Source organism: Polymorphospora sp. A560 (genome assembly GCF_045781765.1).
Classification (GTDB): Bacteria; Actinomycetota; Actinomycetes; order Mycobacteriales; family Micromonosporaceae; genus Polymorphospora; species Polymorphospora lycopeni.
Genome location: NZ_CP122282.1, coordinates 7,619,232 through 7,849,917 on the forward strand (window position 1 = coordinate 7,619,232; position 230,686 = coordinate 7,849,917).

Consider the following 230,686-nt stretch of genomic DNA (forward strand, 5'->3'; position numbering starts at 1 on the left):
TACCAGGCGATGAGTTCGACGTTCGCGGGCACGCAGGAATACATGGCGATGGAGAAGCTGGGGCAGTTGCATGCCCGCGGCGAGTGGGACCTGATCGTGGTGGACACGCCGCCGTCCCGGTCCGCGCTGGATTTCCTGGACGCGCCGGCGCGGTTGTCGCGGTTCCTGGACGGCCGGATGCTGCGGATGTTGCTGGCGCCGGCCCGTACTGGTGGCCGGAGCATGTTCAGCCTGGTGACGGCGTCGTTCGGGATGTTCTCGCGGGTGGTGCAGAAGATCCTCGGGGCGCAGTTGCTGACTGACCTGTCCGGTTTCGTCGCCGCGTTCGATTCGATGTTCGGCGGGTTCCGGCAGCGGGCCGAGCAGACGTACCGGATCCTGCAGGCACGGGAGACGGCTTTTCTGCTGGTCGCGGCGCCGGAGCCGGACGCTGTCCGGGAGGCGGCGTACTTCGCGGGCCGGCTCGGCGAGGAGCGGATGCCGCTGGCGGGGCTGGTCCTCAACCGGGTGCACCAGAGCGCGGTGGAGGGGTTGTCGGCGGCGGAGAGTCTGGCGGCGGCGGAGCGGCTGGAGGAGTTGGGCGGTCATGCGGTGACGGCCGAGGCGTTGCGGGTGCATGCGGCGTTGGTGCGGCAGACCGCCCGGGAACTCGAGGTGGCCGCGAGGTTCACGGACGCGTTTCCGGCGGTGCCGGTGGTGTCGGTCGCGGCGCAGCCCGCCGACGTGCACGACGTCGACGGGCTGCGGGTGATCGGTTCGGCTATCAGCCGGCCGTGACGAGGACCTTTTCCTTGTCGCGGAGCGCGGCTTCGAACATCTTGCGCCAACTGGCCACCTGCGGGTGACGGCGCAGCAGTGCCCGCCGTTCCCGCTCGGTCATGCCGCCCCACACGCCGAACTCGATGCGATTGTCGAGCGCGTCGGCCAGGCATTCGTAGCGCACCGGGCAGCTGCGGCAGATCCGTTTCGCCACGTTCTGCTCGGCGCCTTGTACGAACAGCGCGTCAGGGTCTCCACTCTGACACGCAGCCATGGTGGGCCAGTCTGTGATCATGCCCATGTGTCCACGTCCCCCCTTGCAGTCCCGCTACCGACCAGTGCCAATCGGCCGGCAAAACCCCCGGCCACCCGCGGCTGCCTTCCCCCAGCACCCGCGAGTGACGTGCGATACTCGCCGGACCATCATGCTCTGTAGTCAACCGATTACGCAACGTCGTCAGCCAAATCATTAATCCGGACACTCTGCCCAGTTCGGCCAGCGACCAGAAGCTGTGATACCCGCGCAAAGCCGGAAAACGCCGCGCCGGCCGGCTCTGGAGGGGAGACTCGAGAGCGAAGACGACGCACCCGGACACGCAGGGCCATGCGTCTAGCACAACGAGGCCGACGCCGTGAGGAAATGGGCGAAGTACACGGCAAGCGACCCCGTTGGTCACTCGCGTACCCTGACCCAGTGACCTGGATGCGGAAGCGTGACCACAACCTCCTGACCAACGCCGCGTCGCTGCTCATCTGTGGCCTTCTGGCGGGCGTGGTCGTCGCCGCGGCGGCGTTTCCCGCGGTGGCCCTGTCCGGTCTCGCCGCGAAGGCGGGCGCCGAGACGTTCGACAAGCTGCCGAGCGAGCTGACCGTCAAGAGCGCGCCCCAGATCAGCTACCTCTACGCATCGGACGGCAAGACACCGCTCGCCACGATGTACGACGAGAACCGGCGCGACGTACCGCTGAAGGACGTCAACGTACTCATGCAGCAGGCGATCATCGCCGCCGAGGACAAGAAGTTCTACGAGCACAACGGCGTCGACGTCAAGGGCGTGGCCCGGGCCTTCGTGGCCAACAACTCCGCCGGCGCCACCCAGCAGGGTGCCTCGACCCTGACCATGCAGTACGTCCGCCTGGCCATCGCCTACTCGGCGACCCACCCGCAGGACGTCGTGGCCGCCACCGAGGACACCAACGCCCGCAAGCTGCGCGAGATGCGCTACGCGATGCAGATCACCAAGGAGATGTCCAAGGACGAGGTGCTGGAGCGCTACCTCAACATCGCCCCGTTCGGCAACGGCGCGTACGGCGTCTTCGCCGCCAGCCAGGTCTACTTCGGCAAGCACCCCAAGGACCTGACCATCGAGGAAGCGGCGATGCTCGCCGGCATGGTCAAGGCGCCGTCCGCCTTCGACCCGACCACCGAAGGCGGCTACCCGCAGGCGGTCGCCCGGCGCGACTACGTCATCGACCAGATGGTCATCACCGGCGCCATCACCGCCCAGCAGGCCACCGAGGCCAAGGCCGTCGAACTCAAGGTCAAGGGCAAGCGGGCCCCGAACGGCTGCGTCGCCGCGAACAAGGCCACCTGGGGCTTCTTCTGCGACTACTTCTACCGCTGGTGGATGGATCAGGAGACCTTCGGCGCCACCAGCTACGACCGGGAGCGCCGGCTCAAGAGCGGTGGCTACAGCATCGTCACCTCGCTCGACGTCGCCACCCAGGACGCCGCCAACAAGAACATCGAAAAGCGGATCAAGAACGACAACAAGAACGCGCTGATGGTCGCGGCCGTCGAGCCCGGCACCGGCCGGGTACGCGCCCTCGCCGTCAACCGGGTCTTCAAGCTCGACGACCCCAACAACCCGCAGAACAAGATGTCCAGCAACCCGGCCAAGGCCCGGCAGGGCATCCGGGGCACCTACCCCAACACCACCAACCCGCTGATGACCGGTGGCAACGACATCACGGGCTACCAGGCCGGATCGACGTTCAAGATGTTCACCCTGGTCGCGGCGCTGGAGAAGGGCTACCCGCTGGCCACGTCGATCAACGCCACCTCTCCGCTCCAGACCAGCTACATCGTCGAGCGGGGCAGCGACGCCGCCTGTCCCGGCACCAACAAGTACTGCCCGGTCAACGCCAACCCGTCCTGGATGAACGGCGTCCGGAACATGTGGAGCGGTATGGGCCGCTCGGTCAACACCTACTTCGTCAAGCTCCAGGACATGGTCGGTGCCGACAACGTCGTCAACGCCGCCAAGCGTGCCGGCATCCAGTTCCGCGCCGCCGAGGACGCCCGGATCGCCAACAACCCGCAGGGTGCCAAGCAGTGGGGCGCCTTCACCCTCGGCGTCTCGTCGACCACCCCGCTCGACCTGGCCAACGCCTACGCCACCCTCGCCGCGGACGGCAAGTACTGCGAGCCGATCCCGGTCCAGGAGATCCGTGACCAGGATGGCAACAAGCTCGACGTCGCCAACCCACGCTGCAAGGACGAGTTCAAGCCCGAGGTGGCCCGCGCCGCGATCGACGCCGGCCGCTGCCCGGTCGGCGACGGCTCGTCCACCAGCCGCTGCGACGGCGGCACCGCGACCGGCATCCGCGGCGTGGTGAAGAAGCCGGTGTCCGGCAAGACCGGCACCACCGACAGCGAGAAGACCGCCTCGCTGGTCGTCACCACCAAGCAGCTCGCCGTCGCCGGCATCCTCGCCGACCCCGACTGGGCGCAGACCACGGCCCGGATGAGCCACGACATCGTCAACCCGGCCGTCTACGAGACGCTGCGGGACGGCATGAAGAACAAGGAGACCAAGCAGTTCACGCCGCCGAGCGGCAAGCTCGTCAACGGTGAACAGCGCAGCATCCCGGTCGTCAGATGCCAGGACGTGGACACCGCCCGGTCCCGGCTGCGCGCCGCCGGCTTCGACGTCTCCGTCGACTCGGGCCGCGTCGACTCCAGCTGCCCGGCCGGCACCGTCGCCGGCACCAGCCCCGACGGCCGGACCATCCGGGGCGGTGCGGTCTCCATCCAGGTCAGCAACGGCCGTAGCGGTGGCAGCCAGAGCCCGTCACCGGGTGCGGACGACTGACGACGCCGTACGCGACAAGAGGGCGGGCACCCCGACGGGTGCCCGCCCTCGCGGGTTTTCGGACCTGTACGGCGCTCAGAGGCCGAGTTGCCGGCGTACCTCGGCGGCGACCCGGCCACCCTCGGCCCGGCCGGCCACCGCGGCCTGGGCCGCCTTCATCGCCGGGCCCATCTGGGCCTTGCCGGTGAACCCACCGGCGGACAGCGCGCCGGCGACCAGCTCCGCCAGTTCCTCGTCGCCGAGCTGCTTCGGCAGGTAGCGCTCGAGCACCTCGCCCTCGGCCGTCTCCTTCGCCGCCTGGTCGCCCCGGCCGGCGTCGGCGAACGCCGTGGCCGCCTCACGCCGCTTCTTCGCCTCCCGGGTCAGCACCGCGAGCACCTCGTCGTCGGACAGATCGCGCTTGGCCTTCCCGGCGACCTCGGCGTTGCCGATCGCCGCCAGCGCCATCCGCAGCGTCGACGTGGTCAGCTCGTCACGCGCCTTCAGGGCCGCGCGCATGTCCGTCGTGAGAGTGTCCTTCAACGTGCTCATGGCTGGTGAAACTACCCTGAACGCCATGCGAAAGCGCACTGTTATGCGGCTGGCCGCCGCCACCGCCGCCGTCGGCGCCGGCACCCTGGCGTACGCGTCCCTCGTCGAACGCAACATGTTCACCCTGCGCCGGTTCGACGTACCGGTGCTCGCCCCCGACGCGGAGCCGCTGCGCATCCTGCACCTGTCGGACATGCACATGACCCCCGACCAGCGTCGCAAGCAGGCATGGGTGGCGTCGCTGGCCGCCACCGACCCCGACCTCGTCGTGGTCACCGGCGACAACCTGGCCCACCCTGACGCCGTGCCCGGCGCGCTGCGCGCCCTGCAGCCGCTGCTCGACTTCCCAGGCGCGTTCGTCTTCGGCTCCAACGACTACCGCGGGCCGGTGTGGAAGAACCCGCTGAGCTACCTGCTGCCCGAACGCGAGTACGTCCAGGGCGTCGACCTGCCGTACGAGGACCTGCGTGAGGTGCTGCTCGGCGCCGGCTGGGCCGACCTGAACAACGCCCGCACCAGCACCAAGATCGGCGGTCGGGTGGTGGAACTCGCCGGCGTCGACGACCCGCACATCGGCCGCGACGACTGGGACCAGGTCGCCGGCCCGGTCCCGGAGCAGGCCGACCTGTCCGTGGCGCTGACCCACTCCCCCGAGCCCCGGATCCTCGACCGGATGGCCGCGGACGGCTTCGACCTGCTGCTCGCCGGCCACACGCACGGCGGTCAGGTGTGCGTGCCGTTCGTCGGCGCCCTGGTCACCAACTGCGAACTGCCCACCTCGATGGCCAAGGGCCTGCACCGCTGGCCCGGCTCCGACTCGTGGCTGCACGTGTCGGCCGGCATCGGCACCCACCCGACGGCGCCGGTCCGGTTCGCCTGCCGCCCGGAGGCCTCGCTGCTGACGCTGATCCCCCGCTGACGCGCGTCCCCCTGCCGGGTTCGGCACGGCAGGGGGATCCAAGTTTGCCCCTCGGCGGCGGTGGGCTACTATTTGTCCGCACGCCTCGGGGTGTGGCGCAGTTTGGTAGCGCGCTTCGTTCGGGACGAAGAGGTCGTCGGTTCAAATCCGGCCACCCCGACCAGGTGAGAGGGCACATCCAATCGATGGATGTGCCCTCTAGTGCTTTGTACAGCAGCCTAGTACAGCAGCGGATATCAGCGCAGACTGTCACCGAGTCGCTTGAGTGCGGCGCGGGTGGCGGCCGACGAGGCCTGCGAGTAGATCTCCATCGTCACCGAGATCTCGGCGTGCCGGAGGACCTGCATGATGACGCGCGGGTGGACGTCCAGGTCGACGAGCAGGGTCGCGCAGGTACGCCGGGCGTCGTGCACGGTGATCTTCCTTACGCCCGCCTTGGCGCAGCGGGCGTCCCAGGACCGGTTGAAGTTGCGTGGCTCGATCGGGGTGCCGTAGCGGGTGGTGAACACCAGCGTCGACCCCTGCCACGCGGCGCCGGCCCGGTCACGGTCGTGCTGTCGGGCGGCCTGCCGCAGTTCGAGGGCTGTCGCGCAGATGTGCGGTAGTGGCAGCGTTGCGTCCGAGGTCTGGGTCTTGGTCTCGCGGTGCAACAGTTGGCCGCCGACCCGCTGCAACTGCCAACCGATCGACAGCTCCCCCGCCGCCAGGTCGACGTCGTCTTCGATCAGACCGAGCACTTCCCCCTTGCGTAGGCCGAGGACCAGGATCAGCACGTACGCCGGGTAGAGCGGGTCGTGGTCGGCACGGGCGGATTCCAGGAAGCGGCGGGCTTCGTCGCTGCTCCACGCCCGGCCCTTGCGTCGGCGGACCGGTGGCAGCTTGACCAGTGCGGCGACGTTTCTGGTCACCAGTTCCTCGGTGGCGGCGTGGTTGAGCGCCGAGCGGAGCACGCCGCGGATGTCCTTGACCGTACGGGCGGACGGGATGTCCTGGCAGCACCGGCCGAGAGCGCAGCAGCGGCGTCGGCCGGCGGCACGACGGGCGTCCTTGCCCTGGGCACAGCACTGGCACGTTTCCGACACGGTGTTGATCCAGGTCTGCACATCGCGGACCTGGAGCCGGTCGAGGCGCTTGGATCCGAGCCCCGGTACGAGGTAGAGCCTGATCATCGTCCCGTAGGTGGCGCGGGTCAGCGGGGCAAGGTTTGGGGTGACCACCTCCCGGTGCCAGTAGGTCAGATAGTCACCGATGGTTGGTACGCGGGTGGCGACGGGTCCGGTCTTGGCCTGTTGGTGAAGTTTGATCCACTTGTCGTGGACGGTTTCACGGGTCTGGCCGTAGACGTATTTACGGGTGCGTTTGCCGTCGGGTTTGGTGACCCAGACGTAGGCGGCGAAGCCATTGCGGTAGGGGAAGATGGAGCCTTCGCCGTTGGCACGGGTACGGGTGGTCATCAGGCTGCCTCCTCGTATCGGTCGACCTGTTGCCGGATGTAGTCGTCGATCCATTCGGGGAGGATGCGGCGGTACTTGCCGTCCTTGACCGAGCGAAGTTCGCCGGTGGCGATCTTCATCTTGACCTTGGACAGTCCGAAGCCAAGAAGTACGGCGACCTCGGCGGGGGTGTGCCACTTCGGACGCAGGCCGGTGCCGTTCATACGGCGGCTCCGGTGGTCTCGTCTCGTGCGGCCCGACGTCGTTCGCGCGCCGTGGTGGCGGCGGTGTTGGCCAGTAGGGCGTCACCGTCGGTGAGCCAGCCCGAGCCCGCGTACGTGAATGCCCCGACCACGATTTCTTCGGTGTGGTCCTCGGTACGGCGGTAGGTTGCGCGGTCGTCGCGTAGGAGCCGGAACGTGGTCGAGTAGCGGCGTGCCTTGGTGAGGAAGTGGCCGCCGTAGCCGAGCATGTGTGCCCAGCGGCGCAGTCCGGTGTACGGGTTGGGCTTGGCCGATGTCGGCGTTTCGGTGTCAACGGCTGCTTGACGTTGTTCGCGTTGGTGGGGACGGGTGGTGGGGTCGGGTCGGCCGAGGCGCCAGCAGGCGTCGATGAGGCGGGCGAGGTGGTCGCCGTCGGGATCGGCGTACCCGTTGATGGTGGCGGTGGTGAGCCTGGTCGAGCAGTGCCCGGTGATCTCGGTGGACTTGGTGGCGTACTTGGCGAGGTAGCCGGCGACGGTCGCGTCGGTGACCTCGCCGTCGGTGAGTGCGACCCGTCGTATGTCGACCTGGTTGCCCCAGGCGATCGGCCAGCCCTGCCGACGGTCAGGGTGTGCCGGGGTGGTGAAGGCGATCTGGGTGACGGCGGTGTGGATGGCGGTGTCGAGGTCGTCGATGCCGATGCCGGCCGGTGGTGGGATCACGGCGTCGGGGTTGTCCGGGTCGATGCCGTCGAGGCGGAGCAGGGTGTGGAAGTGGACGGCTCCCCGCCGTTGCATCTCGGCTACCTTGCCGTGCGAGACCCGTACCGGGGCGACGGTTCTGGTTCGGCCGTTGCGGGTGGCAACCTGTACCGGTGGGATGCCGCGTTGGCGGCAGATGGTGGCGAGGTGGCGTTCGATGGCCTGCTTGGTGCGTCGCCACAGTTCGCCGGACCACAGGTTCCAGACGACTTGGTGGTCGTGGTCGTAGCAGTCAAGGCACAGCGGCTGCCCGACCTGTTCGTCGCCCGGTTCGTGACGGGTGTGGCAGGCGATCGGTTGGCCGTGTGGGCATGGGGCGGTGTTGCGGCGGACGTGGCAGGGCTGCGGGCGGCAGTCGCAGCGGCGCCGCTCGGTGCAGGTGTGCCGGGTGACGGTGCGGTTGTGGACCGGGCCGAACGACGGTGCGGTGAAGGTCGTGAACAGCACCGGATGCCGGGCGACCGTATCGGGTACCGTCTTGCCGCCGATGATGCCGCAGCGAATGACCTGGAAGGCGTCCCCCTGGTAGGTACGGGCGCAGTCGGCACACAGCGAGGCCCGACGGTTGCCGCACGCCTTGTAGACGACGCCGTCGGGCAGTTCGTCGGTACGCCGCTGGTCGAGCAGCCGTCCGGTGCCGGCTTCGACCCGGTCGACGGTCCCGACGAGCCGGACCGGTCGTACGCAGCCAGCAGCGGCCTTGACGTGCTCCAGCCAGCCAAAGTAGTCAGGTGTGGTAACGGCGCGATGCAGCGCCTGAGCCTGCATGCCAGCGGCAAGCGTCGCGGACCCGATGTCGGGGCGGATCAGGGCGGAGGTCGGGGCGGAAACGGTGCTTCTCCTTTCGGCAGTGGGGAAGCGAGACGTCACCGCCTCCGGTAGGTGTCCGCCGGTGACGCTCGCTGCTTCTCCAGACACCACCCGGCGGGCGATGCAAGGGAGAGGCGAACGGCTCGATAAGCCGCTCCTTGCCGAAAGGGCCCAGCGGAGCTGCGCCCGTGTTGTGCTCTGGTCGGTCGTGCACGGCGGAGGAGTCCAGGTGGATGCCGGACCTGCCGGTCGACTCCTCCGCCTACTCAAGAATCCCGATCCGGGCCATCGAGAGCAGCGGAAGGCTGCGCCGGACCATCAGCGGATCGGGTAACCACCAACACGTGTGGTTGGCGACGGGAGTGGCGGCGAATACCGCTCGATCGGCGGCGGGAAGGCCGCTGGCAACTCCAAGAACGAGCCCAGCGGACGCGGCAGGAAGGCCGCCCTGGGTAACTCGCCGAAGCCAGGGTAACACCACGTCGCGGACTGTCAACGGTCCGCGTTCGGACGGCGCCATCGGTCGAACGGCCTGCTGCCCCGGCGATCCGTGAGAACCTTCTGTACTTAATCAAGGCGGCCCGAGACGGGCCGCACGCGCCGCCGTCTGGGCGCGCGTCCGTCGCTTCGCTGGCGCTCCGACTCCGGCCACGCAACACGCCCGACGGCTGGCGCGGAAGCGGGAAGCCCAAACGGGCCGCGACGACGGCGCCGGGTTCCGAGTGGTTGGGGTGCGCCGGCCGGCAGCCGGCCACAACCGGGACCAGGCCGACGCGCCCGACGACCCGGCCGGCGTCAACGGGGCGGGGCCGGGCCATACGGGGATGCGGTTACTGCGCCTCCGGCGGGGGCGCTCGGGCTCCAGGATGCCCCGGCCGCCGTCGGCGGGTCGCGGTCCGTGGTGGGTGCGGCGGCCCCATCCCGCCCGCCATCGACCCGGGCAAGCCGAGCAGACCACCGCCCCGACCCGCCAGCGTCCGTACGAGCCGTCAAGGCTCGCTTGTCATGGCGGGCCGGGGCGGCGGCCCGCTCCCACAGTGGGCGGGTCGACGGCAGACGGGATGGCAGGCTCGACTATTTTGTTGCACTTGCGCCTGTCGACGAGCTCGGCACATCCTACCCAAGTATCCTTGCCGCGTTTGGGTATCGAGAGGGCAGGCGGACATGACCTATAGGGAGTTGTTCTTCGCAATTGCTGCTGCGGTCATCTGCGCCAGCATCTACCTATTCATTTTGCGCCCGATCCCGCGAAGAGGGACGGCGCCACCACAGTCCGAACCAGAGCAACTCGACTCCCTGGCAAATGCCGCCGATCCGCCCGGCACGCCAACGCAAGACCGCGTTGACCGTGCACTCATGCCCCAAGGTGTACCGACCAGCAATGAGGACAAGGCTCAACTATTTGAACTTTACAAACTGATGGTTCAAACCTCAGAGGCGCTGGTGGCGCGAAGGCAGGGCACTAACACATTCTTCCTAACGGCGAACGGGTTATTGCTTACTGCCATTGGCCTATTTGTCAGATCGGGAGCCGACGCCGAACAGCATGGCCTGGTGATTTCTATCTTATGCCTCACTGGGTTAATCTTAGCTTGGGGATGGCGAACCCTGCTAATCTCATTTGGGCAACTAAACAAGGGCAAGTTTGCCGTAATTCTTCGACTAGAAAAGGCTTTGACCGCTTCTATTTTTGAAGCTGAATGGGAAGCCCTTGACAGGGGTGAGAATAGGCGAACCTATCGCAGTTTCACTGAAAGCGAGAAGCGGGTCCCGGCGGTTTTTATGGCCATCTACGGAATCGCCTTCGTGATCGGCATACTTATTGCCTTGGGGTGGCTCCCCCTCTAGCGGCCACGCGCCGAATCGCCTCCACGTACTTGTCGTCTTGCCTCGCTACGTCGGGTGGCAGGTCTTCGTAAGGCACTAATGCTTCATGGTTAGGGTCGCAGGTCAACATCCATGCGACCCACGCATTGTGCACGTCCTGCGCTGTGACGGCGGTGCCGCGTGCCCTTAGTAATACTGCGTAGGTCAAGAAAAGGGGTTCTGTGTCGAAGTTGCTTGGCACGGACCGTGTGGGTATCTCGTCCCTGATCAATTGCGCAAGTCGACGCAGGTAGTTTTCTCTAGACATTTCGCCCTACGTCCAAGACTCAAGCTCTGCAACGATTGAATCGAAATTCCAACGAATTACCTGCCGCGGAAGCAGGCCAGTCGGTATGCGGTAGTTGCGGTCCCGGTGAATCTGAATTCCAAACATGTGATTGCCCTGACGCGTGGTCTCCGCAATTTCCCAGAGGACCGCCTCGCTCAGATAGGTTGTCGGGCCAATCAGTACAATTGTCCCCGCCGTCTGCGCAATCCGAATCTTGCAGTTCGTCTTCCATTTGCTATCAAATGGATCGTGCACCGAGTAGTCGACAAACTGGATGCTGTTATTCTTGTTCTTTGCATGTTCGACAAGAAAGTCTCGAGCCCACCTGTCTTCCATTTCAAAACTAATGAACGCTCGTGGTCCGCTCACTTTATCCTCCCCTGTCATAGTTGAACGTATCGTACAGTAGTAGCGTAGGTAGTCCACAACTGTCGGCGCATGGTGGGATCGGGGTCGGCGCGTGCACCAACTGTCACGCATACGGTTTCCCCATGCCGCCTCCTACTCCCACCGGTTTGGCTTACGTCTCGGGCGCCCCGGTTGCACCTATCGAGGGGAGTGCCCGCAACCGCTAAGTGAGCCAGTGATCGAGGTGCCTCCGAACCGTGCCCGATTGCGGCGGTCAGCGCCGGTCCGAAGGGGTCCTGAGGAAGTGCCCGTCGACGTTCCGTAGCTTGTCCCGGCGATTCAGTCACTCACGGTGCAGAGCAAGGTCATTCCCAAGCTGGCCGTCACGATGAGGCTGAGTGACAAACTGGGTGACGACAGGTGCGAACGGTGCCGGACGTTCATGGACAAGGGTGGAATGTTTGTCCAGCTCAAGGCCGAGTAGGCGCCGGTCGGTGGCTCATGATCGTTCCTTGACACGGAAGCGGTCGGTGCTGACTGCCCCTGCCGATCGTCGGCTTGGGAAGCTGCGGCCCACCCGAGGCGGCCACGAGGATTGGCCACCCGCCTGACTGCGCGGGTGGCCGGTTGGAGCGCGGTTGTGGCTCCGGTGGCTATGCCTGCTCGGCTGCCTGCCGGATGACCTTGATGGAGTCGCCGAGGTTGAGGGCGGCTTGCTGGAGTTGTTCATAGGCGAGGACGAAGCGTTTGCTGTGGGGGGTTTCGACGTAGATGCGGCCGGCGAGGTTGTCGAGGTAGCCGACCTCCGGGTACGGGTCCGGCATCAGGAACAACTCGAACGGCCCCCAGGCCCGAGCAGCGATGTTCACCTCGGACCGGATGACCTGGATGTTGATCCGGGTTCGCTGGGCAAGGGCTGCGACGTGTGCAAGTTGTTCGCGCATCAGGTCGGGGTCGGGCGTCTTCACGTGGAGGGCGGCTTCGTCGATGACGACGTTGAGGCGGTTGGTGCGGGCCTCGAACGCCCGCTGCCGGGCGATGAGCTTGTCCACGAGCCGGCCCTGGTGCTCGGTGCGCTTCTTCGTCCGCTCCCGCAACTGAATCACGTGCGCCGTGTAGGCGGGGGTCTGGAGCAGGTCGGGGAGTAGGTGGGTGGCGTAGATGTTGATGCTGGTGGCGTGTTCTTCGAGCCAGTCGTGGTCGACGTAGCCGCGGTTGTGGCGTTCGTCGGCGTAGTCGAGGTCCCACTCACCGGTGCGCCAGCATTCCTCGGACAGTTTCAGGATCCTCGCCCGGCGGTCGGGGTCGTCGACGCCGTAGATGTCGAGCAGGGCCATCACGTCGTCGCGTTTGAACGGCCACTCCGCCCGCTCGTACCGGGCAAGCGCCGAATGGTCGCGGTTCAGGTACTCGGTCGCCTCCTTCAGGGTGACGCCGCGTTCGCGGCGTAACTCGCGCATGAGGTAGCCGAGCCACTGGGCGCGCAGGGTCTTGCGGACGGGTTCCTTGAACGGCACAGGGGGCACCTTCCGTCAGAGGTACGGGCGTGGATGTGTTGCGCACGCAGCTGTCGAGGGAGAGCGTGGGATACCAACGTCCGTGTGCCATCCCTTGTGGAGTGCAGGCTCGACGTGCGGCGCGGAACCAACCTTCTCCTCGTGCCGGCGGGCTCGACAGTCCGCATCCGGCTTGGCCGGCATAAGCGCCTCGAAAGGATCTCTATCAGGATTCCGAATATCGTGTGCCAAATCCCCGACCAGCCCAATCGCAGGCCTTGAGGCGGTCGGTTCCGGCCGTCTTTGGAACCCGCCTACCGGTACGGTGATCGATGTCGGATCGGCGGCGGAGCGTATGGGGGCCGATGATGGGCACGGGGGTCGACGATGCGGGCCGTCGGTGTGTGCGTTGTGATGTGCGGCTCGCGCGGGACAACCGTGAGGTGGTCTGTGCCGGCTGTGGCGCGCGGGAGCGGGGAGTCGACGGCCCGCCGCAGGTACCAGCGGACTTCTGGAACCATCCCCCTCTGCGACGTGCCCTGTCGAGCCGGCATATCGGCAAGGTGATCCGGGCCTGGCGCTACCACCCGTGGCACGGCCGGCACCCGGTCGCCCAAACCGTCGTCGCCGCCTGGTGCGGGATGAGCCAGCCCAAGCTCAGCCAGATCGAAAACGGCAAGGCGCCCATGCATCTCGACCGCCTCTACCAGTGGGCCAGGCTGCTACAGATCCCCGCCAACCTGCGCTGGTTCCTCCTGCCCGAGGAGAACGACCGGACTGTCACGCCGCCCACGACACCGAGCCAGGACCCCAACGACAGCGGCACCCACAGCCGATCGGCACCAGGAAGCGGGACGCTCGACCGACGAACGCTGCTCCGCGCCGGAGGCCCACTCGCCTGTATCGCAGCCTCGGCGGCCGGCCAACGGCCGACCGGCACCGGCCGACTGATCGCCGCCCTGCTGACCTCGACCGGTCACCCCCAGGCCCAGACCCCACCGCTGGACCACCTTCAGACGAGAGTCGCGGCGGTACGGCACGCCTACCAGCACAGCCGATACCACCAGGCCCTCGACGCGGTCCCGGAACTGCTCGCGGCGGTCCGGCAGGCCAGAACCGCCTACGACGGCGACCAACGCCGACTGCTCGACACCATGGTCGCCGCGATTCACCAGGTCGCCAGCGGTCTGCTGCTGAAGTTCGACGAACCCGCACTGGCATCAGTGGCCGCCGACCGGGCCATGAACGCCGCCCGCCACAGCGGTCACCCCCTCGCCGTCGCCTCCAGCGCCCGCGCCGTCGTCCACACACTCTCCGCCGCCGGACATCCCATCCAGGCCATCAACATCGCCGTCACCGCCGCCAACCAACTCGGCCGCGACACCGACAACGCCACCAGCGGAGCGATCTCGGTGTACGGAGCCCTGACCCTGCGCGCAGCCGTCGCCGCCGCCCAGGTCCAGGACCGGCACAAGACCCAGGAACTCCTCGACGAAGCCGACCAGGCCGCCCACCGCCTCGGGCGCGACGACAACCAACACTGGACCGCGTTCGGCCCCACCAACGTCACCATGCACCGCGTCTCCGCAGCCGTCAGGCTCGGCGACGCCGGAACCGCCGTCGACCTGGCCGCCACCATCGACCTGCACCAGGTACCGATCGCCGAACGCAGAGCCACCCTGCTCATCGACACTGCCAAGGCATTCACCCAATGGGGCAAGCACGACAAAGCCCTGGACGCCATCCAGGACGCCGAACAACACGCCCCGGAAGAAGTCCGGGCACGCAAAGCGGTACACCGCCTCCTGTCCGACATCACCCACACCTGCCCGCCAAGCACCCAACGACGCGCCATCGAATACGCCCAGACGATCGGCGCCCCCGTATGACCACCAGAACCCTGTGCGTCATCGTCTGCGGCGCCGGACCCGCACCCGACGTCGGAACCCTCGTCGACCTCGCCCACACCAACGGCTGGACGGTACGGATCGTCGCCACCCCGGCCGGACTCGACTTCATCGACACCGACGCCCTCGAACAGCAGACCGGCACCCCGGTACGCAGCGACTACCGCCCCCGCCAACCGCGCACCCGTCGTAGCCGGGACGACGCGGTCCTTATCGCGCCCGCCACCTACAACACGGTCAACAAACTCGCCCTCGGCATCAACGACACGTACGCCCTCAACATCGCCGCCGAAGCCATCGGCCGCCGTACCCCGACCGTGATCCTGCCCTTCGTCAACCAGGCCCTCGCGGCACGTCGGCCCTTCCAACAGGCCGTCGAAGCACTACGCGGCGAAGGCGTCACCGTCCTACTCGGACCGGGTGGCTTCATCCCACACCCGCCCGGCACCGGCGACGAACAGATCGCTTGGTTCCCCTGGCACGCCGGCCTGGCAGCTGTACAGCAGCGAAGTACAGCAACGCCAGCAACCGAACCGCACCCCGAGCGACCGCAGCACCCCGGCTGACCTCGTACGCGACCGAACTGGACCGTCCTGCCGACAGTTCGGGACGAAGAGGTCGTCGGTTCAAATCCGGCCACCCCGACCAGGTGAGAGGGCATATCCGCTCGACGGATATGCCCTCTCGTGGTTTCTGCGGTGGGCGCCTCCCGCCGCCTGCCCTTGCCAGCCGTACGTCGATCAACGAACCTCAGTGTTCACACCACGGCCACCGGGTTGTCGGTGCCCACCGATAGACACATGGGCGCACCTCGACGTCGGCCCCGGCCGGGCGTCGACAGGCCAACCCGGTACGGGAATCCCGGCCGGACGACACGGCAAGGAGGACGGATGTCGTCAGCCGTCAGGCGATCCCGACGGATCGCGGTACGTGGCGGATTGCTCGCCACGGCGGTCATGCTCGCCGCGCTGCCCTCGGTGGCGGCCCCGGCCGCCGCACACGGCAAGGGCGAGGACGTGCGGTTCGCCACGTTCAACGCCTCGCTCAACCGGAGCGCCGCCGGCACCCTGCGGTCCGACCTGTCGACGCCGGGGAACGCGCAGGCCCGCACGATCGCCGAGATCGTCCAGCGCAACCGGCCGGACGTGCTGCTGATCAACGAGTTCGACTTCGACCCGGTCGCGGCCCGGCTGTTCCAGGACAACTACCTGTCGGTGGGCCAGAACGGCGCGAAGCCGATCCGCTACCCGCACCGGTTCATCGCACCGAGCAACACCGGCGTCGCCTCCGGCTTCGACCTGAACAACAACGGCCAGGTCGTCACCCAGCCGGGCACCCCCGGGTACGGCGACGACGCGCTCGGCTTCGGTGACTTCCCGGGCCAGTACGGCATGGTCGTCTACTCGCGGTATCCGATCGACCTGGGCGGCGCGCGTACCTTCCAGAACTTCCTGTGGAAGGACATGCCGGGCGCCCTGCTGCCCGACGATCCGGCCACCCCGGCGCCGGCCGACTGGTACTCGCCCGAGGAACTGGCGGTCTTCCGGCTGTCGTCGAAGAGCCACTGGGACCTGCCGATCAGGATCGGCAAGCGGACCGTGCACTTCCTGGTCAGCCACCCGACCCCGCCGGTCTTCGACGGCCCGGAGGACCGCAACGGGCGACGCAACTTCGACGAGATCCGGTTCTGGGCGGACTACGTACGGCCGGGGGGCGGCCGCTACATCTACGACGACCAGGGGCGTCGGGGCGGGCTGCGGCCCGGCTCGAAGTTCGTGATCGCCGGTGACCTGAACTCCGACCCGCGCGACGGCGACAGCATCCCCGGCGCCGCCCAGCAGCTCCTGGACCACCGGTGGATCAACGACGGGTTCACCCCGTCGAGCCGTGGTGCGGTCGAGGCGAGCGCCCTGCAGGGCGGCGCGAACACCACCCACCGCAGCAACCCGAAGTACGACACGGCCGACTTCGCCGACGTACCGGGTCCGGGCAACGTACGCGCCGACTACGTGCTGCCGTCGCGTGGGCTGGACGTACGGGATGGTGGGGTGTTCTGGCCGGTCGCGAGCGACCCGCTGTCGCGGCTCACCGGGACGTTCCCGTTCCCGAGTTCCGACCATCGGCTGGTCTGGCTCGACCTGCGCGTCGGCCGGTAGCGCCGTCTCTTCGGTCCGGGGCCGGCTCCGGCCCCGGGCCGACGGGCTGTCGCCGCCGCCCGGGTTCGGTGATCCAGAGGCTCATACGGTGATGACCACCTTGCCCCGCGCGTGTTGGTCCGCGAGGTAGCGGAAGGCGTCGGCGGTCCGGTCGAGCGGATAGGTCCGGTCGACGACCGGCGTCAGCTTGCCGGCCTCGACGAGTTCGACGAGCCCGAGAAGGTCCGGTTTGCGGCTGATCGACGTGAGCGGCCGCACCCGGCGCCGCCGGAGGAACGGTGCGACGAGCATCGTGGCCAGATTGCGCTCGAATCCGCCCAGCACCGGGCCGCCGTTCTCCGATCCGACCAGCACGAGCGTTCCGGCCGGGTTCAGGAGCCGGCGGAGCTGCGGGATCGGCCGGTCGCCGATCATGTCGAGGATGACGTCGTACCGGCGCCCACTCCGGGCGAGATCCTCGCGGGTGTAGTCGATGACGTGGTCGGCGCCGAGCGAGCGGATCATCTCCGCCTTGGTGGTGCTGCACACGCCGGTCACCTCCGCTCCGTACGCCTTGGCGATCTGGACGGCGAACGTCCCGACGCCGCCGGCCGCACCGATGACCAGGACCTGCTGTCCCGGCTGCGGCCGGCTCCGGCCGCTCAGCCCCTGGAACGCGGTCATCCCGGAGATCGGCACCGCCGCGGCCTGCTCGAACGTGAGCGTCGCCGGCTTCGGCACCAGGTTCGCGGTGGGTACGGAGACGAACTCGGCGAACGTCCCCGTGCCCCAGCCGAGCACCTCGTCGCCGGGCTTGAACTCGGTCACGTCGGCGCCGACCGCCGTCACCTCGCCGGCGAACTCCGTACCCCGGACCCGGTTCATCGGCGCGCGCGGTCCGGTGATGCGGACGGCGTACGGCCGGCCGGTCATCAGGATCCGGTCGCCGCGGTGGATACCGGCGGCGCGTACGCGTACGAGCACCTGGTCTTTCCTGACCGCCGGCCGGTCGATCTCCCGGAGTTCCAGCACCTCGGGCGGCCCGTACCGGTCCTGCGCGATTGCTCTCATGGCGGTCTCCCCTACTCGACGGTGCGGAGGATCTGTTCGATCGCGGCGGTCCGCGACCGGAGTTCGGAAACGTCGGCGGCGGTCCGCTGCTGGGCGTCCAGGGTGCGTTCGGCCAGTTGCTCGTAGCGGCTCACCAGCTGTCGCAGCTGCTCGTCCTGCTGGGCGGCGATCTTGGCCTTGCGGATATCGAGCACGGTGGCCGCGGTGGCGACGAGGATCAGGAAGACGAACATCAGCACGCCGAGTACGAGGATCGCTTCGGGCCAGGTCCAGGTGTCTGTCATCGGGGGGTCTCCTTCGGTGCGGGACCCGGCACCGGGTCCGATCTGGTGAGGGTCTCGGCCGCCTCGACGAGGGTCGATGCGGTCAGGTGCACGTCGAACTCGGCGACCTGGTAGTACTTCATGGCTTTGCCGTCCTCGGAGAGTTCGAGGCTGCCGACGATCAGGCCGGCGGTTTCCAGCCGTTGCAGGTGCATGTGCAGCAGGGGGCGGCTGATCCCGATCTCTCGAGCCAGGTGGCTCACGTAGTCACGGCCGCCGGCCAGCTTCGCCATGATCCGCAGCCGCAGCGGGTTGGCCAGCGCGGCCAGCATCTCGACCAGCTGGTCACCGGTCGGCTGGGCCACTGTCATGTTCCTCCTTCGCATGTAAAGGATTTCTTACACGTGAAAGCGTAGCAACGCGCGACGCCGGGCCACAAGCGTGGCCGGCGTCGCGCGTCGGTCGGATCTGGGACCGTCGAAGGGTTCGGGGAGTCGTCGCTCAGGCGTCCTGGGGATACCAGCGCAGCTCGACGCTGTTGCCGTCCGGATCGGCGACGTAGACCGAGGTCGCGTCACCCCGCGCGCCGAACCGGCCGACCGGTCCCTCCAGCAGTGTGAAGGTGCCGGAGTCGATGACCTCCTGCCAGTCCAGCGGCGCCACCACCAGGCAGAGGTGGTCGACGTTCGACCCGTCACGGTCGCGGCGTACCAGGTCGATGATCGTTTCCGGGGTGACCCGTACGGACGGGAACGGGACCTTTCCGGCCCGCCACTCGTCGACGCGAACCGATGCCAGGCCGAGAAGACCGCAGTAGAAGTCGAGTGAGCGCTCGACATCGGAGACGTTGAGGACCAGGTGGTCGAAGCCGGTGACCCGCACGGCGCTCACCTCGCCTCCAGGTCGCGGGCCTGTCGCAGCCAATCGGCGAACAGCGCCGGGTCGATCTCGTCGACGGTACGGAGCTTGACCGACGCCATCTGCCGGGCACCGGCAACGAGGCGACCCGACGCGTCCGTGATCTCCTGCCCCCGCCACAGCCCGAAGGTGACGTACGACGAGTACGCCTTGACGAGGCAGATCGGGTTCTTACCCGGCTTGTCGCCGGCGCCCCAGACCGGATGGCCGTGCCACATCGCGCCGGTGGCGTCGGGCAGGGCCGATTCGATGACCGGTCGGAGCTTCTCGCCGACCTCGCGGAGCGGGGCGTCGAGGCTGGTCAGGTAGTCGGTGATCGTCGCTGTCGTCATGCCTTCACGATCCGCCGGTCCACAGCCCGGACCAAGCCACGATCGCGCTACGATCGTTTACTCAGATTCAACGATGAGGATCCGATGCTGGAGCGGTACGAGCTGGAGACGTTCCTGACGCTCGCCGAGGAACTGCACTTCGGACGCACCGCCGAGCGGTTGCGGGTGACCACCGGGCGGGTCAGTCACGTGGTCAAGAAGCTGGAGCGCCGGATCGGCGCGCCGCTCTTCGAACGCACCAGCCGGGTCGTCCAGCTCACCCCGATCGGCCGGCGGCTCGCCGACGACCTGGCCCCACTCGTGGCCGGGATGGACGAGGCGGTCCGCCGGGCCGTCGACGCCGGCCGGGGCGTGACCGGACAGCTGCGGGTGGCGTTCGTCGGCGAGTGGGGCGCGCCGCTGCTGCTGCGGGCCGTCGCCCTGTTCAGCGAGCGGCACCCGGACTGCGAGGTCGACGTACGCGAGGCGCCGCTGCTGAACACCCGGGCGAGCCTGGTCGACGGCTCGGTCGACGTCCTGATCGCCTCGTTCCCGTTCGACGGCATGGCCAACGGGCCGGTCCTGCTCACCGAGGAACGGGTCCTCGCGGTGGCGGCCGGCCATCCGCTGGCCGCCGCCGGAGCGGTGTCGCTGGAGGTGCTCGCCGAGCACCCGGTGGTGCAGTATCCGGCGGTGACGTCGGCGGAGTTCAAGCGCGACCGTACGCCCGACCACACGCCGTCGGGCCGGCCGGTGCCGAAGGGGCCGGCGGGTAACACGTTCTCCGAGATGCTCTCCCTGGTCGCGCTGGGCCGGGGCGTGCTCCCGGTCGGGTCGCACACCCGGCAATACCATCCCCGGCCGGACATCGCGTACGTGCCGATCCACGACGCGCCGCCGATCCGGCGCGGGCCGGTCTGGCTGGAAGCGAACACCACCGAGCGGGTACGCGAGTTCGTCCGCGCCGCCGTCGACGCCAACCCGCCGACGGACTGATGCCGGTCAGCCGATCGTGGTGACGGTGACCGGGACGGACAGGGCGGAGATGTTGCCGGCGTCGTCACGCGCCCGGACCGCGAAGCTGTACGTCGTGCCGGGGGTGAGCCCGGTGACCCGGGCGGTGGTGCCGGTCGGTGGATGCTGCGGTGCGGTCGCGACGACCGGGCTGCCGGGGGCGCTGACCATGAGGACCTCGTACAAGGCCACGTAGACGTTGTCGGTGGATCGGGGCCAGGTGAGGATCACCAGGGTGTCGGCGACGGTGTACGGCACCGGGGTGCCGGGGGCGGTCGGTGGTTGGTTGTCGCCGGGTGGCATGGTCACGACCAGCATCGGGGTCGACGGCGAGAGGTTGCCGGCCGCGTCCCGGGCGCGGACTGCGAACCGGTGGGTGCTCGACGGGCGCAGTCCGGTGATCGTGATGGAGTTCGTGGTGGTGTTGCGCATGAAGACGACGTCGGTCGAGAAGTGGCTGACGTCGTATCTGGTCACGCCGACGTTGTCGGTGGCTGCGACCCAGGTCAGTTCGATCGTCGTGGTGGTGATGCCGGCGATCGTCACCGGCCCGGGGGCGGTCGGCGCCTCGGTGTCGGAGGCCGCGTACGCCGTTCCGCCGGCGCCGAGCGTCAGCAGCACCGTTGCCGCCACCATCGCCGCCCGGCATACGGCGCCGCCGGGCGCGGTCGACGGCCATCGTGCAATGCGCATGGGAGCCCCGTTCTCGGAAGACCAGCGAGACGAATCCATGTTCGCCGATGCGGTGCTGCTTCGGGAACAGGACCACGAGGCCCGTCGCACCATTTGCGGGCCGGGACAACCAACCCGAGGCATCAACCGTCCGAAGCGGACAGTTCGGCCGATTCGAGCCGGCGCCTCAGGTGGGCCCGTTCGGGCTCGGTGCCGGCCAGGTCCAGCGCCGCCCGGTACGCCGCCGCGGCCTCGCCGAACCGGCCCAGCCGGCACAGCAGGTCACCCCGTGCCGCCGCGTACGGGTGATACGCCCGCAGCCGGGGCTCGTCCGCCAACTCGTCGAGCAGCGCGAGGCCGGCCGCCGGGCCGTCCCGCATCGCCACCGCCGCGGCCCGGTTCAGCGCGACGACCGGCGACGGCGACAGGACCAGCAGTACGTCGTAGAGCGCCACCACCTGTGGCCAGTCCGTCGTGGCCACGTCCGCGGCCTCGTCGTGCAGGGCGGCGATCGCGGCCTGCACACCGTACGGACCGGGTGGGCCGCCGGTCAGCGCGGCCACCACCAACCGCCGCCCCTCCTCGATCATGGCCCGGTCCCAGCGGCCGCGGTCCTGCTCGTCGAGGAGGACGATCTCGCCGTCCGGGCCGGTGCGGGCGTCCCGCCGGGCATGGATCAGCAGCATCAGCGCGAGCAGTCCGGTCACCTCGCGCTCGGCGGGCAGCAGCCGGCGCAGGATCCGGGCCAGCCGGATGGCCTCCTCGGCGAGGTCGAGCCGCTGCAGTCGCGGGCCGGTGCTGGCCGCGTACCCCTCGGTGAAGATCGAATAGACGACCTGGAGCACGCCCGGCAACCGGCCCGGCAGTTCGTCGGCGGCGGGTACCCGGAACGGGATCCGGGCGTCCCGGATCTTCTTCTTCGCCCGGACGATCCGCTGCGCCATCGTCGGCACCGGCACCAGGTAGGCCCGTGCCACCTCGGGCGTCGTCAGCCCGGCGAGGCAGCGCAGGGTCAGCGCGCCACGGTCCTCGGCGGGCAGCGCCGGGTGGGCGCAGGTGAAGAAGAGGCTCAGCCGCTCGTCGGGCAGGTCACCGTCGGGGTCCGCGGGTGCGACCGGTCCGGCCCGGTCCGCCTCGGCCTGGAGCACGGCGAGGCGGGCCGCGTACGCCTGGTCGCGCCGCAGCCGGTCGACGGCCTTGCGCCGCGCCGTGGTGAGCAGCCAGGCCCCGGGCCTGGCCGGCACGCCCTGCCGGGGCCAGTGTTCGAGGGCGGCCTCGATCGCCTCGGAGGCGACGTCCTCGGCCAGGTCGAGGTCGCCGAAGCGGTGGACGAGGGAGGCGAGCAGCCGGCCGCGTTCCTCACGGAAGACCGCCTCCACCGCGCCGGCTGCCCGCTCGTCCATCGCCGTCAGCCCTGGGGGAAGTCGGCGACCGGCCGCACCTCGACGCCGCCGCCGCCGCGCGATCCGGGGCAGCGGGCCGCCCAGTCGAGGGCGACGTCGAGGTTCGGTACGTCGATGACGTAGAAGCCGCCGAGCAGTTCCCGGGTCTCGGCGAACGGGCCGTCGGTGATCGTGCGCTCGCCGGTCTGGCTGACCCGGACCGTGGTGGCGGTGACGAGGTCCTGCAACTCCTCGCCCGAGACGAAGATCCCCGCCTCGTTCACGGCCTTGTCGAAGGCGATCCAGTCGGCCGGGGTGCAGCCGAAGTCGTTCGGGTCGGCGTCCGGTGCGGGGTGGATGAGCAGCATGTACTTCACGGTCCGTCTCCTGTCGTACGGGTACGGCGGGCTTGCCGTACAGCATGACGACGAACGGGGTACGGCGGGATCGACATCGCCGGCCAGGATTTTTTCGTACGACCGGTGTCCGACGACAGGCGTGCCCCGCCGGACCCGTCGATCCGGCCACGGCGAGCCGTACGCAACGCAACGCGTTCGAGAGGCGACGCTCAGTAAAATCGGTCCGGCGTCCGGAGCACCGACGCCGCCCGCATCCGTCAGAAGGCGGCGACCCGCGCTTGCACCCCGAACGAGTGACCGCCGACCTCGCGGCACGCCTGACCAGGGCGACGACCGTCGCCGGGGCGTGCCAGGCCGCCGCGGCGACGATCGCCGCCCACAGCGACGTGATGGTCGCGGTCCTGCTGCACGTCCACGACCGGCTGCGCTGTGTCGCGGCGACCGGCTCGTGGCAGGTGTTCGCGTCGGTGCTGCCCGGCACCGGGGTCTCCGGCCGCGCGTACGCCGCCGGCAGGACGCAGACGGTGACCGACGTCACCGCCGACCCCGACTACATCGCGCTCGGGCCGCCGGTCGCGGTCGAGATCTGCGCGCCGGTCGTGGACCGGTCCGGCCGGCCGATCGGCGTACTCAACCTGGAATGGTCCGGGCCCGTCGACATCGACGCGTGGCGGGCGCTCGCCGAGCGGGTCGCGGCCGACCTCGGCGCGCACGTCGACCGGCTCGGCGGGCCGCCGGCCGAGAGCCGGAGCGAGAAACTGCTCCGGTACGCGGGCGCGATGACCTCGGCCGCCTCGGAGCGGGCGCTGGCGCGGGTCTCGATCGACGCCGCCCGGGACGTGGCCGGGCTCGCGGCGGCGGTGCTGTTGCTGACCGGTCCGGACGGGCCCGGGTTGGCGCCACCGACCGCCCGGCCGGGCCCGTTGGAGTCGCGACTGCGCGAGCGGCTGGCCGCGGCGAGCGCCGCCGAACTGGGCGAACTCGTGTCGCGCGCGCACCGGCACGGGGCGTCGTACACGCTGGGTGAGACCGGGCCGCCGACGACGCGGGGCTACGAGGTCCTGGTCGACGCCGACGTGTGCACGCTGATCTCGGTGCCGGTGGGGCCGCCGGACGCGGGCGGGGTGCTGCTGGTCGCCGACGAGGTGGCGTCGCGGCCGGACCCGACGACGGTCAACCTGATGGAACTGCTCGCCGCGCAGGCGTGGAGCTGCCTGGACCGGCTGCGCAGCCTCCACAAACTGCACGAACAGGCCATCTCCGACCCGTTGACCGGGCTGCCGCACCACGGGCCGTTCGGTGAGCGCATCGCCGCCGCCACTCCGGGCCGCACCGCGCTGCTGGCCGTCGACGTGGACAACTTCAAGACCATCAACGACACGTACGGGCACCAGGCCGGCGACCGCGTGCTGGTCGGTCTGGCCCGGGCGTTGGAGCGGGCGCTCCGGCACGGCGACGAGCTGTACCGGATCGGTGGCGACGAGTTCGTGGCGGTGGTCGAGGTGTCGGCGGCACAGGAGGCGGTCGGGATCGCCGGGCGGCTGGCCGGCGCGGCACGGGACCTCGGCCGGACGGTCAGCGTCGGGGTGGCGGTGCAGCGGGCGGGCGAGTCGTCGGACCTGACGCTGCGCCGGGCCGACGCCGCCCTCTACACGGTGAAGCGCGGCGGCGGTGACGGCGTACGCCTCGCCCCGGACTGAGCACTCCGCCGGCAGTCGGCGCGGGGTCAGCGGGCGGCGAACTCGGGGGCCAGCAACTCGGCGATCTGGGCGGTGTTGAGTGCGGCGCCCTTGCGCAGGTTGTCGCCGGTGACGAACAGGTCGAGGGCGCGCGGGTCGTCCATCGAGCGGCGGATCCGGCCCACCCAGGACGGGTCGGTGCCGACCGCGTCTATCGGCATCGGGAACTCGCCCTCGGCGGGGTCGTCGACGAGGATGACGCCGGGCGCGTTGCGCAGTGCCTCGCGGGCGCCCTCGGCGTCGACCTCGCTGCCGAAGACGGCGTGCACGGCCACCGAGTGGCCGGTGACCACCGGCACCCGTACGCAGGTGGCGGAGACCTTCAGGTCGGGCAGGCCGAGGATCTTGCGCGTCTCGTTGCGCATCTTGAGTTCCTCGGTCGACCAGCCCGCGTCGGCGAGCGAACCGGCCCACGGCACCACGTTGAGGGCGAGCGGGGCGGGGAACGGGCCGAGGTCGTCGCCGACGGCCTGCCGTACGTTGCCGGGCCGGCTGCCCAGCGCCCGGTCGCCGGCGACCTTGGAGAGCTGGTCGTGCAGGGTGTCGACGCCGACCTGCCCCGCGCCGGAAACCGCCTGGTAGGAGGCGAGGACCAGCTCGCGCAGCGCGTATTCACGGTGCAGCGGGGCGATCGCCACGATCATCGCGAGCGTGGTGCAGTTGGCGTTGGCGATGATGCCCTTGGGCCGGTTGCGTACCTGCTCGGGGTTGATCTCGGGAACGACGAGCGGGACGTCGCGGTCCATCCGGAAGGCGCCGGAGTTGTCGACGGCGATCGCACCGCGCTCGACGGCGATCGGTGCCCACTGCGCGGACACCTCGTCGGGTACGTCGAACATGGCGACGTCGACGCCGTCGAACGCCTCCGCGGACAGCTCCCGGACCGTCAGCTCCTCGCCCCGGCAGGCCAGCTTGCGGCCGACGGAGCGCGCGGAGGCGATGAGCCGGATCTCGCCCCAGTGGTTCTTGCGGGCGGAGAGCAGCTCCAGCATGACGGTGCCGACGGCGCCGGTCGCCCCGACGACCGCGAGGGTGGGCAGCCGGGACATGTCGTTACCGGCCGGTTCCGGCGTAGACCACGGCTTCTTCGGAGCCGCCGAGGTCGAACGCCTCGTGCACGGCGCGCACGGCACTGTCGAGGTCGGTGTCACGGCAGACCACGGACACCCGGATCTCCGAGGTGGAGATCATCTCGATGTTGACGCCGGCCTCACCGAGGGCGGCGAAGAAGCTGGCGGCCACACCGGGGTGCGAGCGCATGCCGGCACCGATCAGCGAGACCTTGCCGACGTGGTCGTCGTAGAGCAGGCCCTTGAACTTGACCGACTCCTGGATCTTGTTGAGCGCGGCCATGGCGGTGGGGCCGTCGGCCTTGGGGAGGGTGAACGAGATGTCGGTGCGGCCGGTGCCCTCGGTCGACACGTTCTGCACGATCATGTCGATGTTGATCTCGGCGCCGGCGACGGTCTCGAAGATCTGGGCGGCGGCGCCCGGCTCGTCCGGCACGGCCACGATCGTGATCTTGGCCTCGCTCCGGTCGTGGGCGACCCCGGTGATCAGTGCTTGTTCCACGGAAAGGTCCTCCATCGATCCGGTGACCATCGTGCCGGTGTTCGTCGAGTAGGACGACCGGACGTGGATGGGCAGGCTGGCCCGGCGGGCGTATTCGACGCTGCGCAGGTGCAGCACCTTGGCGCCGCAGGCCGCGAGTTCGAGCATTTCCTCGTAGGTGATCTGCTTGATGTGCCGGGCGTTGGGCACGATCCGCGGATCGGCGGTGAAGACGCCGTCGACGTCGGTGTAGATCTCGCACATGTCGGCGTTGAGTGCCGCGGCCAGCGCGACGGCGGTGGTGTCGGAGCCGCCCCGGCCGAGCGTGGTGATGTCCTTGGTGTCCTGGGAGACGCCCTGGAAACCCGCGACGATCGCGATCGCGCCCTCGTCGAGGGCACCCTGGAGGCGACCCGGCGTCACGTCGATGATCCGGGCCCGGCCGTGCACCGACGTGGTGAGCACGCCGGCCTGCGACCCGGTGTAGGACCGCGCCTCGTAGCCGAGGTTGTGGATCGCCATCGCCAGCAGGGCCATCGAGATCCGCTCACCGGCGGTCAGCAGCATGTCCAGCTCGCGGCCGGGTGGCAGCGGGCTCACCTGGTGGGCCAGGTCGAGCAGCTCGTCGGTGGTGTCGCCCATCGCCGAGACCACGGCCACCACGTCGTCGCCGGCCTTGCGGGCGGCCACGATGCGCTCGGCGACCCGCTTGATGCGCTCGGCGGTGGCGACGGAGGAGCCGCCGTATTTCTGCACCACCAGTGCCACGGCAGTCCACTCCTTCCGGGGTGCCCGGGGCTGTGCCGGCGCCTGCGGCCGGTGCCCGGCGACCCTCGTCGACCCTAGACGTCGAACCTGATGACGATTCACCTCGCCCACGAACCCCACGCTGGGCACGCAAGCCGCCATCAGGGTACCGGCGGGCTGTGACGGCGTGGACACGCGATCCCACCATCCGGCCGTGGGGCGCGACACGCCGACCGACAACCCGACCCCGGTGCACACCCGGCGCACCGACGGCGATGAGAATGGGCGCGTGCGCCCCGGAGCTGCCTCGCGTCCCGCCATCCGATCCGGTCTGCTCGGCGTGCTGACCACCGCCGCGGCGGCCATGGTCACCGGCTGCGGCTCCGACGCCCCGGCGTCCGACCCGACGCCGGCACCGAGCCCGAGCGCCACCGAGGCGGACCAGACACCGGCCCGGTCCCAGCTCGCCGGCCTCGCGGCCGCGGCGCAGGACCGCCACCTGTCGGCGTTCTACACGCTGTCGGCCGCCGACCGCGAGGACCGTACGGTCGCCTTCACCGCCGCCCCCGACGGCAGTTGGCGGGTCGACATCCCCGGCGGCGCGCTCGGCGGCACCGCCGACGTCTCGGTGGCGCGTACCGCTGACGGGCTCTTCCAGTGCGCGCTGCCGTCGGTGACCCGGCAGGTCGCGCCGACCTGCGTGCGGGTCGGCGACCCGGACGGACGGTTCGCGGCCGGCACCGATCCACTGGTCCAGCACCCGCTGGTGAGCTGGGCCCGGGTGCTCACCGACCGGCGGGCCGCCCTGTCGGTGACCGCCGCCCAGCCGCTGCCCGGCAGCCGTGGCACCTGCTTCGCGGTCGAGTCGACGTCCGCCTCGCTGCGGGCACCGCTCGACGTGGGGATCTACTGCTACGCGCAGGACGGCACGCTGACCGGGGCGAAGGTCGCGTTCGGCACCCTGATCCTCGCCGGTGAGCCGGTGGCCGCACCGCCGACGGTCACGCTGCCGGGCCCGGTGGTCGCGGGTGAGCCGCTGGGCATGGCGTCGCCGCCACCGCCGCCGACCCCGACCGCGACGCCCACCGGCACCCCGTCGCCGACGCCGTCCGCCTGACCACCCCGGCCGTACCGCCACCTGGGAGTTTCGTCTCAAACCCCGGGTCGGGCTTGCCAACGCCAATCGATCACGTAGGGTGACCAGTGTTATGTGGCAGGCTCTTCTCCTTGGTCGCCGCGGCGAGGCCCACCGGGCCGGCACCTCGCCGCGGAGTTGACGCGCGCCGCCTGAGCACGTTCTTTCCGATCCGGGCATCGACGCACCGGATCGCATCAGCCAGACTTTTCCCGCGCTGACGTCACCCTGACCACAGGAGCATTTCCGTCATGTCAGACAACGCCGCACCCAGCACCGCGTCCACCGACCAGTCCGCCGTACCCGGTGGTCCGGCCGCCGCCCCCGGCCCGGACCCGATCGCCCGCCAGCAGGCCAGCCGGATGCCGTACGGCCGCTACGAGTCCTACCACCGCCAGTTCTCCGTCGAGCTGCCCGACCGGCAGTGGCCGGCCCGGCGCACCGAGGTCGCGCCACGCTGGTGCGCGGTCGACCTGCGCGACGGCAACCAGGCACTGATCGACCCGATGTCGCCCGAACGCAAGCGCCGCATGTTCAACCTGCTGGTCGAGATGGGCTACAAGGAGATCGAGGTCGGCTTCCCGGCGGCCAGCCAGACCGACTTCGACTTCGTCCGCCAGCTCATCGAGCAGGACCTGATTCCGGACGACGTGACGATCCAGGTGCTGACCCAGTGCCGCGAGCACCTGATCGAACGGACCTTCGAGTCGCTGCGCGGCGCGAAGCAGGCGATCGTGCACTTCTACAACTCGACCTCGACGCTGCAGCGGCGGGTGGTCTTCGGCCTGGACCGCGCCGGCATCACCGACATCGCGACCCAGGGCGCCCGGCTGTGCCAGAAGTACGCCGAGATCCGCACCCCGGACACCGAGATCTTCTACGAGTACTCGCCGGAGTCGTACACCGGCACCGAGCTGGACTACGCGCTGGAGGTCTGCGCGGCGGTCATCGACGTGATCGACCCGACGCCGGACCGCCCGCTGATCGTCAACCTGCCGGCGACCGTCGAGATGGCCACGCCGAACGTCTACGCCGACTCGATCGAGTGGATGCACCGCAACCTGCCCCGCCGCGACTCGGTGATCCTCAGCCTGCACCCGCACAACGACCGGGGCACCGCGGTCGCCGCCGCCGAACTGGGCCTGCTGGCCGGCGCGGACCGGGTCGAGGGCTGCCTGTTCGGCAACGGCGAGCGCACCGGCAACGTCGACCTGGTCACGCTCGGCCTCAACCTGTTCTCGCAGGGCATCGACCCGGAGATCGACTTCTCCCGCATCGACGAGATCAAGCGCACCGTCGAGTACTGCAACCAGCTCCCGGTGCACGAGCGACACCCGTACGCCGGCGACCTGGTCTACACCGCGTTCTCCGGCTCGCACCAGGACGCGATCAAGAAGGGCTTCGACGCGCTGGCCGCCGACGCGCAGGAGGCCGGGGTCGCCGTCGACGAGTACACGTGGGGCGTGCCGTACCTGCCGATCGACCCGAAGGACGTGGGCCGCAACTACGAGGCGGTCATCCGGGTCAACTCGCAGTCCGGCAAGGGCGGTGTGGCCTACATCATGAAGGAGGAGCACCACCTGGACCTGCCGCGCCGGCTCCAGATCGAGTTCTCCGGCGTGGTCCAGCAGGTCACCGACGCCGCCGGCGGCGAGGTCGAGCCGGCCCGGATGTACGAGATCTTCGCCACCGAATACCTGGTCGACCACCAGCGGTTCCCGGCGGTCGAACTCGCCGAGTACTCGACGGCCACCGTCGACGGCAAGGTCGAGATGCTGGCCGAGGTGCACTTCGGCGGCAACCGCCGGCCGCTGGCCGCGGTCGGCAACGGCCCGATCGACGCGTACGTCAACGCGCTGCAGGCCCTGGGGGTGCACGTACGGGTGCTCGACTACCACGAGCACGCGATGTCCTCCGGTGGCGACGCCCAGGCCGCCGCGTACGTCGAGTGCGAGGTCGACGGCCGGACGGTGTGGGGCGTCGGGCTGGACGCCAACATCGTGACCGCGTCGGTGAAGGCGGTCACCAGCGCGGTCAACCGCTCCCGCGGCTGACCTGCTTCCGCGGGCTCGCCCCGCCCCGGCCGATCAGTTGACCGGCTGGGGCGGGGCGAGTTCGGCGGCGACGCTGGCGCAGATTCCGGCGCCGTACGACAGCTTCCGGGTGTCGGGATAGCTGACGAGCACGGCGAGCACCCAGCCGTCGGCCGCCGCCAGGCAGTTGACCTGCCATTGGGAGTCGGCCCGGACGAAGCCGTTGGTGAAGCCGACGCCCAGGTCGGTGACCGCCGGTGGGAGCCCGTCGACGATGCCCCAGCCGATTCCGGTCAGCTCGCCCTTGTCGGACGCCTCGCCGTTGACCTCGGCCATCTCGTCCAGCACCCACTTCGTCCACTTCGGACCGGCGGCCCGGCCGTCGGCGACGCAGTCGCCGAGCCGTACCGAGTCGCCGGCCGAGATCCGGGTCCGTCGCCAGCCACCGTCGTCCACCTGCGTCTCGGCCAGTGCGCACACCGGGATCATGCGGTGGCTCTGGGTCGCCCCGCCGGCCGCCTCGTAGAGCGCCTGGGTGGCGTCGTCGTCACCGTCGCGGATCGCCCGGCTGGCCTGCTCCAGGCGGTACGGCTCCGGCTGGCCGCCCCGCTCGGCGGCGTGTCGCAGGTAGTCGGCGACCACCCAGACCCGCAGCATCCCCCCGCCCTCGACGGCGTCGCTGACATTCGACGAACCGGTCAGCACACCGGTGGAGCGGTCGAGCAGCGCCCACGAGAACCGGCCATCCACAATGGTCTCGACCGGGCCGGGGACGAGCCCGGACGGCTGCGGCGAGGCGCTCGGGGCTGGCGTCGGGCTGCCCGAGGGCACCGTCGGCCGCTCACCGCTCTCCGGATCGCCGAGCCGGGCGAACGCCATCGGCACCAGGACGGCGGTGGCGCCCAGCGCCACGATCGAGGCGACCGTGGCGATGACGAGCGTCCGGCGCCGCCGGCCCCGATCCCGGGTCGACGGTACGGCCCGGTGCCGGCCACCCGATCTCCCACCGGCGGCGGCCGGCGGGTCTTCGGCGCCGACCGGGTTCAGCACCACGGTGGCGTCGTCGGTCGGGTGATCGGCTCCGGTTTCTACAGGTTTGTCAGTTCCCATCTCGACCACCGCTCTCCATCGCGGCTGTCGCGTCTCGCAGGACCGGCTGACCAATGGCGACAGTTACGCAGCCCCCGCGGCTGCGATTCCATCCCTTCAAACGGAACGGATTCACGCACGTCACGGGCGTTGCGGAGATCGGCTTGGCGGTGTTGCGCCACCCCGCCGTACGGTCGGGAACCGCTAACCGGTCGGACCGCCGGGGGACGGACCGGTGGTGGTCCCGGTCGGCCGGCGGACGAAGATCGCGGCCAGTACGGCCCCGGCGAGCATCAGCCCCGCGCACCACACCATCGCCGACCGGTAGGCGGCGGCCAGCTCCGCCGGCACCTCGTACGCCGTGCCGGAGAGCCCGACCAGCAGCGGCAGGGCCGCCACGGCGAGGAGCCCGGCAGCCCGCGCGGCGGCGTTGTTGACCCCGCTCGCCACCCCGGCGTAGCGGTCCTCGACCGCACCGAGCACCGACGCGGTCAGCGGCGCGACCAGCAGGGTGAGGCCGGCGCCGAAAAGCAGCACCCCGGGCAGCACGTGGACCCAGTAGTCGGCGCCGGGACCGATCGGCCGCAGCAGCAGGATGCCGACGGCGGCCACGGCCGGGCCGACCGTCAGCGGCAGCCGGGGACCGATCCGGGTCGCGAGGGCGCCGGCCCGGGCCGAGCCGACGAGCAGCAGCAGCGTCATCGGAAGCGTGGCGATCCCGGTCTCCAGCGCCGTGTAGCCGGCGACGTTCTGCAGATGCACGGCGAAGAAGAAGCCCTGCCCGCTCAGCGCCGCGTACACCGCGACGGTGTAGATGTTGAGCGCGGAGAACTGCCGGCTGGAGAACAGCCTCGGTGGCAGCATCGCCCGGTCGCCGCGCCGCCGCTCCAGGAGCACGAACGCGGTCGCCCCGCCGACGCCGATCGCGGCGGCGCCCCAGATCGCCACCGAGCCGACCCCGAGGACCGGGCCTTCGATCAGGGCGTACGTGACGCCGGCCAACCCCAGGGCGCCGAGCACGGCACCGCCGACGTCGAACCGGCCGGTCGAGGCGGCCCGGCTCTCCGGCACCCAGCGCAGCGTGGCGGCGACCACGGCGGCCGCCAGCGGTACGTTGATCAGGAAGATCCACCGCCACGAGACGCTGTCGATGAGCCAGCCGCCGATGAACGGGCCGATCGCGGTCGAGACCCCGGACAGGCCCGACCAGGCGCCGATCGCCCGGCCACGATGGTCCGGCTGGAAGCTGGCCTGGAGCAGGGCGAGCGAGGCGGGGGTGAGCAGGGCCGCGCCGAGGCCCTGGAGAACGCGGGCGGCGATCAGCCACTCGACGGACAGCGCCAGGCCGCACAGCACCGACGCGGCGGCGAACCACAGCACCCCCACCAGGAAGACGCGCCGCCGGCCGAACCGGTCGCCGAGGGCGCCGCCGAGCAGCACGAACGCGGCCAGCGTGAGCATGTAGCCGTTGACCGTCCACTGGAGCCCGGCGGTGGTCGCGCCGAGGTCGGCACCGAGCTTCGGCAGCGCGACGGTGACGATCGTGCTGTCGAGGAAGGCCATTCCGGAGGCGAGCACCGCCGCCAGCAGGGTGCCCCGACCGGCCGCGGTGCCGAGTCGCAGGTCGGGGGTTGACGACTGGCTCATGGCGTCCAATCTGTCGGAGGTCTGGTCACTGTTTGCACGAAACGCCGAAGCGGCCCGTGGTTATTGCCGGCGAGACGATCTAGACAGCAAGCTAGGTGGGTGCTTTCCTCCCGTATGCGACAGACCCGTACCCGATCGTTGACCTTGCGCAGTCTCGCCGCCTCGGTGGCCGCGGCGCTAGCCCTCGGCGCGCTCGCCGGTTGCGTGCCACTCGAAGAGGACCCGATCGGCGGGTCGGACCAGCAGGCCGGCTCCGGTGACGCGGGCGCGGCCGAAAAGCTCCTCGGGGAGCTGACGGTCGCCGACTCCCGGCCGATGCGCGGCTACAGCCGGGAACGCTTCAAGCACTGGCGCAGCGCGGGCAAGAACTGCGACGTACGCGACACCGTGCTGGAACGCGACGGCACCGGCGTCGAACTCGACGGGTGCAACGTGGTCGGCGGTTCGTGGTCGAGCGTCTACGACAACCGCACCATCGACGACCCGTCCGGCGTCGACATCGACCACACGGTGCCGCTGGCGAACGCCTGGCGCAGCGGCGCCGACGAGTGGGAGGACGACCGGCGCAGCGAGTTCGCCAACGACCTGACCCGGCCGCAACTCCTGGCGGTGTCCGCGTCGTCGAACCGGTCCAAGGGTGACCAGGATCCTTCACAGTGGAAACCGACCAACCAGGACGCATGGTGCGATTACGCTATTGACTGGATCACGGTGAAGAGCCACTGGGAGTTGACGGTGACCGCCGCCGAGAAGTCGGCGCTGCAAGACATGCTGGAGACCTGCGTATGACCGACGCGACAACAGGCGGGGCGGACGGCACCCCCGCGACAGGCAACCCGACGACCGGCCAGCCCACGACCGCCGAGCCCAACTCGACGGCCCCGGCCGCGGAAACCGGGCCGGCGGGCGGCGCCCCGGACAGCCGTACGACCGACGTGGTGCCCGGCCCCGGCGGCGTGATGACCGACGAGGTCGGCGTCGTCACCGGCGAACTCACCCTGCGCACCGAGTACGACGCCGGCCAGGTCACGCTGCGGGTGCAGTACAAGGACGCCGACGAGTGGTACGTCGTCACCGGCGGCCGGGCCACACTTGCCGACCCGGCCGCGCTGGACGCCGTACACGCGATCGCCGTCGCGCTGATCGACCGCCCCGAGGGCTGACCGGCGCCGGTCCGGCGGTGCCGGTCAGACGAACGAGCCCGGCTCGGTCGGCGCGGAGACCACGCCGGGCGTCTCGCCCTCGTCCTCGGGGCGTACGAGCTGCACCTTGACCTCGTGCGGGCGTAGCTCGCCGCTGGCGATCCGCTCGGCGAAGTGGCAGGCGACCCGGCTCTCGCCGATCTCGCGCAGCACCGGCCGCTCCGTGGCGCACCGGGTCGGCTGCGCCCACGGGCAGCGGGTGTGGAACCGGCAGCCGGCCGGTGGGTTGGCCGGGGACGGCAGGTCACCGGCGAGCAGGATCCGTTCGCGGCGGTCCTCGACCTCCGGGTCGGGGACCGGCACCGCCGACATCAGCGCCCGCGTGTAGGGGTGCAGCGGCTCGCGGTAGAGCTGGTCGCTGCTCGCCTCCTCGACCAGGGCGCCGAGGTACATGACGCCAACGACGTCGGAGATGTGCCGTACGACGGCGAGGTCGTGGGCGATGACCAGGTAGGTCAGGCCCAGTTCCTCCTGGAGTTCGTCGAGCAGGTTGATGACCTGGGCCTGGATCGACACGTCGAGGGCCGAGACCGGCTCGTCGGCGACGATCAGCTCGGGGCCGAGTACGAGCGCACGGGCGATCCCGATCCGCTGGCGCTGGCCGCCGGAGAACTCGTGCGGGTAGCGGGAGAGTGCCCAGCTCGGCAGGCCGACGGCGTCCAGGGTCTGGCCGATGATCTTCCGGCGCTCGTCGCGGTTGGCGCCGATGCCGTGCGCCTGAAGCCCTTCGACGAGAATCGACTCGACGTTCTGCCGCGGGTCGAGGCTGGACATCGGGTCCTGGAAGATCATTTGCAGGTGCCGGCGCATCGACCGCAGCCGGCTGGGCCGCAGCTTGGCCAGATCCTCGCCGTTGTAGATGACCTCGCCGGAGGTGGTCGGGGTGAGCTGGAGGATCGCCCGGCCGAGCGTCGACTTGCCGCAGCCCGACTCGCCGACCAGTCCGTACGTCTGGCCCTTGGTGATCTTCAGGTCGACGCCGTCGACCGCCTTGACGTGACCGACCACCCGGTCGAACAGCACGCCCTTGGTGATCGGGAAGTGCACCTTGAGGTCACGGACCTCGACGAGCGTGTCGGTCACAGCTTCTTACCCTCCTCCGCGCGCGGCGCGGGCACCCCACCGGACGCGCCGACCTTCGCCGGTGCGCTCACCGGGTTGACGCACCGGTGGGCCCGCCCGTCGTGGGTCAGCGTGAGGGCCGGCGGCTCACCGACGCAGGCGTCGAGACGCTGTTCGCACCGGGGCGCGAACGCGCACCCGTCCGGCCACGGCAGTACGTCGCGTACCGATCCCGGGATCGGCGTGAGGCGCTCGCCCCGGCCGGCGTCGAGGCGTGGGATCGACCCGAGCAACCCCACCGTGTACGGGTGGTGCGGCTCGGCGAAGAGCGGACGCCGCCGGGCGGTCTCCACGACCCGGCCGGCGTAGAGGACGTTGATGGTGTCGCACAGGCCGGCGACCACCCCAAGGTCATGCGTGATCATGATCAGGGCGGTGCCGGACTCGTGGACGAGATCCTTGAGCAGTTCGAGGATCTGCGCCTGGATCGTCACGTCGAGCGCGGTCGTCGGCTCGTCGGCGATGAGCAGCCGGGGACGGCAGGCGACCGCCATCGCGATCAGTGCCCGCTGTCGCATGCCGCCGGAGAGCTGGTGCGGATACTCCTTGAGCCGCCGGGTCGGGTCGGGGATGCCGACCCGGTCCAGCAGGTCGGCCGCCTCCCGGCGGGCCGGGTCGCCCTTCATGCCGCGGTGCCGGACGAGCACCTCGGTGACCTGGGTGCCAATCGGCACGACCGGGTTCAGCGACGACAGCGGATCCTGGAAGATCATCGCGACGTCGCGGCCACGGACGTCCCGCATCGACTTCGCGTCGAGCTTCAGCAGGTCGGTGCCGTCGAAGTCGGCCCGGCCACCGATTTGCACACCACGCTGTCGGGGCAGCAGTCCCATGATCGCGAGCGAGGTGACGCTCTTGCCGCAGCCGGATTCGCCGACCAGGCCGACGACCTCGCCGGCGTCGACGTTGAAGGAGACGCCGTCGACGGCGCGGACCGTGCGCTGCCCCCGGCGGGAGAAGGTGACGGACAGGCCGTCCACGTCCAGCAGTGCCATCGCCGCTCGCCTACTTCCGCAGCTTGGGGTCGAGTGCCTCGCGCATCGCCTCACCGAGCAACGTGAAGCCCAGCGCGGTGACGATGATGCCGACGGCCGGCAGGATCGCCAGTCGGGGCGCCGCGTCGAGATAACGCTGCGCGTCGGCGAGCATCACGCCCCACTCCGGGATCGACGAGTCCTGGTTGCCCAGGCCGAGGAAGGACAGCGCCGCCGCCTCGATGATCGCGGTGGCCAGGGTCAGCGTCGCCTGCACGATGACCGGCGCGAGCGAGTTGGGCAGGATGTGGGTCAGCGCGATCCGGCCGCGCCTGACCCCCAGCGAGGTCGACGCCAGCACGTAGTCCGTATTGGACTGCGCGATCATCGACCCCCGCAGCAGCCGCGCGAAGACCGGCACGGACACCGTGCCGACCGCGATCATGACGGTGACCAGGCTCGGCCCGAGCAGGGCCGCGATGCTGACCGCCAGCAGCAGGCTGGGCAGGGCGAGGAGCATGTCGACGACCCGCATCAGGGCGTTGTCGACCCAGCGGCCGAACCGGCCGCCGAGACCGGCGGCCGCACCGGCCGTGCCACCGATGATCGCGCCGATGACCAGACCGATCAAGGTGGACACGACGCCGACCAGCAGGGTCTGCCGGGCCCCGACCACGATCCGGCTGAACTCGTCGCGACCCAGGTGGTCGACGCCGAACCAGTTCTCGGCGCGCGGCCCCGGGTAGTGCGCCCGGGCGTCGCTGACCTCGCCGCGCCAGGTCTGCGCGACCGGGTCGTGCGGAACCAGGAACGGCCCGACGACCGCGACGAGCACGAAGGTGGCCAGGATGAGGGCGCCGATGATCGCGGCCGGGTTGCGCCGCAGCCGCCGGAACGCCTCCTGCCAGAGGCTCACCCCGCGTTCGTCGTCGCGCCGGGCGGAGAGTTCGGAGAGCCGGTCGAGTTTCTCGATCTTCTTGCGGCCCGGTGTGAGCACCCCGCTCATCGCACCCTCACCCTCGGATCGATAAAGCTGTAGGAGAGGTCGACGATCAGGTTAACCAGCACGTAGACCACCGCGATGATCATGATGAAGCCCATCAGCACCGGATAGTCCCGCTGGCTGATCGACTCGGCGATGAACGCCCCGATGCCGCTGAACGCGAACACCGTCTCGGTGAGCACCGCGCCCGACAGCAGGCCGCCGGTGAGCAGACCGATGGTGGTGGCGACCGGCAGCATCGCGTTGCGCAGGACGTGCCGGCGGCGGACCACGTTCTCGGTCAGGCCCTTGGCCTCGGCGGTGCGGACGAAGTCTTCACCCAGCACCTCCAGCACGCTCGCCCGGGTGATCCGGACGATGATCGCCAGGGGGATGCTCGCGAGGGCTATTCCGGGCAGGACGAGATGCCACAACGCGTCGGCGGCGGCATCCCACTCTCTTGTCATCAAGCCGTCGAGCACGAAGAAGTTGGTGATCCGGGTCGCGCCGATCGTCGGGTCCTGCCGGCCGCTCGACGGGAACCAGCCCAGGTTCTCGGCGAAGATCGCCTTGAGGACGTATGCCAGGAAGAAGACCGGGATGCAGATGCCGATCAGCGACCCCACCACGGAGGCGTGGTCGAGGATCGTGGCCCGCTTGCGGGCGGCGAGGTAGCCGAGCGGGATACCGACACCGATCGCGATGATCATCGCGGTGAGGGCGAGTTCGACGGTGCCGGGGAACCGCTGGAGGAACTCGGTGGTGACCTCGCGCTTGGTCGAGATCGACGTGCCGAGGTCGAGTCGGAGCATCCGCCTCATGAAGCGGCCGTACTGGATCAGGATCGGCTCGTCGAGGCCGAGGTTGCGCCGGATCGCGGCACGGGACTCGGGTGTGCCCCGCTCGCCGAGGATCGCGGTCTCCGGTCCACCTGGCAGACGGTGCAACCAGATGAACAACAGGATGGATAGCCCGAACAGCGTCGGTATCAACTGCAGCAGGCGTCTGACGATGAACCGGAACACGTGCGCCTCGAATGGGTCCAGAGGGTCCCGCGGGCGGACACCAGGACCGGTGCCCGCCCGCGGTTCCTTTTTCTATGTCAGGACTTGAACTCGGCGGTGGAGAACCGCTCGTCCGTGAGCGGGCTCGCCTTGACACCGGTCACGTCCTTGCCGAAGACGATCGCCGGCGGCGAGTGCGACACCGGCACGCCGGGCAGGAAGTTCATGATCTCGGCGTTGAGCTGCTTGTAGATCTCGAACCGGGCGGCGGGGTCAGCCGTGGTGTCGGCCTTGCGGAAGAGGTCGAACAGCGGCTGGTTGGTGTAGCCCCACTCGTCCTTCGGCCGGTCGAAGAAGGTACCGATGAAGTTGTAGGCGTCGCCGTAGTCACCGGTCCAGCCCAGGAAGTGCAGGTCGTGGTTGCTGCCCACCTGGGTGGCGTTGAGGTAGTCCGGGCTCCACTTCAGCGGGATCGCCTCGATGGTGATGCCGACCGCCCGCAGGTCCGCGGCGAGCAGTTCGAAGAGGTCCTTCGGGTTCGGCATGTAGGGCCGGGTGACCTCGGTCGGGTAGTGGAACTTCAGCGTCAGGTTCGACGCGCCCGCCTCGGCCAGCAACTGCTTGGCCTTCTCCGGGTTGTAGTCGTACGTCACGACCGAGGAGTTCCAGCCCTCGACGGTGTCCGGGATGAACTGCGTGGCGACCTTGGCACCCGGGGGCAGCTTCGAGTCGACCAGCGCCTGCCGGTTGAGCGCGTGGATGATGGCCTGCCGGACCCGGATGTCGGCGAGCTTCGGGTTCCCCTTCTGGTTCATCGCCAGGTAGAGGATGTTGAACGCCGGGCGGGTCAGCACGTTGAAGCCGTCGTTCCCCAGTGGACCGACGTCGGCCGGGCCGACCAGGTCGTAGCCCTGGATGTCACCGGAACGCAGCGCCTGCTTACGGGCGTTCTCGTCGGAGATCGTCCGGAAGATCAGCGTCTTCAGCTTGGCCTTCTCGCCCGCGTAGTCCTCGTTGCGCTCGAGGGTGACGGTCTTGTTGGCGATGTCCCAGGCCTTGAACTTGAACGGGCCGGTGCCGGTCGGGTGCTCCATCGCGTACGGCGGGTACTTCACGTCGTCCGCGGTGCCGGTCACCTCGCTGGCCTGGTACTGCTCGAGCGCCTTCGGCGAGTGCATCGAGAAGGCCGGCAACATCAGGGCGGCGGGGATCTTGCTGGAGACCCGGTTGAACGCGAGGTCGACGGTGCTCGGGTCCTTGACGGTGCACGACTTGAAGAGGCTGTCACCCAGCTCGGGGTCCTCATTGGCCGCGAAGCCGCCCATGATGTCCTGCCAGTAGGACGTCACGTCCGGGCTCTGCATCAGACCCTTGGCGTTGAACCAGCGGTTGAAGTTGAAACAGACCGCCTCGGCGTTGAACTCGGTGCCGTCGTGGAACTTCACGCCGGTACGCAGCTTGAAGGTCCACGTCGTGCCGGCCGCGTCCGGCGTCCAGCTCTCGGCCAGGCCGGCGGAGACCTTCGTGCCACCCTCCTCGGGGCGGACCAGGGTCTCGAAGATCTGCCGGGAGACCCGGAACGACTCGCCGTCGCTGGCAAGGCTGGGGTCGAGCACCTTGGGGTCGCCGGCGACGCCGAAGACCAGTGTGTCCTTAGTGGATCCGCCCGAGTCTCCGTCGCGCTCGCTCGCGGCACAGCCGGAGAGCGCGAGGGCGGCGACCGCTGCGGTCGCGATCGCGACCTTCGGCCTTGATGCACGCATGGTGCTTCACCTCGTCCTGTGGGTACGGACAACGCGGTGACCCGGGGTCACCAGATGGCGAGACGATAGCCGTCCTTCGAACTCCCCGGAAACTGGCCTATTGGGGGTTGGTATCGGATCGTGTCTTTACGTCTCACCACTGGCACGCACGATGCGAAGTTGTTACATTGCGCCGCTGTTTCCGAACATCAACTGTCAGATCAACGACCGCACGTCAGACCGCTCGACGCCCTTCGAACGCCCGGCCAAGCGTGATCTCGTCGGCGTATTCGAGGTCGCCACCGACCGGCAGACCACTCGCCAACCGGGTGACAGCGATCCCCATCGGCTTCACCATCAGCGCCAGGTAGGTCGCCGTCGCCTCGCCCTCGGTGTTGGGGTCGGTGGCGAGAATCAGCTCCTTGACCGCGCCGGAACCGAGCCGGAGCATCAGCTCCCGGATCCGCAGGTTGTCCGGCCCGATGCCCTCCAGCGGATTGATCGCCCCGCCGAGCACGTGGTAGCGACCGCGGAACTCACCGGTCCGCTCGATCGCCACCACGTCCTTGGGCTCCTCCACCACGCACAGCACCTCGTCGGTGCGGCGCGGGTCGCGGCAGATCCGGCACAGCTCCGCCTCGGCCACGTTGTAACAGGTCGTGCAGAACCGGACCAGTTCCTTGACCTTGCGCAACGCGGTCGACAGGCGGTTGACGTCGGCCGGATCCGCCGACAGCACGTGAAAGGCGATCCGCTGGGCGCTCTTCGGCCCGACGCCGGGCAGGCGACCCAGCTCGTCGATCAGATCCTGGATCGCACCCTCGTACATCTGGTGCTCAGAGGCCGGGCAGGCCGAGGCCGCCCATGCCGCCGGTGACCGGGCCCATCTTCTCCTCGGTCAGCTTGCGCACCGCGTCGTTGGCGTTGTGCACCGCCGCCAGCACCAGGTCTTCCAGCGTCTCGACGTCGTCCGGGTCGACCGCCTTCGGGTCGATCTTGATCGCCTTGACCTCGCCGGCGCCGGAGATGGTCACGGTGACCAACCCGCCTCCGGCGGTGCCGGTCAGCTCCGCGGCGGCCAACTCGGCCTGCGCGGCGGCGAGCTGCTGCTGCATCTTCTGCGCCTGCTTCATCATCTGCTGCAGGTTGGGCTGTCCACCGGGGCGCACGGCACGGCTCCTTCGACGTCGTCATTGCCTGGGCGACGTTCAGCCTAGTCGGCGCCGCCGACGGGCCACGGCACGCCACGTGGTCAGCCGTCGAGCCGCTCCGCACCGAGCGTCTGGTGCAGCAACTGCACCACCTGCTGTTCGCTGCTCTGCCGGACCGCGGCGACGTCGACCACGTCGTCGAGCGGCTCGTCACCGGGATCGAATCCCTCGTACGTCACCCCGCCGCGCACCGGCCCGTCGTAGTCCGGGTCGTACGGCGGCTCACCCGCCCAGGACGGGTCCGCCGTCTGGACGGCGCCGGCACGGGCCGCCGGGGCCTGGGCGGCCGGGGCCGGTGTGACCGGTGGAGCGGCGACAGCCGCCGGTGCGGCGGTCTGGGCGGCGGGCACGCCGTCCCGACCGGCCGTACCCCGGTTGGCGGCCGCCGCGGCCGCCCGCGCGGCCGCGAGCCCCGCCCCGGCGCCACCGCCGTTCACGGCGGGCGGGCTGGTGGCCGGTGGTGTGCCGGTGCCGGACGGCCGCGCATCCGTCTCGCCGGACGGTGCCGGTGCTGGTGCCGCAGGTCGCCCACCCGGCCGGGCTGCCTCCGGCCAGTCCGATCCAGCCGCTGTCGACACCGCCGACGGCGGGCGGGCCGGCTCCGGCCAGTCGGACCCACCACTACCCCGACCGGCCTGAGCCGGTCCCGCCGACGGCGGCCGGGCCGGCTCGGGCCAGTCCGAACCGGTCGATCCGCCGGCCGGGGGCGAGCCGGCCGCCGGGCGTGGCGGGGCGGCGGGCGGCGCGGACGGAGGAGGAGGCGGCGGCGGCGGGGTGGGCCGAGGCTGCGGAGTCGGGGCCGGCCGGCCACCGTCGCCGCCGACCTCGCACCGGATCTGCCAGCGCCCGCCCAGCACCTGACCGATCGCCTCGACCAGCAGATCCGGCGAGTTGGTCAGCATCGTGGCGTGCACGCTGTGCCGGAACGACAGCACCAGCGTGTTGCCGTCGACCTCGCTTACCGTCGCCTCCCGTACGACCGCCGCCGCACGCTTGCTCCGGGCCGCGACCGTCGACAGGATCTGGTCCCACGACCGACGGACCGCCGCCGCGTCGAGTGCGCCCGGGGCGACGGGCGTGCCCGGTGCCGGCGGATCCGGCGTCACCGGATCGGGCATGACCGCCGCGGCCGGCGGGCCGGACCGTGGGGCCGCCGCCGGCTGCGCCGGCCGGGACTCGGTACGCGCTGAAGCGGCCTGCTGCGGTGCCTGTGGCGCCGGCGGCTGCTGCGGGGTCGGGGGCTGCTGCGGCTGGGGTTGCGGCTCGGCCCGCGGCGCGGCCGCCGGACGTACCGGCTCGACGGCCTGGACCGGCGGCAACTCGCCACCGCCCGCGACGGTGAGCCGGCGCTCCATCCGCTCCACCCGCTGAAGCAGCGCGGCCGAGCCGTCGTCGGCGCCCGGCAGCAGCATGCGGGCGGCGATCAGCTCCAGCAGCAGGCGTGGCGCGGTCGTGCCCCGCATCTCGACCAGGCCGTTGTGCACGATGTCGGCACAACGGGACAGCGTCGCCGACCCCAGCCGCTCGGCCTGGGCGGCCATCCGCTCCACCTGGTCGGCGGGGCCGTCGACCAGGCCCTTGGCGGCCGCGTCCGGCACCTGCCGCAGCACGATCAGGTCACGCAGCCGCTCCAGCAGATCGGAGGCGAACCGCCGTGGATCATGGCCGGCCTCGGCCACCCGGTCGATGGTCGCGTACGCCGCCGCACCGTCCCCCGCCGCCAGCGCGTCACACATTTCGTCGATCAAGGCCGAGTCGGTGACACCGAGCAGGGCCACCGCCCGCGCGTAGCTGACGCCCTCCGGCCCGGCGCCCGCGATGAGCTGGTCGAGCACCGACAGGCTGTCCCGCGCGCTGCCGCCACCGGCCCGCACCACCAGCGGGAACACCGCCGGGTCGACCTTGATCCCCTCGGCCTCGGTCAACTGCTCCAGGTAGGGCCGCAGCACCGCCGGCGGGATCAGCCGGAACGGATAGTGGTGGGTACGTGACTTGATCGTGCCGAGCACCTTCTCCGGCTCGGTCGTCGCGAAGATGAACTTGACGTAGTCCGGCGGCTCCTCGACCAGCTTCAGCAGCGCGTTGAAGCCCGCCGACGAGACCATGTGTGCCTCGTCGATCACATAGATCTTGAAGCGGCTGTTCGCCGGCGCGAAGAACGCCCGCTCCCGCAGCTCACGGGCATCGTCGACACCACCGTGGCTGGCCGCGTCGATCTCCATCACGTCGATCGAACCGGCGCCGTCGTTGGCCAGCGACCGGCACGAGCCGCACGTGCCACACGGCTCCGGGGTCGGGCCGTGCTCACAGTTGAGCGACCGGGCCAGGATGCGCGCGCTGGACGTCTTGCCACAGCCACGCGGCCCGGAGAACAGGTAGGCATGGTTGAGCCGGCCGCTGCGCAACGCCTGCGACAGCGGCTCGGTGACATGCTCCTGGCCGATGACCTCGGCAAACGTCCTCGGCCGGTATTTGCGGTAGAGCGCGAGCGCCACCCCAGCCTCCTCTCGACCGGGCCATTCTCCACCGGCGGGCGGCCCCGGACACAACACGGGGCGAGGCAGCGGTGATCAGCGGCGACCAGGAAAAATAAGGCCTCCCGTGCACCCGTCAGAGCTCGCTTATCCTTGCTGCCTTCCGGCCCTGGGGAGGTTCACGAGGTGCACGCCGCACGGGAGGTACCGACGACTCTACCCCGCCCCGTCCGGAACCGCCGGTGGGTGGGCCGTGTGAGGCTGCTGCGACGAGCCTGTATCCTGTCCGACGGAGGATTCGCCTAGAGGCCTAGGGCGCACGCTTGGAAAGCGTGTTGGGTTCACACCCTCACGAGTTCGAATCTCGTATCCTCCGCTCTTCTGAGCAGCGTAAACGACGAAGGGCCGGTCCCGCAGAGGGCCGGCCCTTCGTCGTGGCCCCGGTCCTGGTCTCGATTGGCGCGGGCAGCCGACGCTCCGTCGGGTTGCCGTGACGGCGTCCGCCTCGGGCCGCCATGATCGTCTGCGATTCACGCGTTCCCGGCCCGGCGTGTCGACTGCCTGAGCAGCAGACGATCATGACGGACAGCGAGTGTCGGGCGGGAGTTGACCGTCAGCATCTCCGACCGCTGCCTCCGTTTCACGCCCCGGCGCGCCAGCCCGACCTGCGTGAATCTTGATCAACACGGGTAGGCTCGGACGCACCGTGACGCGGAGGAGGCACCGTGACAGTGCTGTCCAAGGGCGCCAACGTCGCCCTGTCCACGATGTACGTCCGGGCGGTCCTGAGCTGGACGGCGGGACCGGGCGTACCCGACATCGACGTGTCAGCGCTGCTGCTGACCGCGAGCGGCAAGGTGCGCGGCGACGGTGACTTCGTCTTCTACAACCAGCCGCGGCACCCGTCCGGGGCCGTGACCCACGCGGGCAAGCGCGCCGGGTCGGCCGGGGAGGCGTTCGACGGCATCACCGTCGAACTGGCGAGGGTCGAACCGGACATCCAGCGGGTGGTGATCGCCGCGTCCGCCCACGACGGCACCTTCCAGCAGGTACGTGGGCTGCGGCTGACCATCTTCGACGTCGGTTCCGGGGCCGAGGTGGCGCGGTTCGAGGACATGCACGCGTCGACCGAGAAGGCGATCGTCGGCGGGGAGCTCTATCTGCGTAACGGGGCCTGGAAGTTCCGGGCGGTCGGGCAGGGCTGGGATTCCGGGCTGGCCGGCCTCGCGACCAACTTCGGGATCAGCGTCGACAGCGAGCCGCCCACGCCCGCTGCGCCGCCACCGGCGCCTGCCTTCGCGGCACCGGCTGTGTCATCGCCGCCACCGGCAGCGCCGCAGGCGTCCGCGGCACCGCCCGGGCAGCCGGCCGTGCGGTTCACCAAGGGCGAGGACCGGCTGCCGCCGGAAGCCCGGCAGAAGCTCAACCTGCGTAAGCAGCAGGTGGCGGTCAGCCTGACCAAGCACGGCATCGGAAACGTACGGGCCCGGGTGCTCCTGGTCCTCGACGCGTCGGGGTCGATGACATCCCTCTACAAGAACGGCACGATGGCCCGCGCGGTCGAGCGGACCGCGGCCGTCGCCGCCCAGTTGGACGACGACGGAACGATGCAGTCGTGGATGTTCGCGTCCCGCCCCGGGCGGCTTCCCGATCTGGAGATCGGCGACATGCCGAGCTGGATTCCGGCATTCGTCCGGATGAAGGCGCTGCCGAAGCTCGGGTTCGGTAACGAGGAGCAGAAGGTCATCGCGATGGTACGGGATTTCGTACGGCAGAATCCCGAACCGGTTCCCACCCTCGTCCTGTTCTATTCCGACGGCGGTGTCTACCAGAACGCCGCGATCGAGAAGCAGTTCCGGGCCGCCGCCGACGAACCGATCTTCTGGCAGTTCATCGGGCTCGGCAACGCCAACTACGGAATTCTCGAACGGTTCGACCAGATGCAGGGCCGGCGGGTGGACAACGTCGGGTTCTTCGCGGTCGACGACATCGACCGGACCGGCGATCCGGAACTCTACGACCGTCTGCTCAGCGAGTTCCCGGCCTGGCTGCGCGCCGCCAGCGCGGAGGGCATCCTGCGCTGAGAAAAGGTACTTGTCTTCCAGTGCGCTCGAAGTCGTAGCGTCGGGGCATGACCACAGCGCAGCACAAGATCGGATCGAGTTTCGGTGCGCGGAGCACCGCTGACGACGTACTCGATGGGGTTGATCTTTCGGGGAAACTGGCGGTGGTGACCGGCGGGTATTCGGGGTTGGGGTTGGAAACGACACGGGCCCTGGCGAAAGCCGGGGCCCGGGTCGTCGTGCCGGCCCGGCGGCCGGACGCCGCCCACGAGGCGCTCGCCGGAATCGCGGGGGTCGAGGTCGACGAACTCGACCTCGGTGACCTCGAAAGCATGAAGGGTTTCGCCGAGCGTTTTCTCGCCGCCGGCCGGCGAATCGACATTTTGATCAACAACGCGGGCATCATGGCCTGTCCGGAGACGCGGGTCGGGCCGGGCTGGGAGGCGCAGTTCGCGACCAACCATCTCGGTCATTTCGCGCTGACCAACCGGCTGTGGCCGGCGCTCGTGGACGGCGGCGCCCGGGTCGTCTCGGTTTCGTCGACCGGCCACCACAACTCCGCGATCCGCTGGGACGACCCGCAGTTCGAGCGCGGTTACGACAAGTGGGAGGCGTACGGGCAGGCCAAGACCGCGAACATCCTGTTCGCCGTGCAGCTCGACGCCCTCGGCCGGGACCTCGGGGTACGGGCGTTCGCGCTGCACCCGGGCGGCATCCTCACCCCGTTGCAGCGGCACCTGACGACCGAGGAAATGGTCGGCTACGGCTGGATCGACGCGGACGGCAACCCGCTGAACCCGAGCTTCAAGACGCCGGAACAGGGCGCGGCGACCCAGGTCTGGGCGGCGACGTCGGCCCAGCTCGACGGGATGGGCGGCCTCTACTGCGAGGACTGCGAGATCGCCGAGCCGTCGCCCGAGGGCGTCCGCGAAGGGGTACGCGACTACGCGATCGACCCGGCGCAGGCGGCTCGGCTCTGGACCCTGTCGGCGGAGTTGACCGGGGTGGACGCGTTCGCGCCGGCCCGGTGACCGCGATGGTTGTCCACAGGCCGGCCAGCCTGTGGACAACCACCCACGCTCGTACACATGTGCTATCCACACCCTGTGGATAACTCTGTGGAGAACGCACTGAACAGCGCAGACTCAGGAAAGTCCGGTCTCCCGTAGCGTGATGTTGATCCGACCGAAGTCCAGGCCGACCCCGGCCGGAGCGGTTCCCGGATAGGTCCGCACCACCCCGTGATAGGCGAACCGTGCCGGCCCGCCGAAGACGAACAGGTCACCCGAGGCCAGCTCCAGGTCGGTCCACGGGCGGTTCCGGCCCTGCGTGTTGCCGAACCGGAAGAGGCACGAGTCGCCGACGCTCAGCGACACCACCGGCGCGTCCGTACGCTCGTCACGGTCCTGGTGCATGCCCATCTTCGCGGCGTCGTCATAGAAGTTGACCAGTGCGGTGTCCGGCCGGTAGCCCCGGTCCGGCACCTGGCGGACCTCCACGAGCGCGGCCCGCCCCAGGTCGGCCAGCCAGTCCGGCAGCTCGGCCACCCGCCCCCCGCCGGCGTCGTCGGCGGTACGGCTGTAGCGGTACGGCTGCCAGTGCCAGCCCAGACACACCGTACGCACCGACATCCGGCCGCCGCCCGGCAGCTTGGCCGCCCGCGCCGGCACCGGACCGTCCGCCCACGCCCGGCACGCCTCGACCAGCCGGCGCTGAGTCGCCGGGTCGAGCCAGCGCGGCACGTGCACCGCACCCGGGGCGATCTCCCGGCGACCGGCGTGCGGAAGGTCGAACATCAGGCGACGAAGCGCCGTACGTAACGCTTCTGCCACGGCGTCTCGACGGCGTGCGGGGAGTAGTGCGCGCGTACGAAGGTGACCGCCTCGTCGGCCGGCACCCCGTCGATGATCGCCAGGCAGGCCAGCGCGGTCCCGGTCCGGCCCCGGCCACCGGAGCAGGCCAACTCGACCCGGTCGGTCGCCGACCGCTCCCACGCCTCGCGGAACCTCGCCCGGGCCTCGTCCCGGTCGCGCGGCAGCCGGAAGTCCGGCCAGTGCAACCAACGAGCCTCCCAGTCGACCGGCGGCGGCGGCTTGCCGAGCAGGTAGACGGCGAAGGTCGGGGACTGCCCGGTGGGCAGCGGTTTCAGCAGCCCACGGCCGCGGACCACCCGCCCGGACGGCAGCCGCAACAGTCCGGCGTCACTCGAATCCCACGGCTCGACCACACGCCGACAATAGCGAGCCGGTTTCGGCGGTTCCGCGACCGCCGCGTCGGCTGCCCGGCCATCCGGGTACGCCTTCCCGCCTGGCCGGGACCGCTGAATCACCGGTCAGGGAAAAGCGAAACGCCCGGTCCTCCGCGCTGGAGGTGCCGGGCGTCTAGCCTGTGTACGAGCGGTGGCGGCGGGATTTGAACCCGCGGAGGGCGTAAACCCTCACACGCTTTCGAGGCGTGCTCCTTAGGCCACTCGGACACGCCACCGCCGAGAAGGCTACCTGACGCCCCCGGGACCTGTCGTGGCGGTATCCCCTCCGTCGACCTGGCAGGATCATGGCCATGAGTACGCACATCGGCGCACAGCCGGGCGAGATCGCCGAGCGGGTCCTGATGCCGGGCGACCCGCTGCGGGCGAAGTGGATCGCGGAGACGTACCTCGAGGATGCCAAGTGCTACTCGACGGTGCGGGGGATGTTCGGCTTCACCGGCCGCTGGCAGGGCACCGAGGTTTCGGTGCAGGGCTCCGGCATGGGCATGCCGTCGGCATCCATCTACGCCCACGAGCTGATCAACGAGTACGGCGTGAAGTCGCTGATCCGGGTCGGCTCGTGCGGGGCGATCGTCGACGAGCTGAACCTGCGCGACGTGATCGCCGCCAACGGCTCGGCGACCGACTCGAACATGAACCGGGTACGGTTCGACGGCCTGATCGACTACGCGCCGGTGGCCGACTTCGGTCTGCTGCGTACGTCGGTCGAGGTGGCCGGGCGGCGCGGCGTCGAGATGACGGTCGGGCCGGTGCTGGCGGCGGACGCCTTCTACACCGACCGGCCGGACCTCTACGACCGGCTCGCCGACTACGGGGTGCTGGCGGTGGAGATGGAGTCGGCGGCGCTCTACACGATCGCGGCCCGGTTCCGGGCGAAGGCGCTGACCCTGCTGACGGTGAGCGACCACATCAAGCGGGGCGAGAAGACGACGGCCCAGGAGCGCGAGCAGACCTTCGGCCAGATGGTCGAGATCGCCCTGGACACCATCACCGCCTGACCCGCCGCCCCGCACCCACCCGCCACCCGAGCGCCGCCGGCGCCCCCGCAAGATCCGCGTGATCAGGGACCTGGAACCCCAACGCGCCGACGACACGCGCGACTTAATCCCTGATCACGCGGATCAAGAAAGCTGGTCAAGCGGGAGCTGAGAGGGCTTGGGTCGGGGGGAGGGTGGCGGCGCGGATTGCCGGGTAGAGGCCGGCGAGGGCGCCGATCAGCAGCGGGGCGGTCAGACCGCCGCCCAGCGCCCACGGCGGAATCGCCAGTGGCCAGGACTGCCACCGGGCGTAGGCGGCGGTCACGACCAGACCCAGGAGCACTCCGCCGACCCCGCCGAGGGCGGAGAGCAGCAGCGATTCGGCGAGGAACTGGGTGCGTACCTGCCCGCGGGTCGCGCCGAGCGCGCGGCGGAGCCCGATCTCGGGCCGCCGTTCGAGCACCGAGACGACCATCGTGTTGGCGACCCCGACGCCGCCGACGAGCAGGGCCACCGCGCCGAGCCCGAGCAGCAGTCCGGTGAACGCGGCGTCGGTCGCCTGCCGGGCGGCCAGCGCGTCGGACGGGCGGGAGACGCGTACCTCGTTCGGGGCTTGCGGGTTGGCGGTGGCGGCGAGCACGTCGCGTACCGCCTCGACCTGGCTGTCCGTCGTACGGGTGTAGACGGTCGTCGGGTGGCCGTCGAAGCCGAGGTACGTCCCGGCGGCCGGCCAGCCGACGAGGGCGCTGGTGTCGAGTTCGGGAGCCAGCGGTACGGCGGACAGCACCCCGACGACGGTGAACCAGCGCCCGCCGACGAGCACCTGCCGGTCCGGGCCGGCCGAGCCGATGCCGAGCCGGGCGGCGGCCGTCGTGCCGAGGACCACGGCGGGGTGGTTCGCGGTCGCGGCGTTCAGCCAGGTGCCGCTTCCGATGTGGCCGCCGACGGTGTCGAGCAGGGCGAGGTCGGCGGCGCGGGCGGCGATCCCGCCGGTTTCGGCGGCCGGGATGCGGTCCGACCGGTAGACGGGTGTGTCAGGGAGCTGCCCGGTGGCGGCGACCTGGCGTACCGGCCCGATCCGGCCGATCATCGCGACCGAGTCGACCGGCAGACGGGCCTGCTCGCCCAGGATCGTGTTGCCGGGGGCGACGGTGAGCAGGTTGGTGCCGAGTGCGGCGAGGGTCCGGTCGAGTTCGGCCCGCGACGACGACGAGATGCCGACGACGGCGACCATGGCGGCGATGCCGATGGCGATCCCGAGCGCGGAGAGGAAGACCCGCAGCGGCCGGGCCCGTAGCCCGGCGCCACCGACCCGTACGACGTCGGCTGGCCGTAGCCGGGCCGGCACGAGCCCGCTCACCGGGGCGGCAGCGACGGCCGGGCGACGTCGGAGACGATCCGACCGTCGCGCATGTGGACGCGGCGGGGCAGGCTGGCCGCGATCTCCTGGTCGTGCGTGATGACGACGACGGCCGTACCCGCGGCGTGCAGCCCGCGCAGCAGCGCCATGATCCCGGCGCCGGCGGCCGAGTCGAGGTTGCCGGTCGGTTCGTCGGCGAGCAGCAGCGGCGGTTCGCCGACGACGGCCCGGGCGATCGCGACCCGCTGGCGTTCACCGCCGGAGAGCTGGTGCGGCCGGTGGTCCAGCCGGTGGCCGAGACCGACCCGGCGCAGTGCGGCGGCGGCGCGGGCCCGCCGGTCCCGGCGCCGTACGCCGGCGTAGAGCAGCCCGTCGGCGACGTTGTCGACCGCGGGTACGCCCGCGGCCAGGTGGAACTGCTGGAAGACGAAGCCGATCCGGGTGGCCCGCAGGGCGGAGAGTTTCCGGTCGGCGAGGCGGGCGACGTCGTACCCGTCGATGTGGACGGTGCCGGACGACGGCCGGTCGAGGGTGCCGATCAGGTTCAGCATGGTCGACTTTCCGGAGCCGGAGGGGCCGGTGACGGCGACGAGTTCGCCGGGCTCGATGCGTAGCGAGACGCCGTCGAGGGCGGTGACCCCACCCGGGTACGCCTTCGTCACCGCGTCGAGCCGGACCACCGGGACGCCGCCGGGTACGGGTGTGGTCATCTCGGCATCCCCACCCGCTGGCCCTCGGCGAGACCGGCGCCGGTCACCTCGACCCGGCCGGCCGCGAACAGTCCGGTTTCGACGGCGACGACGCGGGTGGTGGAGCCGTCGACGACTTCGACGCCGTACCCGCCCTCGGCTAGGGCGAGCAGCGCGGCGACCGGGACGGTCAGCACGTCGTCGCGTCGGGAGGCGGTGAACGCGACGGTCACGGTGGCGTGGTCGTGGCCGGCGAGGGCGTCCGGGTCGTCGCCGGTGACGGTCACCTCGACGCGGTTCTCGGTCGGGTTGGTGTCGCTGGCCGGCGTGACGACGGTGCGTACCGCTGTGATCCTGCCGGTGGTGGTCCGGCCGTCGGGCAGGGTGACGGTGACGGCGGCGCCCTCGGCGGCCAGCCGTCCGGTGGCGGCGGGGAGCATGACGGTGACGAGCCGTACGGTGCCGGTGACGGTGAGCACCGGCTGGTTCGGTTGTGTGGCGTCCCCGACGGCAGCCTGGTGGGTTTCGATCCGGGCGTCGCCGCTGGCGTGCACGAGGTGTCCGGGCTCGACCCGGCCGGTCGGCTCGACACCGAGGTCGCGCTGCCAGCGGCGGACCGCGTCCGCGGTCGCCCCGGTGTAGTGGTCGTCGGCGGTGAACCCGGTGTGTCCGAGCGCCCGCAGGTTCCGCTCGAACTGCCGTACGTCGGCACCTTCGACGCCAGGGGCGAGCGTCCGGTAGGCCGGCAACGGGCCGTACAGCAGCACCACCGGTACGTCGTCGACCCGGTAGAGGACCTGCCCGCGCCGGACCGTCGCGCCGACCTCGGCGAGTGCGGTCAGGGTGCCGGTGAGCCGGCCGTTGACGGTCCGGGCGGTGCCGTAACCGAGTTCGCCGTCGGCGTTCTCGGTGTCGACGAGGGTCTGCCGGGTGATGGTCGCGGTGGCCGGCGGCAGGCCGGCCCGGTCCGGCGTACCCGGGTCCGGTGCGCCGCGACCGGCGACGGCGGCGACCCCGCCGGCGACCGCGACCACGACGGCGGCCGCCGCCAGTCCGGCGGCCCGGCGGTTCACCGGCCGCCGCCGAGGATGCCGGGGGCGTGCCGCTGGCATTTCTCGGCGGCGGCCCGGACCTTCGGCTCGTCCAGGCTGATGCCGGGGCCGCCGCGGATCGAGCCGTCCGGGGTCGGGTCGGGAAAGTCGGCGATCCCCTCGGCACGCATGCAGCGGGCGAACTGCCGCAGCCGGTCGAGTTCGGCGGGGTCGGCGTCGGGTATCTCGCCGCCGTCGGGCAGCAGCGTCTCGCACTCCGCCATCGCCGCCTCGACCTTGCCGGGTTCGAGGCCGTCGCCGAAGGACAGCCGGATCGGGCCGCCGTCCGGCTGGGGATCGGGTACGTCGACGCCGTTCTCCCGCATGCAGCGGGCGAACGCGATCTCGCGATCCTCGTCGCTGACGGTGGCGGTCGGGGCCGGGGAATCCGGCGGGCCGCCCGGTGCGCCCGACCCGCCGCGGTCCGCGGTCGCCACCTGTCCGGTGTCGTCGGTGGCACCGCCGCCGCAGCCGGTCAGGGCCAGGGCGAGCACCGCCGTCAGCACGAGCCCGCCGGTGAACCTCCGCCGCATGGTGTCTCCCCGGTTTCCGGCGGCCGGTGCCCGGTCCCGCCGCGTAGGTCTGATGCCAGCGGTTGCCGGCCATCGGCAACATCTGACGGCAAGGGCGGTAGCCAGGGCGTAACCACGGACGTTAACGACGGCGTTATGGCCGGCGCGCGACGGTGGCATGGTGCCGGGCACGGACAGGATGGTCGGATGAGGGTGCTGGTGGTCGAGGACGAGAGCGTGCTCGCGGACGCGATCGCGGAGTGGTTGCGGCGGGAGGCGTTCGCCGTCGACGTCGCGTACGACGGCGGGGCCGCGCTGGACCGGCTCGGCGTGCACGCGTATGACGTGGTGGTGCTCGACCGGGACCTGCCGGTGGTGCACGGCGACGACGTGTGCCGCTCGATCGTCGACTCGGGCGGGCAGAGCCGCGTGCTGATGCTGACCGCGGCGGCGGCCGTCCGGGAACGGGTCGCCGGGCTGGCCCTCGGCGCCGACGACTACCTGCCGAAGCCGTTCGCGATGGTGGAGCTGTCGGCCCGAGTGCACGCCCTGACCAGACGCACCCGGCCGGCGGCCCCGCCCCGGCTCTCCCGGCGCGGGGTGCTGGTCGACCCGGCCCGCCGGGAGGTCTACCGGGACGGTCGGTACGTCGCGTTGAGCCGCAAGGAGTTCGCCGTGCTCGCCGAACTGCTGCGGGCCGACGGTGCGGTGGTGTCGGCCGAGGAACTGCTGGACCGGGCGTGGGACGAGCACATCGACCCGTTCACCAACGTCGTACGGGTCACCGTGATGAAGCTGCGCCGCAAGCTCGGCGACCCGCCGGTGATCGAGACGGTGCCCGGCGTCGGGTACCAGATCCCGTGAACCGGCTGACCATCCGGGCCCGGCTGACCCTGGTCTTCGGCGGATCGTTCTTCGTGGCCGGCGGCGTCCTGCTGGCCGTCAACTACGCGCTGGTCGCCGGCCGGTTGCAGCAGAACCGGCTGTCGTTGTGGATCGGCGGCTCCGGGGATACGTCGGGCCTCGACACGGCGGCGATCGGCGCGATGGTCGGCGACTATCAGCGGGTGGTCCGGGACGGCGCCCTCGACTCGCTGCTCACCCAGGGCGGGCTGGCGCTGGTCGTGGTGTCGGTGGTCGCGGTCGCGATCGGCTGGCTGGTCGCCGGCCGGGCACTCCAGCCGCTCCAGGAGATCACCGGTACCGCCCGCCGGATCGCCGGGGCCGACGGTGCCGGCCGGGGCCTGCACGAGCGGATCGCGCTCGGCGGCCCGAAAGACGAGGTACGCGAACTCGCCGCCACCTTCAACGAGATGCTGGAACGGCTGAATCGCGCCTTCGACGGACAGCGGCGGTTCGTGGCGAACGCGTCGCACGAGCTGCGTACGCCGCTGGCGCTGAACCGGGCGCTGGTCGAACTGGCGATGACCCGGCCCGGGGCACCGGCCGAGGTACGCCAGCTCGGTGAGTCGCTGCTGACCGTCAACGAGCGGCACGAGCGGCTGATCGACGGGCTGCTCACCCTCGCCGACTCGGAGAACGAGGTGACCGACCGTACCCCGGTGGATCTTGCCGAGGTGGCCCGGCACGTGGCCGACCAGGTCGCCGGGCCGGCCGACGTACGCGTCGAACTGGACCTGGCGGCGGCACCCACGGCCGGCGACCCGGTGCTGCTCGAACGGCTGACCCAGAACCTGGTCGAGAACGCCGTACGGCACAACGTGCCGGAGGATGGCTGGCTGTCGGCCGAGACGGCGGTGGTGGACGGCCGGGCCACCCTGACCGTGTCGAACAGTGGCCCGACGGTCCCCGGGTACGAGGTGGAGAGCCTGTTCCAACCGTTCCGCCGCCTGAACCGCGACCGGATCGGCGGTGGGCGCGGCTTCGGCCTGGGCCTGTCGATCGTCCGCGCGATAGCCCGCGCCCACAACGGCTCGGTGGAAGCCACCCCCCGCCCCCAGGGCGGCCTATCCGTAACCGTCTCGCTCCCTTCAAGATCCGCGTGATCAGGGACTAAGTCGGGCGTGTCGTCGGTGCGCCGCAGCTCAAACTCCCTGATCACGCGGATCTTGGCGGCGTGGCGAGGCGGGCCGTAGCAGAACCGGGTCGGTTGTGGGGGCTGTCCACAGGTGGGTGGGTTGTCCACAGGCTGTCCACGGCGGCGGGCGGGCCGACGCCGGATCCGTGATGCTTCGCCGGCATGACGACCGGTCACGAAACCGTGCTGCTGATCGCCGCCCGGCAGGAAGGGCTGATCACGTCGGCCCAATGCCTACGAGCCGGACTAGCCCGATCCGACGTCGCCCGACTGCTCGCCACGAAACGCTGGCGCGGGATTTTCCGCGGCGTCCACCTCACCATGCCCGGCACCGTCTCGGAGCGCCAGCGAATCCGGGCCGGGCTGCTCGCCCTGGGGCCGGCTGCCGTCGCCGTGCTGAACAGCGCCGCCACCGTCCACGGCTGGCCGGTCGTGCCAGCGGATCCGACGGTGCAGGTGTCGGTGCCGGCGGACCGGCGGCGGCTGGACCAGCCCGGGCTCACCACTCGACAACTGGTCGTCGACGCCGCCGACCTGACGACGGTGGCCGGGATGCGGTTGACGACTCCGGCGCGTACCGCCGCCGACCTGCTGCTCCGACTGCCGCGACCGGAGGCGGTGGCGATGCTCGACGCCGCGCTCGGGGCCGGGGCCCTGACGGACCTGGACCTGGAGGTCGCCCGGATGTTGATCTACGGCAATCGTGGGGCGGTGCGCGCCCGCCGCTCGATCGGGGACGCCGACGGTCGGGCACAGTCCCCGCTCGAGTCACGGATCCGGCTCATCTGCGTCGACGGCGGCGTGCCACCGGAGCGGCTCCAGTTCCCGGTGTACGACGAGTTCGGCGTACTGCGGGCGTTGGCGGATCTCGCCTGGCCGAGCCGGGGTGTGTTGGCCGAGGCCGACGGCCGGGCACCCCACAGCACGCCGGAAGCCCTGCTCCACGACCGCAGGCGACAGAATCTCCTGCTGACGCGGGGCTTCGTCGTCCTCCGGTTCACCTGGGCCGACACGAGACGGCCGAGCTACGTCGTACGGACGGTTCGGGAGGCCCTGGAAGCCGGCCCAAGATCCGCGTGATCAGGGACTTTGAGCCGCGGCACGCCGGCGACACGCGCGGCTTAATCCCTGATCACGCGGATCTTGGGGGTCAGCGGGAAGACGGATCAGCGGAAGAAGGTGCGGAGCAGGGTGACGCACTCTGGTTCCAGGACGCCGGCGTAGACCGTGGGGCGGTGGTTGAGGCGGCGGTCGCGGACCACGTCCCAGAGCGAACCGACCGCACCCGTCTTCGGCTCCCAGGCCCCGAAGACCACTGTGGATACCCGGGCCAGTACCAGCGCGCCCGCGCACATCGTGCACGGTTCCAGCGTCACCACCAGGGTGCAGCCGTCGAGTCGCCAGGCGCCGACCCGGGCGGCGGCCCGGCGCAGCGCGAGCACCTCGGCATGCGCGGTCGGGTCGCCGGTGAGTTCCCGTTCGTTGCGGCCGACGGCGAGTTCGGTGCCGTCCGGCCCGTAGACAACGGCACCGACCGGCACGTCGGCGGCCACGTCGCCGGTACGCCCCGCGACCGACCGGGCGGGATCGCCGGCCGCCACCTCACCGGTACGCTCGGCGACCGGCCGGGCGGGATCGTCCATGGGAACGGGGTCCGGGCTGGTTACGGCGACCGCCAGGGCGCGGCGCATCCATGCCTCGTGACGTTCCCGCCGGCCGCCGAGGGACCACGGGGGCGGGCCGCCGGGGTCCGTCACGCTTCGCGTAGCTCCTCGACCTCGTCGCCGCACCCGATCGCCTGGCAAACCTCGGCGGTCACGTCGGCGGGGAGCATGCCCTCGTGGGCGCAGAGCACCAGCAGTCGCGGCGCCGGCACACCCAGGTCGGTCAGCAGGTCGGCGTCGCCCACGGGGTCGGCGTCGGGATCGGTCGCGGGCTGGTCGGAGCCGGTCGTGGACGCGGTGGCGCCGCCGCCGGTCAGCACGTCGTCGAACTCCATCGCCGGCGCCTTGAGGTCGCCGACGAGCAGCGCGCCGAGCCGGGACTCCTCGGCGAAGGCCGAGTCCGAGCCGAATATCCGCAGGTCTTCCCCGGCGTCGAGGCGCAGGATCGCGAGATAGGTGTCGTCGGCCTCGACGAAGAGCAGTGAGATGTCGGCGTCCGGGTCGATGTCGCGCAGCCGTTCCGCGACCTCCTCTATGTCGGATGCGCCGTCGAGGTCCAGTTCCGCGGCGGCCCATCCGGCCGAGCCACGCGTGACGGCAGCAGCGAAGTACGCCACGGTCCCCCCAATTGCCTTGCGGCCAGCGTGCCGCATATACCGCCGACTTGTTCGTTACGCGTGACGGTAACCGGTCGGGTCGGCGGGTGACCGGACAACGCTCCGAGAGAGGGAGCGGAACGGGCCAGAAGTTTGCCGGGAGGCCCCGGTCAGTTGGCGAGCCGGCGACGGGTGGCGATCAGCTCACGCAGTCGATCTCCGCGTACCTGACGGGGAAGCTCGCGCTCGCGTACCGCTTTTGCACCGGCGAGCTCGGCAAGGAGCTGAAGCCGGCGGCGGCTGCGGTCGGGGTCGAGCCGCTGCACAGTCCAGGCCATGTCGCGAGCGTGCCGACTGAGCGCCGACTAGTCAAGGCCGGTAGCGCTGCGCACGCACGTCGATACACAGCGCCCATGATCGCTCACGATCCGAGCATGCTCAGGCGCGCTGAGTCACCATAGCGGCCAGTTGGACATGCCGGCCCAGCGAAGCGCGACGAGGGTGGTCGTGATCCCCCATCCGACCGCCACGGCGACCGCCAGCCCGGCGGCGACTCCCCGGTCGCCGTGCCGGGCCAGCACGGCGGCGACCAGCCAGGCGACCGCACCCGCGATGATCGTCCACCAGCCGAGTCCGCGCAGGTCACCGGCGAGCAACGCGAACATCGCCAGCCAGACGGCACCGGCACCGAGGCCGGCCGCCAGCTGCCCGGGCCGGACCTGGTGGGGCTCGCGGTAGGTCGGCCGGGGCGGCGTCCGCGAGGGGAACAACCCCGACGGCGTACGCCCCACGCCGGGCGTCTGCCACCTGTCGGGCGGCGGCGCGAACCCCGCCGGGACCGGTGACTGCGGTGGTGGGGCGAATCCGGATGCGGCCGGCGGGTGCGGCCGGGCGCCGAACCCGGGCGGGTAGGGCCGGGCACCGAACCCGGCGGGCACGGGCTGGCCGGGTCGCGCGGGGTGTCCGGTCGTCCCGAACCCACCGGGCCGGCCGGGCGGTGCGACCGCGGGGCCGGGTGGGGGTGCGCTGAACCCGGGCGGGCTGAAGCCCGGCGGGACGGGAAACGTGGGCCGGGCCGGCGAGAGCGGCCGTGCTGCCGGCGGGGTGGCGGGCGACACCGGGGAGGTGTCGGCGACCAGCGGGCCGGGCCCGGGGACATCGCCCGGCGCGGGCGCCGGCGCCGCGCTCACCGGCGGCTCCGTTTTCTCGGCGCCACCGGCCGCGCGCTCCGGCTCGGGTGGGACGCTCGCCGCCGGCCGGCCCGCCGTGTCCTCGTCTGGCCGGGACTGCTCCGCCGTCACCGTCGCTCCTTCGCTCGCGGCTACGCCTTCCGCCGCAGCGTACCCGGCTGGCCACACTCCGGCCCGGGGTCACGCGCGGCCGGCGGGGCGCGCCTCTGCCAGGATGGCCGGATGTCTTGGCGACATCGAGCACCGTGGAAGGCGACCAGCGGCGGGCGGCGGACGTACCCGGTGGTGTTCCTGCTCGTGGCCGGGCTCGGCGCGGGTTGCGGGGCGCCGCCGGCCGGACCGGACGCCGACCGGCCGAACTGGCGGGCGAGCGGCGGCGCCACCGGCACCACGCCGCCCACGGCCGGAAGTCCCCCGGCGGCCAGCCCGACCACGGCCAGCCCGACCACTGCCGGCCCGACCGCGCCGCCGGACGGCCGGCGCTACTTCTTCCCGGTCGGCGGAAGCAACGTCGCCTACCACCCGACCCACTCGGCCTACCCGGCGACCGACATCTTCGCCGACTGCGGCACGCCGGTCGTGGCGGTGACCCACGGGGTGGTGCTCGAGGTCAGCCGCTCGGACACGTACGACCGGCGCAAGCCCGACGGGCCACTCAACGGCGGCCTGTTCGTGTCGCTGCTCGGCGACGACGGGGTGCGCTACTACGGCTCGCACCTGGTCGAGGTGGCCACCGGGATCGACGCCGGGGTACGGGTCACCGCCGGCCAGCGGGTCGGCTCGGTCGGCCGAACCGGCAACGCCAACAACGTCTGCCACCTGCACTTCGGTATCTCGCCGCCGTGCGCCGGCACCGGCGACTGGTGGGTACGCCGGGGCGTGGTGTGGCCGGCGCCGTACCTCGACGCGTGGCGGAAGAAGCGGGACTCGGTGCCGGCCGACAAGGTGGCGGGCTGGCAGCGGGAGAGGGGCTGCGCCCGTACGCCCTGAGCCGGCGATCAGCCGAACTGGGCCAGCCGCTGCCGGGCGGTGCCGTTGATCTGGGTAAACGCGCCGCCGGCCACCATCTTGCGCAGCCCGGGGTTGGCGGCCATGGCGCGCACGCCGCTGATCCCGTTGCCGTCCGCCGTCCAGGGCAGCAGGGTGCCGTCGGCCTCGGCCGCGGCGGCGAGCTTGACCCGCCGGTCCGAACCGTCGACGCAGGAGCCCTGGTCGCCGGTCAGCGGGGAGCGGCAGACCTTGTCGAAGTGGCCGCCGAGGTAGACGGTGCCGTCGAGGACGGTGACCGCCTGCGGGTCGCCGTCCTGGGTGAGCGTCCAGCGGGTGTTGCCGGTGGGGTCGTACGCCACGACCCGCCCGCCGGGTCCGCCGTGTGCCGCGTACACCCCGCGCGGGCCGGCCGCGATCGCGTGGGTGACGTAGCTGGCCCGGGGCCGGAAGCCGGTGTCGAGCGCGCCGCTCGCCGGGTCGAGGGCGGCGAGCCGGGCGGTTCCGGCGGCGCCGTTGACGCGGTGGAAGCTGCCGCCGGCGTAGATCCGGCCGCTGGCGGCGACGACGGTCCGGACGGTGGCGTCGGCGCCGGCCGACCAGCCGGCCAGCAGTGCGCCGGTGCCGAGGTCGAAGGCGGCGAGCCGGGCCCGGGGTACGCCGTTCACGGTGGTGAAGGTGCCGCCGGCGTAGAGGCGACCGTTGGCGGCGGCGAGTGCGTACGGCTGCCCGGTGAGGCGGTGCCGGAACGTGCCGTGAAGTGTTCCGGTCGTGGCGTCGAGCCGGCCGAGGCCGTCGCGGTCGGCGCCGGCCAGCCTGGTGAAGTCGCCGCCGACATAGACCGATCCGCCGGCGACGGCGATGGCGCGTACCTGGTCGTCGGCGGGCGGCGCCCAGTCGAGCAGGGCGCCGGTGCGGGCGTCGATGGCGGCGAGGCGGCTGCGGGCGACCGTCTTGCCGCCGGCCGTGGCGGAGGTGAAGTCGCCGCCGACGTAGAGGGTGTTTCCGGCGTACGCGGTGGCCCAGACCGTGCCGTTGAAGGTCGGCAGCCGCTCCGGGGTGCCGCTGACGGCAGCGGGGAACGGGGCGACGGCGGGGAGCGGGGCGGCGGCTACGGCGGGGAGCGGGGCGGCGGCTACGAGCGCGGCGGCGCCGGTCGTCAGCGCCCAGCGCCGGATCCGGTGGACAGGTTCGCGAACTGTGTCCGGAAAAATCACTGAATTACGGTAACTGCGCAGGTCGCCGGCTGCCACGATCCGGCCGGCGGGTCGCCGGGGTCCGGGCCGGCACCGCGCGACCGCCGCCGCGTGTGCGAGAGTCAGCCGCGTGGATGTTGCGGTGATCGGGCTCGGTCTCATCGGCGGTTCGGTGCTGCGGGCGCTCTCGGCCGCCGGCCACCGGGTGCTCGGCTACGACGCCGATCCGGCGACCCGGGCCACCGCCCGCACCGCCGCCGCGAAGGCACCGGCCGCCGCCCGCTGGCAGGTCACCGCGACCGTACGCGACGCGGTGGCACGCGCCGACCTGGCCGTGGTCGCCGTACCGCTGCCGGCCGTGGCCGGCGTCCTCGACCAGCTCGCCGACGCCGGGTTCAGCGGCCTCGTCACCGACGTGACCTCGGTCAAGGGTCCGGTGCACCGGCTCGTCGGGGAGCGCCTGCACCGGCTGCACGACCGGCTCGCCGGCTTCGTCGGCGGCCATCCGATGGCCGGACGCGAGACGTCCGGGTTCGCCGCCGCCGACCCGGAACTGTTCGCCGGCTGCTCGTGGGTGCTCTGCCTGGAGCCCGGGGTCACCGCGCTGTCCGACTGGCTGGAACTCGCCGTGCTGGTGACCGGGCTGGGGGCACGGGTGGTGCCGGCCATCCCGGACGAGCACGACCGGGCGGTGGCGGCGGTGAGCCACGTACCGCATCTGCTCGCCGCGGCGCTCGCCGCGACCGCGGCCACCGACCCGCTCGCCGGCACCCTCGCCGCCGGCTCGTTCCGCGACGGGACGCGGGTCGCCGCGACCCGGCCGGAGCTGGTCGCGGCGATGTGCGGCGGCAACGCCGCGGCGGTCGGGCCGGCGCTTTCCGCCGTACTCGCCGAACTGGCCGGCGCCCGGAGTGCGCTGGACGCCGACGATCCGATCGCGGCCCTGCGGACCTGGCTGACGCCGGGTTGTACGGCCCGTACCGCGTGGCCGCCGGTCCCCGGCAAGCCGCTGGAGCTGCCGGCCCGGGTCGAGACGCTCGTCCGGCTCGGTCGCGCCGGCGGCTGGGTGACCGGTGTCGCCGACGACCGCCGTACGGTGACCGGCGTCCGCCCCGCGCCGGTCGATCCGGACTGACCGGCCGCACCTCGGCAAGATCCGCGTGATCAGGGAGTTTGCACCCCGACCCGCCGGCAACACGCCCGACTTACTCCCTGATCACGCGGATCATGGGGGCGTGGGAACCGGGGAACGGGGGTTACCTTGACGGGTATGGGTGTGCGGGATGCCGTCGGGGATCTGCGCCGGATCGCGTTTCTGCTCGAACGGGCCAACGAGGCCACCTACCGGGTACGGGCGTTCCGGTCGGCCGCCGCGGCGCTCGCCGCCCTGCCCGCCGCCGAACTCGCGAGCCGGGCACTGGCGGGAACGCTGACCGAGCTGTCCGGGGTCGGCGAGGTGACCGCCCGGTGCGTCACCGAGTCACTGCGCGGCGAGGAACCGGTCTACCTGCGCCGGCTGCTGGCGACCGAGGGAGCCGACCTGGACGAGGCGGCCGCGGCGCTGCGGGCGGCGCTGCGCGGCGACTGCCACACCCACTCCGACTGGTCCGACGGCGGCTCGCCGATCGAGGAGATGGCGCTGGCCGCCGCCGAACTCGGGCACGAATACCTGGTGCTCACCGACCACTCGCCGAAGCTGACCGTGGCCCGTGGGCTGACCGCCGCCCGGCTGCGCAAGCAACTCGACCACGTGGCGGCGATCAACGCCGCGCTGCCGGCGGGCTTCCGGATCCTGACCGGCATCGAGGTCGACATCCTCGCCGACGGCTCCCTGGACCAGGACGAGGAACTGCTCGCCCGGCTCGACGTGGTGGTCGGGTCGGTGCACAGCGGACTGCGCGACGACCGGGCCCGGATGACCCGCCGGATGCTGACCGCCATCGCCAACCCGCACCTGGACATCCTCGGCCACTGCACCGGGCGGATGGTCGCCGGCCGGCCGGCCGGGGTGGCCGGGCCCGGCGACCGTGGCCACCGGGCCCGGACCAGACCACCGAGCGACTTCGACGCCGACGCCGTCTTCGCCGCCTGCGCCGAACACGGCAAGGCCGTCGAGATCAACTCCCGGCCGGAGCGGCAGGACCCGCCGAAACGGCTGCTCCGGCTGGCGGTCGAGGCCGGCTGTCTGTTCGCCATCGACACCGACGCGCACGCCCCGGGGCAGCTCGACTGGCAGCGTTTCGGCTGTGAACGGGCGGCGCTGTGCGGCGTACCGGCGGAGCGGGTGGTGAACACCTGGCCGGCCGGCGAACTCGTCGACTGGGCAGCGACGCACGACGCCTGACCAGGCGGGCCATCGACGATAACGGCGGGTGGCCGGGGCCACCGGTCCCGTAGGGTCGCAGGCGTGGGAAGAATTGATGACCTCGCGAACCGGTACGTCGACGAGTGGGCACCACTGCACCCGTGTGAAGCCACCTACGTCGGGTTGAAGGGCCACGACCACCGGCTCGACGACCTGTCCCCCGACGGCTTCGCGGCGCAGGCCGAGCTGACCCGGCGTACGCTCACCGAGCTCGACGTCACCGAGCCGGAGACCGAGTCCGAGCGGGTCGCCAAGGAGGCCATGCAGGAACGCCTCGGCCTGGAACTGGCCCGGTACGACGCCGGCGAGGTGACCAGCGAGATCAACGTGATCAGCAGCGGCCTGCACAACATCCGGCAGGTCTTCGACCTGATGCCGACGCAGGGCGAGGAGGCGGTGGCGAACATCGCCGCCCGGCTGAACCAGTTCCCGACCGCGCTGGAGCAGTACAAGACAACGCTGCGGGCCGCCGCCGACGCCGGGCACGTCGGCGCCCGGGCCCAGATGATCGAGGTCGCCAAGCAGTGCGCCACCTGGACCGACCCGTCCGGTGACAACTTCTTCCACGGGCTGACCGACCGGCTGTCGGCCGACGCCACACTCTCCGCCGAACTGGCCCGGGGCGCCGCCGCGGCCACCGCCGCCACCGCCGAGTTCGGCCGGTTCCTGCGTACGGAGCTGGCGCCGCGGGGGCGCAAGACCCAGGCCGCCGGGCGGGAGCGCTACGAACTCGCCTCGCAGTACTTCCTCGGGGCGAAGGTCGACCTCGACGAGACGTACGCCTGGGGTTTCGAGGAACTGGCCCGGCTGGAGAACGAGATGCGGGCCCTGGCCGCCCGCATCGTCCGGCCCGGCGCGAGCATCGACGAGGCGGTCGACGCCCTCGACGCCGACCCGGCCCGCACGATCGCCGGCAAGGAGGCGTTCCGCGACTGGATGCAGGCGCTGGCCGACAAGGCGGTAGCCGAACTGCACGGCACCCACTTCGACATCCCGGAGCAGGTGCGGCGGATCGAATGCTGCCTCGCGCCGACCAGTGACGGCGGCATCTACTACACCGGCCCGAGCGAGGACTTCTCCCGCCCGGGGCGGATGTGGTGGGCGGTTCCGGCCGGCGTCACCGAGTTCTCCACCTGGCGTGAGGTGACCACCGTCTACCACGAGGGTGTCCCCGGCCACCACCTCCAGGTCGGCCAGACCCAGGTCCGGGCCGAACTGCTCAACCGCTGGCAGCGCCTGCTGTGCTGGTGTTCCGGGCACGGCGAGGGCTGGGCGCTGTATTCCGAGCGGCTGATGGAGGACCTCGGCTATCTCGACGACCCGGGCGACAGGCTGGGCATGCTCGACGCGCAGGCGTTGCGGGCCGCCCGGGTGATCGTCGACATCGGCATGCACCTGGAGCTGGAGATCCCGCGCGACAACCCGTTCGACTTCCACCCGGGGCAGCGGTGGACCCCGGAACTGGGCTGGGAGTTCATGCGTGGCCACTGCCGGGTCGCCGACGAGTTCCTGCGCTTCGAACTCCACCGCTACCTCGGATGGCCGGGCCAGGCGCCGGCGTACAAGGTCGGCGAGCGGATCTGGTTGCAGGCCCGCGACGAGGCCCGTACCCGTAAGGGTGCCGACTTCGACCTGAAGGAGTTCCACCGGCAGGCGCTCGACCTCGGTCCACTCGGCCTTGACCCGCTGCGGAAGGCACTCGCCCGCCTCTAGCCGCGTAACCATCACCGGGTGTCCACCCGTTGTTCTGATAACGGGTGGGCATCCAGCACTTTCCGGCAGGTTTCGGGATTCAGGGTCAGGTCAGGGACCTCCCCCTTGAACCGAGGGACGTCCGGCGGCAGGCTCTCCTGGCAAGTGCAACGGGGCAGCCACACCGGCCGTCCCGCACCTGACTCTGCCGGAAGGCGGCCATGCGCGTACCGACCCGCGGCCCCACGGTCGCGCCCCCGTCCACGCACCCGACCGTCGCACGCTCGACCCTACGGGTGGCACATTTTTCCGACACCTACCTGCCCCGCCGGGACGGAATCATAACCTCCCTGCGCACCCTGACCGGCGCGCTCGGCGGGGCCGGCCACGAGTGCCTGACCGTGGTGCCGGGACATCGGCGGCAGCCGGCACAGCCGGACGTGCTCGCCCTGCCGGCGGTGCCGTGCGGGGTCGCCGACCTGCGGCTGCTGCCGTGGCCGACGCTGCGTCAGGTGCGCCGGATCGAGGCGTGGCAGCCGGACCTGGTGCACGTGCACACCCCGGGATCGGTCGGCCTGCTCGGCGTGCTGACCGCGCGCCGGCTCGGCCTTCCGGTGGTGCACACCTACCACACCGACCTCCAGGCGTACGTCGACGCGTACCGGATCCCGACCGCGGCGATCCGGATGATCGCGACGCTCTACACCCGACGGTTGGGGCTGCCCGCCGTGCCCGTTCCGGCCGGCGGTGACGACGACGACCGGCGGGGACACGTCCAGACGGTCAACGCGCTGCTGATGGGCGACGCCGACGCGGTGGTCGTGCCGACCGCGGCCGCCCTCGACCGGACCGACCTGCCGGTGCCGGCGCACCGCCTCTTCGTGGTGCCGTCGGCCGTGCCGAAGCGGGCGGTCGGCGCGCACCGGGCCGCCGCGTTCCGGGCCACGTACGGCCTCGGCGAAGCCGACCGGATGGTCCTGTTCGTCGGGCGGGTCAACCGCGAGAAGGGCATCGACCTGCTGCTGCCCGCGTTCGCGAAGGTGGTCGCCAGAGAGCCGCGGGCCCGCCTGGTGCTGGTCGGCGCGGTCTACGAGCAGCGGTGGCTGCGCCGGCTGATCGACGCGTCCGGGGTCGGCGACCGGGTGGTGGTGACCGGCCAACTGGCCGCCGACCAGGTCACCGCCGCGTGCGCCACGGCCGAGGTGTTCGCGTTCCCGTCCAGCACCGACACGCAGGGGCTGGTGCTCCAGGAGGCGGCGCTCGCCGGCGTACCCAGTGTCATCGTCGACGCCGACCTGCACCGCGCCGGCGCGCTCGGCGACGCCGCGGTGCTCGCCGATCCCACCCCGGACGGGCTGGCGGCCGCCGTCACCCGGCTGCTGCACGATCCGGCGCTGGCCCGCCGTACGGCCGACCTGGCCCGGACCCGCGCGCTGCGGCACACCCCGCAGCGGTACGGGGCGGCGATGCTCGACGTCTACCGCGACGCGATCACGGCCCACCGCTCCGGGTGATCCCGGCCGCCTCGGTGTCCCCGCCACCGCCGGTCGGCTGCGCGGTCGGCGGCGGCGTGGGGGCGCTGGTCGGTGGCGGAGTCGGCGCGCTGGTCGGCGGCGGCGTCGGTTCCGGGCTCGGTTCCTCCGCCGTGGGCTCGGGCGACGCGGACGGTGAGGCGCTGGCGGTCGGCGCGGGTCCGGTCGAGGTCGGTGCCGATCCGCCGGTGCGGCCGGACGAGGGTTCCGTCTCGCCGGACGGCTCCGCCGTGTCGGACGGGGCGGGGCTGGGTGTTGCCGTCGGGGTCGGTCCCTCGGCCGGTGGCGTGGCCGCGTCCGGGGCGAAGGAGAGCACCCCGACCAGCACGCCACCGGCGAGCAGGACAGCGGCGGCGACTCCGAGCAGGGTCCGCCGGCGGCGGTCGCCGCCGGGCGGGCCGCCCGCCACCGGGACCGGGACCGGCTCCTGGTCGGTGAGGGTGCTCGGTCCGGCCGCCCGCACCGGTACGGCCGCGGCGGCGATCGGCGCGGTGCGTTCGCCGGAGTCCGGGTCGGCGTCGACGGCTGCCATGGCGGCGGTGGCGGCCGGCAGCGTCGCGGTGGCGGTGGGCGCCGGTGCCGCGGTGCCGTCGCCGATCGTCGCCGCCACCTGTTCGGCGGCTTCGGCGAACTCGGCGGCGGTCGGAAACCGGTCGGCAGGGTCCTTCGCGAGTGCCTTCTCGACAAGGGCGGCCACCGGCGCCGGCACGTCGGCGGGCAGCGGCGGCGGGTCCTCGTGCAGGTGGCTGACCGCGACCTGGAGCGGGTTGTCGCCGTCGAACGGCGGACGGCCGGCGAGCAGGTGGTAGGCGACCGCGCCGAGCGCGTAGATGTCGGTGGCGCCGGACACCGGCTTGCTGGTCGCCTGTTCCGGCGCCATGTAGAGGGCGGTGCCGAGTACGGCGTTGGTGCCGGTCATCGCCGTCATGGCGGTCGACCGGGCCACCCCGAAGTCGACCAGGGTCACCGTGCCGTCGCCGTGGACGAGCAGGTTGCCGGGCTTGACGTCCCGGTGGACGATGCCGGCGGCGTGTGCCGCGTCGAGGGCGCGGGCCGCCTGCACGACGACCGACAGCGTCTCGCCGACACCGAGCCGGCCGACCTCGGTGAGTCGTACGGACAGTGACTGGCCGTCGACGTATTCCATGACCAGGTAGGGCGCCCGCCCGCCGGACGGGATCTCGGCCTCGCCGAAGTCGTAGACGGCGACGACGCCCCGGTGCTGGAGGGCGGCCAGCATCCGCGCCTCGGCCCGGAACCGGGCGTCGAAGCCGGGGTCGGACAGCAGCGCGGGCAGCAGCACCTTGACCGCGACGGTGCGGGCCAGGAGGACGTCGGTGGCACGCCAGACGTCGCCCATCCCGCCGGTGGCGAGATGGGCGTCGAGCCGGTAGCGCTGGTCGAGGACCACTCCGGGGGCCAACACGTCTTGCTCCTACCCAACCGGTCGTCCGGTTACTCGATACGGTGCGCTGCCCGAGGTACCCGGCAACGTTACCCACCGCATGGCGGGACGACCGGCTGCGTCACCTCGGCCGGCCCACCAGGAGCGATGGCGGGCCTCCCGGCAGCGACCGACCACCGGCCCGGGTGACCGGCGTCACATCGACGCCGGTCACCCATCGGCTCGTGGTCACCGGCCGCCGAGCAGTTGCTCGAACGGTGTCGGCTCGGCGAACGGGTCCACCTTCCGCGGCGCGTCCCGCCGTTCGAGCTGGACGGCGAGTTCGGCCGCCGCCCGGTCGACCCGGCCGGCCAGGGTGCCGGCGCCGCCCCTGGCGCCCCCGTCCGTACCGGCGCCGAAGTCCTCGGTGGCGGCGAAGACGCCGGTGGGAACGACGACGGCCCGCAGGTAGGTGAACAGCGGCCGCAGGGCGTGCTCCAGCGCCAGCGAGTGGCGGGCGGTGCCCCCGGTGGCCGCGATCAGCACCGGCATGCCGACCAGCGCCTCGGCGTCGAGCACGTCGAAGAACGACTTGAACAACCCGCTGTACGACGCGTTGAAGATCGGTGACACCGCGATCAGCCCGTCGGCGTGGACGACCGTGTCCAGCGCCCGCCCGAGGTCCGGGGACGGGAAGCCGGTCAGCATGTTGTCGACCAGGGCGTGGGCGTGGTCGCGCAGCTCGACGTGGCGCACGTCGAGCGACGTACCGGTCGGCAGCGCGCGCCCGGTGGCGGCGGCGAGCTGGTCGGCCAGCAGCCGGGTCGACGACGGCTGGCGCAGCCCGGCGGAGACCACGGCGAGGGTGCGGCCGCTCATCGCCCGGCTCCCGCCGCTGCCGCGACCCGGGCCGCCTTCAGCGAGGCGTGGGTGGGCGCGTCCGGCACGTGGGCCGGCCGCCGCGCGGCGAACTCCTTGCGCAGCACCGGTACGACCTCCTCACCGAGGATGTCCAACTGCTCCAGCACCGTCTTCAGCGGCAGCCCGGCGTGGTCCATCAGGAAGAGCTGGCGCTGGTAGTCGCCGACGTCCTCACGGAAGGTCAGGGTGCGGTCGATCACCTGCTGCGGGCTGCCGACGGTCAGCGGGGTCTGGGTCGAGAAGTCCTCCAGCGACGGCCCGTGGCCGTAGACGGGGGCGTTGTCGAAGTACGGCCGGAACTCCCGGACGGCGTCCTGCGAGTTCTTGCGCATGAACACCTGCCCGCCGAGGCCGACGATGGCCCGGTCGGCGGGGCCGTGCCCGTAGTGCTCGAACCGCCGGCGGTAGAGCTGCACCATCTGCTTCGTGTGCTCCATGGGCCAGAAGATGTTGTTGTGGAAGAAGCCGTCGCCGTAGTACGCGGCCTGCTCGGCGATCTCGGGGCTGCGGATCGAGCCGTGCCAGACGAACGGCGGCACCGCGTCGAGTGGCCTGGGCGTGGCCGTGAAGGACTGCAACGGGGTGCGGTGCCGGCCCTCCCAGTCGACGACATCCTCGCGCCACAGCTTGTGCAGCAGGGCGTAGTTCTCGATCGCCAGCGGGATGCCGGCCCGGATGTCCTTGCCGAACCACGGGTAGACCGGCCCGGTGTTGCCGCGCCCGAGCATCAGGTCGACGCGCCCGTCGGCGAGGTGCTGGAGCATCGCGTAGTCTTCGGCGATCTTGACCGGGTCGTTCGTGGTGATCAGCGTCGTGGCGGTGGACAGGATGATCCGCTCCGTACGCGCCGCGAGGTAGCCCAGCATCGTCGTGGGCGACGAGGGCACGAACGGCGGGTTGTGGTGCTCGCCGGTGGCGAAGACGTCGAGCCCCACCTCTTCGGCCTTGAGCGCGATCCTGACCATGGCCTTGATCCGCTCGTGCTCCGACGGCGTGCTGCCGTTGGTGGGGTCGGTGGTGACGTCTCCCACGGTGAAGATCCCGAACTGCATGTCGACTTCCCGCCTCAATCTCGTTCAAGTTTGAACTACCCGCTTGAACCTGACCTGGCGGCGGGCTATTCCCGCCCCCGGCGGTATAGCCGTAGTAGCCCGGGACACACCCTTGATCACGTGACCGGGCGGATCAACTGAAGCGGCGACCCTCGTCGCGGCGGTAACCCCACGCGGCCAGCGCCCCCATCGCCACCGTCCAGGCCACCAGCGCGATCATCGAGGTGGTGCTGACCGGGAAGTCGCCGACCGCGGCCCACATCAGCTCGACCGCGCCCCGGCTGGGCAGGTACGGCGCGATCGTCTCGATGAAGCCGGGCGCGTTTCCCGGTGCCGAGAGCAGACCACCGCCGAACGCCATCGGGAAGAACACGATCTGGGCGACAGCGAGCGCCGCCTTGCTCGGCAGCCCGTACCCGATCGCGAGCCCCATCAGCGTGAACGGAACGGCGATCACCAGAATCGCGCCGAGCCCGGCCAGGAACCCGCCCACCGTGATCGTCGCCTCGGTGCCGATCGCCGCGATCAACACGACGGGGATCAGCGAGACGAACGTCATGACCAGGCCGGCGATGATCCGTCCGGCGAAGCGCGGGACCGGCCCGACCGGCAGGCTCCGGGTGTACGGGTCCCACGGATGCGCCCGGTCCTCGGCCACCCCGACGCCGTACTGGAAGAGGTTGCTGACCATGACCGCGAAGGTGACCATCGACGCGGTGGCGAAGGTGGCACCGACCGGATCGTCACCGGCGAACGGGACCACGAAGAAGAGCATCGACACGGCCGGGAAGAACGCGCTGCCGATCACCGCCACCGGGACCCGGACGGTCTCCAGGAGCTGGTAGCGGGCATGCACGAGAGTGAGTGACACGACGGTCTCCTTATCGGTCGGCGCCGGCCACGGCGTGCTTCGGCCCGGCCCCGGCGGGTCCGCCGTCGGCCTCGCCCGGCACACCACCGTCGACTGCCGGGCCGCCGTCACCGGTGAGGGCCAGGAACGCCTCCTCCAGCGACGTCGGGCGGACCTCCAGGTCGCTGAAGTCGACCCCGCCGGTGACCAGCGCCCGGACGACGGCGTCGGAATCGGCGGTCAGGACATGGGTACGGCCGTCGACGTGCTTCACACCGACCACGCCCGGCAGCGGCGGCAGCTCGCCGACGGTCAGGCTGACCCGCCGTACGCCGACCATGCCCCGGACGGCGGCGACGGTGTCGTCGGCGAGCACCCGACCGCCGCCGAGCACCACGACCCGCTGCGCCAGTTCCTCGATCTCCTCCAGGTAGTGGCTGCTCAGCAGCACGGCGCCGCCCTCGACGTGGAAGGAGCGGATGCCGTCCCACAGCGCGCGCCGGGCCTGTACGTCGAGACCGGTCGTCGGTTCGTCGAGCAGCACGACACGCGGGCGGCCGACGAAGGCCAGCGCCACCGCGAGCCGCCGTTTCTGGCCGCCGGACAGCCCACCGGTCTGCCGCTTGGCGAGTTCGGTGAGGCCGAACCGGTCGAGCAGTTCGTCGCGGCGGATCGGATCGGGATAGTGGGCGGCCACGAAGTCGACGACCTCGCGTACCCGCAGGGTCGGTGGCAGTCCGGTCTCCTGCGGGGTGACGCCGAGATGGCGCCGGCTGGCCGGGTCGCGTGGATCTCCGCCGCAGAGTTCGACGCGGCCACCGGTGGGCCGGCGAAGCCCGGTCAGCAGGTTGATCAACGTGCTCTTGCCGGCGCCGTTCGGGCCGAGCAGGCCGACCAGTTCGCCGGCGTGGATCTCCATGGACACCCGATCGAGGGCCCGCACCGTCTGGTACCGCCGGCTCACCTCGACCGCTCTGGCCAGGGTCATACTTCCTCCCGCTGCTGGTCGTGGCGGTTCGTCGGGTCGATCAGGGCGCGTACGGCCGCCGTGTACTCGTCGAAGGCCAACCGGCCGCGCCGGCTGAGGCAGATCAGGGTCGTCGGCGTACGCCCGTGGTGGGTCTTGGTGACGTCGACGTAGCCGGCGTCCTCGAGCTTGCGCAGGTGCACGGAGAGGTTGCCGGCGGTCATCACGAGGATGTCCTGGAGCCTGGGAAAGGCGACCCGGTCGCCGTCCGGCAGGGTGGACAGCGCGGCCACGACCCGGAGCCGGGCCTGGGCGTGGATGACCGGGTCGAGTTCGGGCAGGGGACCGCTCACCCGGATGCTCCCACGCCGTCCGGTTCGTGACCGCGGGTGGCGCGGACGGCCGCGCGGTGCAGGAGCCAGCCGGTGACGAGCATCCCGCCGCCGCCGGCCAGCGCCGTGACCAGGGAGTGCCAGCCCGGCCCGGCGACCACCCCGACGATGTTGCTGCCCGAGATCCAGGCCCCGAGCACGAAAAGGTTGCGGTCCAGCCACACCGCCCCACCCGCGAGGTAGAGGACGCCGGTGAGCGCGACGGGCGCCGCCGACCAGGCCAGCGTCCTCAGGTCCGGAGGCAGGGCCGGGGTGACCCGGGCGAGGGTGGCGAAGAGACCGGCGAACCCGACGAACCAGGCGTAGCCGTACCACGCGCCACGCCGGGCGGATTCGCCGGAGATCTGGCTGTAGGTGCGGGAACTGGTCACGGCGGTGAACACGGTGACCGCGATCATGGCCACGGCCAGCACCGCCAGCGGCAGCCAGTCGGGCATGGCGACGAAGGTCCGCCCGCCCGGGCCGTATCGGAGGAAGAACAGCCCAAAGACGATCAGCCAGGCCAGCCCCCACGGCCAGTGGTAGAGCCGGGGATCGGGGCTGAACCGGCGGATCGCCTCGGCCCGCTGGCGCTCGATCAGCCGCAGCGCCGCCACCGGGTCGGGTGGCGGCGCGTCGCGCAAGTCGTCGACAAACTCATCCCGCATGCAAACGACTTTAAACCACAAACTTGTTTACGGCGAATTCGGATCCAGCTCCAGTGCTGCGTAGACCGCCTTCCGCAGGGCGAGATACTGCTCCCGGACCCGCTCGCCGACCTGCGGTGGCCGCGCCATGACCCGAGGCTCCTGCACGGTTTCCGTGGCGAAGAACTGTTCGAGGGTCAGGTCCACCTCCAGCCCTGGGCCGAAACGGTTCCAGTGGTGATAGCCCTGCCGGGAGCCGTCGGGGTAGTGCACCTCCGCCGTCAGCAGATCGCCGCCGAGCAGGTCGTTCAGCACAAGAGCGGTGGAACCGCACTGACCACGGGCCGGATTCTCCGGCGACCAGTTGGCGGCGTCGGCCGGGTCACAGGACTCCACCGACCACGACGCTCGGACGACACGTTCGATCTCTTCGAGGGTTCGCGCAGGCATGGGCCGCATGCTGCCAGCCACCACCGACAGCCCGGCCGGACCGCTCAGCCGTACGACTGGTCGACCACCCGTACGTCGGCCAGCTCACCGGTCGGCGCCCACACCTCGTACACGCCCCGCTCGAAGCACTGGGCACCGAGCCTCGCCACCGCGTCCGCGTCCGGCCGGCAGAGCCGGACCCGGGTCCACTGCTCCTCACGCAGCAACACCAGGACCACGGCACCACGCCAGGTCGCGTACGTCGTACGCCGGGCCAGGCTCTCCACCGCGTATCGGGCCGCCCGGGTCATCGCCAGCACCCGGAACTCGTCGGGCGGGTCGGCGACCGCCTCGTGCTCGTGCCCCTGGTAGGTGCCCACCAGCCTGGTCGACCGAACCGCCTCGCCGGTCGAGACGTACTCCTGGTCGGGCGACACCCCCGGAATCGCCGCCAGCAGGTGCCGCCAGCGCGAGCCGACCATCCGCAGCCAACCCCGCTGCTCCGGCTGGTAGCTGAAGAGCGTCACCTCGGCCCCGTCCGGGGTGTAGGCGAGCAGGGTGGCGTTGGCCGTGAGCGGCAGGTCGGCGAAGTCCGCGGTGACGTACTCCGGAATCAGGTGCCGGCCACTCGGCGCGAAGCCGGTGCCGGACATCGGCGGCCCGACCCGGTCCCGGGGCGGCATCCCGACCAGGCCGGGATGGACCGGCACCGCGTAGTCGCCGGGGCCGATCGCCCGCCACCGCAGCACGTACGCCGCCTCGGTCTGGTCGGTCGCCCCGCCGCCGTCGGTGCGCAGCAACGCCAGGTCGGTCGGAGTGCGCAGGTGCGCCACGTCGTACTCGCGGTAGCAGAAGCCGTGCGGCTGCCAGCCGCGCAGATAGCCGGCGAGCTGACTCTCCGAAAGCACCTTGATCATCCGGGTGCCCCGCCGGATCGTCGCCGAGCGCCGGATGGCGGCCAGCAACAGGTCGTCCCGGTGGCTCGCCAACTGGCTGCGGCGGTGCACCTCCTCCCACCCCACCGCCCGGCTGACCGGCATCGTCAGCGGAAACTCCCGGTCGCCGGCCCGCGCCGTCGGTAGCGCCCCCTGGACGTCGACGATCTCCGAAGCGTGCACGAAGCGATGGAAGGGGTAAGGTGCGTCGGGCCGGTGATCGGCGAGGAACCCGCTCTGCGGCGCAGTGCTGAACAGTTCGTAGGCCGCGCCGTGGGCGATCTCCTCCGCCGGGTGGACCCGGCCGTCGAAGGTAACCCGCAGGCCGGCCGGCGGCGAGGTCGCCGGGTCACGGGTCGCGGAGGTCACCGGCTCACCGTCCACCCGCCAGGTGCCAATCCGGTGAACATTCGCTTGACCTGCGCATACGTTCCGGTATCGACAGGAGCGAGGACCACCGAAAACGGACTGGACCGCCCGCCGGCCCGAAGGCCGGCGGACGGTCCAGTTATCTGGTAGCCGTGGTTCAGCCGAGGGCCGAGGCCAGCTCCCCGGCGAGGGCGAGCCGGGCCAGCTCGCCCTTCAGCGCCAGCTGCGCGGCCTCGCCCTTGAACGCCAGCTGCGCGGCCTCGCCCTTGAACGCCAGCTGGGTGGCCTCGCCCCGGTTGATCAGCTCGCCAACGGTCATGGTGACTCCTTCGCTCGATCCTCCCGGATGGGCCGGGATGGCCGGCCTGCCCGGTCATTGGAGGGAATCTAAACATGTTGATCACGCGCGGTGGTACGCCGAATCACACTGCGTCTGATTGGACTTACCGCTTGAGATCGGCTGCTAACAAGGCATCATCGGCCAGATCCCGATATGAGCTGCAAACGATCACTGGGCCGGCAGCGGGACGGATTGGCCGCCCCTCGACATCGGGACTTCCCGGTATGTTGCGGACGTGGCGGATCTTCCCGGTGGCGCGTACGAGCATGTGGTCACCCACGAACTCGCGGCACGACTGTCGAAGTTGGACGCCGACCTGGTTCGGCGGGAGGCGCTCGATCCGGTCACGACGGCGGGACGGTCACCATCCAGAGATGGCCGTCCGGGTCGGCGAACGAACCGGTGTAGCCCCACGGCTGCGACTGGGGTGCGGTGACGATCCGCGCGCCCGCCTCCCGCGCCCGCTCGACGAAGTTGTCGGCCTCGGCCCGCGTTTCGAGGTCCACGCCGACGATGCACTCAATCTGTCCGGGGACCGCGACCTGATTGTCTCCGATCACCCAGCCGAAGCCGCCGGTCGGGATGAGCATGATCCGCAGCCCCTCGTTGAGGGTGAACTGCAACGGCTCCGGAAATCCGTCTTCGGCTATCTCACCGAAGGGTTCCAGACCGAGCCCGTCGCGGTAGAACCGGTATGAGACGCCGCGATCTGCGATCGGCAGGCTGACGACGACGGGCGAGAACTTCACCGTGGAACCCCCGATCAGCCGGCATGACAGCCCTGATCGTATCCGGGTAGCCGGGGGTCCGTGGTGATCGGCCGTGATCGTCTGCTGCTCTGCTGTTGCGGTACGGCGTGTCGACCGGCTGAACAGCAGACGATCACTAGTGCCGCTGGATCGATCAGGTGGTGGCGGTGCAGGTCAGGGTCGGTACGGACCCGGGAGTGCCGGAGCCGAGAAGACCAAACGTCGCACTCGCCCCCGCTCCGAGGCTGCCGTTGTAGGCGACGTTCCGGGCTGTCACCGAGGAGCCGGTGACCGTGAGGTCGGCGTTCCACGACGAGGCGACCTGCTGGCCGGACGGCAGGGTCCAGCCCACGGTCCAGCCGCGGATCGGGCCGTTCCCGGCGGTCACCTGGACCTCGGCCTGGAATCCACCTGCCCACTGGGAGACCACCCGGTAGCTGGCGGCGCAGGCGCCGGCCGGCGGCTGGGTCGGCGGCGGGGTCGTCGCCGGCGGAGTGGTGGGCGGGGCGGTGGTGGGCGGTGGGGTGGTCGGGTCCGGGTCGCCGGTGCCACCGAAGGTGACGTCACTGCACAGGTAGTACGACTGGTCCATGTGGCTGGCCTGCCAGATGGTGTAGACGATGTGCCGGCCGGTGCGGCCGGGTGCGCTGGCGGCGACCTGGATCGAGACGCCGGTGGCCTCCTGGGTCCACTGCGACGCCGGGGTGTTGCCGATCTGGCCGACGAGTTCCAGGTTGCCCCAGCCGAGTGGCTGGGTCAGCGGGTTGAAGCCCTGCTTGGTGACGTACACCCGGATGTAGTCGGCGCCGTGCGAGGCGTGGTCGAGCAGGCGTACCCGGAAGTTGTTGGCGATCGGGCTGGTGCGCCACGCGCCGACGGTGTCCAGGGCGTTGTAGCGCGGGCTCTGGGTGCGTCCGCCGCTGCAGAGCTGCCCGTCGGGGACGGCGGCCTGGTGGTTGCCGCCGGCTCCGTCGCGGTAGAGGCCGTTCCAGTTCCACATGGCGTTCGGGTCGGCCTGCCAGGCCTGCCAGCACATCGGGTCCTCGGTGGCCATGCGGGGGTTCTGGAAGTCGCTGCCCCAGCGTTGCCAGCAGCCGTAGTTACGGGACGCGGGATCGACGATGGATCCGTGGGCGGAGGCGGAGTTGGCGAGCGCGGTGACGAGCAGCAGTACGGCGGTCACGGCGACCGCGAGGCCGCCCCAGGCGAGTCGTGAGGTTCGCGAGCGGATGAGAGTGGACATCGAAGCCCCTTTTCTCTGCGGAAGGTACGACGACGGTCGCTGGCGCGCCGAGCTGCCCCTGCTCCGCGCCAGCCGCGTGGCTCCCGCGGCGGCTCCACCCTGAGACTTGCACATTAAATCGAGATAGGTCAATAGCTGGCATCTCCGACAACTGCAACCATCAGGTTGCGACGCGCTCAGATCTGTGCAACCCTGCGGTTGCGCGAACAACGGATGCGGAGGCAGGCGTATGACCGACGAACTCGACCGGATCGAACGGCAGATCGACATCGACGCCCCGGCGACCCGGGTGTGGAACCTGATCGCGGAGCCGGGGTGGTACATCAACGAGAACAGGATCGTCGAGCACCGGATCGAGCGCTCCGGCGATCTCGACATCGTGCACGACCCCGTCCACGGTGCGTTCGCCATCTGTACGGTCGCCCTCGACGAGCCCCGGTACGCCGCCTTCCGGTGGCTCGCCGACCCGGACCGGCCGGACGCCCCGTCCACCCTCGTCGAGTTCTGGATCGAGGAGACGTCACCGGACTCCGTCGTGCTGAAGGTCGCCGAGAGCGGCTTCGCGACGTTGCCCGGCGACGAGCGGGAACGGCGTACGCGCCTGGAGGAGAACCGGCAGGGCTGGGTCACCGAGTTGGGCCTGGCGAAGCGTCACCTCGAAGGTCTGGCCGCCGGTGTCGACGGCTGACCCGGCGCTCGCCCCGGTCTTCGCCGCGCTGGCCGACGAGACCCGGTGGGCGATCCTCGTCCGGCTCGGCGAGGGGCCGGCATCCGCGTCGGCCCTCGCCGTCGAGTTTCCGGTCTCGCGGCAGGCGATCGTCAAGCACCTCGCCGTACTCCAGGGAACCGGACTCGTCCGCGCCGAGCGGGTGGGACGGGAGGTCCGGTTCGCCGCGGTCGGGTCCCGGCTGAGCGCGCTCGGCCGGGACCTGGAGCGGATCGCGTCCGGCTGGGACCGCCGGCTGGCCCGGATCAAGGCGATGGCGGAAGCGGCCGAGGAGCCAGCCGGTCAGCCCGCGGAGCGCTCCGCCAGCGGACGGCGACGCCGTACGGCGTCGGACAGTGCCGGCGGCCGCCAGGCGCCGTCCGGCTGATAGAGGTTGGTGCCCGGCGGAACGATGGCGTCGATCCGGTCGAGGGTCGCGTCGTCCAGGGTGAGCGAGGCGCCGTCGAGCAGCCCGTCGAGCTGCGCCATGGTCCGCGGACCGATGATCACCGAGGTGACGGCGGGGTGTGCGACGGTGAAGGCGACGGCCAGTTCGGGCAGTGTGCGGCCGAGGCCGCCCGCCAGTTCGGCAAGCTGCTCGACGGCGTCGAGCTTGACGACGTTCTCCGGGATCGCGGGGTCGAACCGGGCCGGGTTGAGCGCGGCCCGGCCGCTGGTCAGATCGACCGGCTGCCCCTTGCGGTGGCGGCCGGACAGGAAGCCGGAGGCGAGCGGGCTCCAGACCAGCACGCCCATCCCGTACCGCTGGCAGACCGGGAGCACCGACGATTCGATTCCCCGGGCGAGGATCGAGTACGGCGGCTGCTCGGTCCGGAACCGACCGAGGGCGCGACGCTCGGCGACGTGGTGTGCCTCGACGATCTCCTCGGCGGGGAAGGTCGAGCAGCCGAAGGCGCGGATCTTGCCCTGCCGGACCAGGTCGCCCAGCACGCCGAGCGTCTCCTCGATGTCGGTGGTGTGGTCGGGGCGGTGCACCTGGTAGAGGTCGATCCAGTCGGTCTGGAGGCGACGGAGGCTGTCCTCGACCGCCCTGGTGATCCAGCGCCGTGAGTTCCCGCTGCGGTTGCGCCCCTCGCCCATCTGGAAGTGCACCTTGGTGGCGAGTACGACGTCGTCGCGCCGGCCCCGCAGCGCCTTGCCGACGATCTGTTCGGATTCGCCCGCCGAGTACATGTCGGCGGTGTCGACGAAGTTGATGCCCCGGTCGAGGGCGGCGTGCACGATGCGGGCGCACTCGTCGTGGTCGGGGTTGCCGACGTAGCCGAACATCATGGTGCCGAGGCAGTGGACGCTCACCTCGATGCCGGTGCCGCCGAGTACGCGGTAACGCATGACCTGCTCCCAGGGAAGTCGTCGGGCCTGTGACGAGTCACCGTAGGAGTTCGAGCGCGCTCGAGGTCAAGAAGTCAGCAGAACCAGCCGTCCTGGACCCAGCCGCGCCGGTTGATGTGGCCGTATGCGAACCCGTAGACGTAGCCGGCGCTGCGCGGGCCCTCGACGAGGAAGGTCTGTCCACGGTGGAGCGTACCCATCCAGGCGCCGATCGGCTGGGTTCGGACGAACAGCGTCTCGGCACAGACGGTCTCGCGTACGCCGATGCGGCCGTTCGCGGCCTGCGCGGCGGTCGGGGTGACAACGAGGGTGGCGGCGACCAGCGCCGCCACGGCCGTCGCACGGGCGATCCGCATGCGTCCCTCCTTCCGGCCCGCGGTGCGGCTCACCACGAGTCGTATCCGCCGATGCATTCGATGCGCACGAAGCCCCAGTCGTTGGGGCCGAAGTCGAAGGTGGCCGCCCAGCCGTTGTAGACCGGATGCGCGCCGGGGGTGTGGCCGACCTTGTTCCCGTACGTCAGGACCCGCTTGAGGCGGTGCGGGCCGGCCGCGGAGTCGTAGTTCTCGTAGAAGCTGGCGGTCTGGCAGACGATGACCGCGTGCCGGGGAACCACCGGGTTCGCGGTCGCGGCGGGTGCTCCGGCGACGGTCAGCCCGAGGGCCGCCGCGCCACCGACGATGATCTGCGCCGTCCGTCGCATTGTCGCCTCCGCTCGCCGGTCGACCGGCGCGGGACCGTCGGTGGTCCGGCGCCACGACCGTCAGCCTAGCGATCATGTCCAGCCATGTCCATCAATGAATTTCGGGCGATCGTGACGCCCGTCACCGTCCTGGCGGCAATAAAGCGCCTCGATCCGGCATTGCGGTGTGCGGAGGCACCAGGGACGGGAGTCGAGAGATGAGCAGCGCGTTCGACGAGGTCAGGATCGGCCGCTACACGGCCCGTAACCGGGTGGTGATGGCTCCGATGACGCGCAACCGCGCCTACGGGCCGGGCGCCACCCCGACCGAGCTGATGGCGACCTACTACCGCCAGCGCGCCGGTGCCGGCCTGATAGTCACCGAGGGCATCCAGCCGTCCGCGATCGGCCAGGGCTATCCGAACACCCCGGGCCTGCACTCCAGCGAGCAGGTACGCGCCTGGCGGCCGGTGACCGACGCCGTCCACGAACAGGGCGGCCTGATCTTCGCGCAGCTCATGCACGCCGGCCGGATCGGTCACCCCACCGTCTACGACCAGGACCTGCACCCGGTCGGGGCGTCGGCGGTGAAGGCCGCCGGAAAGATCTTCACCGGCGCGGCGGGCATGCAGGAGTTCGTCGCCCCGAAACCGCTGACCGGCACCGAGATCGCCGAGACGATCGGGGCGTTCGCCGACGCGGCGCGCAACGCCGTCGAGGCGGGCTTCGACGGGGTGGAACTGCACGGTGCCAACGGCTACCTGCTGCACCAGTTCCTCTCGACCAACGCCAACCAGCGCGACGACGAGTGGGGTGGCAGCGTCGAGGGTCGTACCCGGCTCACCGTCGAGGTCGCCCGGGCCGCCGTCGACGCGATCGGCGCCGACCGGGTCGGGCTGCGGATCTCCCCCGCCAACCCGTTCAACGACATCGCCGAGGAGGACCACCGCGACACCTACCTCACGCTGGTCGACGCGCTGAATCCGCTCGGCCTGGCCTACCTGCACATCGCCGAGAGCGCGGACACGGAACTGACCGGCATCCTGCGCGAACGGTGGAACGGGGTGTCGATCCTCAACCCGTACACCCCCGGCGCGTACACCGGACCGGAGGCGCTGAAGCTGGTCGAGTCGGGTGCCGCCGACCTGATCTCGTACGCCGCGCTGTTCCTGGCCAACCCCGACCTGCCCGAGCGGCTGCGGGTCGGCGGCCCGTTCAACACGCCGAACTACTCGACGGCGTACGGCGGCGACCACGAGGGCTACACCGACTACCCCACGCTGGCGGGCTGAACGCGCGGTCGTACCGGGTCCGGCAACCCCGGCCCGGTGCGGCGCGGCCGGCGGTAAAGGCCACGACAGCGGTCGACGGCGGTGTCTAGGCTGTCGGTCGGGGCGGCTCCCGGGTGTGCTTCCTTCTCCTCTTACTTTTGAAGAAGATCTAGCGCATCCAATCTCCGCCCCTTCTTCTTTTCTCCGCACCGAGGGAGGACCGCGCCGTGCCCGCCACCGCCACCCCGCCGGCTGTCCGCAGCGCCGTCGCGGACGTACTGCTCAGGCACGGGCTGGTGGCGCCCGGGCTGCTGTCGCGGTCCAAGGTCCGGCCGGGGCGGGTCCGGACCGACAGCGCGGCCGGCCTGGTGGCGTTGGAGGCGGACCTGGTCGCGCTCGGTTTCCTGCCCGGCCCGCGGCTGCGCCGGTATCTCGCCGGACAGGAGCCGGAGCGCCTCGCCGAACTGGGGCTCGGTCTGCTCGACGGGCTGGCCCGGGCCGTCGGTGCCCACGTGCCTCACATTCCGCTGTTCCGGTCCTTTCCGCGCCGGATCCCGGCCGACACCAACGACCTCTACGTACGGCGGATCTTCGCCCTGCTGCTCCAGGAGCCGCGGCAGCCGTGTGTGCTGTGCGGCACGGCCGACCTCGTCCGGCCGGTGGCCCCCTGCGCCCACCTGGTCTGCGGCGCCTGCTGGGACGGTTCCGACTACACCGGCTGCCCGATCTGCCACCGCCGCGTCGACTGCGAGGACGCCTTCCTGCGGCCGACCCCGCCGCCGGCACACCGGCCGCAGCCGCCGCTGCCGCGCCGGGCCCGCATCGTCGAACTGGCCGACGACGCCGGGCAGGCGTGCGGGGAGCTGACCGCCGCGCTGCTCGGGCGGCGTACGCCGCTGTCGCCGGCCGATCGCGCGGACCTGGACACGCTGCTCGACCACGCCGGCCCCGCCTGGGTCGACCTGCTGCCGGCCGACATCCCGGTACGCGAGACCCGGGCCGCCGTCGTCGCCCGGGCCCTCACCGACCCGGCGGGCGCCGACCGGCTGCCGGGCCTGCTGGACCGGTACGTCGGCACCGCAACCGACGTGCTGCGCCTGCTCCACGTCCTGCACGGTGCCGACGCCGGACTCCGTACGCCGCCGGCCCGACGCCGGTCGCTGCCCCGCCGGCTGCGGCGGCTGCTGCTGTCCCGGCTCGACGCCCTGCCACTGGCGTCCCTTGTGGAGGATCTGCGCCGGCACGGCGCCCGCTGGCTGCGGATGGCGGAGAACCTGCACCCGTTCGAGGAAGCCGGGCGGCATCCGGTCGCCGCCACCGCGTTCGTCGTGCTGCGGCGTACCCGGATCGACGCCGACACCCCGTTCGGGCGGCTCGTGGCCGGGGTCGTCACCGCCCATCCGGGCGTCACGGTCCGGCCCGGTGAGCGGATCACCGTCACCGGCTGGGCCGGCCGGGTCGAGGCGGCGCTGCCGGCCGGAAACACCGTACCGCTGCTCGCCGCCCGGCCGGGTGAACTGGTGCGCCGGCTCGTCGCGGTGGCCCACCGGGCCGGCGATCCGGCGGAGCTGGTCGACACCGTCGACCGGGTCGCGCCCGCGGTCGCCCCCGGTGTGCTGCTGGCCGCGATCGGTGCGCTGCGGGCGGCGAGTTGGCCGGCCGTACCCCGCCTCTATTTCCCGCGCGGCGGCAGCGCGACACTGTGGACCGAGCCGGACCACCGGCCCCGGCTCGATGCCGGCGTCGCCGTCGACCTCGAATCGGTGCTCACCGCCGAGGTGCTGCGCCGGGCCGGCAACCTGCCGCCGGTCGACCATGCCCTGCTGGACGGCGGGCTCGTCGACCTGGTCGCGCCGTTCACCGAACGGACCGCGTCCGCCGCGCTGGTCCGGCTGCCGCGGGGCAGCGGCCAGCCGCTGCCGCCGGGGCGCCGGCTACGCCTCTTCCTGCACTGGACCGAGCCGGCCGGCACCCGGGTCGACCTCGACCTGTCGGTGTCCTTCTACGACGGCGGTGGCGGTTTCGTCGGTTGGTGCGACTACACCCGGCTCCGGTTCGGGAAGCTGGATGCGGTGCACAGCGGCGACCTCACCTCGGCTCCGCCGCCGGCGGGTGCCAGCGAGTTCGTCGACCTGGACATCGCCGCCCTGCGCCGGCGGGGCATCCGGTACGTCACGATGCTGGTGCTGAGCTACAACGACGTGCCGTTCGACGCGATGACGGACGCGTTCGCCGGCCTGATGACCCACCCCGGTGACCACGGGCAGCCGTTCGAGCCGCGGGCCGTCGAGCAGCGGTTCGACCTGGCCGGTGACGTCCGGGTCGCCATCCCGCTCGTCGTCGACCTGGACCGGTCGGCGCTTCGCTGGCTCGACTCGACGCTGGCCGTCGCCGGCGGTCAGCATTCGGTGGGGCGCTACTCGCGGACGATCGGCCGGCTCAGCGCCGCCGCCGACCGTCACTTCACCGCCGGGCACCGGGTCAGCCTGTGGGAACTCGCCTGCTGGCAGGTGGCCGCCCGAACCCGGCAGGTGACCGTCCGCGGCGGCTCGCCGCGGACGTACCGGCGCCGGGACGGCGAGACGGTGGCCGCGTTCGCCGAGCGGCTGGTCACCGGCGGACCCGCCGACGACACTCCGGTGAAGGCCGCTCCGGACTTCGCCGCCCTGGTACGGGCCGACGTCGACCTGCCGGTGGGGGCCGACGTGTACGCGCTGTACCCGGACCGGCTCGACCCGGCCCGGGTACGTCAACTGCAGGCGGGCGACCTGCTCGCGGCCCTCGCTCCGACCGGTGCCGCCTAGCCGGCCGGCAGGGTGCGTACGCACTCCCACTCGGCGCCGACCGCCCGGTAGCCGAGCCACTCGTTGACGGCCAACATCGGCCGGTTGACCTCGTCGTTGCCGGTGTACGCCACGGTGAAGCCGGCGTCACGGGCCCGGTGCAGCGCGACCGACTTGGCGAGCTTGGCCAGGCCCCGGCCACGGTAGGCACGCCGGGTGCCGGTCGCCGCCGACGAGACCCGGCCGCTGTCCGGGTCGCCATCGACGAAGGTGCACGCCGCCGGTTCGCCGTCGACCAGGACGGCCACGCTCAGGTCGTGGCGCAGGCTCGGGCTCTGCCAGGCGTCGCGGAGCCAGTCGTCGTAGCCCAGCGAGTCGAGTGGGACCGCGCTCGGCTCGTCCTGGGTCGCCTCGGCATCGACCACGTAGACCGTCTCGGGCGGCAGGTCGGCGAAGGCGGCGACGGTCACCCCGGTCGGCGGGGTGGGCCGGGGCGGCAGATCGGCGAGGACGGCGCCGGAGTAGCGCACCTCGGCGGTGGTCCGGTAGCCGCGCCGGCGTACCCAGTCCAGCGATTCGGGATCACCGTGGGCGTAGCCCTGGACGCGGTGAGCCCCGACCGACGCGAGATGTTCCTCGGCCGCCGCGAGCAGCGCGGAGCCGACGCCCTGACGACGGCGATCCGGGCGGACCACGAGCGCCACGTTGGCGGCACCGGGCTCGGACGTCCAGGTGTTCAGGCCGCACCGCACCAGGCCGACCAGACCCGCGTCGTCGTCGACGGCGAACAGGGCGCCCTGGCCGGCCCCGAGTTGGGACCGCCAGTTGTGGCGTACGGCCTCGACGGTGTTGACCTGCCACGGCACCAACTGGCGGCGCAGGTCGAGGTAGGCGGCGGCGTCATCGGGGGTGCCGGGACGTACTGGGGTCATGGCCTTTGTCTAGCAGCCCGGACAACTGGTTTTATCCGGCCGGCCAGGGACGGGGGCCGCCCCCGGCCCGACCGGATCAGTACGAGTAGTTCACCGTGACAGTGTCCTGGACGGACCCACCGGTCGTGGGATAGGTGCCGCCGTACAGCGTGTGTCGGACGTGGACTGCGCCCCGCGCACTCTGGCCGTTGAACAGCGACACCGGAATGGTCGTGGCGGTGGTGATGTCCTGCGGCGCCGTACAGGCCCAGTCGGAGGTGCCGTACTGCTGCCGGTAGCGAAGAGATCGCCCACCGTACGCCCCGCGTGTTCCCGCACTGATCACCCCGTACGTCACGTGACACGCAGTCGCCGCCGGCCCGTGACGGGCCGGCGGCGACTGCGGTTAGTCGGTTCAGGCGATGAAGCGGACCCGGCGCCGCCGGAAGAGCACGAAACCGGCGGTGCCGGCCAGCAGCAGCAGGACGCCGCCGGCCGCCGTCCAGGCGGTCGTGGCACCGGTGACCGGCAGGCCACCACCGCCGCCGCCCGGCTCGGCCGGGTTGAGGACGAGCTTGGCGACGTCGTTGGCCGGGTCGAGGTCCTCGTGGAACCAGGGGCATTCGCAGGGCACGTTGATCGCCACCTCGCCGGTCGCGTCCGCCGTCACCTCGTCGATCCGGAGCTTGAACGTGAGGATCTGCTTCTCGTCCACGGGCAGCTTGACCCCGGTCGGGCAGAAGTACTTGGCCGCCCCGGTCCCGCCCGGCTGCCGGTAGTCGGGCCGTTCGCCGTTCATCGGATAGCACTCCTGCGGCGCCTCGACCACGGTGCTGCCGGGCGGCACCGTCAGGTAGAGGGCGGTGACCGGCTCGCCGGACCGCTCGTATTCCACGGTCGCGGGTCCGTTGTTGACCAGCCCGACCTCGGCGGTCACCACCTCACCGGCCGCTCCCCGCGCCGAGTCGCCGATGGCGGCGATGTCGGCGCCGTTCTGCCCGGTGACCCGCAGGGTCACCACCGACCAGTTGTTGGTCTCGTCGATGTCGGTCTGGGCGTTGCGGGCCGCGGCCCCGGGCCGGACGAGTTCGAGGAGGCCGCCGTCGCCCGGCTCGCCGAGCTCGAACCCGACCTGGGCCAGGAATCCGGCGTGGTCGGTGAAGTCCGCCCGGGTCATCACCTGGCGTTCGGCCCAGTCGGTGCCCGGCGCGTACGCGTCCTCGCCGACCTTGTACGACATCGTGCCGCTGAGCGTCTCCCCCGGCTGGACCGTCGTGTCGAACGCGCACGAGCGCAGGACGTCCCCGACGTAGGTGCAGTTGCGGTACTTCTCACCGGGCCGGAACCCGTGGTCGTGGTAGAAGAGGACGTTGAACCCCTCCACCGCCGTGTCACCGGGGTTGGTGACCGCGATGGGGGCCGAGAACGCCCCGCCGGGCTCGGCCTGGACCTCGACGTCCGGCCCGATGGCCAGGTCGACCGCCTCGCCGACGCGGACGGTGGCCGCGTAGCTTCCCGACGACGAGCCGGGCGACACGAAGGTCACCCGCAGCGTGCCGGTGGCACCGCTGACCGCACCGGTGGCGGGCCGGATCACGACGTTGGTCAGACCGCCGATTCCCGACTCGTCCACCCGGATGCCATCGGTGATTCCGCAGGTGAGTCGGTTGTTCGCCGTCGTGCAGTTGGGCCGGCCCGGGGTCGGGCGGACCGTCGCGGTGCCGACGAGATCGGAGAAGTCGTAGACGATGGTGGCCGACGACAGGACGACCGGCTTCGAGGCGTACAGGTATGCCGACACCGTCTTGCCGTCGGTGCCGGTCGCGAGGGTGGTGTCGGGCATGTAGACCGAGAGCTGAGCGTCGTCCGGCCCCCGTGCGGCGGCGGGCATGGCGGACGCGGCGACGAGCGCGCCGGCCATCGCCACCGCCGCGGTCCAGCGCAGGGCGGTTCTAACGTGCATCGAGGAACATCCTCCGGTAGCAGCCATGATCAAGATTGTCGAGTTTAAGATCCATTTCCGGCGCCTGGTTCCGCCTCCGGTCCACAATGGCTGTCCACTCGGCCGATGCACTGTCGACTGCGAATGTCGCGCCAGGGAGAGGAAACTGGTCCAACCAGTTGACAGGTTGCCGGCGCCGTTGCCACACTCCCGGTCCATGGCCCTCGTTCCGGTCCCACGCGGCCCGATCTCCGATCACGTCTTCGCCCAGTTGCGGGACGCGATCGTCAGTGGCGGATACCGGCCCGACGACGCCCTGCCCAGCGAGCGCGACCTGGCGGCCACCTTCGAGGTCAACCGCCACGCCGTACGCGAGGCACTGCGCCGGCTCCAGCAGCTCGGCCTGGTCAGGGTCAGCCAGGGTGGGGCGACCCGGGTGCTGGACTGGCGGGAGCACGCCGGACTCGACCTGATCCTGTCGCTGCCCGGATCCGGTGGCGCGCTGCCGGTCGGCACGCTGGGCCGCGACCTGCTGGAGATGCGGGCCTGCGTCGGTGTCGACGCGGCCCGGCTGTGCGCCGAACGCGGGACAACCCAGGCCCGGGCGGCGGTGCGCGCTGCCGTCGACGGATACGCCGACCTGGCACCCGACCTGCCGGGCATGGCCATGGCCAACACGACGCTGTGGCGACGGATCGTCGAGGGCAGCGGTAACACCGCCTACCTGCTGGCCTTCAACAGTCTCGTCGGCGCCGGCGCGGTACCGCCGCAGTGGCGCGCCGCCGAACTGCTCGACGTCGCCCGGCACCGCCGGCTCGCCGCGTCGATCGTTTCTGGTCAGGGGCGGTCGGCGGCACGCCTGGCCCGGGAGTTGCTCACCGCCCCGGTTGCCGATCCGGCCACTTCGAGGCAGGTGAGCCGGGCATGATGTGGCTGTTCGGTGTCGTCGTCGCCGTCGAGTTACTCGGGGTGGCGCTCGACGTGCCGCTGTTGCAGTGGCTGGCGAAGCCACTCCTGGCGCCGGTGTTGATCGCCTACCTGTGGACCGTACGGCGCCGCTTCGACGGCGTGGCCGTCGGGCTCGTCTTCGCGACCGCCGGTGACGTGGCGTTGCTGATGTCCGGCCAGACCGCGTTCCTCGCCGGAATGGCGTTCTTCCTCGGCGCCCAGATCAGTTTCCTGGTCACGTTCGTCCGGCGTCGCCGGCCGCCACTGCCGGCGCTGCTCGGCTACGCGGTGCTGTGGGCGCTGGCGAACGCTCTGCTGTGGAGTTCGCTCGGCCCGCTGCGGCTGCCGATCCTCGGCTACAGCCTCGCCCTGTGCGCGATGGCCGCCACAGCGGTCGGGATTTCCCGCCGTACAGCGATCGGCGGCGCCCTCTTCCTCTTCTCCGACCTGGTGATCGGGCTGGGCGCGGCGGGGATCACGCTGCCCGGGCACCACCTGCTGGTGATGACCACCTACATCGCCGCACTGCTGTTGATCACGACCGGCTGGGCGGCGGCCGGCCCGGGTGCCACCGGTGAGCCGGCCGGGCGGCCGCCGTCGCCGACGACCGCCCGGGCCTAGCGCCCGATCAGATGTTGTTGTTCCAGCCGCGCCTGATGTCGCTGGCCGGGCGCGGCACCCCGACCCGCAGCACGTCCCACCGCCGGGCCGGGTCGTCGGAGTTGCGCAGGGTGATCTGGTCCCCGACGGCGGTCCGCGGTTCGACCCAACAGGTCAGGTAGCGATCGGCCGACCGCAGGTCGACCTGCACCAGCATCGTCGTCATGCGGTGCAACGTATCGAAGTCGCTTTGCCGGCACATCCGGTTATCCGCCCGCTGGCGGTGGTTCGGTGGGCCGGGACGACGCCCGGGTACGGCCGGCCTGTAATCATCAGGCCGTGGAGCACGCCGTGGAGCTGATCGCGATCTTCGTCGCGGGGTTCTGGGCCGGGATGATCAACGTGGTGGTCGGTTCGGGCACCCTGGTGACCTTCCCGACGCTGGTTCTCTTCGGCTACCCGCCCCTGGTCGCGAACGTCTCCAACAACATCGGCCTGGTCGGTGGAGGCATCTCGGGCACGTACGGCTACCGGCACGAACTCGCCGGAAAGCGGGAGCTGCTCAGGTGGCTGCTCCCCGCCTCCGTGCTCGGCGGGATCGTGGGCGCGTTGTTGCTGCTGGTGCTGCCGGAGAGTGCGTTCAAGGCGATCGTGCCGGTCCTCATCGGGATCGGCCTGCTGATGGTCGTCGCCGGGCCGGCCCTCCAGCGACGTGCCGCCCGCCGCCGGGGTACGGCCGACAGCGGCACGCTGAGCACCCGACGGCTGGTCGCCGTCGTCGCCGGCACCTTCGTGCTCGGGATGTACGGCGGCTATTTCGGTGCCGCACAGGGGATTCTCGTCGTCGGCCTGCTGAGCGTGCTGACCGCCGAGAGCCTGCAGGCGATCACCGGCGTGAAGAACCTCCTGACGACGGGGGTGAACGCCGTGGCCGCGGCGACCTTCATGATCGTCGCCTGGCACTCGGTCGACTGGAAGGTGGTCGCGCTGATCGCGGCCGGTGCCACGCTCGGCGGCTTCGCCGGGGCGAGGTTCGGCCGCCGGCTCTCCCCACGGCTCCTGCGCTCCATCATCGTCGTCATCGGCACGGTGGCGATCGTCAGACTGGTCTTCTTCGACTGACGGGCCGCCCTACAGCAGCCGCCGGCGGACCAGCATCCGCAGCGCGACGTAGCCCGGCAGGGCCGGCAGCCAGAACGTCGCCAGCCGGTAGATCAGCACGGCGGCGACCGCGGTGTCCGGCGCGATTCCGTAGAGCAGCAGGCCGGACACCAGGGCGGCCTCGGTGGCACCGAGTCCGCCGGGGGTGGGCGCGGCCGACGCCACGCCCTCGCCGACGACGGACACCAGCACGACGGCCGGGACGACCGCCAGATCCACGGGCTGGCCGACCGCGAGCAGCGCGAAATAGAGACAGGCGCCGTACAGGACCGTCAGGGCCAGGGACACCACGGTGAGGCGTACCAGCCGGTGCCCCCGGGTGAGGGCGCGCAGGGCCGCGGCCACCTGGTGCACGGCGGTGCGGCCCCGGGTCCGCAACCGGGGGACGGCCACCGCCGCGGCGGCCACCAGCAGGATGGCGAGGACGGCCAGCAGGATCGGCAGTCCTTTGGTCGTGGCGGCGTGCACGATGTTCCGGGTCGGCTCCCGGGCGAAGGGCAGCAGGAGCGGCAGGAGGACGACGACGGAGACGGCGCCGGCCACCCGGACGACGGCGACGGCCGTGGCCGCCTCGGCCGCCGGCATTCCCTTCCGGTTCAGGTAACGCAGGCTCAGCGCGGCTCCGCCGACGCTGCCGGGGGCGAGCCGGTTGGCGAAGGAGGCTGCGACCTGGGTGAGGACGGCCTGCCCGAGCGGGATCCGGTCGGCCGCGGCGAGACGCAGCGCCAGGGCGCTCAGCAGGTAGGTGCCGGCCGAGCCGAGCAGGGTGGCCGCGACGGCGAGCGGGTGGGCGTGCAGCATCAGGTGCAGGGCGGCGCGTACCTGACCGATCTGTGGCAGCAGGTAGTGGACGAGCAGGCCGAGCATGACGAGCAGGAAGAGACTCCGCCGGGTGACCCGGACGACCGGAGCCGGCCGGTCGTCGTGGTCCGGACACCGTTCGACGATCCGGTCGTGGATTTCGGTGAGCAGGTCGGGGTGGTCGTGGAGGATGCCCCGGCCGGCGCGGGACAGTAGCGGCCGTTGCAGGTAGGGCAGGCTGTCCGCGACCGCCTCGGGCCCGATCTGCTCGACCGCCGCGGTGACCGCCGGTGCCGCACCGGCCAGACCGGCCAGGGTCACCAGCAGTTCGACGAGGTCCCGGGCCCGCTGGTCGGCGGTGGCGTTGCCGGCGCCGAAGCTGAGATCGACGAGGTGGACCCGGGAGTCGTCGCGCAGGATGTTGGCGGCGCGCAGGTCGCGGTGCGCGAGTCCGGCGCGGTGCAGCAGGGCGACCTGGCGGCAGGCATCGGCGAGGACGGCGGGTGACGGTGGCGTGCCGGACGCGTCGAGCGACCGGGCGTCGACGAACGGCTGGACCAGGACCCCGTCGCCGTCCGGGCCGGTCGCGATGGTGACGACCCCGGGGGTACGCACCCCGGCCCGTTCGGCGAGCAGCGACATCAGGGCCTCGTGCTCGGTCTTCTGTCCCGCCGTGAGGTACGGCGGCTCGTCGGCGATGTTGCGGTAGCGGATTCGCCGGTAGAGCTTGTAGAGCCAGTCCGCGTCCCGCTGTTCGCCGCCGGTGACCTTCACGAACAGGTGCCGCCCGTCGCCGGTGGTGGCCTTCCATGGTCGGGAGCCCCGGGCGTCGCCGTCGACCGCCTCCAGCCGGGCGACGTCGACGCCCTGGTCCCGCAGCGCCCGCTGGATCCGGTCCGCCGACCGCTCCGGGCCGATGTCACCGACGACGAGCCGGGTCAGGCAGACGGCGAGCCAGCCGACCAGGAACCCGCCGAGGGCGTCGGCGGGCAGGTGCGCGCCGACGTGCACGCGGGCGACCGCGACCAGGGCGATGCCCGCCCACGCGTAGCCCCGCCGGTGCCGGGGGACGGCGCGGGCGGCGACGAGACCGAGCGCGGACGCGACCGCGACGTGCCCGGACGGGTAGCCGAGCCCGCCGGTGACGGTGTCGTGGATCCGTACGTCGGCCAGCAGGGTGGCCGGTCGTTCCCGGGCCACCGCGAGCTTGCCGGCGACGGCGAGCCAGTACGCGAGGTTGCCGGCGACCAGCAGGTCGCGGGCGAGGGCGGTCCGGCGGAACGCGGCCGCGGCGAGCGCCGCCACGAACACCGCCAGGTAGGAGCCGGCCTGCATGACCACCACCAGCACCGGGGTGACGGCGGTCGGCAGGTGGTTGAGGAGCGCGAACAGGTCCCGTTCCCAGTGGCTGACCGGCCGGCCACGGACCCACAGGCTGAGTGCGGCGAGCAGGCCGGCCGAGGTGGTCAGGCTGAACACGAGCGCCGGTGACGGTCGGTGGGTCCGGGACATCGCAGTCCTCGCGTACGGGTGTCCACCGGGGTGTGGTCTCCGGTCCGACCCTACGTGGCCGCCGCCGTCGCGACGGCCGGATCGGTGAGCCCGCCAGCGCGCCGGGCGCCGCCGGTGGTGCCAGGTTTGCCCGGCCGGTGACCGGGAACCGGCAGTGCGCTGAGGAGGTGCCTGGTGGCCGGGACCGGACCCGTCGACCCCGGCTGCGGGCTGTGCACGAGCGACCTGCCCGCCGCCTGGGTGTTGACGTACATCGACGGCGACCCGGACGGGGAGGGCACCCGGGAGGCGCTGCTCACCGTCGGCAACGGCTATCTCGCCAGCCGTGGGGCGGCGCCGGAGTCGTCGGCCGACGGGGTGCACTATCCGGGCACCTATCTCGCCGGCTTCCACAACCGGCTGCCGGGCGACGGCCGGGAGACCGCCGAGAGCATCGTCAACCTGCCGAACTGGCTGCCGTTGACGTTCCGGCCGGCCAGTGGTGACTGGTACGCCCCGGGGCGGGCCCGCCGCCTGCACGAGCATCGAGCGCTCGACCTGCGCAGCGGCGTCTACCGCCGGGAGCTGGTGGTCGTCGACCGGCAGCAGCGGCGGACCCGGCTGCGGCAGCGACGCCTGGTGTCGATGGCGGCGCCGCATCTGGCCGCGCTGCACACGACGATCCTGGCGGAGAACTGGTCGGGGCGGCTGGAGGTGCGGTCGGGGCTCGACGGCGGCGTGGTGAACGCGAACGCGCCCATCGAGCGCGGGACCTGCGGCCGGCACCTGAACGGCGTCGCATGCGGCACCGACGGCCCGGAATCCCTGTGGATGGTGGCCGAGACCACGGACTCCCGTCTGCGCGTGGCGCTCGCCGCCCGGACCCGGGTGTCGGTCGGGTCCCGGAGCGGGACCGCGCACCGTACGGTCGGCGCGCCGGCGGAGATCAGCCAGGTGTCCGCGCTCGACCTGGCGGCGGGTGAGCCGGTGGTGGTCGACAAGGCGGTCGCCGTCTTCTCGTCGCGGGACCGGGCCGTCTACGAGCCGTTGGTGGCCGCCCGGACCGAACTCGCCGGCGCCGGGCCGTTCGAGGTGCTGGCCGCCGACCACGCCGCCGTGTGGGCCGGGCTGTGGGAGCGGCTGCGGCTCGACGTGGGCGACGAACAGGCATGGCAGCTTCCGGTGCGGGTGCAGACCTTCCACCTGTTGCAGACGCTGTCACCGCACACGGTCGATCTCGACGTCGGGGTTCCGGCGCGCGGGTTGCACGGCGAGGGCTACCACGGTCACATCTTCTGGGACGAACTCTTCGTCTACCCGTTCCTCGACCTGCGGCTGCCGGAACTCACCCGGGCCATGCTGGAGTACCGGCACCGGCGGCTGGGCTGGGCCCGCCGGCAGGCGGCCGAGCTGGGCCGGGCCGGCGCGCTGTTTCCCTGGCAGAGCGCCAGCAGCGGGCGGGACGAGAGCCCGGCCCGGTCGCGCAATCCGGTGACCGGGGAGTGGGTGCCCGACCACACGAACCTCCAGCACCACGTCAACCTGGCCGTCGCCCACTCCGCGTGGCGCTACTGGGAGACCACCGCGGACCTGTCGTTCCTCGGCACGACCGGGATCGACCTGCTGGTGGAGACGGCCCGGTTCTGGGCCGGCGCGGCAACGTACGACCCGGCCGACGACCGGTTCGACATCCGGGGGGTGATGGGCCCCGACGAATACCACGACGGCTATCCGGACCGGCCGGGCGAGGGTCTCGACAACTGCGCGTACGTCAACGTGATGGTCGCCTGGACACTGGCCCGCGCCTGTGAGGCGTACTCGTTGCTCGAGCGGCATCCGGGGGTGACGCCGTGGTTCGGGCCGGACGTCGGGCGGCCGGAGCTCGACCACTGGGCCCACGTCGGGCGCCGGCTGCGGTTGCCGTTCCTCGACGACGGCATGCTGGCCCAGTTCGAGGGGTACGCCGACCTGGCCGAGCTGGACTGGGAGCACTACCGGCGGCGGTACGGCGACCTGCGACCGTTGGGGTGGTATCTGCAGGCGGAGGGGGACAGCACCAACCGCTACCGGGTGTCGAAGCAGGCGGACGTGCTCATGCTCCTGTATCTGCTGGGCGCGGACGAGCTGGCCGACCTGATCGGCCACCTCGGTTACGACTTCGACCGGGCGTGCATCCCCGCGACCGTCGACCACTATCTGGCCCGTACGACGCACGGGTCGACGCTGAGCCGGGTCGCCCACGCCTGGGTGCTGGCCCGCACCGACCGGCGGCAGTCGTGGAACATGCTGCTGGCGGCGCTGGGTACGGACCTCGCGGATCTGCACGACGGTTCGGCCCGGGAGGGGATCCACCTCGGTGCCACGGCGGGGACGCTGGACATCCTCCAGCGGTGCTACACCGGGCTGGGGATCCACGACAACGTGCTCCGGCTGGATCCGCTGCTGCCCGAGGGCCTCGATTACCTTCGCTGCACCATCCGTTATCGCGGGCGGCTGGTCGACCTGACCGTCGACCACCGGGAGGTGCGGATGGGCACCCCACCGGGCGACGAGCCGCCGATCCCGATCATAATGCGGGGGCGGCGGTTGTGGCTGGCGCCCGGTGCGACGGCGACGGTCCCGCTGGCGAACCGCGACGGGTAGTGGCGTCAGCGGGTGGGTGGTGGTCCGAGCAGTTCGACGCCGTGTCGGGCGGCGGCGTGGCCGAGGGCGGCCGGGTCGACCGGGCCGGGGTCGGGCAGCCGGCGCTCCGGCGCTCGCTCGCCGGCTTCGGCGGCGAACCCCTCGAATCCGGACGGGGTGGTGATCTGAAGGGTCCGCAGCGGCTCGTCCGGGCCGACCAGGAACGTGTGTGGCAGCCCCACCGGCAGCAGCACCAGGTCGCCGGGGCCGGCGGGCAGCACCTCGCCGGCGCAGCGGAACTCGGCGGTGCCGGAGAGGACGTAGAACAGTTCGTCCTCGGTCTGGTGGCGGTGCAGCGGCGGCGCGAAGCCGAAACGTGCATACCGGTCAGCACTCCGCGAGGAGAGCGCGCGGCGGACCCGTCAGGCGGTGGTCGCCGCCGCCGGTGAACTCTTCGTCGCGCGCGGCTACGGAGCCACCTCGCTCGCCGACATCGCCGCCCGGGCCGGGGTCGCCCGGCCCACCGCCTTCGCCGCCTTCGGGTCGAAGCCCGCGCTGCTGCGGCAGGTGCTCGACGAGGCGCTCGCCGGAGACGACGAACCGGTCCCGGTGGCCGAACGCCCGTGGTTCCGCCCGGTCTGGGAGGCCGGCACACAGGCCGGCGTGCTCGACGGCTACGCCGGGGTGTGCACCCTGATCGGCGGCCGGGCCGCCCAGATCTTCGAGGCCGTACGCCGGGCGGCCGACGACAACGGGGAGGTCGCGCAGGTGTGGGAGACGCTGCTGCGGAACCGGCGCCGGGGCGCGGCGATGGTGGTCGAGCGGGTCCGGTCACTCGGGCCGCTGCGCCAGGGGTCCGATGTGGAGCGGGCGGTCGACGTCGTCTGGTTTCTCAATGACCCGGCCCACTACGACGCGCTGGTGACCCGCTGCGGCTGGTCCGAGGGTGACTTCCGGGAATGGCTGTCCGACCAACTGGCCCGCGGGGTGCTGACCGGCGCGGGATCGCGAGGGAGTGCGGCGTGACCGCGATCGAGTTGCGCGCCGAGACCACCGCCGACCTTCCCGGTGTCCGCGCCGTCAACCTCGCCGCCTTTCCCACCGCACCGCTCGGCGTCTGACCCGACACACGCGTCGGTCGGGACGAGGGCTCTCCCCGTCCCGACCGACGCGGTCGATCTACTTCTTGGCGGCCTGCTTGGCCATCATCGGGTCGGTGCCCCTACCCACCCGCTTCAGCGCGTCACGCAGTTGCGGCTCGCTCATCTTCGAGTTGCCCTCGATGCCCGCATCGTGGGCACGCTTTCGCAGATCGTGAAGGTTCTCCCGCTCGGCCATCTCGAATCCCTTCCCTCGGCCACGGGGGCGGCGGTGGCCCTCGCGGCGATCCGTACGGTGCCTTCCCGCGCCCGGTGGACATAAACCGGTCCGGCCCCTCGCCCGGATGGCTAGACTCGGCGCCATCGAAGAGATCAAGATCCGCCGCACCGAACTCACGGTCGCCGGTCGCCGCCTGGCGATGACCGCCGGCACCGTGGTCGGCAACCGCTACCCGGCCAACTTCGACGTACTGCACCTCGACGACGGCCGCCCGCTGGTGGTCGTCGCCGACGGCATGGGTGCCGGCGAGGGGAGCCGGGTCGCCGGCCGGACCACCGTCGACGTCTTCGTCGGGATGGCCGCTCCCGGCCCCGGGCCGCTGCGCGCCGCGGTCGCGGAGGCCCAGCGCCGGCTCCGCGAGGCCGGACACCGGCTGGGCGAGTTGACCGGATGCACGCTGACCGCGTTCGTCGGCGACGACCACGACGCCTGGCTGGTGCAGATCGGCGACTCGCGGGCCTACCGGCTACGGGACGGTCAACTCGAACTGCTCACCGTCGACCACACCGCGGCCTGGCTCGGGGCGGTCAACGGCTGGTATCCGTTCGACTCGCCGCGGGCACACGCCGACCGCTACCGGCTGATGCGGTACGTCGGCCACCCCGACCAGCCCGAACCCGACGTACTCAACGTGACCCTGCGGCCGGGCGACGTCTACCTCCTGTGTACGGACGGCCTCGCCGAGCAGGTGCCGTACGGGCGGATCGCCGAGGTGCTGACGAGGGACGGGAACCCGGTCGGCACCCTGCTCGCCGAATCGCTGCGGGCCGGCGGCAACGACAACGCCACCGGAGCGGTAATCGCCGTCCACTAGGGACGATCTTTCGGGCGCCGGAGCCGACCGCGCCCGGATGTCGGGGTGGCCGGCCGGTCGGACCGGTCACCCCGGGTTCGGGCAGTGCTTGCTCAGGCGTCGTCCGCCGGGCTACCGGTTCAGCAGTGGCCGCCAGCCGTCGCGGTACTCGACCGGGCCGCCATCACCCTGACGTGGCCGGACCTGACCGTGCCAACCGCCGGGAACGGACTCGGTACGGATCACGGCCGGGCGTTCGACGACGACGCACACGTCCTCGCCCGGCCACCACCAGCCGCACGACCGGGCCAGCATCGCCCAGTCGTCGAGGTGGTCGGCGTCGGCCGGCCGGTACCGGGCGAAGCCGAGCCGGCGGAGCAGGTCGTAGTAGCCGATCCAGTGCGCCTCCTGCTGGCCGTACCAGGCGACCGGCAGCCGCCCGTACGCGGAAAGCGCGGCGCGTACGGGCAGGTAGAACCCGTCGGCGAGGCTGGTCCGCAGAGCGTCCCGCACGCCCTGCCGCAGCACCTCCCGCAACGGGACACCAGCGTCGAGAGCTTCGAGCGGCGGCAGTACGGGCCACGGCTTGCCCTTGTCGCGGCGGAGCCGTGATGGATCGAGGTCGGGATGGGAGACCGCGTCGTCCAACGCGCCGCGCAGCCGGGACAGTCCGGCGGCGATGTCGCTGGCCAGCGGGGGTACGCCCGGCGGCCGCCGGGGCATCACCCATCGTTGCAGGACGTCGTGGGTGGGCAGGCCGGTGAGCGACGGAAGGGCCTGGCGGGGTGAGTCGACCCAGCGGAAGCGGGGTCGGGGTCGGAAGTGCCGGGCGTAGATGGCGGTCAGCCGGTCTTCGGCGCCGGCCCGGTCGGCCGGTGTGGTCGAGAGTCCGTGGTCCAGCCATTCCCGCCGGATCTCCACGGCGGCGAGCCAGTGTTCGATGCTCGATTCGAGCGTCCTGGCCGGGATGACATCGCGAGCGGTCTGGTGCCGCGCGGGCGCGGTCACCGCGCGAGGGCGGTCACGCCCTTCCGGTAGGTAGCGATCATGGCGCCATGATGGCCCACCAGCCCGTGCCCACGCAACCACCATCCGGCGACGTGTAGAAATATTTCAACTGATGGGTACTCATGGGCAACTTTCTCCCATAGCCTGGGCGGACCGCAGCACCATCGACGCCGACGAATCAGTGCGGCCCACGACAGGAGAGCCCCATGGACCGAAACCCCGCCGTCCATCACCCCGTCAGCCGCCGACGACTCCTGACCGGTGTCGCCGGAGTCGCCACCGCCGGAGCATTCGCCGGCGCCCTCACCGCCCCGACCCCGGTGCACGCCGCCGGCAACGGACACGGGCTACACATCGTCGACCGCAACGAGAACGGCGGCCGCCTCCAGTACTACCGCTTCGCCACCGACGCGATCGCGTGGGACCCGGCGGTGAACGTCCTGCTGCCGGACGGCTACCACACCAGCGGCAAGCGATACCCCGTGCTCTACCTGCTGCACGGCGGAAACGCCGACTTCCGCACCTTCCACCTGCAGGACAACATCATCAACCTGACCGCCGGCCGGGAAATCATCGTCGTCATGCCGGACGCCTCGACCGGCTGGTACTCCAACCCGGTCAGCTCCAACACCGGCCCCCGCAACTGGGAAACCTTCCACATCGCGCAACTGCTGCCCTGGATCGACTCGAACTTCCGCACCTTCGCCGAATACAACGGCCGCGCCGTCGCCGGCTTCTCGATGGGCGGGTTCGGCGCCCTCAAGTACGCGGCGAAGTACTACGGCCACTTCTGCTCGGTGAGTTCCCACTCCGGCCCCGCCAGCCTGCGCCGCGACCTCGGCCTGGTGGTGCACTGGGCCAACATCACGTCGGCCGCGATGGATCTCGGCGGCGGCACCGTCTACGGCGCCCCGTTCTGGGACGAGGCACGGGTCAACGCCGACAACCCGGTGCAGCGCATCGGCAGCTACCACAACAAGCGGATCTTCCTCGCCGCCGGCACCTCGCCCGACCCGGTCAACTGGTTCGACACCATCAACGAGACCCAGGTGCTATCCGGCCAGCGCGAGTTCCGGGCGGCACTCGGCCGGGCCGGGATCCCGCACGAGTGGCGCGAGGTTCCCGGCGGGCACTACTTCCGCCACGAACTGTTCGTACAGGACCTCAACGGCATGCTCGGCCGGCTACGCCGCGCCGGCTGACCTCCCACCGGGGCGCGTTGATCAAGGTGATATTCGCCGCAAAACAGGCAGGAATGCCACGCTTTCTCCTCGATCAACGCGATCATGCGGCGCACCCCGCCTGGCGGTGCCCGCAGCGGACATGCGACGCGCCGATCGAGGGGATATCCACGGCAAACCGGGCACGTTTGGGGACGACTTCTCCTTGATCGGCGCACGGCACGGCGCGAGGCACGGCGTGCCTCCTGTGCGCGCTCTCACCGCCGCGGATGTGGCTGGCCGGAAACACGGCACAATGGCCCGGTGGCGAGACGGGGCACCCGCCGGGCGGCGGGCTACGAGCCGACCCTGACCTGTCCGTGCGGCTCGGGTCAGGCGTACGGCGACTGCTGTGGCCGGCTGCACCGGCGGGAGACGACCGCCGCGACGGCCGAGCAGTTGATGCGGTCGCGGTTCAGTGCCTTCGCCGTCGGCGACACCGCCTATCTGCTGCGGACCTGGCATCCGACCACCCGGCCGGCCCGGCTGACCCTCGACCCCGCACAGCGGTGGACCAGGCTGGAGATCCTGGCCACCGACCGGGGCGGCCTGTTCGACACCGCCGGTGGCGTGGAGTTCCGCGCCCACTACCGGGAGTCGGGACGTCCGGGCATGCTGCACGAGCGCAGCCGTTTCGTCCGCGAGGACGGGCAGTGGGTCTATCTGGAGGCGGTGACGTCGTGACGCCGGGCAGTGTGCCGGTGGCTCAGGACGTCTCGGGGTCGGTGTCCGGGATCGGCAGCGCGACCACGTCGGCGGTGCCGGGGCTGCCGGAGTGTGCCGGCGGCGGCCGGTCGGTGCCCGGCCGGCGGGTGTAGAGCCGCCCCTGCCCGACCGGGCCGTTGCGGTGCGTGACCGCACAGGTCACCAGGTGCACCGGGGTTGGTGGTGCGCCGAACGGTCCGGTGCCCCACCGGACCCAGATCGCGATCCGGCCGGCGGCCGCCTCGGCCACCAACTTCTCGGCCGTACGGGCCCGGTCGGTGCGGTCCACCTCGATCACCACCGGTGGCGCGTCGGGCCGGGCGCACGCCACGTCGACGATCGAGTGCCGCCCGGACATCGGTCCCGGCAGCGGCATCACGCTGCGTGCCCGGCGGTAGACCCGCCAGCCCTGACCGCTCGCCCAGTCGGCGACCGCCTCGATGACCCGGGCGGTCACCCCGTCGGCCGTCTGGTCCACGAAGGACAGTTGGTCGAGCCGGTCGGCGAGGGACGCCGCCACCCGTCCGCCGTCGCCGTCATCCACCATCGCAGGGTAGCGCCGGCTCAGGCGGGGCCGCCGGCCGCGCGGTAGGCGCGTACGGCGTCGGACCGCGAGTGGACGTTCAGCCGGGCGTTGACCGCCCGGAGGTGGGCGTGCACTGTACGCGGGCTGACTCCCAGTTCCCGGGCGATGGCCGCGTCGGAGAGGCCACGGGCGACCGCCTGGAGGATCGTCCCCTGGCGTACGGTGAGCAGCCCACCGGCGGTGGGGTCGGCGGCGACCCGGTCCGCGCGGCGGGCTTCCAGCGTCGCCCGGCGGGTTCGCAGGCGGTGCCCGGGGTCGTCGCACTCGGCGAGGAGGAGCGCGGCCTCGTCCAGCCGGCGCCGGGCGTCCTCGGCGCGGCCGGCGTCGAGCGCCAGTTCGGCGAGGCCCAGAACGGCGTCCGGGGCGGTGATCCGGTCGGCGGCGGCGATCGAGAGGTCACGGGCCTCGGTGTAGCCCGCGGCGGCGGCGTCCGCGGCACCACCGCGGTGGTCGACCACGGCCCGGCAGAGGGCGAGTACGCGGGCCGCGAACGGCGCGGTGGCCTGGCGGGACCCGACGAGGGCGGCGGCCCGGGCGAGCTGTTCCCGGGCCGCGTCGAGGTCGGCGCGGTCGGCCCGGACCCGGGCCAGCATCGCCCGGCCGGCGACCTCGGCGACGGTGTTCCGCATCGGGGTGGCCGATTCCACGATCTCCGCCAGCCGGAACTCGACGTCGTCGTCGGTGCCGGCGTAGTAGGCCGATCCGGCGAGGATGATGTCGCAGTTCGCCCGCTGGGTGAAGTGTTCCGGCCCGTGCATCGCCCGCGCCCGCCGCGCCCACCGCGTCGCCTCGCCGACGTCACCGCGCAGGGCGCTGAGGGTGGCCCGGCCCAGCGCGATGCCGGCGTCGACCGACGGCAGGCCGTCGGGCAGCTCGCCCGGCCGGGCCGGCGCTGCCTCGGCGCGGGCGAGAGCGAGGTGCACGTCACCGGTACGACCGGCGAAGAGGCTCGCCGACGCGTGGGCGAGCAGCAGCCGGGCGTCGGCGTGCAGGTGGCGCGGCGGCAGCCGGTCGATCCAGTCGAGCACGGTCGCGGTGTGGCCGACGTCGAGCATCCGCCAGTACGTGGCGGCGATCAGCTCGCCGGCGTCGGCCTCGTCGCCGGCCGTGAGCAGGTGTGCGACAGCGCGGTCCGGCATGCCGTGGCCGACGAACCAGCGGGCGGCGCGGCGGTGGCCGCGTACGGAGTCGGCGCCTTCGAGGGCCGCGGCCCGGTGCAGTGCCTCCCGGAACAGCGGGTGGTAGCGGAACCACACCCGTCGCCGGTCGAGCGGTACGACGAAGACGCCCTCGCGGTCGAGCCGGGCGAGCTGCCCGGCGCCGTCGGTACCACCGGTGACGGCGTCGCAGAGCGGGCCGCTCAGCCAGTCGAGCACGGCGGTGTCGAGCAGGAAGCGGCGCAGGTCGGGCGGCAGCGGGTCGAGGATCTCCTCGACGACGTAGTCGTAAAGGTGGTGGTGGTCGCCGCGGAGCCGTTCGCGCGGGTGTTCGGCGGCGATCCGCAGGGCGATCGGCCAGCCCTCCGCCCGGCGGATCGTGTCCTCGTACTCGGGTCCGGCCGGGCCGCCGAGGAGGGATCGGGCCTCGTCGGCGGTGAGGGCGAGGTCGCCGGTGCCGATCTCGGCCAGGGCGCCGGCCGCCCGCAGCCGCGCGAGGGCGAGGCGGGGGCGGGTACGGCCGGCGAGGAGGAGCCGGATCCTGGTACGGCCGTGCAGGAACTGCCCGAGTTCGGCGCCGACGGTCGCGGTGTCGGCCCGCTCGAAGCTGTCGATGGCCAGCACGAGGTCGGCCGCCGCGCTTCGGCCGGTGGCGAGGAGTTCGGCGATCCACACTTGACGGTCGTCCGTCCCGGCCGGTGGTGGGGGCAGGTGGGCGAAGCGGTCGTCGGCCCGCGCCAGTGCCTCGGCCACCCGGGTCCAGAACATGACCGGGTCGGCGCACGGCGGGTCGAGTTCGGCGCGGGCGATCCGGTCGCGCCGTGGCGACGAGGCGGCCCAGGCGTCGAGTCCGAACGTCTTGCCCCAGCCGGCGGGTGCGCGCACGACGGTGGCCCGGTGCTGCCAGGCGGCGGCCTCCAGCCGCCGTTCGAGCACCGGCCGTGGATGGGGCGTGCCGGTCATCGACAGCCAGCCTACGAGGGCGGCCACCGGTGCCGGCGGTACTACCTAGGCAGTCCTGCCGATCCGCCGGCGCCCCGTTGTCGCCCGGTCGGCCCGGGACGAGGCTGCGAGAAGCGGCGCGGCGGACGGCGACACCGGACCGGCCGCCGGCGGAGATCGGCCCGGCGGTGCCGGGCCGCGGCGGGAGGACGCGATGGAAGAGATCTTTTGGCTCGACGCGACCGGGCAGGCCGAACTGGTCCGCTCCGGTGAGATCAGCGCGACCGAACTCGTCGAGCATTCGATCGCGCGGATCGAGAAGCTGAACCCCGAGGTCAACGCGTTCATCCACACCAGCTTCGAGAAGGCGCGGGCGGTGGCCGCGGGCGCGCCGACCGGGCCGTTCGGCGGGGTGCCCTTCGCCGTCAAGGACCTGTTCCAGCAGAGCGCGGGCGACCCCTACCACTACGGCACCCGGTTCCTGAAGGACCTGGACTGGCGGGCGTCGGCCGACACGTGGATGGTGTCGAAGCTGCGGGCCGCCGGCTTCGTGCTGGTGGGGCGTACGAACACTCCGGAGATCGGCGCGTGGACGACGACGGAGCCCGACTCGTACGGCCCGACCCGCAACCCGTGGGACCTGAGCCGCTCGTCCGGCGGCTCAAGCGGCGGGTCGGCGGTGGCCGTCGCGACCGGGATGGTGCCGGCGGCGCACGCCAACGACGGCGGCGGTTCGGTACGGATCCCGGCCAGCGCGAACGGCCTCGTCGGACTGAAGCCGACCCGGGCCCGGGTGTCCCTCGGCCCGGAACTCGGCGAGGCGTGGGCCGGCCTGACCCACGAGTCGGCCATCACCCGCTCGGTACGCGACATCGCCGGCATCCTCGACGCGGTGGGCGGGATGGCGCCCGGTGACCCGTACACGGCGCCGACGCCGACGCGGCCCTACGTGCGGGAGGTCGGCGCGCCCGTCGGCCGGTTGAGGATCGGCATCCAGGTCGATCATCCGGCGGTCGCCCTCGACCCGGAGGTGGTGGCGGCGGTCCGGTCGACGGCCGCGTTGCTGGAGGAAATGGGTCACATCGTGGAGATCGCCCGGCCGGCGGCGCTCGACGCGCCGGCACCGGAGGCGCAGGTGCTGATGCCGGTGTTCCAGTACCTCGACATCGTGCGCTGGGGCAGGGCGATCGGCCGCGAACTGACCCCGGCCGACCTCGACCAGGACAACTGGGCGCTCGGCATGTACGGCAAGGACGTGTCCGCCGTCGCCTATCTCGAAGGGCTGTACGCGCTGCACGCCTGGTGCCGCCGGGTGGCCGCCTGGTGGAACCACGACGGGGACGGCACCGACGGCGGGCGCAAACCCGGGTACGACCTGCTGCTCACCCCGACCCTGCCGAGGCCCCCGGCGAAGCTCGGCGAGCTGCGGCCGGTCCCCGGCCAGCCGCTGGCCGGGTTCATGCGGTCCGGCGAGTACGTCAGCTTCACGTCGCCGTTCAACGCGACCGGGCAGCCGGCGATGTCGCTGCCGCTGCACTGGTCGGCCGACGGGCTGCCGATCGGGGTGCAGTTCGTGGCCGCGTACGGCCGGGAGGACCTGCTGATCCGGCTCGGCAGTGTGCTGGAGCAGGCCCGGCCGTGGGCCGACCGGCATCCGGTGATCGCGGGACAGCCAGCTGACCGACCCGAGCGAAACATGTAAATAGTCAGAAGTGCCGCATCGTGGATGTTGTGTTTCCAATGAGTTTCACGATGTTTCGGGGCGGTTAACGAATCGCCCGTGAAGATGAAAGCGCTTTCAAAAGGGAAGGCGTCGACCATCTACGAGGTGGCGCAGCGGGCCGGCGTGTCCATCGCCACCGTCTCCCGCGCGCTGCGGGACTCCGACCTGGTCACCGCCGACACCCGGGCGAAGGTCAAGGCAGCCGCCGCCGAACTGCGCTTCACCCCGAACCGGTCCGGCCGCGCGCTGGCCGAGGGCCGCCACGCGGCCAACGGCATCGTCTTCCCCGACCTGGTCGGCCCCTACTACGCCGAGGTCGTCCTCGGCTACGAGGAGGCCGCCGCGGCCGTCGGCAGCAGCGTGCTGATCCTGGCCACCCACGGGCGCGCCGACGCGGCCGCCGCCGTACAGGAACTCGCCGGCCGGGTCGACGGGCTGGCGATCATGGGGCAGACCGTCGGTGACGACGTCGTACGCGACATCGCCGCGACCGGGCTGCCCCTGGTGCTGCTCGCCCGCGCCCCGGTCGCCGGGGTCGACACCATCTCGACCCGCAACCAGCGGACCGCCGGCCAGCTCACCGAGCACCTGCTCGGGCACGGCCACCGCCGGTTCGCGTTCCTCGGCGACCCGGCCGGCTCCCCTGACGTGGCGGGGCGCTACGCCGGGCTCGCCGCCGCACTGCGGACGCGCGGCCTGGTGCCGCCCCCGCCCGTACCGTGCGGCCTCGACCTCGACAGCGGCGAACGGGCGGCCCGCGACCTGCTGGCCCACCCGCCCGACGCGGTGATCTGCGCCAACGACGAGATCGCGCTCGGCGTCCATCTCGCCGCCGAGCAGCGGCGGATCCACATCCCCGGCGACGTGGCGGTGACCGGCTGGGACGACCTGATGGCGGCCCGGTTCGCGCACCTGACCACCGTCGCGCAGCCGATGCGGGAGCTGGGCGCGGTCGCCGCCCGCTGGCTGCACCGGCGGATCGGCGAACGCACCGCGCGGACCGACGGCCGTACGAGCGCGGCCCGCCGGCGCGTCCTTCCCACCCGGCTCGTCGTCCGGCGTAGCTGCGGCACACACCCATCGGAGGTTCATAAATGACCAGGAAGTACAGCGCCGTGACGGCCGTCGCGGTGGCGCTGGCCGTCGCCCTGACCGCCGGTTGCGGTCGTGATTCGGCCGGCGGCGACGACGAGGCCCGGTCGGTCGCGGACGGCCCGGCGACCGGCGAGATCACCGTGTGGGCGATGGGTACGGAGGGCGAGAAGCTCGGTGCCTTCGCGCAGCGGTTCATAGCGGAGAACCCGGATGCCCGGGTGAACGTCACCCCGGTCCCGTGGGACGCGGCACACCAGAAGATCGCCAGCGCGATCGCGGCGAAGCAGACCCCGGACCTGTCGATGATCGGCACCACCTGGCAGGGCGAGTTCGCCGGGACCGGCGCGCTCGACCCGACCCCGACCGACCTGATCGCGCCGGACGCGTTCTTCCCCGGCGCCTGGGACACCACGGTGGTGAACGACACCGCCTACGGGGTGCCGTGGTACGTCGAGACCCGGGTCCTCTACTACCGCAAGGACCTCGCCGCGGCCGCCGGCTTCCCGACCGGGCCGGCGAACTGGGACGAGCTGAAGGCGATGGCCAAGGCCATCCAGGCCGGCGGGGCGCAGTGGGGCATCAACCTGCAGCCCGGCAAGACCGGGAGCTGGCAGACCGTGCTCCCGTTCGCCTGGTCGAACGGCGCGAACATCGCCGACGACATCGGCTACACGTTCGACTCGCCGGAGATGACCGAGGCCCTTGCCTACTTCCAGTCGTACTTCACCGAGCGGCTCGCCCCGACCGAGCTGGCCGAAGGGGCGCTCGAACCGGCGTTCGTACGCGGTGAGATCGGCGCGTTCGTCTCCGGGCCGTGGCACGTCGGGCTGCTCAACGAGCAGGGCGGGCCGGACTTCGCCGACAAGTTCGCGGTGGTGCCGATGCCGGCGAAGAAGAGCGCCACGTCGTTCATCGGCGGCAGCAACCTGGCGGTGTTCAAGGACGCGAAGAACCGCGACGGCGCGTGGAAGTTCATCGAGTGGCTGAGCCGCCCCGAGATCCAGGTGCAGTGGTACGCCGACTCCGCCGCGCTGCCGGCGGTGCAGGCCGCGTGGCAGGACGACAGCCTCTCCGGCGACGCCAACCTGAAGGTGTTCGGCGACCAGCTCGCCGACGCCAAGGCGCCGCCGACGTTCCCGACCTGGGAGCAGGTCGCGGCGGCGTTCGACATCGAGGTGGAGAAGCTGGCCAAGTCCGGCGAGGACCCGGCGACGGTGGCCCGTACGGTCCAGGACCGCGCGGCCTCGATCGGCACCGGAAACTGAGATGACCGCCGTCGACGTCAAGTCCGCGGCGGCGCCGCGGAAGGTGGGCGACCGCCCGGCGAAACGCCCGCCGAGGTGGCGGCGGGCGGTCACCGGCTGGGCGTTCGCCACCCCGTTCACCGCGCTGTTCCTCGTCTTCATGGCGTTGCCGGTCGTCGCGTCGCTGGCGATGAGCGTGACCGACCTGCGCTCCACCGATCTGCGGAACCCGCTCGCGGTCAACTTCGTCGGCCTGGACAACTACGCCCGGCTCTTCGGTGACGAACTGTTCGTCCGGTCCGCGGTGAACACGCTGGTCTTCGTGGTGGTCGGGGTGCCACTGACGATGGTGCTGGCACTCGGCGCGGCCAGCGCGCTGAACTCGGGACTGATCCGGTTCCGGGCGCTCTTCCGGGTCGGCTTCTACCTGCCCGTGGTGACCAGCATCGTCGCCATCGCCGTGGTCTGGCGGTTCCTGCTCGACCCGGAGGCCGGCCTGGTGAACAACCTGCTGCGGCTGGTCGGGGTCGACGGGCCGGCCTGGCTCGGCGACACCAGCACGGCCCTGCCGTCGCTGATCGTGATGGCGGCCTGGCGCAACTTCGGGTTCCTGATGGTGATCTTCCTCGCCGGCTTGCAGGGCATCCCGCAGCACCTGTACGAGGCGGCGACGCTGGACGGCGCCGGCCGGTGGCAGCAGTTCCGCAACGTCACCGTGCCGCTGCTGCGCCCGACGCTGCTGTTCGGCGCGGTCGTCACCGGCATCGGGTTCCTCCAAGTGTTCGAGGAGCCGTTCGTGATGACGCAGGGCGGGCCGCTGTCGTCGACCCTGTCGGTCTCCTACCACATCTACAACCAGTTCGGGTTCGGCAACTACGGCTACGCGGCGGCGGCCAGCTACGTGCTGTTCGTCGCGATCGTGGCGCTGTCGGTGCTGCAGTTCCGGCTGCTCGGCGAGAGGGACTGACGATGACGAGCGCTCAGCTGCGCGGCCGGGACCGGACGGCCCGGATCTCGCTGTACGCCGTACTCGTGGTGGGTCTGCTCTTCGTGGTCGGGCCGTTCGTCTGGATGGCGCTGGCGGCGGTGAAGCCGGAGGCGGAGATCCGGGCGGTGCCGCCGACCTGGCTGCCGGAGACGTGGACGCTGGCGAACTTCCAGGACCTGTTCACCCGGCTCGACTTCCCCACCTACTTCTTCAACTCGACCCTGGTGGCGGTGCTGGTCACCGCCGGCAACCTGGTGTTCTGCTCGCTGCTCGGGTACGCGCTGGCGAAGCTGAACTTCCCGGGCCGCAAGGCGCTGCTGCTGATCGTGCTCGGCATGCTGATGGTGCCCGGCATGGTGCTGTTCGTGCCGCAGTTCGTGCTGGTCAGCAACCTGGGGCTGGCCAACTCGTACGCCGGTCTGATCCTGCCGTACCTGGCCGGGCCGTTCGGGGTCTTCCTGATGCGGCAGTTCCTGCTGTCCATTCCGGACGACCTCATCGAGGCGGCCCGGGTCGACGGCGCCGGCGAGTGGCGGATCTTCTGGCAGGTCGTGCTGCCGCTGTGCCGGCCGGCGCTGGCCACGCTCGGCATCCTGACGTTCCTGTCGAGCTGGAACAACTTCCTGTGGCCGCTGGTCGTGGCCACCACCGAGGACAAGTACACGCTGCCGGTCGCGCTCGCGCTCTACAGCATCGGGCAGAACCGCACCGACTTCGGCCTGCTGCTGGCCGGCGCGGTCGTGGTCGTGCTGCCGGTCCTCGTCGTCTTCCTGGTCCTGCAACGGCACTTCATGCGCGGGATCGCCACCACCGGACTCAAGTGAGCACCACCCGGATAGACAGGAGCTGCCCGTGAGACGCCTGCTCGTACCCCTGCTGGCCGTGACCCTGGTCCTGACCGCCGGCGGAACCGCCGGGGCCGCCGACTCCGGCGACCGGACGCTGCGTACGTACGCGAAGGACACCTGGCGGTCGATGGTCGCCATGACCGACCCCGGCACCGGGCTGGTCGCCGACAACATCAGCGGCGACCTGCGTACGCCGTCGACGTACACCTCGCCGACCAACATCGGCGGCTACATGTGGTCGGCGGTGGTCGCCCGCGAGCTGGGCATCATCAGCCGGAACGAGGCCCGCGACCGGGTGTCGAAGACCCTGGACACGCTGGCCACCCTGGAGCATCACGACGAGTCCGGGATGTTCTACAACTGGTACGACCCGCGCGACGGCTCGGTGGTCACCGTCTGGCCGGACGACGGCAACCCGGTCTACCCATTCATGTCGAGTGTGGACAACGGCTGGCTGGCGGCGGCACTGCGGGTGGTCGGCGGCGCCCTGCCGGAGCTGCGGGGCAAGGCCGACCGGGTGCTGTCGAAGATGGACTTCGGCTTCTATTTCAACCCTGAGGCGGCCACCCCGATCGGCCCCCGGGGGCTGATCCGGGGCGGGTTCTGGGACGCCGCGCCGCCCGGCTGCTCGGTGCCGCAGAACGGGGTCTGGTTCACCTGCAACCACTACGACATCACGGTGACCGAGCCGCGGATCGCCACCTACCTCGGCATCGGCAGTGGGCAGATCCCACCGACGGCGTACTTCGACACGATGCGGACCCTGCCCGACAACTGCGACTACGCCTGGCAGGAGATGCGGCCGCGGGGCTTCACCACCACCCACCTCGGCCGTGAGGTCTACGAGGGGTCGTACCGCTACCGGGGCATCACGTTCGTGCCGAGCTGGGGCGGGGACATGTTCGAGGCGCTGATGCCGGACCTGTTCGTGCCCGAGGCGCAGTGGGGTCCGCGGTCGTGGGGCCGGAACCATCCGGCGACCGTCGCCGCGCAGATCGAGCACGGCCTGCACGACGCCGGATACGGCTACTGGGGCTTCTCACCCGCGTCGAACCCGGCCGGCGGGTACGCCGTCTACGGGGTCGACGCGATGGGCATGGACACCGACGGCTACCCGTCGGACGCGCAGGCGACGAAGTACGACGCCGGGTTCGAGGGCTGCCGCCCGGCCGGCCCCGACCCGGAGTACGGCGACGGCGTGGTGACCCCGCACGCGGCGTTCCTGGCGCTGCCGTACGCGCAGCGGCCGGTGGTGGACAACCTGGCCAAGCTCCGGCGCGACTTCGACGCGTACGGCCCGGGCGGCTTCTACGACGCGGTCAACGTCGGCACCGGGCAGGTCGCGAAGCGGCACCTGTCCCTGGACCAGGCGATGATCATGGGTGCGCTCGGCAACCACCTGGCCCGCGACGTGGTCAAGCGGGCCTTCGTGACGCCGCAGTTCGAACGCCGCATCCGGCCGCTGCTGGCGGCGGAGACGTTCAACGTCCCGGCCGGGCAGCGGTTGCCGCAGCTCACCGGAAAGGCCGCGTCGTGAGCGTGGCTTCCGCCCAGGCCAGTTGGTCGGCCCTGATGGGGGCCGGTGGCGCCCAGGACCGGGAACCGGGCGAGACGGTCGAGGCCGACCTGCGGGCACCCACCGGGGTCCGGGCGGTCGCCGGGCGCGACCAGGTCACCGTGTCGTGGGACCCGGTGCCGGACGCCATCGGCTACGTCGTCTACCGCGCCGGCTCGGCCGACGGCCCCTTCGAGGTGGTCGACTTCGGCGGCGGCGACGTCCTCGCGGTGCCGCACGGCCCGTTCGCCGACACCACCGACGGGCGGGGCGGCTGGTACGCCGTCGCCGCGCTGGCCACCGTCGCCGCCAGCGGGCCACTGTCGGCCCCCGACCGGGTCGGGCCGGGGCCGGCCGACGCCCGGGTGATCGTCGAGGTCGGCACCGGCTCGGCGCCGCTGGACCGGGTGTGGCGGGCGATGGTCGGCTCGGAGCACCTCAGTCACCTGCTCAGCGAGGACCTGACCGGCGGTCGGGTGATCGGCACCGACCTGTCGAACGCGCTGCGCCGGGTCCACGACGAGCTGGGCGTGGCGACCGTACGCGCGCACGGCATCCTCTGCGACGACCTGGCAGTCGTCCGCGACGGGGCGTACGACTTCAGCGGCGTCGACCGGGTCTACGACGCCGTCCTGGCGCTCGGCTACCGGCCGGTGGTCGAACTCGGGTTCATGCCCCGCGAACTGGCCCGGGACCCGTCCCCGACGGTGTTCACGTACGCCGGGATCATCTCGCCGCCGGGGGATCTCGACCGCTGGGCCGACCTGGTCCGGTCCCTGGTCAGCCACCTGGTCGACCGGTACGGCCGGGACGAGGTCCGCGACCACTGGGCGTTCGAGGTCTGGAACGAGGCGAACCTGTCGGTGTTCTGGTCCGGGACGCCCGAGGAGTACTGGCGGCTGTACGAGGTGACCGCCGGTGCGGTCAAGGACGTCGACCCGGGGATCGCGGTCGGCGGTCCGGGTTCGGCGGCGGTCGGCTGGATCGACGGGCAACTCGCCGTGGACGCACCGGTCGACTTCCTCTCCACCCACGTGTACGGCACCCCGCCGCTGGACCTGCGGCCGCTGGCCGGCGGGCGGCCGCTGCTGTGGACCGAGTGGGGTGTCACCCCGACCCACCACCACCCGGTCAACGACACGGTGTTCGCGGCGACGTTCCTGCTGCGCGGCATGCGCTCGGCGGCCGGCCGGGTGGCGGCGCTCGCGCCCTGGGTCGCCTCCGACCACTTCGAGGAGCTGGGCCGGCCGGAGCGGCTGTTGCACGGCGGGTTCGGCCTGCTCACCGTCGGTAACCTCGCCAAGCCGAAGTTCTGGGCGCTCAAGCTGGCCGAGCGGTTGGGGGAGGTCGAGCGGCCGGTGACGCTGACCGGCGACGGGGCGGGCAGCCTGGTCGAGGCGTGGGCCGGCGAGTCCGGGGTGCTGGTGTGGAACGGCACCCTCGACCAGTCCAGGCTGCGCGGCGCGGTCGGGCTCGACCGGCTGGTGACCGTACGGTTCACCGGGGTCGCGCCGGGTCGGCACACCGTACGGGTGTGGCGGGTCGACGGGCGGCACGCCAACATCGAGGCCCGCTGGGCGGCGCTCGGCGGTGGTGCCGACTGGCCGACCGGCGAGCAGTGGCTCGCCCTGGCCGCGGAGGACCGCCTCGACGAGGCCGAACCGGCCCGTACGGTGACCGCCGACGCGGACGGGACGGTGTCGGTGGAGATCGACCTGCCGATGCCCGGCATCGCGTACCTCGAACTGTCCTGACCGTGGCCGGGCAGCGCTCCTGGGTCCTTCCTCGGCAACCGCCACGGCACTCGTGATCATCTGCTGCCCACCAGCACGACACGCCGTACCTACAACGGCGGAACAACTAACGATCACCACACACCGTCACGTCAGGCCGGCCCCGGCGTCCCATCAGCCGATCAGCCCTTGACGTGGGCGCGTCCCGTACCGCATTGTCGACCAAATCGATAGGAGTTGCCGAAAAGTCGGAGGCGATCGTGCGCAAGCTGGTGGTCCTCGCCCTCGTGGGGCTGGTCGCGCAACTCGTCGACGGCGCACTCGGCATGGGCTACGGCCTGACCTCGACGTCCCTGCTGCTGGTCGCCGGGGTCACCCCGGCCGCAGCCTCGGCGTCGGTGCACCTCGCCGAGATCGGCACCAACCTCGCCTCCGGGGTCGCCCACTGGCGGTTCGGCAACGTCGACTGGCGGGTGGTGTCCCGGATCGCGATCCCCGGCGCGGTCGGCGCCTTCGCCGGGGCCACGATCCTCAGCGCGATCTCCACCAAGACGGCCGAGCCGTGGATGGCCGGCATCCTCTTCGTGCTCGGCGCCTACCTGCTGATCCGCTTCTCCCGACCGCTGGCGGCCCGCCGCCCGGCCGGACCGCTGCGCGGCCGGTTCCTCGGCCCGCTCGGCCTGTTCGCCGGCTTCGTCGACGCGACCGGCGGCGGTGGCTGGGGCCCGGTCGCGACCCCGGCCCTGCTGGTCTCCGGCCGGATGGAACCTCGCAAGGTGATCGGCTCGGTCGACACCGCCGAGTTCCTGGTCACGGTCGCCGCCAGCGTCGGCTTCCTCATCGGCCTGGGCGCCGGCGGGTTCCTGCTGCCGATGGTCCTGGCGCTGCTGATCGGCGGGCTCATCGCCGCCCCGGTCGCCGCCTACCTGGTGCGGATCGTGCCGGCCCAACTGCTCGGCGCGGCCGTCGGCGGCCTCATCGTGCTGACCAACTCGCGCACCCTGGTCGGCGCGGCCGACCTGCCCGGGGCGGCCCGCCCGGTCGTCTACGTCCTGCTGGCGGCCGGCTGGCTGACCGCGCTGGTGCTGTCCGTACGGATCGTGTTGCGGGCCCGTCGGGCGCGGCTGGCGGCGGCCACCGTCGCCGCGCGGGACGGCGCCGCCACCGCGCCCCGGCCGGAGGACGACGGCACGTCGGACACCCGGCCGCTGGAGCCCGCCAACCGGTGAAAGCCGGTCCTGGCGACCTTGCCGCGCCCCCGGGTGGATGTTTCAATGTAGACATTGACGGAATTGATCATCTGATCGACCCGGTGGCGCAATCGGCTGGCTGACCAGGCCAAATAGCTGACCAGGCCAGATAGTCGGCCGTTGCGGGTCGATCCGGCATCGCTGTCGACCGTCGGACGGGGAGGCGCGGTGGGTAGCGGCCCACTCCGGCAGGACGATCTCGAACTCGACGGCCCGCTCCACCTCGTCGAGTGCCCCGTCGGCCCGGCACCCGCCCGAACACCTTCCGCCCCCGACCCCCACGACGGGTCCCTACCGGCGTCGTCCGCGCCCGGCGTGCACTGGGCCGACTACGACGGGGACCTGATCGCGCTCGACCTGCGCACCGACCGCTTCGTCGCCCTCGGCGCGTACGCGTCCGCCGTCGTCTCGGCCACGCTCGGCACACCGGCCGCGCCCGGCCCCCGCGACGGCGAAGTCCTCGCCGCACTCGCCCGGCGCGGCCTGCTCACCGGCGGACCGGCCGCCGGGCCGTGGTCGCCCGCCCGCCCCGCCCGGCCCGGCGGGGTGACCACCAACGCCCCCGGCCGCTGGCCGGCGTGGCACGGACGGCACCGGCCGCCCGGCCGGGCCTTCCGCTGCTGCTCGCCGCCCGGTCGCACCTGCTGACATGCGAGCGCGAGCTGCGCCGGGACGGTCTTTCGGCCCTGCTCGCCGACCGGCCGGCGGAGCGTCCGGCGCGGCCCGACGACCTGCCGGTGGCCGCCCGGTTGGTCCGCGCCCACCTGGCCGTACGACGGCTCTGGTCCCGGCCCCAGCACCCGATGGCCGCGCCCGCCGCGCTGGCCCGGCACGCCTGGCGGGTCGGGCTGCCGGTCCGTCTCGTCGTCGGCGTGCAGAAGCATCCCCTCCACTCGCGGGCGTTCGTCGAACTGCGGGGCACGGTGCTCGACGACGATCCGGAACTGGCCGAGGCGCTGGCCCCGATCCTGGTGGTCGGACCGGAGGGGGAGGCCGCGTGACGCAGCTCGCCGGATACGTCGACCTGCACCCCGACCAGCGCCCCGCCCGCCGCCTGCGCGAACTGGTCGGCACGGCGGGATCGGTGCCGGTCGAGGGGGACGGCTGGCTGATCGCCGGCCTACCACCGTCCGCCCCCGTGGCCGGCGTTCCGGCGCGTGACCCGCTGCCCGGCGACGACGCGCCGGTGCCCGTCGTCGCCGGTACGGCGCAACGTGGCCTGCTCGTCGGCCGGCTCTTCGAGCGCGACGGCGACCTGTCGCGGCGGTGCGCCGAGCCGATCCCGCTGGAGTGGCTGGCCGACGACGGGGAGCTGCCCCGGCGCCGCTGGGGCCGCTACGCCGGCGCCGCCGTCCGGCCCGACGGCACCCTGCTGCTGGCCCGCGACCCGATCGGCCACCTGCCCTGCTTCCACGTGCCGTACGCGGGCGGGCTGGTGTTCGCGACCCGGATGGCGCTGCTGGTCGACCTCCTCGGCGAGCGCCCGGACTTCGACTGGGACCGGCTCGGCACGTTCGTGGTGCAGGGCCCCGGGCCGACCACCCGGACCGCGTGGCAGGGGGTGTCGCAACTGCCGCCGGGCACGCTGCTGCGCCGTACCGGGCGGGAAACCAGCCGGGAACCGCTGTGGAGTGCCGCCGCGGTGGCTGCGGGCGGCGGCGCCGACCCGGATCCGGACGCGTTGCGGGACACGCTACGGGCCTGCACCCGGGCCTGGGTCGGGTCGGCGCCGGTGGTGGCCCTCGACCTCTCCGGCGGGCTCGACTCGTCGGCGGTCGCCTGGGCGGTCCACGCCGACCTGCGCGGCGACCAGACCTTCCAGCCCAGGTACGTCTACTTCCCGGCCGGCGCGTCGCTGGACGAGCGCCCGCTCGCCGCAGCGGTCACCGAGCGGCTGGGCAGCGAACTGCTGGTGGTCGACGGCGCCGACCTGCTGCCGCTCACGCCGCCGAAGGGTCCGCTGCCCCGGGCCGACGCGCCGCAGTTGCAGTTCACCGAGGCCCGGCTCAACGAACTGCTCGCCGAGCAGGCCGGCCCGGCGGCCGAGGCGCTCGGTGGTGGCGGCGGCGATCAGGTCTTCGTGCTCAAGGGCGGTGGCGACCACCTCGCCGACCATCTGCGACGGCGGGGGCCGCTCGGGCTCGTCGAGGCCTGGCGGGAGAGCCGGCACGGCCTGACCCCGTTCCCGCAGTTGCTCGCCGCGGCCGGCCGGGAGCTGCGCCGGGCACGGCGCCGGGAGCCGGCGCTGACCGGCGACGACTTCGACTTCCCGCGTCCGGCCTGGCTGTCCCCGCCCGATCCGGGCACGCCGCTCGAACTGCCGGCGGGCGCGGCGGGGCTGTCCGCCGTCCGGGCCGGGCAGATCCTCGGCACCGCCTACTGGGGCGACGCCGTCGACCGGGAGCACCGCAACCCGCACCGGCCCAGCGTCTATCCGCTGCTGTCGCAGCCGGTCGTGGAGTTCGCGCTGCGTACGCCGGTGCCGGCGCTGGTCGACCACACCGGGGACCGGCTGCCGCTGCGCCGGGCGGTGCGCGGCCTGCTGCCGGAGTCGGCGACCGACGCGGCCGTGAAGGGCTCGTACGCCGGCATGTACCAGTTGGCGCTGCGGCACAACGCGGCGGTGGCGCGAGAACTGATCATGGACGGCCGGTGCGCCGAGCGGGGGCTCGTCGACCCGGAGTCGGCGCTCGCCGACCTGGTGGCCACCGGGCGCGGCTTCGTCCGCGGCCCGAACTGGCCGCTCTACAACCTGCTCGCGGTCGAGTTGTGGTGCCGGGCCTGGCGGCCTTAGCACCGGACGGGAGAAGACGATGCGGCTGCTCGTGCTCGGCGGTACGGCCTTCGTCGGCCGGGCGGTGGTGGAGGAGGCGCTGGCCCGGGCGTGGGACGTGACCGTGCTGAGCCGTGGCGTCAGCGGCCGGCCACCGGCCGGCGTACGGGCGCTGACCGGCGACCGGACCGACCCGGCCGACCTGCGGCGGCTGGCCGGCGAACGGTGGGACCTGGTCGTCGACACCTGGCGCGACGATCCGGCCGCGGTCCGCGCCAGCGCCGAACTGCTGGCCGGGTCGGTCGGGCGCTACCTCTACGTATCGAGCCTGTCGGTGTACCGCTGGCCGGCCTCCCCCGGCTTCGCCGAGGACGCGCCGCTGGTGCCGTACCCGCAGCCGGTCGACGGGGACGACTTCGACGCGTACGCGATGGCGAAGGCCGGGGGTGAGCGGGCCGTCGTGGACGCCTTCGGCGAACGTGGCCTGCTGGCCCGCACCGGCCTGATCCTGGGGCCGTACGAGTATGTCGGCCGGCTGCCGTGGTGGCTGCTGCGGATGGCCCGGGGCGGGCAGGTGCTGGCGCCGGGGCCGGCCGACCGCGGGTTGCAGTACGTCGACTCCCGCGACCTGGCGGCGTGGCTGCTGTCGGCCGGCGAGCGGGGGTTGTCCGGGCCGTACAACGTGCTGTCCGGGGTGGGTCACACGACCATGCGCGGGCTGCTCGACGCCTGCCGTACGACCACCGGCGGCGACGCCGAGCTGACCTGGGTCGACGAGGTCTTCCTCCTCGACCACGGGGTACGGGCGTGGAGCGAGCTGCCGATCTGGCTACCGGCGGGCGACCGGCTGGCCGCCAGCTACGAGGTCGACTCGTCGCGGGCGTTCGCGACCGGGCTGCTCGACTGCCGCCCGGTCGAGGAGACCGTCGCGGACACCTGGCGCTGGTTGGGCACGCTCGCCCCCGACCGGCTCGACGCCGAGGCCGGCCAGCGCAAGCCGTGGCTGACGGCAGAACGGGAGGCGGCGCTGCTGGCCGCCTGGCGGGATCGCGTCGCTCACCACAGTGGATAGACGTTCTCCCGGCTCTCGTCGGGCGGTTCGCGGCGGTCGTCGGTCCGCTTGCGGTTACGCCGGGACAGGCTCAGCACCACCCCGGTGACGGCACGGATCAGCTTGTCGAGCACAACCTCTCCCAGATGATGTCGGCGGCCTGCTGGTAGCCGTGGTCGGTCATGTGGACACGGTCGTAGAACGACCAGCCGGTGAACCGGCGGGCCGCCAGGTCGAGGAACTCGACCCCGAGTTCGGCGCAGCCGGCCGCCATCCGGTCGGCGTACGCGTCCCAGTTGGCGGCCACGTAGTCGCGGGCGGTGAGCCAGGGGCCCTGCCGTTCCCGGGCCAGGTCGAACAGTTCCCGTTCCGGCGGGGTCGGGGTACGCAGCACCGGGTCGGCGAACGGCTGGAGGCAGAACAGCACCCGCGCGTCGGGGCGGGCGGCACCGGCGATGATCCGCAGGTCGCGTAGTTGCCGGTCGAGCGCGGCAGTCATGCGGGCGGCGAGATGGTCGCCGGTGTCGGTGCTGGGCAGCACCTGGCCGGCGGTGTCGGCGGCCCGCTGGTCGGGGATGCCCCGACCGGGTTCGGCCACGGCCGCGGCGAGGTCGACGATCGGGGTACGCCCCAGGGTGGCGAGCGCCCCCTCGAAGAACAGCGGCCCGTAGACCTCGTTGTGGCCCAGGGACTGCAGCGACGCGAAGACGTTGTTGATCCCGGAGCAGATCAGGACGCTCCGCGCGGCGGCCAGGAAGGGGACGGCCGCGACGAGTTCCTGCAACGAGTTGCCGGCGTAGATGCCGAGGTTGAGGTAGGGCACGCCGCTGCGGTGGGCCAGCCGCGACGGCAGCGTGGTGCCGTCGCCGCTGGCGCCGACGCCGAACACGAACGACCCACCGAGGACGATCCCGCCGTCGAGGTCGCGCCACCGGTCGGAGTCGACCCGCCCCTGACCGGAGTCGGACAGGCGGTAGCCGAGCCGGTCGGTGCGGAAGACCGGGTTGTCGATTCCGGGCCGGCTGACGAACGTCACGTACGGGCGGAGGAACAGTTCGTTGGCGTCGTACTGCTCGAACTGCGGGACGAGTTCGTACCGCTTGTTCCGGTGCGCCCGCTCAAGATCGCGAAATGACACGGTCCTCCATCACCAATGCGTCGAGTTCACTGCGCCCGAAGGTGGAGATGGCCTCCTCGGGCGTGGCGACGATCGGTTCGCCGCGCAGGTTGAACGAGGTGTTGAGCACGCAGCCGAGGCCGGTCCGCTGCCCCAGTTCGCTGATGACCGAGTGGAAGAGCGGGTTCGTCTCGGGTGCGACGGTCTGGATCCGGCCGGTGCCGAAGTGGTCGACGGCCGGGGCACTGGCCGCGAACCGCTCCTCGAGCGGCATGACCATGAGCATGAACCGGGTCGGCCACTGGTCGGTGCCGTCGCCGGTGACGTATTCGGCCGCCCGGTCGTGCAGCATGGCCGGGGCGAAGGGGCGGAACGGCTCGCGGAACTTCACCTTCTTGTTGATCAGGTCCTTGATGCCGGGGCCGCGCGGGTCGGCCAGGATGCTGCGGTTGCCCAGCGCCCGCGGCCCCCACTCGAAGCGGCCCTGGAACCAACCGATGACGAGGCCGTCGGCGAGCATGTCGGCGACCGTCGCGGCCAGCGCGGCCGGGTCCGGCTGCGTGGTGTACGCCAGCCCGGCCCGGTCGAGCGCCCGGGTCACCGCGTCCGGGGTGGCCTGGGCACCCCAGTACGCGTGCCGCATCACGAACCGGCGCGGCTGCCCGAGCAGGACGTGGTGGGCGTACAGGGCCGCGCCGAGCGCGCCGCCGGAGTCGCCGGGGGCGGGCGGGATGTACAACTCCTCGACCCCGGCCCGGCGCAGGACCTGGTAGTTGGCCACCCCGTTGAGGGCGACCCCGCCGGCCATGCAGAGCCGGCGGTGGCCGGTGACCTCGACCGCCCGCCGGGCCATCGCCACCACCGCGTCCTCGGTGAACTGCTGCACGCTGGCCGCGACGTCGGCGTAGCGGCGGGCCCGCTCCCCGACGGCGCCCTCGGCCGCCGGGTCGAGTTCGACCCCGGGCGGGCAGGGCGGCATGCCGAGCAGCTCGGCGAGCCGGGGGTGGAAGCCGTTGCGGACCGAGCGGTGGTAGCGGAAGTAGCGCATGTCGAGCCAGAGGCTGCCGTCGTCGTACTGGCGGGCGATCCGGTCGATTTCGGCCCGGTAGCGCGGCCGGCCGTAGGCGGCCAGCCCCATCACCTTGTATTCGCCCTCGTTGACCTGGAAGCCGAGGAACTCGGTGAAGGCGGAGTAGAGCATCCCGAGCGAGTGCGGGAAGTGCATCGTCTCCTTCAGCCGGAGCCGGTTCTCGCCGGTGCCGTCCCAGGCCGCCTGCCCCTCGCCGATGCTGGTGGTGGCCCACTCGCCGACGCCGTCGATGGTGAGGGTGGCCGCGGCGTCGAACGGGCAGGCGAAGAAGGACGAGGCGGCGTGCGACAGGTGGTGTTCGACGAAGAGCACCCGGGACGCGGGTATGCCGACCGTCTCGCGGATCTGGTCGCCGACCGCCTGCCGGGCGCCGCCGTGGGTGAAGAACCGCTCGAACGGGCCGAAGCTGTGCGGCACCTCGCTGAGGATGGTGGCCACCGCCCGCTCGGCCTTGAGCCGCGGCTTCTCGTAGAAGACGACGTGGTCGAGGTCGCCCGCGCCGAGGCCGGCCGACTCCAGGCAGAACCGGATCGCGTTGACCGGGAAGCGGTTGTCGTGCTTGCGCCGGCTGAACCGCTCCTCCTCGGCCGCGGCCACGAGCTGTCCGTCGACGAGCAGCGCGGCCGCCGAGTCGTGGAAGAAGGCGGAGATGCCGAGGATGATCATGCTGTGCTCCGGGGCCGGATCGCAGGGACGGCGGTCAGTTGAGCCGGCGGGCGCCGTCCAGGGTGGCGGGCCCGGGCCGGGCCGGCCGCCAGTTGGTGCCCGTCGGTGGCCGGCGCACGCCGAGCGGGTCGCCGAGCAGGCGTACGACGACCCCGACCGGCACCAGCAGGCCGTACGCGACCAGCAGCAGGCCGCGCCGCAGCCGGGTCACCGGTCCACCACCCGTACCTGGTGCATCCACGGCCGGGCGGCGAACTGGTTGTGGGTGCCGACCCGGTAGCCGTGCACACGGCGGTTGATCCCGTAGATGCCCTTCAGGAAGACGAGCATCGGCGCCGGGACGAGTTCGGCCATCCGGGCCTGGTAGCGGTGGTAGATCCGGCGCCGCTCGGCCCGGTCGACGGTGCCGAGGCCGGCGTCGAGCACCGAGTCGACCTCGGGGTCGGTGAAGGCGGAGCAGTTGAACCCGGCCTCGATGGCCGCCGACGAGAACAGCTCCGACTGGTCGGGGTCCTGACCCCAGGTGTAGGCGAGCAGGAAGACGCCGAAGTCGCGGCGCTGCACGACCTTGCCCATCAGCTCGCCGAAGTCGAGCAGGGTCAGTTCGACGTCGACGCCGAGGCGACGCCAGCTCTCGGCGAGGACGTGGGCGGTGTCGACCCACGCCTTCGTGTTGGTGCCGGCGACGACCTCGAACCGCAGCGGCTCGCCGTCGCGTTCGCGTACGCCGCCCGGCCCCGGCCGCCAGCCGGCCTCGTCCAGCAGCGCCGCCGCCCGCTCCGGCTGGTAGGGGTAGCGCGGCTCGACGCCCGGATCGTAGGCCCAGGAGGTGGGCGGCAGGACCGAGTCGGCGACGCTCGCCTGCCCGAGGTAGACCTCCTTGACCATCGTCTCCCGGTCGACCGACAGCAGCAGCGCCTGGCGGACCCGGACGTCGCCGAGGATGCGGCCGGCCGGGGTGGCCGGATCCAGCTGGCAGGCGTAGAAGTTGCCGGTCGGCAGGTCGATGACGGTCGTGTCGAGGTGCGGCACCCCGGCGAGTTCGCCGAGCCGGGACGGGTCGACCAGGCCGACGTCGACGGTGCCGGCGCGTAGCGCGTCGGCGACCGCCAGGCCGGTCGGGAAGATCCGGTAGACGAACCCGTCGAGCTGGCTCGGTCCCCGGTGGTAGTTGGGGTTGCGGGTGAAGCGGATCTCGTCCGGGGTGCGTTCGGTGACCGCGAAGACGCCGCTGACGACCGTGGGGGCGGTGTTGTAGCCGTCGAGGTTCGCCACCGCGTCGGCGGTGGGCTCCGGCAGGACGTGCCGGGGCAGGATGCCGTGCTGGGCGTGGCCGGTCAGGAACGGCGCGTACTCCCGGTGGGTGCGGAAGACCACGGTACGGGGATCGGCGGCGGAGACGTCGGCCAGGTGCCGGGTCAGCTCGCCGCGGTGCGGTGAGGGCAGCTCCCCGTACGCCGGGTCGATCATCAGCCGGTAGGTGAAGACCACGTCGTCGGCGGTCAGCGGCGTCCCGTCCGACCAGCGCAGGCCGTCGCGCAGCGCGAAGCGGTAGGTGCGACCGTCGGCCTCGACGGTGGGCACCTCGACCGCGAGGGCGGGCAGCAGGTTGCCGTCGGCGTCGGAGGTCAGCAGCCCTTCGAAGCACAGCCCGGACACCAGGGAGCTGAAGGTGTCCTGCACGAGCACCGGGTTGAAGGTGTCGATGTCCTCCGCCCAGCCCTCGACGAGCGTGGCCCGGTTCGGGTCGTCGGTCATGGTCTATCCCTCCGGTGGGCTTACTGGTGCTGGAGCAGCCAGGCGTGGACGTCGGTGACGCGGTGGGCGAGCACGGCGAGGTGGCCGTCGGTCGGCGGTAGGTCGATCCGTTCGGCCCGCAGCGTCGCGGCCAGCCAGTCGGCGTGGGCCGCCGGAACCATGGCGTCCTGTTTGCCGTGCCAGACGCCGACCGGGCAGGTGATCGCGGCCAGGTCGAATCCCCAGGGCCGGACGAGGGCGAGGTCGTCGTCGGACCACCCGTCGAGGCCGGGCCGCAGCCCGGCCCGGATGCCGTCGACGAGAGGGCCGCCGAACCCGGTCCGGGCGACCTGTGCGTCGGCCTCGTCGAGAAACCCGTCGAGCTGGTCGATGAGGTCCTGCCGGTCGGCGGTCGCCATCGCGGTCGCGGTCGGTTGGAGCAGCGGGTTGAGCGCCTCCGCTCCCTGGCGGGCGGCGACCAGTTCGGCCACGTTGTCCTCGCGCATGCCGTCGAGTACGTCGAATCCGGGCGCGTCCCAGGGGGCCAGCCCGCCGAGCGAGGCGACGGCGGTGACCCGGCCGGGGAGCAGGGCGGCGCAGGCCAGGGCGTGCGGCCCGCCGCCGGAGACACCCCAGGTGGCGAACCGGTCGATGCCGAGCGCGTCGGCGACCGCGGCGACGTCGGCGGCGATGTCGGCCACCGAGCGCCCGGGCAGCCGGGTGGACCGGGCGTAGCCGGGGCGGGCGACCCCGAGGAGGCGGATGCCCCGCCGCCGGGCGTCGTCGGACCAGGTGGGCCAGAGCAGCGGCGCACCTGGGGTGCCGTGGTGGACGACGACCGGCCAGCCCTCCGGCAGGCCGTCCTCGACCACGTGGAGCTGGCGCCCGTCCCTCTCGACCGTGTGCTCGTGCATGTGATCCCTTCCGCGTGGTTCGTGGTTCTTCGGTACCGTCAGCGGATGTGACCCCGCCTGACATCGATCCCGACGATGCGCTCCTCGACCGGATCCGGGTCGCCTACGACACGGTGGCCGAGCCGTACGCCGACCAGTTCGCCGACGAACTCGCGCAGAAGCCCCTGGACCGGGCCCTGATCGACGGCTTCGCCGACCAGGTACGCGCCACCGGCGTCGACGGCCCGGTCGCCGATCTCGGTTGTGGCCCCGGTCAGGTGACCCGCCATCTCGCCGACCGTGACCTGCCCGTGTTCGGGGTGGACCTGTCGCCCGAGATGGTGCGCCTGGCCCGGGAACGCCATCCGGGGCTCGACTTCCGCGCCGGCTCGATCCTCGGGCTCGCGGTCGCCGACCGCAGCCTGGCCGGCGTGCTGTCGCTCTACTCCGTCATCCACCTGCCCCGGCCGGTGCTGCCCCGGGCGCTGGCCGAGTTCTACCGGGTGCTGCGGCCGGGTGGAATCCTGCTGCTCGCCTTCCACGTGGGCGCCGGCCAGTTGCACGTCGACACCTGGTTCGACCGGCCGGTGTCGTTCGACGGCCACCTGTTCGACCCCGACGACGTGGCGGACTGCCTGGCCGAAGCCGGCTTCGAGGTGCGGGCCCGGATGCGGCGCCAGCCGTATCCGGGCATCGAGGCGCCGACCGAGCGGGCGTATCTGTTCGCGCACCGCCCGGCCGGTTAGCCGGGACCGCGTCGTCGGGGTCGTCGCCATGGCCGGTTCCGCCGTCCTCAGCCCAGCGGGATCGACTGTTCGAACCGGAAGAGGTTCTGCGGGTCGTACTGCGACTTGATCCGCTTGAGCCGGGCGAAGTTCTCGCCGTAGTAGGCGTCGCCCCAGTTGGTCAGGTCGGGGTCGGGGAAGTTCGGGTAGACCCGGCCGCTGCCCCACGGGTGCACCGCCGACCAGGACTCGGTCACCCACCGGTAGGCCGCCTCCTTCGCCCCCTGTGACGCCTCCGGCGTGACCATGACGGCGTGCTTGAGGCTGAACGAGGTGTCCCGGTGGACGAACGCGGTCGCGTGCCGGTCGGTACGGGCGTATCCGCCGCCCCACGGCGCCAGTTCCAGCCCGCGTACCTCGCCGGCGGTGCGGCCGGCGACGAAGACCTCGGCCAGCCGGTCGATCGCCTCGTCGGCGATCGGGCCGTCGAAGAACTCGCCCTTGGTGAACCGGCAGCCCTGCCGTTCGATCTGCCCCTGCGGGGTCTCCACGACCTGGTTGTTGACCGCGCTGAGCAGGCCGGCCTGGTAGAGCGCCGTCTCCCGGTAGTCCATCTCGCGGCAGTTGACCCGGGCGGGTTCCCGGCCGCAGCGCTCGACGAGTTCGCCGATCAGCTTCATCGCGTCGGACTCGGTGCCGACCATCGCCCCGAAGAGTTCGGCGACGGCCGGCTCGTCGAGGTCGTCCATGGCGGTGAAGCCGAGGCCGGCGGTCATCTCCTCCGGCGCCGACGGTGCCCACCGCTGCCAGGCCTTCAACACCTCGGCCGCGTCCTGGAAGTCCCACTCGATGTAGAAGTTGGTCATCCGGGGTGCCGGCCGGGCGTCGAACGTCAACGCGGTGACCACGCCGAAGTTGCCGGCGCCGGCGCCGCGCAGCGCCCAGAAGAGGTCCGGGTGGCGCTCGGCGTCCGCGGTGACGACGGTGCCGTCGGCGAGGACCACCTCCGCGCCGACCATGTGGTCGAGGGTCAGCCCGTAGAGCCGGCCGAGGACTCCGATGCCACCGCCGAGGGTGGTGCCGCCGACGCCGACGGACGGGCAGGAACCACCGGGTACGACGAGTCCGTGGTCGATCAGCGCGTTGGTCATCGCGCCGATCCGGATGCCGGAGCCGACCTCGACCCGTGATCCGTCCACTTTGACCTGTGCCATCGGGGTGACGTTGACGACCATGCCCCGGCTGGACGAGTAGCCGGCGAAGCAGTGGCCGCCGCTGCGTACCGCGAAGTCGATGTCGTTGCGCCGGGCGAACGCGAGCGCCTCGATCACGTCCTGGGGCGTGGCGCACATGACCACCGCCTGCGGCAGGATCTCGTCGAAGCGGGCGATGAACGGTTTGCGCGTCCACTCGTACGCGGGATCGCTGTCGAGCAGCAACTCTCCGTCGAGCGACCGTGCCAGGCTCGACCAGTCGATACCGACCATGGAATGCTCCTCGTTTCTTTCTAGGCGATCCGGTGCGCGTGGGTCGGCGCCGGCCGGCAGGTGGTGAACAGTCGGGTGTCGATGTCGTCGGTCCGGCTGAAGAAGTGGAAATCCAGGTCGGGTCCCTTTCCGGTGGCCGGGTAGCCGAGCATGAACGCCGGGTCGGTGAGCGGCTTCATCGACAGCAGCAGGTCGGCCACGTCCCATCCGTCGGCGGGGTCGACGAGGGTGGACGGCACCGGGACGAAGCCGAGACGGGCCTTGAACGCGAAGAGGCCGGGCATCACCAGGTGCCCGTACAGGTTGGGGTCGTTGCCGAGGGTGACCCGGGGGTAACCGGCCTCGCGGGCGGCCCGCACCGCCTCCAGGTAGATCACCCGGGACAGGCTGGCGTTGCGCTGCTCGCCGGCGACGGCGGAGAACCGGACCCGGGTGACGGCGGCCTCGGGGCAGAACTCGCCGATCGCCGCGCCCCGCAGGTCGTCGCCCCGGTAGGCACCGATCAGGAAGAACCGGTCGAGCTTGGCGCTGATGGCCGCCCAGTGCGCGCCGGCCACCGGAAGACCGTTGCGCAGCCGCGACACCGCGTCGGTGTAGAGCCCGAGGAACGCGTGCCAACCGGCCTCGTCGAGCGGTGCCTGCCGCCAGGTCAGCTCGGCGGCGGCCACCGCGCGGCGGGCCTTGGACACCCCCTCGCGCTCCTTGCGGGAGATCCGGGACAGGAAGTCGCGTTCGTCGGCGCCGGTGTCGGCGAGCCAGGTGACCCGGTCCGGCTTCACCACGAAACCGGCCGCGGCCAGGTCGGCCCAGGCGCCGGGGTCCGGCCGGTCGACCCGGATCAGGTCGATGTCGGACTGGTGGCCCGACCAGTCGGTGTCCAGCGCCTCCCGGACACCGACGGTCGCCATCCGCAGCCCGACCAGTTCGGTGGTCTGCACGTTCACCGCCCCACCGACCGGGCCGGGCGGCCCCGGTCAGTCTCCATAGAGTTGGCGAAGACGCTCATTGAGCCGGCGCTCCTCGTCCTGGTCGGTGTCGAAGTGGGGTTCGGTGAAAAGGCTCTCCTCCTGCGGGTCGCCGAGCGCGGTGCGCAGGCTCGCCCGGAACCGTTCCAGGTCGCACGACGGCAGCGGCCCCATCGACGGCAGGTCGGGGCCGGCCGCCACCACCAGCGCCTCGGCCTCGGACAGCGGCAGTACGACGAAGACCGCCTCCTTGCCGCTGCGGGTCGCCAGGTCGTCGCGCAGGCCGGCCGGCAGCGGCCCGGCTGACCGGGTCAGCGAAACGTCCGGCCCGAGCGCGGCGCAGCAGTCGGTGACCGCCGCCGCGACCGTGGTCGTGGGTTCGACCACCAGCACCGCCGAGGTGCCCAGATCGATCAGTTCACCGAGTACGGGATGTGCGGCGCCGGCACGGAACACCTCACCCGCGTCGGGGGTGTCGAGCAGTTGGACGGTGACTGTCAACGACATCCCCCGCCGCAGCTTCCGCAGCCGCCGTCGCTGCCGCAGACCGAGTGCTCGGACTTGAGTTCGGCGAACCCCTCCCGGCCGAAGAGCAGACCGCCGCCGGCGCTGGCGTGGCCGAGGGCCACCATCAGCACCCGGTCGATACCGATCGCGCCGCCGGACATCGGCGGCATGCTGGCCTCGGCGCTGGTCATCAGCGCCTCGTTGGTGGCCACGTGCGACATTCCGGCGGCCACCCGGTGGCTGCGCCTGGTGTTGTACTGCGCCCGCAGTTCGGCGCCGTCGACCAGGTTCTCGTAGACGTTGGCCAGTTCCAGGCCGCCGGGCAGATACAGCTCGGCCCGCAGCGCGTAGCGCGGGTCGGCCTGGTCGAGCCGGGCCTGCACCGCGAGTTCGGCCGGGAAGTGGGTGATCCACAACGGTTGCCGGATCTTCGGCAGGACGTGTCCGTCGAAGGCCGCCTCCAGCCAGGCCCGGCGCCACCCGACGAGCTGCTCCGGCACCTCGATCTCGCAGCCGGCCGTACGGAGGGCCGCGGCGAGACCGTTGGCGGTGGCGCACTCCTCGGCCGACAGGTCCACGCCGAGGACGCTCTGGAACGCTTCGGCGTACCGCATCCGGTTGAACGGCCGGTCCGGGTGCAGGATCACCCCGGACCACGAGGTGATCGGCGGACCGAACGCGCGCAGACCCTCACGGACCAGTTCGTCGGCGACCTCGATGGACTCGTCGAGCGTCATCAGCCGCCGGTAGTACTCGACCGACTGGAACTCGACCAGGTGCCAGTCGCCGGGCTTGTCGGCGCGAACGTTCGTGGAGACCTCGAAGACGGCCGGCAGTCCGGCGGTCAGGTATCGCTTGAGGTATTCCTCCGGGTCGGTGCGCAGGTGGAAGCGGCGGCCGAGGACCGGCTCGGTCTGGGCCTGGCTGACGTGTCCCATGTCGCCGTTGACGGTGAGCATCGGCGTGCTCACCTCCAGGTAGCCGCGTTCGGTGAGCCGGTTGCGCAGCAGCGCGGTCAGGGCCGAGCGGTCGATCACGGAACGCAGCAGCTCCGGCTGCCGGACCATGGCGAACTCCGACACCACCCGGCTGATCGGCTGCCGCATCGACTCCTTGATCACCGTGGTGTCGGTGGCCCGCAGGGCGCCGAGCAGGCCGTCCCAGGTCCCCTCGACCCCCACCCAGGAGTACGCCGCGACCTCGACGCCGCTGGCCGAGACCGTGTCCGGCCCATCGGCGAGCTGGACCAGGCCGGGGCCGACGGGCAGCGCCCGGCCGACGACGCGGACGACCGTGCCGTGCTCGACCCGGCCGCCGAGAAGGTCGGCGACGGTGCTGGTGCTGGTGAATTCGTTGGCCGTCGCGGTCGCGGTCGGCCGCATCGGGTCGATCAGGTCCGCGAGCTGCGGCGGCACCACGCTCTGCGGGCCGATCAGGGTCGGGGTGCCGGCCTCGGCCAGCGACACCGGCTCGCTCTCGCACAGGCAGCTCTGCTCGTAGCGGCGCTGTACGAGGTAGTCGGTGCCGTGCAGCAGGTCCCACAGCGAACCGTCGTCGATGTGCCGGGCGCCGGTCGGCAACTGCGTCTCCAGGATCGCGATCCGGGGCGAGAGGTAGCCGCGCGAGGTGACCACCGCCTTGCAGGTGGCGACCGTGCAGCTGGTCGGGCTCAGCAGGGGCGTGGCCCGGGCGACCTGGGCCGGCGTCGGGTCGTACGTGGGGTTGCCGAGCGTCCGCCCGTTGTGCTGGATGATCTCCACGATGCGGGAGAGGTCGTGCCGCTCGGCGAACGGGACGATGGTGTCGACGACCTCGTCGGCGTTGCGGCCCTCGACGACGACCTCGATGCCGAGCCGCTGGCGCGGGTAGCGGTCGAGCAGCCGGGCCATGCCCAGCGGCACCCGTACGCCGTCGTAGTCGGTGAACCGGTATTTGTCGGCGTTGATCCCCATCATCCGGCCGACCAGCTCGGGTTCGGTGCTCCACATCTTGACGTAGAACGAGACCGGGTAGTCGGCGAGGCGTTCGATGGCCTCCTCCGGCTGGCAGCCCCAGTACTTCTCGCTGGTCGCCGAGTCGGAGAAGATCAGCCCGTTGGTGAAGACGATCGCCTCCAGGCCGGTGTCCTTGCAGGTCTCCAGGAACTGCCACCAGCCGCGGTCGATGGTCGGCTCGCCCTCACCCGGCACGTAGACGTAGCCGGCACCCAGCCCGGCGGCCTCCCGCAGCAACCGGTCGCGCTGCTCGACGGTGGTCTCGCCGCGCTTGCGGCGACGGTCGGTGAAACAGATGGGACAGTCGGCGTTGCAGGCGCCGGTCATCATCATGACCAGGAACGCGAGGCTTTCGCCGCGGGTCTTCTCCACCAGTTCGGTGAGTTCGTCGCGGGAGGCGGAGAGCAGGAAGTCCCGCGTCTCCTCCCAGTCCGAACGGCCCTCCAGGAACGCCATCGTCCACAGGTCGTAGCCGTTGAGATGGTCGGCGGCCAGGTTGGCCGCGGTGGCCTGGCGCCAACGCTCGTTGGGCACCTGCTGGACCGCGAAGCGCGCGTCCTCGCTGCTGCAACTCATTGGCTGCCTCCTGGTGACGATCCGTGAAGACCACTGCCCGCGAACGCGGGATTTACCGGCAGGGTTGCAACCTGCCAGCTCTGGACGAGATCGGCGAAGTACGCCTGTTTGCGGGTCGACACCCGGACGGCCAGCGCCTCGATGTCGGCCCGCAGCCGCTGGTCGAGGACGAACAGGACGCCCCAGCACGGCCGGAGCCGGGCTCCGCGCATCAGCTTGGCCTGGTGCGATCCGCCGCCGTACTCGATGCGCCGGAAGCCCCGGTCGATCGCGTACGAGATCAGTCGTGGGTAGGCCAGCGGCAGGTAGTCGGCGCGTGGGTCGCCGCTGCCGAAGAACTTCGCGTAGAGGGTGTCGGCCCGGCGGAGCACGACCGCGGCGCTGCGGGCGGGCCGGCCGGGTTCACGGACCGAGAGCACGGTCCGCGGCAGGGTGTATCCGTCGGCGAGTTCCTGGAACAGGGCGGCGGGTGCGGGGGCCACCGGGTCGAACCGGGTGGCGTACCCGCGCAGGAGTTCGGGGATGCCCCGCTGCGGCTCCGGCAGCCCGGCCGCCTCGGTGACCTCCCAGTCGAGCCGTCCGTCGGGGATGTTGCGGCCCCGGCGCAGCGACCGGCGGGACTGCCCGAGCCAGTGCCAGTAGCCGGCCAGGTCGGGCCAGGCGACGTCGAGTACGGCGTCGGCACCGGTCACGAGGCGCAGTCCGCCGGCCTCGGTCAGCGCCGTCAGCCAGGCGTCGTCGTCCTCGTCGAACAGGTAGTGCGAGGCGACGATCGAGGCACCGGCCGCCCTCGCGTGGTCGAGCATCCGGGCCACGAGTTCGGCCAGGTCGGCCGGGCTGGCGTGCCGCCCGCCGAGGGCGCCGCCACGGTAGCCGTACGGGCTCATGGTGAGCAGTACCGAGGCGTCGGCGGTGGCCCGGCGTACGGCGGCGGCCAACTCGCGGTCGTCGCGCAGGAAGGGTTCCTCACGACGGCCGGTGACCAGTTCCACGGGGTCGTGGAAGTAGTGCGGGCCCCGGTCGCGGTGCAGCGTCCAGACGGGTACGGCCGCCGGCCCGGCGGTGAGCAGCCGGGTACGGGGCAGCCAGCCGGCCGCCGTGTACCACTGCGGGGACTGGTAGGGCGGGCGGTCGTCCGCCAGCTCGGCCCAGCACCGTAGCTGCTGCACCGCCGTGGTCATGCACCCACCTCGCTCCGCTCGGCGGTTGCCTGACTATTCCTGGGCCGGCTGATTCCCTCGCTCCGCTCGCTCATGCACCCACCTCGCTCCGCTCGGCGGTTGCCTGACTGCTCCTGGGCCGGCTGATTCCCTCGCTCCGCTCGCTCATGCGTCCACCTCGCCGCGGTCGGCCACCAGCGCGAGCGGCTGGTGGGCGAGCATGCTCTCCCCCGGCAGGGTCGGGTCGGGTTCGAGTCCGAGCAGGTCGAGCATTGTCGGGGTCACGTCGAGGATGGAGGCGGTGCGCGGCGCGCCGGCTTGCAGGCCGGGGGCCGCGAGGGCGAACATCCCGTTCCGCGAGTGGTTGGCCTCGTCGACGCCGGTGTCGTTGGTCCGTACCCAGGTCTGTCCGAAGCCGACGCTGCCGATCGCCCGCCACTTCTCCTCGCCGAAGAAGGCCAGCAGGTCCGGCGGGATGCCGCGGACCCGGCGGTACAGCTCGGCGGGGGTGTGTACGGCGTTGCGCAGGATGCCGGCGGGACCGAGGTCGGTGACGCCGAACAGCTCGCGGAGCTGGTCGATCAGTTCGGGCACCTGCTCGCGGGGGACGATGCCGGCCGGCTCGCGGCCGGCGATGTTGAGGAAGATCCGGGCGTAGTAGCCGCCCTCGCCCCAGACCTTGGTGCGGGACCAGTCGACCATGCCGGCGGTCAGCGGGGTGGGTCCGTCCGGCTCGGTGTGCAGGGTGAGCAGCCCGGCCGCGCGAAGGATCTCGTTGACGCAGACGCCGCCGTGCATGGCGGTGGCGCCGTGGTCGGAGGCGACGAGCACGGCCGTCTCGGGTCCGGCGGCGTCGATCAGTTCGGCGACCCGCTCGTCGAGGAACCGGTAGTAGTCGCGGATCGCGTCGCGGTAGGGCGAGTCAGGTGGGTGGCCGGGGTGCTGGTCGTCGTGGTAGCGCCAGAAGCAGTGGTGCATCCGGTCGGGCGCGATCTCGTGGAGCATCGCGAAGTCCCAGTCGCGGGTGGTCACCAGGTGGCGCATGAGCGTGAAGCGGCGTTCGGTCATCAGCCGGGCGGTCCGCAGCACGTCGGGCAGGCCCGCCGAACGGAAGTCGGGGATGTCGAAGAGGTATTCGCCGACCACCTGCTCGATCTCGGTGGTGAGGCCGGCCGGGTGGGTGTAGGTGCCGCCGGCGATCGGCCCTTCGAAGCCGGACACCAGCACGCCGTCGATGGCCGGTGGCGGTGAGGTCTGCGGTACGCCGACGACGATGCTCGGCCGGCCGGCCGAGGTGAGCCGGTCCCACAGCCGGGGCAGGCGCACCGACGTCGAGTTGGCCATGACGAGGTCGTCGTAGCCGAAGCTGCGCCGGTTACGGAAGCCGTAGACGCCGAGTTCGCCGGGGTCGCGGCCGGTCAGCATGCTGGTCCAGGCCGGTACGGTGATCGGCGGCAGCGTGCTGCGCAGGACGCCGCCGATGCCGCGCCGGGCCAGGCCGGCGACCGTGGGCATGAGGGCGTCCATCGGCGCCTCGAGCACGTCGGGCACCAGACAGTCGAGCCCGATGATCATTGCTCTTGGCATGCATCACCCCCGAGGACCTTCACCTGGGCGGCCAGGTCGGTGAAGTCGGTCTGGATCGCGGGGCCGATGGCGCCGACAGGGCGTTCGGCGATGAGGTAGCTGTGGCTGCCGCGGTGCAGCTCCTTGAAGATCGAGAATCCGACCTCGGTGACGACGTCCTTGAGGGTGGCCCACGGCAGGACGTATGCCTTGTCCCGCAGCAGCGAGAAGTAGAAGTCGTGCATCGCCTCGTCGGCGAAGCCGCTGTAGCTGAAGCAGTGCCCGAGCACGAAGACGCCGCCGGGCCGTAGCGCCTGCCAGATCTCCCGCAGCCGGGCCGGCTGGTCCTGCATGAAGTGGAAGGCGCCGTTGAACAGCACGCCGTCGAACGAGCCGGGCACGACCGGCGGCAGGCCGGTGTTGAGGTCGCGTTCGATGAACGTGACGGACGCCTGCGGGTAGACGTTGGTCCGCGCGATGTCGAGGAAGTCCGCCGACTTGTCGACGCAGACGATGGTGGCGGGCTGCTCGGAGAACTCGGCCAGCCGCATCGCCCCGAAACCGGGGCCGCAGGCCAGGTCGAGGAAGCGGTGGCCGCGCGACGCGAGTTCGCGTACGGCGATCATCCGGCCGAACTCGTAGAGCGGGTTCTGCAGGTTGGTGCGCCAGGCGTGCTCGAAATCGCGGTTGAACGCGATGGCGGCGTCGGGCGAGCGCATGAACGACAGGTCGTCGCCGAGCATGCCCTTGTTGCCGTTACGGATCAGCTCGGCGTGGCCTTCGCCGTACCACGAGGTCAGGTTCTCGTAGCGGGGCTGGTAGCGCTCCGGCAGCGCGGTGGCCGGCTGCTTGACCGCGCGGTAGACGGTCTGGCCCTTGATCTGCCGTTCCTCGGCGGCGCCGGTGGCGACCAGGACCTTCAGCAGGTGCCGTACCTGTTCGGTGCGCTCGGCCCGGAAGGCCAGCCGGCGTACGACGTCGTCGACCGTCTGGAAATGGGTCAGCGCCGAGAGCAGGCCGGAGGTCTGGGACACCTCGCGGACGGCGTTGTCGAAGATGTGTGCGGACTCGATGGCTGCGGTGAACAGGCTCTCCTGGGACTTCATTCCGCGCTTTCCTTAATGGTCAGGCCGCAGGCGTCGAAGTCGAGCGGCCGGCCGTCGCAGCCCTGCGGCGACCGGACACCCATCAGCGCGGCGAATGTCGGAGCCAGATCCACCATCGACACCGGGTAGCGACCGACCGATCCACCCCGCAGCGCGGGGTTGCGGATCAGGGCCAGCGTCGCCGCCGACGCGGAGGTGGGGTGGAACGATCCGTGGCCGCTGGTCAGTTCGGCTCCCGGGATGGTCAGTTCGAACAGCGCCGGAGCGTCGTGCCGTAGCCGGGTCGCCGGTTCGTATCCCTTGTCCATCGCGAAGAAGAGATCCGGGGCGGTCTCGCCGTGCTGGCCGTAGGCCCGTAGCTCGGTCGGGCCGAGCACGGCGCTGACGACGGGCCGGCCGGTCCGCGGGTCGACGAGTGCCCGCAGGGCGGCGCCGATTTCCTGCCGCAGCGACTCGACGTCTTCCTCGGCGACGATGCCCCCGGACCACCGACTGGTCGTGTTGGCCAGGATCAGGCCCGGGAACAGGCCGTAGGCCCGGGTCCGGGACCAGTCGATGGAGTCGTCCGGTCCGGTGGCGAGAAAGCCCCGCTCACGCAGGAAGTCGTTGATGAAGAAGAGGCTGTGGACGGTGTCGTGGCCGTGGTCGCTGACCAGGGCCAGGGTGTCGTCGACGTCGACCAGTTCGGCGACCGTGCCCACCAGCCGGTCGAGGAGCCGGTAGGTGTCCCGCAGGAACGACAGGTAACGCTCCTGGTCGAGGTCGTGCCGCGGGTGGTCGGGGTCGAGGGCCGCACCCGCGATGTGGTGGGCGTATTCGACGACGTGCCAGTGCACGAAGGCGCCCCGCCACGGCTGCCGGCCGGCGAGTTGCCGCAGGGTTTCCTCGACCCACCGGGTGTGCTGGTCGTAGATCTCGAGCTGGGTGTCGAGATCGATGAGGCCGTTCATGAAGTCGAAGGTGCCGGTCCACTCCGCGACCGGTCCGACCTCGTGCAGCAACTCGTCGGCGAACCGGGCGGGACGGGTGAAGCCGGAGGTGCGGTGTCCCTCGCTGCGGTAGAGGCGCAGCACACGGCGCTCGACGTCGAGTTCGAGCAGCTTCAGCCGGTAGGCGTAGCCGCCCCGGCCGGACTCGTCGTGGATCCAGTCGGACCACTGGCCGACGGCGAGTTCGGTGATCCGGTCGCCGTGGTCCTTGGTGGTGCCGACCAGCAGCCGGGGTTGCCCGTCGACGGTGTGGGCCAGCGCGTGCAGCAGCCGGCGGCGGCGCTGGCCGGCCGGGGTCAGGGTGAGGACGGTCTCGAAGCCGGGGGTCGTGCCGCCGGGAAGCCCGGTCCAGTTGAGCGGGTCGCGGGCGACGACCGGGCTCCAGCCCGAGGCGGTGGCGCTGTCGACCCGCCAGTGGTCGTCGTAGCCGTGCGGCACCGAGCAGCAGCCCTGGGCCTGCGAGGTCGGTATCTCGAAGCCGCAGGCGTAGCAGGTGGAGGAGACCTCTTCGAAGGAGCAGGTGATGTCGGCGTATCCGCCGGCACCGTCGACCTGGATCAGGTGGTCCGCCTCGACCTTCGGAGGCCAACTGCCCGGATACTTCATCACGATCGCCGGCTCGCCCTCGGCGGCTAGCACCTCCCAGAGGTATTCACCGCGGGACAGGGTCCGGTCGAAACCGTTGCGGATGTGGTCGGGTGCCCGGCCGAGCGTGGGCAGCAGGATGTTGCTGACGCCGAGGGTGCCCGGATGCGCGCCGGAGGCGATCGTCTGCCAGCCCGGCGAGGTCAGGGCCGGCAGCGTGGGGATGACGTCGAGACTCGCCGCGTCGGCGAAGAGCTTCGCGCAGTTGGGCAGGATCCCCTCTTCGACGAAACGTCGGAGGGTCGCGGGTGGGAGCCCGTCGATACCGAGCAGGAACAGCTTGGACACGGTGCTCCTCACGTCGCGTGGGTACGGCGGAGTGCGGGGGCGTAGACGCCGCACAGCCAGGACATGCACTGCCGCAGGTCGAGGCCGGAGGTGTCGTGGTCGAAGGCGACCGCGGTGAACCCGATCCGGTCGACCAGGTCGTGTGCCGCGTTCGCCTCCTGGGGCGGGAAGACCTGGTAGGGGTCGCCGACGGCGATGTGCTGCATCGGCACCACCGCGCCCTCCGGCAGGACGGTGCCGACGTGCACGATCGCCCCGACGGCGATCAGGACGCCGTCGGCGATCCGGGCACCGTTGAACACGCTCGCGCGGGTGGCGACCATGCACTCGGCCCCGATCCGGGCTCCCGTCACGTGCGCGCCCGGACCGATGAGGGTGCGTCCGCCGATGTCGACCGGGTGTCGTCCGGCGCCCCGGATGACCGCGTTCTCCATCACGATGCATTCCTCGCCGAGGACGACCGGGGCGGATTCGGCCGTGACGACCGCGCCGTCGAGGACGACGGCGCCGTCGGCGACGCGTACGTCACCGGCGAGCACGGCGGTCGGCGCCACGAAGGCACCGGCGCTCACCTGTGGGCTACGACCCCGCAGCGACCGTCGGAAGACGCCGGTGGTGAGGTCGCCGTTGACCTCGGCGGGCTGCTCCGGGCGGTCCACGTGGCCGACCTGCCCGGCCAGTGAATCGCGCGGATTCGGCATGGACATATCCCCCCAGGAGAATCGGAGGACGGCGCTTTTCTGGAACGGGCCTCGCAATTGAGGGGACGTAAATAGCCAGGTGAAGTGAAGCCGCGGCAACCGGCCTCGGTTTTGGACTCTACCGCCCCACCCGCAGCACAGCAACGGTTAACCATTGATCACTGTTTTAGTGATCAAATCTTTCAGTCTTGTGACATAAGTGCTGGCCGGAGCCCTGCGTGGCCGACAGACACCCTCCGTCGCCCCGGCGGTCTGCCTCAAGTTTCAGCAGGCCAGAGCGGATCAAGTCACTTTTCGGACAGACCGTGAGAGCACGTTCAAGCCGGCACATCCGGACAACGCCACAGATTCTTTTCAGTGCCACCGACGGATCGACAGGCGAGATCGCGACAGTCCATTTCGGAAGCAGGTCGACACGCATCCGACACGCCATCTCGGCGGAAAGGTGAACGCGGTAAGGTGAGCGCGGTAAGGTGAGCGCAGCCCCGCTTTCCCCAGGGGCACCGCGTCAATGTGCGGTCAAAACTACGCCGATTCTCGATGCTGGAACCATCCGCCGTCAACCGTCGATCGGCGGGTATCCGAGAGTTAACCCGAAAGCAAACGATCAGTTCGGCGACCGGGCGGCGCCGACGATCACCCCGGGCATCGAGATCTGTCGAAGGAGTACGTCCCGGGCCGGATGGGTACCAAGGCCGGCATCCGAAAAGAGTGTCCTCGAAGGAGAGACGGCAATGGCCAACCTGACGAGCCCCGCCCGGTCCCGCACCTCCGCCGCCCGCATCTGCACGATCGTCGCGTTCGTGTTCGCCGGCCTCGCGCTCCTGCTGTCGCCGCTCCTGTTCGGCGTCCTGGGCCTGGTCCTCGGCGTCGTGGGCGCGGTCCTCGGCGACAAGCCGCTGGGCTGGTACGCGGCGGCCGCCAGCGTCGCGGCCGCCGTCATCGGCACCATCATCGGCACGTTGCTGCTCAACATGTGAGCCCCCGCCCGGTTCGGGCCCGTCCCGGTCGGCGACCGGACGGGCCCGAACGCGTACGGGCGGTTACGTCCGCCCCACCCCGGCCACGGGCGGCCCGCCCGCCGTCCGGTCGTCGGGCTTGTACGCGACGACCACCTCCCACGTACCCGGCAGCACGGCGATCCGGTCGAAGCCCGTCTCGGCCAGCAGCCCGGTGTAGAAGTCGACCTCCCGCAGCCGGCTGACGGAGCTGTCGGCCCCGATCTGGAAGTACGTCCAGAAGAACTGCATCGCCAGCCGGTCCGGCGTACGGAACTCCTCACAGATCAGCAGCAACCCGCCCGGCGGGAGGGCCGCGTACGCCTTCTCGACCAGCCGGCGGGACACCGGGGTCGCCCAGTCGTGCAGTACCCGTACGAAGGCCATCGCGTCGTAGCCGGTCGGTAGCGGCTCGGCGAGGAAGTCACCGGCCACGAACCCGAGCCGGTCGGGGTGGCCGCTCCGGCTCCGGGTCTGCTCGACCAGCGGGGCGACCGCCGGCAGGTTGTAGACGTCGACGGCCAGGTCCGGGGTGTGGTCGAGCAACCGCGCGGCGAGCGTACCGTCGCCGCCGCCGATGTCGAGCAGGCGGCGCCGGCCGGCCCACAGCCGCCCGGCATGCCGGTGGAACGTCTCGACGACCGGTCCGAGCCCGACCGCCATGCTCCGCTCGAACGCGGCCGTCTGCTCGGGCGTGGTCGGTGGGAAGGCGAAGTCGTCGGCGGGGATGCTCACCTCGCCGCGCAGGCTTTCGGTGAGCCGGCCGTGCAGCGTCCGCCACGGGTAACGGTCGCGGTCCCGTTCGATGGCGTTCGGCCCGACGACCGCCTCGGCGGCGGCCGCGAGCCCCTGGTCGGCGCGGTAGGTGGCCTGGGCGATGTCGTCGGTCGGCTCCTCCCGCTCCACGAAGCCGAGACTTTCCAGGCAGTCGAGGAACTTGTACAGCCGCAGCGGTCGCAGGTCGAAGCGGTCGGCGAGTTCGGCGAGGCTGACCGGCCCCTTCTCCAGCGCGTCGAGCAGCCCGATGTCCAGGGCCGTCGCCAGCACGTCCATGGCCTTGGTGCCGTTCGCGAGCAGGCTCATCAGCGCCCGGTGGGACAGCGGTGCCGTGCTCATCGACATTCGTCCTCCAGCGCGTCCATGAAGCGGTCGATCTCGTCGAGGGTGTTGTAGATGTGTGGACCGATCCGCAGGTAGCCGCGCCAGCTGCAGATCATGTCGCGGGCGGCGAGCCGCCGCTTGACCGCCTCGCCGTCGGCGACGTCGAGGCAGACGACGCCGCCGCGGTGTTGCGGCTCGACCGGGCTGACCACCGGGATGCCGGCCGCTTCGGCGCGGGCGACGATCCGGTCGGTGCAGGCCAGCGAGTGTCGCCGGATGGCGTCGATGCCGACCCCGCTGAGCAGGTCCAGGCCGACCTGCGAGATCAGCGAGGTGAGCGGGTACGGAGTGCCGCCGGCGAACCGCTGGGCGCCGGGGGCGAAGCCGGCCGACGGCTGGAACGTGAGTGCCCGGTCGCCGGCCTGCCATCCGGTCGCCGCCGGTCGCAGGGTGGGGGCCAGATCCGGCCGTACGTAGAGGAAGGCGGTGCCGACGCCGCACATCCACTTGTGCGAGCCGCCGAGGACGAAGTCGACGCCGAGCGCGGTGACGTCGAGCGGCATGATGCCGACACTCTGGAACGCGTCGACCACGACCAGTGCCCCGGCGTCGTGGGCGTGCTTGACCAGCCGGGCCAGGTCGACGGTCGCGCCGGAGGAGAAGCTGGCGTGCGGCACGCAGACCAGGAGCGTCCGCTCGTCGATCCGGTTCTCCAGCGCGTCCTGGTCGATCCGTGGGCCGCCGTCGCCGACCTCGTCGAGTTGGGCGCCGTAGCGGCCCGCGGCCCGCCAGATGAACGGGACGGTCGGAAACTCGCGGTCGGTCGTGACGATCCGGTTACGGGGCGCCCGGTAGTCGAAACAGGACGCGATCCGGGCCAGGAGGGTGCTCAGGTTGGCGTCGGTGACGACGCTGCCGGCGGGGGCGCCGATGAACGCCGCCAGCCCGTCGGCGTACCGGTCGAGGCCCTCGTGCCAGCCGCCCCAGACGTCGTCGCGCCACGTACGCAGGGTCTGCCAGTAGCCCGCCAGGACGGCTTCCGCGGCGCGCGGGACCGCTCCGGTCGAGTTGCTGTTGAGATATACGCAGGTTTCCAGGAGCGGGAACTCGGCGCGGATCTCGCTCATTCGGGCTCGCCTCCGGTTTCCTGGGTGAAGACCGGGATGGAACGGACGGCGGCCAGATACGGCGTGCCCTCGGTGTATCCGGTTCCGGTGCGGTTGCCGAGCATCCGGGTCGCGATCCGGTAGTGGGTCTGGCGCCACTGGAGCAGCGCCGCGGCGAAGTCGGCCATCCGCTCGTCGAGCAGTTGCCGGTCGGCGGCCGGCAGCCGGCCGGCCCGGTCCGCCGCCCGGTATGCCTGCTCGATCGACGGCTGTCCGGCCAGCACCCGGTCGCGGATGTCCGGCACCGACCGGAAGGCGGGGGATTCGAGGCGGGACTCATCCGGCGTACGGCAGAGCGCCTCGACGAGCTTGTAGGAGCGGGACTGGATGGCGCTGGCCCCCTCGGTGTAGAGCCGGAAGGTGCGGAACGAGTCCGGCTGCATGGTCGCGATCAGCGAGAACAGGGGGCCGGCCTGGTCGAGCAGGTCGCGGGCGTAGGCGAGATGGTCGGCCGCCGGCCGGGCGAGGCCGTCGTCGAGCGCCGCGACGGCCGACCGCAGTTCGGCGGCGAGCGAGGCGAACGTGCACTCGTACGCCTGGAGCACCCGGATGAACATGTACTCGTCGTGTACGACGTAGACCGGCAGCATGCTCAACCGCAGGTCACGTTCCTCGTCGGTGCTCTGGTCGGCGACCACCAGCGCGTGCAGCGCGGCGGCCGGCCGCGAGGCACCCAGCGGTGCCGGCAACCCCAGACGGGCCAGTACGGGCGACGCCGCCCGCAGCCCGAGCCGGTAGCGCTTGGTGACCAGGGCCGGTTCGGGGCGTTGCTCCGGCAACAGGTCGGTGTCGCCGGTCTCGGCGGCCAGTTCGAAGGCGAGCGCGTCCGCGATCAGTTGGAGGAGGAGCCGGTCGTTGGTGTCCCGGTCCGCCCGGGGCATCCGGAGCAGCGGCAACGCCAGGTAGGTCCGGTAGTCGTAGCAGCCGTCCCACTTGTCGAGGGCGATGTCGAGGAAGGCCCGCAGCGGGCCGGCCGGCCCGGCCGCCGCCCGGCACTGGTCGAGCAGGGCGAGCAGTTCCTTGTCGACGAAGTGCTTGCCGGTGCGCTGGAACTCGGCGACCACCTCGAGATAGGGGAAGGTTTCCGGGTCGGCCCCGCTGGACAGCCAGTTCGTCAGCTCACGCAAGGGAACCATCGCCCATGGCAACTTCCGCCCGCGCCTGCCAGATCTCGGGGAAGAACCGGTAGTCGATGAGCCGCGCCAGCATGTCGGACGGGCTGCCCTTGGTGCCGACGACGCCGTGGCTGCCGACCCGGATCGCGATCTTGTAGTGCCGGACCCGCCAGAGCGCCACCTGCTCGTCCCAGTCGATCATCGCCTCGCCGAGGCGGTAGAGCGGGTCGGCGGGGTTGCCGGCGTACAGCGTGGGCAGGTCGGTGCCGTGTGCCGTGAGCAGCCGGCGGAACGCGTGGCCGAGCTGGCGGCTCGCCGCCTGGGCCTGCCGCCAGCCCGGCGATTCGGCCCCGGACCCGTTGCCGAGTGCCGGTTGCAGTGCCTGGAAGACGAACGGACTCAGGTGCCGGAACATGTCGAGCTGGTCGGCGACGAGCCGCACCGCGAGGGTGGCCCTGGCCAGGTGCGATTCGGCCCGGGCGGGTTCGTCGGCGTCGACGCGGACGATCGCCTCGGTCAGCTCGGCGACCGCGAGCTTGAACCACAGCTCCGCCGACTGGTGCACCACCTGGAAGAGCAGCTCGTCGCGGTGGACTGTCTCCTCGGGGCGTCTCTGCAGGTCGAGTAACACGTCGGTACGCATGTAGCGCGCGTAGTCGGTATCGCCGTCCCCGGGCAGCACAGGTCGGGTGTCTCGCTTCACGGATTTGTCCTTCCATCGGCACCGGTGGGCCCCCACCCCCGTGGCCCAGACAGGATCATCGCGTTGCAGTTATCAAGAGACAACCCCCAATGCGAAAATCGGCCACAGACATTATCTGGAATCAATGGCTGTAACGCCCATGTCGCAGGTGAGAAATATCTCGAACGGCCACGTCGGGGCCGGTCAGTGGCCTGATGTCGACCGTCCGGCCAGCCCTCGGACGTCCAACCACTGAGACGTCATCCGAATGTCCGATAGAGAGCATCGGATTTTCGGCCCATTCGTTTCCGGAGCTTCCCCGGCAAGAATCCCGCCCCGATACCGGAACGCCGACCGGTCGTACGAGCGCGAGCCCACAGCCTGTTCAAGCCGTTCGAGGAGAAGCGGGTCACCGACCGACGGCGCCGTCGATCCGCTCGCGGGTGACGTCCGCGTGTCCGGCGTGCCGCGCCGTCGCACCGCCGAGAACCGGTTCGATCGGAACCGACTCCCGGCCCCCGACGTGTACCGGGTGTGGAAGCCCTTGCCGCGGACCCGGCCGCGGACCAAACCGACCCGGTGCCGGAGGTGGTCGAACGGCCCGGCAGGACCGGGGAGTTCGCCGACTTCTACCGCAGCCACCTCGGCAAGGTCTACCGGGCGCTCGCGCTGACCCTCGGCAACGACGATCTCGCGCGGGAAGCCGCCGACGAGGCGATGACCCGGGCGTACGCGCACTGGGGCAGGGTCAGTGGCCTGGACAATCCGGGTGGCTGGGTGTTCCGGGTGGGGCTCAACTGGGCGACGTCGTGGTGGCGGAAGGCCCGGCGGGAGCAGGTCCGGCTCGACGATTGGCTGCACCCACGGACGGCTGGCCCCGACCCGGTCGCCCTGGCCGCCCGGGCCGCGGTCGAGCGGTTGCCGCTGAAACAGCGCGGTGTCGTGGTCTGCCGGGTGCTGCTGGAGCTTTCCACCGCGGAGACCGCGGCCACCCTCGGGATCTCGGAGGGGACCGTCAAGAGCCGGCTCTCCCGCGCCCTGACCACGCTGCGGCAAGCCTTGGAGGAGTGACCGATGAGCCAGATTCCGGACGACCTCGCCGAAGTGGTACGGCGGGCCGCGACCGTCGCCGCGATGCATGCGGGTGATCCGGCGGAGATTCGACACCGGTGGCGCCGGCGCCGCCGACGGCGGATGACGTCGGCCGCGGCGGCGGTCGGGACCCTGGTCGTGGTGGGTGTCGCGATCGTGCCGACGGCGGTCCGCGGCAGTGACGACGGGCCGCTGCCGACGGCGGCGGGCCCGACGACGACCGCCGGGGCGTACGCCGCTCCGGCCCAGCGGCTCCTGATCGGCGGAGCCGGCGTCGCGATCTCCGTGGTGTCCGCGGCCGGCCCGGCGACCGGCATCGCCGAACTGCTGCCGGGATCGTCGATCACCCACCATCGGCTTCCGGAGTTCGCCGGCTGGCACCGGATCGTCGCCCTGGCCGACGGCCGGCTCGTCGGGCTCGGCTCCGCGAGCGTGGGCACCGGTCCGGACGGGGGCTCCGCCCCGGCCCGGCTCGTCGTCGTGTCCGGAAGTGGCGTGGTCGAGTCGAGCAGGGCGGTCGGCACCTCAGACGAGCAGGTACGTCTCATCGCGGCGACCGCGCGGGTGGCGTACCTGTGGCGGGCCGCCGGCCTCGTCGAGCACGACCTCGACAGCGGTGGGGAGCGCCGACTGCTGGCGGCGGCCGTCCTGGGCGACCTCCCCGACCGTTTGCCGATCGGCCGCCTCGACGTACTCGGCGGGAGGCTGGTGCTCGCCGGAACCCGGGCGGATCCGTGCCGGCTGCGGGTCGTCGACCTGGGCACCGCCGACCCGGTCGAGTTCGGTCTGTCCGGGCTGCGTTGCACCGGGCTCGGGCAGGTGCGGATCTCACCCGACGGTGCCCGGGCGGCGGTCAGCTACCAACAGGCGACCGGGGAGGTACGGATCGCGCTCGTCGACCTCGCCGACGGCGGGATCGGTGCCGACGCGGTGATCGCCGGGCCGTCGGCACCGCAGGCCGACTCCGTACCGAAACAGCCGGTGGGGATGGCGTGGTACGACGACACGACCGTACGGGTCGCGGTGGTCGATCCGGCTGCCGACGCCGACGGCGTGTACCGGCCGGACGAGATCCGGCAGGAGACGGTCCGGGCCGGCCGATGACGGTGGACCGTCCACGCTGGTGAGGCATGGGGTCGTCGGCCCGTCGATGACAACGGGGGCGGGCCGACGACACCTATTGGCGGGGCGCTTCGCCGGGTAGTCTGACCGGCACCATGGGTGGGAACCGGTTCAGCGTAGCCAGACTCCTGCCACCGTCGGGGTTGCCACGGGTCATCGCGTTCCAGTCGGGCATGCTCGCCGTCGGCAGCGGTTCGTTCCTCACCGGCAGCCTCGTGTTCTTCACCCATGTCCTCGGGCTCACCCCGCTGCAGATCGGGGCCGGCTTCTCGATCGCGGGGCTGACCGGCGTGGCCACCTCGCTGCCGCTCGGAGCGCTCGCCGACCGGATCGGCGGGCAGCGGGCCTGGGTCATCGGGGCGATCGGCTCGGCCCTGACCTTTGCGGTCTATCCCCTGGTTTCGTCGTTCGCGGGCTTCGTCGTGCTGATGGTCGCGGCCGCCGCCACCGACTCGTTCACCACGGCCGGTCGCACCATCTACACCGCCGACGCGCTGCCGGCCAAGGACCGGGTGCGGACCATGGCCTTCGCGCGGACGTACCTCAACGCCGGGTTCACCGTCGGCACCGGGCTCGGCGCCCTGGTGCTGGCCTTCGACTCCACGGCCGCACTCGTCGCCATGGTGCTGCTCAACTCGGCGATGGCACTGCTGAACGCCTTCATCGTGGCCCGGCTGCCGGCGGCGCCGGTGGTCCACCACGACAAGGAGGTCAGCCGCTCGCGGCTGGCGGTGTTCAAGGACGTCCCGTATGTCTCGATCGCCGCCCTGCTCGCGATCATGATGTTCCACTCGGTGATCCTCATCGAGATCCTGCCGCTCTGGGCGATCACGCACACCGATGCCCCGAAGCCCATCCTCGGCGCGATGCTGGCCCTCAACACGGTGTTGGCGATCACGCTCCAGGTGCCGGCGTCGCGTGGCGCGGACTCGCTGCCGGGCACCGCCCGGCTGCTCCGTCGGGCCGCCCTGGTCACCGCGATCGCCTGCCCGGTGGCGGCGTTGTCCGGCATCACCGGCGGCGTCTGGACGATCGCCGTACTCATCCTCGCCGTGGTGCTGATCACCGCCACCGAGCTGTGGTTCTCGGCGGCGCTGTGGTTCTTCCAGACCGACATTCCACCGGAGGCGTCGCGCGGGGTCTACATCGGCACGGCCCAGACGATCAGTTCGGTGGCCGACATCTTCGCGCCGATCGGCCTGACCCTGCTCGCGATCCAGACCGGCGGCTGGGGCTGGTGGGTGATCGCGGGGATCTTCCTGCTCTGTGCGGTCTTCGCCCGGCCGGCGGTCGGCTGGGTCGCCCGTACGCCCAGGATCGACGGGCTCACGGCCGAGCAGCGGGCGGCGGCACCGGTTCCCGAGACTGCCGGGTAGCCGTCCGTCCACGGGACATCGACGACCCTTGACCGAACGTTAAGGCACGTGCCAAGCTGCCCGGACCCGAAAGCCCCCGAACAGGCGCGCATGGACGACAGCTTCCCGCACCAGCGGTACCCCGCCCTCGCGGTCCAACGCGGGATGATCCTGCAGACCCTCCGGCAGCCGGCCGGCGGAGTCGACGTCCAGCAGGTCACGATCAGGTGGGACGGCCCACCGGACCGCGACACGTTCACCCGGACCTGGCAGGACGCCGTACGGCGACACGCGGTGCTGCGTACGGCGTTCGAGGTCGACGGCGACCACGGCGTGGTGCAGGTCGTCGCGCCCACGGCCGGGATCGACCCGCGCTGGCGGGACAGCACGCTCGCCGCGTTCCTGCCCGCCGACCGTCGCGAGCCCTTCGACGTCGGCCGGGCACCCCTGCTGCGGGTCACCGTCCTGAGTGACCACCACGTCGTACTCACCTTCCACCACGCGATCCTCGACGGCCGGTCCACCCGGCTGCTGCTCGACGAGGTGTTCGCCGACTACGCCGCGCGCCGGGCCGGGCGGCCGCCGGACCACCCGCACCGGCCGCCGTTCGCGGACTTCGTGCGCTGGTGGGGTGCTGTCGACCCGGCGGCCGGCGCGGCGTTCTGGAAGAACTACCTGGCCGGGGCGCCACCGCCCCGGGCGCTGCCCGGTCACCTCGGCGCGGCACCCGGCGTCGACGCCGAACCGGCAGCGCACGAGATGGTGCTGCCCCGGGCGGAGTCCGACCGGCTGCGGGCCGGTGCGGCCGCCACCGGGGTCGGGGTCAGCGCGCTGGTCAACGCGGCCTGGGCGCTGCTGCGCGGCGGCTACGGCGGGGTCGACGACGTGACGTTCGCGGTAACCAGGTCCTGCCGGTACGGCAGCGTGCCGGACGCCGACCGGATCGTCGGCTCGCTGATCAACACGGTGCCGTTCCGGCTGCGTACAGCTCCGGACACGACGGTCCGGCGGCTGCTCGCCGACGCGGCCGGCGCCATGCGGCAGCTCCGCATGCACCAGCTCACCCCGCTGGCCGCCATCCTGGAGGGAGCCGGTCTCACCGCCGACACTCCGCTGCTGGACAGCCTGGTGGTGTTCGAGCGGCAGCGGCTGTCCACCGCACTGGCGAAGGACGGTCCGGAGCCGGAACGGGGCTCGGTACGCGTACACCGGATGCCCGGCTATCCGCTGACGGTGCACGTGTTCGACGAGCCGGAGCTGCGGCTGGGCGCGGTCTGGGACAGCACCCGGCTGCTGGACGCGTCGGCGCGGCAGATGGTCGCGCAGTTGCGGCACACGGTGCTGGAGCTGGCGGACCGGCCCGCCGCCCGGCTGTCCGACCTGGACCTCGGCGCCGGCGCGGAGGCCGGTCTGCGGGCCGGCTGGAACGCGACGAGGCGGCCCTATCCGCGTGACTCGTCCGTACCGGAGGTGTTCGCGGCCCGGGTCGCCGAGAATCCGGGCGCCGCCGCGCTGGTCATCGGTGACCGCCGGGTCAGCTACGCGGAGCTGGACCGCGACAGCGACCGGCTGGCCTGGACGCTGCACCGGCACGGGGTCGGCCCGGAGGAGCCCGTCGCCGTGCTGATGCCCCGGGGCGAGCCGTTGATCCGAGCCCTGCTGGCCGTGCTCAAGGCCGGTGGCGCGTACCTGCCGGTCGACCCGACCGGTCCGCCGGCCCGGATCGCGGCCACCCTGGCCGGCGTACGCCTGGTCCTGGTCACGGCCGGCAGCACCGCCGGCCTGCCGCCCGACCTCGGTGCCGTACGGGTGCTCGACGTCGGCGCGGAGTCAGGGGAACCGGTGCCGGCCGGTCCGCCGCCGGTACGGACCCATCCGCTGCAACTGGCGTACGTGCTGCACACGTCGGGTTCGACCGGCGTACCCAAGGCGGTCGGCATCCCCCACCGTGGGGTGGTCCGGCTCGTTTCAGGCCCCGACTTCGCCACCCTCGGCCCCGGCGAACGGCTGCTCCAGTTCGCCCCGATCGCGTTCGACGCGTCGACCTGGGAGATCTGGGGTGCGCTCCTGACCGGTGCGACGGCGGTGGTGGCACCGCCGGATCCGGTCGACCTTCCCGCGCTGGCCGGGCTGATCCGTACCGGCGGGGTCACGGTCGCGTTCCTCACCGCCGGGCTGTTCCAGCGACTGGTCGAGGAGGACGTGGCGGCGCTTGCGGGCGTGCGGCAACTGCTGACCGGCGGCGACGTGGCCGACCCGGGCGCGGTCCGGGCCGTACTGGCCGCCCGCGACGGGCTTCCGCTGGTCAACGCGTACGGGCCGACCGAGAACACGACGATGACGAGCTGTCACGTGATGCGTGGCCCGGAGCCGGTCGGTGACCGGGTGCCGATCGGCCGCCCGGTGCCACAGACGACCGCGTACGTGCTCGACCCGGCCGGCCGGGTGGTTCCGGTCGGCTTCGCCGGCGAGTTGCACACCGGCGGTGACGGGCTGGCCCGGGGCTATCTCGGTGCCGCCGCGGCGACCGCGCGGTCGTTCGTGCCCGATCCATGGGTCCCGGGCGGGCGGCTCTACCGGACCGGCGATCTCGTCCGGTGGCGGGCGGACGGCGTGCTGGAGTTCCTCGGCCGGCTCGACGACCAGGTGAAGATACGTGGCTTCCGGGTCGAGCCGGGCGAGGTCGAGGCGGTACTGAAGGCGCATCCGGGGGTGGCCGCCGCGGTGGTCCGGGTCCAGGGCGACGGTGTCGACCGGCACCTGGTGGCGTACGTCGTGCCGGTCGAGGGCGCGGCCCTGGCCGACGGCCCGCTGCGCGACTTCGTGTCGGGCCGGCTGCCGGGACATCTGGTGCCGGTGTCCTTCACCGTCCTCGCCCGCCTGCCGCTGACCGCGAACGGGAAGGTCGACCGGGCCGCGCTGCCCGCGCCGGAGGTGCCCGACCTGGCGCCGGAGGTGGCCGGCCCGGCCTCGCCGACCGAACACCGGCTGGCCGAGTTGTGGTCACGGCTGCTGCCCGGCGACCGCCGCCCGGCGGGCATCGGGCGGGAGAGCAGCTTCTTCACCCTCGGCGGCAACTCGCTGACGGTGACCCGGCTGATGTTCCGGGTGCGCGAGGCGTTCGGCGTCGAGCTGCGGCTGGGTGACTTCCACCGGGCGCCGACGCTGGCCGCGACGGCGGCGGCGATCACGGCGGCCGGCAGCGGGAGCGGCCGGCCGGTGATGCGCCGCCGGGAGCGGGTCCCGCGCCGGGCCGGGCGCGAACTGCCGGCAGACCTGGTCGCGCTGGGTGGCGGCTGGGCGCTGTGGCGGACGGTGTGCCTGCGGGGCGCCGGATTCCCGATCGACCTGCTCGCCCCGCTCGGCGACGCGGAGATCGCCGCCGCCGCGGACCGGGTGGTCGCGGCCCGCGCCACCGGCGACCCGGCCGCTCTCGCGGCGGCGGAGGCGGCGTACGTGGACGGGTTCCCGCGCGCGGTCGGGCGGCTCGCGGCGGCGTTGCACGCGGTCGCGGGCGACCCCGGGTTCCGGGAGGCGGTCGCGTGGCAGAACCCGCACGCGCTGACCACCGGGATCGACGCGCTGCTGCGCCGGGGGCCGAGCCCCGCCGGCCGCAACACCAAGCACCGCCAGCACGAGGCGCTGGTCACCAGCTACCTGCAGCGGTACTGCGCGAAGAACGACACGATCGGGTTCTTCGGGCCGGTCGGCTGGGCGCGGATCGAGCCCGGTGCCGGCATCCGGATCGACGGGGCGGATCCGCCGGCGCTGGTGGCCGACCGGACCGTCTACCTCGAGGGCTGGGCGGTCGCGGCGGTGCTGGCGCCGTACGCGGCCGGGTTGCGGCCGTGGCTCGTACCCCGGCTGATGCCCTTCCTGGAGCTGGCCGGGTCGGCGTTGCGGGTGCCGCTCGCCCCGCCGGTGCCCCTGAACGGCGCCGAGGTGGCGGTGCTGCGGGCCTGCGACGGGGTCCGGGACGCGGCCGGGGTCGCCGCCGCGGTGCTGGCCGACCCGGGTTCGGGGCTGCGGTCCGCGCCGGAGGTGTACGCGGTGCTGGACGCGCTGGCGGCGGCGCACCGGATCGCCTGGCAGCCGGAGGTGGCGCCGCACGACACCAGGCCGGAGCGGACGATGCGGGACCGGCTGGCCCGGGTCACCGACGAGGCCGTACGCGGGCCGGCGCTCGCCGCCCTGGACGAGCTGTGCGCCGCCCGGGACGCACTGGCGGCGGCTGCCGGTGACCCGCACCGGCTGACCGGCGCGATGTCCGATCTGGCGGCGACGTTCACCCGGCTGGCCGGCGTTCCGGCCACCCGCCGGGCCGGGACGATGTACGCCGGACGTACCCCGGTCTACGAGGAGTGCCTGCGGGCCGGCACGGTCCGGATCGGGGAGGCGGAGCTTTCCGGAGTCGGCGCCGCGCTCGGCCTGGTGCTGGAGAGTGCCCGCTGGTTCACGGCCGCCGGCGCCACGCTCTACCAGCGCCTTTTCACCGACATCTACCGGCGCCGGGCAGCGGAGCTTCGCACCGGCGTGGTTCCGCTCGTCGACTTCTGGCTGCTGGCCGGCGAGGCGCTCTTCCATCCGCCGGCCCGGATGACCGCGCTGCTGACCTCGGCGCTGCACCGGCGCTGGGCCGACGTGCTGGCGTTGCCGCCCGGCGACCGGCGCCGGGTCCGGCTCGCCGCAGCGGACCTGGCCCCGGCGGTGGCCGCCGCGTTTCCGCCGGGTCGGCCCGGCTGGCCGACCGCGGTGCAGCACAGCCCGGACCTGATGCTGGCCGGCGACGAGTGGGTGCTCGGCGAACTGCACCCGGGGGTCAACACCCTGCGGTACGCCACCTGGGTCGCCTACCACCCGCGGGTGGACGCGTTGCGGGCGGCGATGGCGCGGGACGTCGGGGCCGGCGCCGTCTATCCGGCCGAGACCGGCCAGGAGGGCGGTGTCCCGACCCGGCAGAGCAACGGGTTGGCCGGGCCGGACGACATCCGGTTGGTGTTCGCGCACGACTCGTTCGGGCACGACCGGCGGCAGAGCCTGCGGGTCGGTGAGTGCGACCTCGTCGAGTCGTCCACCGGCCTACGGGTACGGTCGCGCGACGGCCGGCTCGACGTCGACCTGATGCACGTGCTCGGCGACGTCGTCGGCGCCGGACTGTCCCAGCTCTTCCGCGTCCTGCCGCCGGCGGCGCACACCCCCCGGATCACCGTCGACTCGCTGGTGGTCAGCCGGGAGGCGTGGACGTTCGCGGCGGCCGACATCGACTTCGCCGGTACGGCGGACGAGGCGCGCCGGTTCGAGCGGGCGCGGGCCTGGGCGGCGGCGCACGGCCTGCCCCGCCACGTGTTCCTGCGCTGCGCGGGTGAACGCAAGCCGGTCTACGCCGACCTGACCAGTCTCGCCTCGGTCGACCTGGTGTCCCGGTCGGTGCGCCGGGCCCGCCGGCACGACGGTGACGGCGCGGTGGTCGGTGTGGTGGAGATGCTTCCGGCGCCGGACCAGTTGTGGCTGACCGGCGCCGGCGGCCGGTACACGGCGGAACTGCGGGTCGTCGCGGTGGACGGGCGGGTGGGCTGAGATGGCGTTCTTCGAGTTTCCGGCGTCGGCGGCGCAGCGGCGGATGTGGCTGCTCGACCGGCTGGATCCGGGCCGGGCGACGTACAACATCGGATGGGCGGTGTGGCTGTCCGGGCCACTGGACGTGGCGGCGCTCGGTGCTGCCTGGGCGGCGGCGGTCGGGCGGCACGAGGTCCTGCGGACCACGTTCCGGGCCAACGGCGGCCTGCCGATCCAGGTGATCGACGACGCCCCGCCGGCCGCCCTCGGGGTCGAGCCGCTGGCCGGGACGGACCCGCGGGCGGCGATCGAGGAGCTTGTCCGTACGCCGTTCGACCTCGAACGCGGCCCGCTGGTGCGTACCCGGCTGCTGCGGCTGGCGCCCGACCGGCACGTGTTGTGCCTGGTGGCGCACCACGCGATCGCGGACGGCTGGTCGTTCCGGCTGCTCTTCGACGAGATCGCGGGCGACTACGAGGCGCTGTCCGCCGGCCGGCCGGCGGTGTCGGTGGAGCCCGAGTTGCAGTACGCGGACTTCGCGCTGTGGGAGCGGGAGCACGTCGAGGCGGGTGGTCACGCCGACGCGGAGCGGTTCTGGTCGGCCGAGCTGGCCGGTGCCCCGCCCGAGGTGCCGCTGCCGGTCGACCACCCGTACCCGGCCCGGCCGACGCCGGCCGCCGCCGAGGTGGACGTGCCCGTGGACGCCGGGTTGGCGGCGGGGCTGCGGCGGCTGGCCGGTGACCGGGGCAGCACGATCTTCGCCGTGCTGCTGACCGGGTACGCGGCGCTGCTGTCCCGGCTGGGCGGTGTGGACGAGTTGCTGATCGGGGTACCGGTGGCGGGCCGGACCCGGATCGAGACCGAGCGGATGCTCGGCCTCTTCGCGAACACGGTCGCGATCCGGGCGACGTTGGACGGGGATCCGACGCTCGGGCGGCTTCTCGACCGGCTGCACACCGCGTCGGCGCGGGCCCAGGCCCACCAGGATCTGCCGTTCGCGCGGGTGGTCGAGCTGTGCCGGCCGCGACGGCACCCGGCCCGGGCGCCGTTGCTCCAGGTGATGTGTACGGTCGAGGACGCGTCGCCGCCGCTGGCCCGGGGCGGCCTGCGCTGGCGCCCGGAGCTGGTGCACAACGGCGCCGGCAAGTTCGAGCTGGAACTGGCGGCGGTCGCCGGCCCGGACGAGTTGACCGTACGGCTGCGCTACCTCACCGACCTGTTCACCGCTCAGAGCGCGGACCGGTTCGCCGACGCCCTGCGCGCGGTCCTGGCCGCGCTGGCGACGAACCCGGAGATGCGGGTGTCCGAGGTGGACATCCTGGCACCGGCGACGCGGGATCTGGTGACCCGGGTGTGGTCGGCGCCGGAGTCGGCGTCGGTGCCGGCGCCGGGCGCGACCGCGGCGGCACTGGTGGCCGCGGTCGACACCGGCGACCGGGTCGTGATCCGGGGCGACGACGTGCCCCTCACCGGCACGCGGCTGCGGGAGCTGACCGGCCGGATCGCGGCCGGACTGGTCGGGCACGGCGTACGGGCCCAGGACACCGTCGGGATCGTGCTGCCCCGGGGGGCGCGGCCGCTGCCGGCGCTGCTCGGTGTGTGGCGGATCGGGGCGGCGTACCTGCCGCTCGACCCGACCCATCCGCCGGGGCGGCTGCGCGGGATGCTCGCCGATGCCGGGGTGCGGGTCGTCGTCACCGACCGTACGGCGATTCCCGGGCCGCTGCTGGCCGAGTTGGAGGCGGCGGTGACGCTGCTCGACCTGGCCGGGCCGGCGCAGACCGGGCCGGAGCCGGTGGTGCCGCCGCCGTTCGGGCTGCCGCCGGAGGCGGCGGCGTACGTGCTGTTCACGTCGGGCTCCACCGGCCGGCCGAAGGCGGTCACGGTCACCCAGGGCGCGGTCGCGCACCTGTTGCACGCGTTCCGGGAGATGGTGCCGCTCGGGCCGGCCGACCGGGTCGTCTCGGTGAGCACGTTCGCGTTCGACATCGCCCTGCTCGACCTGCTCCTGCCGCTGTTGTGCGGGGCGCCGGTCGTGGTCGCCGGTGCCGACGACGTGATCGACGGCAACCGGCTGCGGCGGCTGCTGACCTCGGTGGACGCCACGATGCTCCAGGCGACGCCGACGACCTGGCGGATGCTGGTGGCGGCCGGTGGGGTGCCGGCCGGGGTCCGGCTGCGGCTCAGCGGCGGGGAGGCGTTGCCGAAGTCGCTCGCCGACGCCCTGATCGGCCCGGACGTGCGGCTGTGGAACTGCTACGGCCCGACCGAGACGACGGTGTATTCGACCGGCGCCGAGGTCGTCGCCGGTCCGGACCCGCTGGACATCGGCCCGGCCATCGCCGGCAGCCGGGTCTTCCTGCTGGACCGGTGGATGCGGCCGGTGCCGCCGGGGGTGGTCGGCGAGATCTACATCGGGGGTGCCGGGCTCGGCCAGGGCTACGCCGGCGCGCCCGGGCTGACCGCCGACCGGTTCGTGCCCGATCCGTTCACCGCCGGTGGCCGGCTCTACCGCAGCGGCGACCTGGGCCGCTGGCTGCCCAACGGCCGGATCGAACCGCTCGGCCGGGTCGACCGGCAGGTGAAGGTACGCGGGTTCCGGGTCGAGACGGCGGAGGTGGAGGCGGTGCTGCGCGGCCATCCGGAGGTGGTCGACGCGGTCGTGACGACGTCGACCGGCCCGGACGGGGCACGGCTGGTCGGGTACGTGGTCACCGGGGCGACCGAGCCGCCGGCCGGGCTGTGTGAGTACGTCCGCCGCCTCCTACCCGAGTACATGGTGCCGGCGGCGTTCGTGGCGCTGCCCGAGGTGCCGCGTACGTCCCGGGGCAAGCTTGACCCGCGTGCGCTGCCGGAGCCGGACTGGGGTTCCGGGGCGGGTGGGCCGGCGGTCGCGCCGCGGACTCCGCTGGAGCGGGAGCTGGCGGCGCTTGTCGCCGACCTGCTGGGCCTGCCCGAGCCACCCGGTGTGCTGGACAACTTTTTCGTCCTCGGTGGACATTCGGTCAGGGCCACCCAGTTGATGGCGCGGATCTGGACGGCGCACGGGGTCGACCTGCCGGTGCGTACGCTTTTCGACGACCCGACCGTGGCCGGGCTGGCCACGGCGGTCGCGGCGGCCGGGGCGCCGCCCGGGTCGGGGCCGGCGGGCGGCGGCGTCGCGACGGGTGGTGCGGACTACCTCGACACGTTGACCGACGCGGATGTCGACGACCTGCTGGCCACGATGGACCGGCCGCGGCCGGCGGGGTGGGAGGGGTGAGCCGGGTGGATGGTCCGCAGCGTTGGCTGGCCGCGCTGGTCGCGGCGTTGGAGGCCGGTCAGGATTCCGCCGGTGCGGCGGACCGGGGGCGGCGGGTGCGTGGCGAGCTCGACCGGCTCGGCGACCGGGTGCCGTTCCGGGTGGTGTACGAGTGGCACGCGCTCCTGCTCGCACCGGGACCGGACGATGTCGACGGTCCACAACAGATTGTCGCCGGGCTGTGCCGGCGGGCGGCGGCCGGGGAGCGGGTCGGGGCGGCGGAGTGGAGCGAGGCGCTGCGGCCGGTCCTGGGCGAGTTGTACCGGGCCGCTTATCCGTACGCCGACGCGCACGCGGTGGCCTACGCCAACGCGCACGCGTACGCCACCGCGAACGGCTACAGCGCCGACGAGACGGTTGAGTACGCCCAGTTCTACGCAGATCTGAGTACCGGCGCCAACGCCGAGGCGTGCGCCAATGCCAATGCCATCGCAAACGCGAATGCCATTGGGGCGGCGCTCGCATTGGCTGACGAGCGGGCATACCTGGAGACGTATCCGGATGCCCTGGTGCGGGCCCGCGTCCTGGCGGCGGCGAACCGGGCCGATCTCGCCGCGGGCCGGGCGGAGCAGGGGCGGCTGGTGGATGGGCTGGCCGAGATCCTGGGACGGGTCACGGTTTGACCCCATGGCAACTTCAGAGCGTATCTGTGCCATTTCAGTGGGATTTTCTGACTAATCTCGCTATTCGTAGATGGAGAAATTAGTCGCCCAGGAATACGGGCCCGGCAAGGTTTTGGCAAGAACCCGACCGACGAGGTGAATCAGAGCATTCACCCTGGCCTTAGCCTGACCGTTGAACTAATGTTAATTCACCTTTACGAACGTCATGATGTAGTGGCATGCCAGCAAGAACTCGAGGGGGCACATGTTGCCGGACGATCAGCGGTTCCGTGATTCGGCTCCCGATCAGGTCCGGACGACACGTCCCCCCACCGAGATCGAGCCCCTGCCGGACCGCTCCGGTCCCCTGCGGTTGTCGTTCGCGCAGCAGCGGTTGTGGTTCCTCGAACGCCTCGGCGGGGTCGGTCCGGCGTACCACATGCCGATGGCGTTGCGGCTCGACGGCCAACTCGACCGCAAGGCCCTCGCCGCGGCCCTCGACGCGCTCGTCGCCCGGCACGAGGTGCTACGCACCCGGATCGTGGCCGACGGCGCCGACGCCCACCAGCACATCGACCCGCCCGACACCGGCTTCACCCTGCACGTCGACGACCTCACCGGCCTGCCTGACGCGTCGGCCCGCCTGGCCGAGTTGCAGGAAGCCGAGACCAACGCCCCGTTCGACCTGACCACCGGGCCGCTGATCCGGGGCCGGCTGGTCGTGCTCGCCCCCGACCGGCACGTGCTGCTGCTGACGATGCACCACATCGTCTCCGACGGCTGGTCGCAGGGCGTGCTCACCAACGAACTCGGCACCCTCTACGCCGCCTTCCACGACAACGAGCCCGATCCGCTGCCGCCGCTGCCGATCCAGTACGCCGACTACGCCGCCTGGCAGCGGCAGTGGCTCGCCGACGGCGTACTCGCCCGGCAGGAGACCTACTGGCGACAGGCCCTGGCCGACGCGCCGGCCCTGCTCGAACTCCCCACCGACCGCCCCCGGCCGGCCGAACAGGACCACGCCGGGGCGCAGGTCACGGTCGAACTCGACGCCGGACTCACCAACCGGCTCGACGAACTCGGCGCCCGCCACGGCGGCACCCTGTTCATGACCCTGCTGACCGGCTGGGCGATCGTGCTCTCCCGGCTCTCCGGCCAGACCGACCTGGTCATCGGCACCCCCACCGCCAACCGACGCCGTGCCGAACTCGAAGACCTCATCGGCTTCTTCGTCAACACCCTCGCCCTACGCGTCGACCTCACCGGCAACCCCACCGTCACCCAACTCCTCGACCGCGTACGCGACCTCTCCCTCACCACCCTCGAACACCAGGACCTCCCCTTCGAACAGGTCGTCGAACTCGTCAACCCCACCCGCAGCCTCGCCTACACACCGCTGTTCCAGGTGATGTTCGCCTGGCAGAACAACGAGGAGGACGACCTCGACCTGGCCGGCATCGAGGTCACCACCCTGCACTCCCCCTGGGCCGGCGCCAAGTTCGACCTCACGCTGTCGCTGGCCGAAGAGGACGGCCGGATCACCGGCAGCCTCGAATACGCCACCGCACTGTTCGACACCGACACCGCCCACCGATACACCCGCTACCTGCACCGGGTCCTGACCCAGATGGCCGACCACCCCGAACGCCCGGTGGCCGAGCTGACCCTGCTCGACCCGGACGAGCGCCACCAACTGCTCGCCGCGTACGCCGACGCGACCGCCTATCCGGCCGGCCGGACGGTCCACGGGCTGTTCGAGGAGCAGGCCGCCGCCACCCCCGACGCGGTGGCGGTCTCGTTCGAGGGCGAATCGCTGCGCTACGGCGAGCTGAACAGCCGCGCCAACCAGCTCGCCCACCACCTGCGCGCCCACGGCGTCGGTCCGGACCAGCCGGTGGCGATCTGCGTGGAACGCTCGACCGAGATGATCGTCGGCCTGCTTGCCGTCCTCAAGGCCGGCGGCGCGTACGTGCCACTCGACCCCGGCTATCCCGCCGACCGGCTGGCGTACGTGCTGGGCGACAGCGCGCCGGCGGTCGTCCTCGCCCACGCGGCGACCCGGACCGTGCTCGACGGCGTGACGTCCGCGCCGGTGATCGACCTCGACGACCCCGCCGCCTGGGCGGACCGTCCGTGCACCGATCCGGCCGTCGACCTCACCCCGGGCAACCTCGCGTACGTCATCTACACCTCCGGCTCGACCGGCCGGCCCAAGGGCGTCATGGTCGAGCACGCCAACGTCGTACGGCTGTTCTCGGCCACCGCGCACTGGTTCGGCTTCGGCCCGTCCGACGTGTGGAGCCTCTTCCACTCCTTCGCGTTCGACTTCTCCGTCTGGGAGATCTGGGGTGCGCTGCTGCACGGCGGCCGGCTGGTGGTCGTCCCCCGGCTGACCAGCCGCTCGCCCGCCGACTTCTACCGGCTGCTCTGCGACGAGGGCGTCACCGTCCTCAACCAGACCCCGAGCGCGTTCCGCAGCCTGATCGCGGCACAGGCCGAGACGGGCCGGTCGCACGCGCTGCGTACGGTGGTCTTCGGCGGCGAGGCGCTGGACCCGGCGATGCTGCGGCCGTGGTACGCCGACCCCCGCAACGGGCGCGCCGAACTGGTCAACATGTACGGCATCACCGAGACCACGGTGCACGTGACGTACCGGCCGCTGACGGCGGCCGACGCCGACCGGCCGGGAGTCAGCCCGATCGGCGGACCAATCGGCGACCTGCGGCTCTACGTGCTCGACGAGCGGCTCGAACCGGTGCCGCACGGCGTCGTCGGCGAACTGCACGTCGGCGGGGCGGGGGTCGCGCGCGGCTACCTCAACCGCCCCGAGCTGACCGCGGAACGCTTCCTCGACAGCCCGTTCGAGGCCGGCGACCGGCTCTACAAGACCGGTGACCTGGTCCGGCACCGGGCCGACGGCAGCCTGGAATACATCGGCCGCAACGACTTCCAGGTGAAGATCCGTGGCTTCCGGATCGAACTGGGCGAGATCGAGTCACAGCTCGCCGCCACTCCGGGCGTACGCGAGGCGGTGGTGCTGGCCACGACGGACGCGACGGGCGAAACGCGGCTGGTCGGCTACTACACCGCCTCGGTACGCAAGCTGACCGCCGACGCGCTGCGTACCCGGCTGTCCGGGGTCCTGCCGGAACACATGGTCCCGGCCGCGTACGTGCGGATCGCCGAGTGGCCGCTGACCGCCAACGGCAAGCTCGACCGCAAGGCGCTGCCCGCACCCGACGGGCTGGCGTTCGCCTCCCGCGACTACGCCGAGCCGGTCGGCGCGACGGAGATCGCGCTGGCCGGGATCTGGGCCGAGGTGCTGGGCATCGAACGGGTCGGCCGGCACGACAACTTCTTCGCGCTGGGCGGGCACTCGCTGCTGGCGCTGCGGGTGCTGGAGCGGATGCGCCGGCAGGGCATGGACGCCGACGTACGGGTGCTCTTCGGGGCGCCGGTCCTGACCGACCTGGCCGCCGCCGTCGGGGCCGGGCCGGGCCAGGTCGAGGTGCCGCCCAACCTGATCCCGGACGGCTGTGCCCGGATCACGCCGGACCTGCTGCCGCTGGTCGACCTGACCCAGTCGGAGATCGACACGATCGTGGCCACGGTGCCCGGCGGGGCGCCGAACGTGCAGGACGTGTACCCGCTGGCCCCGATGCAGGAAGGGATCCTGTTCCACCACCTGATGGCCCGCGACGGCGACCCGTACCTGGTCACCAGCCTCATCGCCTTCGCCGACCGGGAGCGGCTGGACCGTTACCGGGCCGCGCTGGAGGCCGTGGTCGCCCGGCACGACATCCTGCGTACGGCGGTGGTGTGGCAGGGGATCAACGAGCCGGTGCAGGTGGTGTGGCGCCGGGTGACCCTGCCGGTGGAGGAGATCGAACTCGACCCGGCGGGCGACGACCCGGGCCGGGAGCTGCGCGAGCACTTCGACCGGCGGTACGGCCGGCTGTCGCTGCACGAGGCGCCGCTGGTGCGGCTGCTGGTCGCCCGCGATCCGCGCGACGGCAGGTGGCTGGCGCTCGAACTGATCCACCACATCATCGACGACAACACCTCGCTCAAGCAGCTCAACGCCGAGATCCGGGCGCACCTGGCCGGGCTGGGCGACCGGTTGCCGGCGCCGCTGCCGTTCCGCGACTTCGTGGCCCGGATCCGGCGCGGGGTGGACCGGATCGAGCAGGAGAGCTTCTTCCGCGGGATGCTCGGCACCGTCGACGCGCCTACCGCGCCGTTCGGCCTGCTGGACATCCACGGCGACGGCCGCACCATGCGCGACGCCCGGGTACGCGTCGACGCGGAGTTGGCGGTGCGGTTGCGGGCCCGGGCCCAGGCCCTGCAGGTCAGCGTGACCAGCCTCTTCCACGTCGCCTGGGGGCAGGTGCTGGCCCGGGCCAGCGGCCGGCAGGACGTGGTGTTCGGCACCGTGCTGTTCGGCCGGATGCAGGGCGGCGCCGGCAGCGACCGGGTGCTCGGCCCGTTCATCAACACGCTTCCGCTGCGGGTGACGCTCGCCGACACCGGCGCCGCGGACTGCGTGCTGCGTACCCACGGGGCACTGACCGAGCTGATCCGGCACGAGCACGCGCCGCTGGCGCTCGCGCAGTCGTGCAGCGGGGTCGCGCCGCCGGCTCCGCTGTTCACCGCCCTGCTCAACTACCGGCACGCGGAGGTGCTGGCGAAACCGGACACCACGCCGGCGGCCGGCGCCGACATCTTCACCTACCTGGCCGCCGAGGAGCGCGGCAACTACCCGCTGGCGCTCGACGTCGACGACCTCGGTGACGACTTCATCCTGACGGTCGCCGCCACCGCCGAGGTCGCCGCCGACCGGGTCTGCGCCATGGTCGAACGGGCGCTGGAGACCCTGGTCGAAACGCTGGAAAGGGCGCCCGACGCGGCGGTGGACCGGCTCGACGTGCTGCCGCCCGCCGAGCGGAACCGGCTGCTCGCCGACGGCAACGAGACGGCGGTGCCGTATCCGCCGCAGCGGCTCCTGCACCATCTCTTCGAGGCGCGGGCGGCGCGGAACCCGGACGCGGTCGCCCTGGTCCTCGACGACCACGAGCTGACGTACGGCGAACTCGACGCGCGCGCCAACCGGTTGGCACACCACCTGCGTGACCGCGGGGTCGGGCCGGACCGGCTGGTGGCGATCTGTCTCGAACGCTCGCTCGACACGGTGGTCGCACTGCTGGCGGTGCTCAAGGCGGGCGGCGCCTACCTTCCGCTGGACCCGGCATACCCGGTCGAGAGGCTGACCCACATGCTGCGGGACGCCACGCCGGTCGTGGCGTTGACCCACGGTGCGGCCCGGGACCGGCTGGGCGCCGCGCTGTCCGGTGTGGACGTTCCGGTCGTCGACCTCGACGCCGACGCGGCCGGCTGGGCGGACCTGCCGGTGACCGTCCCGGTCGTCGACGGCCTGGCGGCGCACCACCTGGCGTACGTCATCTACACCTCGGGCACCTCCGGCGCCGCCAACGGGGTCATGGTGGAGCACGGTCAGCTGGTGGCCGTCGCCGCCGCCTGGGAACGGCTCTTCGACCTGCGTCCCGGCCTGGTGCACCTGCAGATGGCCAGCTTCTCCTTCGACGTGTTCACCGCCGACGTGGTGCGTGCCCTGGGCTTCGGTGGTCGGCTGGTGCTCTGCCCGCGCCCGCTGCTGCTGGACAGCCCCGGCCTGTACGCCCTGCTGCGTCGGCACGACGTGGACTTCGCCGACTTCGTGCCGGCGGTGCTCAACCCGCTGATGGGCTATCTGGACAGTGTCGGCGGCAGCCTCGCCGGCCTGGAGACGGTGGTCTGCGGCTCCGACGCGTGGACGGCGGCGAACGCCGTACAACTGCGGGCGTTGTGCGGGCCGCGGGTGCGGATCGTCAACGCGTACGGGGTGACCGAGGCAGCCGTCGACAGCACCTGCTACCCGCTTCCGGCCGACGTGGCCGACGTCGCCGCGCTGACCTGCCTGCCGATCGGCCGGCCGCTGCCGAACGTACGGGTCTATCTCCTGGACGCGGCCGGCGAGCCGGTGCCGGCCGGGGTGGTCGGCGAGATCCACATCGGTGGCGCGGGGGTGGCGCGGGGCTACCTGAACCGGCCCGAGCTGACCGCGCAGCGCTTCGGTGTCAGCCCGTTCATGCCCGGTGACCGGCTCTACCGCACCGGTGACCTGGGCCGCCGGCTGCCGGACGGGCAGTTGGAATTCCTCGGCCGCGACGACTTCCAGGTGAAGGTCCGTGGCTTCCGGGTCGAGCTCGGCGAGATCGAGGCGCGGTTGGCCGGCTGTCCGGGCGTACGGGAGGCGGTCGTCGTCGCCCGCCCGGACAGCAGCGGCCACCAGCGGCTCATCGCCTACCACCTGAGTGGCGGCGGGCAGCCGCCGAGCGCCAGGGTGCTGCGCGACCGGCTGGCGGCCGAGTTGCCGGACTACATGGTGCCGGCGGCGTTCGTCCGGCTGGCGGCGTGGCCGCTGACGCCGAACGGCAAGGTCGACCGGGCGGCGCTGCCGGCGCCGGACGGGGAGGCGTTCGGCCAGCGTGGGTACGTCGAGCCGGTCGGCCTGCTGGAGACGGTGGTCGCCGCGGTCTGGGCCGACGTGCTGGGCATCGAGCGGGTCGGCCGGTACGACGACTTCTTCGCGCTGGGCGGCCACTCGCTGCTCGCCATGCGGCTGGTGTCGAAGATCCGGCAGGCGTTGGGGCGGGAGGTTTCCCCGGCGGCGCTGTTCGCGGCCCCGGTGCTGGCCGCCTTCGTGGAGCGGATGACGCCGGACGGCCGCGACGTGCTGCCGCCGGTCCGTCCGGTCGACCGTGGCGGTGCGTTGACGCTGTCGTTCGCGCAGCAGCGGTTGTGGTTCCTCGAACGCCTCGGCGGGGTCGGTCCGGCGTACCACATGCCGATGGCGTTGCGGCTCGACGGCTGGCTCGACCGGTCGGCGCTCACCGCGGCCCTCGACGCGCTCGTCGCCCGGCACGAGGTGCTACGCACCCGGATCGTGGCCGACGGCGCCGACGCCCACCAGCACATCGACCCGCCCGGCACCGGCTTCACCCTGCACGTCGACGACCTCACCGGCCACCCCGAAGCGGTCGCCAGGCTGGCCGAACTCCAGGCCGCCGAGGCCGCCACACCGTTCGACCTGGCGGCCGGGCCGCTGATCCGGGGCCGGCTGGTCGTGCTCGCCCCCGACCGGCACGTGCTGCTGCTGACGATGCACCACATCGTCTCCGACGGCTGGTCGATGGGGGTGCTCACCCGGGAACTCGGCGTTCTCTACACCGCGTTCCACGGAGGTGACACCGATCCGCTGCCGCCGCTGCCGATCCAGTACGCCGACTACGCCGCCTGGCAGCGGCAGTGGCTCGCCGACGGCGTACTCGCCCGGCAGGAGACCTACTGGCGACAGGCCCTCGCCGACGCGCCGGCCCTGCTCGAACTCCCCACCGACCGCCCCCGGCCGGCCGAACAGGACCACGTCGGCGCCCAGTTGGCGCTGGACCTCGACGCCGACCTGACGGCGGCCCTCAAGGCGCTCGGTGCCCGGCACGGCGGGTCGCTGTTCATGACCCTGCTGACCGGCTGGGCGATCGTGCTGTCCCGGCTCTCCGGCCAGACCGACCTGGTCATCGGCACCCCCACCGCCAACCGACGCCGCGCCGAGCTCGAAGACCTCATCGGCTTCTTCGTCAACACCCTCGCCCTACGCGTCGACCTCACCGGCAACCCCACCACCACCCAACTCCTCGACCGCGTCCGCGACCTCTCCCTCACCACCCTCGAACACCAGGACCTCCCCTTCGAACAGGTCGTCGAACTCGTCAACCCCACCCGCAGCCTCGCCCACGCGCCGCTGTTCCAGGTGATGTTCGCCTGGCAGAACAACGAGGACGGCGAGCTGGCGCTGCCCGGCATCGAGGTCACCGCGCTGCCGTTCCCGTACACGAGCGCCAAGTTCGACCTGGTCCTCGCCCTGGCCGAGCAGGGCGGCCGGATCACCGGCAGCCTCGAATACGCCACCGCACTGTTCGACACCGACACCGCCCACCGATACACCCGCTACCTGCACCGGGTCCTGACCCAGATGGCCGACCACCCCGAACGCCCGGTGGCCGAACTGACCCTGCTCGACGAGCGGGACCGGGAGCGGGTGCTGCGCCAGGCCCGTACGTCGCCGGTCGAGCGGGACATCCGGGCCCGGTTCGACAGCCGGGTCGGCACCGCCCCCGACGCCGTGGCGGTCTCGTTCGAGGGCGGATCGCTGCGCTACGCCGAACTGGACCGCCGCGCCAACCAGCTCGCCCACCACCTGCGGGAGCGGGGAGTCGGTCCGGACTCGCTGGTCGCGGTCTGCCTGCGCCGCTCACCGGAGCTGGTCGTGGCGTTGGTCGCGATCCTCCGGGCCGGTGGCGCGTACGTGCCGCTGGACCCGGGTTACCCGGCCGAGCGGCTGGCGTACATGCTGCGCGACAGCGCCCCGGTCCTGCTGCTGACCGCCGGCGACACCGCTGCCGTCGCCGACCTCCCCGGCGCGCCGCCCGCAATCGACCTCCACGCCGACCGGTCGCGCTGGGCCGGGCACCCGACCGGCGCCCCGGAGCCGGCGGCCGGACCCGACCACCTCGCCTACGTGATCTACACGTCCGGCTCCACCGGTCAGCCGAAGGGGGTGGCGCAGACCTGGCGGTGCCTCGACAACCTGGTCGACTGGCAGTTGCGTTTCGCGGCCCCGGGCAGCCCGGCACCGGAGCGGGTGCTGCAGTTCGCCTCGATCAGCTTCGACGTGTCGTTCCAGGAGATCTGGAGCACCCTGTGCCACGGCGGCGAGCTGGTGCTGATGGACGAGGAGCGCGGTCGCGACCTCGGCGGGTTGCGCCGGTTCATCGCCGAGCGGGGCGTCCGGCGGGCGTTCCTGCCGGCGGCGGTGCTGCACCAGATGGCCGGACTCACCGGGGCGGTCGCCCCGCTCACGCCGGGCTGCGAGATCGTGACCGCCGGTGAGGCATTGCGGGTCAACGACGACGTCCGGGCCCTGCTGGTCGGGCTCGGCGGCGATTACCTCTACAACCAGTACGGGCCCACCGAGACCCACGTGGTCAGCCAGTTCGCGCTGGCCACCGCCGACGCGGCGAGCTGGCCGGCGCTGCCGCCGATCGGCCGCCCGATCGCGGGCGCCCGGCTCTACGTGCTCGACGGGCGGCTCGAACCGGTGCCGGACGGCGTGCTCGGCGAGCTGTACATCGGCGGCACCGGCCTGGCGCGCGGCTACCTCGACCGGTCCGGCCTGACGGCGACCCGGTTCCATCCCGACCCGTTCGCCGGGCCGGGCGAGCGGATGTACCGCAGCGGTGACCTGGTCCGTCGGCGCGCCGACGGCGCCATCGAGTTCGCCGGGCGGGCCGACGACCAGGTGAAGGTACGTGGGTTCCGGGTCGAGCCGGGCGAGATCGAGAGCGCGCTGCGGGACGTGCCGGGCGTACGCGAGGCGGCGGTGCTGCTGCGCGAGGACTCGCCCGGTGACCCGCACCTGGTCGGCTACCTGGCCGGCGAGGTCACCGCCGAGGTGGCCCGCGACCACCTGCGCCGGCGGTTGCCCGGGCATCTGGTGCCGACCCGGTGGGTGGTGCTGGACCGGTTGCCGCTGACCGCGAACGGCAAGCTCGACCGGCGGGCGCTGCGCGCCCCGGAGCAGGCGGACGACGCGACCGCCTACGTCGCGCCGCGCGACGACCGGGAAGCCCGGATGGCCGAAATCTGGGCCGAGGTGCTGCGCCGCGACCGGGTCGGGGCGTACGACAACTTCTTCGCGCTGGGCGGGCACTCGCTCCTGGCGACCCGGCTCGTCCACGCCGTGAACCAGCGGATGGCGGCGGGACTGTCGCTGCGCACTCTTTTCCAGAAGCCGGTCCTGGCCGACCTCGTGGCCGAACTGGCGCGGCACGACCCGCCCGCCGTCGTCGACCTGCCGGCGCTCACCCCCGACCCGGCCGGCCGGCACGAACCGTTTCCGCTCACCGACATCCAGGAGGCGTACTGGGTCGGCCGCGAGTCGACGATCGAGCTCGGTGGGGTCGGCGCGCACGGCTACAGCGAGTTGCGGCTGCGCGAGTTCGACGAGGAGCGCTTCAGGCGTGCGCTGGACCGGCTGATCGCCCGGCACGACATGCTGCGGGCGGTCTTCCACGACGGCACCCAGCGGGTCCTGGCGACCGTGCCGTCGTACCCGATGGCCCGGCACGACCTGCGCGGGCTCGATCCGGAGACCGTCGGGCGGCGGCTGGCCGAGATCCGGGAGCGGATGTCGCACCAGTTGCTCGACGCCGGCCGGTGGCCGCTGTTCGAGTTCGCGCTGACGCTGCTCGACGGGGAGGCGCGGCTGCACGTCAGCATCGACGCGCTGATCGTCGACGCGGCCAGCGGGCAGATCCTGGAGCACGAGCTGGGGTTGCTCTACGCCGACCCGGACGCCGACCTGCCGCCGCTCACGGTGAGCTTCCGCGACTACGTGCTGGCCGAGCGGGCGCTGCGCCGGACGCCGCGTTACGACCGGGCGCTCGCCTACTGGCGGGAGCGGGTCGGCACGCTGGCGCCGGCGCCCGGGCTGCCGCTGGAACGCCAGCCGGAGAGCGTCGAGCGGCCGCGTTTCACCCGGTACGACGAGGTGCTGCCGGCCGAGCAGTGGGGCCGGCTCAAGGCGGCGGCCGGCCGCTACGGGGTGACCCCGTCGGTGCTGCTGCTGACCGCGTTCGCGCAGGTGCTGGCCAGGTGGAGCCGGCAGTCCCGGTTCACGCTGAGCCTGCCGCTGTTCAACCGGCTGCCGCTGCATCCGGGCATCAACGCGGTGATCGGCGACTTCACCTCGCTGGTGCTGGTGGAGGTCGACGTGCCGGCCGGGGTCGACTTCGTGACCCGGGCCCGCGCGGTGCAGGAGCAGTTGTGGCAGGACATCGACCACGCCGCGGTCAGCGGCGTACGGGTCAACCGGGAACTCGCGCGGGCCCGGGGGACGCGGCACGCCGCGCTGCCGGTCGTCTTCAACAGCACGCTGAGCGAGCTGGCGCCCGAGTCCGGTGACAGCGGTCTGCCGGCGGCGCTGAACGGTGAGGTCGTCCACGGCATCACCCAGACGCCGCAGGTCTGGATCGACCACACGGTCCTGGAGGCCGGCGGGCGGCTGCACTTCAACTGGGACAGCATCGACGAGCTGTTCCCCGCCGGGCTGGTCGCCGAGATGTTCGCCGCCTACCGGACGCTGCTCGACCGGCTCACGGACGCCGCCGCCTGGCACACCACGGTGGACGGCCCGGTGGCGCCGCCGGCACCGGCCGCGCTGCCGGCCCCGGGTCCGCTGATGCACGAGCTGTTCGACCGGCAGGCGCTGGCGACCCCGGCCGCGCCCGCCGTGCTGGCCCCGGACCGGCGGCTGGACTACGCGACGCTGCGCACCGAGGCGCGGCGGCTCGCCGGTCGCCTGCAGGACCGGGGCGTACGTCCCGGGCAGCTCGTCGCGGTGCTGCTCGACCGGGGCTGGGAGCAGGTCGTCGCCACCCTGGCGGTGCTCTACGCCGGCGGTGCCTACCTGCCGGTCGATCCGGACTGGCCGGCGGAGCGGGTGGCCCGGGTGCTGGAGCGGGCCGGGGCGGAACTGGCCCTGGTGGGTCCGGCCCCGGTCGCCGTACCCGACGGTGTCGGGCAGCTGGTGGTCGACGCGGCCACGGTCGGTGCCGGCGGCCCGGAGCCGCGGCCGGTCGCGGTGGCCGACACCGACCTGGCGTACGTGATCTACACGTCCGGCTCCACCGGCACCCCGAAGGGCGTGATGATCGACCACCGGGGCGCGGTCAACACCCTGCTCGACGTCAACGGGCGCTTCGGTGTCGGGCCGGCCGACCGGGTGCTGGCCGTCTCCGCGCTCAGCTTCGACCTCTCCGTCTTCGACATCTTCGGCACGCTCGCCGCCGGTGCGGCGGTCGTGACGCTCGATCCCGAGCTGGCCCGCGACCCGGTGCACTGGTCGGAGCTGGCGTGGACGCACCGGGTCAGCGTCTGGAACTCGGTGCCGGCCCTGGCCGGGATGCTGGTCGACCACGCCGAGGGCGGTCACCCGCCGCCGCCGTCGCTGCGCCTGGTGATGCTGTCCGGTGACTGGATTCCGCTCCCGCTGCCGGGGCGGCTGCGGGCGCTGCTGCCCGACGTCGACGTGCACAGTCTCGGCGGCGCCACCGAGGCGTCGATCTGGTCGATCCACCACCCGATCGGCGAGGTCGACCCGGCCTGGCGCAGCATCCCGTACGGCCGGGCGCTGGCCAACCAGCGGTTCTACGTGCTCGACGAGGCGCTGCGTACCCGGCCGACCTGGGCCGTCGGCCACCTCTACATCGGTGGGATCGGTCTGGCGCGGGGGTACTGGCGGGACGAGGCGGCGACCGCGGCCAGCTTCGTGGTCCATCCGGTCACCGGTGAGCGGCTCTACCGCACCGGTGACCTGGGGCGGCTGCGACCGGACGGCTCGATCGAGTTCCTCGGCCGGGAGGACGACCAGGTCAAGGTCAACGGCTACCGGGTCGAGCTGGGCGAGATCGAGTCGGCGCTGGAGAGCCATCCGGGCGTACGCGCCGCGGCGCTGCGGCTGATCGGCGCGGCGCAGGCCGACAAGCGGCTGGCCGCGTACGTGGTGCCCGACGGCGTCGCCCTCGACGCCGCCGTCCTGGTCGAGCACCTGGAGCGGCGGGTGCCGGCGTACATGGTGCCGGCGTCGTTCACGTTCCTCGACGCGTTGCCGCTGTCGGCCAACGGCAAGGTCGACCGGGGCCAACTGCCTGACCCCCGGCCGTCGGCGGTGCCCGTGGTCGCGGCGCTGGTGCTCGACGACCCGGCCGAGGACCGCCTGGTGAAGATCGTCACCGAGATCCTCGACGTGCCGGTCGTCGCGCCGGACGCCAACCTGCTGCTGCTCGGCGCCACGTCGATCGACATCGTACGGATCGCCAACGCGCTCTCCGGCGAGCTGGGCTTCCGGCCGAAGCTGGCCCGGCTGATGCGCCAGCCCACCCTGGCCGACCTGCTCGGCATGTATCGCGAGCACGTCGCCCAGCGGGCCGTCGTCGCGCGGGCGCAGCGGGCGGTGGTCGACGACCCGGCCGCCCGCGCCGAGTTCAAGGCGCGTGGCGAGGGCCGACGGGTCTTCCCGCCGGCCACCGGGCAGGTGGCGCTGGCCGCGCCGGCCGACCCGGCATTCGCCCGCCGCTACACCGACTACCGCTCGGTGCGCCGCTTCGGCGCGGACCCGGTGCCGGCGCACGCGCTGGGCCTGCTCCTGGCCGCGCTGGCGCAGCGGCAGGTGGACGGCCGGGCGAAGTTCCAGTACGGCTCGGCCGGCGGCACCTACCCGGTGCAGACGTATCTCTACGTCAAGCCGGGCCGGATCACCGGGGTGCCGGGCGGGGCGTACTACCACGATCCGGCGACGCACCGGCTGGTCGCGCTCGGTGGTGAGCGCGAGCTGAGCCCGGACGCCTACGACTACTTCGTCAACCGGCCGGTCTTCGAGTCCGCCGCGTTCGCGCTGTTCCTGGTGGCGCAGCGGGCCGCGATCGACCCGCTCTACCCGGAGCAGAGCGTGGCCTTCTGCAACATCGAGGCGGGTGCGATGGCCCAACTGCTGACGATGGCCGCCGCCGACCACGGTCTCGGCCTGTGCGGGATCGGCTCGCTGGAGACCGACGAGCTGGCCGCGCTGTTCGACCTGGACACGTCGCACCGGCTGGTCTATTCGCTGGTCGGCGGCACCCGCCCCGCCCCCGGCATTCCCGGGCAACGCCCGGCCGACGCCGGGTCCACCGACACCATCACGGTCGAGATATGAACGCCTTCGAGTTGCTCGACACGCTCAACCGGCACTCCGTCGGGTTGTTGGTCGACGGCGACCGGCTGCGTCTGCAGGCGCCGCGTGACGTGCTCACCCCGGAGTTGCTGGCCGAGCTGAAGCTCCACAAGGAACAGCTGATCGCGATCCTGACCGGCTCCGATCCGGAGACGATCCCGCGCCGGCCGGTGTCGGACGCGCCGCTGCCGCTCGCGTACGCCCAGCGCCAACTGTGGTTCCTCGACCAGCTCTCGCCCGGCAACCCGTTCTACAACAACCCGGTGGCCTTCGACATCACCGGCGCGCTGGACGTGGCGGCGCTGGCCCGGGCGCTGACCGAGGTGGTCCGCCGGCACGAGGCGCTGCGCACCGTCTTCGCGGACGTCGACGGCGAACCCTGCCAGGTCGTACGCCCGGCCGGCCCGGTCGCCCTGCCGGTCACCGACCTCGGCGGGCTGCCCGACCCGGAACGGCGACGGCGGGCCGACGAGGCCGTCGAAGCCGACGCGCGGGCACCGTTCGACCTGGCCACCGGGCCGCTGCTGCGCAGCAGCCTGCTCCGGCTCGCCGACGACGAGCACCGCTGGCTGCTCAACGTGCACCACACGGTGGCCGACGGCTGGTCGATCGGCATCCTGATCGGCGAGGTGACCACGCTCTACGGGGCGTACGCGCGGGGCGCGGCGAGCCCGCTGGCGGAGCTGCCGATCCAGTACCCGGACTACGCGCTGTGGCAGCGCCGGCACCTGGCCGGTGGCGAACTGGAGCGCCAGCTCGGCTACTGGACCCGGACCCTGGCCGGGGCGCCGGCCCTGCTGGCGCTGCCGACCGACCGGCCCCGGCCGGCGGTGCAGCGGTATCGCGGCGACTGTCACGGCGTCGTGGTCGGTGCCGACGTGCTCCACGGCCTGCGGGATGTCGGCCGGGCCGGCGACGCGACGCTGTTCATGACGCTGATGGCCACCCTGTCGGTGCTGCTGTGGCGTTACAGCGGCCAGGACGACGTCTGCGTCGGAACCCCGTTCGCCAACCGCAACCACCGTGCGGTCGAGGGCCTGATCGGCCACTTCATCAACACCGTGGTGATCCGTAACCGGCTGGCCCCGGGGCAGCCGTTCGCGGCGTTGCTGGCCGACGTACGCCGGCACCTGCTCGACGCGTACGCCCATCCGGACCTGCCGTTCGAGCAGCTGGTGGACGCGCTGAAACCGGAGCGGCACACCAGCTACTCGCCGCTGTTCCAGGTGATGCTGGTGTTGCAGAACATCCCGCGCGGGCAGGTGGACCTGCCGGATCTGGCGCTGCGGCCGCTGGCGAGCAGCACCGGCGCGGCGAAGTTCGACCTGTCGGTCGAGGCGGCCGAACAGGCCGACGGGCTGCATCTCACCTTCGAATACAACACCGACCTGTTCGACGCGGCGACGGTCGCCCGGATGGCCGACCATTTCGTACGCCTGCTCGGGCAGGTGGCCGCCGACCCGTCGGTGCCGGTGGGTGCGCTGCGCCTGCTCGGGCCGGCCGAGCGCCGGCGGCAGGTGGTCGACTGGAACCGCACCGGGCGGCCCGTGACCGTGTCCAGCCTGGTTGAGCGGTTCGGGGAGCGGGCGCGGCGGCACCCGGACCGGCTCGCCGCGGCCGGTGCCGGCGGGCGGCTCGACTACGGCACGCTGGACCGGCGGTCGAACCGGCTGGCGCACGCGCTGATCGCCCGGGGCGTACGTGCCGACCAGGTCGTCGGCCTGCACGCGGGGCGCGGCGTCGAACTGGTCGTCGCGATCCTGGGCATCCTGAAGGCCGGCGCCGCCTATCTGCCGCTGGACCCGACCCTGCCGCCGGCCCGGCTGGCCGGCATGGTCGACGACGCGGCACCGGTGCTGGTGCTCGCCGACGGTGCCGGGGCCGGTTCCGGGACCGGCATCGCGGCCGAGGGCATCACGGTCGAGGACATCGTCTCGGTCGAGGCGGAGGGGCGGTCGGACGCGCCGCCCGGCGTCGCCCCGCATGCCGCCGACCTGGCGTACGTGATCTACACGTCCGGTTCCACCGGTCGGCCGAAGGGGGTCGCGGTCGCCCACGGCAGCATCGCCAATCTCCTCGACCACTGGGTGTCGCGGCTGGGCGCCGTACCCGGCGAGGCGGCGGCACTGTGGTCGAGCATCGGCTTCGACGTCTCGGTGCAGGAGATCTTCCTGCCGCTGACCACCGGTGGTGCCCTGCACCTCGTACCGGAGGAGGTGCGGGCCGATCCGGCCGCGCTGATGGGCTGGCTGCGCGAGCACCGGGTGGTGCAGGCATACCTGCCGCCGGCCTTCGTCCGGTGGCTCGACGAGGACCCGGCCCGGCTGGCCGGGCTGGCGCTGCGGCAGCTCCTGGTCGGCGTGGAGCCGCTGCCGGAGCAGGGCCTGCACCGGATCCAGGAGGTCCTGCCCGGCCTGCGGGTGCTCAACGGGTACGGGCCGACCGAGACCGCCGTCTACAGCACCGCCTACCTCGGCCCGCGGCCGCTGGCACGGCAGTGCCCGATCGGCCGGCCGCTGGCCAACACCCGCGTCTACCTGCTGGACGAGCGGCTGGAACCGGTGCCGGTCGGGGTGACCGGCGAGATCTACATCGGCGGTGCCGGACTCGCCCGCGGCTATCTGGGCCGGCCGGCGCTGACCGCCGACCGGTTCGTGGCCGACCCGTTCGTGCCCGGCGAACGCGTCTACCGCACCGGTGACCTGGCCCGTTTCCTGCCCGACGGTGACATCGAATACCTCGGCCGGCGGGACAACCAGGTCAAGCTGCGGGGATTCCGGATCGAGCTGGGCGAGATCGAGGCGGCGCTGCTCGACCGGCCCGACGTACACGAGGCGGTGGTGCTGGTCGACCGGGACGCGGCCGGCGAGCCACGGCTGGTGGCCGGGGTCGGCCGCGGCGAGGCGACGCCGCTGCTGCACAGCGAGTGGCGGGCGGCACTGTCGCGACGGCTGCCCGGCTACATGATCCCGGCGCAGTTCGTGGAGCTGCCGCACCTGCCGCAGACCGCCAACGGAAAACTCGACCGGGCCGAACTGCTGCGGCTCGCGCGGGTGAACATGCCGTGGCAGGTCAACCTGGCCAGCCCGCGCGACCAGATCGAGCTGACGCTCTACCAGATCTGGAAGCGGCTGCTGCTCCAGCCGGACATCGGCATCAGCGACTCGTTCTTCGACATCGGCGGCACCTCGATCTCGGCGATCAAGCTGGCACACGCCGTCGGCGAGGAGTTCGGCGTGCCGCTGCCGGTGCACGAGATCATGCTGCACCCGACGATCGAGGCACTGGGCGGCCGGCTGCGGCGGGGCACGTCGGGTAGGCCGCCGAGCAACCTGATCGAGTTCCGGGCCGGCGACGGCGGCGCCCGGGTGATCTGCGTGCACCCGGCCGGCGGCACCGCGTTCTGCTACCTGTCGCTGGCCAAGGCCCTGCCCGAGTCGGTCGGCGTGTACGGCATCCAGTCGCCGGGGGTGAACCCGGGCGAGGAGTTCCTGCCGACGGTCGAGGCGATGGCCGAGGCATATCTGCGCCAGGTCGAGCCGTTGCTGTCCGGGCCGGTCGTCCTCACCGGACTGTCGTACGGCGGGCTGGTGGCGTACGAGATGGGCCGGCGGCTGGCGCTGGCCGGGCATCCCGGGCTGAGCGTGGTCCTGCTGGACACCCTCGGCACGGACGACCCGGCCCATCGGGCCGCGATCGAGCCGGTGGACATGGCCGAGTTCCGGGACAAGCTGATCAAGTTCAACGGGATGTATCCGGGGATCGACGACCGGCAGATCGACCAGTACCACCGGATCTACAACCACAACCGCACCACCATGCGTGACTATCCGACGCTGCCGTCGCCGGCCCGGTTGGTGCTTCTGCAGGCGACCGCCGGGCGCGGCGAGGACTTCCTGGCCGAGGTACGCGGCTTCTGGCGGCGGCGCGGCGCCGACTTCCGGCTGGAGCAGGTGCACTGCGACCACTGGGACATCCTGGAGAGCGCGGAGGTGCTCCGGGTGGCCGGCCTGCTGCGCGACGAACTAGACCGGATTCCGGCCCGGCAAGCCGTACGGGAGGCGTGATGGAGCCCGGCCTCGCCCGCGCGGTGCTCGCCCAGGCGCGCCGTACGCCGGACGCGGTCGCGGTGTCCGACGGCGACCGGCGGCTACGGTACGCCGACCTGGACGCCGGGAGTGCCGCCGTCGCCCGGTCGCTGCGGGCCGCCGGGGTACGCCCCGGGCAGGCGGTCGCGGTCCGGCTCCCCCGTTCCTGGCAGCTCGTCTGCGCGATGCTCGGCATCCTGCGGCTGGGCGCGACGGTGGTGCCGCTGGACCGGCAGAGTCCGCCCGATCGGCAGCGCCACATGCTGCTCGACGCGGCGGTCACCGCCCTGGTCCACGGTTCCGACGGAGCCGGCGACCTGCCCGACGGCGTACGGCCGCTGCCGGTCGACGGGCTGTTGCGCGCCGGTGGGGAGCCGCCGCCGGAGGTGGCGCCCGCACCGGTCGCGTTCCTCTTCTACACCTCGGGCACCACCGGTCGGCCGAAGGGCGTCGAGGTACGCGACGCCGGCATCCTGCGGCTGGCCCGGCCGGGCTACATCGAGCTGCCGCCGGCGGCCCGGTACGCCTGCATGTCGAACCCGGCGTTCGACGCGTTGAGTTTCGAGGTCTGGGTGCCGCTGCTGACCGGCGGCCGCTGCGTGGTCCTCGGCGACGAGACGGTGGCGACGCCGCACCTGCTGGCCGCCGCGCTGCGGGCCGAGCGGGTGGACACGGCGTTCATCACGGTGGCGCTGTTCAACGCGGTGGTCGATCGGGTGCCGGACTGCTTCGCCGGGGTCGGTCAGGTGCTGGTCGGCGGCGAGCAGCTCAACGCGCGGCTGATCCGCCGCTGGTACGACGCCAACGCGGCCAGCGGCACCCGGCTGTTCAACGTGTACGGCCCGACGGAGGCGACGACGTTCGCCCTGTGCCATCCGATCCCGCGCGACTTCGCCGGGGAGGTGGTGCCGATCGGTGGAGTGCTGCCGGGCACCGACGCGCTGCTGGTGGTCGACGGTGGCCGGGTCGCCGGGCCGGGCGAGGTCGCCGAGCTGTATCTCGGTGGCGAGGCGCTGGCGGCCGGCTACCGCAACCTGCCGGCGGAGACGGCCGGCAGGTTCGTCCGGCTGCCGTGGCTGGACGAGTCGGTGGAACGGTACTACCGCACCGGCGACCTGGTGCGGCAGGACACCGCCGGCCGGATCGAATACGTCGGCCGGGTCGACCGGCAGGTCAAGGTCCGTGGTTTCCGGGTCGAGCCGGGCGAGGTCGAACGGCAGATCGTCACCCATCCGGCGGTCCGCCAGGCGTACGTGTGCACCCGGCGCGGGCCGCTCGGGGTGAACGAGCTGCTGGCCTATCTGGTGGCCGGTCCCGATCTGTCCTTCGTGGATCTGGATCGGCATCTGGCGGCGGCGCTGCCGGCGTACATGCGGCCGCACCGGATCCATCTGGTCGACGCCCTGCCGCTGAACGCGAACGGCAAGGTGGACCAGGACGCGCTGCTGGGCCGCGACGATCCGCCGTGGCGGGGCGACGACGACGGTACGCCCGCGACGGCGTGGCAGGCCGAGGTGCTGGCGCTGGCCGGCGAGGTGCTGGGCGTACCGGACCTGCGGCCGGGCGACCGGTGGATCGCCAGCGGCGGCGATTCGCTGAAGGCGCTGCGGCTGCGCTTCGAGGTCCAGCGGCGCTGGGGTGGGGAACTGTCGCAGGCGACGGTCCTGGGCGGCGACTTCGCGGAGCTGGCCGCCGCGATCGACGCGGCCCGGGGCGTGGCCGGTTCGCCGTATCCGGTGCCGGCCGCCCCCGCCCGTGCGCGGTCGGCGCCGGCCACCTCCGAGCAGCAGCGGCTGTGGCTGCTGCAGCAGCGGTCGCCGGGGTCCGGGGCCTATCACGTCGGGTTGGCGTTCGAGCTGCGCGGCCGGGTCGACGTCGCGGCGCTGCGGCAGGCGCTGCGGCGGGCGGTGGTCCGCCATCCGGCGCTGCGGACCGGGTTCCGGGCCGCGCCCGAGGGACTGCTCCAGGAGGTCGGCGCCCCCTACGACCCGTGGGCCGCCCCCGGGCCGGAGCCGGACGACGGCTGGCAGGATCGGGCGCGGGCGCTGTTCGCCGTACCGTTCGACCTGGCGCGGCCGCGGATGCTGCGGGCGTACTGGCTGCCCGGCGACGACGGCGGGACGCTGTTGCTGCACCTGCACCACATCGCCGTCGACGGCTGGTCGCTCGACGTGCTGTTCGGCTCCCTGTCCGCCGACTACGCGGCAGCGCTGGCCGACCCATCGCCGGGGGCCGGACCGTCGGCCGAAGCTGCGACGGACGCCGACACCGGCACGAGCGTCGACACCGGGACGGACGTGCCGACGCCGCTCGACTACGCCGTCTGGCAGGCCGACTGGTTCGCCCGGCCGGCCTATCTGGCGCGACGGGCCGCGCTGCGGGACCACTACGCCGGGATCGACGAGGTCGCCGCGCCGCTGCGACCGTTCCGGAACGGGGCCGGCGACCACCTGCTCCAGACCTCGGTCGACACCGTACGCCGCAGTGCGCTCGACCGGGTCGGCGCGGAGCTGGGGCTGACCCGCTTCCATCTGCTGCTCGCCTGCTTCGCGTGGGCCGTGTACGGCGTCACCGGCCGGACCCATCCACGCGTCGCCAGCCCGGTCGCGAACCGGCCGGTGCGCGACTTCGCGCCCAGCGTCGGGATGTTCGCCAACACCGTGCTGCTGCCGCTGGCGTTGGCGCCCCGCGAGGAACTGCGCACCCAACTGCTGCGGCAGGCCGCCGCCCTGCGCCCGGTGCTCGCCGCCCAGGACGTGGCGCTCGCGCACGCCGTCGAAGACCACGACTTCGGCGCCGACGCACCGCTGTTCGACTTTCTCTTCGTCCTCGACAACACCGACTTCTCCACGCTGGCGCTGCCCGGCTGCGTGGCCCGGCCGGTGTGGCTGGCCCCGGCCGGCACCAAGTGCCCGCTCACCCTGTCGGTGGTCGAGCACGATGCCGGGTTCGACTGCCTGTGGGAGTACGCCGGCGACCACTTCGACGGGGCCGACGTGACAGCGCTCGTCGACCTCTTCCGGCAGGGCCTCGACGCGCTGGCCGGCGGCGGCACGTCCACCCTGGCCGACCTGGTGCGGGCGCACCGGGGCGGGCTGCCGGAACCCGGCCGGGGCGAGTCCGCCGAGCTGGCGTACGTGACGGTGGCCGAGGGCTTCGCCCGGCGGGTACGCGCCGACGCGGCGGCCACGGCGCTCGTCGCCGGTGACCGCCGGCTCAGCTATGCCGAACTCGACGGGTATGCCGGCGGTCTCGCCGCCGAACTCGCGCAGCGGTATCCGGCGCCCGCCGGGGACGCGGCCGTCGCGCTGTTCTTCGAGCCGTCGGTCGAGCACGTGGTGGCGCTGCTGGCGCTGGCCCGGCTCAACCTCACCATCGTGCCGCTCGACCGGGCGTATCCGCCGGCGTTGCTGCGCCAGATCCTCGCCCAGGTCGACCCGCTGTGCGTGCTGCTGGCACCCGGTGACGAGGCCGCCCTCGACGCCATCGACGCGGGCGCCCACGCCCGCCACCCGGTCGTACTGGCCCGCACCGCCACCCCACCCGCGCCGTCGTACGCCGGCCGGCCGCTCTACACGCTGTTCACCTCGGGCTCCACCGGCACGCCGAAGGGGGTGCGGGTCGGCGACGCCATGCTGTGCAACCTGCTGCGGTGGCAGGTCGAGGCCGGTGGCCTGGCCGGACGGGCGGCCACCCTCCAGTTCTCGATGCTCTCCTTCGACGTCTCCTTCCAGGAGATCTTCGGCACGCTCTGCGACGGCGGCACCCTGCACCTGCCCCGACGCGGCTGGCGGCAGGACATGCCGGCGCTGCTGGAGCACCTGGACAGCGCCGGCATCGAGCGGATCTTCATGCCGTACGTCGCGTTGCAGCTCCTGGCCGAGCACGGGGTACGTCTCGGCCGGTTCCCGGCGCGGCTGCGGGAGGTGGTCACCGCCGGCGAGCAACTGGTGTGCACCGACAGCATCCGGCGCTGGTTCGCCGGGCTGCCCGGCGCCCGCCTGTTCAACCACTACGGGCCGACCGAGACACACGTGGTCAGCAGCCTGTGCCTCGACGGTGACCCGGCCGGCTGGCCGGTCCGGCCGGCGATCGGGCGCCCGATCGCCAACATGTGGCTGCGGGTCGTCGACGGGGCCGACGAGGTCGTACCGCCGGACTGCCCCGGGCAGCTACTGATCGGTGGGCCGCTGGTGGCGCCGTGCTACCTGGGCGACCCGGCGCTCGACGAGGCCCGGTTCGTCGAGCTGCCCGGCCTCGGCCACTTCTTCCGCAGTGGCGACCAGGCCCGGTTCGACCGCGACGGCCTGCTGCACTATCTCGGCCGGGACGACCAGCAGGTCAAGGTGAGCGGCCACCGGCTGGAACTGGGGCAGGTCGAGGCGGCGCTGCTGCGGCATCCGGCGGTCGTCAACGCGGTCGTCGTACGCGACGGCGAGCACCTGGTCGGCTGCCTGGAATGCCGGACCGCCCCGCCTGGCGCGGAGGAACTGGCCGACCACCTGGCCGGGCTGCTGCCCGCGTACGTGCGCGTCGACCGCTTCCGGTACCTGCCCGAGTTGCCGCGTACGGCCAGCGGCAAGCTGGACCGCCGCCGGGCGCTGGCCGCGCCGGGCGAGGAGTTGCGGGCGCGGCCGGTCTCGGCGCCGGTCCTGTCGGCGCTGGAGGCGCGGCTGGCCGGGCTGTTCGAGGAGGTGATCGGGGTGTCCATCGGTCCCGATCAGCGCTTCTTCGACGGCGGCGCGGGCAGCCTCGGCCTGATGCGGTTCCACCTCCGGTGTGTCGCCGAGGGGTTGCCGCTGACCATTCCCGACCTCTTCGAGCACGTCACCATCCGTCGGCTGGCCCGGTTCCTGGAGGGAGGGCCCGCGCCGGCACCCGTCGCCGCCGTGAACGGGCCGGCGGCGGACGAGCCGGTCGCGGTCGTCGGGATGGCCGTACGGCTGCCCGGCGCGGCCGACCTGGCCGCCTTCTGGGCGATGGTGGCGGCCGGCGAGCGTGGGATCGAGCACTTCGACGCCGCCGACGGCCTCGTCGGGGCCCGCAGCCAGCTCGCCGGGCCGCTCGCCTTCGACCCCGGGCACTTCGGCATCAGCCGGTCCGACGCGCGGCTGATGGACCCGCAGCAGCGGCACCTGCTGATGAGCTGTGTCGAGGCGCTGGCGCACGCCGGCATCGCCGACCCGGCCGGGCAGCGGGTCGGCCTGCTCGCGAGCTGCGGCGAGAACACGTACTTCCAGGCCATGCTGCGCGAGGGCGACCCGGCCCGGCTGCCGGACGAGTTCCAGTTGGCGCTGCACCACGACAAGGACTTCCTCGCGACGAAGGTCGCCTACCACCTGGGCCTGACCGGGCCGGCCTTCACCGTGCAGGCGGCCTGCTCGAGTTCGCTGGTGGCCATACACGTCGCCGCCGGCCTGCTGCGCCAGGGCGACAGCGACGTGATGCTGGTCGGCGGGGTGCTGGTCGACCCGCTGCTGACCGGCGGCTACCGCTACCGGCCGCAGCACATCTTCTCGCCGGACGGGCACTGCCGGCCGTTCAGCGACGACGCCGCCGGCACCGTCGGCGCCAGCGGGGTCGGCGTGGTGGTCCTCAAGCCGCTGCGGCTGGCCCGGCGCGACGGCGACACCGTCTACGCGGTGGTCACCGGATCGGCGGTCAACAACGACGGCGCCGACAAGCTCGGCTACACCGCCCCGTCGATCCCCGGGCAGCGTGAGGTGATCCGCGCCGCGCTGCGCCGCAGCGGTCGGTCCAGCGCCGACCTGGGCTACGTCGAGGCGCACGGCACCGGCACCGAGTTGGGTGACCCGGTCGAGGTGGCCGCGCTGCGCCAGGCGTACGACCTCGCCGAGTCGGGCCGGTGCGCGCTCACCTCGGTGAAGAGCCAGATCGGCCACCTCGGTGCGGCGGCCGGCGTCGTCGGCCTGGTCCGCGCCGTCCTGTCCATCCATCATGGACTGATTCCGCCGAACCTCGACTTCCGGCGCCTCAATCCACGGCTCGGCCCCGACCCGGCGCCGTTCTACGTACCCGCGACGGCGCGCCCCTGGCCGGACGGGCGGCCGAGGGTGGCGGCGGTGAGCAGCTTCGGCATCGGCGGCACCAACGCCCACCTGGTCGTCGAGGCCGCCGAACCGGCGGTCCCCCGGCCGCCGGCCGACGTACCGGTGGTGGTGCTCGCCGCCAGCAGCGCGGTCGCCCTGCGCGCCGACGCCGGCCGGATCGCCGACTACCTCGCGGCCCGGCCCGACACCTTCCGGCAGGTGCTGCGCCACCTGCAGGCCGGCCGCCCCGCCGGTCGCTGGCGGATGGCGGCCGGGTGCGCCGACGCGGACGCCGCCGTGGCCTGGCTCCGGACCGCCGCCGCCGAGGTGACGCCCGTGGAGGCGGCACCGGTGGAGGCAGCACCTGTGGATGCGGTGCCCATCGAAGCGGCGCCCGTGGCGGCAGCGCCCGTCGAGGTCACCGGGCCGGCCGCGGGGCTGGTCGCCGCGTGGCTGGCCGGCCAGGCTATCCGCTGGCCGGCCGGGCCGGCACCGGCTCCCTGGGACTTCCCGCCGCCGTCGTTCGAGCTGGCCGACTTCGACTTCGCCCGGGCCACACCGCCGGCCGGACCGCCGCCGGCCGGACCGGATCCGGCGTCGTCGGTGACCGGACCGCTGCCCGCGCCGGTGGCCGGGCCGGCAGGGAAGGAGTGGCCGGCGCGGCTGCCCGAGGCGGAATGGCTGCACCAGCCGCACTGGGTCCGGTGGCGGCACGCCGGCCCTGTCGACGTACGCCGGCCGGTGACGCTGGTCGTCCTGGCGGCCGAGCCGGTTCCGCCGGCCGCGATACGCGCGTTCGGGGCGGCCTACGACCGGGTGGTGACCGTCGTCGCCGCCGACCGTTTCAGCCGGGCGGCACCGGACAGCTACCGGGTCGACCCGGCCGACCCCGACTCGCTGCGCCGGCTGCTCGACGCGCTGGCCGGCGCCGACATCGACTGGCTGCACGCGCTGCCGCTGGCCGTCACCGGACCGGTCGGCCCGGACTCGTTGGACCGCGCCTACTGGGCCTGCGTCGACACGCCGGCCGCGCTGCTGGCGGCGGTCGCCGGCCGGCCGGACCGCCACCGGGTGCGGGCCTGGTGGCTGTCGTACGACGCCCAACCGGTGACCGGCGACGTACGCCGGCCCGAGTTGGGCCTCCTGGCCGGGATCTGCGAGGTGGCTCCCCAGGAATCCGCCGTCGACGGCCACTGGCTCGACCTGCCGAGCCGCGACCCGGCGGACTGGGCGCCGGCCCTGTCCGCGCTGGCGGACCTGTCGGCGAGGTCGGATCTCCCGGTGGAACCGGCGCCGCCCCGGCGGCTCGCGCTACGCGACGGCTACTGGTGGGAGCAGGCCCTGTTGCCGGTACGCCCGCCCGCCGGCCCGGCGCCGCTGCCGGCCGGACCGGCCGTGTACGTGGTCCTCGGTGGCACCGGCGGCATCGGGGGGAGCATCGCCGCGTGGCTGCTGGAGCAGGGCGACTGCCGGGTGATCCTGCTGGCCCGCCGGGGTCACCTCCCGGCCGGGCTGGCCCCGTGGGCCGACCGGGTCGACGTCGTGGCGGCGGACCTCGCCGAGACGCCTGCCGACGAGCTGGTGGCCCGGCTCGACGCGTACACGCGGCGCGTCGACGGGGTCGTCCACGCCGCCGGGGTCGCCGCCGGCGGGCTGGTCGCCCGGCGGGACCCGGCCGCGATGCGGCTGGCGACGACCGGCAAGATCCGCGGCGCGCTGCTCGTGGAACGGATCGTCGCGCACCACCGGCCGGCGTTCGCGGTCTACTGCTCCTCGATGTCGGCGCAGTTCGGCGGGGTCGGCCAACTCGACTACGCCGCCGCCAACGGACTGCTGGACGGGTTCGCCCGGCACCGCGCGACCGGGAGCGGGGCCACGGCGCGGGTCGTCGTCGACTGGGACGTCTGGCACGAGGTGGGCATCGCCCGGGACGCCCTGCCGACCGACGCCCGGCACCGGGCGCACCTGGCGGTCGGCCTGTCCGTCGCCGAGGGCCGGCGGCTGTTCGCGGACGCGCTGCGGCTGCGGCTGCCGCACCTGCTGGTCTGCACCACGGCGCTGGACGAGGCGCGGGGGTTCTACGCCCCGCCGGCCGTGGCGCCGGTCGCGGTTCCGGTCGTGGCGTCCCGGTCGGCCACCGACGAGCTGACCAAGTGGCTGTGCCACTGGCTGGATGTCGACCGGCTCGACCCGGCCGCGTCGCTGTACGACCTCGGCGCCGACTCACTGCTGTTGCTGGATCTGGTCGACGAGGTGAAGGAGCGATTCGGCGTCGGCCTCGCCCTGTCCCAGCTGAGCCACCGGGTGAGCCTGAACGAGGTGCTGGATCTCCTCGGCGAGACGTCCCCGGCCGACGGTTCGGCCGTACCGCTGGAGGTCTGGCAGGCGGGCCACGGCCGGACGCTGCTCTGCCTGGTCCACCCGGTCGGCGGCGACATCCAGGCATACCGGTCGCTGGTGTCCGAACTCGATCCCGGGCTCACCGTCTGCCTCGTCGCCGATCCCGCGCTGGAGCACGCCGACCAGCCGGCCTGGTCGCTGACCGAGCGGGCCGCGCACTACCACTCCGCGCTGGAGGCGCGCTTCCCGCGCGACGAGTGGCGCTGGCGGCTCGCCGGCTGGTCCTTCGGTGCCTGGGTGGCGCTGGCGATGGCGGCGCGGGCCGAGGCCGAGGGGCAGCCGGCCGACGAGGTCTACCTGCTCGACCCGCCGCCACCGGACGCCGGCCCGACCTTCCGGGCGTACGACGACGAACGTCTCGAGGCGCTCTTCGCCCACGAGTTGGGGGCGGTGTCGGGTGCCGGCCCGGCCGCGACGGCGTACGTCGACGGGTTGGCCCGCTGCTGCCGGGCCAACCTGGCGAGCATGGCGGACCACACCCCGCCGAGGTTGGCGGCCACGCCGGCCCGGCTGTGGCTGGCGGGCCGCCCGACGGCCGGGCTGCCGGTCCTCGGCGCGCCGGACGAGCAGGCCCGGCGGTGGCGGGCCCATCTGCCCACGCTGGCATCGTGGCATCGCGTCGACACCACCCATTACGGCATCGTCGAGCCGGAGACGGCCCGTACGGTGGCCGGCATCATCAACGAGGCGACGCGATGACTGTTGATCAATGGTTCTGCCGGGCATCCGATGTGGAGGCTCCGGCGCGGTTGTTCTGCTTCCCGTTCGCGGGCGGCAACGCCGCAGCTTTCCTGCCCTGGCAGCGGTTGCTCGGCCCGGACGTCGAGCTGTGGGTCGCGCAACTGCCCGGCCGGGGCGCCAGGCTGCTGGAGGAACCGCTGGACGACCTGGACGAACTGGTCGCCCGGCTGGCCGACGCGGTCGCCGAGCGGGCCGACCGGCCGTTCGCCCTCTTCGGGCACAGCCTCGGCGCGCTCGTGGCCTTCGAGGTGGCCCGGGCCCTGCGCCGGAACCGCCGGCCCGTCCCGGGAAGCCTGTGGGTCGCGGGTGCCGAGGGGCCGCAGACCCGGTCGATCGAGCAGCCGTTGCACGACCTGCCCGACGCGGAGCTGGTCGAGGCACTGCGCGACTACGGCGGCACCCCGCCCGAACTGCTCGACGATCCGGAGATGATGGAACTGCTGCTGCCGGGGCTGCGCGCCGACCTGGCGCTGGACGAGCGCTACACATACCGGGCCGAGGCACCGCTCGACCTGCCCGTACACCTGTTGCTCGGGGACCGGGACCCGCACGTGGAGCCGGCTCGCACGGCGGGCTGGGCGCGGGAGACCAGCGGCCCCCTGCACCGGCAGGTCTTCCCCGGCGAACACTTCTTCCTCTTCCCGCACCAGGTCACCATCACCGCGCTGCTGGCGAAGGTGCTGGCCGCCGATCCCCTGGCGGCGCGATGAACCCGTACCGGTCGTTGCCGCCACGGTCCTTTTGGCGCACCGCCGTGGCCGAGCCGGACATGCTGGACATCGGCGACCTGTGGACGCCGAAGTTCGTGGTCGACCCGGACGACCCGGTCCTCACCGCCGGTTCGTGCTTCGCCCGCCACATCGGACCCGCGCTGCTGGAGTACGGGATGAACTGGCGCGAGGTGGAGTTGCCGCCGCCGGGGCTGACCGGGGACGAGCGCCGGGCCCGCCAGTACGGCCAGTTCTCGTTCCGAACCGGCAACATCTACACGGCCGCCATGCTGCGGCAGTGGCTGGCCTGGGCACTGGACGACGTGGCGGCGCCCGACGAGGTCTGGAACGAGGACGGGGCGTTCTTCGACCCGTACCGGCCGTCCGTCGAACCCGCCGGCCACGCGTCGGCGGAGGCGGTGCTGGCCGCCCGGCGGGTCACGCTGGCGGCTATCCGGGTCGCGGTCGCCGAGGCGGGCTGCCTCATCTTCACCCTGGGGCTGACCGAGGCGTGGCGGGACCGGCCCACCGGGACCGTGTTCCCGGTCTGCCCCGGCACGGTCCGTGGCACGTTCGACGCCGACCGGCACGAGTTCCGCAACTTCACCGTCGCCGACGTGCACGCCGACCTGTCGGCCGCCGTCGCGCTGGCCCGGGCCGTCAACCCCCGGCTGACCGTCCTGCTGACGGTGTCGCCGGTGCCACTGACGGCGACCGCGACCGGAGAGCACGCACTGGTCGCCACCACCTATTCGAAGTCGGTGCTGCGGGCCGCCGCCGGCCAGTTGGCGCGGGAACACGACCACGTCGACTACTTCCCGTCGTACGAGATCATCACCGGTTTCCCGTTCCGGGGGGTCTTCTTCGAGCCGAACCTGCGTTCGGTGACGCCGTCGGGTGTCGACTTCGTCATGCGCCACTTCTTCGCCGGGCTCGAGGGGCGATCGGCCGGGGCCCGACCGGTCGGCCCGACCGGGACCAGTGACGGGGGTGACCTGCTCTGTGACGACGCCGTCCTCGACTACTACAACGCCGGCTAGGTTCCTGCTCCTCGGCGACTCGCACGCCGGGCCGATCGGCCGGGCGGCGAAGGCGGCCGGGCTGCCGTTCGTCGGCGGCCCGATCGGCTCCGGGCGCGACTTCAACGCCGACTTCTTCGACGTACGCGCCGACGGTCTGGTTTTCCGCGACGCCGAGGTCGAAAAGCTCTACCGGGGTTTTCTCACCGACCTGGCCGTGGCCGACATCGGCCAGCTCACGATCCCGCTGGTGTCGACGTTCGGGCTGAGCGCCCACTTCTTCGCCACCACCGAGAACTGGCACGTCTACCGGTCCGGTGACGGCGGGTTCCCGGCGGGTTTCCTGTCCAGCCGGCTGTTCGACGACATCGTGCGCGCGATGGCGCGCGACGCGCTGGTCTTCTACCGGCACGCCGTCGACCTGGGGCTACGGGTCCTCGCGGTGCTGCCGCCACAACGGGTGCCGGGCATGGCCGACCGGGCGGTCTTCATGGCGGCGCAGGAGACCATGCGGCGCGCGCTCGTCGACCTGGGGGTCGAGATCGTCGACCTGCGCGCCCGGGTCACCGACGCGACCGGCCTGCAACGCGCCGCGCTGTGCGAGCCCGACGACCCGATCCACGGCAACCTCGCCTTCGGCCGGCTGATCGTGGCCGACCTGCTCGCCCGGGGGCTGTGAAACAACCGATCCACGAGGGGAAAGAGATGGACAACCACGTACTGGCCGCCGTCGAGCGGCTGACGACCCGGCCGCAGGAGCACTACGACACGTTCACCGCCCGGCCGCTGTCGCCGGTCATCGGCGCGGAGATCTCCGGCCTCGACCTGTCCACCGAACTGGACGACAAGCAGCTCGCCGAGATCAAGCAGGCCTTCCTCACCCACCACGTGCTGGTCTTCCGTGACCAGGTGCTGTCGGCCGAGGACCACAAGCGGTTCGCCGGCTACTTCGGCGAGCTGCGGTTGCAGCCGCTCGCCGACGTCGACGGCGGGGACCCGGCCATCCTGGAGATCAGCGCCGACAAGGACTCGCAGTTCGTGGCGGGCGAGGACTGGCACACCGACGGCACCGCCGACGCCGAACCGTCGCTGGGTTCGATGCTCTACGTCACCAGGACGCCGGAGATCGGCAGCGGCGGCGACACCCTGTGGGCCAACATGCACCTGGCGTACGAGATGTTGTCCCCGTCGATGCGGTCGTTCCTCGACGGGCTGACCGCGATCCACGACGGCCTGATTCCGTGGCAGGGCTACACCCCGCCGCCGGAGTACGTGGTGCCCAAGAGCGAGCACCCGGTCGTCGTACGGCACCCCGAGACCGGGCGCAAGCTGCTCTTCGTCAACGCCGGCTTCACGTCGCACATCGTGCAGCTGGCGCGGCACGAGAGCCGGGCGCTGCTCGACATGCTCTTCAACCACGTCGCCGGCCAGCCGATCCTGAGCTGCCGGGTCCGTTGGACGCCGAACACGCTGGTGTTCTGGGACAACCGCTGCACCCAGCACCACGCGGTGTGGGACTACTACCCGCACTCGCGCTACGGCCAGCGGGTCACCGTCAACGGCACCCGGCCGACCGCGTAGCGCTAGCGCAGGACGTTGGCGACGTGTCCGCCGGGCTGGATGTTGGGGGCCTGGAACGAGAGCGTGGTGGCGTTCCACGGCTCGGGATAAGGACCCACCGGGGGAGTCGGCTTCGGGATGCGGATCTGCCACGCCGTGCCGTTGCCGCACCAGTCGCCGTCGAGGTGGTCGCCGTGGATGGTGGTGGCGACCGGCTTTCCGGGGATGGCGACGCCGGCCGCGGTGGCCGCGGTCGGCTCGTGCCAGGTTCCGGCGACGTTCGAGGTGGCCCGGACGGCACCGTCGTGGCCGGCGAACACCACGATGGTCGGGCCGCCGGTGAACTGGGCCACGGCGAGGTGTGCCCCGGCCGGTGCGGCCCCGGTGCCGGCGACGGCGACCGGTGCCCACGGGTCCGGCAACGGGCCGCCGGTCAGCCTCACCTGCCAGATCTGTCCGTCGAGCCCGGTGACGAACCCGGCCGCGGCGGAGGTGGCGGCGAGCCCGCCGCCGGGGGTGGCGAAGTTCGGTGGGCTGGCCGGGGCGGTCGTCCAGGTGCCGGTGCCGCTGGACCGGACCACGCGGAGTGCGCCGTCGGTGCCGACGAATGCGACGCCGGGGGTGGTGCCGGGGATGGCGGCGACCACCGCGCCGGGTGGAGCGATGCCGGCCGCGGTGACCTGCTGCGGCCCGGCCGGGGCAGTGCTCCGGTACGACCTGTTGAAGACGGCGCCGTTGCGGGCGACGAAGAAGACGTCCAGGCCGGCGGCGGCTATCGGGGCTCCGGGCGGGGCCATGCCGTAGGGGCCCTCGATGGAGACGCCGGGCCCTCCGGCGCCGCCCGAAACGGTCCGTGACGCGACGAGACCGCCGTGCACGCCGATCGCGAACGCCGTGATGCCGCCACTGGCGAACCGGATGGTGGCGACGCCGGCACCGGGCGGCGCGAACAGGTCACCGTGCACCACGGCCGGTGTGCCGCCGGTGGACTTGTAGAGCAGGCCGTTCGCGCCGGCCGTGAACGCCTCGACCTGGTTGTCGGCGAACGCCGGTGAGGTGCCGATCGGCACGGCCGTGAGGATCAGCGCGGCGCCGACCGCGGCCGCGGCGCGCCGGTATCCGGCGCGGATCTGCGTCATGAGTGCCCCCTTCGGGTGGTGGAACCGGTAGGGACAGACTCGCCGGGCGACCGCCGATTAGATAGAGGTAAATCGATCGACTTCGGGTATCGGCAATTCCCGGGCGCTCCCGACCGGCGCGGCTTCCCGGCCGACTATCCGGGGGCGACGATCTGCTCGGTGTAGGCCCAGTCGTCCTCGAGAGCCGCGTCCCGCTCCTCGGTCAGGCCGGTGAGGTCGGCCGCCCCGACCCGCCCGGCGGCCGCGACCCGGTCCCGCAGGATCCGGGCGGTGAGCAGGGCGGCCCGGGTGCCCTGGGCGGTGACCGGATCCAGGTGGTAGCCGGCGTCGCCGACCAGGCACCAGCCCGGTCCACTCATCGGCCGGCGCAGCATCCGCATCCGGCCGGCGCCGCCGACCGACGTGGCCCGCCGCCCGGCCTCGACAGCCGGCCCGACGTGCGGATCCGCGCGCACCATCCGGTCGTACATGCGCGCCGGATGCTCGCCGGCCTCGTCGATCAGGCTCTGGTGCAGGTCCAGGGCGACACACCACTGCTTGTCGCCGCAAGGGGTCGAGATGAGGACACTGCGGTCCTGCAACGAGAAGTACGAGCGATCGGTCGGCAGCGGCAGGTTCTCGTAGTAGGCGAGCAGGGCGAACCACGGCGAGTCGACGACCCGGTAGGCCGCCGCACCGACCCGCTCGGCGTTGCGCGACAGCCGGCCGTCGGCGAGCACCAGCAGGTCACAGGTGATCTCGCGGTCGACCCCGGCATGCCGGACGGTCACCCCGCGCACCCCGCCGGCGTCGAGCGCGATGTCGCGCAGCTGGGCCGGCCGCAGGACGGTGACGTTGCCACGGCCACGGGCCGCGGCGAGCAGCGCCGGGTCCAGCACCTCACGGGAAACACTCATCCGGTACGAGTACTCGTCCTCCAGCGGATACACCCGCTCGACGACCTCGTCGCCGACCCGGTAGGTGTCGCCGTACGTGCGCGGGGCGCCGCAGGCCAGAACGGTGTCGAGGAGTCCGAGTTCGGCCCAGGCGAGGTTGCCGGTCCGGTCCCAGGTGGACTGTTGCGGCCAGAACGCGGTGGGGCGCGACGCGTCCACGACGAGGATCCTCTCCGCGTACGGGGCGAGTGCCCACGCGGTGGCCGCACCGGCGATCCGGCCGCCGGCGACGACGAGGTCCCAGTGGCCGGCGATCATGGCAGGACCGGCCCGGCGCCGTGGCGTTCCGGGGGTCGCTGGCTGCCATCGCTCGACACGGCTCAGTGTCCCACCCCGAACTGGCCTGGGGAAAGGGCGACCACGAAGGCCGCGATCACGCCCGCGGCGCACCACCATGTTGATTTTGGACATATACGCTCCGATCAAGATCGGGACAATCGCCCTCCACGACAACCGCGAATACATGCGAAAGAATCATTACGCAGAGTGACTTTGTGTTGTCGAAGCGGAACACTCCGAAGCTGTGGTGGCCAGTCGGCCGCCGCGATTCCGTTGTAGGAGGCCGCACAGATGATCGGATCACAGCCCTCGAGCAGGCGCGCGATTCTGCATCGTGCACTTGTCGCCGCAGGCGTGGCGGTGCTTGTCGCCGCGTCGCTCACCAGCCCGACATCGGCGGCATCAGCCGTCGACGCCAAGCCCGTCCCGACCGGCGCCGTACCCGGTGGGTTCGCCACCTGGTCGGAACTGATCGAGGTCCAGACCCGCCTCAACGCCGCCGCCGACAAGGTGGAGGCGGCGAAGAACGCCGGCTTCGCCGGGCTCGTGGCCGCTCCGGAGAACCGCGAGCTGCGGGTCTACTGGAAGGGTGACGCCGGAACTGAGGTGCGTTCGCTGATCGCCGACCTGAACCACGACGTACCGGTGAGGTTGCTGCCGGCCCGGTTCTCCGAGGCCGAGTTGGCGAACGCGGCCCGCGGGCTCACCACCGTGCCGAACGTCGTCAACGCCATCCCGAAGGTCGACGGAAGCGGCATCCAGCTCACCGTCAGCGGCGGAGACAGCGCAAGAGCCGGCGCGGCGCGTGCGGTACGCGACTCCACCGTCCCGGTCACCGTCGTGGCCGGCGAGAAGCCCGTCGCCACCTACAACCGGCAGGCCGACGTCCCCTTGTACGTCGGTGGCAGTCGGTTCCGGACGCCGATCGGCGAGTGCACCACCGGCTTCGCGATCTTCCTGGGACCCAACTCGGCGATGCTCACCGCCGGACACTGCGGCGAGAACGGTCAGAGTGCCTACACCGGCGCGGGCGTCTGGTTGGGCAGCATCCAGAGCAAGGACACCTGCCAGGACACCATGATCATCGGCGGCGCCTATTCGGCAGGCAGGGTCTACACCGGCGACCCCTACTCGAACAACCGTGTGGCGGTCGGTGGCGTCGTCCCCAACCGCGTCGGCAACTGGGTCACCACCAGCGGAGCCACCAGCGGCGAGCGCAACAGCGTCCAGATCACCGCGACCGGCCTGTTGACCACCATCGCCGGCATCCCGTGCGCCATGGTCGGGCCACTGATCCAGGCCCGCCACACCGGCGGACAGTGCGCGGTCGCTCCCGGCGACAGCGGCGGCCCGGTGGTCGCCTACCGCACCGACGGCAAGGTGAACGCTCTCGGCACCATCACCGCCGGCTCGGACCCCGTCCCGGACAGCGCCTGCCCCGGCGCCCTCCACACCCCGGGCTACAACTACGTGTACTACAGCCAGATCCCCATCACGGTGAGGGGTACCAACCTGATCTTTGCCTGACCCCGACGGACGCACCGGGCCTGTCGGCACCGCCGACCGGCAGGCCCGTCGGGCGGGCCGTACGCGTTGCCGACCGGGCGCCGCTGTCAGAAGGGGTGCCGCCCGGTGGCGCCTTCCTGCTCCCACATCGAGGCCATCTCGTCGAACGCCTGCTCCATGAGCTGCACCATGGCCCGGCGGGCGCCGTCCCCGTCCCGGCGTTGGATCGCCTGTGCCACGTCGGCGTGCAACTGGAGCGCCTGCTCGTGCGGCTGGTGTGGCATGAGGTGGTGGTGGTGGCGCCCGGCGAGCACCTCGGCCACGAGGTCCTGCAGCTTGACGAACATCTCGTTGCCGGAGGCGCGCAGCACCCGGTGATGGAACTCGATGTCGAGGCCCAGGAAGCGGTCCTCGTCGCCGGCCTTGCCGGCGGCCCACATCTTGGCGGCGAGGCCGACCAGGTCGCTGGCCTCGTCGTGGCTGACGCGGTGGGCGGCGAGCCAGGCGGCGTGCGGTTCCACGGCCGTACGTAGCTCGGTGATGGAGCGGAGTTGGGCGATGCGTCCGGCCGAGGCGAGTCGCCAGCGGATCACCTGGGGATCGAAGACGTTCCAGTGACCGGCCGGGCGGATCATGACGCCGACCCGCCGACGGGTCTCGATGAAGCCCATCGACGCGAGCACCCGGAGCACTTCGCGGATCACCGAGCGGGACACCGCGTAGCGGTCGACCAGGTCATCGATGTTGAGCACTGCCCCGGGGGCCAGGTCGCCGCCGCAGATGGCGGTGCCGAGGTGGTCGAGGACGCGTCCGTGCAGGCCGGCCTCGATGGGAGCGGTCTGGGTGGGAGCGACCCCCGAGGACGGCAGATTCACGCGTCAGAGCATATCAGTCAGGTCTCCCCCTTGTATAAGTCTGCTTTTTCGGCCTAGCATCCCGAAGTTAAGCGGATGTAAAACGCTGAGGTCGCGCCCGTCCCCCGAGGTGGCGACCGGTGACACGCCCATCCCCCGCGGGTGGCGACCAGCACAGAAGGAGAGACGGACGTGGGACGTCGATCGATAATCGGGACATCTCTGGCGGTGGTAGCCGCCATGACGCTGTCCGCCTGTGGCGGCGGCGGTAGCGGCGGCGAATCGGACACCGTGCGGGTGACGCTGGTCAACCACGTGTGGACCGAGAACATCCGGAAGGTGATCCCGGAGTTCGAGCAGCAGACCGGCCTGAAGGTCGAGGTCACCCAGCTCGGCGAGGACCAGCTCTCGGACCAGTACAACGTCAAGCTCAACGCCGGCTCCAGCGACATCGACGTGATGATGTACCGGCCGCTGCAGGAAGGCCGGCTGTTCGCGAAGAACGGGTACCTCGCCGACCTGACCGACCGGGCCAAGGACAGCGCCGACTTCGACTTCGCCGACTTCCAGGAGACCCCGGTCGGGGCGACCACCCACGAGGACAAGCTGGTCGGCATCCCGATCATCACCGAGCAGCAGGTCCTCTACTACCGCAAGGACCTGCTGGAGAAGTCCGGCTTCAGCGCCCCGCCGGCCACGCTCGACGAGCTGAAGGCCCAGGCGACGAAGATCCAGGCGGACAACCCGGGTGTGGCCGGCTTCGTGGCCCGGACCGGCAAGGCCGCCGCCGTCACCCAGTTCTCCAGCTTCCTGTACAGCTTCGGCGGCGACTTCGTCGACGCGTCCGGCAACGCCGCGGTGAGCACCGAGGCGGCCAAGCAGGCGTACGCCTTCTACGGCGGACTGCTGCGCGAGAACGGGCCGGCCAACGTCAGCACCGACATGAGCTGGTCCGAGGCGATGGCGATCTTCACCCAGGGCCAGGCCGCCTTCTACCCGGAGGCCAACTCGCTCTACAAGAACGCCACCGACCCGAGCAAGTCGAAGGTCGCCGAGACCGTCGGGTTCGCGCCGATGCCGGCCGGCCCGGCCGGTTCGAAGCCGTACAACATCCCGTCGTGGGGCCTGGCCCTCAACGACGCCTCGGGGAACCAGGACAACGCCTGGAAGTTCATCGAGTGGGCGGCCGGCAAGGCGCAGACGCTGGAGCAGCAGAAGGCCGGCGTCCCCGGCGCCCGGACCTCCGTCTGGGACAACCCGGAGGGCATCTCGACCTACCCGGCCGACATGGCCGAGGCGATCACGGTGAGCCTGGCCAACGGCGTCGGCCACGACCGGCCGGTCGTCGAGCGGGTCGCGCAGGCCCGGGAGATCGTCGGGCAGCCGATCGTCGACGCGATCACCGGTGGCGACGCCGCCGCGTCGGCCGAGACCGCCAACGCGGCGTTCCAGAAGTTCCTGGACGACGAGGCCCGCTAGTTCCGAGCGCGGGGTGGTGGGGCCAACTGCCCCACCACCCCGCCCGGGCTCCCACCACGGAGATCTGATGGCAGTTGTAACCGCCCCCAGCAAGGCGCCCAGTGACGCCTCCGTCATGCCCGACACGCCCGGTTGGGCGCGTTGGGCCAACGACCATCGCAAGTGGCTCTTCGCGGCCCCGGCGATGGCCTTCGTCGTCGCGCTGATCATCTTCCCGCTCGGCTGGACGATCTACCTCAGCCTCACCGACTCGTCCGGCTCGGTCCGCGCCGAGTCGGAGTTCATCGGTTTGCGGAACTACATCGACGTGCTCGGTGACACCGACCGGTTCTGGCCGGCCGTGGGGCGTACCGCCGCGTTCACCGGTGTCGCGCTGCTCTTCGAGGTCGTCCTCGGCATGGCGATCGCCCTGCTGTTGTGGCGGCCGTTCAAGGGCGAGAAGTGGGTCCGGGTCGCCATCCTCCTGCCGCTGGTCGCCACCCCGGTCGCCGTCGGCATGATGTGGCGGCTCATCTTCGATCCGAACATCGGGCTGGCCAACCAGGCGCTCGGCTGGATCGGCATCGGCCCGCAGCCGTGGCTGGCCGGGCAGCACACCGCGCTGCCCACCACGATTTTCATCGACATCTGGCAGTGGACGCCGATGGTCGTACTGATCCTGCTCGCCGGGTTGACCTCGCTGTCGGACGAGCCGCAGGAAGCGGCGATGATCGACGGCGCCAGCCCCTGGCAGCGGTTCCGGCACGTCACGCTGCCACTGCTGATGCCCACCGTGATCGTCGCGGTCCTGCTGCGCGGTATCGACGCGCTGAAGACCTTCGACATCCTCTACGCCACCAAGGGGCGTGGCGGCGGTTCGTTCAACGAGGTGGAGACCCTCAACGTGTACGCCTACGGGCTGAGCTTCGACTACAACGAGTACGGCCTCTCCTCGACGGTGCTGATCCTGTTCTTCCTGATCATCATCGGCTCGATGTGGGCGCTGACCTACCGCAAGAAGAAGCAGGAGGCCGGCCGATGAAGGCACGCTCCGGGTTCAAGGTCTTCCGCGCGGTGGCGCTGGTCCTCGTGGTGCTCTCGCTGGTGGCGCCGCTGCTGTGGATGGTCGCCGCGTCGTTCAAGACCAACGTCGACATCTACGACTCCAGCAAGGCGCTGATCTTCACGCCCACCCTGGACAACTACGGCACCGTCCTGCAACAGGCCAACTACGTCCAGTTCATCGTCAACAGCCTCTGGGTGGCCTTCGCGGCGACCGCGCTGTCGCTGCTGCTCGGCGTGCCGGCCGCGTACTCGATGAGCCGCTTCAACATGAAGAAGTCGGCGCTCGTGGTGCTGATGGCCCGGGTCATCCCCGGCGTCTCGCTGCTGGTGCCCTGGTACTACGTCTTCTCGAACCTGCGCATGGTCGGCGGCTTCAGCGTGCTGATCCTGAGCCACATGTTCGTGTCGCTGCCGCTGATCGTCTACATCATGATGGGCTTCTTCGACGGCCTGCCGGACGAACTCGAGGAGGCGGCCCAGGTCGACGGGCTGACCCCCATCGGCGCGTTCCGCCGGATCACCCTGCCGCTGTCCGTGCCGGGCATCGCGACCGCCGGCATCCTGTCGTTCATCTTCTCCTGGAACAACTTCATGTTCGCCCTGGTGCTCTCCGGCGCGAACACGAAGACCCTGCCGGTGGCGATCTTCGACTTCGTCGGGTACGCCAGCATCGACTGGGGCGGTCTGATGGCGGCGACCACCGTGGTCACCCTGCCGATCATGGTCATCGCGCTGTTCGTGCAGAAGTACATCGTCTCCGGCCTCACCGCCGGTGCGACGAAGGGCTGATCGACGATGACAATCATCTCCCGCGTCGAGACCTTCCTCGTCGCGCCCCGCTGGCTGTTCGTCCGGGTGGAGACCACCGACGGACTCGTCGGCTGGGGCGAGGCGACCTGCGAGGGCCGGTCCGAGACCGTCCGCACCGCCGTGGAGCAGCTCAGCGAGGTGCTCATCGGCCAGGACGCGCTGCGGATCGAGGACCACTGGCAGGTGATGACCAAGGGCTCCTTCTACCGGGGCGGCCCGATCCTGGCCAGCGCGGTCGCCGGCCTGGACCAGGCGCTGTGGGACATCGCCGGCAAGCGGTACGGCGCCCCCGTACACCAGCTTCTCGGCGGGCCCGTGCGGGACCGGATCCGGGTCTACGGCTGGGTCGGCGGTGACGAGCCGAACGAGGTCCGCGACCACATCGCCGCCCGGGTGGAAGCCGGGCTGACCGCGGTGAAGATGAACGCCTCCGGGCGGATGAGCCCGGTCGCCTCCGTCGCCGAACTCGACGCGGTGGTGGCCCGGGTGGCCGCCGCCCGCGAGGTGCTCGGCGACGAGCGGGACGTGGCCGTCGACTTCCACGGCCGGTTCACCCTCGCCAACGCCCGCCGGGTCGCGCCGCTGCTGGAGCCGTACCGGCCGCTGTTCCTGGAGGAGCCGGTGGTCCCGGAGAACTCGCACCTGATCGGCGAGTTCGTCCGCTCGACCACCACCCCGGTGTCCACAGGGGAACGGCTCTACAACCGGCAGGAGTTCCTGCCCGTGCTCCAGGCCGGCATCGCGGTGGCGCAGCCGGACCTCTCGCACGCCGGCGGCATCACCGAGGTACGCAAGATCGCCGCGCTGGCGGAGGTCTACGACGTACAACTCGCCCCGCACTGCCCGCTCGGCCCGATCGCCCTGGCCGCCTGCCTGCAGGTCGGCTTCGCCACGCCGAACTACCTGATCCAGGAACAGAGCATCGGCATCCACTACAACCTCGGCGCCGAGGTGCTCGACTACTGCGTCGACCAGCAGCCGCTGAACTTCGTCGACGGGTACGTCCAGCGGCTCACCGCGCCGGGGCTGGGCATCGAGATCGACGAGCAGGCGGTACGGGCGGCGGACAAGCGCGGACACGCCTGGCGCAGCCCGACGTTCCGGCACTTCGACGGCTCCTACGCGGAATGGTGATCATGACTGTCGACCTCACCGCCGAACTCGCCGCGACCCGCCTGCTGGCGATCATCCGGGGCACCGACACCGCCGCCGCGATCGCGGCCGGCACCGCCCTGCTGGCCGAGGGCGTGTCGATCGTCGAGGTGGCGCTGACCACCCCCGGCGCCTGCGAGGCGATCGAGGCGATCCGGGCGACCGCCCCGGCGGGCTGTCTCGTCGGCGCCGGCACCGTGCTGACCGCCGCCGACGTGGCCGACGTGGCCGCTGCCGGCGCCCAGTTCGTGGTGACCCCGGCGGTGGTCGAGTCGATCGGCGAGGCGGCCCGCCGTGGCCTGCCGGTCGCCGCGGGCGCGCTCACCCCGTCCGAGGCGTACGCGGCGGTACGGCAGGGCGCCAGCGCGGTCAAGCTCTTCCCGGCGTCGGTGGGCGGGCCGGCGTACCTCAAGGCGGTGCGCGACCCGTTCCCGAACATCCCGTTCGTCGCGGTCGGCGGGGTGGGCCTGGCCGAGCTGCCCGCCTACCTGGCGGCCGGGGCGATCGCGGTCGGGGTCGGCGGCCCGCTGGTGGGTGACGCCGCGTCCGGCGGCGACGTCGACGCCCTGCGCGAGCGGGCCCGGGCCTTCGTCGCCGCGACCCGACCATGAGCGACCTCACCGCCGCCCCGAGCCGGCCCGCGCCCGAGCCGGATGCCGGCCTGGGCGGCGTCGACGTGCTGACCGTCGGCGAGGCGCTGGTGTCGCTGCGGTCGTCCGCCCCGCTGAACCTCGGCGGGTCGCTGACCATGCACCTGGCCGGCGCCGAGTCGAACGTCGCGATCGGACTGGCCCGGCTCGGCCACCGGGCCGCCTGGGTCGGCCGGGTCAGCGACGACGAGCTGGGTGAGTTCGTGCTGCGCCAGCTTCGTGCCGAGGGGGTCGACACGTACGGGGTCCGCCGTGACCCGGACCGGCCGGCCGGCCTGATGTTCCTGGAGCGGCGGACCGCCGACCTGACCCGGGTGATCTACCAGCGGGCCGGGTCGGCGGGATCGGCGCTCGGCGTCGACGACCTGCGTGGACCGCTCGCGGCCGGGCCGCGCCTGGTGCACCTGAGCGGGGTCACCCCGGCGCTGTCCGACAGCGCCCGCGAGGCCGTGACGTGGGTGGCGCGGGAGGCGGCGGCCGTGGGCACGCCGGTCTGTCTCGACGTCAACCACCGGGCCCGGCTCTGGTCGCGGGAAGCCGCCCGCGCCGCCCTGGTCCCGCTGGCCGGGTACGCGTCGATCGTCGTCGCCTCCGCCGACGAACTGGACCTGGTCGCCGAACCCGGTGCCGACGAGGGCACCGCGGTTGCCGGCCTGCTCCGTCGAGGCGTACACACGGTGCTGGTGAAGCTCGGCGCCGACGGCGCCCGGGCCTACACTCGCGACGGTGTCACGCCCGTCGCGGCGGTGCCCGTCACCGCCGTGGACACCGTCGGGGCCGGCGACGCGTTCACCGCCGGCTACCTCTCCGGGCACCTCGACGGGCTGGACCTCACCGGCCGGCTCGGGCGCGCGGTGGCGCTCGGCGCCTTCGCGGTCGTCGCCAGCGGCGACTGGGAGGGCCTGCCCCGCCGCGACGAGTTGTCCCTCATCACCGGCAGCGTCGCCGGCACCACCCTCCGCTGAGCACCACCCCGAGAAAGGCACCTCTCGTGAAGATCGTCGCCGCCGACGTCATCGTCGCCAGCCCGGACCGCAACTTCGTGACATTGAAGATCACAACCGAGGACGGCATCACCGGGCTGGGCGACGGCACACTCAACGGGCGCGAACTCTCCGTCGCCTCGTACCTGCGGGACCACGTGGTGCCGCTGCTGCTCGGGCGGGACGCGCACAACATCGAGGACGCCTGGCAGTTCCTCTACCGCTCGGCGTACTGGCGGCGGGGGCCGGTCACGATGGCGGCCATCGCGGCGGTCGACGTCGCGCTGTGGGACATCAAGGCCAAGGCCGCCGGCATGCCGCTCTACCAACTGCTCGGCGGCGCCTCCCGCACCGGCGCCATGGCGTACGGCCACGCCTCCGGCCGCGACCTGCCGGAACTGTTCGACTCGATCCGCGCCCACCTCGACCTCGGTTTCCGGGCGATCCGGGTGCAGACCTCCGTGCCCGGCATCAACGCCGTGTACGGCGTCGCCGCCCAGCCCAGCATCGACGGCAAGCGCTACGACTACGAGCCGGCCCAGCGCATCCCGCTGCCGGCCGAGGAGGACTGGGACACCCGGGCGTACCTGCGGCACCTGCCCGGCGTGTTCGAGGCGGTCCGGAGCGAGTTCGGACCGGAACTGCCGCTGCTGCACGACGGCCACCACCGGATGACCCCGATCCAGGCCGCCAAGCTCGGCAAGGCCCTCGAGCCGTACGACCTGTTCTGGCTGGAGGACTGCACCCCGGCGGAGAACCAGGAGGCGCTGCGGCTGGTCCGCCACCACACCACCACGCCGCTCGCCATCGGCGAGGTCTTCAACACCGTCTGGGACTACCAGACCCTCATCCGGGAACAGCTGATCGACTACGTGCGGTCCGCGGTCACCCACACCGGTGGCATCACCGCGATGCGCAAACTGCTCGACTTCGCCGCCCAGTACCAAATCAAGTCGGGCATCCACGGCCCGACCGACATCTCGCCGGTCGGCATGGCCGCCGCGCTGCACCTCGACCTGGCCATCCACAACTTCGGTATCCAGGAGTACATGCGGCACGGCGAACTGACCAACCAGGTGTTCCGCCAGTCGTTCACCTTCACCGACGGCTACCTGCACCCCGGCACCCAGCCCGGCATCGGTGTCGAACTGGACGAGGAGGCCGCCGCGCGCTTCCCGTACCAGCCGGCGTACCTGCCGTTCAACCGGCTCAAGGACGGCACCGTCCATGACTGGTGACCTACCGCCGACCCGGCACGTCGTGGTGATGGGCGTGTCCGGTGCCGGAAAGACGACGGTCGCCCAGGGGGTGGCCGCGCTGACCGGGCTGACCTTCGCCGAGGCCGACGAGTTCCACTCCGAGGCCAACGTGACCCGGATGCGGGCCGGCGTACCGCTGGACGACGACGCCCGCTGGCCGTGGCTGCGCGCCCTGGCCGACTGGATGGCGGACCGCCACCGCGACGGCGTGTCGACCGTGTTGGCCTGCTCGGCGCTGCGGCGCACCTACCGCGACGTGCTGCGGCAGGGGCCGCCGGGCGTCGACTTCGTGCACCTGGACGGGCCGACCGAGGTCATCCGGGAGCGGATGTCGCTGCGTGCCGGCCACTACATGCCGGCAAGCCTGCTCGACTCGCAGACCGCGACCCTGGAGCCGCTCTGGCCGGACGAGGAGGGCGTCGTGCTCGACCTCCGGCTGTCCACACAGGAGCTGATCGACGCCGCCGTCGAACGGCTCGGCCTGCCGGTACGTGAGGTCCCGTCCACGGTGTCGGCGGTGGCACCCGAACGGCAGCCGTAGGGGCGGACGTGACCCGCGCGGGCGGCGGCCCGGCCGTATCGGTCGGGCCGCCGCACGGTTCCCGCATCGGTGCTCAGGCCTTCTCCCAGGGGCTGGGCACCGGGAAGTAGGTGTCCAGGAAGGGCGTCAGGATCTTGAGCTGCTGGGCCAGGTCCTCCTCTGTGGAGAACGCGTCGTTGAGGCAGAACACATGCCGGTCACGGTGGGCCAGCAGGTGCGCCAGCCGTGCGGGCGTGTCGGGGTGGGACAGCTCCGCGATGGTGTATTCGAGTTCGCCCGGCACCGCCCGCCCGGTGTGGAACGCGTAGTAGTGGTGCAGCGACGAGGCGATCGAGATGTCCGTCATGCTGCGGAAACGATTCGCCGCGGTCCGCTGGTGCTCGACCGGCAGGGTCTCCTCGATCTCGTACAGCACACTGCGCCGTAGCGCGTGGGGCATGTGCTTCATCTTCCGGGAGAGCACCGTGCCGAAACGCTCGGCGATCAGGGCGCGGTTGTTCTTGCCGGCCGCGGACGCGGGGATGTCGTCGGCGTTCGGGGGGCCCGGAGGCACCAGCGCCGGTGACGGGAAGAACCTGGAGATGCCGTTGGCCAGGAAGAAGTCCTGGGGCGACACGTCGGTGCCGAGGAAGACGTCGTCGTTGAAGTAGAGGAAGTGCTCGGAGAGCCCGTCGACGTGGTGCAGTTGGCTTTCGATCGCGTGCGAGTTGTACGTCGGAAGCACCGAAGGGTCGGCGAAGATCTCCTGGTGGCTGACCACCCGCAGGCCCGGAACGGACGGATCCAGCCAGCCGGGCACCTGGTCGTCGGTCACGAGATAGATGGTGCGTACCCATGGTGCGAACAGGTGCACCGACCGCAGCGAGTAGCGCAGTTCGTCCCGGCTGAGGAACCGGGCGGCACTCGCCGCCTCCGCGTGGTAGGGAACTCCGGCTGCCTCGGCACGGCGGCGCAGCCAGTCGGGGTCGGTGCCGTCGACCCAGGTGTAGACGATGTCGATCGGAAAGGTGACGTCGTCCGGCAGCCGACCGGCGAACTCCGGCCGGGTGCGGGCGGGGGCGGGGGCGGGGTCGGTCGCGGCCACCATGCCGGTGAAGAGGGACTCGGAGCCAGGCTCGATCGGCGCCGACGCCGCGACCCGCTGTGCCACGGGATTGCGTCGGGGTGCGACCAGTGCCTCATCCTGCCGGGTCCAGAACTCGACGTCGCAGCCGTACGCCTGGCCCAGCACCAGCCGTTGCCGTGGATCGGTCAGGTACCAGGTCAGCCGCAGCACCGTGGCGTCGGCCAGTCGCTCCCAGACCTTCGGATCGAACCCGGCGGCCGGAGGCTGCTCGCCGCTGGCCCGTGGGACCGTGACGTAACCGGGGGCCTGGCGGCAACGGTCTGCCAGCGCGGCATACACCCGGGCGCGGTCCGCGGCGTCGACGGCGACGACGGACGACCGGTCGGACCGGCCGCGGACGCGGAAGTACTCCACGCCCGCCTCCTCGAGCGCCGCCGTCACCGAAGCCAGGTTCGCCATCCGGGCACGCAAGGGCGTGGCGTCCGCGGCGACCTGGGCGATGCGGGGTGCGCGGTCCGCCGTGACCACCGCCCGGTCGCCGCCGGCGAGCAGTTCCGGATGCCGTCGGGCGAGCCGGTCGGCGTGCCGGCCCGCCATCTGGGTGTCCTGGGAGACCCTGGCGACCCACTGCTTCAGCTGGTGACGGGCCTGCGGGCTCACCTTCGTCGCGATGGCGCGCCGGGTCTGCGGGCTGAGCATCCGACGGTAGACGTTCACCAGGCCCGACGGCTCGGCCAGGGCCCGGGGGGTCTCGGGCGGGTTGGCGCTTCCGTCAGTCATCCGCGTCCTCCGATCCGGCCGGGCCGCCGGCTCACCGTTGCGGCCCCGGCAGCGCCGCGATCGCGGCGGCCACCCGCTGGCAGTTGTTGCGGTCCTGGACGGCGAAGAAGTCAGCCGCCCGGCGCGAGTACTTCTCCTCGCGAACGCACCGGTTCTCCAGGTAGCGGACGATCGCGTCGACGGTTTCCTCCGCCGTCTCGGCGACCGGGCCGAACCCGTCCTCCCGCGCGTCGAAGTAGCCCTTCTTGTAGCCGCCGATGGTGAAGAACTCCTCGGCGTCGAACTGTGTGTAGATCAGCGGAGTGCCGAGATACGCCACGTCGACCGCGGTGGAGGAGTAGTCGGTGATGAACAGGTCGCACTGGCGCAGCGCGTCCTGCACGGTGCGGGTCGTCTGGTCCGCCATCGCGAAACAGTCGTCGGCCGGTACGACGTCGGTCAGCAGCGAGCGCATCTCGTAGTGCGGAAGGAACTCCAGCACGTAGCCGTGCCCGCGCAGGGCCTGCCGCAGCCGCTCGCTGCCGAACAACTCCGACAGGAAGACCTGGTACGCGGATCCCTGGAACGCCACCCGGGGACGGGCCGCCTTGTTGTACGACGGGGTCACCAGATACGTGCGCCAGGTGGGCATGAAAAGAATGCGCCGGCGGCCCCGGTCGGGCACCAGAGCGTCGAACCGTGGCAGCCCGGTGGTCTTCACCAGGTCGCCGTAGTCGAGGTCCGTCGACACGTACTCCGCCTCACGATGGGCCGAGGTCACGAAGAGGTCGAAGGAGCCCCGGCCGCGGTGCAGACCGGCGCTGACGTCCTTCTCGATGACGCCGTGCTGGAGAAAGACCCGGGACGATCCGATCCGCCAGTTCAGGTGCTTCAGGAAGGGTGAGCGTTCCCATCGCGTCGGCAGCATGTAGGCGTCGATGTCGTACGAGTTGATCAGCTTCGTGGTGTGCAGCATCAGGAACTTGTGCCGGAACGAGTCGTAGGTGACGACATTGCCCAGGTCGCGCAGCCGATGACGGTCCGGACTGTCCTTCGTCAGCACGTAGTAGACGTTCCGCCTACGTTCCACCTGGCGCAGATGGCGGAACAGGTGCGACGAGTTGTCCTGGGCGGTGTCCTTACGCTCGCCGATCAGCCAGATGTCCCGCCGGCCCATCAGTGGAGCGGTGACCAGGCGGAGCAGGCGCTGCTTCCAGAACGGGGCCCGCGCGGCGATGTGCCGCAGGTCCTTGCGCACCATCATGTTCCGCCACTTGCGCCGTCCGGTCGGGCCGGCCTGACGCTGGACCAGCAGCGCCGCGTCCTCCCGCCCGGTGAAGGTGGGCAGGATCCTGGTGTCGCCCGCGACCTTGGTGTTCGCATCCCGCAGGAACGCGGCGGAGATCTGACACTGCCGGGACGCCTGCCCGGTCTCGCTCAGGAACACGAGTCGAAGGTTGTGCTGACCGTTGCGTAGCTGGCTCACGGGAATCTCCGCGGAGAATCCCCTCCACTCATGACTTTCGTCAGCGGCCTTCAGGTCGAGGCGTCGTTCCTGGACGACGGGCACCGTCAGGCCGCTGCCGCGCACCCGCAGCCCCAACGGCGTACGCATCGGTCCGCGCATCGGCAGCCCGTTGATCACGACATGTCCGGAGAGCTTGAGTACGTCCCCCGAGGGGGAAAGCCTCGCCTGCTCGAGACGGGCCGACACGGCGGTCACCCGGGTCAGCGGTAGCAGTGCCGGCGTGACGGGGTAGTCGAGGTACAGGTCACCACCGCAGGCGACGACTCCCCGCAGCCGCTCCCCGGGCCGGGCGAACAACTCGAAGTCATAGGACTTCACCGCCAGGTACGCCACCCGGTGCCGGGTGTCCAGCGTCCACCGGGCGATGAAGGAGGGATCGATGTCCTGGTAGATCCGGATGAGCTTCTCGAAAATCTTCCACAGGTCCGCGTCTTCGAACACCCCGTGTGCACGCATCGCGAAACCCTGGTAGCTGCGCACCAGGAACCGCTCCAGCACCTCGCGCCGGAACACGTCCAGTTCCGGACGGAGGCCCGCCAGGGTGTCACAGAGCTCCAGGTGGTCCCAGAAGTTCTGCTTCCGGACGAAGAGGTTGTCCATGATGGAGCTGGCCGCTTCCCGCTTGCGGTACTGGTAGACCACCTCGTCCACCAGGGCGATTCGCTCCGCCTTGAGCAGCATGGGAACCGCCAGGAAGGCGTCCTCGAAGTGCACTCCCTCCCGGAACCGCAGCCCGTGGGCGCGAAGCTGGGCGAGATCGTAGATCTTGTGGCACGGCCCGGCGTCGAAGATCAGATCCGGGGCGTCGACCACCGTCTCCAGGAGCCGGTCGCCCTTGCCGAAGGGCTTCTTCCACAGGAACGTGGTGGGCTTCGGGAAGGTGTCCATGTCGCCGACCGCGATGCTCGCCTTGTGCGTCACGATCGCCTTGAGCAGCACCTCGATGGCGCGCGGCGGCAGCAGGTCGTCCGAGTCGACGAACGCGACGTACGGGGTGTCGGCCATGTCCAGCGCCCGGTTCCGGGCTGCGCCCGGTCCGCTGTTCTCCTGCTGGACCGCGGTCACGTTCGGGTGCTCGGTGGCGAACTGCTTGGCCAGCAGATCGGAGCCGTCGGTGCTGCCGTCGTCGACCAGGATGACATGGCACTGGGCGAAGACGGTCTGCGCGGCGATCGAATCGAGCGTCTCGGGCAGGTAATCCGCGACGTTGTAGACCGGGACGATGATCGTGACCTGGCGGGCAGGGCTTACCACTCTGGGCTCCACTGAGAATGGGATACGAAATCGTGATACGGACCCGGGCGGGGTCCGTCGATCAGCCGTCCGGCTGCCGTAGGACCGCCGTGAAGGACCCGACCGTGTCGAGAGGGTTGTTCGGCAGGGTGGGCGCGTCGACGGGAGCGGCCCGCCGCTGGCCCGGGACAGCTCGGGACGACCTGCGCCACAGTTCGGTCGCGCCCACTTTCCGCCGCTCGGCCACCACGTCGTCGGGCAGTTCGAACGGCGCCGGGAAAGGCAGGTAGCGGGGGAGGAAGTGGGCGAGCATGCTCTCCTGCTGAGCCATCGCTCGAGAATCCGAATCCGTGTCGTTGAGGCAGAACACGTCCCGGTGCCGGCGGGACAGGAGTTCGGCGAGGCGGGCGGGTGTCGAGGGGTGGGCGAGATCGGCGTACTCGTATTCGATGTCGGCCGGAACCGCCTGCCCGGACAGGTACGCCCAGTACTGGTGCAGGGACGAGGGGATGGAGAGGTCCCCGTGGTGACGGAACCGGTGCCGGGCGGTTTCGGCCACCTCCGTCGGCAGCATCTGCTCGATCTGGTGCATGATGCTGCGCCGTAGCGCGAACGGCGTGTGCTTCATCTTCTGTGTGATGGTGACGCCGAACTGTCGCTGGATCTGGCGACGGTTGTTCTTGCCGGCGGCGTTCACCGGCAGGTCGGTGGACCTCGCCTCGCCCAGCCCGAACTGGGCCGGCGAGGGAAAGAACTTCGCGATCCCGTTGGCGTGGAAGAAGTGCGTCGGCAGCAGCGGACGCCCCAGGAAGACGTCGTCGTTGAGGTAGAGGAAGTGTTCGGCAAGGCCGTTGATGCGGTGCAGCCGGGACTCGATGGCATGCGAGTTGAACGACGACCGCCCGCCGAGATCGGCGAAGAGTTCGGCGTGCGAGACGACGGTGACCAGCGGGTGGTGTGGGTCCAGCCAGCTCGGCAGCTGGCTGTCGGTGATCAGGAAGATGCGCCGCAGCCAGGGAGCGAAGCTGTGCAGCGACCGCATCGAAAACCGCAGCTCGTCGCGGTTGTAGTAGCGCGACTCGTTCGCGGCCACCGGGTGCAGCGCCCCGTCGGGGGCGCCCAGGGCGGCCACCTTCCGCTTGAGCCACGCCGGGTCGGCCCCGTCGACCCAGGTGTAGACGGCGTCGATCGGGAAACCCACCCGGTCGAAGGCCCGGACGGCGAGGTCGCGGCGGGTGCCGTAGGTGTGATCGTCCGCCTCCGGCACGAAGTGGCTGAGCAGCGCCGCGGCGACCCGAACCGGCTCCGGCTCGGCGGGCGTCTCGTCGATCACCGCGTTGTGCCGGGGGGCCCGGACGACGTCGCCGTCACGCGTCCAGAACTCGATCTCGCAGGCGAACCGCGAGCCCAGCACCAGCTCCGCCCGGGCGTCGGTCACCGGGAACCACACCTCGAACACTTCGGTCGGCGCCAGGTCGGGCTGGTGCCGACCAGGCTGCACCTGCACCGTCCGGACGTGGGCGCCCGACAGCACGGGAGCGGAGCGGAGCATCCGGCCGACGGCGTCGCGCTTGTCGGCGAGGACCGCGACGGTGCTGCGCAGGTGATCGTCGTTGCGCAGGCAGTGGTAGCGGATGCCGGCCACGTCCAGAGCGGTCGTGACGGCCGTCAGGTTGCGGTGCCACATCTCCAGCGGGGTGGCCGCCGCGACGACCTCGGCCCGGGTCCGGACGCCGTCGTCGTCGACCGTCACCCGCGATCCGATCTGGTGGAGCTTGGCACTGCCGCGGGGGCTGACGATGGTGCCCACCAGGCTGATCCGTCGGTGCGCGGGAAGCATCTGGACCAGTCGGCGCCGCACCGGGGACGGCAGCATGCGGTAGACCCGCAGGGCGATCATGTGCCGCGTCCTCCACCTCGGACTGACGCACCGACGGCGAACACGGTCAGCGCCGGCCGGACCGGGCCGACTAACCAGCCGTCACGCGCAGTCACAGGTCTTGCCAGCGGACATCGCTGACCGTCCTTTCTCCACATCGCCGTTCGGCACCCCCGAACTCCTCAAAGGAGGCGCGACTCCACCGGCGGACGCGCTGTCCCTGCTCCGGCCGACCGTGACGGCATGGAACGGAGCATGACGATGTAAGGGGTGACGGTGGAGACCGTAGCAGTGCGTTCACCTCTGCGGCATCCCGCGTACACCAGATCACCCATCTGAACCCTGCCGATGTAGGCCGATTTGCGGTTGTCGCTCATTTCGCGCAATAGATCCCACCAGTTAGATGGATCAGTGATTGCCAGTTCGGCCGATGGACGCGGCCCCCTACACCGGTGTTCGAAGCGGCACACTCGACCACAGCCGTCACCCGTCGGGCCAGGGTTGCGACAACGACGGGCCGACCGGAACCGAACCCACCGCGCCGGCCGGAATCATTCCGGCCGCGCCGGGCGACCTTCGACATCAGGCGCGGCGCGGGGACACCGGCATCAGGGCACCCGGCCGGCCGGCGGTTCACCCACACCCATCGGGGTGGTCTGGGGGTCGGTCGGCGTCGGGGCCGTAGTCTCCGTCGGGCTGGATGTGGTCCCGCCGGTGGGCTGCGGATCCGTACTCCCCGTCGGCTCCGGCGACTCCGGGGCCGCCGACGGGCTCGGCTGTGGCGAGACCGGAGATGCGGTGGCCAACGGCAGCGGGCTGGAGGCGGAACCGGTGGGCCGGAAGGGCCGTCCCGAATTCGGTTGCTGCTCCTCCGCCGGCACCTCGGCACTCCCGCTCGGTACGGCGGCCGGCGCCGCCGTCGGTACGTTGACCGCCGGCGCATCGGCCTCACCCGTCGCACCGAGCGCCGCGCCGAGGCTCGCCAGCGCCACCAGAATCGCCGCGGCCGCGCCGATCAGGGCGCCACGGCGCCTCTTCCGCCCGGTCACAACCGGCGCGTCGGTGCGGGTGCCCGGCTTGGCGTCGCGCAACGCGGCCACGCCGGTGACGGGCACCACGGTGGCCGGCTCGGTTGGCTCCGGCGGGTCGGAGACGGCGACGCGGGCCGCCGCGGCCATCGCCTCCCCGCTGCTGAACCGGTCGGCCGGATCCTTGGCCAGGGCGCGGGAGACCAGCGCGCGGACCGCCTCCGGGATGTCGTGCGGCAGCTCCGGCGGCTCGTCGTCGAGGTGCCGAACAGCGACCTGGAGCGGACTGTCCCCGTTGAACGGCGGGCTGCCGGTGAGGCAGCAGTACGCCACCGCACCCAGGGCGTAGATGTCGGTGGCGCCGGAAACCGGGCGGCCAGCGGCCTGTTCGGGGGCCATGTAGAGAGCGGTGCCGGGCACCGCGTTCGCGTTGGTGACACTGGTGATGTTGGTCGAACGGGCGACCCCGAAGTCGACCAGCACGACCGAGCCGTCCTCCTGCACCAGCAGGTTGCTCGGCTTCACGTCCCGGTGCACGATGCCGTTGGTGTGCGCGGCGTGCAGAGCCTCCGCGACCTGGGCCACGATCGACATCGTCTCGGCCACGTCCAGCGCACCGAGCGCCTCGATCCGCTTCGACAGCGGCTGCCCGGTGACGAACTCCATGACCAGGTAGTCGGCCCGGACGCCGTCGGACAACTCGTCCTCACCGCAGTCATAGACCTGCACGATCCCGGGGTGCCGCAGCGCGGCCAGGATCCGCGCCTCGGCGCGGAACCGGGCGAGGAAGTCGGGGTCGGAAACCAGCGCGGGCAGCAGCACCTTGACCGCGACCGAACGGCGGAGGAGCAGGTCCGAGGCACGCCAGACGTCACCCATGCCGCCGGTGGCGACACGTTCGTCCAGGCGGTAGCGGACGCTGAGCACGACCTCCGGAGACAACACGGCAACACCGTATCGAGTCCGCCACCGGTGCCGCCGGCCCGGCAGTGGCCCGAAGCCGTGCGGCCGTGCGCCGGACCGTGAGCGGTACCGGCGGGTCGCCGGCGACCGGATCGATGAGTACGAAATTTGTCGGTCGATGGTGGTACAACGTCTGAGGCAGCGCCGTGCGCGATGGTGAGTGGCTGAAGCCGACCATTTTGGACATGAGCCCTGGTATCCAGGCGCCCAAGGGTCCCTCTCATCGGGCACGAGGCCACACCCACGGCGACGAGTTGCTGGCGGCGCTCGGCGTCGGCCATCCCGTGACAGGAGGTCCATGCACACCCTGATAGTTGCCACCCACCCCGACGAGACGTCCCTCACCCGTCACGTGGTCGATCGCTTGATCACAGGACTTGCGCCCCTGAGTACCGCCGTCGCCGACCTGACCGCCGAGAAGTTCGACCCGCGCTTCACCCTCGACGACCACCTCGCCTACAACGGGGCGCGCGGACTTCCAGCCGATGTCCTGGACGAACAGCAGCGACTCGCGCGTGCCCAGCATCTCGTAGTGGTCTTCCCGGTGTACTGGTGGTCCATGCCCGCCCAGCTCAAGGGATGGTTCGATCGCGTATTCGCCGATGGCTTCGCCTATAGCCGCAGCACCGGGGGAATCACCCCGGCTCTCCAGTGGCTGACCATGCACTTCGTGCCCATCGCCGCCACGAGAGCAGAACCCTTCGCCCGGCGCGGGTACGAATCGGCCCTGCGCACCCAACTGGAGCACGGCATCGTGGACTACTGCGGCGGCGTACGTGGAACCTTCGCACTGATCAACGACTCCCAGGGGACCGCACCCCTGGCGATGGCCGATGACGCCGTCAGGCAGGTCATCGACAAGATCCGAACAGACCCGCGTGCCCTGGGCGAGGCATGACCTTGCCGGGCACCTCAGCCGAAGCCTGACCGGGCGACGATCGGATACCGACAAAAAACCAATGACTACGTCCTGTCCACGCCGCGGACCTACGCGGGATGGCAGGCCGTCCAGAGCATGATCGAGGCAGCCGACGGCGGTGTCCTCCTGCCTGGGGCGCCGTCCGGATCCCTTCGGGCCTGTCGAGGTCGCCCCCGTCCGCCGTACCCGACCGAGGATGAGGTTCTTGAGCGAGTGCGGGATCCAGGAATCCTAGCGTTGGAGGTCGGTCCTGCTCTGTCGCATCTCGTCCTGAACGTGGTGGGCCGCCGCCGTGCCCTGTTCGCGTAGCGTCGAGGCGCCGTGTGTTGCTGCCCCCTTGACCGAGTCCGCTGCCTGCCGCGCCGGTTGACGCAGGTTGTCCTGCATCTGGTGCGCCATTCCGCCGACCTGCTGCTTGACCTGGTCCGCGTGCTCCGAAGCCTTGCGCTTCGCCTGACCCGCCACGCGCTGCTCCTGTTGGCTGGGCGGTATGAGCGACGAGACGAGGAGTCCGACGCCGAAGGCGATCAGGCCGGCGGCCAGCGGGCTGCCTTCCGTGCGGTGCAATGTCTCGTGAGGAACTCGTCGGGCTTGGGCCGCGGCCGAGGTTCCGGCGTGGGATGCCTTGCGTGCCAGGTTGGAGGCGACGTCGGACGCGTCGTGCGCGGCCTCGGCCCCCATGTCGGAGGCATGGTGCGCTGCACCGGAGAGACGGTGGGTGGCGTCCTGCGTCGCGCCCGAGACGCGGTGAGTTGCCTCGGAGGCTCGGTGGCTGACGGCGTCCTGGGCGTGGCTTGCGGTGCCCATCACCTTCTCCCTGATCTGGAGGAGTCGGCTGCGTGCCCGGTGTACCGGCTCCGACGCCACCCGTTTCGGATTGACCTTGTACGTGAGCGCGTCGACGTCGCTGCTCAGTTCGGCCCTGGTGGTTTCGATGTCCTGGCGAATTCGTTCCGGGTCATTGGACATGTCAATCCCTCTCTATCCTGATCAGCGGCCCCTGACCGCGTTCGGTATCTCCTGAGCGGTCTGTTTCGTGCGCGGCAGGGTCCGTATCGTTTTCATCCGGCTGCGGGCTCGGGTGAGCAGGACGCTCCCGATCAGCGCCCAGATCACCGCGACGATCAGCGCGGCCCACCCCTGGTCCATGACATTGGAAAGGCCCCACCACAGCGCGCAGGACAGGAAGAGCAGGGCCAGCAGTCCCGCCAGCGCCGCTCCGCCGAACATCGCCCCGACCGTGCCTGCCGAGCGTGCTTCCTCGCGGAGTTCGGCCTTGGCCAGTTCGGCCTCCTGCCGCAGTAACGTCGAGAAGTCCCGGCTGACCTCACCGAGCAGTTCACCGACGGACGCTCCGGGCCGCTCGGCGGTGTGGCTGGAACCCTGTCGAGCCGCGTCGCTCATCGGCCCGCCTCCCCGCCGCCGCCACCCGTGATCGTCGATGCCCTCCCGGTCGCCCTCGGTCGCGCGTGTGGTTCCTCCGTCTGCTGCCGGGCGGCCAGCTGGTGGTCCGGGGAGGGTTGCTGACCGGTGGCGTCGACGCCGGAGGTGAGTGCCCGACCGGCCCGGCCTACAAGCAGCCCGGCCACTGCGGCACCGGCGAGAAAGACGGCCGGGTGTCGTCGTGCGTATTCGCGTACCTCCTGCACCAGAGCGCCGGGCGCACGCTCCTCCAGCCAGCTCGCGGCCTGGTTGGCGGCATCGGCTCCCCGGCGGACCACCTCGCTGGCCATGCCGTCCTGCTCGCTGCTGTCCGCCATTGACTCGAGCTGTGTACCGAGCGTCCGGAGTCCTCCCGCGGCCCGCTTCTGTTGCTGTTCCGCCTGCTCCCGCATCTGCGCGGTAGCTTCCCGGGCAAGGTTGCGTGTCTGCCGTCGGGTCTCGGCGGCGACCTGCTTGCCCTGCCCGGCTGCCTGCTGGGCGACCTGGGTCCCGGCGCGCGCCGCCTCCTGGCCAACCTGGGTCGCCTCGTCCTGGGCCTGGTGGTACTTCCGGGCCGCCGGACCGGCCGGGGATCCCGAACCACTTCGCGTCGTCATTCAAACTCCTTCTCACCGGTTCCGTTAAAGACGTTGCCCTGGCGGACGGCAGCGTCTACCCGAACGCGGCGGAGACATTCACCGGAGGTGCCAGAACTGGGCACAAGCGACAAGAAGGGCAGGAGGGGCAGGAGGGGGCGAGTGTGGCTAGATCTCGTTCCCGGGCGGGCACCTGCCGCTTCACTCGCCGAAATAACATGAGTTTCTCGATATTCTGACCCGACACATGAGGCGACCTGAACAATGGGGCAGAGACAGTTATTTCCAAGGGGGTCGATGCTGTATGGCGCGTAAGGAATCCAGATGGCAACTCCTGGCCGCCTCCTTCGCGACAGGAGCCGCTTTCGGTGCCGCGGGAACTGCCCTGGCGCGGCGTCTCATCATGCGAGATTCGATAGATTCCGAAGACGCCAGCGACTGGGCCGAGGGCGTCAATCCTGGCAACGATCTCGATGCCAAGCGGCCTGAACTCGCCAGGTCGATCCCCGCCGTGGACGGCGGCGGCACTTCAGCAACATCACCAGTCAACCTGTAAGCTTCGGGCATTCGTTGCGATCGAATAACAGGGCATGGCTTGACGTTCGGATGGCGGTCAACTGTCGGCCGAGCTTTCACGTTCTTGAGGGGCTTCTGCCCCCTCAAGAACGTCCGGATCAACCGTTCCGTGGTTGACCGCCGCGGTCCGGGAAGTCTGCCTCGATCTTCTCTCGGCGTACCGGTTCATCGATCGACCGATCTTCGGTAACGTCATCCTCGGTCATGCGTACCCGTTCGACGGGGACTCGTTCCTTCCCGACGACTGGCTGCTCCGCGTAGAGGTCGATTTCACGCGTCGCGTCGCCGATGTCGGGACGTTCGTTGCCGACGTTGTCGGCGGTGATCGACTCGTGGTCCAGTCGCACTTCGTCGTGCGTAACCGGGACGGTCGTGTGCACGTTCTCCGTTACGACGTACTTCCGCAGCCGTGCCGCGCCAGCGGGCTCGCGGCTCTTGCCCACGTGCAGGCGTTCCTCCGACCGGGTCAGTTGCTCCTGGCGTCCCTGAGCGTGGCGGGCCGGTGCGGAAGCACCCTTGGCCGGTGGAGTTTGTTCGAGGTTGTAGTACGTGTAGAGATCGTCGATCTCTGGATCGCTGAGCGGCTCGTTGGCGCCCGCCTCGACGTGCGGGGCGTTCTTGATCATGTCCTTGTCGTAGGGCACGACCAGATGATCCTGCTGCATGCGCGCGGGCTCGAGCGGGACCATCGACTCACGCTTACCGAAGAGCCCGGTCTTCACGCTGACCCAGTTCGGCTCGCCGGTTCGGTCCATCCAGATCTGGCCGACAGTTCCGATCTTCTTTCCGGACCCGTCCTCCACAGGCCGCCCCTGCAGCATGCTGAGCTGGTTCTGAGTCATCCGCATCATGGACCCCTCCTTCGTCGGTCCGCGTGGGATACCCGGACGGCGTCTGGGTCACTCGTCAGCCCTCCGAACGGATCGGGCATCCGATCGGAGGCGCCGGACAGGCGGGTCTGCCGGCACCAGGGCGCACCTTCAACGCGCCCCGATACTCCTTCCGACCACGCCAACATGACATACACAACGGCTCGGAAGGTTCCGAGCGGCTGGGGTCGGTTGCTCCTCTATCCACCCGTTCACGGAAGAGTGATGGGTTTCGCCAGTCGAGGGCTGATAAATCACGTCGATCCGCCGAGATCCGCAGCCGCGCCTCTGAAATCCGGAACGGGTTAGGGATGTCAGGTAGCCGTTTGCCGTCGTGGGTGGCAGGACATGGGTAAGACTGGACGCGACAGGCAGCCGGCGCGGATCCCGGATCGTCATCCGCCGCGCAACGCCATCGAAGGGGTAATATCGTGAATTCGAAATCAATCACTCAACGGGTCAAGGGCATGTTCAACGGCTCGTCCTGCCCAAAAGGAGGACAACGCCGATCGGCGCAGACTGGTGTACGACAGAAACTACAGCAGTTTTCGGCGCAACTGACCGGACGGGCTTCCCGCAAGCGGTAACACGCTCGTCGTCGACTGACGAAGATATGACGGAAATCAGCTGGAGAAAAGCGTCCAACTCGTTATCCTGAACCGGCCTAGGCTGACGGGGGCGGTGAACACCAAGGAGCGGCGAGGTGAGCGACACGGACTTCGGTGCGACCAAAGGACGTGGCAGTGAGTTTGCGGAGTTGTCCCGGCTTGTCCGGCGGGCCGGCCTGCTCGACCGGCGGCCCGCCTACTACACAATTCGCATGGGAGTGGTTACCGCGTCCTTCGTCGGCGCGGCCGTAGTGTTCGTTCGACTCGGCGAATCCTGGTGGCAGATCGTAGTGGCCGCCGTCTTCGCGGTGATCCTGACTCAGGCGGCGTTCATCGGCCATGACGCCGGGCATCGCCAGATCTTTCGCTCACGTCGCGGTAACGACGTGGTCGGCCTCGTATTTGGTGATTTCCTCACCGGCCTCAGCTACGGATGGTGGGTGGACAAGCACAACCGGCATCACGCGCATCCGAATACGGAGGGCCACGATCCGGACATAGTCGTGGCCCCATTGTCGTTCACTACCCGCCAGGCCACCGCACGCAGGGGTCTTGGTGCGTTGTTCGTCCGCCATCAGGCAAAACTGTTTTTTCCGCTCTTGCTGCTGGAGGGTGCACACCTCCACGTCAACAGCATCAAGACAGTGCTTGGTAGCGGTCGACTCCAATACCGCCTGACCGAGGCTGCGCTGCTCACCCTCAATCTGGCTATCTACGTGACGGCTGTCCTCCTGGTGCTGAGCCCCGCACAGGCCATCGTTTTCACCCTGGTGAATCAGGGGCTATTCGGGCTGTATCTGGGCTGCTCCTTCGCCCCCAACCACAAGGGGATGCCGATCCTCACCGAGGACGATGACCTCGACTACCTACGCCGGCAGGTCCTCACCTCTCGCAACGTACGGGGCGGCTGGCTCATCGACGTTGCGCTCGGTGGCCTCAACTACCAGATCGAACACCATCTGTTCCCCAGCATGCCACGACCGAACCTCCCCAAGGCAAAACCGATGGTTCGACGATTCTGCGCCGACCGCGGCCTCGCCTACCACGAGACCACACTGATCCGCTCCTGGGCTCAGGCCATGGGGCACCTCGATGCGGTGGGTGCCGGGCGGAGTTCACCACCCCTTGCCAGATCTTCTTGACCCTCAACAGTTCGCGCCACAGATGCACCACGTTCCCCACACGGCCGGGCACCGCTACCCGTCGCTCCCACGAGTGGACCCGACTTGGCTCACGTTAGTGCGCACGTCGGGTGGTTCGGGTGATGGCTTCGAGGGCGTCACGGAGGTCGTCGGGTAGGGGGTCGGCGGCGGTGATGGTGTGGGTGCCGAACTGGATCTCGATGGTGCGGTAGCGGCGGGTGGTGCGGACGAATTTCTTGATCGACCAGCCGGTCCGGTCTTCGATCCAGCGGCTGACCGCGAGGGCGGCGAACACGATCGTGAGGTGGGCTTCGATTGATTCGCGCTGGTGGTGGTAGATCGGTCGGGCTTGCAGGTCGTGTTTGGACATCCGGAACGACTTTTCGATCTGGAACAGCCGGTGGTAGGCGTCGATCACGAACTCGGCCGTCACGGGGGTGCCGTCGGGGCAGGCGGCGAGGTTGGTGACGTACCCCTTCAGACCGGCCACGGCCCGGGCCCTGGCCTCCAGTGCCCGGTTGACCGTGCGGGTGCCGCCGGAGAGCTGGACGAACCGGTTGCGCTTGACCGTGGTCTTCCCGGCGACGGCTTTCTCGGCCTTGGCGACCTGCTCGTCGATGCCGCGTAGGGTCCGCCGGGCCCGGTCGGCCCTGTACTGGTAGTAGATGACGTGGTCCCGCCGCCGGTCGGCCGGCCCGGCGGGCCAGGGCTGGGTGAAGATCTGCCCGTCGTTGATGTCCTGGTCGGGGTGGGCCTCGCGCCAGGCGGCGACGACGTAGGGGACCTCGGGGATCCGGGCTCCGAGGATGAACGACAACCCGGCTTCCTCGATCGCTTTCTGGTTCGCCGCTGACACCATGCCCGCGTCGGCCACGATCGTCACGTCGGGCAGTTGGTGGGCGGCCATGAACGCGCGGATCGTCGGCAGCATCGTGGTCGTCTCGGCCTTGTTGCCCTCGAACGCGTTGACCATCAACGGGAATCCGGTCGCGTCGGTCAGCAGACCGATCGTGATCTGCGGTTCCAGGCGGCGTTCCTTGGAGAACCCGGGTTCGCGGAACCCGTCGCCGGTGTCGGTCTCGAAGTACAGCGTCGACACGTCGTAGAGCACCAGGCTGGCCGGGCCCAAACCAGCGTGCGTGGCGCAGGCCGCAGCCAGCCGCTGTCGCCACGACTCCTGCGAGAACACGGGTAGGCGACGTTTGATGGTCGCGTACGACGGCGCCCGCACGCCCGTCTCCTCGAGGACCCGTAGGCTGTCGAGCTTGCTGGTCGGCTCGATGATCCGGGCCAACACGAGCTGCCGGAACACGTCGTCCCCACCCGCCGCCCGCGCGAACCCGAGCACCTCATAGGCGTGCGTGAGGGCGTCCCACAGGTGCCCCATCCGCGCGGATGTGATCGGCAACGGATCACCCGCGCTGCGCTGGCCAACCTCAGTGCGCTCCAGCCCCAGGTCCAGCTCGCCCTGCCCCGCGGCCAGACGCTGCCGGGCGACCGCCCGCAAGACCTCCAGCCCGGCCTCGTCGTGCGCCGACCCGATGTGCTCGATATCCCGCGACCCGCGCCGTGAGGAGTAGACGATCTGCACCGCCCTCGCGCCTGACGCGGTCCTCACCGTGCGCACATACGGGGACATCAGCCCACCCTACGACCCGGGATTAGTGCGCAGATCCGCCGCCGACGAGCCAAGAACCCGCTGATCAGCGCGAAGAGCCCGCTCGGGAACCATGATCGTGAGCCAAGTCAGGTCCAGGATGGCCGGGGCTCCGTCGGCGGGTCGCGGTCCGTGGGTGGTTGCGGTAGGCCATCCCGCCTGTCATCGACGTGGGCAAGCCGAGCAGACCACCGCCCGGCCCTCCAGCGTCCGAACCTGGAGAAAGGTCCGCTTGACGTGGTGGGCCGGCCGGTGGCCCGCTCCCCAGGATGGCGGGTCGACGACAGACGGGTTAGTAGTAGAAATTCGCGCATCGGAGGGCACTTTAAGATGCCGCTCGACCTATGTGCGGTATCGTTAGGCGAATCCTGATAGCGGACCTTCAGCGTTAGACCTTAGGTGGCTAGCACCAACTTGCCAGGGTTGGGCTTATGTAGATCTGCCTCACGTTTCCAGGATTGAAAAGGTTATGAATGGCGTCGAGATCTACTACGTCCCAGTTGCAGAAGTTCGTCCTCGAACCGTCGGCGAATCCCACGTAGCCGGACCAAGCGTTCGCACGGAGGTCCCACCCTCTAGAGTTGAGGGAGTAGGTGCCGCTGCAATTCTGCCACCAAGAAGTGATAGCGCCCCCGCTCCCAATGTATCGGTACTGGAGGGAGTTGTCCTGACATCCGGCATGCGCCGGTCCGGCGACGCCGAAAACCCCTGCCCCAATGGCCACAATTACCGTAGTGGCGACGGAAATAAACCGTCTTCTCAAATTCATTCTTTCCCCGTCCTTCATGTGCGAGAGGTACCGATAGGTAACCGCACTATCTAATTGAGAGGAGCGAGGGCCCGCATGCAGCGGCTGCTCCCCGACCCCTCAGTGGCATACATCGAAGGTAGCAAATCTTCACGTAAGGGGCAACGGCCTGTTCTCGGCGAAGACCCTCGCCCACGTGTCGGAGGTGCCGAGCCAGCAGAGCAGTGGGGCGAGTTGGCGGGACAGTTCGTTGGCCACCCTGGGGACGGGGTGCGGCGCGCTTCCTGACGGCGAAACAGCGGAGCTCGCCCGGTGTCCCGCGTCTCTGAGCGTGCCCAGCAAAGCGGCGTGGGTGCGGCATTGTGTGTGCGACGGTTCTTGGCGCGTGCCGGTCTGGTGTTGGTGATCGTTTGGGGCGGCACCTTGCCGATGGGGGGCATGCGAAGGCCCTCCCGGTGATCTCTTTGGCCGGACGTCCCGGGAGGGCCGTGTAGCGCACGGAGGCGCTGTGCTCACGGTAGGGGTGAACCCGGTTGAGGTCGAGACGGGTCTGGTATCGGGCGCCTTGATGTGTCCGGCTTGTGGGGGTTCGTTGAGTCCGTGGGGATGGGCTCGGGTCCGAGCGTTGCGGAGCTTGGCGGGGCCGGTGGTGGTGCGCCCACGGCGGACGCGGTGCTCGTCGTGCCGGGTGTCGCATGTGCTGCTGCCGGTGTTCGCGCTGGTGCGGCGGGCTGATCTGGTGGAGGTGATCGGGGCGGCGCTATCGGCGAAGGCGGCCGGTTCGGGGGCGCGCACGATCGCGGCTGGACTGGGCCGGCCCGTTGAGACGGTGCGGGGCTGGTTGCGGACGTTCGCTGGTCGCGCGGAGGCGCTGCGGGCGTGGTTCACGAGACTGCACGTGGATACCGGGGTCGATCCGGTGCCGCCGGCGGCGATGCTCACGCCGTTCGCCGACGCCGTCGCGGCGGTGCTCGGGGCGGTCGTCGCGGCGCGGTCGCTGCGGCCTCTAACAGCTTGCGAAGGAGCAGACATGGCTACAGGTACCGTGAAGTGGTTCAACGGCGACAAGGGCTTCGGTTTCATCACCCAGGACGGCGGCGGCGCCGACGTCTTCGCCCACTTCTCCGCGATCTCGGCGAGCGGCTTCCGCAGCCTCGATGAGAACCAGCGGGTGGAGTTCGACATCACCCAGGGCCAGAAGGGCCTGCAGGCGGAAAACATCCGCTCGCTCTGATCCACAACTTCGCGAACGGCGGCCCGACTGGTTCAGCGGGCCGCCGTTCGGCGTTCCCCCGCCTCCAAGGTCTTCGGATCCACCAAGACGGAGCCGCCATCCGCCGGATCGGGCCGGACACAAGGGATGCTCGTCGCACGAGCACCATCCGAGCACCCAAACGTCCACGAGGGACAAAGCACCGAAGGCGTCTGACCTGTGTTTCCGCAGGTCAGACGCCTTGTGATCTTGTGCGCCCGAAGGGACTCGAACCCCTAACCTTCTGATCCGTAGTCGACGGCCCAGCTCATCTACTCATCCAAATAACACTCTATCAGAGTCGGTCCGAATGTCTACCCATCCGTCCCGGACAGTCCCGCTGGATACACGCAGGTTTCCGTGGCATGCACCGGGACTGGCCCCCGACGTTCCTCGCCGTACTCGGCGTTGGCAGCCTGCTTTCCGGTCGGGTCCCTGGGGGTCCGTATCAGTTGTTCGACGTTCGAGCACCACCCGAGCATCACGTCCAGCGGTCGGGCAGCAGCGCTGTCTCAGCGCTACGCGGCTGGGCACCTCCAGGTGTACCCGACACTCAACAGTCGTAGGCGGTGCGTATGGCCGTCGCCGAGTTCCGTCACCTGCCTTCCGATGGCGAATTCGTCCGGTCAGCCCCTGCTCCTACCAGCCGGGCCAGGTGATCGCTGGGCCGATCAAGCAGCGGTGGCGCTTGCCGGCGACGGTCATCGACCACCCGACGTCCCGCCGTCGGGCATCCACGGCGGCTGGATCTCAATGGCGAAGGACCTCGCGGATTGCTACGAACAGGCCTGCTGCGGTACCAACTCCGACAGCCCACGCTGTGCTGTGGGCGGCCAGTACTCCGGCAGCCGTGGCACCTGCCGCCGCGACGATCATGGTCCAGTTCCGTGGGCCGACCGGCCCGGGCGTTGACGAGCTGCGTGTACTGGTCATGGAACTTCACTCCTTTGTGGCAAGAGGCCGAGCGCCTCGGGCACCACAAGCAGACCAACTCGCAGCGGACCGGTCCTCGACAAGCTCGCGGGGCTCCAACGCCGACGCCGGCCGGTAGGGTCGTAGGCCATGGTTCGTAGACAAGCCAGCGTCGCCGATACCGCCTTGATCGCCGCCGCCAGCGAGCGGGGAGCGGCGCCTACAGCCACTCAGCTCGAACGGTGGCGTGCCGCGGGCCTGCTACCGCGCAACGAGCAGCGCGGCGCGGGACGGGGCCGGGGAAGCGTCTCCACCACCCCGCCCGAGTCAATTGATCTGGTGATGTGGCTCAGCGCCCACGCCCGCCCGGGCCGCCGACCCGGCGACCTCGCGTTGGAGGCGTTCGGGGCCGGCCTGCCGGTCCCGGAGCCGACCGTGCGCAGGGCGTTCCGTGCCGCGGCAACCGGCTCCCGACTGGACGCCCTGCTGGAACCGGGGGACGTCACCGACCGCAGCGAGTGGATCGCCGGCGTCGCACAGGAGCTCGCCGCCGAGCACAGCGGTAGGAGCGTGCTGCTGCCCCAGCGCATCCGCGATATCGATGCCCGCATCGCCGCTGCCGCTATCCCCTTCGCCATGCCCGAGGTGGCTCCGTTCGACAAGGGCACCTACGATACCGAGCCGTACACCAGCCGCAACTTTCTCACCACGGCCGTCTCCGCCGTCCTAGGCGGAACCAGTGAGCTGTCCGAGGGTGACCTGGCGGCAGTCGCGCGAGCGATGGCTCCGCCCGGTGCGGCCGTACCGGTAGCGTCCATGCTCGAGTACCCCGACGATGACCCTCAGCTCGCCCACATCAACGACGGCCACGGCCTGACGCTGCTGCCGACCGGCGATGCCCGCGTCGATCTGGATCGGATCGTGACCGAGGCGTCCCTGACACAACTGCGGGCCGCCTGGCAAGCGGTCGACGACATGCGGCGGTGGGCGGTGTCGTTGTGCGACACCGTAGAGGCCGAACTCGACGGGCTGGCCGCCGGCAAGCCCCTGTCGGAGTGTGCGGCCCTACAACAGTGGTTCCTTGGCATCATACTCGGCCTGAACAGGGTTTTGCTACGTCAGGCCCTGCTCGAGCCGGCGCCGCCCGCAAGTGCCCGAGCGAGTACCGCGGTGATGCTGCTGTCCCTGGCCACCGGGATATGCCGCTTGCGGGTGATGGTGCCCGATGGCCGGTTCGAGTTACTCCCGGTTCTGCTGCCGCCGTTCCTGTACGAGCTGACCGAACTCGTGGCTGCCGACCTGCCCGCCAGTCTCCGCGCAAACCCGGCTTGACCTGCCCAGCCGCCTGACACCTCCGCAGCCAACGAGAGCCCGACCTGCGCCTGGCCATCAGGCATGAAGCCTGATTCGTAGTTCGGTCTAACCTCGCATCGCCTGGCTGACCGCGCACCGGCGCCTGGCCCGCGACTACGAACTACTCGTCCTCGTCGTCGATCGGTTCAATGATCCACTCCGGAGGTACGAGGGCCTGGCTGTTGCTGTAGCGCCAGCGCTCGACGACGTGGTCACGGAAGAGCGGATCGGCCAGGTCGGCGTGCTCGACGACGATGACCTGGAGCTCGCCGTCGAGCGCCTGGACAGTGTCGTTGATGGTCCGGTAGACATTCAGCAGGTGGCTGAGGTCGGTTCCCTGGGGTGTGGGCTCGTCAGTGTAGTCGGGCGGGAAGTACACCTGGGACGGCTGGTCGAGGATCAGCGTCCGCGGGACGGGTCCGCGGTGCTCGCTGAACCACTCGTGCAGGCTCAGCAGCGTGGCGACGTGGTAGCCCAAGTGGTTCTCGGCGCTACCCATGTCGGCGAGCCGAACAGGACCGTCGGCCGTGTCGGCGACGACAGTCAGCCGGTTGACGTCGAGGCGGATGGGCGCGTCCGAGTGGTCGAGCTCCAGCGAGGCAGCCTTAGTGCGGATGTTCTGGCTGATCAGGGACAGGTAACTGGTGAGCCGGTCGCCCTGGGTGTCATCACTCAGGAGCTCTTCCAGCTCAGCGATCTGTCGCTGGAGGTCGTCGCGGCGGTCTTCGACCTGCGGGGCACTCACATGCTGGGCGGTGGTGTCGAGGTAAAGGCTGATACGACCGCGACAATGGGCGGCCCGCTGCGCCTGGTCCGGCTCCTGCTGCAGCGCGCGCAGCCCGGCGCTGATCTCGTTGATCTCGTCCTGGCTGTGGAAGAGCGCCGCGCGCAGTTGCTGCAGCTGCTCCTCCTCCAGGGCCATCTGGCTTTGCAGGGCGGGTGTGTCGCTGCCGATTACCTGCAGATCGCCGTCGAGGCGTTCGAGGTCGTGCATGATCGTCGCCACCGTGGTGTTGGCCGAGGCGATTGGGCTTTCGCACACCGGGCACTGCGCGGCCTGGGAGGTGTCCGGGGACAATCGCATCAACCCGAGAGACGCGAGACGGCGGCGCTGCTCTCTTGCCTCGCCCGCGAAGTCGTCATTCTCCTCGACCGCGCGCTTGAGATCGGCGATGCGGGCCCGGGACTGCCCGACGGCGCGCCGCAGTTGGGCACGTCGGCCGATGGCGGCGGCCAACGGGTCGCCGTCGTTGTCCGGTCGGGACTCCACCTCTAGCCGGATGCTGCCTTCCAGGGCCAACCGCAGAAGGCCAAGGATCTCCTCCGCCGTCGGCTCGCTGTCGCGGTGCGGTACAAGCCCTGCCTCGACCGCCTCGGTGAGCAGTGCTCGGGCCTGGCCCGACGCTGGGCCGAGGTCGCGGGCCTGGGCGAGTTTGGCTTCAAGGTCGGAAAGGTCCCGGCGCAGGAGCCGCAGCCGGTTGCGCAGCGCTGCCTGTTCGGGGTCGACGGCGCCGAGGAAGTACGGGATCACACCCCGGATGGTGTTCGGTCGCCACTCCTCACCTTGGGAGTGGAACAGCAGGTCGGGGTTGGCGACCTCGTTCTGCGCCTGGAAGCAGAAGTACAGCGCGTGGCGAATCGACGGAGCGATGGTCTGGGCGCGGGCGACCGCGGGCACCTTGACGGTGCGGTCGATGCCGCAGAAGTCGCTGAGGATGTCCTTGGCGGTGTCCAGGGGCGTCGCGAAGGTCAGCTCCTCCAGTGGGGGAGGCGGGGTCTCTGGGGCCTGGGACAGGACACACAGCACGGTACTCACGGCGTTCCCCGGCTCCGGGGCGCGCCGGGCGACGAAGAGCTGCTGGCCGGGCTTCGCTAGGGTGACGGCGTAGGCGCCCACGTACTTGCGGACCTTGCCAGCCTTGACAGGGTAGTCGGAGCTAGCCAGGCAGTAGTCGATGATCGTCAGCAGCGCGCTCTTCCCGCGCCGGGAGTCACCCGTGACGATGTTCAAGGTGCCGGTGTGGAACGGGACTGTACGGACCTGTCCGGGCTGCTTGCCGTAGACGGTGACCGCTTGGATCTGAAAGGTCACGCTTGGACTCCCAGGAGCGTCAGGATGGTGCTGATACTGCCGGTGCTGGGCAGCCAGCGCCCGAGTTGGTGGGCGGCTTTCTGGACCACGGTGTTCTGTTCGGGGCCGTCTTTGAGGGCCGTCACGGCCCGTGGCTTCACCGTCAGCCCGGAGCCTTGAAGCCTGAGCACATCGCTCTGAAGGGCGAAAAGCAGGCCTGGTCGCACAACGGCGGCGAGGGCGGCGGCGTTGAGCCCCATGGCCACGCGCACGGCCTCGTTCTCGTCGAGCCAGTTCATCAGCCCGGTGCGGAGGGTGGCGGGCAGCGCCGTCCGGATGGACGGCTGGAGAGCCATAACCGCGGCGGTCACTGCGACTGGAAGCGGACAGACGGAGCGGTACTGCTTCTCGTAGCCCTGCACAGCCCGGACGCACACGAGTGCCGTGAAGGCCGGGTTGAACAGGGCGCGCTCCTCGCGGCTGAGGTCATGCTCGGCCATCAGCGGCTCCCGCCGGTTCCAGCAGAGCCGCCAGCCGCGCGCTGAAATCCGGATGCCACCCAACCTGCAGCTCGTCCGCGAGCATCTGGTACGACCCCTTGACGACGAACACCTCTTCACAGCCTGTGCGGATGCGAAGCCGGGCCTCCCGGTCGACCCACCTGTAGATCAGCTTGGCCTCACGCTTCATCTCTTCTTCGGTGGCTTCATCGCCGAGGTCTTCACGCATCTCGGCGAAGCGCGACTGCCACTCCTCCACGAGCCTGCGCTCATACGCGCCGATCTCGCCGGCACGTAGCAGGTTCTCGTTCGCCCAGCGGGAGCGCTGAGTGAAGGCCCTCACCCAGTCCCGAACCGCGTAGCCGATCCGCTCCGCGCCCACGTCGATCAGCCGGAGCTGATGCACGAACACCTTGTCGGCGGCATCGGCAGCGGCCGGGGCCGCAGCCGTGAGCGCGGCGATATCAGCGTCGATCGGCAGATTGTGCTCACCGATCTGATTGCGCAGATCATTGAACAGCTCGTCGAACTCGGCGCCGGTCACCGGATCCGACCCTGGGAAGCTCATCTGGACGGACGCCCGCTCGAAGAACCAGCCCTCAAGACGCTGAAGAAAGGACTCGGCGTACCGGCGCTCGACGGCCAGGCTTGCGTAACCGAGCAGGTCCTCCCTGATGGAGTCCATCCCCGGCGCGTCACCGATGACCTCGACCCGGCTGATGAGCTCGGCCCGGCGCTGCGCCCCGAGCGCGTCGAACGCCTCGAAGGCCTTGGCCAACGTCGTACTCTTCGAGGACTGCCGCGCCTGGACTATTAGGGCCTCGGCAGCCTGCTCGTCACGGTGCCCGCTTGCCTTGGGCTGCAGGAGGAACCCCGCGCTGCCGTCCGGCAGCTCTGCGGTGGTAATCAGGTAGAGGCTTGTCTCGGCAAGGTCGATGTGCCCCTCGGTGACGGCGTGTGACCAGACCCTGATTGTCTTCCACAGGTCCGACGACAGGTCCGTCAGTCTCACGTTGTCTGCCCGCTTCTTCAGCTGGGTCAGCTCGGTGTGCGACCCGATGAGTGCCTGGACATCGTCCGTTGCCTCAATCGCCACACTCCACTCGATCCCGCCTCTGGAGAGCTCCACGCACCGCTGAAGCGCCACGCGGAGCTGGTAGAGGTATCCGAGCGCTGACGCCGATGCCTCGAAGGGATTCTCCGGGCTGGTCATGCACCCACCGCCTCCCTCTGATTACCGAGTGCGGCGATCATTCCACGGCCGCGCCCTGTCTGCCAGGGTGAGTTGAGGCCAGCGGTTCATAGCAAGTCTGTCTGACGGGGCGAGTTCAGGATCGAGAAGCGTTGACTACTGCTGAACCACCGCGTTCATCGCCGTCACCGACGTTCGTCTACGACAGCCGGAGGCATGACCTACGGATGGCCGGTCTCGCGGTCCCGGCAGGGACGCCGGGCGGTTGACCGGGGTCGGTACCTGGAACCTGACAGGCTCAGGCACCGACCCACGCGACCGTGATCGCACACCGTCACTACTATCGGGGCATTCGGGTCCGCCGCAGCGTCGATCGGACGGAGGAGACATGGCCCAGGTCCCGACCGTTGCTTCGATAGTGCAGCACTACTTGACGCGGCACGAAGACGGTCGCACGCTCCACGACATCGCCGATCGGTTGCGGCAGCGGACGGGATCAGGCTCCTCATCATCGATCAGCGCCTGGGTGAGAGGGCAACGGATGCCTGCCCTCAAGCACGTCAGGGCGTTGCGCGCGACCCTCGGATGCGTGTGTCTCGATTACAGCGACGCGGCGATCGCCGATGCCTACAGCAGAGCGAGCGCGGCCCACTTGGTCAAGATGGTGTGAGACACCCCGTGTGAGTGGGGTGCTGACCTGAGGGCGGGGATCGGAGATCCTTGTGTACGTGTCCACTTCATCTGGCAAGGAGTCGGCGTCCGGTGGCGGGGCTGATCCGGCGCCGAAGCCGTCGCGGCGGGTTTTCAGCCCGGAGTACAAGCTCGCGATGGTCGCCGAGTACGAGAGCGCCGCGAACGGGGAGAAAGGCGCGATCCTGCGCCGGGAGGGCTTGTACTCATCGCACATCATTGAATGGACGCGAGCCCGCGACGCCGGGCAACTCGGCAACGGAGGCGCCGAGAAAACGGACGCCGCCACGACTGTGGCCGGGGCGCGAGTGAAGAAGTCCGCGGAACAGATCGAATTGGAGAAGCTGCGCCGGCAGAACGAGAAACTGCAGGCGGATCTGAAGAAGACCCGTATGGCGTTGGATATTATGGGAAAAGCGCACGCGCTCTTGGAAGAACTCTCCGAGAGCGCGGACGACGACAGCCCGCCGAAGAGATCCTGACCGCCGTGTTCGGCGAGTTGCGCGACGCGGATATCTCGGTGCAGCGGGCGTGCGCGCTGACTGGGACCTCGCGGGCGACCTACTATCGGCGGGCGAAGCCGGTCGGACCGCGGCACGGGCCGTGGCTGCCGCGGACCCCGCCGCCGCAAGCGCTCAGCACGGCCGAACGTGACCGGGTGCTGGCGGTGTTGAACTCGCCGGTATACGCCGACCTGGCGATCCCGCAGGTCTGGGCCCGGGAACTCGATGCGGGCAGGTACCACTGCTCGATGTCCACGATGTATCGCATCGCCCGGGCGGCCGGGCAGAGCCGGGAACGACGCCGGCTGGCGACTCATCCACCCCGGGTGCGTCCAGAGCTGGTCGCGACCGGGCCCGGTCAGGTGTGGTCCTGGGACATCACCGCGTTGAAAGGACCCGTCAAAGGCGTCTGGTACAGATGTTACGTCGTTATTGACATCTACTCACGTTACGTCACCGGCTGGCTCGTCGCCGCCGGTGAGGACGCGATCGTGGCCCGTGACTTCCTGGCCGACGCGATCAGCCGTAACGGGATCGAGCCGCACACCATCCACGCCGACCGTGGCGGCGCCATGGTGTCGAAGCCGGTATCGGAAATGCTCGTCGACCTCGGAGTCCTACGTTCGCATTCCCGGCCTCGGACCTCGAACGACAACCCGTACTCCGAAGCTCAGTTCAAGACGATGAAATACGTGCCGGACTTCCCGGATAGGTTCGGATCCCTCGCTGACGCGAGAGCCTTCTGTGACGCCTTCTTCACCGCCTACAATCACGAGCATCGGCATTCCGGGATCGGCTGGCACACTCCGGCGTCGGTGCACTACGGCACCGCCGAGCAAATCCGTGAGCAACGCCAACGCGCCCTCGACGCGGCCCACGCCGCCCACCCGGACCGGTTCAACCGCCGGCCGCGCGCACCGAAACTGCCCGACCAGGCCTGGATCAACCAGCCGACCCAGAAGGAACAGACCGTCTCAGTTTGACTTGACAACTACCGCTTGGCCAGGCGCCGGTTCAGCAGACGCAACAACGGGTGCGAGCCGAAAGCCACCGGCGGGCTTCAGCGGACTGGCAATGATGTTCGACTATTCGCGTGAGTTGCGACCTTTGGAGCAAACTTCGCCTTGCGTGGTTTCAGGGTCGCCCGGCCGAAGCGTAGGGGTCTAGCTTCGGGAACAGGTTGTCCGTCTCCCCAACGACAAGCCGCTGGGGAGACGGACAGTTCGCAGCCGTGGTGCAGCCACACCGCGGCCGCTGTCGCCCTCATTCCTGTCCTAAGGAGGTTGTATGAGGACGCGTACCAGACTACCCGTAGGAGTGGTAGTCGTCGTTCTTTGCGTCATCGCCCTTGCGACTCCGGCGAGTGCGAATCCTGCCAAGGAGGCCGTTCGCGACACGTCGTTCGCCTCGTTCCAAGGGCGCATGATCGACCTTTCGAAGAGCTGGGAAGGTGCCGAGGTCTGCGCCGTCGTATCGCGTAGCGACGTGCGCTGCTACGCCTCCAGAGAGGAGTCGATCGTCGCCCTGGCTCCCACCACAGCAATCAACGGTGGGGCTCAGAACACAGACGGAACAGTTGGGTTGTTGTCCTGGAACGGATGCGCGAACGGCTGGTTGTGCATTTACGAACACGCAAGCTACGGCGGTCGCCAACTCAGCTTCAATGATGAGTACTGGCACGATCTGGACGAGTGGGGATTCAAGGATCAGACATCGTCGTGGACCAACAACCAGGGTGGCTGGGTTTTCGGATGTTCAGGAAGCGACAGTGGAACTCTCGGCGACGGTGCCGGTGACAACCGCACGATGACGGACTGCACGGAGGCGTCGAACCTAGGAAGCTACAACGACAGGACCGAGGATATCCACGGCTGACATCTGTTCAGCCTTGACAGCACGGTCGGGCGGGTGGCGCTGGGGCGCCGCCCGTCCGACCTGCGCGTCAGCGGGGCATCGCCGCGTACTCGGCGACAAGGTACGTCCGGTAGGAAGTGACGGCGGGGATCGTCACGTTCAATTTGCCTGCGGTCGTGGTGAGAACCTCCTCGTACCCGAGCAGTGCACCGGATAGTGGATCGATGATGATGGTGTACTGGGCGGGTAGGCCGTGGAAGCTCGAGGTGATCGAGAACGCTTCTCCGTTGCGGCCGGCGCGGTCGGTGACGGTTCCACTCGCCGTGATGCCGGGAAGGTCGGCGAGCAGCCTCAGTACCGCTGCACGCTGTGCCGGGTTCAGGAGTCGGACCCCGGCAAGCTCGGCGACGTCTTCCAGGTACTGCACAGGCTCCTCGCGCGCGGACCCGCCCGCGGTAAGCCAGCTGCGCAACGCGTCGACGTCCGCTGGCACCTCGCCCCGCCACCCGGGGCGAAGTTCGCCGGCCGCGAAGTCGCGTCTGGTCTCCGACTGGTTGATCCGTTCGCCCTGCTGTTCCCAGGTCCTGCGGTCCGCGTCGGATCGGAACGTCGGCGGTAGAGACTTCACGACCCGGCGGCCGCCGTCGTCGTCGGTGCGCCAGGATCGCCACTGCTCGGGTACGACAGCCGATGTCACCCGCTGGCCCGATGTCGCCGAGTTGAGGAACCAGTTCGCCGATTCCAGGTACTCCACCGTGCTGGCCGGCCGGGACGGTGCCGCCTGCAGAGCCGCCACGTCCGCCAGGTGCCGCAGCCGTGTACCAGCGGGCTCTGCGGTCGCTGACGGGCCGTAGGCGAGAACGACCGGGGTGGCCGCGTAGGCCGGCTGGGACTCCCGCCCCATCTCGACCAGAACCCCGCCAGCGGCCACCACGGCCACCGCCGCGCCGGCCACCAACAGGACACGACGCCTAGGAGCCGGCCGCCTGACGCTGATCGCCCTGCGGTCGGTCGCGAGGATACTGGTCAGCTCCCGCGCCCGACGTCCCTCGTCTACCGGTGGCCCGCCCCGAGCAGGATCCAGACCGCCCAACATCTGGCGCATCTCATCAACGGCCTTCATCTCACGCACCCCATTCCGACATCGACGGCGCCGTCAACGACGATCGCCCCGCCCCATCACTGACCGCACCAAGCCGCGCCCGAAGCCTGCGACGAGCCCGCATCAACCGCATCGCAAACGTCGCCCGTGAGCACCCGAGAACGACCGCCGCCTCAGCCGGACTCAGCCGCTCCCAGGCCACCAGCCGCAAGATCTCCTGATCCGCGGCCGATAATTGGTCGAAGGCCACGGCCACGTCGCGTTGACCGATCACCTCGTCCGCATGGTCGGCCACCACCGAACGGTCAGGCTCCGCCGCCATCCGCAGCGTCAACTCCCGCCACCGCCGACGACCTCGGGCCTCGTTGGCCAATACCAGCCGAGCCACGCCGTACAACCACGGCAGCGCGGCCCCGGCCGGAACATCACCCAGGCGGCGCCACGCCACCAGGAAGACCTCGGCAACAACGTCACCGACGTCGGCACCGACAACCCGCCGAGACACGTAACGCCACACGTCGCCGTGATGACGTTCGTACAGCTCGGTGAATCGATCTTCTGCCAGGTCCATGGCACCTCCTACTGTGCTTATGTCCGGCACCAGCAGCGACATCACACCCAGCAACGAAGCAATCCCGAGGTATCGGCACCGCACTTTCGTGGCCACCGTGCTCCTGATCGGCGAGGCTTAGGCACCAAAAGGACTCCCTGGGCTCATCCCAACCGGCCGCCCCTTGCCGAGACCGCAGGGAAGGACCGAGGCTGGCTTACCTAAGAGCCTGGGAATGAGGGGTCCGGACGGGCGGTGGGCCGACCAATGATCGATGATGCTTTGCGTGTCCGACGTGGTCGCGTGACAGCAGGTCCGGCCTTCAGCGCGAGCGAAGGTGCCTAACCATCACGACCGAAAGGCCCCCTGTCTGTGTACCCTGTCGCCGGCGTCGGTGTTCCCGCCGCCGAGTCCACCCTCGACCACCACCTACCCACCACCCGACCCCGGTACTACCTGACCGCCATCACCGACACCGAACGGGCGATCTCGCCTCGCGCGTCCCGGCCGGCACACGCATTCAAAACATCGAGAGGTAGCGATCGAAACTCGGCCTTATCCTGGAGGCACGAGCCGCCCCTTGCTGACGGTAGCGGGCAGACGAGGATTACGCCGACAGCCCGATCGCAGGCGGCCATCAGCTGCCAGGCCGCGTTGTCGGTGGTGCGCGGTCCACACAGGGTTTTGCCGTCGACCTCGATCGCTCGCCGGGTCGTCGACGCTCCCGCAGCCCGGCCGGTGAGCAGAAGCTGACCGCCGTGGTCAGTAGCTGCAGGTCGATGGCCTGCAAGAGCCGGCGGATCATTGCTTCGGACGGGCGTCGGTCCGGTCACATGCCCAGCGCGACCGCCGTCGCCGCCGGCACGTCGGCGATCCACTCGGCGATCGCGGGACCGGTGGAGCCGGCTACCACCGCGCACACCGCGGCGGTCACGACGACCGCGAGTCCGTACCGGACGCCTCGCTGGGCTCGCGGATCCGGAGGATCGGCCAACACTGCGAGCAGTCCGCCAGCGGCTTCGGGAACGGCTAGTGCCGGTGCGAGTGCGTGAGGCACCGGCGAGATCAGCGATGATGGCAAGGCGGGCATGACTCGCTTCGGCGATCAACACGGTGTAGAACCTTGATGATTTTTCGAACCAGTCATGTTGTCTTGCCGCCATCAACAACGGCGCTTCTGTTCCAGCCCACTCAAGTCGGACACCATCACGACTTCGCCGGGGCCCGGGGGGGGCGGGGCGACCGTCGCATGGTTCGAAGGGTCGCAGACTCGACTCCGAGCTACAGCTGGCTATCGCACGTGTGCCCTCCGGACTCTGCTGGCTGGTAGGGGTCACCTATCGGGGATTGTTTTAGTGCGTGATCGGTCACGGCGGCGTTGCTGCTGCGGCGTCGGATCGGCGTGGGGTGCGTCGGATGGTGATCTGGGCGTCGGGGTGGTTGTCGGTGAACCACTGTTCGAGTTCGGTCCCGTCGAGCAGGCGGGGGTTGTCGGTGTCGCTGACGTCGCATGGTCCCCAGATGCAGCCTGTGGCGCCGTCGAACTGGGCGCCGGCGATCTTGGCACCTTCGAGCCTCATCCATCCGTTGTCGAATCTGGCGGCGCGTAGGTTGGCGCCGCGCACGTCGGCGCCGTTGAGGGAGGCGAGGTGGAGTGCGGCGCCGGACAGGTCGGCGTCGCGGAGGTCGGCGTCGAACGCGGAGACGCCGCGCAGGTCGGCGGCGCGCAGGGTGGTGGCGCGTGCGGACACCTTGTAGAGGTCGGCTTTGCGGAGGAAGGCGCCGGTGAGGTCTGCGTGGTCGAGGCGTCCTTGGGTGAGGTTGGCTTTGTAGAGGCGGGTGTCGCGTAGTGAGACGCCTTTGAGGTTGCAGTCGCATAACCAGGCGTCGTCTAGGGGCATCCGGTCGAGGACGGCGCCGCGCATGTCGATGTCGTATCCGCCGCCGAAGAAGGTCGGTATGTAGTCGCTGCTGCCGTCGCGTAGTCGGGTGTGGGCGGTGTCGAGGTAGTCGGCGAGGAACTCGGCGGCGAAGGGGTCGGTCGGCCACCGGGTGGGTTGCCAGGTGAGGAAGTCGCGGACGTGGTCGGTGAGCCGGGCGGTGTGGTCGACCGCCGCGCCGTGGTTGTGGTCGATGACGTGCATGTTGGTGTGGCCGGGTAGTGGTGTCTCGCCGACGAATTTGGCGCGGGCGACGGAAAGCCAGCCGGCGGCCAGGGCGTTCTTACAGTCGTGGCGGGTGGCGTCGTACCAGCGGGTGACGGCGGCGACGAGGACGATGAACTGTTCGAGGTCGACGACGTACCTGTCCTGGTGCGGTGGTGCGATACCCGAGGGGGTGGCGGTGATCTGGGCGAGGGTCTGCGCTGTCCCGGCGAACAGGGCTGCCATCGAGTTCGACGGATTCCACAGCGCCTTGCCGTCGGTGGTCTGGAAGGACCGGCTCATCGGTTTCCCCTGGGGCCGGTAGTCGGGGTGTGGTGTGGGTCGTTGGCGGTGCGGGTTGCGGCTGTGCGGTGGCGTGCGTCGTTGGTGGTGCGCGGGGCCGCTGCGGTGGTGGCACGGCCGGCGGTCTCGTTCGGTTGGGTGGGTGGGCTGGCCGGGTCGGGGACGAGGTTGTGGGCGGCGGTGTGGAGGTGGTCGTGGGCGACGGTGAAGCGCAGGCTGCGGGGGTGTTCGAGGTAGAGGCGGCCGGCGAGGCTGTGGGTGACGGCGACGGGTGGGTAGGGGTCGGGCATGTCGAAGACGGTGAACGGGGTGTCGTATCGGGCGGCGGTCTCGTGCCCGTCGGGCAGGACGCGGATGGTGTAGCGGGGCTGGTTGGCGAGTGCGTGCAGGTGTGCGATTTGCTGCTCTGCCAGGTGGGTGTCGCCGACCTGGGTTCGTAGGGCGGTTTCGGTGATCACGGCGGACAGCCGGGTCTTTCCCTCGTGGAACGTGTTGCGGCGGGTGGTGTGGGCGGCGACGGCTGCCTGGTGTTCGGGGGTGGGGTGGTGGATGCCCATCTGGGTTTGGATGAGGCGGGCGGTGTACTCGGGGGTTTGGAGCAGGTCGGGGATGCGGGTGGTGGCGTAGTAGCGGATGGCGGTGGCGCGGGTTTCGAGCCAGGCGAGGTTGACGTAGGGGCGGTAGTCGAGTTCGTCGCCGAAGTCGACGTCCCAGTGGTCGCCGTGGCGGGCGTCGAGGGCGAGGGAGCACAGTTGGTCGCGCTGGCGGTCGTCGAAGACGTGGTAGAGGTCGAGCAGTGCGGTGACGGTGTCGTACTTGAGTTTGAGTTCGCCGCGTTCGAACCGGCCCACGCTGCTCCAGTCGACGCCGAACTGCGTACCGACCTGTTGCAGGGTGAGCCGGCGGTCGACGCGTAGTTGTCGGAGTTGTTCGGCCAGCCACTGGTTACGGACGGTGGGCCGGTGACGTTCGGGGAAGGGCACAGCGTTCTCCTGCTGGTCCGGATTACTTGGCGGGATGTCGTCGCGGTCCCATGCGTCGCGCCGGTGGGTGTCTGCGTCAAGGTGCAACAGCGTGGCGCGGCGGCGACCGTCGGTGAGCTGGTAGACGTCGAGTAGCGAGGCGACCCCGTCAAGAAACGGCCACTCGGCCTTTTCTCGTCTGGCCAGCGCGGAGTGGTCGATGCCGAGGTGCCGGCTGGCGGTCTTCAGGGCGACGCCGCGTTCTTTGCGCAGCCGGCGCATCTGCTCGGCCAGCCACCGCGCGCGCAGGCTGGTCGGCGGCCGCTTGTATGGCACGACACTGCTCCTTGAGGAGATGGGCATTATCGGGGGCGGGCCGGGTGTGGCCGGCGGCGTCTGGGGTTCCTCAAACCCGCGGCTGGTCACGGTGACGGGCCCGCCAGTTGCGGGGTCGGCGTCGACGGGTGCTGCGTTGGCCAGGGTCTTGTTGGGTAGGGGGATCAGGCTGCCGACGGGGCGGGACCTTCGGTGGTCGAGGCCCTGACGGGTCGTCGCCGGTTCGCCGGTGTCGGGTCGGCGCAGCAGTTCACACAGGGTGTAGGTTCCGCCGAGGTATCGCGGTGTGACCACCCGGCCGTCGTCGAGCAGGAGCGGCCCGCTGGTGACGAGAGGCGGCTGGTCGGACTCGGGTTCGTTGGATGGGTCTGGCGCCATGGTGCACCTCTGCTGGCGGATCGATGATGGCCTGGACAGGGCATGGAGATTCGGGCCGGAGGGCAGCGCCCGCGTCATGGCTTGTCTGTCGGGTGGGTGTGCGTCCCGGCCTGGGGCAGCGGCTGCCAGAAGGCGCGTACGTCGTCCGCCAGCCGTGGAAGATGTCGACCGATGAGTCGCCGCAGCAGCGCACGCAGCGACCAGCTACGGCCACCCGCCGCTATCGCGGGCTCCTGCTGTTCACCGGTCTCCGGTGGCGCGGTGGGCTCGTGGCCGCCGGGTGGCATTTCGGTGGGGATGCCGATGGGGCAGGCAGGTGAGCGGCAGTCGGTCTGGTTGTAGTGCGCGTTCATCTGGTAGCGGGTGATCTCGACGATCGACCAGCCTGCTGGCCGCAGCGGGCCACGCTGCCAGTAGCCGCGGTCACCGGCGAGCCGGCGCTGCGCCTGATCGGCGGTGTGGCTGAACCCGACGAAGGTGTGGGTGCCGTCGGGCCAGTCCCTGCGCACCGCGAACCCGTTCTGCAACGGCTCGGGCGGCAGCATCGGCCAGCGGCGCGGCGGTGCCTTGCGGCGTTCGTCGGGTTCGCCGGGATTGTCGGGCCAATGTGGTCGGTCCATGGCAGTGGTGCTCCGTGGTGGGCAGGGTGGACGAGAAGACGTGGTGCGGACGGTCGAGGGACTGGCCGGTCGGCTCGGACGTCGGCTGGACCCCGGGTGCGGGCCGAGGAACTGGCCCGCACCCCGGGTTTCCCCCTTGGTTGGCCAGGCACGGCCCGGCAGCGGTAGGTAGCCGGTGGTGCTGGCCGGTGGGCTTGGGAAACCCATCGGCCAGCGACCGGAGACGTGTCGGCGTGGAACGGGCCGGACGTCCCGCCCCATCCACCCGGCGGGCACCAAAGGGTGGACGGCAGTCCTGCGCGGGTCAGGTCAGGTTCGGGCCCGGCGCTGCCGGCCGTATGTCGCGGTACCGCTGGCGAACGTGCTGGTTCCGGCCTTTGCCGGCAGCCGGGGATCCTGCCGCGCGGTGGCTGGCGGCGGGCCGACGATCGGCGAAGCGGCGGTTGCCGCGCGGCGGGTGGTCACGGCTTGCGACCGCTGACCGAGTAGAGCTGGTGCCCGCGTACGACGAGGCCACCGTCGGAACTGATGAGCAGGCGTTCGACGCGGGTGAGGTCGGCGTCGGTCAGGCCGGCGTCCCGTAGCCGGTCGCGGTGTTCGGCGATCGCGGTCAGGGCGAGGATCAGTCCTGGGCTGCCGGAGTGCCAGACCGGGGCGTTGATGACCGTGTCGACGTCGTGCAGTCCGGCGAGCCGCATCTGCTGGTGCAGGCGCAGCGACCACTGCGGGTCAGAGCCGGCGGCCTGGAAGACGCGCTGGTTGACCGCACGCTGGTAGGCGGTGAACAGGTCCCGGTCGTCGTCGGTGGCCGCGTCGAGGACGACGGCGTCGGCGGTGGCGTGCCAGTCCTCGACCATTAGGACACCGCCAGGAGCGAGAGCGGCCGCGAGGACGGCGAGCAGCTGCTCCCGCTGGGGCAGGTGCATGAGGACCAGGCGGGCGTGGATGAGGTCGAACGGGCCGTCGGGAAGCGGATCGGTGGTGATGTCGTGCCGGAGCACGGTCAGCCGCGGGTGCGCACCGATGTGCCGCGGCTTCAGATCCGTCGCAACGACGGTGCCGGCCGGACCGACCTGAGCGGCCAGCCAGACCGCGATCTCGCTGCCGCCGGCACCGATCTCCAGGCAGCGCTTACCGGCCAGGCCCAGATGGTGCAGCCGGCCGATGGTGAAGTCGTCCAGGGCCCTGGCAAGCGCGGACAGGTGCCGGCGGGCGGACGGCTGGTCGTTGTCGTAGGCGTAACCATGTGGTGTGACAGTCGCGTCGGTGGTCATGTCGAAGCACTCCAGATAAGAGGCGGGTGGGCCGGGAATCTGCCGGCCGGAGGCGCCCCGGGAAACTCCCGGCCCACCCTGCTGGGGAGGAAAGCTCAGGCGGGGACGAACCCGGTCGCGACCACATCCGTGGGCGTCAGACCGGCCGGAATGACACCGGCACCCTGCAGCACGGCGATGGCGCGGGCGATCCGTTCCGGGTCGAGGACGCCGGCGCGGGCATTCGACAGCACATAGGGCTGCATCAGCGCGACCTCCTGCGCGGCCGCGGCCGGGTCGGCCGACGGGACGTGCTTGTGCAGGATCTGGCCGGCCTCTTCGGGGTGGTCGATGGCGTAGACGAGACCCTCGAGCAGGGCTTCGCTGAACCGGCGCACCAGATCCGGATCCTCGTCGATCAACCTCGTCGGGGCGATCAGGGCATTGCCGTACAGGTCGGCGATGACATCCGAGTACGGCAACAGATGCACCGGCCGCCCCTGAGCCGCCTTCTCGACCGTGCCCCGGGCGACAGTGAACTGACCGATCCCGTCGACCTTGCCCGACGCGAGGGTCGCCGGAGTCTGCTGCGCGGGCACGTTCACCCACTGCACCCTCGTAGGGTCAATCCCGGCCAGCTTCGCGTAAGCGGGCCACAACAACATCGGCGCACCACCAGGCACCCCGCCGATCTTCTTCCCGACCAGGTCCGCCGGCACACTGATCCCCGACTCCCGCAAAACGGTGATCGAGTTCAGCGTCCGCTGCTGGATCGCCGCGACCGCCCGCACACCACCCCTGTGATTCCCCTCCCCGAGCATGACCATCACCCCGGACAGGTCGTTCGCGGAGAACTGCGCCTGACCAGCCGCCAACAGCTTCAGGTTGTCCGCCGACCCCTGCCCGGGCTTGATCTCGACCTCAATCCCACGGTCGCGGAAGAAGCCCTTCTCAAGGGCGACCCAGGCGTACGCCTCCCGACCGAAGGACGCCACCGCGGTCAGGTACGTGACCCTGTCCACGCCGTCCGGCGCCTTCGCCGGCCTGCCGGTGGCGCAGCCAGCGGCGACAGCCATCAGCCCGACCACCGCCGCAGCGCCGACCCGGCGCACGATTCCGATACTCACTTATCCTCCCCAGATGGATAAAACAGGCGCACGATAGGCGCGCCGATCCACCGGCCAGACCACCCGCGGACTCCTGGCCGCCAGCGCCGACCGGCGACAGCTACACAGAACTCCGCAGACCCACACCCGCCCAGATCGGCACCGGGCCCAGATCCGCGGACTCCTCAAGGTCTTCCAGCTCCGGCGACCACTGGTCGACCGGCACCACC

At 71.4% G+C, this 230,686-nt stretch carries 186 protein-coding genes, 3 tRNA genes, 1 other RNA gene and 1 pseudogene (2 of these 191 only partly in view); 83 read left to right on the forward strand and 108 right to left on the reverse strand.

Translation table 11 applies throughout. The annotated features are described in order from the left end of the window. On the forward strand, positions 1-777 hold the 3' portion of the coding sequence (locus QCD66_RS34320; protein ID WP_375735054.1) for an ArsA family ATPase. The gene continues 375 nt to the left of window position 1, outside the view; 777 of the gene's 1,152 nt are visible here — the last part of the coding sequence; its start codon lies beyond the left edge, outside the window; the stop codon is at positions 775-777. Here QCD66_RS34320 and QCD66_RS34325 read toward each other — a convergent pair. Next, positions 764-1,060: a WhiB family transcriptional regulator gene (locus QCD66_RS34325; RefSeq protein WP_212825692.1), complete on the reverse strand. Its 297-nt coding sequence runs from the start codon at positions 1,058-1,060 to the stop codon at positions 764-766. The two genes, QCD66_RS34320 and QCD66_RS34325, sit on opposite strands and share 14 nt — an antisense overlap. 402 nt (positions 1,061-1,462) lie before the next feature. Here QCD66_RS34325 and QCD66_RS34330 point away from each other — a divergent pair, with 402 nt between their 5' ends. Next, entirely contained in the window at positions 1,463-3,853 is a 2,391-nt protein-coding gene (locus QCD66_RS34330) for a transglycosylase domain-containing protein (RefSeq protein ID WP_364221184.1), read from the forward strand. Positions 3,854-3,928: 75 nt separating this feature from the next. Here the strand turns inward: QCD66_RS34330 and QCD66_RS34335 are convergent, their stop codons facing one another. Then, entirely contained in the window at positions 3,929-4,384 is a 456-nt protein-coding gene (locus QCD66_RS34335) for a GatB/YqeY domain-containing protein (RefSeq protein WP_357538676.1), read from the reverse strand. A gap of 25 nt (positions 4,385-4,409) precedes the next feature. Here QCD66_RS34335 and QCD66_RS34340 point away from each other — a divergent pair, with 25 nt between their 5' ends. Both QCD66_RS34340 and QCD66_RS34345 read left to right on the forward strand, forming a co-directional pair. Continuing rightward, complete coding sequence (locus tag QCD66_RS34340) at positions 4,410-5,303, forward strand: metallophosphoesterase (RefSeq protein ID WP_364221124.1); 894 nt, start codon at positions 4,410-4,412, stop codon at positions 5,301-5,303. Between the two features lie 86 nt (positions 5,304-5,389). Then, positions 5,390-5,466 (forward strand) — tRNA-Pro (locus QCD66_RS34345). Positions 5,467-5,539: 73 nt separating this feature from the next. Here QCD66_RS34345 and QCD66_RS34350 read toward each other — a convergent pair. From QCD66_RS34350 to QCD66_RS34360, 3 genes are read right to left on the reverse strand one after another with little or no spacing between them, the layout of a single operon-like run. After that, the gene (locus QCD66_RS34350) at positions 5,540-6,757 is read right to left on the reverse strand and encodes a tyrosine-type recombinase/integrase (RefSeq protein WP_375735053.1); all 1,218 of its coding nucleotides are present in this window, start codon (positions 6,755-6,757) and stop codon (positions 5,540-5,542) included. Next, on the reverse strand, positions 6,757-6,960 hold the full coding sequence (locus QCD66_RS34355) for an excisionase family DNA-binding protein (RefSeq protein ID WP_375735052.1): 204 nt from the start codon (positions 6,958-6,960) through the stop codon (positions 6,757-6,759). The genes QCD66_RS34350 and QCD66_RS34355 overlap by 1 nt, the downstream gene beginning before the upstream one ends. Then, complete coding sequence (locus QCD66_RS34360; RefSeq protein WP_375735051.1) at positions 6,957-8,468, reverse strand: replication initiator; 1,512 nt, start codon at positions 8,466-8,468, stop codon at positions 6,957-6,959. Before QCD66_RS34360 ends, QCD66_RS34355 begins: the two co-directional genes overlap by 4 nt. A 1,206-nt stretch (positions 8,469-9,674) precedes the next feature. Here QCD66_RS34360 and QCD66_RS34365 point away from each other — a divergent pair. Then, positions 9,675-10,358, forward strand: a complete 684-nt coding sequence (locus tag QCD66_RS34365; RefSeq protein WP_375735050.1) for a hypothetical protein — start codon at positions 9,675-9,677, stop codon at positions 10,356-10,358. A 292-nt stretch (positions 10,359-10,650) separates the two neighbouring features. Here the strand turns inward: QCD66_RS34365 and QCD66_RS34370 are convergent, their stop codons facing one another. Both QCD66_RS34370 and QCD66_RS34375 read right to left on the reverse strand, forming a co-directional pair. Further along, positions 10,651-11,034 (reverse strand): TIR domain-containing protein, encoded by a 384-nt coding sequence (locus tag QCD66_RS34370; protein WP_375735049.1) that lies wholly within the window; start codon positions 11,032-11,034, stop codon positions 10,651-10,653. 632 nt (positions 11,035-11,666) lie between these two features. Further along, positions 11,667-12,530: a helix-turn-helix domain-containing protein gene (locus QCD66_RS34375; protein WP_375735048.1), complete on the reverse strand. Its 864-nt coding sequence runs from the start codon at positions 12,528-12,530 to the stop codon at positions 11,667-11,669. 542 nt (positions 12,531-13,072) lie between these two features. Between QCD66_RS34375 and QCD66_RS34380 the strand changes: the two genes are divergently transcribed. From QCD66_RS34380 to QCD66_RS34390, 3 genes are all read left to right on the forward strand, one after another. Continuing rightward, on the forward strand, positions 13,073-14,398 hold the full coding sequence (locus QCD66_RS34380; RefSeq protein WP_375735047.1) for a hypothetical protein: 1,326 nt from the start codon (positions 13,073-13,075) through the stop codon (positions 14,396-14,398). Continuing rightward, positions 14,395-14,982, forward strand: a complete 588-nt coding sequence (locus QCD66_RS34385) for a flavoprotein (RefSeq protein ID WP_375735046.1) — start codon at positions 14,395-14,397, stop codon at positions 14,980-14,982. The genes QCD66_RS34380 and QCD66_RS34385 overlap by 4 nt, the downstream gene beginning before the upstream one ends. Before the next feature lie 324 nt (positions 14,983-15,306). Beyond that, positions 15,307-16,572 (forward strand): endonuclease/exonuclease/phosphatase family protein, encoded by a 1,266-nt coding sequence (locus tag QCD66_RS34390; protein WP_375735045.1) that lies wholly within the window; start codon positions 15,307-15,309, stop codon positions 16,570-16,572. Between the two features lie 81 nt (positions 16,573-16,653). Here QCD66_RS34390 and QCD66_RS34395 read toward each other — a convergent pair whose 3' ends face one another. From QCD66_RS34395 to QCD66_RS34415, 5 genes are all read right to left on the reverse strand, one after another. Beyond that, a complete protein-coding gene (locus QCD66_RS34395; protein ID WP_375735044.1) occupies positions 16,654-17,622 on the reverse strand; it encodes an NAD(P)-dependent alcohol dehydrogenase in 969 nt (322 codons plus the stop codon). 11 nt (positions 17,623-17,633) lie between these two features. Then, positions 17,634-17,855: a hypothetical protein gene (locus QCD66_RS34400; RefSeq protein WP_375735058.1), complete on the reverse strand. Its 222-nt coding sequence runs from the start codon at positions 17,853-17,855 to the stop codon at positions 17,634-17,636. Positions 17,856-17,902: 47 nt separating this feature from the next. After that, positions 17,903-18,256, reverse strand: a complete 354-nt coding sequence (locus QCD66_RS34405) for a winged helix-turn-helix domain-containing protein (protein WP_357519827.1) — start codon at positions 18,254-18,256, stop codon at positions 17,903-17,905. Between the two features lie 130 nt (positions 18,257-18,386). Further along, entirely contained in the window at positions 18,387-18,776 is a 390-nt protein-coding gene (locus QCD66_RS34410) for a VOC family protein (RefSeq protein ID WP_375735043.1), read from the reverse strand. Further along, a complete protein-coding gene (locus QCD66_RS34415; RefSeq protein WP_375735042.1) occupies positions 18,773-19,135 on the reverse strand; it encodes a DUF1801 domain-containing protein in 363 nt (120 codons plus the stop codon). The genes QCD66_RS34410 and QCD66_RS34415 overlap by 4 nt, the downstream gene beginning before the upstream one ends. A gap of 84 nt (positions 19,136-19,219) precedes the next feature. Here QCD66_RS34415 and QCD66_RS34420 point away from each other — a divergent pair, with 84 nt between their 5' ends. After that, on the forward strand, positions 19,220-20,110 hold the full coding sequence (locus QCD66_RS34420; RefSeq protein WP_375735041.1) for a LysR family transcriptional regulator: 891 nt from the start codon (positions 19,220-19,222) through the stop codon (positions 20,108-20,110). Positions 20,111-20,116: 6 nt separating this feature from the next. Here the strand turns inward: QCD66_RS34420 and QCD66_RS34425 are convergent, their stop codons facing one another. The 3 genes from QCD66_RS34425 to QCD66_RS34435 form a co-directional block, all read right to left on the reverse strand. Further along, positions 20,117-20,821, reverse strand: coding sequence for a fibronectin type III domain-containing protein (locus QCD66_RS34425; protein ID WP_375735040.1), 705 nt, complete (start codon positions 20,819-20,821; stop codon positions 20,117-20,119). Between the two features lie 122 nt (positions 20,822-20,943). Then, entirely contained in the window at positions 20,944-22,203 is a 1,260-nt protein-coding gene (locus QCD66_RS34430; protein ID WP_375735039.1) for an RNA polymerase sigma factor, read from the reverse strand. A 5-nt stretch (positions 22,204-22,208) separates the two neighbouring features. Then, positions 22,209-22,550: a YciI family protein gene (locus QCD66_RS34435; protein ID WP_357538795.1), complete on the reverse strand. Its 342-nt coding sequence runs from the start codon at positions 22,548-22,550 to the stop codon at positions 22,209-22,211. Positions 22,551-22,819: 269 nt separating this feature from the next. Here QCD66_RS34435 and QCD66_RS34440 point away from each other — a divergent pair, with 269 nt between their 5' ends. Next, on the forward strand, positions 22,820-24,241 hold the full coding sequence (locus tag QCD66_RS34440) for a diguanylate cyclase (protein WP_375735038.1): 1,422 nt from the start codon (positions 22,820-22,822) through the stop codon (positions 24,239-24,241). Between the two features lie 26 nt (positions 24,242-24,267). Here the strand turns inward: QCD66_RS34440 and QCD66_RS34445 are convergent, their stop codons facing one another. Together QCD66_RS34445 and QCD66_RS34450 are read right to left on the reverse strand one after the other, a co-directional pair. Further along, positions 24,268-25,329 (reverse strand): aspartate-semialdehyde dehydrogenase, encoded by a 1,062-nt coding sequence (locus QCD66_RS34445; protein ID WP_357538687.1) that lies wholly within the window; start codon positions 25,327-25,329, stop codon positions 24,268-24,270. Between the two features lie 4 nt (positions 25,330-25,333). Next, a complete protein-coding gene (locus QCD66_RS34450) occupies positions 25,334-26,599 on the reverse strand; it encodes an aspartate kinase (RefSeq protein WP_357538688.1) in 1,266 nt (421 codons plus the stop codon). Between the two features lie 268 nt (positions 26,600-26,867). On the opposite strand from QCD66_RS34450, the gene QCD66_RS34455 reads away from it, so the two are divergent. Beyond that, entirely contained in the window at positions 26,868-27,695 is an 828-nt protein-coding gene (locus tag QCD66_RS34455; RefSeq protein ID WP_364216622.1) for a hypothetical protein, read from the forward strand. Positions 27,696-28,075: 380 nt separating this feature from the next. Continuing rightward, positions 28,076-29,767, forward strand: a complete 1,692-nt coding sequence (gene leuA / locus QCD66_RS34460) for a 2-isopropylmalate synthase (protein ID WP_375735057.1) — start codon at positions 28,076-28,078, stop codon at positions 29,765-29,767. Positions 29,768-29,800: 33 nt separating this feature from the next. Here leuA and QCD66_RS34465 read toward each other — a convergent pair whose 3' ends face one another. Together QCD66_RS34465 and QCD66_RS34470 are read right to left on the reverse strand one after the other, a co-directional pair. After that, on the reverse strand, positions 29,801-30,856 hold the full coding sequence (locus QCD66_RS34465) for a hypothetical protein (RefSeq protein ID WP_375735037.1): 1,056 nt from the start codon (positions 30,854-30,856) through the stop codon (positions 29,801-29,803). A 152-nt stretch (positions 30,857-31,008) separates the two neighbouring features. Continuing rightward, a pseudogene (locus QCD66_RS34470) lies at positions 31,009-32,482 on the reverse strand (DHA2 family efflux MFS transporter permease subunit); the annotation flags it as partial. Positions 32,483-32,596: 114 nt separating this feature from the next. Between QCD66_RS34470 and QCD66_RS34475 the strand changes: the two are divergent. Further along, entirely contained in the window at positions 32,597-33,271 is a 675-nt protein-coding gene (locus tag QCD66_RS34475) for an HNH endonuclease family protein (RefSeq protein ID WP_357538797.1), read from the forward strand. Continuing rightward, complete coding sequence (locus tag QCD66_RS34480; RefSeq protein ID WP_375735036.1) at positions 33,268-33,645, forward strand: hypothetical protein; 378 nt, start codon at positions 33,268-33,270, stop codon at positions 33,643-33,645. The genes QCD66_RS34475 and QCD66_RS34480 overlap by 4 nt, the downstream gene beginning before the upstream one ends. A 24-nt stretch (positions 33,646-33,669) precedes the next feature. Here the strand turns inward: QCD66_RS34480 and QCD66_RS34485 are convergent, their stop codons facing one another. The 9 genes from QCD66_RS34485 to ffs all read right to left on the reverse strand — a co-directional run bounded on the left by QCD66_RS34485 (position 33,670) and on the right by ffs (position 43,400). Then, positions 33,670-34,767, reverse strand: coding sequence for an oligopeptide/dipeptide ABC transporter ATP-binding protein (locus QCD66_RS34485; RefSeq protein WP_364216613.1), 1,098 nt, complete (start codon positions 34,765-34,767; stop codon positions 33,670-33,672). Continuing rightward, positions 34,764-35,801 (reverse strand): ABC transporter ATP-binding protein, encoded by a 1,038-nt coding sequence (locus tag QCD66_RS34490; protein WP_364216610.1) that lies wholly within the window; start codon positions 35,799-35,801, stop codon positions 34,764-34,766. The genes QCD66_RS34485 and QCD66_RS34490 overlap by 4 nt, the downstream gene beginning before the upstream one ends. Before the next feature lie 10 nt (positions 35,802-35,811). Then, positions 35,812-36,786, reverse strand: a complete 975-nt coding sequence (locus QCD66_RS34495) for an ABC transporter permease (RefSeq protein WP_364216607.1) — start codon at positions 36,784-36,786, stop codon at positions 35,812-35,814. Beyond that, a complete protein-coding gene (locus QCD66_RS34500; RefSeq protein WP_357538694.1) occupies positions 36,783-37,787 on the reverse strand; it encodes an ABC transporter permease in 1,005 nt (334 codons plus the stop codon). The genes QCD66_RS34495 and QCD66_RS34500 overlap by 4 nt, the downstream gene beginning before the upstream one ends. A gap of 77 nt (positions 37,788-37,864) precedes the next feature. After that, positions 37,865-39,529 carry an ABC transporter substrate-binding protein gene (locus QCD66_RS34505; RefSeq protein ID WP_364216603.1) on the reverse strand — a complete coding sequence of 555 codons (1,665 nt, stop codon included), beginning with the start codon at positions 39,527-39,529 and terminating at the stop codon, positions 37,865-37,867. A gap of 214 nt (positions 39,530-39,743) precedes the next feature. Continuing rightward, the gene (gene recR, locus QCD66_RS34510; RefSeq protein WP_212825642.1) at positions 39,744-40,337 is read right to left on the reverse strand and encodes a recombination mediator RecR; all 594 of its coding nucleotides are present in this window, start codon (positions 40,335-40,337) and stop codon (positions 39,744-39,746) included. 7 nt (positions 40,338-40,344) lie between these two features. Continuing rightward, complete coding sequence (locus tag QCD66_RS34515) at positions 40,345-40,677, reverse strand: YbaB/EbfC family nucleoid-associated protein (RefSeq protein WP_375735035.1); 333 nt, start codon at positions 40,675-40,677, stop codon at positions 40,345-40,347. An 83-nt stretch (positions 40,678-40,760) separates the two neighbouring features. Next, complete coding sequence (locus QCD66_RS34520) at positions 40,761-43,214, reverse strand: DNA polymerase III subunit gamma and tau (protein ID WP_407566933.1); 2,454 nt, start codon at positions 43,212-43,214, stop codon at positions 40,761-40,763. A 95-nt stretch (positions 43,215-43,309) separates the two neighbouring features. Then, positions 43,310-43,400, reverse strand: an RNA gene (gene ffs, locus QCD66_RS34525) — signal recognition particle sRNA small type. Between the two features lie 84 nt (positions 43,401-43,484). Here ffs and QCD66_RS34530 point away from each other — a divergent pair. The 3 genes from QCD66_RS34530 (at position 43,485) to QCD66_RS34540 (ending at position 46,287) form a co-directional block, all read left to right on the forward strand. After that, positions 43,485-43,569: transfer RNA gene (locus QCD66_RS34530), tRNA-Ser, on the forward strand. A gap of 349 nt (positions 43,570-43,918) precedes the next feature. Next, complete coding sequence (locus QCD66_RS34535; protein WP_364216596.1) at positions 43,919-45,277, forward strand: VWA domain-containing protein; 1,359 nt, start codon at positions 43,919-43,921, stop codon at positions 45,275-45,277. Between the two features lie 47 nt (positions 45,278-45,324). Then, positions 45,325-46,287, forward strand: coding sequence for an SDR family NAD(P)-dependent oxidoreductase (locus tag QCD66_RS34540; protein ID WP_375736888.1), 963 nt, complete (start codon positions 45,325-45,327; stop codon positions 46,285-46,287). Between the two features lie 114 nt (positions 46,288-46,401). Here QCD66_RS34540 and QCD66_RS34545 read toward each other — a convergent pair whose 3' ends face one another. The 3 genes from QCD66_RS34545 to QCD66_RS34555 form a co-directional block, all read right to left on the reverse strand. Continuing rightward, positions 46,402-47,052 carry an alpha-ketoglutarate-dependent dioxygenase AlkB gene (locus QCD66_RS34545; protein ID WP_375736889.1) on the reverse strand — a complete coding sequence of 217 codons (651 nt, stop codon included), beginning with the start codon at positions 47,050-47,052 and terminating at the stop codon, positions 46,402-46,404. Beyond that, a complete protein-coding gene (locus tag QCD66_RS34550; RefSeq protein WP_375736890.1) occupies positions 47,052-47,483 on the reverse strand; it encodes a protein-tyrosine phosphatase family protein in 432 nt (143 codons plus the stop codon). Before QCD66_RS34550 ends, QCD66_RS34545 begins: the two co-directional genes overlap by 1 nt. A 170-nt stretch (positions 47,484-47,653) precedes the next feature. Further along, positions 47,654-47,740 (reverse strand) — tRNA-Ser (locus QCD66_RS34555). A gap of 75 nt (positions 47,741-47,815) precedes the next feature. Between QCD66_RS34555 and deoD the strand changes: the two genes are divergently transcribed. Continuing rightward, the gene (gene deoD, locus QCD66_RS34560) at positions 47,816-48,523 is read left to right on the forward strand and encodes a purine-nucleoside phosphorylase (protein WP_375736891.1); all 708 of its coding nucleotides are present in this window, start codon (positions 47,816-47,818) and stop codon (positions 48,521-48,523) included. A gap of 136 nt (positions 48,524-48,659) precedes the next feature. Here the strand turns inward: deoD and QCD66_RS34565 are convergent, their stop codons facing one another. From QCD66_RS34565 to QCD66_RS34580, 4 genes are read right to left on the reverse strand one after another with little or no spacing between them, the layout of a single operon-like run. Then, positions 48,660-49,862, reverse strand: coding sequence for an ABC transporter permease (locus tag QCD66_RS34565; RefSeq protein ID WP_375736892.1), 1,203 nt, complete (start codon positions 49,860-49,862; stop codon positions 48,660-48,662). Continuing rightward, entirely contained in the window at positions 49,859-50,572 is a 714-nt protein-coding gene (locus QCD66_RS34570; protein ID WP_375736893.1) for an ABC transporter ATP-binding protein, read from the reverse strand. The genes QCD66_RS34565 and QCD66_RS34570 overlap by 4 nt, the downstream gene beginning before the upstream one ends. Beyond that, on the reverse strand, positions 50,569-51,663 hold the full coding sequence (locus QCD66_RS34575; RefSeq protein WP_407566934.1) for an efflux RND transporter periplasmic adaptor subunit: 1,095 nt from the start codon (positions 51,661-51,663) through the stop codon (positions 50,569-50,571). Before QCD66_RS34575 ends, QCD66_RS34570 begins: the two co-directional genes overlap by 4 nt. After that, positions 51,621-52,175, reverse strand: coding sequence for a hypothetical protein (locus QCD66_RS34580; protein ID WP_375734580.1), 555 nt, complete (start codon positions 52,173-52,175; stop codon positions 51,621-51,623). Before QCD66_RS34580 ends, QCD66_RS34575 begins: the two co-directional genes overlap by 43 nt. Positions 52,176-52,361: 186 nt before the next feature. Between QCD66_RS34580 and QCD66_RS34585 the strand changes: the two genes are divergently transcribed. From QCD66_RS34585 to QCD66_RS34595, 3 genes are all read left to right on the forward strand, one after another. Continuing rightward, positions 52,362-53,018 carry a response regulator transcription factor gene (locus QCD66_RS34585; RefSeq protein ID WP_357538706.1) on the forward strand — a complete coding sequence of 219 codons (657 nt, stop codon included), beginning with the start codon at positions 52,362-52,364 and terminating at the stop codon, positions 53,016-53,018. Beyond that, positions 53,015-54,160, forward strand: a complete 1,146-nt coding sequence (locus QCD66_RS34590; RefSeq protein ID WP_375734579.1) for a sensor histidine kinase — start codon at positions 53,015-53,017, stop codon at positions 54,158-54,160. The genes QCD66_RS34585 and QCD66_RS34590 overlap by 4 nt, the downstream gene beginning before the upstream one ends. 194 nt (positions 54,161-54,354) lie before the next feature. Continuing rightward, entirely contained in the window at positions 54,355-55,272 is a 918-nt protein-coding gene (locus QCD66_RS34595) for a type IV toxin-antitoxin system AbiEi family antitoxin (protein WP_375734578.1), read from the forward strand. Between the two features lie 86 nt (positions 55,273-55,358). Here the strand turns inward: QCD66_RS34595 and QCD66_RS34600 are convergent, their stop codons facing one another. The 4 genes from QCD66_RS34600 to QCD66_RS34615 all read right to left on the reverse strand — a co-directional run bounded on the left by QCD66_RS34600 (position 55,359) and on the right by QCD66_RS34615 (position 57,753). Then, positions 55,359-55,883, reverse strand: a complete 525-nt coding sequence (locus QCD66_RS34600) for a nucleoside deaminase (RefSeq protein WP_375734583.1) — start codon at positions 55,881-55,883, stop codon at positions 55,359-55,361. A gap of 62 nt (positions 55,884-55,945) precedes the next feature. Then, positions 55,946-56,473 carry a tRNA adenosine deaminase-associated protein gene (locus tag QCD66_RS34605; protein WP_375734577.1) on the reverse strand — a complete coding sequence of 176 codons (528 nt, stop codon included), beginning with the start codon at positions 56,471-56,473 and terminating at the stop codon, positions 55,946-55,948. Positions 56,474-56,622: 149 nt separating this feature from the next. Beyond that, the gene (locus QCD66_RS34610; RefSeq protein WP_357538710.1) at positions 56,623-56,790 is read right to left on the reverse strand and encodes a hypothetical protein; all 168 of its coding nucleotides are present in this window, start codon (positions 56,788-56,790) and stop codon (positions 56,623-56,625) included. 114 nt (positions 56,791-56,904) lie between these two features. Further along, on the reverse strand, positions 56,905-57,753 hold the full coding sequence (locus tag QCD66_RS34615; RefSeq protein WP_375734576.1) for a hypothetical protein: 849 nt from the start codon (positions 57,751-57,753) through the stop codon (positions 56,905-56,907). Positions 57,754-57,864: 111 nt separating this feature from the next. Between QCD66_RS34615 and QCD66_RS34620 the strand changes: the two genes are divergently transcribed. Continuing rightward, positions 57,865-58,632, forward strand: coding sequence for a M23 family metallopeptidase (locus QCD66_RS34620; RefSeq protein ID WP_375734575.1), 768 nt, complete (start codon positions 57,865-57,867; stop codon positions 58,630-58,632). Positions 58,633-58,640: 8 nt separating this feature from the next. Here the strand turns inward: QCD66_RS34620 and QCD66_RS34625 are convergent, their stop codons facing one another. Then, on the reverse strand, positions 58,641-59,846 hold the full coding sequence (locus tag QCD66_RS34625; RefSeq protein WP_375734574.1) for a hypothetical protein: 1,206 nt from the start codon (positions 59,844-59,846) through the stop codon (positions 58,641-58,643). Between the two features lie 37 nt (positions 59,847-59,883). Here QCD66_RS34625 and QCD66_RS34630 point away from each other — a divergent pair, with 37 nt between their 5' ends. The 4 genes from QCD66_RS34630 (at position 59,884) to QCD66_RS34645 (ending at position 65,396) form a co-directional block, all read left to right on the forward strand. Continuing rightward, the gene (locus QCD66_RS34630) at positions 59,884-60,960 is read left to right on the forward strand and encodes a prephenate dehydrogenase (protein WP_407567269.1); all 1,077 of its coding nucleotides are present in this window, start codon (positions 59,884-59,886) and stop codon (positions 60,958-60,960) included. A 135-nt stretch (positions 60,961-61,095) separates the two neighbouring features. After that, positions 61,096-62,169, forward strand: coding sequence for a PHP domain-containing protein (locus QCD66_RS34635; RefSeq protein ID WP_375734573.1), 1,074 nt, complete (start codon positions 61,096-61,098; stop codon positions 62,167-62,169). A gap of 63 nt (positions 62,170-62,232) precedes the next feature. Then, positions 62,233-63,903, forward strand: coding sequence for a DUF885 domain-containing protein (locus QCD66_RS34640; protein ID WP_364216549.1), 1,671 nt, complete (start codon positions 62,233-62,235; stop codon positions 63,901-63,903). A gap of 275 nt (positions 63,904-64,178) precedes the next feature. Then, entirely contained in the window at positions 64,179-65,396 is a 1,218-nt protein-coding gene (locus QCD66_RS34645; protein WP_375734572.1) for a glycosyltransferase, read from the forward strand. Here QCD66_RS34645 and QCD66_RS34650 read toward each other — a convergent pair. From QCD66_RS34650 to QCD66_RS34705, 12 genes are all read right to left on the reverse strand, one after another. Then, complete coding sequence (locus QCD66_RS34650; RefSeq protein ID WP_375734571.1) at positions 65,374-66,840, reverse strand: protein kinase domain-containing protein; 1,467 nt, start codon at positions 66,838-66,840, stop codon at positions 65,374-65,376. The genes QCD66_RS34645 and QCD66_RS34650 overlap by 23 nt on opposite strands. A gap of 207 nt (positions 66,841-67,047) precedes the next feature. Continuing rightward, complete coding sequence (locus QCD66_RS34655) at positions 67,048-67,677, reverse strand: FMN reductase (RefSeq protein ID WP_375734570.1); 630 nt, start codon at positions 67,675-67,677, stop codon at positions 67,048-67,050. Beyond that, complete coding sequence (locus QCD66_RS34660) at positions 67,674-68,771, reverse strand: LLM class flavin-dependent oxidoreductase (protein WP_375734569.1); 1,098 nt, start codon at positions 68,769-68,771, stop codon at positions 67,674-67,676. The genes QCD66_RS34655 and QCD66_RS34660 overlap by 4 nt, the downstream gene beginning before the upstream one ends. Before the next feature lie 133 nt (positions 68,772-68,904). Next, positions 68,905-69,642, reverse strand: coding sequence for an ABC transporter permease (locus tag QCD66_RS34665; protein ID WP_375734568.1), 738 nt, complete (start codon positions 69,640-69,642; stop codon positions 68,905-68,907). Positions 69,643-69,652: 10 nt separating this feature from the next. Continuing rightward, positions 69,653-70,609: an ABC transporter ATP-binding protein gene (locus tag QCD66_RS34670; RefSeq protein ID WP_364216531.1), complete on the reverse strand. Its 957-nt coding sequence runs from the start codon at positions 70,607-70,609 to the stop codon at positions 69,653-69,655. Beyond that, complete coding sequence (locus tag QCD66_RS34675; RefSeq protein ID WP_357538721.1) at positions 70,606-70,941, reverse strand: transcriptional regulator; 336 nt, start codon at positions 70,939-70,941, stop codon at positions 70,606-70,608. Before QCD66_RS34675 ends, QCD66_RS34670 begins: the two co-directional genes overlap by 4 nt. Continuing rightward, on the reverse strand, positions 70,938-71,627 hold the full coding sequence (locus tag QCD66_RS34680) for a transporter (protein ID WP_364216525.1): 690 nt from the start codon (positions 71,625-71,627) through the stop codon (positions 70,938-70,940). The genes QCD66_RS34675 and QCD66_RS34680 overlap by 4 nt, the downstream gene beginning before the upstream one ends. 27 nt (positions 71,628-71,654) lie before the next feature. Continuing rightward, positions 71,655-72,056 carry a hypothetical protein gene (locus QCD66_RS34685; protein ID WP_375734567.1) on the reverse strand — a complete coding sequence of 134 codons (402 nt, stop codon included), beginning with the start codon at positions 72,054-72,056 and terminating at the stop codon, positions 71,655-71,657. 44 nt (positions 72,057-72,100) lie between these two features. Continuing rightward, entirely contained in the window at positions 72,101-73,339 is a 1,239-nt protein-coding gene (locus QCD66_RS34690) for a hypothetical protein (protein WP_375734566.1), read from the reverse strand. Positions 73,340-73,496: 157 nt separating this feature from the next. Continuing rightward, a complete protein-coding gene (locus QCD66_RS34695) occupies positions 73,497-73,658 on the reverse strand; it encodes a hypothetical protein (RefSeq protein ID WP_375734565.1) in 162 nt (53 codons plus the stop codon). A 365-nt stretch (positions 73,659-74,023) separates the two neighbouring features. Continuing rightward, complete coding sequence (locus QCD66_RS34700) at positions 74,024-74,428, reverse strand: VOC family protein (RefSeq protein ID WP_375734564.1); 405 nt, start codon at positions 74,426-74,428, stop codon at positions 74,024-74,026. 154 nt (positions 74,429-74,582) lie between these two features. Next, the gene (locus tag QCD66_RS34705; RefSeq protein WP_407566935.1) at positions 74,583-75,671 is read right to left on the reverse strand and encodes a lytic polysaccharide monooxygenase; all 1,089 of its coding nucleotides are present in this window, start codon (positions 75,669-75,671) and stop codon (positions 74,583-74,585) included. Positions 75,672-75,900: 229 nt separating this feature from the next. Between QCD66_RS34705 and QCD66_RS34710 the strand changes: the two genes are divergently transcribed. After that, the gene (locus QCD66_RS34710) at positions 75,901-76,359 is read left to right on the forward strand and encodes a hypothetical protein (protein WP_375734562.1); all 459 of its coding nucleotides are present in this window, start codon (positions 75,901-75,903) and stop codon (positions 76,357-76,359) included. Beyond that, positions 76,346-76,765, forward strand: coding sequence for a metalloregulator ArsR/SmtB family transcription factor (locus QCD66_RS34715; protein WP_364216494.1), 420 nt, complete (start codon positions 76,346-76,348; stop codon positions 76,763-76,765). The genes QCD66_RS34710 and QCD66_RS34715 overlap by 14 nt, the downstream gene beginning before the upstream one ends. Here the strand turns inward: QCD66_RS34715 and QCD66_RS34720 are convergent. The 3 genes from QCD66_RS34720 to QCD66_RS34730 all read right to left on the reverse strand — a co-directional run bounded on the left by QCD66_RS34720 (position 76,681) and on the right by QCD66_RS34730 (position 78,433). Next, complete coding sequence (locus tag QCD66_RS34720) at positions 76,681-77,730, reverse strand: aldo/keto reductase (protein ID WP_375734561.1); 1,050 nt, start codon at positions 77,728-77,730, stop codon at positions 76,681-76,683. The genes QCD66_RS34715 and QCD66_RS34720 overlap by 85 nt on opposite strands. Before the next feature lie 74 nt (positions 77,731-77,804). After that, positions 77,805-78,086 (reverse strand): hypothetical protein, encoded by a 282-nt coding sequence (locus QCD66_RS34725; RefSeq protein WP_407566936.1) that lies wholly within the window; start codon positions 78,084-78,086, stop codon positions 77,805-77,807. A gap of 29 nt (positions 78,087-78,115) precedes the next feature. Continuing rightward, positions 78,116-78,433 carry a hypothetical protein gene (locus QCD66_RS34730; protein ID WP_375734559.1) on the reverse strand — a complete coding sequence of 106 codons (318 nt, stop codon included), beginning with the start codon at positions 78,431-78,433 and terminating at the stop codon, positions 78,116-78,118. Between the two features lie 197 nt (positions 78,434-78,630). Between QCD66_RS34730 and QCD66_RS34735 the strand changes: the two genes are divergently transcribed. Both QCD66_RS34735 and QCD66_RS34740 read left to right on the forward strand, forming a co-directional pair. Then, positions 78,631-79,704: an alkene reductase gene (locus QCD66_RS34735; RefSeq protein WP_364216485.1), complete on the forward strand. Its 1,074-nt coding sequence runs from the start codon at positions 78,631-78,633 to the stop codon at positions 79,702-79,704. Between the two features lie 206 nt (positions 79,705-79,910). Further along, complete coding sequence (locus tag QCD66_RS34740; protein ID WP_375734558.1) at positions 79,911-82,487, forward strand: MXAN_6230/SCO0854 family RING domain-containing protein; 2,577 nt, start codon at positions 79,911-79,913, stop codon at positions 82,485-82,487. Here QCD66_RS34740 and QCD66_RS34745 read toward each other — a convergent pair. From QCD66_RS34745 to QCD66_RS34755, 3 genes are all read right to left on the reverse strand, one after another. Then, the gene (locus QCD66_RS34745; protein WP_375734557.1) at positions 82,484-83,398 is read right to left on the reverse strand and encodes a GNAT family N-acetyltransferase; all 915 of its coding nucleotides are present in this window, start codon (positions 83,396-83,398) and stop codon (positions 82,484-82,486) included. The genes QCD66_RS34740 and QCD66_RS34745 overlap by 4 nt on opposite strands. Before the next feature lie 76 nt (positions 83,399-83,474). Then, positions 83,475-83,735, reverse strand: a complete 261-nt coding sequence (locus QCD66_RS34750; protein ID WP_407566937.1) for a hypothetical protein — start codon at positions 83,733-83,735, stop codon at positions 83,475-83,477. A 57-nt stretch (positions 83,736-83,792) separates the two neighbouring features. Then, positions 83,793-85,340, reverse strand: a complete 1,548-nt coding sequence (locus tag QCD66_RS34755; protein ID WP_375734555.1) for an LPXTG cell wall anchor domain-containing protein — start codon at positions 85,338-85,340, stop codon at positions 83,793-83,795. A gap of 196 nt (positions 85,341-85,536) precedes the next feature. Between QCD66_RS34755 and QCD66_RS34760 the strand changes: the two genes are divergently transcribed. Both QCD66_RS34760 and QCD66_RS34765 read left to right on the forward strand, forming a co-directional pair. Continuing rightward, positions 85,537-86,247, forward strand: coding sequence for a FadR/GntR family transcriptional regulator (locus tag QCD66_RS34760; RefSeq protein WP_375734554.1), 711 nt, complete (start codon positions 85,537-85,539; stop codon positions 86,245-86,247). Continuing rightward, on the forward strand, positions 86,244-86,888 hold the full coding sequence (locus QCD66_RS34765) for a lysoplasmalogenase (RefSeq protein ID WP_375734553.1): 645 nt from the start codon (positions 86,244-86,246) through the stop codon (positions 86,886-86,888). Before QCD66_RS34760 ends, QCD66_RS34765 begins: the two co-directional genes overlap by 4 nt. A 7-nt stretch (positions 86,889-86,895) precedes the next feature. On the opposite strand, the gene QCD66_RS34770 is transcribed toward QCD66_RS34765, so the two are convergent. Next, a complete protein-coding gene (locus QCD66_RS34770; RefSeq protein ID WP_357538741.1) occupies positions 86,896-87,093 on the reverse strand; it encodes a hypothetical protein in 198 nt (65 codons plus the stop codon). 113 nt (positions 87,094-87,206) lie between these two features. On the opposite strand from QCD66_RS34770, the gene QCD66_RS34775 reads away from it, so the two are divergent. Then, positions 87,207-87,989 (forward strand): sulfite exporter TauE/SafE family protein, encoded by a 783-nt coding sequence (locus tag QCD66_RS34775; protein ID WP_375734552.1) that lies wholly within the window; start codon positions 87,207-87,209, stop codon positions 87,987-87,989. 9 nt (positions 87,990-87,998) lie between these two features. Here the strand turns inward: QCD66_RS34775 and QCD66_RS34780 are convergent, their stop codons facing one another. Further along, entirely contained in the window at positions 87,999-90,341 is a 2,343-nt protein-coding gene (locus tag QCD66_RS34780; RefSeq protein ID WP_375734551.1) for a flippase-like domain-containing protein, read from the reverse strand. Positions 90,342-90,515: 174 nt separating this feature from the next. Between QCD66_RS34780 and QCD66_RS34785 the strand changes: the two genes are divergently transcribed. Next, the gene (locus tag QCD66_RS34785) at positions 90,516-92,963 is read left to right on the forward strand and encodes a glycoside hydrolase family 65 protein (protein WP_375734550.1); all 2,448 of its coding nucleotides are present in this window, start codon (positions 90,516-90,518) and stop codon (positions 92,961-92,963) included. 5 nt (positions 92,964-92,968) lie between these two features. Here QCD66_RS34785 and QCD66_RS34790 read toward each other — a convergent pair whose 3' ends face one another. Continuing rightward, entirely contained in the window at positions 92,969-93,298 is a 330-nt protein-coding gene (locus QCD66_RS34790) for a cupin domain-containing protein (protein ID WP_375734581.1), read from the reverse strand. A gap of 73 nt (positions 93,299-93,371) precedes the next feature. Here QCD66_RS34790 and QCD66_RS34795 point away from each other — a divergent pair, with 73 nt between their 5' ends. Continuing rightward, positions 93,372-93,968 carry a TetR/AcrR family transcriptional regulator gene (locus QCD66_RS34795; RefSeq protein ID WP_375734549.1) on the forward strand — a complete coding sequence of 199 codons (597 nt, stop codon included), beginning with the start codon at positions 93,372-93,374 and terminating at the stop codon, positions 93,966-93,968. A gap of 153 nt (positions 93,969-94,121) precedes the next feature. On the opposite strand, the gene QCD66_RS34800 is transcribed toward QCD66_RS34795, so the two are convergent. After that, positions 94,122-94,280: a hypothetical protein gene (locus QCD66_RS34800; protein WP_364216447.1), complete on the reverse strand. Its 159-nt coding sequence runs from the start codon at positions 94,278-94,280 to the stop codon at positions 94,122-94,124. A gap of 106 nt (positions 94,281-94,386) precedes the next feature. On the opposite strand from QCD66_RS34800, the gene QCD66_RS34805 reads away from it, so the two are divergent. Further along, complete coding sequence (locus QCD66_RS34805; RefSeq protein WP_407566938.1) at positions 94,387-95,136, forward strand: PP2C family protein-serine/threonine phosphatase; 750 nt, start codon at positions 94,387-94,389, stop codon at positions 95,134-95,136. 111 nt (positions 95,137-95,247) lie between these two features. On the opposite strand, the gene QCD66_RS34810 is transcribed toward QCD66_RS34805, so the two are convergent. After that, positions 95,248-96,123: a DUF6745 domain-containing protein gene (locus tag QCD66_RS34810; protein WP_375734547.1), complete on the reverse strand. Its 876-nt coding sequence runs from the start codon at positions 96,121-96,123 to the stop codon at positions 95,248-95,250. A gap of 206 nt (positions 96,124-96,329) precedes the next feature. Between QCD66_RS34810 and QCD66_RS34815 the strand changes: the two genes are divergently transcribed. Then, positions 96,330-97,325 (forward strand): alpha/beta hydrolase, encoded by a 996-nt coding sequence (locus QCD66_RS34815; RefSeq protein WP_375734546.1) that lies wholly within the window; start codon positions 96,330-96,332, stop codon positions 97,323-97,325. Positions 97,326-97,607: 282 nt separating this feature from the next. Beyond that, on the forward strand, positions 97,608-98,027 hold the full coding sequence (locus tag QCD66_RS34820) for a YchJ family protein (RefSeq protein WP_375734545.1): 420 nt from the start codon (positions 97,608-97,610) through the stop codon (positions 98,025-98,027). Between the two features lie 22 nt (positions 98,028-98,049). Here QCD66_RS34820 and QCD66_RS34825 read toward each other — a convergent pair whose 3' ends face one another. Then, positions 98,050-98,592 carry a hypothetical protein gene (locus QCD66_RS34825; protein ID WP_375734544.1) on the reverse strand — a complete coding sequence of 181 codons (543 nt, stop codon included), beginning with the start codon at positions 98,590-98,592 and terminating at the stop codon, positions 98,050-98,052. Positions 98,593-98,612: 20 nt separating this feature from the next. Then, a complete protein-coding gene (locus QCD66_RS34830; protein WP_375734543.1) occupies positions 98,613-100,754 on the reverse strand; it encodes a LuxR C-terminal-related transcriptional regulator in 2,142 nt (713 codons plus the stop codon). A 193-nt stretch (positions 100,755-100,947) separates the two neighbouring features. Between QCD66_RS34830 and QCD66_RS34835 the strand changes: the two genes are divergently transcribed. From QCD66_RS34835 to QCD66_RS34890, 12 genes are all read left to right on the forward strand, one after another. Beyond that, positions 100,948-102,435 carry an amidase gene (locus QCD66_RS34835; RefSeq protein ID WP_375734542.1) on the forward strand — a complete coding sequence of 496 codons (1,488 nt, stop codon included), beginning with the start codon at positions 100,948-100,950 and terminating at the stop codon, positions 102,433-102,435. Between the two features lie 84 nt (positions 102,436-102,519). Beyond that, positions 102,520-103,554, forward strand: a complete 1,035-nt coding sequence (locus QCD66_RS34840; protein ID WP_364216735.1) for a LacI family DNA-binding transcriptional regulator — start codon at positions 102,520-102,522, stop codon at positions 103,552-103,554. Further along, positions 103,551-104,816 carry a sugar ABC transporter substrate-binding protein gene (locus QCD66_RS34845; RefSeq protein ID WP_375734541.1) on the forward strand — a complete coding sequence of 422 codons (1,266 nt, stop codon included), beginning with the start codon at positions 103,551-103,553 and terminating at the stop codon, positions 104,814-104,816. The genes QCD66_RS34840 and QCD66_RS34845 overlap by 4 nt, the downstream gene beginning before the upstream one ends. Before the next feature lies 1 nt (position 104,817). Further along, on the forward strand, positions 104,818-105,762 hold the full coding sequence (locus QCD66_RS34850) for a carbohydrate ABC transporter permease (protein ID WP_375734540.1): 945 nt from the start codon (positions 104,818-104,820) through the stop codon (positions 105,760-105,762). A 2-nt stretch (positions 105,763-105,764) separates the two neighbouring features. Beyond that, positions 105,765-106,607 carry a carbohydrate ABC transporter permease gene (locus QCD66_RS34855; RefSeq protein ID WP_364216417.1) on the forward strand — a complete coding sequence of 281 codons (843 nt, stop codon included), beginning with the start codon at positions 105,765-105,767 and terminating at the stop codon, positions 106,605-106,607. 28 nt (positions 106,608-106,635) lie between these two features. Further along, entirely contained in the window at positions 106,636-108,168 is a 1,533-nt protein-coding gene (locus tag QCD66_RS34860) for a glucoamylase family protein (RefSeq protein ID WP_375734539.1), read from the forward strand. Beyond that, positions 108,165-109,940 (forward strand): GH39 family glycosyl hydrolase, encoded by a 1,776-nt coding sequence (locus QCD66_RS34865; protein ID WP_375734538.1) that lies wholly within the window; start codon positions 108,165-108,167, stop codon positions 109,938-109,940. Before QCD66_RS34860 ends, QCD66_RS34865 begins: the two co-directional genes overlap by 4 nt. Before the next feature lie 239 nt (positions 109,941-110,179). After that, positions 110,180-111,148, forward strand: a complete 969-nt coding sequence (locus QCD66_RS34870) for a sulfite exporter TauE/SafE family protein (protein WP_364216408.1) — start codon at positions 110,180-110,182, stop codon at positions 111,146-111,148. Between the two features lie 189 nt (positions 111,149-111,337). Beyond that, entirely contained in the window at positions 111,338-111,817 is a 480-nt protein-coding gene (locus QCD66_RS34875) for a hypothetical protein (protein WP_407566939.1), read from the forward strand. Then, positions 111,748-112,170: a lasso peptide biosynthesis protein gene (locus QCD66_RS34880; RefSeq protein WP_407566940.1), complete on the forward strand. Its 423-nt coding sequence runs from the start codon at positions 111,748-111,750 to the stop codon at positions 112,168-112,170. Before QCD66_RS34875 ends, QCD66_RS34880 begins: the two co-directional genes overlap by 70 nt. Continuing rightward, positions 112,167-113,963: an asparagine synthase-related protein gene (locus tag QCD66_RS34885; RefSeq protein WP_375733200.1), complete on the forward strand. Its 1,797-nt coding sequence runs from the start codon at positions 112,167-112,169 to the stop codon at positions 113,961-113,963. Before QCD66_RS34880 ends, QCD66_RS34885 begins: the two co-directional genes overlap by 4 nt. Positions 113,964-113,982: 19 nt before the next feature. Further along, a complete protein-coding gene (locus QCD66_RS34890) occupies positions 113,983-115,014 on the forward strand; it encodes an NAD-dependent epimerase/dehydratase family protein (protein WP_375733199.1) in 1,032 nt (343 codons plus the stop codon). Here the strand turns inward: QCD66_RS34890 and QCD66_RS34895 are convergent. Genes QCD66_RS34895 through QCD66_RS34920 form a run of 6 tightly spaced genes read right to left on the reverse strand, consistent with a single transcriptional unit; the run spans position 114,999 to position 120,517 of the window. Continuing rightward, positions 114,999-115,127: a hypothetical protein gene (locus QCD66_RS34895; RefSeq protein ID WP_357538766.1), complete on the reverse strand. Its 129-nt coding sequence runs from the start codon at positions 115,125-115,127 to the stop codon at positions 114,999-115,001. The two genes, QCD66_RS34890 and QCD66_RS34895, sit on opposite strands and share 16 nt — an antisense overlap. Then, entirely contained in the window at positions 115,112-116,131 is a 1,020-nt protein-coding gene (locus QCD66_RS34900; protein WP_375733198.1) for an SGNH/GDSL hydrolase family protein, read from the reverse strand. The genes QCD66_RS34895 and QCD66_RS34900 overlap by 16 nt, the downstream gene beginning before the upstream one ends. Then, positions 116,112-117,866: a carbamoyltransferase gene (locus QCD66_RS34905; RefSeq protein ID WP_375733197.1), complete on the reverse strand. Its 1,755-nt coding sequence runs from the start codon at positions 117,864-117,866 to the stop codon at positions 116,112-116,114. Before QCD66_RS34905 ends, QCD66_RS34900 begins: the two co-directional genes overlap by 20 nt. Before the next feature lie 34 nt (positions 117,867-117,900). Beyond that, positions 117,901-118,077, reverse strand: coding sequence for a hypothetical protein (locus QCD66_RS34910; protein WP_364216390.1), 177 nt, complete (start codon positions 118,075-118,077; stop codon positions 117,901-117,903). Beyond that, positions 118,074-119,624, reverse strand: a complete 1,551-nt coding sequence (locus tag QCD66_RS34915; RefSeq protein ID WP_364216387.1) for a peptide ABC transporter substrate-binding protein — start codon at positions 119,622-119,624, stop codon at positions 118,074-118,076. The genes QCD66_RS34910 and QCD66_RS34915 overlap by 4 nt, the downstream gene beginning before the upstream one ends. A 20-nt stretch (positions 119,625-119,644) precedes the next feature. Then, the gene (locus QCD66_RS34920) at positions 119,645-120,517 is read right to left on the reverse strand and encodes an alpha/beta fold hydrolase (RefSeq protein WP_375733196.1); all 873 of its coding nucleotides are present in this window, start codon (positions 120,515-120,517) and stop codon (positions 119,645-119,647) included. Between the two features lie 47 nt (positions 120,518-120,564). On the opposite strand from QCD66_RS34920, the gene QCD66_RS34925 reads away from it, so the two are divergent. Then, positions 120,565-121,242 carry a class I SAM-dependent methyltransferase gene (locus QCD66_RS34925; protein WP_364216381.1) on the forward strand — a complete coding sequence of 226 codons (678 nt, stop codon included), beginning with the start codon at positions 120,565-120,567 and terminating at the stop codon, positions 121,240-121,242. A 47-nt stretch (positions 121,243-121,289) separates the two neighbouring features. Here QCD66_RS34925 and QCD66_RS34930 read toward each other — a convergent pair whose 3' ends face one another. The 9 genes from QCD66_RS34930 to QCD66_RS34970 form a co-directional block, all read right to left on the reverse strand. Beyond that, positions 121,290-122,708: an FAD-binding oxidoreductase gene (locus tag QCD66_RS34930; protein WP_357538773.1), complete on the reverse strand. Its 1,419-nt coding sequence runs from the start codon at positions 122,706-122,708 to the stop codon at positions 121,290-121,292. Positions 122,709-122,728: 20 nt separating this feature from the next. Then, positions 122,729-123,652 (reverse strand): hypothetical protein, encoded by a 924-nt coding sequence (locus tag QCD66_RS34935; RefSeq protein ID WP_375733195.1) that lies wholly within the window; start codon positions 123,650-123,652, stop codon positions 122,729-122,731. Positions 123,653-123,682: 30 nt separating this feature from the next. Beyond that, positions 123,683-124,180: a hypothetical protein gene (locus QCD66_RS34940; RefSeq protein WP_375733194.1), complete on the reverse strand. Its 498-nt coding sequence runs from the start codon at positions 124,178-124,180 to the stop codon at positions 123,683-123,685. Then, the gene (locus tag QCD66_RS34945; protein ID WP_375733193.1) at positions 124,171-126,750 is read right to left on the reverse strand and encodes an amino acid--tRNA ligase-related protein; all 2,580 of its coding nucleotides are present in this window, start codon (positions 126,748-126,750) and stop codon (positions 124,171-124,173) included. The genes QCD66_RS34940 and QCD66_RS34945 overlap by 10 nt, the downstream gene beginning before the upstream one ends. Beyond that, a complete protein-coding gene (locus tag QCD66_RS34950; protein WP_375733192.1) occupies positions 126,747-127,931 on the reverse strand; it encodes a hypothetical protein in 1,185 nt (394 codons plus the stop codon). The genes QCD66_RS34945 and QCD66_RS34950 overlap by 4 nt, the downstream gene beginning before the upstream one ends. Positions 127,932-128,075: 144 nt before the next feature. After that, on the reverse strand, positions 128,076-129,497 hold the full coding sequence (locus QCD66_RS34955) for an alkaline phosphatase family protein (protein WP_364216363.1): 1,422 nt from the start codon (positions 129,495-129,497) through the stop codon (positions 128,076-128,078). Then, positions 129,482-130,582, reverse strand: coding sequence for a class I SAM-dependent methyltransferase (locus QCD66_RS34960; RefSeq protein WP_364216360.1), 1,101 nt, complete (start codon positions 130,580-130,582; stop codon positions 129,482-129,484). The genes QCD66_RS34955 and QCD66_RS34960 overlap by 16 nt, the downstream gene beginning before the upstream one ends. Further along, a complete protein-coding gene (locus tag QCD66_RS34965) occupies positions 130,579-132,516 on the reverse strand; it encodes an alkaline phosphatase family protein (RefSeq protein ID WP_364216357.1) in 1,938 nt (645 codons plus the stop codon). Before QCD66_RS34965 ends, QCD66_RS34960 begins: the two co-directional genes overlap by 4 nt. After that, a complete protein-coding gene (locus tag QCD66_RS34970) occupies positions 132,513-133,205 on the reverse strand; it encodes a hypothetical protein (protein WP_364216355.1) in 693 nt (230 codons plus the stop codon). Before QCD66_RS34970 ends, QCD66_RS34965 begins: the two co-directional genes overlap by 4 nt. Positions 133,206-133,939: 734 nt before the next feature. Between QCD66_RS34970 and QCD66_RS34975 the strand changes: the two genes are divergently transcribed. Next, positions 133,940-134,185: a hypothetical protein gene (locus QCD66_RS34975; protein ID WP_357513187.1), complete on the forward strand. Its 246-nt coding sequence runs from the start codon at positions 133,940-133,942 to the stop codon at positions 134,183-134,185. A 63-nt stretch (positions 134,186-134,248) separates the two neighbouring features. On the opposite strand, the gene QCD66_RS34980 is transcribed toward QCD66_RS34975, so the two are convergent. From QCD66_RS34980 to QCD66_RS34995, 4 genes are read right to left on the reverse strand one after another with little or no spacing between them, the layout of a single operon-like run. Continuing rightward, positions 134,249-135,319 (reverse strand): methyltransferase, encoded by a 1,071-nt coding sequence (locus tag QCD66_RS34980; protein WP_375733191.1) that lies wholly within the window; start codon positions 135,317-135,319, stop codon positions 134,249-134,251. Next, positions 135,316-136,431, reverse strand: coding sequence for an aminotransferase class V-fold PLP-dependent enzyme (locus tag QCD66_RS34985; RefSeq protein WP_364216348.1), 1,116 nt, complete (start codon positions 136,429-136,431; stop codon positions 135,316-135,318). Before QCD66_RS34985 ends, QCD66_RS34980 begins: the two co-directional genes overlap by 4 nt. Continuing rightward, positions 136,428-137,606 (reverse strand): tryptophan 2,3-dioxygenase family protein, encoded by a 1,179-nt coding sequence (locus QCD66_RS34990; protein ID WP_375733190.1) that lies wholly within the window; start codon positions 137,604-137,606, stop codon positions 136,428-136,430. The genes QCD66_RS34985 and QCD66_RS34990 overlap by 4 nt, the downstream gene beginning before the upstream one ends. After that, a complete protein-coding gene (locus tag QCD66_RS34995) occupies positions 137,590-138,288 on the reverse strand; it encodes a tryptophan 2,3-dioxygenase family protein (RefSeq protein WP_375733189.1) in 699 nt (232 codons plus the stop codon). The genes QCD66_RS34990 and QCD66_RS34995 overlap by 17 nt, the downstream gene beginning before the upstream one ends. A gap of 513 nt (positions 138,289-138,801) precedes the next feature. Between QCD66_RS34995 and QCD66_RS35000 the strand changes: the two genes are divergently transcribed. The 13 genes from QCD66_RS35000 (at position 138,802) to QCD66_RS35060 (ending at position 181,772) form a co-directional block, all read left to right on the forward strand. Continuing rightward, a complete protein-coding gene (locus tag QCD66_RS35000; RefSeq protein ID WP_375733188.1) occupies positions 138,802-139,338 on the forward strand; it encodes an RNA polymerase sigma factor in 537 nt (178 codons plus the stop codon). A 3-nt stretch (positions 139,339-139,341) separates the two neighbouring features. Continuing rightward, positions 139,342-140,463, forward strand: a complete 1,122-nt coding sequence (locus QCD66_RS35005) for a hypothetical protein (RefSeq protein ID WP_375733187.1) — start codon at positions 139,342-139,344, stop codon at positions 140,461-140,463. A 161-nt stretch (positions 140,464-140,624) separates the two neighbouring features. Next, positions 140,625-141,857, forward strand: a complete 1,233-nt coding sequence (locus tag QCD66_RS35010) for an MFS transporter (protein WP_375733186.1) — start codon at positions 140,625-140,627, stop codon at positions 141,855-141,857. A gap of 90 nt (positions 141,858-141,947) precedes the next feature. After that, positions 141,948-147,413, forward strand: a complete 5,466-nt coding sequence (locus tag QCD66_RS35015) for an amino acid adenylation domain-containing protein (protein ID WP_375733185.1) — start codon at positions 141,948-141,950, stop codon at positions 147,411-147,413. Between the two features lies 1 nt (position 147,414). Beyond that, positions 147,415-150,654, forward strand: coding sequence for an amino acid adenylation domain-containing protein (locus tag QCD66_RS35020; RefSeq protein ID WP_375733184.1), 3,240 nt, complete (start codon positions 147,415-147,417; stop codon positions 150,652-150,654). Continuing rightward, positions 150,651-151,316 carry a hypothetical protein gene (locus QCD66_RS35025; RefSeq protein WP_375733183.1) on the forward strand — a complete coding sequence of 222 codons (666 nt, stop codon included), beginning with the start codon at positions 150,651-150,653 and terminating at the stop codon, positions 151,314-151,316. The genes QCD66_RS35020 and QCD66_RS35025 overlap by 4 nt, the downstream gene beginning before the upstream one ends. Before the next feature lie 244 nt (positions 151,317-151,560). After that, on the forward strand, positions 151,561-165,165 hold the full coding sequence (locus tag QCD66_RS35030; RefSeq protein WP_375733182.1) for an amino acid adenylation domain-containing protein: 13,605 nt from the start codon (positions 151,561-151,563) through the stop codon (positions 165,163-165,165). Further along, a complete protein-coding gene (locus tag QCD66_RS35035; RefSeq protein WP_375733181.1) occupies positions 165,162-169,250 on the forward strand; it encodes an amino acid adenylation domain-containing protein in 4,089 nt (1,362 codons plus the stop codon). The genes QCD66_RS35030 and QCD66_RS35035 overlap by 4 nt, the downstream gene beginning before the upstream one ends. Continuing rightward, entirely contained in the window at positions 169,250-178,420 is a 9,171-nt protein-coding gene (locus QCD66_RS35040) for an amino acid adenylation domain-containing protein (protein ID WP_407566941.1), read from the forward strand. The genes QCD66_RS35035 and QCD66_RS35040 overlap by 1 nt, the downstream gene beginning before the upstream one ends. Continuing rightward, on the forward strand, positions 178,417-179,172 hold the full coding sequence (locus QCD66_RS35045; protein ID WP_375733179.1) for a thioesterase II family protein: 756 nt from the start codon (positions 178,417-178,419) through the stop codon (positions 179,170-179,172). Before QCD66_RS35040 ends, QCD66_RS35045 begins: the two co-directional genes overlap by 4 nt. A 44-nt stretch (positions 179,173-179,216) precedes the next feature. Then, positions 179,217-180,212: a GSCFA domain-containing protein gene (locus QCD66_RS35050; protein ID WP_375733178.1), complete on the forward strand. Its 996-nt coding sequence runs from the start codon at positions 179,217-179,219 to the stop codon at positions 180,210-180,212. Continuing rightward, positions 180,175-180,870, forward strand: coding sequence for a hypothetical protein (locus tag QCD66_RS35055; RefSeq protein ID WP_364216308.1), 696 nt, complete (start codon positions 180,175-180,177; stop codon positions 180,868-180,870). Before QCD66_RS35050 ends, QCD66_RS35055 begins: the two co-directional genes overlap by 38 nt. Before the next feature lie 26 nt (positions 180,871-180,896). After that, a complete protein-coding gene (locus QCD66_RS35060; RefSeq protein ID WP_375733177.1) occupies positions 180,897-181,772 on the forward strand; it encodes a TauD/TfdA dioxygenase family protein in 876 nt (291 codons plus the stop codon). Between the two features lie 2 nt (positions 181,773-181,774). Here QCD66_RS35060 and QCD66_RS35065 read toward each other — a convergent pair whose 3' ends face one another. Beyond that, positions 181,775-182,890 carry a hypothetical protein gene (locus tag QCD66_RS35065; protein ID WP_375733176.1) on the reverse strand — a complete coding sequence of 372 codons (1,116 nt, stop codon included), beginning with the start codon at positions 182,888-182,890 and terminating at the stop codon, positions 181,775-181,777. Positions 182,891-183,024: 134 nt separating this feature from the next. Beyond that, entirely contained in the window at positions 183,025-184,083 is a 1,059-nt protein-coding gene (locus QCD66_RS35070) for an NAD(P)/FAD-dependent oxidoreductase (protein ID WP_375733175.1), read from the reverse strand. 375 nt (positions 184,084-184,458) lie between these two features. On the opposite strand from QCD66_RS35070, the gene QCD66_RS35075 reads away from it, so the two are divergent. Next, entirely contained in the window at positions 184,459-185,631 is a 1,173-nt protein-coding gene (locus QCD66_RS35075) for a hypothetical protein (RefSeq protein WP_375733174.1), read from the forward strand. Between the two features lie 86 nt (positions 185,632-185,717). Here the strand turns inward: QCD66_RS35075 and QCD66_RS35080 are convergent, their stop codons facing one another. Next, positions 185,718-186,485 (reverse strand): FadR/GntR family transcriptional regulator, encoded by a 768-nt coding sequence (locus QCD66_RS35080; protein WP_375733173.1) that lies wholly within the window; start codon positions 186,483-186,485, stop codon positions 185,718-185,720. 219 nt (positions 186,486-186,704) lie between these two features. On the opposite strand from QCD66_RS35080, the gene QCD66_RS35085 reads away from it, so the two are divergent. The 8 genes from QCD66_RS35085 to QCD66_RS35120 all read left to right on the forward strand — a co-directional run bounded on the left by QCD66_RS35085 (position 186,705) and on the right by QCD66_RS35120 (position 194,382). Next, entirely contained in the window at positions 186,705-187,943 is a 1,239-nt protein-coding gene (locus QCD66_RS35085) for a sugar ABC transporter substrate-binding protein (protein WP_364216289.1), read from the forward strand. 67 nt (positions 187,944-188,010) lie between these two features. Continuing rightward, positions 188,011-188,964: a sugar ABC transporter permease gene (locus QCD66_RS35090; RefSeq protein ID WP_364216286.1), complete on the forward strand. Its 954-nt coding sequence runs from the start codon at positions 188,011-188,013 to the stop codon at positions 188,962-188,964. Further along, positions 188,961-189,776 (forward strand): carbohydrate ABC transporter permease, encoded by an 816-nt coding sequence (locus QCD66_RS35095; protein WP_375733172.1) that lies wholly within the window; start codon positions 188,961-188,963, stop codon positions 189,774-189,776. The genes QCD66_RS35090 and QCD66_RS35095 overlap by 4 nt, the downstream gene beginning before the upstream one ends. A gap of 6 nt (positions 189,777-189,782) precedes the next feature. Beyond that, the gene (gene dgoD, locus QCD66_RS35100) at positions 189,783-190,931 is read left to right on the forward strand and encodes a galactonate dehydratase (RefSeq protein WP_375733171.1); all 1,149 of its coding nucleotides are present in this window, start codon (positions 189,783-189,785) and stop codon (positions 190,929-190,931) included. A 2-nt stretch (positions 190,932-190,933) separates the two neighbouring features. Then, the gene (locus QCD66_RS35105) at positions 190,934-191,560 is read left to right on the forward strand and encodes a bifunctional 4-hydroxy-2-oxoglutarate aldolase/2-dehydro-3-deoxy-phosphogluconate aldolase (RefSeq protein ID WP_375733170.1); all 627 of its coding nucleotides are present in this window, start codon (positions 190,934-190,936) and stop codon (positions 191,558-191,560) included. Further along, complete coding sequence (locus QCD66_RS35110) at positions 191,557-192,564, forward strand: sugar kinase (protein WP_375733169.1); 1,008 nt, start codon at positions 191,557-191,559, stop codon at positions 192,562-192,564. The genes QCD66_RS35105 and QCD66_RS35110 overlap by 4 nt, the downstream gene beginning before the upstream one ends. Before the next feature lie 26 nt (positions 192,565-192,590). After that, positions 192,591-193,820, forward strand: coding sequence for a D-mannonate dehydratase ManD (gene manD, locus QCD66_RS35115; RefSeq protein ID WP_357534910.1), 1,230 nt, complete (start codon positions 192,591-192,593; stop codon positions 193,818-193,820). Further along, on the forward strand, positions 193,810-194,382 hold the full coding sequence (locus tag QCD66_RS35120) for a gluconokinase (protein WP_357534912.1): 573 nt from the start codon (positions 193,810-193,812) through the stop codon (positions 194,380-194,382). Before manD ends, QCD66_RS35120 begins: the two co-directional genes overlap by 11 nt. A 73-nt stretch (positions 194,383-194,455) precedes the next feature. Here QCD66_RS35120 and QCD66_RS35125 read toward each other — a convergent pair whose 3' ends face one another. The 4 genes from QCD66_RS35125 to QCD66_RS35140 form a co-directional block, all read right to left on the reverse strand. After that, entirely contained in the window at positions 194,456-196,228 is a 1,773-nt protein-coding gene (locus QCD66_RS35125) for a stealth family protein (RefSeq protein ID WP_375733167.1), read from the reverse strand. Between the two features lie 31 nt (positions 196,229-196,259). Continuing rightward, complete coding sequence (locus QCD66_RS35130) at positions 196,260-198,989, reverse strand: CDP-glycerol glycerophosphotransferase family protein (protein WP_375733166.1); 2,730 nt, start codon at positions 198,987-198,989, stop codon at positions 196,260-196,262. 61 nt (positions 198,990-199,050) lie between these two features. Next, entirely contained in the window at positions 199,051-200,868 is a 1,818-nt protein-coding gene (locus QCD66_RS35135; protein WP_375733165.1) for a stealth family protein, read from the reverse strand. 587 nt (positions 200,869-201,455) lie between these two features. Further along, on the reverse strand, positions 201,456-202,820 hold the full coding sequence (locus QCD66_RS35140; RefSeq protein WP_375733164.1) for a protein kinase domain-containing protein: 1,365 nt from the start codon (positions 202,818-202,820) through the stop codon (positions 201,456-201,458). A 316-nt stretch (positions 202,821-203,136) separates the two neighbouring features. On the opposite strand from QCD66_RS35140, the gene QCD66_RS35145 reads away from it, so the two are divergent. Next, complete coding sequence (locus QCD66_RS35145; protein WP_375733163.1) at positions 203,137-203,736, forward strand: NAD(P)H-dependent oxidoreductase; 600 nt, start codon at positions 203,137-203,139, stop codon at positions 203,734-203,736. A gap of 252 nt (positions 203,737-203,988) precedes the next feature. Here QCD66_RS35145 and QCD66_RS35150 read toward each other — a convergent pair whose 3' ends face one another. From QCD66_RS35150 to QCD66_RS35160, 3 genes are read right to left on the reverse strand one after another with little or no spacing between them, the layout of a single operon-like run. Then, complete coding sequence (locus QCD66_RS35150) at positions 203,989-204,726, reverse strand: DUF3618 domain-containing protein (RefSeq protein ID WP_375733162.1); 738 nt, start codon at positions 204,724-204,726, stop codon at positions 203,989-203,991. Between the two features lie 21 nt (positions 204,727-204,747). Beyond that, a complete protein-coding gene (locus QCD66_RS35155; RefSeq protein ID WP_375733161.1) occupies positions 204,748-205,161 on the reverse strand; it encodes a phage holin family protein in 414 nt (137 codons plus the stop codon). Next, entirely contained in the window at positions 205,158-205,796 is a 639-nt protein-coding gene (locus QCD66_RS35160) for a hypothetical protein (protein ID WP_375733160.1), read from the reverse strand. Before QCD66_RS35160 ends, QCD66_RS35155 begins: the two co-directional genes overlap by 4 nt. 283 nt (positions 205,797-206,079) lie before the next feature. Between QCD66_RS35160 and QCD66_RS35165 the strand changes: the two genes are divergently transcribed. Beyond that, positions 206,080-206,331 carry a hypothetical protein gene (locus QCD66_RS35165; RefSeq protein ID WP_375733159.1) on the forward strand — a complete coding sequence of 84 codons (252 nt, stop codon included), beginning with the start codon at positions 206,080-206,082 and terminating at the stop codon, positions 206,329-206,331. Between the two features lie 118 nt (positions 206,332-206,449). Here the strand turns inward: QCD66_RS35165 and QCD66_RS35170 are convergent, their stop codons facing one another. After that, on the reverse strand, positions 206,450-207,202 hold the full coding sequence (locus tag QCD66_RS35170) for a PRC and DUF2382 domain-containing protein (protein ID WP_375733158.1): 753 nt from the start codon (positions 207,200-207,202) through the stop codon (positions 206,450-206,452). Between the two features lie 721 nt (positions 207,203-207,923). Between QCD66_RS35170 and QCD66_RS35175 the strand changes: the two genes are divergently transcribed. Beyond that, complete coding sequence (locus QCD66_RS35175; RefSeq protein ID WP_375733157.1) at positions 207,924-208,970, forward strand: fatty acid desaturase family protein; 1,047 nt, start codon at positions 207,924-207,926, stop codon at positions 208,968-208,970. A gap of 94 nt (positions 208,971-209,064) precedes the next feature. On the opposite strand, the gene QCD66_RS35180 is transcribed toward QCD66_RS35175, so the two are convergent. Further along, the gene (locus QCD66_RS35180; protein WP_375733202.1) at positions 209,065-210,561 is read right to left on the reverse strand and encodes an IS1634 family transposase; all 1,497 of its coding nucleotides are present in this window, start codon (positions 210,559-210,561) and stop codon (positions 209,065-209,067) included. Between the two features lie 1,844 nt (positions 210,562-212,405). Here QCD66_RS35180 and QCD66_RS35185 point away from each other — a divergent pair. Further along, positions 212,406-212,609 carry a cold-shock protein gene (locus tag QCD66_RS35185; protein WP_088981566.1) on the forward strand — a complete coding sequence of 68 codons (204 nt, stop codon included), beginning with the start codon at positions 212,406-212,408 and terminating at the stop codon, positions 212,607-212,609. Positions 212,610-213,689: 1,080 nt separating this feature from the next. After that, complete coding sequence (locus tag QCD66_RS35190) at positions 213,690-214,871, forward strand: hypothetical protein (protein WP_375733156.1); 1,182 nt, start codon at positions 213,690-213,692, stop codon at positions 214,869-214,871. Positions 214,872-215,013: 142 nt separating this feature from the next. On the opposite strand, the gene QCD66_RS35195 is transcribed toward QCD66_RS35190, so the two are convergent. The 3 genes from QCD66_RS35195 to QCD66_RS35205 are packed head-to-tail and all read right to left on the reverse strand — an operon-like array spanning position 215,014 to position 218,676. After that, positions 215,014-216,984: a DUF3732 domain-containing protein gene (locus tag QCD66_RS35195; protein WP_375733155.1), complete on the reverse strand. Its 1,971-nt coding sequence runs from the start codon at positions 216,982-216,984 to the stop codon at positions 215,014-215,016. After that, on the reverse strand, positions 216,981-217,463 hold the full coding sequence (locus QCD66_RS35200) for a three component ABC system middle component (RefSeq protein ID WP_375733154.1): 483 nt from the start codon (positions 217,461-217,463) through the stop codon (positions 216,981-216,983). The genes QCD66_RS35195 and QCD66_RS35200 overlap by 4 nt, the downstream gene beginning before the upstream one ends. Next, positions 217,450-218,676, reverse strand: a complete 1,227-nt coding sequence (locus tag QCD66_RS35205) for an ABC-three component system protein (protein WP_375733153.1) — start codon at positions 218,674-218,676, stop codon at positions 217,450-217,452. The genes QCD66_RS35200 and QCD66_RS35205 overlap by 14 nt, the downstream gene beginning before the upstream one ends. A gap of 367 nt (positions 218,677-219,043) precedes the next feature. On the opposite strand from QCD66_RS35205, the gene QCD66_RS35210 reads away from it, so the two are divergent. From QCD66_RS35210 to QCD66_RS35225, 4 genes are all read left to right on the forward strand, one after another. Continuing rightward, positions 219,044-219,325 (forward strand): hypothetical protein, encoded by a 282-nt coding sequence (locus QCD66_RS35210; RefSeq protein WP_375733152.1) that lies wholly within the window; start codon positions 219,044-219,046, stop codon positions 219,323-219,325. Between the two features lie 58 nt (positions 219,326-219,383). Then, complete coding sequence (locus QCD66_RS35215; RefSeq protein ID WP_407566786.1) at positions 219,384-219,827, forward strand: hypothetical protein; 444 nt, start codon at positions 219,384-219,386, stop codon at positions 219,825-219,827. 5 nt (positions 219,828-219,832) lie between these two features. Further along, on the forward strand, positions 219,833-220,831 hold the full coding sequence (locus QCD66_RS35220; RefSeq protein WP_407566942.1) for an IS3 family transposase: 999 nt from the start codon (positions 219,833-219,835) through the stop codon (positions 220,829-220,831). A gap of 304 nt (positions 220,832-221,135) precedes the next feature. Beyond that, positions 221,136-221,723 carry a peptidase inhibitor family I36 protein gene (locus tag QCD66_RS35225; protein WP_375736768.1) on the forward strand — a complete coding sequence of 196 codons (588 nt, stop codon included), beginning with the start codon at positions 221,136-221,138 and terminating at the stop codon, positions 221,721-221,723. A 67-nt stretch (positions 221,724-221,790) separates the two neighbouring features. Here the strand turns inward: QCD66_RS35225 and QCD66_RS35230 are convergent, their stop codons facing one another. The 9 genes from QCD66_RS35230 to QCD66_RS35270 all read right to left on the reverse strand — a co-directional run. Beyond that, positions 221,791-222,825, reverse strand: coding sequence for a CU044_5270 family protein (locus QCD66_RS35230; RefSeq protein ID WP_407566943.1), 1,035 nt, complete (start codon positions 222,823-222,825; stop codon positions 221,791-221,793). Position 222,826: 1 nt separating this feature from the next. Next, positions 222,827-223,375: an RNA polymerase sigma factor gene (locus QCD66_RS35235; protein ID WP_375736767.1), complete on the reverse strand. Its 549-nt coding sequence runs from the start codon at positions 223,373-223,375 to the stop codon at positions 222,827-222,829. Positions 223,376-224,183: 808 nt separating this feature from the next. Then, on the reverse strand, positions 224,184-224,444 hold the full coding sequence (locus QCD66_RS35240) for a transposase family protein (protein ID WP_375736766.1): 261 nt from the start codon (positions 224,442-224,444) through the stop codon (positions 224,184-224,186). A gap of 277 nt (positions 224,445-224,721) precedes the next feature. Beyond that, the gene (locus QCD66_RS35245) at positions 224,722-225,801 is read right to left on the reverse strand and encodes a DUF6086 family protein (RefSeq protein WP_375736765.1); all 1,080 of its coding nucleotides are present in this window, start codon (positions 225,799-225,801) and stop codon (positions 224,722-224,724) included. Continuing rightward, positions 225,798-227,099, reverse strand: a complete 1,302-nt coding sequence (locus QCD66_RS35250) for a helix-turn-helix domain-containing protein (protein WP_375736764.1) — start codon at positions 227,097-227,099, stop codon at positions 225,798-225,800. The genes QCD66_RS35245 and QCD66_RS35250 overlap by 4 nt, the downstream gene beginning before the upstream one ends. Before the next feature lie 452 nt (positions 227,100-227,551). Beyond that, positions 227,552-228,097, reverse strand: a complete 546-nt coding sequence (locus QCD66_RS35255; RefSeq protein WP_375736763.1) for a hypothetical protein — start codon at positions 228,095-228,097, stop codon at positions 227,552-227,554. Between the two features lie 461 nt (positions 228,098-228,558). After that, complete coding sequence (locus QCD66_RS35260) at positions 228,559-229,371, reverse strand: class I SAM-dependent methyltransferase (RefSeq protein WP_375736762.1); 813 nt, start codon at positions 229,369-229,371, stop codon at positions 228,559-228,561. 95 nt (positions 229,372-229,466) lie between these two features. Next, on the reverse strand, positions 229,467-230,462 hold the full coding sequence (locus QCD66_RS35265; RefSeq protein ID WP_375736761.1) for an ABC transporter substrate-binding protein: 996 nt from the start codon (positions 230,460-230,462) through the stop codon (positions 229,467-229,469). A 115-nt stretch (positions 230,463-230,577) separates the two neighbouring features. Continuing rightward, positions 230,578-230,686, reverse strand: partial view of an SAM-dependent methyltransferase gene (locus tag QCD66_RS35270; protein WP_407566944.1) — the 3' portion only. 716 nt of this gene lie beyond the right edge of the window; the window shows 109 of its 825 coding nt (coding positions 717-825); its start codon lies beyond the right edge, outside the window — the gene reads right to left on this strand; the stop codon is at positions 230,578-230,580.

What these genes read in the sequence shown, in the direction of transcription:
- QCD66_RS34325 (WP_212825692.1), bottom strand. Translation starts at nt 1,060, where the DNA reads ATGGGCATGATCACAGACTGGCCCACCATGGCTGCGTGTCAGAGTGGA.
- QCD66_RS34330 (WP_364221184.1), top strand. Translation starts at nt 1,463, where the DNA reads ATGCGGAAGCGTGACCACAACCTCCTGACCAACGCCGCGTCGCTGCTC.
- QCD66_RS34335 (WP_357538676.1), bottom strand. Translation starts at nt 4,384, where the DNA reads ATGAGCACGTTGAAGGACACTCTCACGACGGACATGCGCGCGGCCCTG.
- QCD66_RS34340 (WP_364221124.1), top strand. Translation starts at nt 4,410, where the DNA reads ATGCGAAAGCGCACTGTTATGCGGCTGGCCGCCGCCACCGCCGCCGTC.
- QCD66_RS34350 (WP_375735053.1), bottom strand. Translation starts at nt 6,757, where the DNA reads ATGACCACCCGTACCCGTGCCAACGGCGAAGGCTCCATCTTCCCCTAC.
- QCD66_RS34355 (WP_375735052.1), bottom strand. Translation starts at nt 6,960, where the DNA reads ATGAACGGCACCGGCCTGCGTCCGAAGTGGCACACCCCCGCCGAGGTC.
- QCD66_RS34360 (WP_375735051.1), bottom strand. Translation starts at nt 8,468, where the DNA reads ATGCAGGCTCAGGCGCTGCATCGCGCCGTTACCACACCTGACTACTTT.
- QCD66_RS34365 (WP_375735050.1), top strand. Translation starts at nt 9,675, where the DNA reads ATGACCTATAGGGAGTTGTTCTTCGCAATTGCTGCTGCGGTCATCTGC.
- QCD66_RS34385 (WP_375735046.1), top strand. Translation starts at nt 14,395, where the DNA reads ATGACCACCAGAACCCTGTGCGTCATCGTCTGCGGCGCCGGACCCGCA.
- QCD66_RS34390 (WP_375735045.1), top strand. Translation starts at nt 15,307, where the DNA reads ATGTCGTCAGCCGTCAGGCGATCCCGACGGATCGCGGTACGTGGCGGA.
- QCD66_RS34395 (WP_375735044.1), bottom strand. Translation starts at nt 17,622, where the DNA reads ATGAGAGCAATCGCGCAGGACCGGTACGGGCCGCCCGAGGTGCTGGAA.
- QCD66_RS34400 (WP_375735058.1), bottom strand. Translation starts at nt 17,855, where the DNA reads ATGTTCGTCTTCCTGATCCTCGTCGCCACCGCGGCCACCGTGCTCGAT.
- QCD66_RS34405 (WP_357519827.1), bottom strand. Translation starts at nt 18,256, where the DNA reads ATGACAGTGGCCCAGCCGACCGGTGACCAGCTGGTCGAGATGCTGGCC.
- QCD66_RS34415 (WP_375735042.1), bottom strand. Translation starts at nt 19,135, where the DNA reads ATGACGACAGCGACGATCACCGACTACCTGACCAGCCTCGACGCCCCG.
- QCD66_RS34420 (WP_375735041.1), top strand. Translation starts at nt 19,220, where the DNA reads ATGCTGGAGCGGTACGAGCTGGAGACGTTCCTGACGCTCGCCGAGGAA.
- QCD66_RS34425 (WP_375735040.1), bottom strand. Translation starts at nt 20,821, where the DNA reads ATGCGCATTGCACGATGGCCGTCGACCGCGCCCGGCGGCGCCGTATGC.
- QCD66_RS34430 (WP_375735039.1), bottom strand. Translation starts at nt 22,203, where the DNA reads ATGGACGAGCGGGCAGCCGGCGCGGTGGAGGCGGTCTTCCGTGAGGAA.
- QCD66_RS34435 (WP_357538795.1), bottom strand. Translation starts at nt 22,550, where the DNA reads ATGCTGCTCATCCACCCCGCACCGGACGCCGACCCGAACGACTTCGGC.
- QCD66_RS34445 (WP_357538687.1), bottom strand. Translation starts at nt 25,329, where the DNA reads ATGTCCCGGCTGCCCACCCTCGCGGTCGTCGGGGCGACCGGCGCCGTC.
- leuA (WP_375735057.1), top strand. Translation starts at nt 28,076, where the DNA reads ATGCCGTACGGCCGCTACGAGTCCTACCACCGCCAGTTCTCCGTCGAG.
- QCD66_RS34465 (WP_375735037.1), bottom strand. Translation starts at nt 30,856, where the DNA reads ATGGGAACTGACAAACCTGTAGAAACCGGAGCCGATCACCCGACCGAC.
- QCD66_RS34475 (WP_357538797.1), top strand. Translation starts at nt 32,597, where the DNA reads ATGCGACAGACCCGTACCCGATCGTTGACCTTGCGCAGTCTCGCCGCC.
- QCD66_RS34480 (WP_375735036.1), top strand. Translation starts at nt 33,268, where the DNA reads ATGACCGACGCGACAACAGGCGGGGCGGACGGCACCCCCGCGACAGGC.
- QCD66_RS34490 (WP_364216610.1), bottom strand. Translation starts at nt 35,801, where the DNA reads ATGGCACTGCTGGACGTGGACGGCCTGTCCGTCACCTTCTCCCGCCGG.
- QCD66_RS34495 (WP_364216607.1), bottom strand. Translation starts at nt 36,786, where the DNA reads ATGAGCGGGGTGCTCACACCGGGCCGCAAGAAGATCGAGAAACTCGAC.
- QCD66_RS34505 (WP_364216603.1), bottom strand. Translation starts at nt 39,529, where the DNA reads ATGCGTGCATCAAGGCCGAAGGTCGCGATCGCGACCGCAGCGGTCGCC.
- recR (WP_212825642.1), bottom strand. Translation starts at nt 40,337, where the DNA reads ATGTACGAGGGTGCGATCCAGGATCTGATCGACGAGCTGGGTCGCCTG.
- QCD66_RS34540 (WP_375736888.1), top strand. Translation starts at nt 45,325, where the DNA reads ATGACCACAGCGCAGCACAAGATCGGATCGAGTTTCGGTGCGCGGAGC.
- QCD66_RS34545 (WP_375736889.1), bottom strand. Translation starts at nt 47,052, where the DNA reads ATGTTCGACCTTCCGCACGCCGGTCGCCGGGAGATCGCCCCGGGTGCG.
- deoD (WP_375736891.1), top strand. Translation starts at nt 47,816, where the DNA reads ATGAGTACGCACATCGGCGCACAGCCGGGCGAGATCGCCGAGCGGGTC.
- QCD66_RS34570 (WP_375736893.1), bottom strand. Translation starts at nt 50,572, where the DNA reads ATGACCACACCCGTACCCGGCGGCGTCCCGGTGGTCCGGCTCGACGCG.
- QCD66_RS34575 (WP_407566934.1), bottom strand. Translation starts at nt 51,663, where the DNA reads ATGCCAGCGGCACGCCCCCGGCATCCTCGGCGGCGGCCGGTGAACCGC.
- QCD66_RS34580 (WP_375734580.1), bottom strand. Translation starts at nt 52,175, where the DNA reads ATGCGGCGGAGGTTCACCGGCGGGCTCGTGCTGACGGCGGTGCTCGCC.
- QCD66_RS34585 (WP_357538706.1), top strand. Translation starts at nt 52,362, where the DNA reads ATGAGGGTGCTGGTGGTCGAGGACGAGAGCGTGCTCGCGGACGCGATC.
- QCD66_RS34595 (WP_375734578.1), top strand. Translation starts at nt 54,355, where the DNA reads ATGACGACCGGTCACGAAACCGTGCTGCTGATCGCCGCCCGGCAGGAA.
- QCD66_RS34600 (WP_375734583.1), bottom strand. Translation starts at nt 55,883, where the DNA reads ATGCGCCGCGCCCTGGCGGTCGCCGTAACCAGCCCGGACCCCGTTCCC.
- QCD66_RS34610 (WP_357538710.1), bottom strand. Translation starts at nt 56,790, where the DNA reads ATGGCCTGGACTGTGCAGCGGCTCGACCCCGACCGCAGCCGCCGCCGG.
- QCD66_RS34620 (WP_375734575.1), top strand. Translation starts at nt 57,865, where the DNA reads ATGTCTTGGCGACATCGAGCACCGTGGAAGGCGACCAGCGGCGGGCGG.
- QCD66_RS34635 (WP_375734573.1), top strand. Translation starts at nt 61,096, where the DNA reads ATGGGTGTGCGGGATGCCGTCGGGGATCTGCGCCGGATCGCGTTTCTG.
- QCD66_RS34655 (WP_375734570.1), bottom strand. Translation starts at nt 67,677, where the DNA reads ATGAGCGGCCGCACCCTCGCCGTGGTCTCCGCCGGGCTGCGCCAGCCG.
- QCD66_RS34660 (WP_375734569.1), bottom strand. Translation starts at nt 68,771, where the DNA reads ATGCAGTTCGGGATCTTCACCGTGGGAGACGTCACCACCGACCCCACC.
- QCD66_RS34670 (WP_364216531.1), bottom strand. Translation starts at nt 70,609, where the DNA reads ATGACCCTGGCCAGAGCGGTCGAGGTGAGCCGGCGGTACCAGACGGTG.
- QCD66_RS34680 (WP_364216525.1), bottom strand. Translation starts at nt 71,627, where the DNA reads ATGCGGGATGAGTTTGTCGACGACTTGCGCGACGCGCCGCCACCCGAC.
- QCD66_RS34685 (WP_375734567.1), bottom strand. Translation starts at nt 72,056, where the DNA reads ATGCCTGCGCGAACCCTCGAAGAGATCGAACGTGTCGTCCGAGCGTCG.
- QCD66_RS34695 (WP_375734565.1), bottom strand. Translation starts at nt 73,658, where the DNA reads ATGACCGTTGGCGAGCTGATCAACCGGGGCGAGGCCACCCAGCTGGCG.
- QCD66_RS34705 (WP_407566935.1), bottom strand. Translation starts at nt 75,671, where the DNA reads ATGTCCACTCTCATCCGCTCGCGAACCTCACGACTCGCCTGGGGCGGC.
- QCD66_RS34710 (WP_375734562.1), top strand. Translation starts at nt 75,901, where the DNA reads ATGACCGACGAACTCGACCGGATCGAACGGCAGATCGACATCGACGCC.
- QCD66_RS34720 (WP_375734561.1), bottom strand. Translation starts at nt 77,730, where the DNA reads ATGCGTTACCGCGTACTCGGCGGCACCGGCATCGAGGTGAGCGTCCAC.
- QCD66_RS34725 (WP_407566936.1), bottom strand. Translation starts at nt 78,086, where the DNA reads ATGCGGATCGCCCGTGCGACGGCCGTGGCGGCGCTGGTCGCCGCCACC.
- QCD66_RS34730 (WP_375734559.1), bottom strand. Translation starts at nt 78,433, where the DNA reads ATGCGACGGACGGCGCAGATCATCGTCGGTGGCGCGGCGGCCCTCGGG.
- QCD66_RS34735 (WP_364216485.1), top strand. Translation starts at nt 78,631, where the DNA reads ATGAGCAGCGCGTTCGACGAGGTCAGGATCGGCCGCTACACGGCCCGT.
- QCD66_RS34745 (WP_375734557.1), bottom strand. Translation starts at nt 83,398, where the DNA reads ATGACCCCAGTACGTCCCGGCACCCCCGATGACGCCGCCGCCTACCTC.
- QCD66_RS34755 (WP_375734555.1), bottom strand. Translation starts at nt 85,340, where the DNA reads ATGCACGTTAGAACCGCCCTGCGCTGGACCGCGGCGGTGGCGATGGCC.
- QCD66_RS34760 (WP_375734554.1), top strand. Translation starts at nt 85,537, where the DNA reads ATGGCCCTCGTTCCGGTCCCACGCGGCCCGATCTCCGATCACGTCTTC.
- QCD66_RS34765 (WP_375734553.1), top strand. Translation starts at nt 86,244, where the DNA reads ATGATGTGGCTGTTCGGTGTCGTCGTCGCCGTCGAGTTACTCGGGGTG.
- QCD66_RS34770 (WP_357538741.1), bottom strand. Translation starts at nt 87,093, where the DNA reads ATGACGACGATGCTGGTGCAGGTCGACCTGCGGTCGGCCGATCGCTAC.
- QCD66_RS34780 (WP_375734551.1), bottom strand. Translation starts at nt 90,341, where the DNA reads ATGTCCCGGACCCACCGACCGTCACCGGCGCTCGTGTTCAGCCTGACC.
- QCD66_RS34800 (WP_364216447.1), bottom strand. Translation starts at nt 94,280, where the DNA reads ATGGCCGAGCGGGAGAACCTTCACGATCTGCGAAAGCGTGCCCACGAT.
- QCD66_RS34805 (WP_407566938.1), top strand. Translation starts at nt 94,387, where the DNA reads ATGGCTAGACTCGGCGCCATCGAAGAGATCAAGATCCGCCGCACCGAA.
- QCD66_RS34815 (WP_375734546.1), top strand. Translation starts at nt 96,330, where the DNA reads ATGGACCGAAACCCCGCCGTCCATCACCCCGTCAGCCGCCGACGACTC.
- QCD66_RS34830 (WP_375734543.1), bottom strand. Translation starts at nt 100,754, where the DNA reads ATGACCGGCACGCCCCATCCACGGCCGGTGCTCGAACGGCGGCTGGAG.
- QCD66_RS34835 (WP_375734542.1), top strand. Translation starts at nt 100,948, where the DNA reads ATGGAAGAGATCTTTTGGCTCGACGCGACCGGGCAGGCCGAACTGGTC.
- QCD66_RS34840 (WP_364216735.1), top strand. Translation starts at nt 102,520, where the DNA reads ATGAAAGCGCTTTCAAAAGGGAAGGCGTCGACCATCTACGAGGTGGCG.
- QCD66_RS34845 (WP_375734541.1), top strand. Translation starts at nt 103,551, where the DNA reads ATGACCAGGAAGTACAGCGCCGTGACGGCCGTCGCGGTGGCGCTGGCC.
- QCD66_RS34850 (WP_375734540.1), top strand. Translation starts at nt 104,818, where the DNA reads ATGACCGCCGTCGACGTCAAGTCCGCGGCGGCGCCGCGGAAGGTGGGC.
- QCD66_RS34855 (WP_364216417.1), top strand. Translation starts at nt 105,765, where the DNA reads ATGACGAGCGCTCAGCTGCGCGGCCGGGACCGGACGGCCCGGATCTCG.
- QCD66_RS34890 (WP_375733199.1), top strand. Translation starts at nt 113,983, where the DNA reads ATGCGGCTGCTCGTGCTCGGCGGTACGGCCTTCGTCGGCCGGGCGGTG.
- QCD66_RS34905 (WP_375733197.1), bottom strand. Translation starts at nt 117,866, where the DNA reads ATGATCATCCTCGGCATCTCCGCCTTCTTCCACGACTCGGCGGCCGCG.
- QCD66_RS34915 (WP_364216387.1), bottom strand. Translation starts at nt 119,624, where the DNA reads ATGACCGACGACCCGAACCGGGCCACGCTCGTCGAGGGCTGGGCGGAG.
- QCD66_RS34920 (WP_375733196.1), bottom strand. Translation starts at nt 120,517, where the DNA reads ATGCACGAGCACACGGTCGAGAGGGACGGGCGCCAGCTCCACGTGGTC.
- QCD66_RS34930 (WP_357538773.1), bottom strand. Translation starts at nt 122,708, where the DNA reads ATGGTCGGTATCGACTGGTCGAGCCTGGCACGGTCGCTCGACGGAGAG.
- QCD66_RS34940 (WP_375733194.1), bottom strand. Translation starts at nt 124,180, where the DNA reads ATGTCGTTGACAGTCACCGTCCAACTGCTCGACACCCCCGACGCGGGT.
- QCD66_RS34945 (WP_375733193.1), bottom strand. Translation starts at nt 126,750, where the DNA reads ATGAGTTGCAGCAGCGAGGACGCGCGCTTCGCGGTCCAGCAGGTGCCC.
- QCD66_RS34950 (WP_375733192.1), bottom strand. Translation starts at nt 127,931, where the DNA reads ATGACCACGGCGGTGCAGCAGCTACGGTGCTGGGCCGAGCTGGCGGAC.
- QCD66_RS34955 (WP_364216363.1), bottom strand. Translation starts at nt 129,497, where the DNA reads ATGCCAAGAGCAATGATCATCGGGCTCGACTGTCTGGTGCCCGACGTG.
- QCD66_RS34960 (WP_364216360.1), bottom strand. Translation starts at nt 130,582, where the DNA reads ATGAAGTCCCAGGAGAGCCTGTTCACCGCAGCCATCGAGTCCGCACAC.
- QCD66_RS34970 (WP_364216355.1), bottom strand. Translation starts at nt 133,205, where the DNA reads ATGCCGAATCCGCGCGATTCACTGGCCGGGCAGGTCGGCCACGTGGAC.
- QCD66_RS34975 (WP_357513187.1), top strand. Translation starts at nt 133,940, where the DNA reads ATGGCCAACCTGACGAGCCCCGCCCGGTCCCGCACCTCCGCCGCCCGC.
- QCD66_RS34980 (WP_375733191.1), bottom strand. Translation starts at nt 135,319, where the DNA reads ATGAGCACGGCACCGCTGTCCCACCGGGCGCTGATGAGCCTGCTCGCG.
- QCD66_RS34985 (WP_364216348.1), bottom strand. Translation starts at nt 136,431, where the DNA reads ATGAGCGAGATCCGCGCCGAGTTCCCGCTCCTGGAAACCTGCGTATAT.
- QCD66_RS34990 (WP_375733190.1), bottom strand. Translation starts at nt 137,606, where the DNA reads ATGGTTCCCTTGCGTGAGCTGACGAACTGGCTGTCCAGCGGGGCCGAC.
- QCD66_RS35005 (WP_375733187.1), top strand. Translation starts at nt 139,342, where the DNA reads ATGAGCCAGATTCCGGACGACCTCGCCGAAGTGGTACGGCGGGCCGCG.
- QCD66_RS35015 (WP_375733185.1), top strand. Translation starts at nt 141,948, where the DNA reads ATGGACGACAGCTTCCCGCACCAGCGGTACCCCGCCCTCGCGGTCCAA.
- QCD66_RS35020 (WP_375733184.1), top strand. Translation starts at nt 147,415, where the DNA reads ATGGCGTTCTTCGAGTTTCCGGCGTCGGCGGCGCAGCGGCGGATGTGG.
- QCD66_RS35030 (WP_375733182.1), top strand. Translation starts at nt 151,561, where the DNA reads ATGTTGCCGGACGATCAGCGGTTCCGTGATTCGGCTCCCGATCAGGTC.
- QCD66_RS35035 (WP_375733181.1), top strand. Translation starts at nt 165,162, where the DNA reads ATGAACGCCTTCGAGTTGCTCGACACGCTCAACCGGCACTCCGTCGGG.
- QCD66_RS35040 (WP_407566941.1), top strand. Translation starts at nt 169,250, where the DNA reads ATGGAGCCCGGCCTCGCCCGCGCGGTGCTCGCCCAGGCGCGCCGTACG.
- QCD66_RS35045 (WP_375733179.1), top strand. Translation starts at nt 178,417, where the DNA reads ATGACTGTTGATCAATGGTTCTGCCGGGCATCCGATGTGGAGGCTCCG.
- QCD66_RS35060 (WP_375733177.1), top strand. Translation starts at nt 180,897, where the DNA reads ATGGACAACCACGTACTGGCCGCCGTCGAGCGGCTGACGACCCGGCCG.
- QCD66_RS35065 (WP_375733176.1), bottom strand. Translation starts at nt 182,890, where the DNA reads ATGACGCAGATCCGCGCCGGATACCGGCGCGCCGCGGCCGCGGTCGGC.
- QCD66_RS35070 (WP_375733175.1), bottom strand. Translation starts at nt 184,083, where the DNA reads ATGATCGCCGGCCACTGGGACCTCGTCGTCGCCGGCGGCCGGATCGCC.
- QCD66_RS35085 (WP_364216289.1), top strand. Translation starts at nt 186,705, where the DNA reads ATGACGCTGTCCGCCTGTGGCGGCGGCGGTAGCGGCGGCGAATCGGAC.
- QCD66_RS35090 (WP_364216286.1), top strand. Translation starts at nt 188,011, where the DNA reads ATGGCAGTTGTAACCGCCCCCAGCAAGGCGCCCAGTGACGCCTCCGTC.
- QCD66_RS35095 (WP_375733172.1), top strand. Translation starts at nt 188,961, where the DNA reads ATGAAGGCACGCTCCGGGTTCAAGGTCTTCCGCGCGGTGGCGCTGGTC.
- dgoD (WP_375733171.1), top strand. Translation starts at nt 189,783, where the DNA reads ATGACAATCATCTCCCGCGTCGAGACCTTCCTCGTCGCGCCCCGCTGG.
- QCD66_RS35105 (WP_375733170.1), top strand. Translation starts at nt 190,934, where the DNA reads ATGACTGTCGACCTCACCGCCGAACTCGCCGCGACCCGCCTGCTGGCG.
- QCD66_RS35110 (WP_375733169.1), top strand. Translation starts at nt 191,557, where the DNA reads ATGAGCGACCTCACCGCCGCCCCGAGCCGGCCCGCGCCCGAGCCGGAT.
- QCD66_RS35120 (WP_357534912.1), top strand. Translation starts at nt 193,810, where the DNA reads ATGACTGGTGACCTACCGCCGACCCGGCACGTCGTGGTGATGGGCGTG.
- QCD66_RS35125 (WP_375733167.1), bottom strand. Translation starts at nt 196,228, where the DNA reads ATGACTGACGGAAGCGCCAACCCGCCCGAGACCCCCCGGGCCCTGGCC.
- QCD66_RS35135 (WP_375733165.1), bottom strand. Translation starts at nt 200,868, where the DNA reads ATGATCGCCCTGCGGGTCTACCGCATGCTGCCGTCCCCGGTGCGGCGC.
- QCD66_RS35145 (WP_375733163.1), top strand. Translation starts at nt 203,137, where the DNA reads ATGCACACCCTGATAGTTGCCACCCACCCCGACGAGACGTCCCTCACC.
- QCD66_RS35150 (WP_375733162.1), bottom strand. Translation starts at nt 204,726, where the DNA reads ATGTCCAATGACCCGGAACGAATTCGCCAGGACATCGAAACCACCAGG.
- QCD66_RS35155 (WP_375733161.1), bottom strand. Translation starts at nt 205,161, where the DNA reads ATGAGCGACGCGGCTCGACAGGGTTCCAGCCACACCGCCGAGCGGCCC.
- QCD66_RS35160 (WP_375733160.1), bottom strand. Translation starts at nt 205,796, where the DNA reads ATGACGACGCGAAGTGGTTCGGGATCCCCGGCCGGTCCGGCGGCCCGG.
- QCD66_RS35165 (WP_375733159.1), top strand. Translation starts at nt 206,080, where the DNA reads ATGGCGCGTAAGGAATCCAGATGGCAACTCCTGGCCGCCTCCTTCGCG.
- QCD66_RS35170 (WP_375733158.1), bottom strand. Translation starts at nt 207,202, where the DNA reads ATGATGCGGATGACTCAGAACCAGCTCAGCATGCTGCAGGGGCGGCCT.
- QCD66_RS35185 (WP_088981566.1), top strand. Translation starts at nt 212,406, where the DNA reads ATGGCTACAGGTACCGTGAAGTGGTTCAACGGCGACAAGGGCTTCGGT.
- QCD66_RS35190 (WP_375733156.1), top strand. Translation starts at nt 213,690, where the DNA reads ATGGTTCGTAGACAAGCCAGCGTCGCCGATACCGCCTTGATCGCCGCC.
- QCD66_RS35200 (WP_375733154.1), bottom strand. Translation starts at nt 217,463, where the DNA reads ATGGCCGAGCATGACCTCAGCCGCGAGGAGCGCGCCCTGTTCAACCCG.
- QCD66_RS35205 (WP_375733153.1), bottom strand. Translation starts at nt 218,676, where the DNA reads ATGACCAGCCCGGAGAATCCCTTCGAGGCATCGGCGTCAGCGCTCGGA.
- QCD66_RS35210 (WP_375733152.1), top strand. Translation starts at nt 219,044, where the DNA reads ATGGCCCAGGTCCCGACCGTTGCTTCGATAGTGCAGCACTACTTGACG.
- QCD66_RS35225 (WP_375736768.1), top strand. Translation starts at nt 221,136, where the DNA reads ATGAGGACGCGTACCAGACTACCCGTAGGAGTGGTAGTCGTCGTTCTT.
- QCD66_RS35230 (WP_407566943.1), bottom strand. Translation starts at nt 222,825, where the DNA reads ATGAAGGCCGTTGATGAGATGCGCCAGATGTTGGGCGGTCTGGATCCT.
- QCD66_RS35235 (WP_375736767.1), bottom strand. Translation starts at nt 223,375, where the DNA reads ATGGACCTGGCAGAAGATCGATTCACCGAGCTGTACGAACGTCATCAC.
- QCD66_RS35240 (WP_375736766.1), bottom strand. Translation starts at nt 224,444, where the DNA reads ATGCCCGCCTTGCCATCATCGCTGATCTCGCCGGTGCCTCACGCACTC.
- QCD66_RS35245 (WP_375736765.1), bottom strand. Translation starts at nt 225,801, where the DNA reads ATGAGCCGGTCCTTCCAGACCACCGACGGCAAGGCGCTGTGGAATCCG.
- QCD66_RS35255 (WP_375736763.1), bottom strand. Translation starts at nt 228,097, where the DNA reads ATGGACCGACCACATTGGCCCGACAATCCCGGCGAACCCGACGAACGC.
- QCD66_RS35260 (WP_375736762.1), bottom strand. Translation starts at nt 229,371, where the DNA reads ATGACCACCGACGCGACTGTCACACCACATGGTTACGCCTACGACAAC.